At 34.7% G+C, this 230,686-nt stretch carries 198 protein-coding genes and 4 tRNA genes (1 of these 202 cut by a window edge); 109 read left to right on the top strand and 93 right to left on the bottom strand.

All coding sequences use genetic code 11. From position 1 onward, the window contains the following. The 9 genes from E0F98_RS00995 to E0F98_RS00955 all read right to left on the bottom strand — a co-directional run. Positions 1 to 742, bottom strand: partial view of a formylglycine-generating enzyme family protein gene (locus E0F98_RS00995; RefSeq protein WP_132108339.1) — the 5' portion only. Its footprint begins 374 nt before the window's first position; 742 of the gene's 1,116 nt are visible here — the first part of the coding sequence; the start codon lies at positions 740 to 742; its stop codon lies beyond the left edge, outside the window. 88 nt (positions 743 to 830) lie between these two features. After that, positions 831 to 2,357 carry a sulfatase family protein gene (locus E0F98_RS00990; RefSeq protein WP_132108337.1) on the bottom strand — a complete coding sequence of 509 codons (1,527 nt, stop codon included), beginning with the start codon at positions 2,355 to 2,357 and terminating at the stop codon, positions 831 to 833. A gap of 27 nt (positions 2,358 to 2,384) precedes the next feature. Continuing rightward, a complete protein-coding gene (locus tag E0F98_RS00985; protein WP_132108335.1) occupies positions 2,385 to 3,860 on the bottom strand; it encodes an arylsulfatase in 1,476 nt (491 codons plus the stop codon). A gap of 614 nt (positions 3,861 to 4,474) precedes the next feature. After that, on the bottom strand, positions 4,475 to 4,702 hold the full coding sequence (locus tag E0F98_RS00980; protein WP_132108333.1) for a hypothetical protein: 228 nt from the start codon (positions 4,700 to 4,702) through the stop codon (positions 4,475 to 4,477). A gap of 221 nt (positions 4,703 to 4,923) precedes the next feature. Then, the gene (locus tag E0F98_RS00975; RefSeq protein ID WP_132108331.1) at positions 4,924 to 5,733 is read right to left on the bottom strand and encodes a TPM domain-containing protein; all 810 of its coding nucleotides are present in this window, start codon (positions 5,731 to 5,733) and stop codon (positions 4,924 to 4,926) included. A 1-nt stretch (position 5,734) separates the two neighbouring features. Next, positions 5,735 to 6,172 (bottom strand): TPM domain-containing protein, encoded by a 438-nt coding sequence (locus E0F98_RS00970; RefSeq protein WP_132108329.1) that lies wholly within the window; start codon positions 6,170 to 6,172, stop codon positions 5,735 to 5,737. Positions 6,173 to 6,243: 71 nt separating this feature from the next. Next, entirely contained in the window at positions 6,244 to 6,831 is a 588-nt protein-coding gene (locus E0F98_RS00965) for a LemA family protein (RefSeq protein ID WP_132108327.1), read from the bottom strand. An 11-nt stretch (positions 6,832 to 6,842) separates the two neighbouring features. Further along, positions 6,843 to 7,175, bottom strand: a complete 333-nt coding sequence (locus tag E0F98_RS00960) for a MerR family transcriptional regulator (protein WP_132108325.1) — start codon at positions 7,173 to 7,175, stop codon at positions 6,843 to 6,845. Positions 7,176 to 7,267: 92 nt separating this feature from the next. Then, positions 7,268 to 8,245: a M23 family metallopeptidase gene (locus E0F98_RS00955; protein WP_132108323.1), complete on the bottom strand. Its 978-nt coding sequence runs from the start codon at positions 8,243 to 8,245 to the stop codon at positions 7,268 to 7,270. 313 nt (positions 8,246 to 8,558) lie between these two features. Between E0F98_RS00955 and alaS the strand changes: the two genes are divergently transcribed. From alaS to E0F98_RS00935, 4 genes are all read left to right on the top strand, one after another. Then, on the top strand, positions 8,559 to 11,207 hold the full coding sequence (gene alaS / locus E0F98_RS00950; protein WP_132108321.1) for an alanine--tRNA ligase: 2,649 nt from the start codon (positions 8,559 to 8,561) through the stop codon (positions 11,205 to 11,207). A 113-nt stretch (positions 11,208 to 11,320) separates the two neighbouring features. Further along, on the top strand, positions 11,321 to 12,091 hold the full coding sequence (locus tag E0F98_RS00945; RefSeq protein WP_132108319.1) for a hypothetical protein: 771 nt from the start codon (positions 11,321 to 11,323) through the stop codon (positions 12,089 to 12,091). Between the two features lie 31 nt (positions 12,092 to 12,122). Further along, entirely contained in the window at positions 12,123 to 13,073 is a 951-nt protein-coding gene (locus tag E0F98_RS00940; RefSeq protein WP_132108317.1) for a GSCFA domain-containing protein, read from the top strand. A gap of 2 nt (positions 13,074 to 13,075) precedes the next feature. Continuing rightward, positions 13,076 to 13,696, top strand: coding sequence for a DUF4230 domain-containing protein (locus E0F98_RS00935; RefSeq protein WP_132108315.1), 621 nt, complete (start codon positions 13,076 to 13,078; stop codon positions 13,694 to 13,696). A 97-nt stretch (positions 13,697 to 13,793) separates the two neighbouring features. Here the strand turns inward: E0F98_RS00935 and E0F98_RS00930 are convergent, their stop codons facing one another. From E0F98_RS00930 to E0F98_RS00900, 7 genes are all read right to left on the bottom strand, one after another. Continuing rightward, on the bottom strand, positions 13,794 to 15,551 hold the full coding sequence (locus tag E0F98_RS00930; RefSeq protein WP_132108313.1) for an aromatic amino acid hydroxylase: 1,758 nt from the start codon (positions 15,549 to 15,551) through the stop codon (positions 13,794 to 13,796). A gap of 281 nt (positions 15,552 to 15,832) precedes the next feature. Then, complete coding sequence (locus tag E0F98_RS00925) at positions 15,833 to 16,963, bottom strand: esterase-like activity of phytase family protein (protein ID WP_132108311.1); 1,131 nt, start codon at positions 16,961 to 16,963, stop codon at positions 15,833 to 15,835. 32 nt (positions 16,964 to 16,995) lie between these two features. Beyond that, on the bottom strand, positions 16,996 to 17,394 hold the full coding sequence (locus E0F98_RS00920; protein ID WP_132108309.1) for a group III truncated hemoglobin: 399 nt from the start codon (positions 17,392 to 17,394) through the stop codon (positions 16,996 to 16,998). Between the two features lie 59 nt (positions 17,395 to 17,453). Further along, positions 17,454 to 18,698 carry a threonine ammonia-lyase IlvA gene (ilvA, locus tag E0F98_RS00915; protein WP_132108307.1) on the bottom strand — a complete coding sequence of 415 codons (1,245 nt, stop codon included), beginning with the start codon at positions 18,696 to 18,698 and terminating at the stop codon, positions 17,454 to 17,456. A 214-nt stretch (positions 18,699 to 18,912) separates the two neighbouring features. Then, the gene (locus E0F98_RS00910) at positions 18,913 to 19,452 is read right to left on the bottom strand and encodes a DUF4136 domain-containing protein (protein ID WP_132108305.1); all 540 of its coding nucleotides are present in this window, start codon (positions 19,450 to 19,452) and stop codon (positions 18,913 to 18,915) included. Positions 19,453 to 19,501: 49 nt separating this feature from the next. Continuing rightward, complete coding sequence (locus E0F98_RS00905; protein ID WP_132108303.1) at positions 19,502 to 21,484, bottom strand: urocanate hydratase; 1,983 nt, start codon at positions 21,482 to 21,484, stop codon at positions 19,502 to 19,504. Between the two features lie 158 nt (positions 21,485 to 21,642). Further along, the gene (locus tag E0F98_RS00900; RefSeq protein WP_243699178.1) at positions 21,643 to 22,380 is read right to left on the bottom strand and encodes an arylesterase; all 738 of its coding nucleotides are present in this window, start codon (positions 22,378 to 22,380) and stop codon (positions 21,643 to 21,645) included. 33 nt (positions 22,381 to 22,413) lie between these two features. Between E0F98_RS00900 and E0F98_RS00895 the strand changes: the two genes are divergently transcribed. Further along, entirely contained in the window at positions 22,414 to 23,103 is a 690-nt protein-coding gene (locus E0F98_RS00895; protein ID WP_132108299.1) for an ABC transporter ATP-binding protein, read from the top strand. 44 nt (positions 23,104 to 23,147) lie between these two features. Then, entirely contained in the window at positions 23,148 to 25,640 is a 2,493-nt protein-coding gene (locus E0F98_RS00890) for an ABC transporter permease (protein ID WP_132108296.1), read from the top strand. 276 nt (positions 25,641 to 25,916) lie between these two features. On the opposite strand, the gene E0F98_RS15985 is transcribed toward E0F98_RS00890, so the two are convergent. Continuing rightward, positions 25,917 to 26,093: a DUF5522 domain-containing protein gene (locus E0F98_RS15985; protein WP_165425707.1), complete on the bottom strand. Its 177-nt coding sequence runs from the start codon at positions 26,091 to 26,093 to the stop codon at positions 25,917 to 25,919. 122 nt (positions 26,094 to 26,215) lie between these two features. Between E0F98_RS15985 and E0F98_RS16145 the strand changes: the two genes are divergently transcribed. From E0F98_RS16145 to hemL, 4 genes are all read left to right on the top strand, one after another. After that, positions 26,216 to 26,557: a hypothetical protein gene (locus tag E0F98_RS16145; RefSeq protein ID WP_132108294.1), complete on the top strand. Its 342-nt coding sequence runs from the start codon at positions 26,216 to 26,218 to the stop codon at positions 26,555 to 26,557. Between the two features lie 144 nt (positions 26,558 to 26,701). After that, positions 26,702 to 27,601, top strand: a complete 900-nt coding sequence (locus E0F98_RS00880) for a 1-aminocyclopropane-1-carboxylate deaminase/D-cysteine desulfhydrase (RefSeq protein ID WP_132108292.1) — start codon at positions 26,702 to 26,704, stop codon at positions 27,599 to 27,601. Continuing rightward, entirely contained in the window at positions 27,594 to 28,478 is an 885-nt protein-coding gene (locus tag E0F98_RS00875; protein WP_132108290.1) for a glucosaminidase domain-containing protein, read from the top strand. Before E0F98_RS00880 ends, E0F98_RS00875 begins: the two co-directional genes overlap by 8 nt. 50 nt (positions 28,479 to 28,528) lie before the next feature. Further along, complete coding sequence (gene hemL / locus E0F98_RS00870; protein ID WP_132108288.1) at positions 28,529 to 29,815, top strand: glutamate-1-semialdehyde 2,1-aminomutase; 1,287 nt, start codon at positions 28,529 to 28,531, stop codon at positions 29,813 to 29,815. Between the two features lie 48 nt (positions 29,816 to 29,863). Here hemL and E0F98_RS00865 read toward each other — a convergent pair whose 3' ends face one another. Both E0F98_RS00865 and E0F98_RS00860 read right to left on the bottom strand, forming a co-directional pair. After that, positions 29,864 to 30,310, bottom strand: a complete 447-nt coding sequence (locus E0F98_RS00865) for a hypothetical protein (protein WP_132108286.1) — start codon at positions 30,308 to 30,310, stop codon at positions 29,864 to 29,866. 404 nt (positions 30,311 to 30,714) lie between these two features. Further along, entirely contained in the window at positions 30,715 to 31,179 is a 465-nt protein-coding gene (locus tag E0F98_RS00860) for a hypothetical protein (RefSeq protein WP_132108284.1), read from the bottom strand. Positions 31,180 to 31,370: 191 nt separating this feature from the next. Between E0F98_RS00860 and E0F98_RS00855 the strand changes: the two genes are divergently transcribed. Further along, positions 31,371 to 31,856 carry a c-type cytochrome gene (locus E0F98_RS00855; protein ID WP_132108282.1) on the top strand — a complete coding sequence of 162 codons (486 nt, stop codon included), beginning with the start codon at positions 31,371 to 31,373 and terminating at the stop codon, positions 31,854 to 31,856. Between the two features lie 279 nt (positions 31,857 to 32,135). On the opposite strand, the gene E0F98_RS00850 is transcribed toward E0F98_RS00855, so the two are convergent. Next, on the bottom strand, positions 32,136 to 33,368 hold the full coding sequence (locus E0F98_RS00850; RefSeq protein WP_132108280.1) for a hypothetical protein: 1,233 nt from the start codon (positions 33,366 to 33,368) through the stop codon (positions 32,136 to 32,138). Next, positions 33,369 to 33,965: a Crp/Fnr family transcriptional regulator gene (locus E0F98_RS00845; RefSeq protein ID WP_132108278.1), complete on the bottom strand. Its 597-nt coding sequence runs from the start codon at positions 33,963 to 33,965 to the stop codon at positions 33,369 to 33,371. Between the two features lie 124 nt (positions 33,966 to 34,089). On the opposite strand from E0F98_RS00845, the gene E0F98_RS00840 reads away from it, so the two are divergent. The 4 genes from E0F98_RS00840 (at position 34,090) to E0F98_RS00825 (ending at position 39,486) form a co-directional block, all read left to right on the top strand. Next, entirely contained in the window at positions 34,090 to 34,464 is a 375-nt protein-coding gene (locus E0F98_RS00840; RefSeq protein WP_243699177.1) for a hypothetical protein, read from the top strand. Between the two features lie 81 nt (positions 34,465 to 34,545). Beyond that, positions 34,546 to 35,385, top strand: coding sequence for a hypothetical protein (locus E0F98_RS00835; protein ID WP_132108276.1), 840 nt, complete (start codon positions 34,546 to 34,548; stop codon positions 35,383 to 35,385). Positions 35,386 to 35,457: 72 nt separating this feature from the next. Then, the gene (locus tag E0F98_RS00830) at positions 35,458 to 37,455 is read left to right on the top strand and encodes a TonB-copper family protein (protein WP_132108274.1); all 1,998 of its coding nucleotides are present in this window, start codon (positions 35,458 to 35,460) and stop codon (positions 37,453 to 37,455) included. Positions 37,456 to 37,683: 228 nt separating this feature from the next. Next, positions 37,684 to 39,486, top strand: coding sequence for a hypothetical protein (locus E0F98_RS00825; RefSeq protein WP_132108272.1), 1,803 nt, complete (start codon positions 37,684 to 37,686; stop codon positions 39,484 to 39,486). Between the two features lie 54 nt (positions 39,487 to 39,540). On the opposite strand, the gene E0F98_RS00820 is transcribed toward E0F98_RS00825, so the two are convergent. The 7 genes from E0F98_RS00820 to ric form a co-directional block, all read right to left on the bottom strand. Continuing rightward, positions 39,541 to 39,975, bottom strand: coding sequence for an RrF2 family transcriptional regulator (locus E0F98_RS00820; RefSeq protein WP_132108270.1), 435 nt, complete (start codon positions 39,973 to 39,975; stop codon positions 39,541 to 39,543). 78 nt (positions 39,976 to 40,053) lie between these two features. Beyond that, the gene (locus E0F98_RS00815; protein ID WP_132108268.1) at positions 40,054 to 40,518 is read right to left on the bottom strand and encodes a hemerythrin domain-containing protein; all 465 of its coding nucleotides are present in this window, start codon (positions 40,516 to 40,518) and stop codon (positions 40,054 to 40,056) included. A 9-nt stretch (positions 40,519 to 40,527) separates the two neighbouring features. Further along, positions 40,528 to 40,977, bottom strand: coding sequence for a CopD family protein (locus E0F98_RS00810; RefSeq protein ID WP_132108266.1), 450 nt, complete (start codon positions 40,975 to 40,977; stop codon positions 40,528 to 40,530). 54 nt (positions 40,978 to 41,031) lie between these two features. Continuing rightward, positions 41,032 to 41,721 carry an anaerobic ribonucleoside-triphosphate reductase activating protein gene (locus E0F98_RS00805; RefSeq protein WP_132108264.1) on the bottom strand — a complete coding sequence of 230 codons (690 nt, stop codon included), beginning with the start codon at positions 41,719 to 41,721 and terminating at the stop codon, positions 41,032 to 41,034. After that, on the bottom strand, positions 41,702 to 41,869 hold the full coding sequence (gene nrdD / locus E0F98_RS00800; RefSeq protein ID WP_132108262.1) for an anaerobic ribonucleoside-triphosphate reductase: 168 nt from the start codon (positions 41,867 to 41,869) through the stop codon (positions 41,702 to 41,704). The genes E0F98_RS00805 and nrdD overlap by 20 nt, the downstream gene beginning before the upstream one ends. A gap of 234 nt (positions 41,870 to 42,103) precedes the next feature. Next, positions 42,104 to 44,206, bottom strand: coding sequence for a ribonucleoside triphosphate reductase (locus E0F98_RS00795; RefSeq protein ID WP_132108260.1), 2,103 nt, complete (start codon positions 44,204 to 44,206; stop codon positions 42,104 to 42,106). 302 nt (positions 44,207 to 44,508) lie between these two features. Next, positions 44,509 to 45,240 carry an iron-sulfur cluster repair di-iron protein gene (gene ric, locus E0F98_RS00790; RefSeq protein ID WP_132108258.1) on the bottom strand — a complete coding sequence of 244 codons (732 nt, stop codon included), beginning with the start codon at positions 45,238 to 45,240 and terminating at the stop codon, positions 44,509 to 44,511. A gap of 308 nt (positions 45,241 to 45,548) precedes the next feature. Between ric and E0F98_RS16140 the strand changes: the two genes are divergently transcribed. The 6 genes from E0F98_RS16140 to E0F98_RS00760 all read left to right on the top strand — a co-directional run bounded on the left by E0F98_RS16140 (position 45,549) and on the right by E0F98_RS00760 (position 50,504). Further along, on the top strand, positions 45,549 to 45,740 hold the full coding sequence (locus E0F98_RS16140) for a hypothetical protein (protein WP_243699176.1): 192 nt from the start codon (positions 45,549 to 45,551) through the stop codon (positions 45,738 to 45,740). Between the two features lie 103 nt (positions 45,741 to 45,843). Beyond that, positions 45,844 to 47,334: a copper-containing nitrite reductase gene (gene nirK / locus E0F98_RS00780; protein WP_132108256.1), complete on the top strand. Its 1,491-nt coding sequence runs from the start codon at positions 45,844 to 45,846 to the stop codon at positions 47,332 to 47,334. A 34-nt stretch (positions 47,335 to 47,368) separates the two neighbouring features. After that, positions 47,369 to 47,746: a c-type cytochrome gene (locus E0F98_RS00775; protein ID WP_132108254.1), complete on the top strand. Its 378-nt coding sequence runs from the start codon at positions 47,369 to 47,371 to the stop codon at positions 47,744 to 47,746. A 28-nt stretch (positions 47,747 to 47,774) separates the two neighbouring features. Then, the gene (locus E0F98_RS00770; protein WP_165929262.1) at positions 47,775 to 48,548 is read left to right on the top strand and encodes a formylglycine-generating enzyme family protein; all 774 of its coding nucleotides are present in this window, start codon (positions 47,775 to 47,777) and stop codon (positions 48,546 to 48,548) included. A gap of 29 nt (positions 48,549 to 48,577) precedes the next feature. Beyond that, positions 48,578 to 49,237: an SCO family protein gene (locus E0F98_RS00765; RefSeq protein WP_132108252.1), complete on the top strand. Its 660-nt coding sequence runs from the start codon at positions 48,578 to 48,580 to the stop codon at positions 49,235 to 49,237. Between the two features lie 7 nt (positions 49,238 to 49,244). Further along, complete coding sequence (locus E0F98_RS00760; RefSeq protein WP_132108250.1) at positions 49,245 to 50,504, top strand: alginate export family protein; 1,260 nt, start codon at positions 49,245 to 49,247, stop codon at positions 50,502 to 50,504. Positions 50,505 to 50,586: 82 nt separating this feature from the next. On the opposite strand, the gene E0F98_RS00755 is transcribed toward E0F98_RS00760, so the two are convergent. After that, entirely contained in the window at positions 50,587 to 51,021 is a 435-nt protein-coding gene (locus tag E0F98_RS00755) for a WxcM-like domain-containing protein (RefSeq protein WP_132108249.1), read from the bottom strand. Between the two features lie 277 nt (positions 51,022 to 51,298). After that, the gene (gene lysS, locus E0F98_RS00750) at positions 51,299 to 52,996 is read right to left on the bottom strand and encodes a lysine--tRNA ligase (protein ID WP_132108247.1); all 1,698 of its coding nucleotides are present in this window, start codon (positions 52,994 to 52,996) and stop codon (positions 51,299 to 51,301) included. A gap of 326 nt (positions 52,997 to 53,322) precedes the next feature. Between lysS and E0F98_RS00745 the strand changes: the two genes are divergently transcribed. The 4 genes from E0F98_RS00745 (at position 53,323) to E0F98_RS00730 (ending at position 60,050) form a co-directional block, all read left to right on the top strand. Further along, a complete protein-coding gene (locus E0F98_RS00745; protein ID WP_132108245.1) occupies positions 53,323 to 54,051 on the top strand; it encodes a hypothetical protein in 729 nt (242 codons plus the stop codon). A gap of 135 nt (positions 54,052 to 54,186) precedes the next feature. After that, a complete protein-coding gene (lipB, locus tag E0F98_RS00740; RefSeq protein ID WP_132108243.1) occupies positions 54,187 to 54,888 on the top strand; it encodes a lipoyl(octanoyl) transferase LipB in 702 nt (233 codons plus the stop codon). Between the two features lie 443 nt (positions 54,889 to 55,331). Next, a complete protein-coding gene (locus tag E0F98_RS00735; protein ID WP_132108241.1) occupies positions 55,332 to 58,460 on the top strand; it encodes a SusC/RagA family TonB-linked outer membrane protein in 3,129 nt (1,042 codons plus the stop codon). Between the two features lie 12 nt (positions 58,461 to 58,472). After that, a complete protein-coding gene (locus E0F98_RS00730) occupies positions 58,473 to 60,050 on the top strand; it encodes a SusD/RagB family nutrient-binding outer membrane lipoprotein (protein ID WP_132108239.1) in 1,578 nt (525 codons plus the stop codon). 146 nt (positions 60,051 to 60,196) lie between these two features. On the opposite strand, the gene E0F98_RS00725 is transcribed toward E0F98_RS00730, so the two are convergent. Beyond that, entirely contained in the window at positions 60,197 to 60,868 is a 672-nt protein-coding gene (locus E0F98_RS00725) for a ribonuclease HII (protein ID WP_132108237.1), read from the bottom strand. A gap of 193 nt (positions 60,869 to 61,061) precedes the next feature. Here E0F98_RS00725 and E0F98_RS00720 point away from each other — a divergent pair, with 193 nt between their 5' ends. The 31 genes from E0F98_RS00720 (at position 61,062) to E0F98_RS00575 (ending at position 97,087) form a co-directional block, all read left to right on the top strand. Next, positions 61,062 to 64,148 (top strand): SusC/RagA family TonB-linked outer membrane protein, encoded by a 3,087-nt coding sequence (locus tag E0F98_RS00720; protein ID WP_132108235.1) that lies wholly within the window; start codon positions 61,062 to 61,064, stop codon positions 64,146 to 64,148. 17 nt (positions 64,149 to 64,165) lie between these two features. Continuing rightward, on the top strand, positions 64,166 to 65,794 hold the full coding sequence (locus E0F98_RS00715; protein WP_132108233.1) for a RagB/SusD family nutrient uptake outer membrane protein: 1,629 nt from the start codon (positions 64,166 to 64,168) through the stop codon (positions 65,792 to 65,794). Positions 65,795 to 66,271: 477 nt separating this feature from the next. Then, positions 66,272 to 69,388 carry a SusC/RagA family TonB-linked outer membrane protein gene (locus tag E0F98_RS00710; RefSeq protein WP_132108231.1) on the top strand — a complete coding sequence of 1,039 codons (3,117 nt, stop codon included), beginning with the start codon at positions 66,272 to 66,274 and terminating at the stop codon, positions 69,386 to 69,388. A gap of 12 nt (positions 69,389 to 69,400) precedes the next feature. Next, positions 69,401 to 70,831: a RagB/SusD family nutrient uptake outer membrane protein gene (locus E0F98_RS00705; RefSeq protein ID WP_132108229.1), complete on the top strand. Its 1,431-nt coding sequence runs from the start codon at positions 69,401 to 69,403 to the stop codon at positions 70,829 to 70,831. A gap of 223 nt (positions 70,832 to 71,054) precedes the next feature. Beyond that, positions 71,055 to 72,992 (top strand): putative porin, encoded by a 1,938-nt coding sequence (locus E0F98_RS00700; protein ID WP_132108227.1) that lies wholly within the window; start codon positions 71,055 to 71,057, stop codon positions 72,990 to 72,992. 187 nt (positions 72,993 to 73,179) lie between these two features. Then, entirely contained in the window at positions 73,180 to 74,541 is a 1,362-nt protein-coding gene (locus E0F98_RS00695; RefSeq protein ID WP_132108225.1) for a pyridoxal-phosphate dependent enzyme, read from the top strand. 109 nt (positions 74,542 to 74,650) lie between these two features. Then, positions 74,651 to 75,133 (top strand): 3'-5' exonuclease, encoded by a 483-nt coding sequence (locus E0F98_RS00690; RefSeq protein ID WP_132108223.1) that lies wholly within the window; start codon positions 74,651 to 74,653, stop codon positions 75,131 to 75,133. Between the two features lie 74 nt (positions 75,134 to 75,207). Further along, positions 75,208 to 76,479 (top strand): DUF2851 family protein, encoded by a 1,272-nt coding sequence (locus E0F98_RS00685; RefSeq protein ID WP_132108221.1) that lies wholly within the window; start codon positions 75,208 to 75,210, stop codon positions 76,477 to 76,479. Positions 76,480 to 76,551: 72 nt separating this feature from the next. After that, positions 76,552 to 76,791, top strand: coding sequence for a PspC domain-containing protein (locus tag E0F98_RS00680; RefSeq protein ID WP_132108219.1), 240 nt, complete (start codon positions 76,552 to 76,554; stop codon positions 76,789 to 76,791). 81 nt (positions 76,792 to 76,872) lie between these two features. Next, a complete protein-coding gene (locus tag E0F98_RS00675) occupies positions 76,873 to 78,543 on the top strand; it encodes an SLC5/6 family protein (RefSeq protein ID WP_132108217.1) in 1,671 nt (556 codons plus the stop codon). Between the two features lie 21 nt (positions 78,544 to 78,564). Further along, entirely contained in the window at positions 78,565 to 78,729 is a 165-nt protein-coding gene (locus E0F98_RS15980; RefSeq protein ID WP_165929261.1) for a hypothetical protein, read from the top strand. 12 nt (positions 78,730 to 78,741) lie between these two features. Further along, on the top strand, positions 78,742 to 79,626 hold the full coding sequence (locus E0F98_RS00670; RefSeq protein WP_132108215.1) for a ComEA family DNA-binding protein: 885 nt from the start codon (positions 78,742 to 78,744) through the stop codon (positions 79,624 to 79,626). Positions 79,627 to 79,809: 183 nt separating this feature from the next. Beyond that, a complete protein-coding gene (locus tag E0F98_RS00665; RefSeq protein ID WP_132108213.1) occupies positions 79,810 to 80,979 on the top strand; it encodes an acyl-CoA dehydrogenase family protein in 1,170 nt (389 codons plus the stop codon). A 257-nt stretch (positions 80,980 to 81,236) separates the two neighbouring features. Further along, entirely contained in the window at positions 81,237 to 81,431 is a 195-nt protein-coding gene (gene rpsU, locus E0F98_RS00660) for a 30S ribosomal protein S21 (protein ID WP_007137807.1), read from the top strand. 77 nt (positions 81,432 to 81,508) lie between these two features. Beyond that, positions 81,509 to 82,405, top strand: a complete 897-nt coding sequence (locus E0F98_RS00655) for a tyrosine-type recombinase/integrase (RefSeq protein ID WP_132108211.1) — start codon at positions 81,509 to 81,511, stop codon at positions 82,403 to 82,405. Positions 82,406 to 82,439: 34 nt separating this feature from the next. Then, the gene (gene hpf / locus E0F98_RS00650) at positions 82,440 to 82,742 is read left to right on the top strand and encodes a ribosome hibernation-promoting factor, HPF/YfiA family (protein ID WP_132108209.1); all 303 of its coding nucleotides are present in this window, start codon (positions 82,440 to 82,442) and stop codon (positions 82,740 to 82,742) included. 91 nt (positions 82,743 to 82,833) lie between these two features. After that, positions 82,834 to 82,907: transfer RNA gene (locus E0F98_RS00645), tRNA-Thr, on the top strand. Positions 82,908 to 82,950: 43 nt separating this feature from the next. After that, positions 82,951 to 83,031: transfer RNA gene (locus tag E0F98_RS00640), tRNA-Tyr, on the top strand. A gap of 35 nt (positions 83,032 to 83,066) precedes the next feature. Then, positions 83,067 to 83,138, top strand: a tRNA-Thr gene (locus E0F98_RS00635). A gap of 54 nt (positions 83,139 to 83,192) precedes the next feature. Continuing rightward, positions 83,193 to 84,380 (top strand): elongation factor Tu, encoded by a 1,188-nt coding sequence (gene tuf / locus E0F98_RS00630; RefSeq protein WP_132108207.1) that lies wholly within the window; start codon positions 83,193 to 83,195, stop codon positions 84,378 to 84,380. Positions 84,381 to 84,441: 61 nt separating this feature from the next. Further along, a tRNA-Trp gene (locus E0F98_RS00625) sits at positions 84,442 to 84,512 on the top strand. Positions 84,513 to 84,530: 18 nt separating this feature from the next. Beyond that, a complete protein-coding gene (secE, locus tag E0F98_RS00620) occupies positions 84,531 to 84,728 on the top strand; it encodes a preprotein translocase subunit SecE (RefSeq protein WP_132108205.1) in 198 nt (65 codons plus the stop codon). Positions 84,729 to 84,736: 8 nt separating this feature from the next. After that, positions 84,737 to 85,288 (top strand): transcription termination/antitermination protein NusG, encoded by a 552-nt coding sequence (gene nusG / locus E0F98_RS00615; protein ID WP_132108203.1) that lies wholly within the window; start codon positions 84,737 to 84,739, stop codon positions 85,286 to 85,288. A 67-nt stretch (positions 85,289 to 85,355) separates the two neighbouring features. Next, positions 85,356 to 85,793: a 50S ribosomal protein L11 gene (rplK, locus tag E0F98_RS00610; RefSeq protein WP_074721359.1), complete on the top strand. Its 438-nt coding sequence runs from the start codon at positions 85,356 to 85,358 to the stop codon at positions 85,791 to 85,793. Between the two features lie 13 nt (positions 85,794 to 85,806). Continuing rightward, positions 85,807 to 86,496 (top strand): 50S ribosomal protein L1, encoded by a 690-nt coding sequence (gene rplA, locus E0F98_RS00605; RefSeq protein WP_132108201.1) that lies wholly within the window; start codon positions 85,807 to 85,809, stop codon positions 86,494 to 86,496. A gap of 22 nt (positions 86,497 to 86,518) precedes the next feature. Further along, positions 86,519 to 87,025 (top strand): 50S ribosomal protein L10, encoded by a 507-nt coding sequence (gene rplJ, locus E0F98_RS00600; RefSeq protein ID WP_132108199.1) that lies wholly within the window; start codon positions 86,519 to 86,521, stop codon positions 87,023 to 87,025. A 91-nt stretch (positions 87,026 to 87,116) separates the two neighbouring features. Beyond that, positions 87,117 to 87,485 carry a 50S ribosomal protein L7/L12 gene (gene rplL / locus E0F98_RS00595; protein ID WP_132108197.1) on the top strand — a complete coding sequence of 123 codons (369 nt, stop codon included), beginning with the start codon at positions 87,117 to 87,119 and terminating at the stop codon, positions 87,483 to 87,485. A 273-nt stretch (positions 87,486 to 87,758) separates the two neighbouring features. Then, positions 87,759 to 91,571, top strand: a complete 3,813-nt coding sequence (rpoB, locus tag E0F98_RS00590) for a DNA-directed RNA polymerase subunit beta (RefSeq protein WP_132108195.1) — start codon at positions 87,759 to 87,761, stop codon at positions 91,569 to 91,571. A 263-nt stretch (positions 91,572 to 91,834) separates the two neighbouring features. After that, the gene (rpoC, locus tag E0F98_RS00585; protein WP_132108193.1) at positions 91,835 to 96,151 is read left to right on the top strand and encodes a DNA-directed RNA polymerase subunit beta'; all 4,317 of its coding nucleotides are present in this window, start codon (positions 91,835 to 91,837) and stop codon (positions 96,149 to 96,151) included. A gap of 9 nt (positions 96,152 to 96,160) precedes the next feature. Then, positions 96,161 to 96,472 carry a DUF3467 domain-containing protein gene (locus tag E0F98_RS00580; RefSeq protein ID WP_074721347.1) on the top strand — a complete coding sequence of 104 codons (312 nt, stop codon included), beginning with the start codon at positions 96,161 to 96,163 and terminating at the stop codon, positions 96,470 to 96,472. Between the two features lie 264 nt (positions 96,473 to 96,736). Continuing rightward, positions 96,737 to 97,087 (top strand): hypothetical protein, encoded by a 351-nt coding sequence (locus E0F98_RS00575; RefSeq protein WP_132108191.1) that lies wholly within the window; start codon positions 96,737 to 96,739, stop codon positions 97,085 to 97,087. 93 nt (positions 97,088 to 97,180) lie between these two features. On the opposite strand, the gene E0F98_RS00570 is transcribed toward E0F98_RS00575, so the two are convergent. Beyond that, positions 97,181 to 98,770 carry a peptide chain release factor 3 gene (locus tag E0F98_RS00570; RefSeq protein WP_132108189.1) on the bottom strand — a complete coding sequence of 530 codons (1,590 nt, stop codon included), beginning with the start codon at positions 98,768 to 98,770 and terminating at the stop codon, positions 97,181 to 97,183. Positions 98,771 to 99,180: 410 nt separating this feature from the next. Between E0F98_RS00570 and E0F98_RS00565 the strand changes: the two genes are divergently transcribed. The 5 genes from E0F98_RS00565 (at position 99,181) to E0F98_RS00545 (ending at position 108,907) form a co-directional block, all read left to right on the top strand. Continuing rightward, positions 99,181 to 100,611, top strand: a complete 1,431-nt coding sequence (locus E0F98_RS00565) for a peptidylprolyl isomerase (protein ID WP_132108187.1) — start codon at positions 99,181 to 99,183, stop codon at positions 100,609 to 100,611. 87 nt (positions 100,612 to 100,698) lie between these two features. Then, entirely contained in the window at positions 100,699 to 101,652 is a 954-nt protein-coding gene (locus E0F98_RS00560) for an AAA family ATPase (RefSeq protein ID WP_132108184.1), read from the top strand. A 336-nt stretch (positions 101,653 to 101,988) separates the two neighbouring features. Next, positions 101,989 to 104,760 (top strand): bifunctional aconitate hydratase 2/2-methylisocitrate dehydratase, encoded by a 2,772-nt coding sequence (locus E0F98_RS00555; protein ID WP_132108182.1) that lies wholly within the window; start codon positions 101,989 to 101,991, stop codon positions 104,758 to 104,760. A 126-nt stretch (positions 104,761 to 104,886) separates the two neighbouring features. Further along, positions 104,887 to 107,151 carry an aconitate hydratase gene (locus E0F98_RS00550; protein WP_132108180.1) on the top strand — a complete coding sequence of 755 codons (2,265 nt, stop codon included), beginning with the start codon at positions 104,887 to 104,889 and terminating at the stop codon, positions 107,149 to 107,151. A 265-nt stretch (positions 107,152 to 107,416) separates the two neighbouring features. Then, complete coding sequence (locus E0F98_RS00545; protein WP_132108178.1) at positions 107,417 to 108,907, top strand: peptidoglycan endopeptidase; 1,491 nt, start codon at positions 107,417 to 107,419, stop codon at positions 108,905 to 108,907. A gap of 74 nt (positions 108,908 to 108,981) precedes the next feature. On the opposite strand, the gene E0F98_RS00540 is transcribed toward E0F98_RS00545, so the two are convergent. The 3 genes from E0F98_RS00540 to E0F98_RS00530 all read right to left on the bottom strand — a co-directional run bounded on the left by E0F98_RS00540 (position 108,982) and on the right by E0F98_RS00530 (position 110,927). Next, the gene (locus E0F98_RS00540; protein ID WP_132108176.1) at positions 108,982 to 109,362 is read right to left on the bottom strand and encodes a PH domain-containing protein; all 381 of its coding nucleotides are present in this window, start codon (positions 109,360 to 109,362) and stop codon (positions 108,982 to 108,984) included. A gap of 193 nt (positions 109,363 to 109,555) precedes the next feature. Continuing rightward, on the bottom strand, positions 109,556 to 110,005 hold the full coding sequence (locus E0F98_RS00535; RefSeq protein ID WP_243699175.1) for a hypothetical protein: 450 nt from the start codon (positions 110,003 to 110,005) through the stop codon (positions 109,556 to 109,558). Between the two features lie 535 nt (positions 110,006 to 110,540). Further along, positions 110,541 to 110,927: a GreA/GreB family elongation factor gene (locus tag E0F98_RS00530; RefSeq protein ID WP_132108172.1), complete on the bottom strand. Its 387-nt coding sequence runs from the start codon at positions 110,925 to 110,927 to the stop codon at positions 110,541 to 110,543. A gap of 594 nt (positions 110,928 to 111,521) precedes the next feature. Here E0F98_RS00530 and E0F98_RS00525 point away from each other — a divergent pair. The 3 genes from E0F98_RS00525 (at position 111,522) to E0F98_RS00515 (ending at position 114,905) form a co-directional block, all read left to right on the top strand. Next, entirely contained in the window at positions 111,522 to 111,749 is a 228-nt protein-coding gene (locus tag E0F98_RS00525) for a CDGSH iron-sulfur domain-containing protein (protein WP_132108170.1), read from the top strand. 376 nt (positions 111,750 to 112,125) lie between these two features. Continuing rightward, positions 112,126 to 113,130: a TlpA family protein disulfide reductase gene (locus E0F98_RS00520; RefSeq protein ID WP_132108168.1), complete on the top strand. Its 1,005-nt coding sequence runs from the start codon at positions 112,126 to 112,128 to the stop codon at positions 113,128 to 113,130. A 368-nt stretch (positions 113,131 to 113,498) separates the two neighbouring features. Continuing rightward, on the top strand, positions 113,499 to 114,905 hold the full coding sequence (locus E0F98_RS00515; protein WP_132108166.1) for an APC family permease: 1,407 nt from the start codon (positions 113,499 to 113,501) through the stop codon (positions 114,903 to 114,905). Positions 114,906 to 115,217: 312 nt separating this feature from the next. Here the strand turns inward: E0F98_RS00515 and E0F98_RS00510 are convergent, their stop codons facing one another. Further along, positions 115,218 to 116,666: a glyceraldehyde-3-phosphate dehydrogenase gene (locus E0F98_RS00510; RefSeq protein ID WP_132108164.1), complete on the bottom strand. Its 1,449-nt coding sequence runs from the start codon at positions 116,664 to 116,666 to the stop codon at positions 115,218 to 115,220. A 156-nt stretch (positions 116,667 to 116,822) separates the two neighbouring features. Next, positions 116,823 to 118,223 carry a trypsin-like peptidase domain-containing protein gene (locus tag E0F98_RS00505; protein ID WP_132108163.1) on the bottom strand — a complete coding sequence of 467 codons (1,401 nt, stop codon included), beginning with the start codon at positions 118,221 to 118,223 and terminating at the stop codon, positions 116,823 to 116,825. A gap of 136 nt (positions 118,224 to 118,359) precedes the next feature. Between E0F98_RS00505 and dapF the strand changes: the two genes are divergently transcribed. The 5 genes from dapF to E0F98_RS00480 all read left to right on the top strand — a co-directional run bounded on the left by dapF (position 118,360) and on the right by E0F98_RS00480 (position 122,415). Continuing rightward, positions 118,360 to 119,142: a diaminopimelate epimerase gene (gene dapF, locus E0F98_RS00500; protein WP_132108161.1), complete on the top strand. Its 783-nt coding sequence runs from the start codon at positions 118,360 to 118,362 to the stop codon at positions 119,140 to 119,142. A 26-nt stretch (positions 119,143 to 119,168) separates the two neighbouring features. Further along, the gene (locus tag E0F98_RS00495; RefSeq protein ID WP_132108159.1) at positions 119,169 to 119,702 is read left to right on the top strand and encodes a GNAT family N-acetyltransferase; all 534 of its coding nucleotides are present in this window, start codon (positions 119,169 to 119,171) and stop codon (positions 119,700 to 119,702) included. A gap of 10 nt (positions 119,703 to 119,712) precedes the next feature. Next, complete coding sequence (gene mltG / locus E0F98_RS00490; protein ID WP_132108157.1) at positions 119,713 to 120,753, top strand: endolytic transglycosylase MltG; 1,041 nt, start codon at positions 119,713 to 119,715, stop codon at positions 120,751 to 120,753. A 2-nt stretch (positions 120,754 to 120,755) separates the two neighbouring features. Continuing rightward, positions 120,756 to 121,676, top strand: a complete 921-nt coding sequence (locus E0F98_RS00485; protein ID WP_243699174.1) for a DUF2279 domain-containing protein — start codon at positions 120,756 to 120,758, stop codon at positions 121,674 to 121,676. 97 nt (positions 121,677 to 121,773) lie between these two features. Continuing rightward, positions 121,774 to 122,415 (top strand): peptidoglycan-binding protein LysM, encoded by a 642-nt coding sequence (locus tag E0F98_RS00480; RefSeq protein WP_132108155.1) that lies wholly within the window; start codon positions 121,774 to 121,776, stop codon positions 122,413 to 122,415. Positions 122,416 to 122,486: 71 nt separating this feature from the next. Here E0F98_RS00480 and E0F98_RS00475 read toward each other — a convergent pair whose 3' ends face one another. The 14 genes from E0F98_RS00475 to dnaA all read right to left on the bottom strand — a co-directional run bounded on the left by E0F98_RS00475 (position 122,487) and on the right by dnaA (position 135,865). Further along, positions 122,487 to 123,026, bottom strand: coding sequence for a hypothetical protein (locus E0F98_RS00475; protein WP_132108153.1), 540 nt, complete (start codon positions 123,024 to 123,026; stop codon positions 122,487 to 122,489). 79 nt (positions 123,027 to 123,105) lie between these two features. Further along, entirely contained in the window at positions 123,106 to 123,642 is a 537-nt protein-coding gene (locus E0F98_RS00470) for a hypothetical protein (protein WP_132108151.1), read from the bottom strand. Between the two features lie 411 nt (positions 123,643 to 124,053). Then, positions 124,054 to 124,584 (bottom strand): hypothetical protein, encoded by a 531-nt coding sequence (locus tag E0F98_RS00465; protein WP_132108149.1) that lies wholly within the window; start codon positions 124,582 to 124,584, stop codon positions 124,054 to 124,056. Between the two features lie 510 nt (positions 124,585 to 125,094). Then, entirely contained in the window at positions 125,095 to 127,239 is a 2,145-nt protein-coding gene (scpA, locus tag E0F98_RS00460) for a methylmalonyl-CoA mutase (RefSeq protein ID WP_165929260.1), read from the bottom strand. 45 nt (positions 127,240 to 127,284) lie between these two features. Continuing rightward, a complete protein-coding gene (locus E0F98_RS00455) occupies positions 127,285 to 128,652 on the bottom strand; it encodes a methylmalonyl-CoA mutase subunit beta (protein WP_132108147.1) in 1,368 nt (455 codons plus the stop codon). Positions 128,653 to 128,684: 32 nt separating this feature from the next. Continuing rightward, a complete protein-coding gene (locus E0F98_RS00450) occupies positions 128,685 to 129,008 on the bottom strand; it encodes an FtsB family cell division protein (protein WP_132108145.1) in 324 nt (107 codons plus the stop codon). Positions 129,009 to 129,137: 129 nt separating this feature from the next. Beyond that, on the bottom strand, positions 129,138 to 129,746 hold the full coding sequence (gene udk / locus E0F98_RS00445; protein ID WP_132108143.1) for a uridine kinase: 609 nt from the start codon (positions 129,744 to 129,746) through the stop codon (positions 129,138 to 129,140). Positions 129,747 to 130,055: 309 nt separating this feature from the next. Then, positions 130,056 to 130,937 (bottom strand): SDR family oxidoreductase, encoded by an 882-nt coding sequence (locus tag E0F98_RS00440; RefSeq protein ID WP_165929259.1) that lies wholly within the window; start codon positions 130,935 to 130,937, stop codon positions 130,056 to 130,058. An 80-nt stretch (positions 130,938 to 131,017) separates the two neighbouring features. Further along, positions 131,018 to 132,145, bottom strand: a complete 1,128-nt coding sequence (locus E0F98_RS00435) for a methionine aminotransferase (RefSeq protein WP_132108141.1) — start codon at positions 132,143 to 132,145, stop codon at positions 131,018 to 131,020. A gap of 127 nt (positions 132,146 to 132,272) precedes the next feature. Then, positions 132,273 to 132,767, bottom strand: a complete 495-nt coding sequence (locus tag E0F98_RS00430; RefSeq protein WP_132108139.1) for a YybH family protein — start codon at positions 132,765 to 132,767, stop codon at positions 132,273 to 132,275. 173 nt (positions 132,768 to 132,940) lie between these two features. Then, positions 132,941 to 133,069: a hypothetical protein gene (locus E0F98_RS16240; protein WP_262708984.1), complete on the bottom strand. Its 129-nt coding sequence runs from the start codon at positions 133,067 to 133,069 to the stop codon at positions 132,941 to 132,943. 67 nt (positions 133,070 to 133,136) lie between these two features. Next, positions 133,137 to 133,859: an SAM-dependent methyltransferase gene (locus tag E0F98_RS00425; RefSeq protein ID WP_132108137.1), complete on the bottom strand. Its 723-nt coding sequence runs from the start codon at positions 133,857 to 133,859 to the stop codon at positions 133,137 to 133,139. Positions 133,860 to 133,962: 103 nt separating this feature from the next. Next, the gene (locus E0F98_RS00420) at positions 133,963 to 134,430 is read right to left on the bottom strand and encodes a low molecular weight protein-tyrosine-phosphatase (protein ID WP_132108134.1); all 468 of its coding nucleotides are present in this window, start codon (positions 134,428 to 134,430) and stop codon (positions 133,963 to 133,965) included. A 7-nt stretch (positions 134,431 to 134,437) separates the two neighbouring features. Continuing rightward, complete coding sequence (dnaA, locus tag E0F98_RS00415) at positions 134,438 to 135,865, bottom strand: chromosomal replication initiator protein DnaA (protein ID WP_132108132.1); 1,428 nt, start codon at positions 135,863 to 135,865, stop codon at positions 134,438 to 134,440. 195 nt (positions 135,866 to 136,060) lie between these two features. On the opposite strand from dnaA, the gene E0F98_RS00410 reads away from it, so the two are divergent. After that, positions 136,061 to 136,468 (top strand): acyl-CoA thioesterase, encoded by a 408-nt coding sequence (locus E0F98_RS00410; protein WP_132108130.1) that lies wholly within the window; start codon positions 136,061 to 136,063, stop codon positions 136,466 to 136,468. Between the two features lie 16 nt (positions 136,469 to 136,484). On the opposite strand, the gene E0F98_RS00405 is transcribed toward E0F98_RS00410, so the two are convergent. The 3 genes from E0F98_RS00405 to ribD are packed head-to-tail and all read right to left on the bottom strand — an operon-like array spanning position 136,485 to position 138,765. After that, positions 136,485 to 137,117 carry an IMPACT family protein gene (locus E0F98_RS00405; RefSeq protein WP_132108128.1) on the bottom strand — a complete coding sequence of 211 codons (633 nt, stop codon included), beginning with the start codon at positions 137,115 to 137,117 and terminating at the stop codon, positions 136,485 to 136,487. Between the two features lie 9 nt (positions 137,118 to 137,126). Further along, a complete protein-coding gene (locus E0F98_RS00400) occupies positions 137,127 to 137,729 on the bottom strand; it encodes an HAD family hydrolase (protein WP_132108126.1) in 603 nt (200 codons plus the stop codon). Next, on the bottom strand, positions 137,722 to 138,765 hold the full coding sequence (gene ribD / locus E0F98_RS00395; protein WP_132109316.1) for a bifunctional diaminohydroxyphosphoribosylaminopyrimidine deaminase/5-amino-6-(5-phosphoribosylamino)uracil reductase RibD: 1,044 nt from the start codon (positions 138,763 to 138,765) through the stop codon (positions 137,722 to 137,724). The genes E0F98_RS00400 and ribD overlap by 8 nt, the downstream gene beginning before the upstream one ends. Positions 138,766 to 138,884: 119 nt before the next feature. Between ribD and E0F98_RS00390 the strand changes: the two genes are divergently transcribed. Then, complete coding sequence (locus E0F98_RS00390; protein WP_132108124.1) at positions 138,885 to 139,370, top strand: GNAT family N-acetyltransferase; 486 nt, start codon at positions 138,885 to 138,887, stop codon at positions 139,368 to 139,370. Between the two features lie 44 nt (positions 139,371 to 139,414). Continuing rightward, positions 139,415 to 140,269, top strand: a complete 855-nt coding sequence (gene prmC, locus E0F98_RS00385) for a peptide chain release factor N(5)-glutamine methyltransferase (RefSeq protein WP_132108122.1) — start codon at positions 139,415 to 139,417, stop codon at positions 140,267 to 140,269. A gap of 181 nt (positions 140,270 to 140,450) precedes the next feature. Here the strand turns inward: prmC and E0F98_RS00380 are convergent, their stop codons facing one another. Further along, positions 140,451 to 141,695: an ABC transporter permease gene (locus tag E0F98_RS00380; RefSeq protein WP_132108120.1), complete on the bottom strand. Its 1,245-nt coding sequence runs from the start codon at positions 141,693 to 141,695 to the stop codon at positions 140,451 to 140,453. 178 nt (positions 141,696 to 141,873) lie between these two features. Here E0F98_RS00380 and hisS point away from each other — a divergent pair, with 178 nt between their 5' ends. The 9 genes from hisS (at position 141,874) to E0F98_RS00335 (ending at position 150,866) form a co-directional block, all read left to right on the top strand. Beyond that, the gene (gene hisS / locus E0F98_RS00375; RefSeq protein WP_132108118.1) at positions 141,874 to 143,244 is read left to right on the top strand and encodes a histidine--tRNA ligase; all 1,371 of its coding nucleotides are present in this window, start codon (positions 141,874 to 141,876) and stop codon (positions 143,242 to 143,244) included. A 325-nt stretch (positions 143,245 to 143,569) separates the two neighbouring features. After that, on the top strand, positions 143,570 to 144,148 hold the full coding sequence (locus E0F98_RS00370) for a nucleotide exchange factor GrpE (protein ID WP_132108116.1): 579 nt from the start codon (positions 143,570 to 143,572) through the stop codon (positions 144,146 to 144,148). 57 nt (positions 144,149 to 144,205) lie between these two features. Beyond that, positions 144,206 to 145,330, top strand: coding sequence for a molecular chaperone DnaJ (gene dnaJ, locus E0F98_RS00365; RefSeq protein WP_132108114.1), 1,125 nt, complete (start codon positions 144,206 to 144,208; stop codon positions 145,328 to 145,330). 128 nt (positions 145,331 to 145,458) lie between these two features. Next, positions 145,459 to 146,382 carry an ABC transporter ATP-binding protein gene (locus tag E0F98_RS00360; protein WP_132108112.1) on the top strand — a complete coding sequence of 308 codons (924 nt, stop codon included), beginning with the start codon at positions 145,459 to 145,461 and terminating at the stop codon, positions 146,380 to 146,382. 61 nt (positions 146,383 to 146,443) lie between these two features. Next, the gene (locus E0F98_RS00355) at positions 146,444 to 147,760 is read left to right on the top strand and encodes an ABC transporter permease (protein ID WP_132108110.1); all 1,317 of its coding nucleotides are present in this window, start codon (positions 146,444 to 146,446) and stop codon (positions 147,758 to 147,760) included. A 71-nt stretch (positions 147,761 to 147,831) separates the two neighbouring features. After that, positions 147,832 to 148,995 (top strand): sigma-54-dependent transcriptional regulator, encoded by a 1,164-nt coding sequence (locus tag E0F98_RS00350; RefSeq protein WP_132108108.1) that lies wholly within the window; start codon positions 147,832 to 147,834, stop codon positions 148,993 to 148,995. Positions 148,996 to 149,088: 93 nt separating this feature from the next. After that, a complete protein-coding gene (locus tag E0F98_RS00345; RefSeq protein WP_132108106.1) occupies positions 149,089 to 149,739 on the top strand; it encodes a DEAD/DEAH box helicase in 651 nt (216 codons plus the stop codon). A gap of 16 nt (positions 149,740 to 149,755) precedes the next feature. Further along, positions 149,756 to 149,974: a putative signal transducing protein gene (locus tag E0F98_RS00340; RefSeq protein ID WP_132108104.1), complete on the top strand. Its 219-nt coding sequence runs from the start codon at positions 149,756 to 149,758 to the stop codon at positions 149,972 to 149,974. A gap of 94 nt (positions 149,975 to 150,068) precedes the next feature. Further along, complete coding sequence (locus E0F98_RS00335; RefSeq protein ID WP_132108102.1) at positions 150,069 to 150,866, top strand: Cof-type HAD-IIB family hydrolase; 798 nt, start codon at positions 150,069 to 150,071, stop codon at positions 150,864 to 150,866. Between the two features lie 227 nt (positions 150,867 to 151,093). Here the strand turns inward: E0F98_RS00335 and E0F98_RS00330 are convergent, their stop codons facing one another. From E0F98_RS00330 to E0F98_RS00320, 4 genes are all read right to left on the bottom strand, one after another. Next, entirely contained in the window at positions 151,094 to 153,124 is a 2,031-nt protein-coding gene (locus E0F98_RS00330; protein ID WP_132108100.1) for a S9 family peptidase, read from the bottom strand. 512 nt (positions 153,125 to 153,636) lie between these two features. Next, entirely contained in the window at positions 153,637 to 154,038 is a 402-nt protein-coding gene (locus E0F98_RS00325; RefSeq protein WP_132108098.1) for a hypothetical protein, read from the bottom strand. Positions 154,039 to 154,098: 60 nt separating this feature from the next. After that, positions 154,099 to 154,221, bottom strand: coding sequence for a hypothetical protein (locus E0F98_RS16235; protein ID WP_262708983.1), 123 nt, complete (start codon positions 154,219 to 154,221; stop codon positions 154,099 to 154,101). Between the two features lie 7 nt (positions 154,222 to 154,228). After that, entirely contained in the window at positions 154,229 to 155,845 is a 1,617-nt protein-coding gene (locus tag E0F98_RS00320; RefSeq protein ID WP_132108096.1) for an ABC transporter substrate-binding protein, read from the bottom strand. Between the two features lie 87 nt (positions 155,846 to 155,932). Here E0F98_RS00320 and mtaB point away from each other — a divergent pair, with 87 nt between their 5' ends. After that, on the top strand, positions 155,933 to 157,261 hold the full coding sequence (gene mtaB, locus E0F98_RS00315; RefSeq protein WP_132108094.1) for a tRNA (N(6)-L-threonylcarbamoyladenosine(37)-C(2))-methylthiotransferase MtaB: 1,329 nt from the start codon (positions 155,933 to 155,935) through the stop codon (positions 157,259 to 157,261). Positions 157,262 to 157,387: 126 nt separating this feature from the next. On the opposite strand, the gene E0F98_RS00310 is transcribed toward mtaB, so the two are convergent. Further along, positions 157,388 to 158,104, bottom strand: coding sequence for a 3-ketoacyl-ACP reductase (locus E0F98_RS00310; RefSeq protein ID WP_132108091.1), 717 nt, complete (start codon positions 158,102 to 158,104; stop codon positions 157,388 to 157,390). Positions 158,105 to 158,288: 184 nt separating this feature from the next. Between E0F98_RS00310 and E0F98_RS00305 the strand changes: the two genes are divergently transcribed. Next, positions 158,289 to 159,161, top strand: a complete 873-nt coding sequence (locus tag E0F98_RS00305) for a L,D-transpeptidase (RefSeq protein WP_132108089.1) — start codon at positions 158,289 to 158,291, stop codon at positions 159,159 to 159,161. An 18-nt stretch (positions 159,162 to 159,179) separates the two neighbouring features. Here the strand turns inward: E0F98_RS00305 and E0F98_RS00300 are convergent, their stop codons facing one another. Next, positions 159,180 to 160,016 carry a DUF6929 family protein gene (locus E0F98_RS00300; RefSeq protein WP_132108087.1) on the bottom strand — a complete coding sequence of 279 codons (837 nt, stop codon included), beginning with the start codon at positions 160,014 to 160,016 and terminating at the stop codon, positions 159,180 to 159,182. A gap of 134 nt (positions 160,017 to 160,150) precedes the next feature. Between E0F98_RS00300 and E0F98_RS00295 the strand changes: the two genes are divergently transcribed. Continuing rightward, a complete protein-coding gene (locus tag E0F98_RS00295; RefSeq protein WP_132108085.1) occupies positions 160,151 to 161,029 on the top strand; it encodes a PPK2 family polyphosphate kinase in 879 nt (292 codons plus the stop codon). Between the two features lie 51 nt (positions 161,030 to 161,080). Here the strand turns inward: E0F98_RS00295 and E0F98_RS00290 are convergent, their stop codons facing one another. Beyond that, positions 161,081 to 161,629 (bottom strand): hypothetical protein, encoded by a 549-nt coding sequence (locus tag E0F98_RS00290; protein ID WP_132108083.1) that lies wholly within the window; start codon positions 161,627 to 161,629, stop codon positions 161,081 to 161,083. 231 nt (positions 161,630 to 161,860) lie between these two features. Between E0F98_RS00290 and E0F98_RS00285 the strand changes: the two genes are divergently transcribed. The 3 genes from E0F98_RS00285 to E0F98_RS00275 all read left to right on the top strand — a co-directional run bounded on the left by E0F98_RS00285 (position 161,861) and on the right by E0F98_RS00275 (position 164,533). Beyond that, positions 161,861 to 163,243 (top strand): MATE family efflux transporter, encoded by a 1,383-nt coding sequence (locus tag E0F98_RS00285; RefSeq protein ID WP_132108081.1) that lies wholly within the window; start codon positions 161,861 to 161,863, stop codon positions 163,241 to 163,243. A 77-nt stretch (positions 163,244 to 163,320) separates the two neighbouring features. Continuing rightward, entirely contained in the window at positions 163,321 to 164,229 is a 909-nt protein-coding gene (locus E0F98_RS00280; protein WP_132108079.1) for a prohibitin family protein, read from the top strand. Between the two features lie 73 nt (positions 164,230 to 164,302). Beyond that, positions 164,303 to 164,533 (top strand): hypothetical protein, encoded by a 231-nt coding sequence (locus tag E0F98_RS00275; protein ID WP_074721236.1) that lies wholly within the window; start codon positions 164,303 to 164,305, stop codon positions 164,531 to 164,533. Between the two features lie 47 nt (positions 164,534 to 164,580). Here the strand turns inward: E0F98_RS00275 and meaB are convergent, their stop codons facing one another. Next, on the bottom strand, positions 164,581 to 165,669 hold the full coding sequence (gene meaB / locus E0F98_RS00270) for a methylmalonyl Co-A mutase-associated GTPase MeaB (RefSeq protein ID WP_132108077.1): 1,089 nt from the start codon (positions 165,667 to 165,669) through the stop codon (positions 164,581 to 164,583). A gap of 187 nt (positions 165,670 to 165,856) precedes the next feature. On the opposite strand from meaB, the gene E0F98_RS00265 reads away from it, so the two are divergent. The 3 genes from E0F98_RS00265 to E0F98_RS00255 all read left to right on the top strand — a co-directional run bounded on the left by E0F98_RS00265 (position 165,857) and on the right by E0F98_RS00255 (position 168,733). After that, on the top strand, positions 165,857 to 166,768 hold the full coding sequence (locus E0F98_RS00265; protein ID WP_132108075.1) for an AEC family transporter: 912 nt from the start codon (positions 165,857 to 165,859) through the stop codon (positions 166,766 to 166,768). A gap of 25 nt (positions 166,769 to 166,793) precedes the next feature. Then, entirely contained in the window at positions 166,794 to 168,023 is a 1,230-nt protein-coding gene (locus tag E0F98_RS00260; RefSeq protein WP_132108073.1) for an MFS transporter, read from the top strand. Positions 168,024 to 168,094: 71 nt separating this feature from the next. After that, positions 168,095 to 168,733 carry a peroxiredoxin gene (locus tag E0F98_RS00255; RefSeq protein ID WP_132108071.1) on the top strand — a complete coding sequence of 213 codons (639 nt, stop codon included), beginning with the start codon at positions 168,095 to 168,097 and terminating at the stop codon, positions 168,731 to 168,733. Between the two features lie 39 nt (positions 168,734 to 168,772). On the opposite strand, the gene E0F98_RS00250 is transcribed toward E0F98_RS00255, so the two are convergent. The 6 genes from E0F98_RS00250 to E0F98_RS00225 form a co-directional block, all read right to left on the bottom strand. Next, positions 168,773 to 169,708, bottom strand: a complete 936-nt coding sequence (locus tag E0F98_RS00250) for a DMT family transporter (protein ID WP_132108069.1) — start codon at positions 169,706 to 169,708, stop codon at positions 168,773 to 168,775. Positions 169,709 to 169,733: 25 nt separating this feature from the next. After that, positions 169,734 to 170,315 carry a GDP-mannose pyrophosphatase NudK gene (gene nudK, locus E0F98_RS00245; protein WP_132108067.1) on the bottom strand — a complete coding sequence of 194 codons (582 nt, stop codon included), beginning with the start codon at positions 170,313 to 170,315 and terminating at the stop codon, positions 169,734 to 169,736. A gap of 80 nt (positions 170,316 to 170,395) precedes the next feature. Continuing rightward, positions 170,396 to 171,667 (bottom strand): adenylosuccinate synthase, encoded by a 1,272-nt coding sequence (locus E0F98_RS00240; RefSeq protein WP_132108065.1) that lies wholly within the window; start codon positions 171,665 to 171,667, stop codon positions 170,396 to 170,398. A gap of 60 nt (positions 171,668 to 171,727) precedes the next feature. Then, positions 171,728 to 172,204, bottom strand: a complete 477-nt coding sequence (locus E0F98_RS00235) for a Fur family transcriptional regulator (protein ID WP_132109315.1) — start codon at positions 172,202 to 172,204, stop codon at positions 171,728 to 171,730. A gap of 151 nt (positions 172,205 to 172,355) precedes the next feature. After that, entirely contained in the window at positions 172,356 to 174,575 is a 2,220-nt protein-coding gene (locus E0F98_RS00230; protein ID WP_132109314.1) for a RelA/SpoT family protein, read from the bottom strand. A gap of 136 nt (positions 174,576 to 174,711) precedes the next feature. Next, complete coding sequence (locus E0F98_RS00225; RefSeq protein WP_132108063.1) at positions 174,712 to 175,497, bottom strand: TrmH family RNA methyltransferase; 786 nt, start codon at positions 175,495 to 175,497, stop codon at positions 174,712 to 174,714. Between the two features lie 211 nt (positions 175,498 to 175,708). Here E0F98_RS00225 and E0F98_RS00220 point away from each other — a divergent pair, with 211 nt between their 5' ends. Genes E0F98_RS00220 through E0F98_RS00205 form a run of 4 tightly spaced genes read left to right on the top strand, consistent with a single transcriptional unit; the run spans position 175,709 to position 179,670 of the window. Then, positions 175,709 to 176,311, top strand: a complete 603-nt coding sequence (locus E0F98_RS00220) for a trimeric intracellular cation channel family protein (RefSeq protein WP_132108061.1) — start codon at positions 175,709 to 175,711, stop codon at positions 176,309 to 176,311. Positions 176,312 to 176,346: 35 nt separating this feature from the next. Further along, the gene (locus tag E0F98_RS00215) at positions 176,347 to 177,297 is read left to right on the top strand and encodes a GNAT family N-acetyltransferase (RefSeq protein ID WP_243699173.1); all 951 of its coding nucleotides are present in this window, start codon (positions 176,347 to 176,349) and stop codon (positions 177,295 to 177,297) included. Next, positions 177,294 to 178,394 (top strand): DegT/DnrJ/EryC1/StrS family aminotransferase, encoded by a 1,101-nt coding sequence (locus E0F98_RS00210; protein ID WP_132108057.1) that lies wholly within the window; start codon positions 177,294 to 177,296, stop codon positions 178,392 to 178,394. The genes E0F98_RS00215 and E0F98_RS00210 overlap by 4 nt, the downstream gene beginning before the upstream one ends. A gap of 1 nt (position 178,395) precedes the next feature. Then, positions 178,396 to 179,670 (top strand): O-antigen translocase, encoded by a 1,275-nt coding sequence (locus E0F98_RS00205; RefSeq protein ID WP_243699172.1) that lies wholly within the window; start codon positions 178,396 to 178,398, stop codon positions 179,668 to 179,670. Here E0F98_RS00205 and E0F98_RS00200 read toward each other — a convergent pair. Further along, positions 179,667 to 180,803 (bottom strand): glycosyltransferase, encoded by a 1,137-nt coding sequence (locus tag E0F98_RS00200; protein WP_132108055.1) that lies wholly within the window; start codon positions 180,801 to 180,803, stop codon positions 179,667 to 179,669. The genes E0F98_RS00205 and E0F98_RS00200 overlap by 4 nt on opposite strands. A 41-nt stretch (positions 180,804 to 180,844) precedes the next feature. Between E0F98_RS00200 and E0F98_RS00195 the strand changes: the two genes are divergently transcribed. Together E0F98_RS00195 and E0F98_RS00190 are read left to right on the top strand one after the other, a co-directional pair. Next, complete coding sequence (locus E0F98_RS00195; protein WP_132108053.1) at positions 180,845 to 181,927, top strand: glycosyltransferase; 1,083 nt, start codon at positions 180,845 to 180,847, stop codon at positions 181,925 to 181,927. A 4-nt stretch (positions 181,928 to 181,931) separates the two neighbouring features. Further along, on the top strand, positions 181,932 to 182,339 hold the full coding sequence (locus tag E0F98_RS00190; RefSeq protein WP_132108051.1) for a sugar 3,4-ketoisomerase: 408 nt from the start codon (positions 181,932 to 181,934) through the stop codon (positions 182,337 to 182,339). Here E0F98_RS00190 and E0F98_RS00185 read toward each other — a convergent pair. From E0F98_RS00185 to E0F98_RS00175, 3 genes are read right to left on the bottom strand one after another with little or no spacing between them, the layout of a single operon-like run. Beyond that, positions 182,322 to 183,248: a glycosyltransferase family 2 protein gene (locus E0F98_RS00185; protein ID WP_132108049.1), complete on the bottom strand. Its 927-nt coding sequence runs from the start codon at positions 183,246 to 183,248 to the stop codon at positions 182,322 to 182,324. The two genes, E0F98_RS00190 and E0F98_RS00185, sit on opposite strands and share 18 nt — an antisense overlap. Further along, complete coding sequence (locus E0F98_RS00180) at positions 183,249 to 184,139, bottom strand: glycosyltransferase family 2 protein (RefSeq protein ID WP_132108047.1); 891 nt, start codon at positions 184,137 to 184,139, stop codon at positions 183,249 to 183,251. After that, the gene (locus E0F98_RS00175) at positions 184,139 to 184,822 is read right to left on the bottom strand and encodes a cell division ATP-binding protein FtsE (RefSeq protein WP_132109312.1); all 684 of its coding nucleotides are present in this window, start codon (positions 184,820 to 184,822) and stop codon (positions 184,139 to 184,141) included. The genes E0F98_RS00180 and E0F98_RS00175 overlap by 1 nt, the downstream gene beginning before the upstream one ends. 281 nt (positions 184,823 to 185,103) lie before the next feature. Between E0F98_RS00175 and E0F98_RS00170 the strand changes: the two genes are divergently transcribed. Together E0F98_RS00170 and E0F98_RS00165 are read left to right on the top strand one after the other, a co-directional pair. After that, positions 185,104 to 188,118, top strand: a complete 3,015-nt coding sequence (locus tag E0F98_RS00170; RefSeq protein ID WP_132108045.1) for a tetratricopeptide repeat protein — start codon at positions 185,104 to 185,106, stop codon at positions 188,116 to 188,118. A 99-nt stretch (positions 188,119 to 188,217) separates the two neighbouring features. Beyond that, positions 188,218 to 189,972 (top strand): TonB-dependent receptor, encoded by a 1,755-nt coding sequence (locus E0F98_RS00165; protein ID WP_132108043.1) that lies wholly within the window; start codon positions 188,218 to 188,220, stop codon positions 189,970 to 189,972. A gap of 118 nt (positions 189,973 to 190,090) precedes the next feature. Here the strand turns inward: E0F98_RS00165 and E0F98_RS00160 are convergent, their stop codons facing one another. Continuing rightward, a complete protein-coding gene (locus E0F98_RS00160) occupies positions 190,091 to 190,636 on the bottom strand; it encodes a DUF2911 domain-containing protein (protein ID WP_132108041.1) in 546 nt (181 codons plus the stop codon). 225 nt (positions 190,637 to 190,861) lie between these two features. On the opposite strand from E0F98_RS00160, the gene E0F98_RS00155 reads away from it, so the two are divergent. The 4 genes from E0F98_RS00155 (at position 190,862) to asnB (E0F98_RS00140) (ending at position 196,895) form a co-directional block, all read left to right on the top strand. Next, positions 190,862 to 191,311 carry a hypothetical protein gene (locus tag E0F98_RS00155; protein WP_132108040.1) on the top strand — a complete coding sequence of 150 codons (450 nt, stop codon included), beginning with the start codon at positions 190,862 to 190,864 and terminating at the stop codon, positions 191,309 to 191,311. A 239-nt stretch (positions 191,312 to 191,550) separates the two neighbouring features. Beyond that, on the top strand, positions 191,551 to 193,227 hold the full coding sequence (asnB, locus tag E0F98_RS00150; protein ID WP_132108039.1) for an asparagine synthase B: 1,677 nt from the start codon (positions 191,551 to 191,553) through the stop codon (positions 193,225 to 193,227). Between the two features lie 238 nt (positions 193,228 to 193,465). After that, complete coding sequence (locus E0F98_RS00145) at positions 193,466 to 195,091, top strand: amidohydrolase (RefSeq protein WP_132108038.1); 1,626 nt, start codon at positions 193,466 to 193,468, stop codon at positions 195,089 to 195,091. Between the two features lie 187 nt (positions 195,092 to 195,278). Further along, complete coding sequence (gene asnB / locus E0F98_RS00140; RefSeq protein WP_132108037.1) at positions 195,279 to 196,895, top strand: asparagine synthase B; 1,617 nt, start codon at positions 195,279 to 195,281, stop codon at positions 196,893 to 196,895. A 75-nt stretch (positions 196,896 to 196,970) separates the two neighbouring features. Here the strand turns inward: asnB (E0F98_RS00140) and E0F98_RS00135 are convergent, their stop codons facing one another. Beyond that, complete coding sequence (locus E0F98_RS00135; protein ID WP_132108036.1) at positions 196,971 to 197,429, bottom strand: RNA methyltransferase; 459 nt, start codon at positions 197,427 to 197,429, stop codon at positions 196,971 to 196,973. 261 nt (positions 197,430 to 197,690) lie between these two features. Here E0F98_RS00135 and gyrB point away from each other — a divergent pair, with 261 nt between their 5' ends. The 4 genes from gyrB to E0F98_RS00115 all read left to right on the top strand — a co-directional run bounded on the left by gyrB (position 197,691) and on the right by E0F98_RS00115 (position 205,673). Continuing rightward, positions 197,691 to 199,634 (top strand): DNA topoisomerase (ATP-hydrolyzing) subunit B, encoded by a 1,944-nt coding sequence (gene gyrB, locus E0F98_RS00130; RefSeq protein WP_132108035.1) that lies wholly within the window; start codon positions 197,691 to 197,693, stop codon positions 199,632 to 199,634. 47 nt (positions 199,635 to 199,681) lie between these two features. Continuing rightward, positions 199,682 to 200,617, top strand: a complete 936-nt coding sequence (locus E0F98_RS00125; RefSeq protein WP_132108034.1) for a malate dehydrogenase — start codon at positions 199,682 to 199,684, stop codon at positions 200,615 to 200,617. A 220-nt stretch (positions 200,618 to 200,837) separates the two neighbouring features. Further along, the gene (gene secDF / locus E0F98_RS00120; RefSeq protein ID WP_132108033.1) at positions 200,838 to 203,813 is read left to right on the top strand and encodes a protein translocase subunit SecDF; all 2,976 of its coding nucleotides are present in this window, start codon (positions 200,838 to 200,840) and stop codon (positions 203,811 to 203,813) included. 261 nt (positions 203,814 to 204,074) lie between these two features. Next, positions 204,075 to 205,673, top strand: coding sequence for a T9SS type B sorting domain-containing protein (locus E0F98_RS00115; protein ID WP_132108032.1), 1,599 nt, complete (start codon positions 204,075 to 204,077; stop codon positions 205,671 to 205,673). A 53-nt stretch (positions 205,674 to 205,726) separates the two neighbouring features. On the opposite strand, the gene lgt is transcribed toward E0F98_RS00115, so the two are convergent. The 5 genes from lgt to E0F98_RS00090 form a co-directional block, all read right to left on the bottom strand. Continuing rightward, complete coding sequence (lgt, locus tag E0F98_RS00110; RefSeq protein WP_132108031.1) at positions 205,727 to 206,653, bottom strand: prolipoprotein diacylglyceryl transferase; 927 nt, start codon at positions 206,651 to 206,653, stop codon at positions 205,727 to 205,729. A gap of 120 nt (positions 206,654 to 206,773) precedes the next feature. Further along, entirely contained in the window at positions 206,774 to 207,016 is a 243-nt protein-coding gene (gene yidD, locus E0F98_RS00105; RefSeq protein ID WP_132108030.1) for a membrane protein insertion efficiency factor YidD, read from the bottom strand. 38 nt (positions 207,017 to 207,054) lie between these two features. Beyond that, positions 207,055 to 208,533, bottom strand: a complete 1,479-nt coding sequence (gene cysS, locus E0F98_RS00100; protein WP_132109311.1) for a cysteine--tRNA ligase — start codon at positions 208,531 to 208,533, stop codon at positions 207,055 to 207,057. 150 nt (positions 208,534 to 208,683) lie between these two features. Beyond that, positions 208,684 to 209,355, bottom strand: coding sequence for a GTP cyclohydrolase I FolE (folE, locus tag E0F98_RS00095; RefSeq protein WP_132108029.1), 672 nt, complete (start codon positions 209,353 to 209,355; stop codon positions 208,684 to 208,686). A 259-nt stretch (positions 209,356 to 209,614) separates the two neighbouring features. Further along, positions 209,615 to 210,808 (bottom strand): pyridoxal phosphate-dependent aminotransferase, encoded by a 1,194-nt coding sequence (locus E0F98_RS00090; RefSeq protein ID WP_132108028.1) that lies wholly within the window; start codon positions 210,806 to 210,808, stop codon positions 209,615 to 209,617. 125 nt (positions 210,809 to 210,933) lie between these two features. Between E0F98_RS00090 and E0F98_RS00085 the strand changes: the two genes are divergently transcribed. Continuing rightward, complete coding sequence (locus tag E0F98_RS00085; RefSeq protein WP_132108027.1) at positions 210,934 to 212,262, top strand: retropepsin-like aspartic protease; 1,329 nt, start codon at positions 210,934 to 210,936, stop codon at positions 212,260 to 212,262. A gap of 78 nt (positions 212,263 to 212,340) precedes the next feature. Here E0F98_RS00085 and E0F98_RS00080 read toward each other — a convergent pair whose 3' ends face one another. Next, a complete protein-coding gene (locus E0F98_RS00080) occupies positions 212,341 to 212,730 on the bottom strand; it encodes a DUF1573 domain-containing protein (RefSeq protein ID WP_132108026.1) in 390 nt (129 codons plus the stop codon). A gap of 160 nt (positions 212,731 to 212,890) precedes the next feature. Here E0F98_RS00080 and E0F98_RS00075 point away from each other — a divergent pair, with 160 nt between their 5' ends. Continuing rightward, a complete protein-coding gene (locus E0F98_RS00075) occupies positions 212,891 to 215,524 on the top strand; it encodes a valine--tRNA ligase (RefSeq protein WP_132108025.1) in 2,634 nt (877 codons plus the stop codon). 62 nt (positions 215,525 to 215,586) lie between these two features. Here the strand turns inward: E0F98_RS00075 and E0F98_RS00070 are convergent, their stop codons facing one another. The 8 genes from E0F98_RS00070 to E0F98_RS00035 all read right to left on the bottom strand — a co-directional run bounded on the left by E0F98_RS00070 (position 215,587) and on the right by E0F98_RS00035 (position 225,604). Continuing rightward, positions 215,587 to 215,793, bottom strand: coding sequence for a Txe/YoeB family addiction module toxin (locus E0F98_RS00070; protein WP_207917076.1), 207 nt, complete (start codon positions 215,791 to 215,793; stop codon positions 215,587 to 215,589). Between the two features lie 49 nt (positions 215,794 to 215,842). Continuing rightward, a complete protein-coding gene (locus tag E0F98_RS00065) occupies positions 215,843 to 216,064 on the bottom strand; it encodes a DUF2683 family protein (RefSeq protein WP_132108024.1) in 222 nt (73 codons plus the stop codon). 136 nt (positions 216,065 to 216,200) lie between these two features. Beyond that, positions 216,201 to 216,767, bottom strand: a complete 567-nt coding sequence (locus E0F98_RS00060) for a hypothetical protein (RefSeq protein WP_132108023.1) — start codon at positions 216,765 to 216,767, stop codon at positions 216,201 to 216,203. A gap of 210 nt (positions 216,768 to 216,977) precedes the next feature. After that, on the bottom strand, positions 216,978 to 217,526 hold the full coding sequence (locus tag E0F98_RS00055; protein WP_132108022.1) for a PepSY-associated TM helix domain-containing protein: 549 nt from the start codon (positions 217,524 to 217,526) through the stop codon (positions 216,978 to 216,980). A 120-nt stretch (positions 217,527 to 217,646) separates the two neighbouring features. Next, positions 217,647 to 220,040: a TonB-dependent siderophore receptor gene (locus tag E0F98_RS00050; RefSeq protein ID WP_132108021.1), complete on the bottom strand. Its 2,394-nt coding sequence runs from the start codon at positions 220,038 to 220,040 to the stop codon at positions 217,647 to 217,649. A 247-nt stretch (positions 220,041 to 220,287) separates the two neighbouring features. Beyond that, on the bottom strand, positions 220,288 to 222,600 hold the full coding sequence (locus tag E0F98_RS00045; protein WP_132108020.1) for a type IA DNA topoisomerase: 2,313 nt from the start codon (positions 222,598 to 222,600) through the stop codon (positions 220,288 to 220,290). Between the two features lie 242 nt (positions 222,601 to 222,842). Next, on the bottom strand, positions 222,843 to 222,971 hold the full coding sequence (locus E0F98_RS16230) for a hypothetical protein (protein ID WP_262708982.1): 129 nt from the start codon (positions 222,969 to 222,971) through the stop codon (positions 222,843 to 222,845). 149 nt (positions 222,972 to 223,120) lie between these two features. Next, the gene (locus tag E0F98_RS00035; RefSeq protein WP_132108018.1) at positions 223,121 to 225,604 is read right to left on the bottom strand and encodes a TonB-dependent receptor; all 2,484 of its coding nucleotides are present in this window, start codon (positions 225,602 to 225,604) and stop codon (positions 223,121 to 223,123) included. 105 nt (positions 225,605 to 225,709) lie between these two features. Here E0F98_RS00035 and E0F98_RS00030 point away from each other — a divergent pair, with 105 nt between their 5' ends. After that, entirely contained in the window at positions 225,710 to 226,348 is a 639-nt protein-coding gene (locus E0F98_RS00030; protein ID WP_083380399.1) for a MarR family winged helix-turn-helix transcriptional regulator, read from the top strand. Positions 226,349 to 226,646: 298 nt separating this feature from the next. Here E0F98_RS00030 and cysK read toward each other — a convergent pair whose 3' ends face one another. From cysK to E0F98_RS00010, 4 genes are all read right to left on the bottom strand, one after another. After that, a complete protein-coding gene (gene cysK, locus E0F98_RS00025; RefSeq protein ID WP_132108017.1) occupies positions 226,647 to 227,561 on the bottom strand; it encodes a cysteine synthase A in 915 nt (304 codons plus the stop codon). A 466-nt stretch (positions 227,562 to 228,027) separates the two neighbouring features. Beyond that, positions 228,028 to 228,933 carry a hypothetical protein gene (locus E0F98_RS00020; protein WP_132108016.1) on the bottom strand — a complete coding sequence of 302 codons (906 nt, stop codon included), beginning with the start codon at positions 228,931 to 228,933 and terminating at the stop codon, positions 228,028 to 228,030. A 219-nt stretch (positions 228,934 to 229,152) separates the two neighbouring features. Beyond that, positions 229,153 to 229,620: a hypothetical protein gene (locus E0F98_RS00015; RefSeq protein WP_132108015.1), complete on the bottom strand. Its 468-nt coding sequence runs from the start codon at positions 229,618 to 229,620 to the stop codon at positions 229,153 to 229,155. 151 nt (positions 229,621 to 229,771) lie between these two features. Next, positions 229,772 to 230,227: a DUF2750 domain-containing protein gene (locus E0F98_RS00010; protein ID WP_132108014.1), complete on the bottom strand. Its 456-nt coding sequence runs from the start codon at positions 230,225 to 230,227 to the stop codon at positions 229,772 to 229,774. Positions 230,228 to 230,686: the final 459 nt, after the last annotated feature.

The raw sequence follows: 230,686 nt of genomic DNA, 5'->3' as shown, positions 1-230,686 counted from the left end.
TTGCTTTAGACTTTCCTTGTTCTGGGGCTTCGTTCCCCCAAAAGTATTTTTTATCAACTAATCCTCCTCTGGAAGCAAATTCCCATTCCGCTTCTGTTGGTAATCTCTTGCCTGCCCATTTTGCATAGGCATTTGCATCATCCCATGAAATGTGTACTACAGGATAGTTTTCTTTTCCCTTTATGTCACTTTGTGGTCCGCTTGGATGTTTCCAATTGGCTCCTTCGGTCCAGCTCCACCATTGAGCAACATTATTCAAGTCGACTGGAGTAGTACTAGGAACAAAAACAAGGGAGGCAGCCACTAATACACTTTCATCTGGTTTAGGTGTTCCTGGTGGCAATTGCTTTTTTATTTCTTGCCAATCTGGTTTTATTTCTGCTGTAGTCACATAGCCAGTAGCTTTCACAAATTTTTCAAACTGTGCGTTGGTTACTTCGGTAGCATCCATCCAAAAACCATTGACTTTAACTCTATGTTGTGGGTATTCATCTTCTCGGCCTTCATCATCAGAAGCTCCCATCAGGAATTCGCCATCAGGAATTTTAACCATTCCGTCATAAGAAACCGTTTTTGATGTACTGATTGTGTCAGTAGTATTTGTAGCTGAAAAACGCGCGGGGAGCGATGAAGCACAACTCATAAATTCTGTGCTGGCTGTAGCGCTTATCTTTTCCTCTTTTTTGCCACAGGAGCCTATTGCAAGTAGTAGCAATCCCAGAGTAATCGTTAGGTGTCTCATTTTAAGTTTGTTTAATCCGGTTTCTAAAGCTAAAATTAGATTTAAGGACTGGTTTATTCTTTATTTCTTTTACAAAAATACTGATTCTTTATTGTTCTTTTATTTGTTGCAATAATTTCGCCAACTCCTTTGTGATTTCGGGGTATCGACTGGCAAGGTTTTCTTTTTCTCCAATGTCCTTATTTAAATCATACAATTGTGGTTGCTGGTTATTACCCATTTCGATATTGGTTAATAAATTCATTGTTGGTCCGTTACTCGGATCAATATATTTCCAGTTCTCTTTTCTGATTGCTAGGGTATTGATTCCTTGCTTAATAAGTACCGTTCGCCCTTTGTTAGTTTTGCCTAACATAGCTTGCAGCATATCTTCTCCATCAATTACCTGATCTTTGTCTAATTTTACGTTCAACATTTTAGAAAAAGAAGGAAGTAAATCCACCTGAGATAATAAAGCTGGTGACACTCCTTTTTTTATTGTCGCTGGCCCCCTGACGATAAAAGGAACACGTGTGCCTGCCTCAAAAGTACTATACTTTCCGCCGCGTAAAGATCCCCAAGGAGTATGTCCATTTAATTCTGTCACGGCTCCGTCTTCATATCCGTCATCAAGTACAGGTCCATTGTCACTGGTGAAAATAACGATGGTGTTATTTGCTATGCCTTGATATTCTAGTTGCTTCATGATTTCCCCTACAGTCCAATCCATTTGTAAGATGGCATCACCACGATATCCTAAACCGCTTTTTCCTTTAAACATGGTCGAAGGCATGCGGGGAACATGAGGCTCTGTTAACGCATAATAAAGGAAGAAAGGAACTTTTTTATTCGTCTCGATAAACTCATTTGCTTTCGATAGAAAAGTCATCGGCATTTCCTCGTCAGTCCAACGGGCTTTGTTGCCGCCACTCATATAACCAATACGTCCTATTCCATTTACAATAGTATTGTTGTGTCCATGGTTAGGGGAAGATTTCATTTTTAGTAATTCAGGATTTTCCTTGCCCGTTGGGCCATTCCCCACTTTTTTGCTATAATCAACTTCAATAGGATCATTAGGATCTAGTGCAACTACATGGTGATTTTCGACAAATACAGTAGGAACTCTATCAGCCGTTGCAGGGAAAATATAGGAGTAATCAAAACCTACTTCATTCGGTCCTGGTTTTATTTCGCCGTTCCAATTCTTCTGTAATTCATTTCCTAAACCTAAATGCCATTTCCCTACAATTCCAGTTTTATAACCCGCTTTCTGAAATAAAGAAGGTAGCGTGGTTTTATCTGTCGGAACTATTAAAGCAGCGTCTCCAGGAAGTATTCCAGTACCTTTTGTTCTCCAAGGATATTGTCCTGTCATTAAACCATAACGAGAAGGAGTACAGGTTGCCGAGGTGGAATGTGCATCAGTGAAGCGCACTCCTTGTTTGGCCAGTTTGTCTATGTTAGGAGTGTTAATCTTGGTCGCTCCATAACAACTTAAATCACCGTAGCCTAAGTCGTCAGTCATGATGATTATGACATTTGGTCGCTTTTGAGCAAATATAGCTGTTGATAAAAGGCATAGCAAGAATATACTGCTCTTTTTTAGTATCGAAAAGCTGTTTTTTTTATGCATTGTTAATTATAATTTTAGTTGGTCAATTTATAGTTTACTGTTTCTTGTATTTATAAACTCCCAGTTTTTAACAGCTGAAGTTTGGTGTTCTTTTTTTAGTATTTCTTCAAACCTTTTCACTAGTTTCGAATTTTGATTTGAGACATCTACTGTTTCATTTCTATCGCTTCGAAGGTTATAAATTTCCCAAAGTGCGTTAGGATTTTTTTTTAAATTACTTTTTACACCTTTCCAGTCGCCCATTCGAATAGCGATTTGACCTCCTTTTTCAGGATATTCAAAATACAGATACTCGTGTTTTTTTTGTTTGGACTTGTTCCCTAGTAGTTCCGGAAGAAAAGAAATGCCGTCTGTGTTTTTAACTTTTTGATTGGTTAAATCTGCAATTGTAGCAAAAAAATCATATTGGGCAGAAATAAGATCTGAAGTCGATCCAGCACGGATTTTCCCGGGCCATCTCGCGATAAATGGTTCCCGAATACCGCCTTCGTATAAATCCATTTTTAATCCTTTTAAATTATCTACACTATTAAAAAAGGCAGCATCAACACCTCCATTAAAAGTGGTTCCGTTGTCACTGCTAAACATGATAATCGTGTTTTCATCGAGTCCTAATTCTTTTATTCGATCCATAATAATCCCCACTTGGGCATCTAGATAACTAATCATTGCTGCGTACGTAGATAGCGGATATTTAGTTGAAGCATAACCATTTTGTCCATAGTAAGGTTTTTCTTCAAAGAGACCAATATATTGCTTTATCCATTCCTCTGGTGCCTGTAAAGAAGCATGCGGAATTGTATATGGCAAATACAAGAAAAAAGGATTTTCCTTATTGTTATCTATGAACTTTAATGCTTTTTCTGTCATTTTTTCTGGTGCATAAACTTTCCCTTTAAAGTAGTCAAAGTCAGTATCAGTGGCTGTTTTAGGATCTAAAATTTTATGTACATTGATATACGGCTGATTTAAAGTATCCCATTTTTCATTCTCCCACAAGTGTGTAGGATAATAATTATGAGATTGCTTTTGATCGAGATAACCGTAATAATAATCAAAACCCTGGGCATTTGGCGAGCCTTCAGTCCCATTCATTCCAAGGCCCCATTTTCCTACCAATGCAGTCGTATATCCTTTTTGCTTTACTAATTCGGCAACGGTAAATTCCTCTGCTTTTAACGGGATCTGGCCTTTTTCTTCACTATCTAAAAATCCGCCCAGTTCATAATTCCCCCTAATGTAGGAACTTCCCCCATGTTTACCTGTCATCAACATACATCTAGCGGGGGCACAAACAGCCGAGCTTGAGTAATGTTGTGTAAAACGCATTCCTTCTTTTGCCATGCGATCAAGATTGGGCGTTTTTATTTTCATTTGACCATAACTTCCCAACTCACCATATCCTAAATCATCGGCATATATATAAATGATGTTGGGTTTTTGTTGAGATAAAACAGAACTAGATAATAGGCAGCAGAAGATTATCGCTTTAATTTTATTCATACTTTTTATGTTATAGATAGATTCACTTATTATTCTTTTTAATTCGTTTTAAGAATGAAAGACTTCTGCTTATTAATATGCAAAGGATTATTTTCTGTCTTATTGGTGTATTGATATTTATTTGCTAGTGCTACTTAAATATCAATACAACCGTATCAAGTTTTTGAAACTAATTAATTGAGAGTGAATATCAAAAATATAATATTTTAAGTAATGGATCGCACTAGTGCCTACCAGTTTATGGGTAACTAGTAGAGATAATTCTAGAATGGATGTGCGATTTAGTATTAGTTTAAGTAACAGCCGACTTATTGTTATAAAACGAATAGAATCTGCACATTATGTTAGTATTAAGAATAGCTGTAAAACAGAACTTTTTTAAGAGGTGTTGATTATTAATAGAAATCAAAAGCTAAAAATGCCTCTAGTCGAGAATCTATCGAAAGGTTTTTAAAGGTTTTTTGGGTTTAACTTTTTGAAAATCTAGTTTTTATTCCTACTCTCTATTCGCATTATTAATTACAATTGTCGATTGGAATTCGCAAGATATATTGTAATGCAATAGTGATTATCTGGTCAAAATCGGTAGTAATAAGTACTTTAAAAGTTAATCTCTAATCATCTAAAGTGTCCATAGAATGGTCTTCATACCAGTCTTTAAACGTTTTTGTAGTGGTATACTTATCAGTGAGCACGGCGTATACCATAAATAAAATTAATAAGACTCCAAAGATTAGTAAGCTTATGGAAATAGTGAATGCAATGTTTGTATGAGATAAACCTGCAAAAACAAAAACAAATACTGTGGTAATCCACACGAGTAATATTGCAAAATTTTTCATGACTTTTTCTATTAAATTTACGATTAATAGTTAGAAATGAAAGTTAACTAAATGATAATCAATTTATAAATAAGTAGTTAGCCGAAAAAGGTGCGATTAACTATATGTGAACAAGAATTGGATTATGGCGGGTTATATTTGATTTTGCTAAATGAAACAGACAATCATAAAAAAAGCTGCAATTTGCAGCTTTTTTTATGATTGTCTATTGTGAATATTTTTTACCAGCTTCCGCTTGAACCTCCTCCTGAAAATCCGCCGCCGCCAAATCCACCACCGAATCCGCCGCCGCCAAATCCTCCTCCAGAAGATCCACCGCCAAAACCGCCGCCTCCGCCACGGCCAAGACTACTTAAAATAATTACATCTAGTAAACTTGGTCCAAAACCACCACGATTTCCAGAATTACCTCCGCCACCTCCGCCTTTATTTTTAGAAATAAGAACTAGGATAATAACGATAATAATAATGAAGGGTAATATTGGGAAGCCTTTCTCTTTGGCTTTCTGTTTTCTTTCTCCTTTGTATTTGCCTTTAAAAACATCAATCAAGGCATCGGTTCCTTTGTCAAGGCCATTGTAGTAACTACCAGCTTTGAATTCAGGAGTAATTATATTTCTAATGATTTCTCCTCCAATTCCTGCCGTTAAGCGATCTTCAAGTCCGTAACCAGGGTTTATTGCTATTTTTCGATCTGTTTTAGAAACCAGAATTATAACTCCATTGTCCTCTTTTGATTGACCAATTCCCCAAGTTTGTGCCCAGTTAGTCGCTAGCTGACTTACATCTTCTCCTTTTAGACTTTCAATAGTAATGACTACAATTTGAGTTGTGGTAGAATCAGAATATTTGATTAGTTTTTCTTCTAGTTGAAGTTTTTCAGTCGAGCTTAAAAGATTAGCATAGTCGTAAACAGAAGTGGCTAAAGTAGGTTTTTCTGGTATAGTATATTGTGCGAAGCCCAATTGAGTAACAAAAAAGCAAACAAGTAATTTAAAATAAAGGGAACTATTTAATTTAGATATAATCATATTAGCCTTTTGAGATTTCGTTTGATAATTCATTCGTGTCATCTTCTGACCAAGGGAAATGTTTTTTTAATTGTTCTCCAGCGATTAGAATTCCGTCAACAAGACCTTGTTTGTAATTGCCATTTTTAAAATGAGCAACCATAACCTCCTTGGTACTGTCCCAAAAATCATTAGCAACGACATCATTAATCCCATAATCTCCGCAAATCACAAATGTTTTGTCTTCAACGGCAAGATAAATTAAAACCCCATTTTTTAGTTGGGTTTCATCCATTTTCAATTCATTAAAAACTTCCAAAGCACGATCATAAACATCTAAAGCGGTTGTTTTTTCTAAATGAACCCTAATTTCTCCAGAGGTGTTTTTTTCGGCCATGCGAATAGCTTCCACAATCTCTTGCTCTTCTTCTTTGGATAAAAAATCTTCTACTTTTGACATTGTATTTTTTTTTGAATGAAGATTAACGTCCCGAAACTTCGAGACGTTAATCAAATATCTGAAAGAGTTTTTTAGAATTGTACTTCAACCGGTTTTTCAGCACCTGCTACAGCTTCGAAATATGGTTTTTCCTTAAATCCAAACATTCCTGCAAAAACTGAATTTGGGAAAACTTTGATATGATTATTGTACGGTTTCACCGCTTCGTTGAAACGTGTTCTAGCAGTAAGAATTTGATTTTCGGTACTTGCCAATTCGTCCTGTAATTTCAAGAAGTTTTGGTTGGCTTTTAAATCAGGGTAACGTTCCACACTAACCAATAATCGAGATAGAGAGCTGCTTACACCGCTTTGAGCTTGGTTAAATTGCGTTAATTGTTCTGGGGTGATATTAGTTGGGTCAACTGTAACCGCAGTTGCTTTGGCACGCGCTTCAATAACCGCAGTCAAAGTGCTTTTTTCAAACTCAGCGGCTCCTTGTACTGTTTTTACTAAGTTTCCGATCAAGTCATTTCTTCTTTGGTAAGAGGTTTGAACATTACCCCAAGCTTCTTTAATTCCCTGCTCATATACAACAGCAGTATTGTTAATTCCCTTAACATAGCTGTAAATTCCGAATATAACTACGGCTCCGATAATCCAAGGCAAAAATCTTTTCATGTTTGTTTAATTTAAAGTTGATTTTTAATATTTGTTAATTGTGTTCTAATGGTTTCTAATTTTCGGATAATTTCAAATTTATCCAATGTTTTCTTTTGGCCTTCTTTCAAATGGATTTTAGCTCCTTCTAATGTGAATCCTCTTTCTTTTACCAGATGATAAATGAGTTGCAGGTTAGTTACATCTTCAGGAGTAAACATTCTATTTCCCTTAGCGTTTTTCTTAGGTTTAAGGATATCAAACTCACTATCCCAGAACCGAATCAGGGAAGCATTTACATTAAAAGCTTTGGCTATTTCGCCAATACTGTAATACCTTTTATCTTTAGAAAGCTCAATATGCATATTCTGTTTTTTAATAATTATTTATTTAAAAAGTCAAAAATCAACTTCAAAATTTAATTCTAATAATCCTAATTCCTAAATTTTTAAATCCTTTAATCAAGCGACTGATTCTCTTGGTTTGCTAATTTTGAAATCGCAACATATTCCACTGCCGAAATATTTCCGTAATAAAAATTGAGTGGATTAACGACTTTACCGTCTTTGTGTACTTCATAATGCAAATGGGGTCCTTCAGATCTTCCTGTACTCCCCACATAACCTATAATGTCGCCGCGCTTTACTCGTTGTCCCGCTTTACAATTGTATTTACTCAAATGACCATACAGAGTCTCGTATCCATAACCATGCCTAATGACAATATGATTCCCGTAACCGGATGCTCTATTATCTGCTTGTGAGACCACTCCGTCACCAGTTGCAAAAATTGGTGTGCCTACTTTGGCCGTAAAGTCCATACCCTCATGCATTTTACGCGCTTTAGTAAATGGATCTGTGCGATATCCAAAACCAGAAGCCATCCGTTTTAAATTTTCGTTCCTGACAGGCTGAATGGCAGGAATGGCAGACAAAAATTTATTTTTCTCTTTTGCCAGTTTTAAAATGTAATCCAGCGATTTCGATTGTATTGCCAATTCTTTTGTAAGAATATCTACTCTTTTGGTGGTATTTAGGACCAGTTTTGTGTTGTCAAAGCCTTGTAATGCAGCATAGCGATTATCGCCACTATAGCCTGCTTTTCGTTCCTCTTCAGGTATGGGTGAGGTATTAAAATAGGTTCTGTATAAGTTGTTATCGCGCTCTTCAATTGCTTCAATTACATTGTCAAGTTGGTCTATTTTTCGATTCAATACGGCATAATTCAGCTTTAAGTTTTCAATTTCCCGTTGCATCAATCTATCTTTTGGCGTGTCGAAGTAAGGCGTGTTTAATAATATTAGGAAACTTAATGAACCAAACAAGGCTGAGGCCACTAAAAACAAGACAATAAAACCGAATTTCTTTCTTTTTTTTGTTTTTATTTTTCGATAAGCCAGATTTTCCGAATCGTAATAATATTTTACTTTCGCCATATTTTAAAATACCCTATTTTTGCACCTTGTAAAATGCAGTTTGAACAAATTTAATAAATGTTTCATTTGTTCCCGCTTTTTTTCAATAATAAATATAATAATGTGCCTTTCCCAGCTATTCGTTTCAAGTTCTCGTCTTGAAATCTTTTTTTCTGCTGCGCTGGTAGGAGCTTCCTCCGGTCGCTCTGCCACCACAAGAAAAAAATAAATTTCAAAATTTCGAAGCTTTCCACTATTATCTGGGGCATAAAATGCTTTCGAGCAAGACATAAATTCAAAAACTTCGTGCTCTAATTGCACTAAAAATAAAATAATGAAATCACAAGACGTACGTAAACAATTTTTAGACTTTTTTCAAAGCAAAGGACATTTAATCGTTCCTTCGGCACCAATAGTTCTTAAAGACGACCCAACCTTGATGTTCAACAACTCTGGTATGGCGCAGTTTAAAGAATATTTTTTAGGTAATGCCACGCCAAAAAGCAATAGAATTGCCGACACTCAAAAATGTCTTCGTGTTTCAGGGAAACATAATGATTTAGAAGATGTAGGTTTTGATACCTATCACCATACTATGTTCGAAATGCTAGGAAACTGGTCTTTTGGAGATTATTTCAAAAAAGAAGCCTTGCCTTGGGCTTGGGAATTCTTAACCGAAGTGTTGAAGTTAGATAAAGACCGTTTGTACGTTTCCGTTTTTGAAGGAAACGAAGCAGAGAACGTACCTTTCGACCAGGAAGCTTTCGATATTTGGAAACAATTCGTTCCCGAAGATCGAATCATCCTTGGAAACAAAAAAGACAATTTCTGGGAAATGGGAGATCAAGGACCATGCGGACCCTGTTCTGAAATTCATGTCGATTTGCGTACTGATGAAGAAAGAGCTACAGTTTCAGGTCGTAGCTTAGTAAACGCTGATCATCCACAAGTAGTCGAGATATGGAATAACGTATTTATGGAATTCAACCGCAAAGCCGATGGTTCTCTTGAAAAATTACCGGCTAAACACGTAGATACCGGAATGGGGTTTGAGCGTTTGTGTATGGCGATGCAAGATGTAACTTCAAACTATGATACGGATGTGTTTACGCCGCTTATCGAAAAAGTGGAGGAAATTACAGGATTGAAATATACACCTAACTCGGTCGTTCTAAACGATAGTGAGGAATCTGAGAAACAAAATAAAACCAATATTGCGATTCGTGTAATTGTCGATCACGTGCGTGCGGTAGCTTTCGCTATTGCCGATGGACAGTTGCCGTCTAATACTGGAGCAGGATATGTAATTCGTCGTATTTTGCGTCGTGCGATACGTTATGGTTTTACATTTTTGGACACCAAGGAACCTTTTATCTATCAATTAGTTGCTGTTTTAGCAGACCAAATGGGAGAGTTTTTCCCAGAAATCAAAAAACAACAAGCATTGGTTACTAATGTGATTCGCGAAGAAGAAGCTTCTTTCCTTAGAACTTTGGATCAAGGATTACAATTGTTAGACAAAGTAATTTCTGAAACTAAAGGAAAAGAAGTTAATGGAGCTAAAGCATTCGAACTATACGATACTTTTGGTTTTCCAATCGATTTAACGGCTTTAATTCTTAGAGAAAAAGGATATGAGTTAGACGAAGCTGGTTTTGATAAAGCAATGCAAGAACAAAAATCACGTTCTCGTGCTGCTTCTGAAGTTTCTACTGACGACTGGAAAATTTTGGTTGATGGAAATGTTGAAAGTTTTGTAGGTTATGACCAAGTTGAAAACGAAGTAAAAATCACTCGTATTCGTAAAGTAGATTCTAAAAAAGATGGAGTGCTTTATCAAATCGTTCTAGATGCGACACCTTTCTACCCAGAAGGTGGAGGGCAAGTAGGAGATAAAGGAATTTTAGTTTCGGCAAATGAAACGATTGAAATTATAGATACTAAAAAAGAGAATAACTTGATTTTGCATTTTGCGAAGCAATTACCTGAAAATGTAGATGCTAGTTTTGTTGCCAAAGTAAATACTGATTTAAGAGGATTGTCTTCCAAAAATCACTCAGCAACCCATTTAATGCACGAAGCTTTGCGTACAATTTTAGGAACGCATGTAGAGCAAAAAGGATCATTGGTAAATCCAAATAATTTGCGTTTTGACTTTTCGCACTTTGCAAAAGTGAGTGATGAGGAATTACAAGAAGTAGAAGACTTTGTTAATGCAAGAATCCAAGAGCAATTACCATTAATCGAAAGAAGAAGTATTCCTATTCAACAAGCGCTAGACGAAGGTGCTATGGCTTTGTTTGGCGAAAAATATGGAGATAATGTGCGTGCTATCAAATTTGGAAACAGCATGGAATTGTGCGGTGGAATCCACGTGAACAATACCGCTGAAATATGGCATTTCAAAATCGTTTCTGAAGGAGCTGTTGCGGCAGGAATTCGTCGTATTGAAGCAATTACTAGTGAGGCAGTGAAAAAATTCTATGCATCGCAAGAAGAATTGTTGAGCGAAATCAAAGCGACGTTAAAAAATCCACAAGATACGATTAAAGCAGTGGTAGCGCTTCAGGATGAAAACGCAAAATTAAAAAAGCAAATTGAGCAATTAATTAAAGACAAAGCAAAAGGATTAAAAGCAGAGTTGATGACGCAAATCCAAGAAGTTAATGGCGTTCAGTTTCTAGCAGTCCAAGTGGATCTTAATCCAGAAGGTGCTAAAGATTTGGCTTATGATTTAGGGAACTTGGGAACTAATGTGTTTTTGGTTTTGGCTACAGCCGAAGAAGGAAAGCCCATGTTAAGTTGTTATATCTCTAAAGAACTAGTTGCTGACAAAAAATTAAATGCTGGACAAGTAGTCCGCGAATTAGGAAAATATATCCAAGGTGGAGGAGGTGGGCAGCCTTTCTTTGCTACCGCAGGAGGGAAAAATGCGGCAGGAATTTCAGAGGCTTTAGCTAAAGCGATAGATTTTGTAATGTAATACATTGATTTTTAGTTGGAAAGTGTATCTGGGAATGGTTTTTTGTTACCTTTACATTGTAAATAAAATCACACCAGTTCTGTTTTTCAGTGACACTTTTTTAATTATTCGAAATGAAAAAAGCAAATGTATTTTGGGTTTTAGCGGCTATGTTGTTTGTATTTTATTCTTGTGTAAATGATAAAAGCGGCAATACTAAATTGTTGACAAAACTAATTGAAACTACTGAGAATGGCGCTTCTGTTACGACTTTGTTCACATACAATGGAAATAAAATTGTAAAGGCAGAGAATGGGAAACAGCAGCTTAATTATAACTATACAAATGGATTAATCTCTAAAATTATTACAAAAAATAAAAGTGATCAATCTATAATTACAGTTGATTATAATTATCAGAACGAAAAATTAATTAGGGTCAAATCTTCGGATAACTATTGGATTAATTTCATTCATAATACTGACGGAACGATAGCTTATGAACGATTTACTTTAAATGCCAACAATCAAGAAGTTAAATTATATCATGGAATTATCTCATTTAAAGATGGTAATTTAATAAAAGACAAGCGCATTTTAGATGATACCGCTGTTGGAATTGTGACAACTAAAAATGTGAGTTTTGAGTACGATTCCAAAAAGAATCCGATGCACAGTATTTTGGGATTTGATAAATTAGTTGATCAGAACCAGTTGATGTCTATTAACAATAGCGTTATCAATGTTGTGGAGAATAGCACTACAAATGCATTGGACCAAATCACATCTTCGGCTAGATTATATAAAAGTACGTTTGAATACGACACAGACGATTATCCTACTGTGCAAATCAACGAAAATACAACTGGAAATACAGGTTATTTAAAGTCTGAATATTTTTATTAATAGACTACTACGTTTGAATAAATAATACAAGATGCAGTTCAGAACTCAAATACCTATTAAAAAGACCCGCAGTCCGATAGATTATTATTCGAAAATCATGTCTTTGGGATCATGTTTTGCGGTAAATATGTCTGAGAAATTGGACTATTTTAAATTCCAAAATTCCTGCAATCCATTTGGGATTTTGTTTCATCCACTAGCAATCGAAAAACTTATTTCATATGCAGTGGAAAAAAAGATCTTCACTGAAGCTGATATTTTTTTTCACGATGAACGCTGGCATTTTTATAATGCACATTCTGATTTAAGCAATGCTGATCCAATTGAGTTGTTAGCTGTTTTGAATGGGATTATTCAATCAACACAGAAACAATTAACCGAAGTAACACACGTCATTATAACCTACGGAACAGCCTGGGCTTATCGCAATATTGAAAGTAATGAAATTGTTGCTAATTGCCATAAAGTACCTCAAAAACAGTTTGAAAAGCAATTGTTAAGTACAGACGTAATTCACAATAGCATCCAAAAAACAATTGATTTAATTCAGTCTATAAATCCAGAAGCAAGAATTATTTTCACGGTTTCTCCAGTGCGACACATCAAAGACGGTTTTGTAGAAAATCAATGGAGTAAATCCAGTTTAATCGCCGCAATACAACAAATCCTAAATCCTAAATCTGAAATTCTAAATTATTTCCCTTCCTACGAAATCATGATGGATGAGCTTCGTGATTATCGGTTTTATGCCGAAGACATGTTGCACCCAAATCAAGTTGCAATTGATTACATTTGGAAACGTTTCAAGGAAACAAACATTTTAGAAACGGCGCTGGCAACAATGGAGGAAGTTGAAATAATCCAGAAAAGCTTATCTCATAAACCATTTAACCCAAATTCAGAGAGTCATCAAAAATTTGAAGCTAAATTAAGGGATAAAATCGCTAAATTGGGCTCTCAATATTCATTCATGAAATTTTAATTATGCTTAGAAGATTACTTATTTTTATAGGGTTGATATTAGCGGTGGTGCTGATGTTTAAATATTGCGAATTCAAAAAAGAGGACGATTCGACCACGATAGATAGCGCTGGCTTGATACAACAGCAAATTTTAAACGTTGGTAAGCTTATCGTTACCGAGGGGCATTTTGCCGAAGTTGTTACCTATAAAAATAAGGAAAAATACCTGATGGGTATTGTTTCATTTGATAAAAAAGCAGTGATTGTTGTTAATGCAGAAGTTACAGTTGCTTACGATTTACATAAAATGAAATATGATATCGACGAAGCTAACAAAACAATTTCAATCGTTTATATTCCGAAGGAAGAAATAAAGATCAATCCAGATATTAAAATCTATGATGTTGAACAAAGTAGATTAAATCCGTTTACGGGTGATGATTACAATAAAATAAACAAATCGGTTAAAGCAAATTTAGCTAAGAAAATAGAGAAATCTTCGCTTAAGAGCAATGCTCAAAACCGACTCATAAGTGAATTATCTAAGCTGTTGATAACGACGAGTAATTTAGGTTGGACTCTAAAATACGAGGGAAAAGTAATAAAAAGCGATGTTGAACTAGACCAACAAATAAAGCTGTAATAATTTTAGCTTTAAAATAAAGAACCGCCAATTCGCAAAGAAAATCATTGCGAATTGGCGGTTTTGTTTTTTAATAGTATGAATCTTGGCTGTGAGTTTATACGTTTTCTTTATGAAAAATCAAGTCCAGTCCTCCAGTAATCAAATGCGTTACTTCTGGTCTTTTTATTTTTAAATCTTCAAGGTAATTCAAAACTTCATCCAGTTGTTGAGTCTCGTTTCTGTCTTTAAGGAGTTCGGCGATTTCAACAGCAAGTAGCCAATCTTTAGGATGATCTGTTTTTAGTTTTTGAAAGATAGGCGCGAAAGAAGCGTACATATCTTTCGATTCTCTAATTATTCTTACCATTTGGTACAAAACCTCTAAGTCATCGCGTTCCGCAGTGTGTTTTGCCTTAATTGTGGTGCTGGAAGGCATATGTGTAATTAAGTCAAAACTATTTGCATCAGCTGGGCCAGAAAAAGCGGAAACTACTTTCTTACCCACTGCCATGTCATAAACTCCCCAATCTGGTTGGAATAAAATGGTTTCGCCATGCGTTACAGTACAGTTTTTAAAACGAATTAGGATAATTTCTCCTTGTAAGTTTCTAGAACCAGTAATGATTTCTCCTTCAACGGTAATTTCTCCTTCAAATTCTAGTTTCACAGTATTGCTTTCGGTGATATTGTAGGCGCTTAAGTCTTTCGGGCTCATGTCTTCAATCGCTAAATTGATGCCTTTTAGTTTTCCAATTGGACTACCAAAACCTTCAGCATGAGTTGCCGTTCCATGACCTACCAATTCTTTTTCGCGAGAAGCCAAAGCTGTTTTTCCTGTAGTTTGGATGTATATTGGTTTTCCCTCGTTATGAATTACATTTGTAAAAACTCCCGAAATTTGTAAGCCAGTACTTAATTCTATTGTACCTAAAGCAGTCGAATTAACTAATTTTTCTATTCCTGATAGTCCGCCGGTACGCAGTGCCATTTTACTTGCAAATTCCTCTAAAATTAAATTTAAATAAGCAAAAGTTGGAGTGACGTAAAGCTGAGGTTGTAGCTTTGTAATATCAAAACTTTTTTGGGCAGCAGTAATATCATAAGGAATTTTCTCCACTTGATCCGTCATGCAATGGGCACTTTCTCCAATTGAAGATAGCAAACCGGCTCCATATATTTTAGGATTTTCGATAGTTCCTATTAATCCGTATTCCACAGTCCACCAGTGCAGGTTTCTTATTTGTGCCATTTCAGAAAGTTCACCCATATTGTTTTGCAAATCTTCGACCGCTTTTTCTGCTGCATCAATAGTTGCTTGTGGCGTATCTTCGGCTTCTTTCACGATCGAAAGTAATCGGATTGCTTCATACATTTGGTAATCCTTATCGGATGAAATCGCTTTACAGCCTATTTCTCCAAAACGACGCAAGTATTCCGCATATTCTGGATTGGCGATTATTGGGGCATGACCCGCTCCTTCATGAATAATATCTGGTGCTGGCGTGTATTCTATATGTTCGAGTTGACGAATATCTGATGCAATAACAAGTACATTATAAGCTTGAAATTCCATAAAAGCATTTGGCGGAATAAATCCGTCAACTGCTACTGCAGCCCAACCTATTTCGGTCAGAATACGGTTCATGCCATACATACTCGGGATGTTGTCGATTTCTATTCCTGTTTTTTTCAATCCTTCCAGATACGAGCTATGAGCCACTTTTGAAAGGTAATCCACGTTTTTGCGCATCACGTAGCGCCAAACCGCTTGATTTATAGGTGTGTAATCGCTATAATCTTGAGGTTTAATAAATTGCTTCAAGTGCTTTGGCAATCTGTCTAATAAGGGATTACTTTCAATAGTTGGTTTCATGTCGAAAACGTTGTAGTTATACTGCAAAAGTACAACTTTAAGGAGCTATTTCCCGCTTTTCATTACAAGATTTTACAAAAAAAGCCGTTTTTGTAAGCCCTAAAAAGAGCTTCTTCCAGTCGCTTTTTTAGAACAACAAAACAAGGCTTTTGTTATAAAATGCTTTCCTTTTCACTCGGGGCTAGTGGAGTTGTTTGCTAATTAGACACAAGATATTGCATGATGATTGCAAACATAAGATGACAAGTTTGTGCGTTTTTTAGAGCATGAAAAAGAATTCACTATTCTACCTCAAACAGCAGTATTTGCGTTTTTTGCTTATCAGAGAAGTTGTCATCCGAGACAAAAAGCAACGATTGCTTGCCGTTAGATAACTTTGGACCAAAAGTTACTCCTTCGATATTATCGATAAAAATTCCTAAATCATCCATGTTTAGGATTAGCTTTTTAGAAGCAACTTCAATTGATTGATTTTGCAAAGAAGCAATATCTTTTACATCAGTCGCTTTCGATAAATCACATAAAAAAACTTTTACCGTGCAAGCCTGTGTTCCTACAGAGTAGGAGCGTTCCACGACCAATAGCTGGTCTTCGCTATAATATTGAATAGCAGACACACCGTTTACGGCAAATCCATCTTTAGGATTGGGTGCTTTAGCAATGGCTTCGAGTTGGTACGTGTATTGGGCTGTGTTTTTTTTGGTTTTTACATTGAATTTGTAAAAACGAATCAAGGCCCCTTTTTCCACGGTGGCTTTGTCACCATCGTCATAAAGCGGTTCTTCTACAACTGTGTAAATATTTTTGTAATTTTTGTCGAAAGTGATTCCTTCTAATATTCCATTATTTCGGGGACCTTTTTCTTCTTTTTGCATTTCTAAATTAGAAGGCAAAGTCACTTGGTTCTGATAATTACCTTTCAAATCCATAAATGAGATCGAAGGATTTTGTAAAACGTTCTTATCGGTAGAAAGTACGCGAGCGCCTTCACTACTCCAAATTAGAGACTTCTTTTTCGGATTGTATCGAATGTCCTCAGGATCGGCAGAGGTTTCTGGAGTGCTCAACCAATTGCCAAAAATCTTACCTTCTTGATTTTTCAGTGTATTCGTCTCTTGAAAATCTATAGCTTGGAGTTCGTCGTTTTTCAAGTGGATCTTTGCGGTATAGAATCTCGATGGGTTTACTTGTGACCGTTCATCGCTAATAAGGTAATAAATATCCTGTTTTTTATCGTAATCAATACCGGAAAGTCCGCCAATTTTAGTCTTCTTGAAATTCTGATTATACGGAATTTCGATTGAATTGATGAATTTTAAACTAGGTGATAAATTGGTTTGAGTGGCTTGTTTTATATTCGAACAAGAAAAAAGTAAGGAAATGGAGAAAAGTCCAATTAGAAGTTTATGCATGGTAAGTAGCCTAAATTAGGTTTGATATATGATTAGTGCTTTGAGTTATTTTTTTCGGCATTTCTGAAATAGTCAATTTTGTAATTGAACATCTCCGCCATGTTTCTGGCGCGTAATTTTGCCTCATCAGCAACAACGCCAATAAATAATAAATCAACCGTTTCGGTGAAAATTTCCATCCAGCGATCAAAGTGCTCCTTGGCAATGGGTAATTGTTTGTGCGGTGGAAACGGACTTCCAGAATAACTATGTACTTCGAGTAAGATAGTTTGCCAAAAGCGATACATTTTTTCTAAATGCTCAGGCCAGCGATTCGCTATTTTTTCATTGAAAATAGGACCAATGAATTCGTCTTTTTGAACTTTTGAGTAGAAGGTATCGACCATTAATTTGATGTCTTCTATATTTTTTATGTCGGTAAGGGTTGTCATAATTGTGAGTAAAAAAGCCTACGCAAAGGTAGGCCTTAAATTAGGAACTGGAAATTGTTTTATCCAATTAATTGGGTGAATAAACCTTGTTTTTCATTAAGGTATTTAAATTCAAATCCCTTATGTGCCATTTTGTTTTTGATCTCGATAAGGTCGTTTTTATTCTTTAATTCGAGACCTACAACTGCCGGACCTACCTCGCGGCTATTTTTCTTTGTAAACTGGAAATAGGTTATATCATCATCTGGGCCAAGGATATCATTTACAAATTCCTTCAAGGAACCGGGACGTTGCGGGAACTCAATCATGAAATAATGCATGAGTCCTTCATACAATAAGGAACGCTCTTTTATTTCGGCAGTTCGCTCGATGTCGTTGTTACTTCCGCTGACGATACAAACTACGTTTTTACCTTTTATTTTGTCCTTGTAAAAATCCAAAGCCGCAATAGTTAGTGCGCCTGCAGGCTCTACAACCATGGCTTCTTCATTGTATAATCGCAAAATAGTGGTGCACACTTTTCCTTCGGGAACCAATACAATATCGGTTAGGTTTTTTTGACATATTTCAAAATTCAAGTTACCCACCTGCTTTACTGCAGCTCCATCCACAAATTTATCTATGCTGTCTAATGCAGTATTTTTCCCGTTTGCAATCGAGGTTTTCATAGAAGGAGCGCCTTCGGGCTCGACTCCTATAATTTTTGTATTGGGACTCAATTCCTTGAATACTTGCGAAAGTCCCGACGCTAATCCGCCACCGCCAATTGGAACAAAAACATAGTCTATAGGCACTTTGAAAGACTCTAAAATCTCTAAACCTACAGTACCTTGTCCTGCAATTACTTGTATGTCGTCAAAGGGATGGACGAATGTGATGTTGTTTTGTTTAGAGTCTTCTGCTGCTTTTGCATTGGCATCGTCAAATGTATCTCCTATAAGTACAATTTCTACAAAGGATTTCCCAAATAATTGTACTTGCTTTATCTTTTGTTTGGGTGTCGTTTTTGGCATGTAAATCTTGCCTTTTATTTTTAGTAAATTACAAGAATAAGCAACTCCTTGGGCGTGATTTCCAGCACTAGCACATACTACTCCTTTGCTTTTTTCAGCCTCTGTCAAAGTGCTGATTTTGTTGTAAGCACCTCTTATTTTGTAGGAACGAACGATTTGTAGATCCTCTCTTTTTAATAAAATATTAGATTCGAATTCGTCTGATAAATTTAGGCTTTGTGTAAGCGGAGTATGAGGGACAACTCCTTCTAATTGTTTTTGTGCGTTTACTACTTGTTCGAATATAGTCATGATTGTTGTTTTAGTAGTTTATTTTAGGCATAAAAAAAACCTCCCGTTATAGGAGGTTTCATAAATATATTTGTTTTACTAATTTATATAACGCTCCGCTATTATTGTTGAATAATAATAATTTTAGCGATAATAATATTAGTTAAATTTGTCATTTTTTTTGTCTTTCAAGTGCAAATGTATAGATTATTTGACTAGTTCGAATAAAAAAATATTATTTTTTTACATTTGATGGAGGATATTGGGCTAAAATTTTGGCTACAAATTCATTGATTTGTTTTTCTTTTTGATCGCGACTCTCAGTCAAATTACCAATTCCTTCACCTTCCCATACTAGTTCTTTTTTCTTAGCATCGATTAAATCAATGTATAACGTTCCTTCTGTCGAACTAGAGACATAATTACGTCCTCCCCAAAGATAAGGGTTCCAGCCGTATCCCCAGCCATAACCCCATCCAGCCTGATACTGATTCACATCGATACGTTCTCTTTCTTTAGTTAGGATATTGATTAGTAAATCAGGATTTTCACTTTTAGTCATTCCTTTTTTACTGAGTTCGTTATCAATAGCATAAAGTAATCTTTTCTTGTCTAATTCTGAAACTTGTAGTTTATCAATACCTGCTTTATGGAAAGCGTATGTTTTGTATTGATTGAAATCGGCTTTTGAGTCATAATCTGAATATACTTGTACAGAACTGCATGACGCAATAAAGAAAAGTAAGAAGATCGGAAGAAGTTTAATTGCTTTCATGGTGATAGTATTTAATTGCTAATGGTTCACTAAAGTTACGCTCAAAATTTTAAAAATTCAATAGATTGTCTGCTACTATATTAGGGAGTGTGACTTTTAATAAAGGTTGCGTCTCCATTGCTCTTTTAATAGCAAAAACAGCTCCTTCGTTTCGAGCCCAACTTCTTCTTGAGATTCCGTTGTTTACATCCCAGAAGAGCATTGATTCTAAGCGTCTTGATGCTTCTTTAGATCCATCAAGAACCATACCAAAACCTCCGTTTATAACCTCGCCCCAGCCCACACCTCCACCATTGTGAATTGATACCCAAGTAGCACCTCTAAAGCTGTCTCCAATTACATTTTGAATAGCCATATCTGCTGTGAAACGGGAACCATCGTAGATGTTTGAAGTTTCTCTATAAGGAGAATCCGTTCCAGAAACGTCATGGTGGTCTCTACCTAGAACAACCGTTCCAATTTCTCCTTTGGCAATAGCCTGATTAAAAGCTTCGGCAATTTTTACGCGACCTTCGGCATCCGCATAAAGGATTCTCGCTTGTGATCCTACAACCAATTTATTTTCCTGCGCTCCTTTAATCCATTGAATGTTATCCTGCATTTGCTGCTGAATTTCGAAAGGTGCTGTTTTTGCCATTTCTTCAAGTACTTCGCATGCAATTGTATCTGTTTTCTGTAAATCTTCTGGTTGACCTGAGGCACAAACCCAACGGAAAGGACCAAAACCATAATCAAAACACATAGGTCCCATGATGTCTTGTACATAACTTGGATACTTAAAATCGATATTATTATCAGCCATTACTGCCGCTCCTGCGCGAGAAGCTTCTAGTAGGAAAGCGTTTCCATAATCAAAGAAATAAGTTCCTTTGGCAGTGTGTTTATTTATAGCAGCTGCGTGACGGCGTAATGTTTTTTGTACTTTTTCTTTGAAAAGATCAGGATTGTTTGCCATCATTTCATTCGATTCTTCGAAAGAAATACCAACGGGGTAATACCCTCCCGCCCACGGATTGTGAAGGGAGGTTTGGTCACTTCCTAAATCGATATGAATATTTTCTTGGTCAAATTTTTCCCAAACGTCAACAACGTTTCCGAGGTAGGCGATGGATATAATTTCTTTGTTGGCTTTTGCCAAAGTAACTCTTTTTACTAATTCGTCAATATCTTCTACAACTTCATTGATCCAGCCTTGACTATGGCGAATGTGAGTGATTTTAGCATTGACTTCGGCACAAACAGTGATGCAACCTGCGATGTTTCCTGCTTTTGGTTGAGCACCACTCATTCCGCCTAATCCAGAAGTAACGAATACTCCTCCAGAAGGACTGCGGTTTATTTTTCGAAAAGCATTCAGCACCGTAATAGTAGTTCCGTGTACAATTCCTTGTGGCCCAATGTACATGTAGCTACCAGCAGTCATTTGGCCGTATTGAGAAACGCCTAAGGCATTCATTTTCTCCCAATCATCCGGTTTAGAATAATTAGGGATCACCATTCCGTTAGTCACAACCACTCTTGGCGCTTCTTTATGAGAAGGGAATAATCCCATGGGATGACCAGAATACATGGTTAATGTTTGGTCCTCGGTCATTTCGGCCAGGTATTTCATGGTCAACAAGTACTGCGCCCAGTTTTGAAAAACCGCCCCGTTTCCGCCATAAGTAATTAATTCATGAGGATGCTGAGCAACGGCGTAGTCTAAGTTATTCTGAATCATTAACATGATTGCTTTAGCCTGTTCGCATTTTCCCGGATAATCGTTAATTGGCCGTGCTTTCATTTCATATTCAGGGCGGAAACGGTACATATAAATACGACCATAAGTTTCTAATTCGTCCCTAAATTCTTGAAGTAATTCGGCATGATGCTGCGGTTCGAAATAACGAAGTGCGTTGCGAAGAGCTAATTTTTTTTCCTCGGCCGAAAGGATTTCTTTTCTTTTAGGCGCATGGTTGATGTCAATTTCATACGGTTTAGGTTGAGGCAATATAGTAGGGATTCCTTGTTGGATTTGGTCTTGAAAAGTCATTTTGTTTTAATTCGTTATTGTAGAATAGATGTTTTTTTATTAAATAAAAATATTAATGTAGCAAAAAGCAGCTTAAATAAAGGGGTTTACGTTATTGAAAATCATTATTGGCAAAGATTTTTTATTAATTATCAGTGCTTTTATCGGAATGATTATATTTATTTCAGGATAGGTTTTAGAACATTCCAAACATTTGTTGCCAGTATTTCATGGCCTTCTTTGGTAGGATGAATACCATCTGATTGATTTAAAGCAGCAATGCCACCAACATTGTCCAATAAAAAAGGGATCAAATACAGATCGTTTTTTTTAGCCAATGAAGGAAATAAATTTTTGAATTCTGTGGTATAGGTTTGTCCCATATTAGGAGGCAGTTGCATCCCCGCCAAAATAATTTTAGTCGAAGGATATCTTTTCTTAACAGCATCAATAATTCCTTGTAAATTCTCTTTAGTTTGCTGTAACGGTACACCTCTTAAACCATCATTTGCACCCAACTCCAAAATAAAAATGCTTGGTTCTTCATTTAAAACCCAGTCAATTCTGTTTATTCCACCAGATGTTGTTTCGCCACTTACACCTGAATTAACAACAGTATAATCTAATTGCAAAGCGTCTATTTTATCTTGGATTATTCCAGGAAAAGCATCGTTAACATCATCTAAACCATAGCCTGCGGTTAAACTATCACCAAAAACAACAATTTTTTTAGAACTAGTAGTTTTAGCCTGTTCTGTTGCAGCTGCAGTTGAGGTTGTTTCTGCATTACCTCCTTTGTTAGCGTTATCAGATTTACAGGCGACTAATAAGATCAATACAAGAAAGCGAGAAAACTTTATGAAAATCTTTAGATTTGTCCTGATGCTATTTAGTATCAATTGTCTATTTTTCGGCATTAGCATATTATAAAAAAAAATTAAATAAAAATAATGTCAAATATATTAAAGATTAATGATTTAGAGAAAACTTATACCAGTGGTTCTAAAAAATTAACAGTAATTAGCAATATCTCATTTGAAGTCGAAAAGGGCTGTATTTTCTCAATTGTAGGGCCTTCTGGTAGTGGAAAAACAACTTTGTTAGGACTTTGTGCAGGTTTAGATTACCCAAGTTCTGGAACTATTGAATTGTGCGGTACACGTTTAGAAGATTTAAATGAAGATGAACGCGCAGCCTTGCGGAACAAAGAAGTGGGATTTATTTTTCAGAATTTTCAACTTTTGCCCACATTAACAGCCTTGGAGAACGTGATAGTTCCTTTGGAATTACAAGGTGATAAAAATGCAGCAAAATTTGGTATAGCCTTATTAGAAAAAGTTGGTTTAGGCGATCGTTTGCACCATTATCCTTCCCAATTATCTGGAGGTGAACAACAAAGAGTAGCATTAGCAAGAGCTTTTTCTAACAAACCCTCTATTTTATTTGCAGATGAACCTACGGGGAATTTAGATGAAGAAACTGGAGAAAAGGTTATTCAATTGCTTTTCGAATTAAATAAAGAAGCAGGAACTACTTTGGTTATTATCACGCACGATTTAGATTTAGCAAATCGGACACAGCAAATTCTACGATTAAAAGGCGGGAAGATTATTTCAAACGAAAAAACAAGAACGATTTAATGGGCAATATCAATTCGAAATTGAATTTTCAATGGCTTTTAAAAATGGCTTGGAGGGACGGTAAAGCGAGTCTTTCTCGACTGATGCTTTTTATGGCATCCATCATATTGGGTATTGCTGCGGTGGTTTCCATCCAATTGTTTAGTGATAACTTAAAGCAAAACATTCAAAAACAATCAAAATCCTTAATGGGCGCCGATTTTATTATTGATAGCAAGCAAGAACCATCTGAAAAAGTATTAGCTATTGTAGACTCTTTAGGTGTCGATGCTTCCGAAGTTAACTTTGTTTCGATGGCTGCCTTTCCTAAAAGTGGCGGAACTAAATTAGTAAAAGTAAGGGCTATGGAAGGACAATTTCCTTTTTATGGCGATATTACTACCGAGCCTGCTGCCGCTGGTGCAACTTATCAGCGTTTAGGCGGAGCCTTGGTAGACGCGACTTTATTATTGCAATACAATATGACTGCAGGCGATTCCATAAAAATAGGGGAATTAACGCTTCCTATTATTGGTGCTTTACAATCGATTCCTGGTAGCACAGCCATTTCATCGTCGGTAGCACCAACCGTCTTGATTCCATTTTCTTTAATAGAAAAAACCGACTTGTTGCAATTGGGGAGCCGAAAAGAATACCAATATTTTTTTAAAGCACCAGAAGTAAATTTAGACGCTTTAAGCGAAAAGCTAAATCCTATTCTCGATGCCGAAAATGCAGATTTAGATACGCATATTAGCACAAGCGAACGTTTAGGAAAACGATATGATAATGTGAGTCGTTTTTTAAATTTGGTGGCTTTTATTGCGCTTTTACTCGGATGCATTGGTATCGCAAGTTCTGTGCACATTTATATTAAAGAGAAACTAAAAAGTGTGGCGGTTTTAAAATGTTTAGGTGCCTCAAGAAAACAATCGTTTTTAATTTATTTAATACAAATTATCAGCATTGGTCTGATAGGTGGGATAATTGGTTCAGCCATTGGGACGGGTTTACAATATGCGTTTCCTTATATTTTACAAGACTTTTTGCCCTTTAATGTTGAAATAATTATATCCATTCAACCCATAATTATGGGTGTTGCATTAGGTGTTTTAATGTCGGTTTTATTTGCATTATTGCCGTTATTAGGTACTTGGTATGTATCACCATTAGAAGTTTTAAGAGGAGCTGAAGATAATTTACAAAAACCGAAATATGCACGAATAGTAGTCTTTGTAACGATTGCAGTTTTTATATTTCTATTTTCTTTTTGGATGCTGAAAGATGCCGTAGATGGATTGATTTTTACCGCTGGTATTTTCGTCACTATTGCTATAATGGCTGGAGTTGCCCATTTATTCATTCAATTGATTAAAAACTATTTTCCAAGTTCTTGGGGTTATACGAAACGACAAAGTTTACTCAACTTATTTCGACCTAATAACCAAACCATGGTACTCGTTTTAGCGATTGGATTGGGTACTTTTTTAATAAGTACGTTATATTTTACAAAAGATATTTTATTGGCAAAAACATCTTTAGAGAATAAAAAGAATGATGCCAATATCATTTTACTCGATGTACAAACCGAACAAGAAACAGCGCTGTTAAAAACCTTCAAAAGTAAAGATTTGGAGGTGATTGATAACGTCCCAATTATCACCATGCGTATGGAAAGTATTCATGGTAGATCAGTAAGTGACATGCGTCAAGACAGCACGCTTACCATGCGAAAATGGGTTTTGAATCATGAATTTAGAGTTACTTACAGAGATTCATTAAAAGAAACCGAAGAGTTAATAGCAGGAGAGTGGATAGGAACAGCAACTCCTGGAAAACCCATCCCAATATCGATTACAGATAATATGGCCGATGATGCCAATTTAAAAGTTGGAGATAAGGCTGTTTTTAATGTGCAAGGGGTTTTAATGGAAACTGTTGTAAGTAGTATTCGAAAAGTAGACTGGACGAGTATGCAAATAAATTTCACTATTTTATTTCCGACAGGCGTTTTAGAAAATGCCCCTCAGTTTAATGTAATGACTACTTATGTACCGACTAAAGAAAGTTCTGCTGCCTTACAACGAGATTTGGTTCAACAATATCCAAATGTGACCATTTTAGATTTACGACAAGTGTTTACTATTGTAGAAGACATTTTAGATAAAATTTCATGGATCATTAATTTTATGGCATTCTTTAGTATTTTGACAGGTTTAATTGTGCTTGTAGGTTCTGTTAGAAATAGCAAATACCAACGTATAAAAGAGAGTGTTTTATTGAGAACTTTGGGTGCAAAAAGCAAACAAATTTTAGAAATAACCGCATTAGAATACGTCTATTTAGGAATTTTGGGAAGTTTGACTGGAGTTTTATTGTCCTTAGTTGGTAGTCAATTATTAGCGCTATTTTTGTTTAAGGAACCCTTTGTGCCCTCCGTAATTCCGTTTTTAGTTTTTCTCCCAGGAATTACATTTTTGGTGGTTCTCATTGGCTTGAGCAATTTAAAATCAGTTTTAAATAGTCCACCATTGGAGGTGTTGCGAAAAGAAGTTTAAAAGTATCACAAGTGCCAATTGTTCTGTTTTTATTTGAAATATTTCATAAGAACAGAATGAATGGCACTTTTCATCTAATTGCATCTTTGAAAACAGAAAATAGTTTTGATTCTATAGCATCACAATCTATATTCTTTTTTTCGAAAATTAACCAAGCTTTTACAAGTAAAGCTGAACTTTTAACAGGATACGTTTCTTAGTAAAAGTTTCGATAGCAGTTATGATTTTTGAAACTGGCCGGAGTAATAGTTGTGAAAACTAATCTTTTAGTGAAAACTACTTTTTGATTGTCCCTGTTTTTTTATCATATCCATAGGGACAATGACGGCATCCGCTTTTGCAACAGTAGCCTCTTTTTAAGTGGTGTTTTTCAGTAAAGCATTTGTAACCTTCGGGCGTGTAATAAAAATCTTCGCCTTCGATTAATTTATTTGGGTCATTCTCATTAATCATATTCGAGCCTATTCTATTAGAAAAAGAGTTGTAAAGATTCTATTAATTAGAACACTCCAACAATTGAGTGTTTGATTAAAAAGAACTATTTTAGTACTGCAAATTTATAATTTTTATAACGAATGTTTCTTATCATCACTAAATATTTAATTCCGAAAGGCTTTCGTGGATTAACCACTTTTCCATTCATCTTTATAAGATATCCGGCTGATAAAGAAAATCGTACTTTTATAAATCACGAAAAAATTCATTTGCGTCAACAATTAGAATTATTAATACTTCCGTTTTTTGTTTGGTATTTCTTGGAGTTTCTATTTCGGTTGATTCAGTATAAGAATCGAAATTTGGCTTATAGGAATATTAGTTTTGAGCGAGAAGCTTATAGTAAAGAAACCGATCTTGGTTATCTTAAAAAGAGACCTTTGTTTAGATTCGCTAGTTATTTGAAATTGGATAAAAAGTAGTTTTTATATCGAATTTACTTTTGTAGTTGTTTGATTATTAATAATAAATAATCCAAATTCTAATTGTGTTAAAAACCAGAACCATCCTCCAATTGCCTTTTTTCATTAGTGATTTATTATAACTTTGTCAAAAAAGTATAACACTTGAACCAACCATTAAAAATATCATTTCCAAATTCAATTTCTGTAACGGTAAAACGGGAAGATTTGATTCATCCCTTTGTGTCAGGAAATAAGTTTAGAAAACTAAAATACAATTTATTTCAGGCAGCTGCTGAAAATCAAAAAACACTACTCACTTTTGGTGGCGCTTATTCTAATCACATTGCGGCCGTCGCATTTGCCGGGAAAGAGAAAGGATTTAAGACTATCGGAATTATTCGCGGGGATGAATTACGAGCTAAAATTTCTGAAAATCCAACCTTGCATTTTGCTCAAAGTTGTGGTATGGAATTCGAATTTGTTAGTAGAGAAGACTACAGATTAAAAAATGACATTTCCTTTTTAGATAGTTTAAAACAAAAGTTCGGAAGTTTTTTCTTGATCCCGGAAGGTGGTACTAATGAATTGGCAGTCAAAGGTTGTCAGGAAATTTTAACAGAGAAAGACAATCATTTTGATTATGTTTGTTGCGCAGTAGGCACTGGCGGAACCATTGCGGGAATAATAAATTCGGCTTTGCCGCATCAAAAAGTTTTGGGATTTCCAGCACTAAAAGGGGACTTTTTAAAAGATGAAATTAGTACTTTTGTACAAAACAATACGAATTGGGATTTAATAACGGATTACCATTTTGGAGGTTATGCGAAAGTGAGTCAAGAGTTAATCGCTTTTATCAATTTGTTTAATGTCGAAAATAAAATTCTTTTAGACCCAATTTATACTGGAAAGATGGCTTTTGGCGTTATAGATATGATAAGAGCTAGTAAATTCCCTCCAAAATCTAATATATTACTTATTCATACTGGAGGTATTCAAGGTATCCAGGGAATGAATATGAAATTAAAAAACAAACAATTACCAACAATTGATATAGATGTATAAAAAAATCATAGTAATTCTCACGGTATTAACACTGATAAGTTGTAATGTAACAAAATCTCCAATTGTTACTGCAAAACCAGCTTCGGCAAAGAATAGTAAGGCGGTAGTTAAAAAGAAGAATTATACTAAGACCGAAAAAACCACTGTAGTAAATAATAGAGTAAAATCACAAAGAACTGATGAAAATGAGGTGATCGAGTCGACCTCAAAAACTGTTGTTCCTACTGATGTAATAGGTCGTTATGTTTTTGATTACAAAGACATTGCCATGAATAATATGAAAGTATATGGGATTCCAGCAAGTATAATCTTGGCACAAGGAATATTAGAATCGGGAGCAGGACGCGGAGACTTAGCTTCAAGATCCAATAATCATTTTGGTATTAAATGCCATACAGGTTGGGAAGGAGAAAGTGTAAGACACGATGATGATGCTAAACAAGAATGTTTTAGAAAATACGATGATCCTTCTGAATCTTATAAAGATCATGCCTTGTTTTTAACAAGTAGAAGTAGGTATTCTAGGTTGTTTAATTTACCAAAAGATGATTATCAAGCTTGGGCAAAAGGATTAAGATCGGCCGGCTATGCAACAGATCCTAAATACCCAGATAAGTTGATTTCTTATATCGAACGCTATAATCTTGGTCAATTTGATGCCCAAGTATTAGGAACAAAGTATACTCCAACTGAAAATAAGTCAATAAGAATCGCAAATGTTAATTCTACTTACAACGGACCTTTTTACGAAGTTCAAAAAGGAGATACCTTATATTCTATTTCGAAAAAATACAATGTAATGATAGACGACTTAAAAGTAAAAAACAATCTTTCAGACAATACGATTTCTATTGGGCAAAGGCTAATAGTAAATTAGAGTAAAAGATCTACAAATTTAATCCAATATATTCCAATTAAAATTAAGTAATGATATATAAAAGAAGCAGTCAGCTTTTTGCGGAAGCGGAAAAAGTAATACCTGGTGGTGTAAACTCGCCAGTAAGAGCATTTAAAGCAGTAGGAGGAACACCAATTTTTGTGCAACGTGCCAAAGGTGCTTACATGTATGATGAAGATGGAAATCGTTTAATAGATTATATTAATTCCTGGGGACCTATGATTTTAGGTCATGCTTTTGAACCAGTGGTGCAAGCCGTAATTGAGAAAGCGAAGTTGGGTACTTCTTTTGGTATGCCTACAGAATTAGAAACACAAATTGCCGCTTTGGCTGTTTCTATGGTGCCAAATATTGATAAAATCAGGTTTGTAAATTCAGGAACCGAAGCTTGTATGAGCGCGGTTCGTTTAGCTCGTGGATTTACTAAGAGAGATAAAATTATAAAATTTGCTGGTTGTTATCATGGTCATTCAGACTCCTTTTTGATCCAAGCAGGAAGCGGAGCGGTTACTTTTGGTTCGCCAAATAGCCCTGGAGTGACTGAAGGAACGGCTAAGGATACTTTGTTAGCTATTTATAATGATTTAGAGAATGTAAAGACTTTAATCGAAGCTAATAAAGAGCAAATTGCTGCCATTATTGTTGAACCAGTAGCTGGAAATATGGGGTGTGTCCCTCCAAATGAAGGGTTCTTAGAAGGTTTAAGAGAAATGTGTACCGCTAACGGAATCTTATTGATATTTGATGAGGTGATGACTGGTTTTAGATTAGCTAAAGGTGGCGTTCAAGAATTATTTAATATCAAAGCAGATATTGTTTGTTTCGGAAAAGTAATTGGTGGCGGATTACCAGTGGGTGCTTTCGCAGCCCGTAACGAAATAATGAATTACCTAGCGCCTCTTGGTCCGGTTTATCAAGCAGGAACTTTATCTGGGAATCCATTAGCTATGGCCGCAGGATTAGCGATGTTACAAGCTTTAAATAATGATGCTGCAATATTTGATAGACTTGCAGCGAAAACAGCTTATTTGCATGAAGGTATCGAAAGAGTTTTAAAAGCTAACAATGTTATTTTTACGATCAATAGAATTGGGTCTATGATTTCAGTGCATTTTGATGCAGCTCCTGTGGTTGATTTTAAATCGGCTGCAAATGGAGACAATGAATCCTTTAAAAAGTTCTTTCATGGATTATTGCAAGAGGGAATTTACATTGCACCATCAGCTTATGAAACCTGGTTTATTACTGATGCGCTTAGCTATGAAGATTTAGATTTTACCATACAGGCTGTCGATAAAGTGTCGAAAACATTGTAGGTTTTTAGATAAACTAAAAAAAGCTTCGGAGTTCCCGAAGCTTTTTTTTTAATTTTCCATGTCATTGTTCATTCTCTCTTGCATTCTTTCTTTCCTTTGGGCTTCGGCTCTTTCTCTCATCTTATCCTGATTGCTTTTATAAGTGCCAAACTGTTCAGCAGTCAAAATAGCTTTCATTTTATCTTCCATTATTTTTCTATCGTTCTGCATTTTTTTCATTGATGCTTCGCGCTTTGCTTTTATTTCCTCTTTGGTACCCTGATTTCTATCCATCATCTTTTCTCGACCTGCAGCTTGTTCGGTTAAGAGGACTTTTATTTGTTCTTGCTGTGCGGTATTTAAGCTTAATTCAGAAGTCAATTTTTTTAATTGTCTTTCTTGGCGTTCCTCTGGAGTCATTCTCTCCGTGTTTGCTCTGTTTGTTTTTTCTTTTTTTTCTTGCGCAAAAGTGGTCATTCCAACAACCAATAAAGCTGTAATAATTAGTTTTTTCATGTCTATAGTTTTAAAGTTATTAGAGGTAAGATGCTATTATTTAAAAAAGGTTTAATCCTTAACGGTATATATGTGTATCGAAGGCAATTTTGTAATCGAATATAATAATTCGACATTCGACAATAATAAATAAAATGCATTTTTAATCCCTAAAGCTTTGGAAAATTGTCTGTTAAAAGGGAACGCTGCGGTTTATGAAGTTTAGATTTGATAGACTTTATTTTCTATCAGTAGAATCATAAAACACCAAAAGTATAGAATTCGTTAGTAGGCGAATGCTATACTTTTTTTGATTGACACTAGTTCAATGCTTGTATTGTAAAAACTACAATCTGCAGAATTTCCCAATAGCTTTTTGCATTTTAATATACTAGTAGCTCTTTTTTTAGTGAAGATGCTTGTGTTTATTTCTTTACATCTTCTTTATGATTCATTCCATCACCCATTTTTTTATGCATTCTGTGAGATCTTTGTTTGTGGTGTTTAACCTTCATAGCATCCCATTTTTCAAATTGGCTATCAGATAAAATACTTTTCATTTTGGATTTCATCGCAATTTTCTCATCCATCATCATATTCTGTCTGTTGAAACGTTCGTCTGCTGAAAGTTTTGAGTCCTTATCTTTGTTAGCTTTCCTATCTTTGATTCGGGATTCTTGTTTGGCAGATTTTTCAGCAATCACACTTTTCATTTGTTCTTGTTGTTTTGCATTCAAGTCTAATTCCAATGTCATTTTTTTTAACATTAGCTGATTTCTTTGCTCAGGAGTAAATCGCTCCATTTTTTCTCTGTTTGGTCTTTCTTTTCTGTCTTGGGCAACTGTTGTCATTCCAACAACCAATAATGCCATAATAAATAATTTTTTCATTTTTAATGTTTTTATGTTACAGTGGTAAGACGCGAGTATTTTAAAAAAGTTTAATCATTAACGAAATTTTACCACTTTCTATTTTTGATTCAAACGTTTCACTACTAAACATTTTAGTTTATGATTTTAATCATAAGTTTTCTGTAACTAGAATGGGATATTTGTAAATGAAATTTTAAAAATAAATTATTATGTACAAATTATCCTTATTTATAGTTGCCTTAGCAATGTTAACATCATGTGGTAAAAAAGCTGATTCAACTGAAGATTTTTCGCCAAATACTGCTGTGGAACAAGGAGTTGCTGCTGAGGCTACAAACGGTGCTGCTTATGATCCTAAACGAGGAGAGGGAAAATTTTCGAACATGCAATTAGACGATAAGCTAGATGTTGCTATGGCCGAGACAGGAGAAAAAATTTCAGGAGTGAAATGTACTTCTTGTCACAAACTTACCGATGAGAGATTAGTAGGACCAGGATGGAAAGGGGTAACTTCAAAACATAAACCAGAATGGCTGATGAATTTCATCACTAATCCTGATCCGATGATTGATAAAGATCCACAACTTCAGTCACAATTAGAGCTTTGCTTAGTAAGAATGCCTGACCAGAAATTAAACGAGCAAGAAGCACGTGAAATTCTAGAGTTCATGCGTAAAAATGATGGTCTAAATTAGATCAGAATCAGTAAATAGTAGGCTCAGTTAAAGCAGTAATCGTAATTGCAAATTCGAATACTTTTTAGGATAAAAACCAACGTAAAAAAGCGCAACCTCACACAGGTTGCGCTTTTTTTTCTATAGTATAAACTTACTAGGACGAGTGATCGTTTATGAAATTATGTAAGCCATTTGAATTGTAATTTTATTGTTTTATTTATGTCTAACAAGGACCAGGAAGTCTATATCAACTAACAATACAATTTAGTTTTGTAAGTCAAAGTGCTTTATTATCAATTACAATGGCGGGCTAATTTTAACCTTTTTGATCGAAAAATAGGTAGTTAATCCTATCCCGAAAAGTAAGAGCAGAGCGATTACAAATAGAAGTTCGTTTACATAGGGAATAAGAGTGTAACTAAACGCCGCAATTCCTTGAGTAGCCAAAACTAATTCATTTAAGAAAACACCAATAGTAAATAGAAGTAGACCTATTTTTATATTCTTATTGAGGAATAGTAAATGATTTTCATAAATGTAAAATAATAGAAATAAACTGATTACGGCCAATAAAATCAAGTGTAAATAAGCAATTACAATTGGTCTGAAACCAAATGCCAGTTGGCTTAAAAACGGCGCGGTAGAACCTAATTGAAGGATAAACTTGATGCTTAATGCAACGCAAACAAATACTAAAATATAGCGTAATAAAGGAACGGAATTTTTAATAAAGTCTTTTTGGCTTCGAATTAAAATTAGTAGGAGTTTAAACCAGGCAAAAACTTGTACTATTGCTGCTATTGCTGTAATGGCGTAAACCCAAAGTGGAATTTTTAACCAAAGAATAGATAAAATATAAGCGGGAACACAAGCGATAGCAAATAGTTTGAATGAAGTATTGTAAAAAGAATGATCTGATTTTTTAAGCTTCAAAAAGGCAAAAAACAAGCCCATACATGCAAAGAAAAACCAGCCATTATATTGAAAATGCAGGAAATAATAAATGGATGACAAATATAAATCCTGAATGACATTTTTACTCGCCATCATATAAGCCAAATAGAAGGTCCCAAAAGAAGAAATGATATTAAAAATCGCTGCGGCTTTAAACCAGTTTATTGCTACTAAATCTGAATCTAGTTTTTTCAAATCCTTGATATAAAAATAACCAAAAGCATAGGAAACCAGAATCGAAGCCGTAGAGAAAAATATGGAAATCATTGCATAACCCTGAAGAACAAAGAAAACAAGCATGCCATAAGAACAAATCAAATTAACGATAAGTATTGTTTTGTATTTATGTATTTTAAAATTTGCTATTTTATCTTGGAGGTAATACACCATCAAAGTCATTAAAGTATGCGTGATCCAGCCGGAAAAAGCAAAATGAGAATGCGAATGTAAAATGTTTTTTTGATTGAAATAAGGAAATTCAAAGCCTATTTTATAGCGCATCACAACACCAAGTAAGGCAACGATGCATAGGTTTATTAATGAAAACTTTAGCCAAAATTTTATATCTAACTTCATTTAATAGAATATTTTGTGATTGATGATTTCGACTTTATTACAAGCATTCATTTTAATAAAGGTCCTAATGACTGTTTCTACTCTCAAGCCAGTATAATTTGCTATTTGCTGCCGTGTATATGGAATCAAAACCTTTTCGATAGGGCAACAATCTGATTTTATTTTATGATTGTTCATAAAGGCGAGAATCCTGAATTCAGGTTTCTGATTGATAATAGCCTTCGATGTAGTGGCTTTTGAATAAATTTTATTAGCAAGCAAAATCAGAAATGATTTTAAGATTAAAGGATATTCGTCAAGAATTTTTAAAAACTTATCCTTTGACAATTTTAGGATAATACAATCTTTAATACAAACTGCTTTTGCAGGATATTGCTGGTCAATAAATAGCGGAGGTGATCCAAAACTTTCTCCTTTGCTAAATAGTCCTTGTGTGAACTCTTTACCTTCCTCATTTGAATTGTACATCCTCACGGATCCATCCATAATTTGATAATAAAAATGAGCGTCCTGAGCTTCGTCGAAAACGACCTCATTTTTTTTATATTTCTTGGCAACTGCACCCCAGGAGATCAGTAAATCTAAATCTATCTGCATAAAATAAGTAACTTTTTTTGCTAATAATGTGGCAAATAATTAGATTCAAAGTAAAGGTTTTAGTCCGAATGAAAATATGATATAAATCATGAAAATATGTGCTTAATATGTTTAATTTTGCAAGGTGAAAACTACAGTAATTCTATTGGCATTATTCCTACTTCTAAAACCGATATTTCCGGTTGTGGACTACGTTGTGAATTACGATTACATTTCAAAAGTGCTTTGTATCAACAAAGAAAAACCAAAACTAAGTTGTAATGGAAAATGCCATTTGATGAAAGAATTGGCAAAAGCTTCTGATCATGAAACGCCCATTTCTTCTCATAAAAAAAATACAACATCAGAATTTGAAATTCTGTTTTTTCAAACGACAACCTCCTTTCAAGTAGGCTTTGCTAATAAGCTTAATAAGTTAGATTTAAGCAACTGTTATACAAATCTATATGCTTATAATAGTAGTTTTTCTTTATTTCATCCGCCCAACTTTTTATCTTAATTTTTCAATTTTTAACGTTGCTTTTCCCCGATAAGTTCTTTATCGAGACGGTACGTATTGTCCTAATTTAAAATAAATAGAATGAAATATTTAAGAATAATTACACTAGTTGTCCTATCCGTTTTTGCATCCTGTTCGTCTGAGGTCGATGTTCCCTCCGCTAATGAGTTAGACGGTTTAACTAAAATACAAGAAATTACAAATGACACGCATACTATAGAATTGTTTTCTGCGACGGGAACTTTAGAGCAAGGTCATAATGCGATTTCGTTACGCATTAAAAGCAAATCCACAAATGACTATGTAAAAAATGCTGCCATTACTTGGTCTCCCTTGATGAATATGACTTCGATGCAACATGCTAGTCCGTATTCTGGCGTTGTGAAAACAGCAGCGAAAGAAAGTCTATACAACGGCTACATTGTTTTTCAAATGGCTGAAAATGATATGGAGCATTGGACATTAACTATAAATTACACAATTGATGGAGTTGCTTATTCTGCCAATAGCCAAATTAGAGTTCCGGCTTCCGCCAAAAGGAGAGTGATTTCTTTTACAGGAACTGACGGCAAAAAGTATGTAATGGCTCTAATTGATCCTGTGACTCCAAAAGTAGCTCTAAATGATATCTCGGTGGCTGTTTTTAGAATGGAAAGTATGATGCTGTTTCCAGTTGTCGATAATTTTAAAGTGAAAATTGATCCAAGAATGCCAAGTATGGGAAATCATAGTTCACCAAATAATGTTGACTTGTTACAATCAGCTTCTGATGAATTGTACCATGGGAAGTTGTCGTTAACGATGACAGGATATTGGAAAATTAATCTACAGCTTTTAAATGCTTCAAACGAAGTTTTAAAAGGAGAAACAATTACAGATGATGTTAAGGCAAGTAGTATTTATTTCGAAATAGAATTCTAACGCTATCTCTTTTTCTTAATTACAAAAGATCAGAAAAACAGATTGCTTTTCTGATCTTTTAAACTTATTCCTATGAAAAATATTATTTTTCTGCTGCTGCTATTATTTCAAACTAGCACACTACTTTTTGCACAAGAACAAGCTAATGATTCTCTTGTTCCAAAAAACTTAAATGAAGTGATTGTTATTGGCAAAAAATCGCAGCTATATCAAAAGCAGCTAAAACCGCTGGCCACCATTGACGAGTACTTACAGCAATCTGGCAAAGTAGAAATGATTAAAAGAGGAGGCTATGCCTGGGAACCTATGATCAACAGCATGGCTACCGAAAGAACTTTGATTACTATAGACGGCATGCGTATTTTTGGAGCATGTACTGATAAAATGGATCCCATTACTTCTTATGTAGAGGTTTCTAATCTGTCCGAAGCAACTATTATTTCGGGACAACAAGGCGGAAATCATGGATCCACTATTGGCGGTGCCATCGATTTAAAAAGAAACCGCAGCGGGTTTGAGAGTCCGGGTTGGGATACTTCTTTAAATATCGGTTATGAAACGAATGCCAATCAAAAAATACTAGGAACAGCGATAAACTACGTAGGTCAGTCTTTTTATATTGATACTGATTTTATGCATCGCGATGCCGGAAATTATACTGCTGGAAACAATCAAGAGGTTATGTTTTCTCAATTTACGAAGTTTAATTTCTCCGCCACTTCTGGTTTTAAATTCACTGAAAATAAATTAGTAGAAGCCTCAATTATCTATGACAAAGCCATCGACGTGGGTTATCCAGCGCTTCCAATGGATGTTTCTTTGGCGAAAGCCCTAATTACTTCCTTGAAATATGAATATGTACCACAGGATTCTAGCATAAAAAACTGGGAGACTAAAGTATATTACAATACGATTACGCATAGAATGGATGATACAAAACGTCCTTCGGTTCCCATTCACATGGATATGCCAGGCTGGAGTGATACCTATGGATTTTATTCGAAAGCAAAAGGAATATTCGAAAACCATCATTTTGTTGCTGATTTGAACTCTTTTTACAACCGTTCTGTTGCCGAAATGACGATGTATCCTACAGACCCGAACGAGAGTTTAATGTTCATGTACACTTGGCCAGATGTTCGTACTTTATACAACGGCATATTTCTTGAGGACAATATTGTTTTAAAAAAACACTCTAGCTTGAAATTTACCGCGAGTATAGCTAATCAATTCAATGAAGTGGCTAGTGAATTAGGGTTAGAAAGTTTACAGATTTTTTATCCAGATATGGAAAAAAGCAAAAACAGACTTTTGAAAAGTGTATCCTCTAATTTCCTCCGCAACCACAATGGTTTTGAGTATGGCTTCGGATTAGCTTATGGCGAGCGTGCACCATCGGTTTCTGAAGCTTATGGGTTCTATTTGTTCAATAGTTTTGATCGCTACGACTACATTGGAAATCCAGGATTGAAAAATGAAAAATCAGCCGAAGCCAATGTTTCTTTAAGTTATGCCACTAATAAAAAAAGTGCTAGAATTTCGGCTTCTTATTTCCATATTTCCGATTATATTGTTGGGAAACCGGATGCCACTTTGAGTCCGATGACCATCGGTGGAAGTGGAGTTAAAATTTATACTGCACTCGATTATGCCATTATTTTCAACGCCGATTTAAATTTACAATACGCCATTTCAAGCCAACTAAAGTGGAAAGGCCAACTAGTGTACAGCTACGGAAAAGACAATAAAAAGGAAAATCTACCTTTCATAAGTCCGCTCAGGTATTCAACAGCCTTGAACTATAATACGCAGCATTTCTCATCGGAAATTTCTGTGCAAGGAAATGCAGTTCAGTCACAATACAATCCGTTTTATGGCGAAGACCGCACCGCTGAATACGCTATTTTAAATCTGGCCTCGAGTTATTCCTTTCATGTGGACAGTAGTAAGTGGAATCTAAGAGCAGGTGTCGAGAACATTTTAGATACTTATTATTCGACTTTCTCAGACTGGAATAATATTCCTAGAATGGGAAGGAATTTCTTTTTGAATGTTACTATCAGTTATTAAACTTTTCTAAAACCATCACGATTATCCATTCTTTCTAGAGAATGCTGCACTTTTTAAATGACATAATCAGATGGAAGATATTCTGTTTTATCTAAATACGTTTCAGATACTATATTCTTCCTAGCATAAGTATTTAAATAAAGGATAAAAAGGTATGATATTTATCAGTTTTTAAATAGTTTGGTTTTTCGAACTTTGTAAACTATTTAGAATTAATAAATTGAACGAATGACAACAACTAAACCGGTGCACACATTCCACATCCCTGTAATGGGATTGGCATACACGATTGACAGTCCCATCAGAGTAGCAAAATATGGTATTTCCTCCGTAATTTCTATTATAGATGATGATTTAATCGAAAAAATGAATGCCTTTTACAGCAGCAAGTTTAATTTACCTTATCAGGAGATAACTCAAAAAATTCACGATTATCGTGCAGAGCGTATTACCTCTTATTTGAATTTGGTGGACAAAATTGTAAAAGAGAAGTTCGATAATTTCAAAAATGAATTAGCAGAGAGTAAATTGGCTCTAGAAAATTATATTGATATGTTGCCCAATAAGTCTGAGATAAAAATAGGCTTACAACATTTAATAGATGAAGGTGTTGCTTTTAAAGACAACATTAAAAATTTTCTGGAAAACAATCTTACTGCTGGTGAGATTGACGTCAACATCATGACTAAAATTGACAAGGATAATTTTGATAAAAACGAGCAATTGTCTAGTGAATTTAATGACGCTCATGCTTCACTTCGCGGTTTTGCTAACAGTACATTGACTTCTTCCGTAGTTCTTTCTGCAGGAATGAACCCAAGGTTGTATAGCTATTTTGAAAATTTTGATGTTTTTTTTCCAAATTCAGAGAATAAATTAAAGAAGAAAATAATCTTGAAAGTGAGTGATTTCCGATCGGCGATGATTCAAGGAAATTTTTTGGCAAAAAAAGGACTTTGGGTTTCTGAATACCGAATTGAATCTGGACTGAACTGTGGAGGACATGCTTTTGCTACTGAAGGCTTCCTTTTAGGGCCTATTTTAGAAGAGTTTAAACAAAAGAAGGAGGAGTTGGTCCAATCAGCACATGAATTAATGGTGAAAGCCTTAAGTATAAAAGGGAAGCACGTACCAGAAATACCTTTAGAATTAAAAATTACCGTGCAGGGTGGAGTAGGTACTGCAGCAGAACATGACTTTTTGATGGAGCATTATCAGGTAGATTCGGTGGGTTGGGGAACTCCATTTTTATTAGTTCCTGAAGCAACTTCGGTAGATGATGATACGCGTAAATTATTAGCAAAAGCCAAAGAAGAAGACTTGTATTTGAGTCATATTTCTCCTTTGGGAATTCCTTTTAATACATTGAGAGGCACAACAAATGAAAAGTTGAAGCAAAAAAGAATCCAAGAAAATAACGCTGGAAGTTCATGTCCAAAGAAATTTTTGGCGCTAAGCAAAGAATATGGCGCTAAGGGAATTTGTTCTGCTTCTAAGAAATTCCAAGATTTTAAATTGGAAGAACTCGAAGAGAAAAAAGATACTTTGACAGCAGCGATGTTTGAAAATGCAAAAAACAAAATCACAGAGAAATCTTGTCTTTGTGTAGGCTTGGCTAATGCTTCTTATTTAGAAAATGATATTAAAATAAAAGGACAGGCGCAGGGCGTAGTTATTTGCCCTGGTCCAAATATGGCTTATTTTGACCAAGAAGTATCTCTTTCTAAGATGGTTCAACACATTTATGGAAACGCCTCTGTGATGAATACCGCAAATCGTCCAAACATGTTTGTCAAAGAATTGAAAATGTATATTGATTATTTACAGAGTGAAATTTGTGGCGTTTCAGAAGAAATTACTAAGGGACAAATTAAAAAATGGAACTCATTTAAAAATAATCTGATAGAGGGAATTGGATATTATCAATCCTTGTTTATACCGGCAGCTGCTGTTGAAAATGACAGGATTCAATCTCTGTTGCATTTTTACAAAGAGGAGTTATTTGGGATTAAAATTCCGGAACTAGTGTAGAATGAAAAATCGGCTTGAAAAATTTCAAGCCGATTTTTTTATTTCTATATGATTTTAATACCTCAAAAAAGTATCACCAGATTTGATGCCCAATGCCAATTCTTCCAGATTAGTGTTTTCTAGCATGGATGCCAATTCATTTCGGATGGCCTTGAATTTATCGTGAACGGGACAAGGATGTATTTCCGAACAATGACTTAATCCCAGGCCGCAACCCGTAAAAACGGAGTCGCCGTCTATTGCAGTGACAATGTGGGTCAAAGTGATCTGATTCATGCTTTCTTTGGGAATGTCAAATCCTCCACCAACTCCTTTGATGGATTTGATGATATTATTTTTAGAAAGAATTTGCAAAATCTTCGCTGTAAAAGCCTCTGGTGAATCGATTCTCTTTGCAATGTCTTTTAATCCAACTCTTTTGTTTTGATGCGATTCTGATGCTATAAAAATAGTAGCCCGAATCGCGTATTCACATGTTTTAGAAAACATAATTAGTTTTTTTCAAATTTAAACAAATTAATTTATTATCCCTGAATTCTTATTTTCTTTGGAATAATTCATTCAGTATTAAACCCAAAAAGGGTCATCATCCTTTTCAACAAATGCCTCTGCAGTATGGATTTCCTTAATTTTAGCTAATTGATCCGCCGTGGCTATTTTTTGAATCTCCACAAATAGAATTCTTTCTTCAAAGCGAATGTGAGCCTCTAACTCTTTTTCGATCAGTAGCAATGCCGTTTCTAGTTCATCTGTTTGGGAGAATAAATGTTCCAGCTGGCGGTGTTCCCCGAGGGCACGAATTACAAGTTCATGGTTTTTTTCCAAAACTGTAAAAACATAATTTTCCTCCAAGGCAAAATGGGTTTTTAAATGGGTGTTATAAAACCAGTCTGTATATGTTTTTATGCGAATGGGATCCACTTTCTTTGCAAAGGCGGTTCTTATTTTCCAGCACAATTGTAGTCCATGATGATGATCATGGCTTAAAGGTCGTAATTCTGGAGCTCTTTTTAAAGGTGTTTTTGATATCATAATATAAATTTAGATTCCGCCAAAACGGATGTAAGAACCGTAAACCAACATCAATACACCAATTATGGTAACTGATATTATGTGAAAAGCCATTTCAGCTAACTTTTCCGGATTACTTTTAAGTTTGGGTATTACCCTAAATTGTGCGCTCAAAGCAAAGGCTACAGTCAGGAACAATAAAAGTAATTTAGTAGAAATTACTTTCTCAATCGGACTGGCAAATTGAAACCAATAATCTAGGCTAACGCCGTATTTATATGCCATTAAAATACCCGTAATTACCAGTAAAACCAATGCTGACATACCTACGGGCTCATACTTTTTTTCATAATTTAAAATGATATTTTGATCTTTCGTTTTAAGCGCTTGTGGTAAATGTCCAAATGTTAGTATCAAATGTCCGCCTACCCAAATTGTCGCGCTTAAAAGATGAATAATTAATAATAAATGATGATTCATGTTGAATTTTATTTTTTTTTAAAGATACGCGTTCTCCATGATTTTTCTCCGGAATCAGCCTCTAATATGTACATTAATACTTGAAGTAGAAAGGTTTTTGTGATCTAATTCCCGATAGGAATAATCTAGTTTCTCTAATGTTGTCACATCGTTTACAAAATACTGAATATAATAATTCCCGGTGTAGTTCTTCTGTCCTAAATAAGTGATCATGGCTTGAAGTTGGGCTTTATTTATCAAGTCAGAATGTACTGTTGTGCGAACTTCAAACTGGATTTTGCCGTTTACTAATAAATGTAAAGTTTTTTCAAACGGGGAAAATAACTTGGACTGGGTTATTTTTTCAAAATGGGCAGGCATGGCTTTAAAGTCCAAAGCGACATAATCGATTAGTTGGTTGGTAAGTAATTTTTGCACAATATCTGGTCGAGAACCATTAGTGTCAATTTTTACTAAAAAGCCCATCTCTTTTACTTCTCTAATCAATTCAACAATGTCTTTATGTAACAGACATTCGCCTCCGCTAAATACGACGGCATCCAGTAAATTTTTGCGTGATTTTAGAAAAGAAAGGGCTTTTTCGAATGAAATAGTTCCTTTTCCTAGTACAATTTCAGGGTTGTAGCAATAAAGACAGCGCATATTACAGCCTGCAAACCAGAGAATACAGGCTGACTTATGCGGGTAATCCAGCAGAGTAAAGGGGCTTATGCTATAAATGGGTTTAACTACACTTTCCTTCATTGAAATGAGTTCGCTGTTTATGTTCGCCTTTTTTCCCAATATTGAAACTCTCTACAGGTCTGTGATAACCCATTACGCGCGTGTACACTAGACATTTAGTTCTAGAATGTTGGTTTTCTTCTAAAATTGGATTGGTGATTGTTTTCATGGTTATTTTGGTTTTATGATTTATAAGGTTAAGGTTTTTTAAAAGTTTAAATTGTTTAAGGACGCTACTTGTTGTTTCTTTTATATGCTGCAAGGTCTTTATTGACCTTGTAGGTATGATTTTTTAAAGAATTTAGACAACGGTTTGAACAAGAAAGCTATCTTACTTATGCTTGACTAATACCTACAAGGTTTGGAAAAACCTTGTAGGAAACCACCATAAATTATAAAATCTTTAAACCGTTAAGCTTTTCTGTTTCTCAATAATAATTTCATCACATTTTGGACAATATTCATGTTCTCCGTTCAAATATCCATGAACTGGACAAACGCTAAATACTGGAGTTACGGTAATATAAGGCAATTTGAAATTGGATAAAACTTTCTTAACAAACTGCTTGCATGCCTCAGGTGAGCTGATTTTCTCGCTCATATATAAATGTAAGACAGTGCCGCCTGTATATTTACATTGTAATTCATCTTGCAAAAACAAGGCTTCAAAAGGATCTTCGGTGTGATTTACTGGAATCTGTGAGCTGTTTGTATAATAGATGTTTTCTTCTTGTCCCGCTTGAAAAATATTTGGGAAACGTTTTTTGTCTTCTTTGGCAAAACGATAGGTCGTGCCTTCTGCTGGAGTGGCTTCCAGATTGTATAGATTTCCTGTTTCTTCCTGGAATTCTTTCATTCGACCCCGAATGTGTTCTAATATTTCAGAAGCAAATTCAATTCCGGTAGGAGAGGTTATATTATCATTATTATCAGTGAAATTTAATATCATTTCGTTCATTCCGTTGACGCCAATGGTTGAAAAGTGATTTCTAAAATGCTGCAAATAACGTTTGGTATAGGGATATAAACCTCGGTCGTACATCTCTTGGATAAAGACTCTCTTTTTCTCTAAAGTAGATTTCGAAATATATAATAATCGATCTAATTGTTGGAATAACTCGGCTTTGTTTCCTTTGAATAAATAACCTAAACGTGCCATGTTAATAGTTACAACGCCTATACTTCCTGTCATTTCGGCACTACCAAAAAGTCCGTTTCCGCGTTTTAATAATTCGCGTAGGTCTAATTGCAATCGGCAGCACATACTGCGAACAGCATTGGGTTTGTAGGCATTTGGGTTTTCGACTTTATTACCATTTTCATCTAAGTTGTATTGGCTACCAATGAAATTTTGGAAATAAGAAGAACCAATTTTGGCTGTATTTTCGAATAGCAAATCGGTGTTTTCACCGTTCCAATCAAATTCTTCTGTAATGTTTACTGTGGGAATGGGGAAAGTAAAGGGTTGGCCATTAGCATCACCTTCGGTCATCACTGTATAATAAGCTTTATTGATGAGGTTCATTTCCTTCTGAAAATGCTCATAGCGCAAATGGGTCAATTTTGTAACGCCTCGTTCTTTGGCTCTAGCCAAAATGGATTCATCAGTGTTATTTTTGAAAAAATGCAAATCATTTTTCGTTGGGATTTGAATTTTCAAATCATCGGGAACTACCCAATCTAAAGTTATATTGGTGAAAGGAGATTGTCCCCAACGGGCAGGAACATTCAAATTATAAACAAAGCCACGAACGGCTTTAAGTACATCATCAAACTGCAAATTATCTTTGAATACATAAGGAGCTAAATAAGTGTCAAAGGAACTGAAGGCTTGCGCTCCGGCCCATTCGCTTTGCAAAATCCCAAGAAAATTTGACATTTGGCCTAAAGCCTCTCTGAAATGTGAGGGCGCTTTACTTTCTACACGTCCGCGAACGCCATTAAAACCTTCGTTTAGTAAAACACGCAAACTCCAGCCGGCACAATAGCCAGTCAAGCAATCTAAATCATGAATGTGAATATCTCCATTGCGGTGTGCATACCCTTCTTCCTTAGTATATACTTGATCCAGCCAGTAATTAGCAATGATTTTTCCAGCAACATTATTGACCAAACCCGCATTAGAATAGGAGGTATTGGCATTAGCATTAATGCGCCAATCTGTTTGTTCAATATACTCTTTGATCGTTTGAGTGCTGTCTATATAGGTTGTATCTGCATTTAATCCATGCAAGTGCTCGCGTTGTAATTTGCGAGTATGTCTGAATAACATAAAGGAACGCATCACTTGAAAATAGTTTTTTTCGAAAAGTATTTTCTCTATTAAGTCTTGAATTTCCTCAACAGCCCAGGTTTCTTTAGACGCTAATTCAAAAAGAACATTTTCAAAAATGTTTTCATCAATTGCTATGGAAACACTTTGAAAACTTTTTTCAATAGCGTCCTTAATTTTAAAGGGTTCGAAGGGTTTGCATTCGCCGTTTCTTTTGATAACGTATTTCTCCATAGCGGTGGTTGTTTTTGGTTAGTTCGTTTTTTTGTCTCGATCTTGACTGCCGCAGTAAGTGGAGCGAAGCTGAAAAAGGTTTTATTCTGTGATTTTTGAAAAAAAAACCACATAGAATCATAAAACTGAAGGAATAAATGAAAGGCATTGTATTTAAGTCAGGAAGCCCAATTGTTATGAATAAATGATTCCTCGAGATGCCTTAAATTATATTGTTTCACTATTTTTCTATGTGGTAAAAAAGGTATTATCCACTTATTATTTTGGTTAGTCTTCGGGTATGTATTATTGGGACTTTATATTTATTCTTGAGCAGCGAATTTCTTTTCTAAAAGTGCAGCAGCTGGGAACAAAATGTTGTTTTCAAGGTGAATATGCTTATGTAAATCTTGTTCGAAATCAGACAACATTGCAAAAGTCACTTTATACGTACTACAAGCATCAGCTGGCGGTGTGTAATTATTTGTTAGTGAAACAATTTTGTCAAAACGATCCCCTTCCGCTTCATGTTCGGCCATCATCATCGCAATAGGATTTTTTACAGTTCCAAAATGAGGCGCTGCAATAAGTTCATCTGTAAGACTTGCTTTTGCCATTTTCTTGATGAAAGGGAATAACATCAACTCTTCTTTTTTCATGTGTTGTGCCATTTCTCCAGCGCAACCCAGGAACAATTTGTTAATTTCAAATAGTTCAGGATGACTCGCTCCATGTACTTTGCATAGTTTATCTAAAAATGGCAGTAGAATTTGTGTTTTTTCTTCTACATATCGGTGATGCGTTTTCTCAATATAATCTGCTAGTAAATCTAATGGCCATGATTTAAAATCAATAGCGTTATCATTCTTAGTTGCTAAAACAGTGTCTAACTGTTGCATTATTTCATTTGTATCAATATTTTTTTTATCGCATGCTTCTTCAATCGTCCTGTTTCCTTTGCAACAAAAATCAATACCGTATTTTGAAAATATTGCTGCGGTTCTAAAATCTTTTGCTACATATTCTCCAATTGTTATTTTCTCTAAAGTTTCCATAATTATTGTTTTTATTTTATAAATATTTATACAAATGTAATCTAATTTTTGAATAAAAGACAAATTTATCCTTAATAAAATTACAAACAACTTTTTATTGATAAATTGTTGTTTTATAATAGTTTATAAAACAATTTTCTTCTCTATTTTTTATAATAGAAGGTTTTAGATAAAGAATAGATCGAATATGATTTTAATCATATTTTGAATTTATTTTATGCCATTAATTTGCATTATCCTAATAAAAGACATACTTGTCTGTTATTAAAAACAAACAGCTTATTATTAACTAACAAAAACTGACAATTATGCTTTCAAAATCACAAGCAAGAGCATTCTTTTTGGGAGGAACCCTGGTCACCTTTTTAATTTTTATAGGAATTAAATTCTTATTAGTTGCGTTTGATGTTATGGAATTAAAGAAGGCGAATTCTTTTTGGAAAGTGAGTTTAATTTCCACCTTACTTTTGATTATTGCGCTTTTAATTCTGTTGAAATAAAATTCTTAAAATAAAGTTAAGAACATGATAAATGTCATAATAAAGGACAAAAACATCCTTTAAATTTACACTATAAATCAAGATAAATTCAAACCCAATTATTATGAGGACTCAATTCAATTTTACCCAAAAAAGTAAGCTAGTTGCTGTTGTATTTCTTCTCGCATTCGGAGTGTTTTCCTGTGCTAAGAAAGATGATAAAGATGCAAAATATTATGAAAATATTAAAGTAGAAGGGCAACAGACGGCAGAACTTACAGCTCCGCCCTTTGTACCGAAACCAGTTGGAGATCGTGCTGCGATGAAACTGGTGGTAAATATGGAAATTAAAGAACAAGAAGGCGAAATGGTAGATGGTGTGAAATATACCTATTGGACATTTGGCGGATCAGTTCCTGGAAGTTTCATTAGAACACGCGTTGGTGATGAAGTAGAATTTCATTTGAAAAACCATCCGGATAATAAAATGCCGCACAACATCGATTTACATGCGGTGACTGGACCAGGAGGAGGAGCGACTTCCTCACTTGTAGCACCGGGACACGAAAAAGTATTTAATTTTAAAACATTAAATCCAGGTTTGTATGTTTACCATTGTGCTACAGCGCCGGTAGGAATGCACATCGCAAATGGAATGTATGGTTTGATTCTAGTGGAGCCAGAAGGTGGTTTACCTCCAGTTGATAAGGAATACTACGTAATGCAAGGAGATTTCTATACTAAAGGTGCTTATGGAGAACCAGGAAATCAGCCATTCGACATGAATAAAGCCATTAAAGAACAACCAGATTATGTAGTTTTTAACGGTAGTGTAGGAGCTTTAACAGGTGATAAGTCATTGACTGCCAAAAGAGGAGAAACAGTACGTATTTATATGGGTAACGGTGGTCCTAACTTAGTGTCTTCTTTTCACGCAATTGGTGAGATATTCGACAAAGTGCACATTGAAGGTGGAGATTTGATTAATACAAATGTTCAAACAACATTGATTCCTGCTGGTGGTGCTGCAATAGTTGAGTTTAAAGTAGATGTTCCAGGTACATTTATTCTGGTAGATCACTCTATCTTTAGAGCTTTCAATAAAGGAGCTTTGGGGATGTTAAAAGTCGAAGGAGACGATAACAAAAAAGTATATTCTGGAACTATTCAAGAAGGAATTTATTTGCCTGAAGGAGGAACAATTCAAAATATGCCAAAAGTGAATGGCACATCAAAACCTACTGTAGCAAAAACAGTTGCACAGCAAATTAGTTCTGGTAAAGAATTGTATGGAAGAACTTGTTTTGCTTGTCACCAAGGAGAAGGGCAAGGAGTTCCAAATGCTTTCCCACCGCTAGCGAAGTCTGATTACTTAAATGCTGATGCTGATCGTGCAGTGAATGCTATATTACACGGATTAAGCGGAGAAATTACGGTGAATGGTAAAAAGTATAATAATGTGATGACAAGTCAAAACCTGACTGATGAAGAAGTAGCTGATGTTATCACTTATGTATATAACAGTTGGGGAAATAATAAAACAGTTGTAAGCCCTGCAAAAGTAAAAGCGCTTAGAGCTAAACCTACTCCAAAAGTGAAAGATATTCACGAATAATAAATCAAGATTACTAATACTAAATAATTAAAACATGAAAAAGTATATTTTTTCAATCGCAATGTTGGCACTAGCCGTACAAGGATACAGTCAAAGTGCTGAAAAAGGAAAAAAAATCTATAGTCAAGTTTGTATCGCTTGTCATCAAACTACAGGGCAAGGAATTCCTAGTGCTTTTCCTCCCTTGGCTAAGTCAGATTACCTAAACAAAGATGTAAATAGAGCAATTAAAGGAGTTGTAAAAGGACTTAAGGGACCAATTACAGTAAATGGCAAAAAATTTAATGGTGAAATGCCAATTCAAACTTTAAGTGATCAACAAGCAGCTGATGTAATGACCTATGTTTATGCAAGCTGGGGAAATAACAAAACGGTTGTAACACCAGCAATGGTTAAAGCCCAAAGAAAATAATACATTTAAAACCAATAAAAAAATAGCCATGTTAAAAAGGAAAATAGTTTTGTCATTATTTATATCACTAATAGCAGCATCGCTATGGGCTCAAGAGTCTAAAATGGTTACTATAGAAAGGGGAGCTTTTGTTCCCCTCTATGGTGCCACAACTAAAGAACCAGTAGAAGTTAAAGCTTTTTATCTTGACGCTTACCCAGTAACTAATGCTCAATTTTTAGCGTTTTTAAAAAAATACCCAGAAAACAGTCGTTCTAAAATAAAAGGAATCTTTGCTGACAAAAGCTACCTATCGCAATGGGAAAGCGATTTTAATTACGGTAAAAAGAACTTAAGCAATGCAGCAGTAACAAATGTTTCCTGGTTTGCCGCTAAAAAATATTGCGAATGTCAAGGTGGTCGATTGCCTACTATGGACGAATGGGAATATGTGGCTATGGCCGATGAAAAACGAATCGATGCACGTACCAAAGAAAGCTTCAATAAATATATAATGTCTTGGTATGAAAAGCCAAATACTTATGCCAATCCTGTAGGGAAAACATTCAAAAACTATTGGGGTGTTTATGATATGCATGGATTAGTTTGGGAATGGACTTCAGACTTCAACAGTATTTTTCTTTCTGGAGAATCCAGGAAAGACAAAGATTCAGATAAGAATCTATTTTGCGGAAGCGCATCTGTAAATGCAACCGATTTGATGAACTATGCCGCTTTTATGCGTTATGCTTTTAGAGGAAGTCTAAAAGCAAGTTATACTACTAAAAACCTTGGTTTTAGATGTGCAAAAGATAAAAAATAGCACTGAAAAATCAATAAAAATTCAAAGTAATGAAATCACATAAAAATATAAAATTTTACAGTGATAGGAGCATCAGACTGTTTTTAGGTTTAGTCCTACTTCTGGTATCACTTCAATCATGTAATAAAGTAAAAGCAGAAGATAAGTTAGACGAAAAGAAAGTAGAAAAAGCTGCCGTGAAACCTATTTCAGACTTATCGATTTACAATTTACCTTCTCAATGGACAGACCAAAATAATACAGACATTGAAATGGTCGATTTACGAGGGAAAGTTCTTGTGATGGTTATGATTTATACTTCTTGTAAAGCGGCTTGTCCAAGATTAGTTGCTGATATGAGAAATATTGAGCAGCGCATCCCTGCAAAAATAAAAGACAATGTAAAATTCGTTTTAGTAAGTATTGATCCTAGCGTCGATACTCCAAAAAGGCTAAAATCATTTGCTATCGAAAATAAAATGGAGGGCGATCAATGGGTTTTTCTACGTTCTACGGAAGAGAATACTCGTGAGTTTGCCGCGGTTTTAGCAGTAAACTACAAGAAAATCTCTCCTTTAGATTTTTCTCATTCTAATATTATTAGCGTTTTTAACGCAGAAGGGGAGCTGGCCTATCAACAAGAAGGTTTAGGAGTAAATTCAGATGAAACTATCAACAAAATTACCGTAGAAGCTGAAAAGCTAAATTAAATCAATCATGAAATTATTAAAAACAATAGGTTTATCATTTTTAGGAATGGTAAGTATAGGTAGTTATGCCCAAGAATTTGACGCAAGTCTACAGCTTAGACCAAGATATGAGTATAGAAATGGATTTAAAACCCTGATGCCAGACGAAGTAGATGCAGCCTCATTTGTATCCCAGCGTTCCCGTTTGAACTTGAACTACGCACAGGAAAAACTGAAAGCCAAATTGACTTTTCAAAACATACGCACTTGGGGAGACGTTGCTACAACTACCACTTCTGATAAAAATGGAATTGCTGTATTTGAAGCTTGGGCACAATATAATTTTGATTCTAACTGGAGTGCACGCATAGGGCGTCAAGTAATTTCATATGATAACCAGCGCATCTTAGGAGAAATTGACTGGGCGCAACAAGGACAAAGCCACGATGCTGCAGTCATCTCTTTTCAAAAAAATAGCGACAAGCTGGACTTGGGGTTCGCATTAAATACAAATGCCGAGAATCTGGTGGCACCCACTACGCCTTATATTACTAATTATAAATCCATGCAATATGCTTGGTATCATACACAATTTAGTGAATTGAACATAAGTTTGTTGCTGTTGAATACCGGTTATGAATATGCAAAAACCATCACCGATTTGAAGGTAGATTATAAGCAAACTTTTGGAACCTATCTTTCCTACAAGGAAAAGAACTGGGATACTAATGTGGGTTTATATATGCAAAGAGGAAAAAGCAGCGGTACTGATGTGAATGCTTTTTATGCTGCTGCAAATGTAGGATATGCCGTTACATCCAAGTTTAAAGCGGCATTAGGCTATGAATTCCTATCTGGAAAAGACCAAAACGACATGAGTACTGATTTTAAATCCTTCACACCTCTTTTTGGAACCAATCACGGATTTAATGGATTTATGGATTATTTCTACGTAGGAAATCATCAGAATAGTGTTGGATTAAGTGATGCATATTTGAAATTAAGTTACGCTCAAAACAAATGGCAGTTTGCTTTAATTCCGCATGTTTTCTCGGCTCCCAATACTGTTTTGGATGCCTCCAGTACTAAAATGGACAGCTATTTAGGTACGGAAGTCGATTTTACGACAAGTTATGCGCTGCAAAAAGACATCGTAGCTTCGGCGGGATATTCTCAAATGTTTGGTTCATCAACCTTAGAAAGGCTAAAAGGAGGAAATGCTGACAATACAAACAACTGGGTTTGGGTCATGGTCAACATCAATCCAAGATTATTTGGGATTAAATAAATACATTCAAGGGTAATTAATTCAGGAAAAAAGACTGTGCTAAATGATTAGTTCAGTCTTTTTTTACTTTCGAATAAATAACTTAATATTTTGACCAGTCTACCCAAGTGTTTGCTTCATAACGCCAAGAATCGTCATAAGCTTCTGGAATTCGTTTTCCAGAAAAAACCAATAAAACGCTGTCTTTTTTATGTGCTTTTATGCAATTAGCATATCCTTCAGGCAAGCATATTATTTCGCTTTTTGCTTCTGATAGTTCAAAAATTTCAGGCTGCAAATCTTTTGATGGCTTGTCCCAATCGTCAATTTTTACAAAAGCTAAAGTAAAGGATCCTTTTACACATTGAAACCATTTTTTTTCAAATTGGTGCGCGTGCCAGCCTCTAATTATCGAAGGATCGGGATGATGAATAAAGTAATAACGTTCTATTTTACCAAATTTAAAATTGTTCATAGACGAAATCTGACCGCGATAATCATTGAAGATTTCCCCTTCAATTAATTCTATTTGACTCATAATCAATTTAAATGTTTTTATTAATCTAAATGGATTCAAGAACGAATTCGTAGACAATAAAAATTAGCCACAATAATACGATTTTGGAGAGAGATTTCAATACGGCACCTACCAGTTTGTAACTGTTTTTTATACGTTGCTCTTGACTCGTTGAATAATGATTTAGATAATAATTTGGTAGAATTTGGCAACAAGGAACCGTGAGAATAAGTCGAATCGTATAAAAAAAGGAACTCCATCACGAAGTTCCTTTTTTTATAAATAGATGTAGTTAAAATTACCCTTTCAAGCGACACGCTTTACCTTCTCCATCAACTACGACTTCAGTCATTCCAAGTGCAGATAGGTTTTTCATGGCTTTATCCCATTTTTTACCGCTCAATTCTGATTTTATTTTTAGTAAACCAAATTCCATTTGGTTCTCATTCGACTGTAATAAAGAAACAATTAATTTCTCGTCTTCTTCTAGTTGAACTTGTTTTTTCTCTGGTCTCATTTGAGGAAACAGCAACACTTCTTGAATAGAAGCATTATTAGTCAAATACATAATTAAACGATCCATTCCTATTCCCATACCAGATGTTGGGGGCATTCCGTATTCTAATGCTCTAAGGAAGTCTTCATCGATTATTCCTGTCGCTTCGTCATCTCCTTTTTCAGATAATCGCATTTGCTCTTCAAAACGTTCGCGTTGATCAATTGGGTCGTTAAGCTCAGAGTAAGCATTTGCTACTTCCTTACCACAAACCATTAATTCAAAACGCTCCGTTAAATCTGGATTGTCTCTGTGTTCTTTACACAAGGGTGACATCTCCTTCGGATAATCAGTAATGAATGTTGGCTGAATATAATTTCCTTCGCATTTAGCGCCAAAAATCTCATCAATCAATTTTCCTTTACCCATTGTTGCATCCACATCAATTCCCATGCCTCTTGCGGCATCAAAAAGCTCTGCTTCCGATTTTCCTGAAATATCAAAACCAGTAAAATGCTTGATAGAATCAGTCATCGTTACACGTGCATATGGAGCTTTAAAGTTGATTTTATGCTCTCCAAAAGTTGCTTCGCTCGTTCCATTAACGGCAATTGCGCAGTGCTCAAGAAGGTCTTCGGCAAATTCCATCATCCAGTTGTAGTCTTTGTAGGCTACATATATTTCCATAGCGGTAAATTCTGGGTTGTGCGTTCTGTCCATTCCTTCATTTCTGAAGTTTTTCGAAAACTCATAAACTCCTTCAAAACCACCAACAATCAATCTTTTTAAATACAACTCATTAGCAATACGCATATACAATGGCATGTCTAGTGAATTGTGGTGCGTGATAAACGGACGCGCTGCAGCACCACCAGGAATCGGTTGTAGAACAGGAGTTTCTACTTCAAGATATCCTCTATCATTAAAGAAAGAACGCATCGCGTTGAACATTTTTGTTCTCTTGATAAACGTTTCTTTCACATGCTCATTCACCGTTAAATCTACATAACGCATTCTATAACGCAATTCAGCGTCGTTAAAGGCATCGTGTACTTTTCCGTCCTCATCTACTTTTGGCAATGGCAACGGACGCAATGTTTTACTCAAAAAAGTAAATCCATCCACGCGAATGCATTGTGCTCCCACTTTCGTAGTAAATAATTCTCCTTCGATACCAATAAAATCACCTAAATCGGTTAATTTTTTAAATACCTGATTGTACAAAGTTTTATCATCACCTTCACATAAAACATCACGGTTGACGTACAATTGAATACGGCCGTCACTATCTTGCAATTCGGCAAAACAAGCTTTTCCTTGATCTCTCACACTCATCAAACGCCCGGCAACAATTACCTTCTTACCTTCTTCAAACTCCTGTTTTATCTGCTTCGAAGTATGATTTACTGGGAAAAGATTGGCAGGATAAGGATTGATTCCTAAGTTGCGTAAGGTTTGAAGTTTTTCTCTTCGGATGATTTCTTGTTCTGATAAGGCCATTTTGTGCTGTTTTTTAAGAGCGCAAAGATAGTCTTTATGTCTTAAAATTGCAAAATCATAAAGTCTTAAAATTGCATTCTTAATAGTTCTATTTTCAGGAGCACAAATTTGTGTTTTTTCAATTGTATTTTGTCCTGCTCTCCCCTTAATCTCCCAGTCCCAAAGCGTCGGGACTGGGAGGATATCGGCTCGATCAGGGCTATGCTAGACGGTTTTGATTTTAAAAACGTTTTCAAAAATGAAAAACGATAGATCATCGGAAATTAATTACATTTATAAAAAATTAAACCAAGCCGTAAGCTGTAAATATTGACTTAGAAAACAAAATGAAAAAATACTTTTACCTTTTAGTAGTGCTAATTATTGCAAGTAGTTGCCAAGTTAATGAGACCATTTATCTCAACGAGGACGGAAGCGGAACCATAGAAGTAGTCCAACTTCGTGACGAACACAGTTATATGCAATTAGTAGGTGGAAATTATTCCCGAGAAGAAAAATTTGTCGATACAACTTATGCTTTTAAGGATTATATCACAAAATATTCTGATAATTATTCTCGTCTTCCGGCATTTGAAAAAGCTATTTTTAATAAATTCAAGGACATAAAAGTTTATATCAAAAAAAGTTCTTACGAAAAAGAATTTCGCACCGTTATTTCGCAGAAATTCGGGACAATCGAAGCGGTTCCGGACTTATATAAAACAGAGAACTATGCTTCTGATTTGGCACACAACTACGCTTTATCTGCCGAGGAGCATTATTATGCAGTGAGTTATTCGTTTGACGGAACTATTTTCAGGAGAATAGTTTCGATTACTGATTCAGTACAACTGCAAAAAGAGCAGAGTAAAATTTCAGAAATAAAGAAGCAATTTTCTACAGCGAAAATCAGTCAATCCTATGTTTTGAACTACCATTTTCTGCGAAAAATAAAATCGGTTTCAAATCCCAATGCTAAAATAAGTGAAGATAGAAAAGCTTTAAAAATAGAATTTCTTTTAGGCGATTGCTTGCAAAACCCTGAAATTACAGCGCTAGAAGTAGTTTTGGAGTAAATATAGTTTTAGAATTATTCTTTAGTTATCCATTGTGATTTTATGTCTTCTTGGCCTAAAACAAGAATTAATACTACCTTTGCAGCTAACAAATAAGTGAACGAAAAGAGATTGCCTCGTTCCTAGCAATGACAAATGAATAAAACCATCCAACTTCAAGATTTAGGAAAGAAAGACTACAAAGAAACTTGGGAATACCAAGAAGAGTTATTCAAAGGAATTGTAGATCTTAAAATCAGGAATAGGCGAGAGGAGCTTACTTTAGAGACTCCAAATTATTTCTTGTTTGTGGAACATCCACATGTTTACACGTTGGGAAAAAGTGGTGATTTGACTAACTTACTGTTGTCAGAAAAACAATTGGAAGATAAAGGAGCTACTTTCTACAAGATCAATCGCGGTGGTGATATTACCTATCACGGTCCGGGGCAAATTGTAGGTTATCCTATTATTGACTTAGAAAACTTCTTTACTGATATTCATAAATACCTGCGTTTTCTTGAGGAATCTATTATTCTTACTTTACAAGAGTATGGAATCGAATGTTCTCGCAGCGAAGGTGAGACAGGAGTTTGGCTAGGAGTAGGGACTCCATTTGCTAGAAAAATTTGTGCGATGGGCGTTCGCGCTTCGCGTTGGGTTACCATGCATGGGTTTGCATTAAATGTAAATGCTGACTTGGGTTACTTTGATAATATCATTCCCTGTGGGATTCGCGGGAAAGCCGTAACTTCTTTACATGTAGAACTTGGTGTGGACAAAGTGGATGAAGAGGAAATTAAATCAAAAATAGTAAAACATTTTTCGACACTTTTTGAAAGTGAGTTGGTCAATTAATTTATGAAAAAAAGTAAAAGTATATCTAAGAGTTAGCTTAACTTTTTGAAAAAATAGATTGCGACGGCATGTCCGTTTCAATCTATTTTTTTTATGCCATATATTTTTTTCGAATTTAATAAAATTCGCACTTTTATCTATAATTTAGGGAGTGCATAATATTGGTTTGTTCGCAAGTAGCTAACATAAATATGTTGTTAAATTAACATAATAATAACCCTTATCGATGCGTAATCCCCGCCAAATAGAGGTTTGCTGCGAAAACTTTAATTTCATTAAATATCTTTTTTATTATAATAAAATTAGATAAGTTCTTTTTTTTAACAATTTGTGTGATTTTTTTGAATGCTAAAGTTAAACTTTGTTTTTTATGTTAGCGAGGTAGGATTTATTTGAGGTTTTATTGGGATTTTTGTGAACTAATTAATTCAAAAAGACAGATAATGAGATTAAAATTTAAATGGATTTATACGCTGATACTGGCGTTGTCAATTCAGTTTGCTTTTGCACAAGAGCAAACGATTAAAGGTGTTGTTTCGGATGCGATAGGATCAATTCCTGGAGTAAATGTAGTCGTAAAAGGGAGTGGTAAAAGTGCTCAAACTGACCTTGATGGTGGATACGCTATTCAGGCTAAAGCTGGTGACGTTTTAGTTTTCTCCTTTGTAGGTATGCAAGATTTCGTAGCTACTGTTGGTGCTTCGACTACAATTAATGTAGTGATGAAAGACTCAGCTAATGAGTTAAATGAAGTCGTTGTTACGGCATTGGGTATTAAAAGAGAGAAAAAATCTCTTAGTTATGCTGCTCAAGATTTAAAAGGTAGTGTTCTAAGTGAAGGAGGAACAAATAATGCTGTTTCTGCTTTGTCTGGGAATGTTGCAGGTTTGCAAGTAACATCTCCTTCTACAATGGGAGGTTCAACTAGAGTAGTTATTAGAGGAATTGGATCTGTAACAGGAGAAAATAGACCATTAATTGTAATTGATGGAATTCCTTTAGATAATGGAAATTACAACTCAAGCGCTACTCAAAGAGGTGCAGGAGGTAGAGATTATGGTGATGCATCAGCAGATATTAATCCTGACGATGTAGAATCTGTGACAGTATTAAAAGGTGGTCCAGCTGCGGCGCTTTATGGAAGTAGAGCTGGTAATGGAGCTATTTTATATACTACAAAATCTGGTAAAAATGGGGAAGGTAGATCGGAGATATCATTTAATAGTGGTATTACATTCGAATCTGTTTATATCATGCCAAAATTGCAAAGACAGTACGGTGGTGGAAGCGCATCGACTTTTGAGCAACAAGTTATAAACGGTCAAACATATAATATTGCTGATTATGCAACAGATGAAAGCTGGGGGCCTAAATATGATGCTAACTTAAAATATTTGCCATGGAATGCTTTTGACCCAGAGTTTTCTAATGACTATTTAAAAGAAAAGTCATGGCTTGCTTCTGAAAATGATGTTGATTCCTTTTTTAGAACAGGAGTTACAAGAAATAACTCTTTGTCTTTTACAAGATCTAATAAAGATTCAGGCGTGAGATTTTCTTATGCTAATCAAAAAACGGAAGGAATTGTTCCTAATTCAACTTTGACAAAAAACACGTTCTCGCTTAATGCTAATGCTCAGTTGAGCGATAAGCTTAAAGTGGAAGGTTCTGCAACTTACGTTCAAACAAGAGGTTTTAATAGACCAGAGGTAGGATACGGTGATAATGGTTTGGCTCAGAAATTCTTTCAATGGGGGCAAAGACAGTTGGATTTCAATGATCTAAAAGATTATAAATTGGCTAATGGTCAACAAAGATCTTGGAATAGAGTTGCTTGGGATGATGGAACTCCTAACTACTCTGATAACCCTTATTGGATTATTAATGAAAATACATCTTCTGATACAAGAAACAGAGTATATGGTAATGGAAAAATAACCTATAATATTACTCCGGATTTATATGCTGTTGGTAATGTTTATGGAGATACTTATTCATTTAATATCAATGAAAGAGTTGCTATAGGTTCTCAAGCAACTTCAAGTTTTTCTACAAATGCAAGAACATTGACTGATTTTAATTATGAAGGTCGTTTGCATTATGATAAAAAATTTAGTGATTTTAGCTTAAACGCTTTTGCTGGAGCAAATAGAAGAAGTTATAGCTTTTCAAGGGTAACTGGTCAGACTGTAGGTGGATTAGTACTTCCAAATATTTATAATTTATCTAATAGTTCTAGCCCTGCATTGGCTACAAATTTGGACGAAAGAACTAGAACGAATAGTATCTATGGTTTTGTTTCGTTAGGATATAAAGATATGTTGTTTTTAGAAGTTACAGATAGAAGTGACTGGTTTAGTACTGTTTACAAATCTGTAAATTATGCTTCTGCTACAGGAAGTTTTATCTTCTCAGAATTAACAGATCTTTCATGGTTGAATTATGGTAAAATTAGAGGAGGTTGGGCTCAAGCTGGAAACAGTACTTCAGCATACAGCTTAGCTAATTTTGCTGACACAAGTACTCCTTTTCAAGGTGCACCAAGATATAGTCAACCAGGTACTTCAAATAATCCTTTTATCGTTCCTGAATTAAAAACGACAAAAGAGGTAGGTTTAGAGTTAAGCTTGTTTAACAGAAGAGTTGGGATCGATGTAACTTACTATGATGCAACTACAACTGATTTGATAACTCCTGTTCAAGTTGATCCTGCTACAGGTTTTAACTTCACGTTAGTTAATGCAGGAAAAATGCAAAATAAAGGTATTGAGTCTACAGTAACGCTTAATCCTGTAAGAACAGAAGATTTTAGATGGGATATCACTTGGAATTTTGCTAAAAACAACAATAAATTAATTGAATTAATTGATGGTGTTAACGAATTAACAATTGGTACTGCTCCTTTTCAAGCTAGATTATTAGCTATCACAGGACAGCCTTATGGTCAAATTTTTGGTACTGACTTTACGTATGATGCCAATGGAAATAAAGTTGTTGATGCTGATGGATACTACGTTCCAAGTGCACAAAAATCATTAGGTACTATTACTCCTGAGTACAATATGGGGATAAGAAATACTTTCAAATACAAAGACTTTAATTTTGGTTTCTTAATTGATATGCAAAAAGGGGGTAGTTATTTTTCTACTTCACACATGTGGGGAACGTATTCAGGTATGTTAGAAGCTACAGCTGCTAACGGAATCAGAGAAAATGGTATTATTGTAGATGCAGTCTATGAAGACGGTACAAAAAACACTTCTACTCTAAGTGCTCAAGAATGGGCTCAAAGTCACTATGCTGGTGTTGATGCATTGAATGTTTTTGATGCAGGTTATGTTAAATTAAGAGAAGTTACTTTTGGATATAGCATGCCTAAAAAAGTGATTGGACCTTTGTTTTCTACTATTAGATTTTCACTTTTCGCAAGAAATTTATTTACTTGGGGAATAGATTGGAATGGAATGGATCCGGAGATGGCTTCTTATGGTAGTGGAAATACTCAAGGTCTTGAAGGTGGTTCATTGCCATCAACTAGAACATATGGGATGAATCTAGAATTTAAATTCTAAAAATAAAATAAGATGAAAAAAATATTCATATCGATAGTATCAATAGTAGCATTACTGGCAACAACCGTAAGCTGTACTGATCAATTAGACGAAATTAATGCTAATCCTAATCAGCCAGAAATTGTAGGAGTTCCGGCTTACGGAGTATTTAATGGTGCGGTTACTTTTTTAATGACGCAATCAAGAGGAAGTTTTTCTTCTGGAAGAATGGCCTTGCCTTGGGTTCAATATTCAGCACAACGAAACTATACTGAAGAAGATAGATTCCAGTTTAGAGAAGGTACAAACCAAAGTTTATACACGGACTATTATTTAGCAGCGGTGGATTTTAAAACCATTATTGATTTAAATACAAATCCAGCAACTAAAGCTTTGAATGCAGCTTATGGAAATAATGATAACCAGATCGCTGCTGCTAGAGTAATGTTAGCTTATACTTTTTTACAATTAGTAGATGTTTACGGAGATGTTCCTTACTATTCTTATGGTAATCAGGATGCTGACTTTCAAGGATTGCAGTTAGCTAAACATATCAAGCCTAAATTTGCTTCACAGCAAAAAATTTATGCAGATCTGTTGAAGGAGCTAAAAGAAGCTTCGGCTATGATAGTTACTGCTGAGCCAGTTTTCACAAATGGAGATAATCTTTTTAAAAGCGCTACAAAACTTAAAAAATTCGCAAGCTCTTTAAGACTGCGTATTGCTACCAGAGTTAAAGGTGTTGTGCCAGGTGCCGAAACTCATATCGCCGAAGCTATAGCTGCAGGTGTAATGACTTCGAATGACGATAATGTTGGACTTACTTACCAAAAAGACGATATTAATCCAAGTCCTTTTTACAGAGATTTTTATTTAGGTAACAGAACTGATTTTGCTATAACAAATACGTTTGTTGATTTGTTAAAAGGGAAGTTAGGAGTATTTGGAGTTGATCCAAGATTGCAAAAGTATGCCGCGCCTACAACTGCTTCAAAGACTGATGTAAAAACGTTTTCTTATACTGAAACTGACGATTTAACGAAGTATGTTGGTATGCCTTATGGAATTCCAAGTTCTTTAGCGGCGTCACAAAGACCAAACACTTCATTCTGGAGTTCAAATGTATTAAAACAAGATTACACTGAAATCTTAATGGAATACGCTGAAGTGGAGTTCCTATTGTCTGAGAATAATGGCTGGGATAATGCTAACTACCAAAAAGGGGTAAAAGCCTCTATGGAACGTTGGGCGGTTTCTGCTGCAAAAATTAATACTTATTTAGCTAATTTGGCGCCAGCAAGTCAAGCGAATGTTTTAAATCAAAAATATATTGCTCTTTTCATGCAGCCGTATGAGGCTTTTGCTGAATACAGAAGAACTGGTTTTCCTAACACGCTACTTCAGCCAGGAGGATCGTATGAGTTAAATGCTCCGCATCCAGAAACAGATGCCACTACTTATACTTTTGAAGCATTAAGAGGTTTAACTTCTATGCCTGCAAGATTTACATATCCAGTAAACTTACAACAGTTAAATGGTGAAAGTGTTAAGGCTGCTTCATTAAATATCGGAGGTGATAAATTAACTACTAAGTTGATTTGGGCTAAATAAAAATTTAACTTAGTTCAATCTATTCTAAGTAATAGAAGTTACTTTTTTAGAAAGAAAGAAAGAATTTAGTTTAAAAAGAGAGGATACTGAAAAGTATCCTCTCTTTTTTTATATCTAGAAAAGGCTTATTGATTTATTAGAAAGAATTAATCTGTTCCTTCAAAAGCTAAGGCCGTTTGTACGGGTAGTAATCTAAAACTCATTCGGTGGTACTTAGTCACACCGTATTTTCTTATTGCTTCTCGATGCTCTTTTGTTGGGTAACCTTTATTTTTTTTCCAGTTGTACATTGGGAATTCCTCATGTATCCTATTCATATATTCGTCGCGGTATGTTTTTGCTAATACTGATGCCGCAGCAATACTCATGAATTTAGAGTCTCCTTTTACAATACTACTACTTGGGATGGATGTCAAAATCTCAATTTCTGCTGGAGTAAAGATCTTTCCACTACTCTTTATAATTCCTTTTTTTCGAATAAACGGGCTGTTGCCATCTACAATAATATATTCGGGTTGTGGATCGAGTTTTAATACGCATTCCTGCATTGCTTTTATTGAGGCATTCAATATATTGATGTCGTCGATTTCTAAGGGCTCAAGGTGAGTCACTGCAAATGTGATGGCTTGCTGTTCTATTAAGGGTCGTAATTTTTCTCTGGCTTTCTCAGACAATTGCTTACTGTCATTTAATATTGTATTCTCAAAGTCGGCTGGAAGTATTACCGCAGCGGCCGTAACAGGACCTGCAAGACAACCCCGACCGGCCTCATCAGTGCCAGCTTCTAAAATGAATGAGGAAAAGAATAATTTTAACATTTTGAAAAATTTATTGCGAAATTAATGTTTGTACTTGATTAATGGTGATAATTTGGCATTTTTTTTATAAAATCCTAATTTTCTATAATAAAATATTTTTAATTACCAACATGCTTTTGTTAAATAAAAATGATGCTTTGTTAATATTATACTAATATGTTTGCGCCATTAACTAACTAATACAAAATTGTATATGAGATTAAAATTTAAATGGATTTATGCGCTGATATTGGTGCTATCTATGCAGGCTTCTTTTGCACAAGAGAAAACTGTTTCGGGTGTAGTTTCGGATGCTAGTGGTCCAATTCCAGGAGCAAACGTTATTGTTAAGGGAACTAATAGTGGAGTTCAAACAGATTTTGATGGAAAATATGTTATTAGAGCAAAGCAAGGTGATGTTTTAGTATTCTCTTTTATAGGGATGGATAATTCATCTATAACTGTTGGAGCTTCTAGTACTGTAAATGTCAAATTGGCTTCAGGGTCACAATCTCTTGAAGAAGTGGTGGTTGTAGGATATGGTACTCAAAGAAAAAGAGATGTTACGGGTTCGATTTCTCAGATTAAAGGGGATGCAATTGCGAATCTTGCAACTCCAAGTTTTGAGTCTCAATTAGCGGGTAGAGCTGCTGGTGTTCAAGTAACCACTAGTTCAGGAGTTTTAGGACAAGCTCCTAGAATCAGAATTAGAGGTATTGGCTCGATTACTTCAGGTAGTTATCCATTAGTTGTTGTTGATGGTGTTCCTATTTTTACAGGTGATGTTGGAGGATACGCTAACACAAATGCATTAGGGGATATCAACCCAGCGGATATTGAATCTACTGAGGTTTTGAAAGATGGTTCTGCAACTGCAATTTATGGTTCAAGAGCTGCTAATGGTGTAATTTTAATTACTACTAAAAAAGGAAAAGGCGGTAAATTTAGAGTGAACTACAATACGTACACGGGAATCGCACAGCCAATCGCTTATTTGGATTTATTGAAAACTAAAGATTTCATTACCATTCAAAATGAAAAAAGAACCAATAGAGGGGCTTCAATTTTAGCTGTGGGAACTGATTTTGATACGAACTGGCAAAAAGCAGTTCTTCGTCAGGCTGCCATTCAAACAGATCACAATTTATCGCTTTCTGGTTCGACAGATAAAACAAATTACTATTTTTCAACAGGTTATAATGCACAAGATGGACTTGCAAAATCTAACAGTCAAACTCGTTATAATGTAAGAGGTAATGTAGATCAAAAGGTAAAAAGCTGGTTGAACATTGGTGTTAACATGGCTTTGTCTAGAACTGAAAATGAGGGTTTAAACGATAATGCTGGAGGATTATCAGGTCTTATCTTTAATTCAATGCGTCAATTACCTAACACACCAATTTATGATAGTAATAACCCAACAGGTTATAATATAACTGGCTCAACGGTAGGGCAAGGACAAAATTTATCTGTTATTGCTAATAACTTACCTAACATTGTTTACGTATTAGATAATAATATCTACAAATCTAAAATTGATAGATCATTGGTAAGTTTATTTGCTGATTTTAAAATTACGCCAAGTTTAAGTTTTAAAACTCAAGGAAGTGTTGATGCGATTGGAACTGAAGGATTCAATTATTTAAATCCTATAAATGGTGACGGTGCTAGTATTGCTGGTGCGGTTAGAAATAATTTCACGAATTTAACCCGTTGGAATACTCAGAATGTATTGTCTTATAACAAAACATTTGGTGAATCGCATAACGTTAGTGCTGTAGCAATTTATGAAGTTCAAAAACAGAAAGTTAGTTCTTTCTTCGGAGGAGGTAATGGCTTGTCTGATATTTTTTTTAATAAAGGATTGATTACTGGATCTTATGCTACTCAACTTTCTGGAGGTAGTATCAGTGAAAATGGAATTATTTCTTATGCAGGAAGATTGAATTATAATTTTGCAGGAAAATATTTCCTTCAAGGGTCTATTCGTAAAGATGGACTTTCATCTTTGCCTACAGCTAATAAATGGGGAACTTTTCCGGGGGTTTCTGCTGGTTGGACAATAAGTAAAGAGTCTTTTATGAGCTCATTAGAAGATGTAGTATCTGATTTAAAATTAAGAGCTTCTTATGCCGAAGTTGGTAATACTAGTATTGGTAACTATCCATATTTAGGGTTGTATAACAATGCAAAATATGCAGAATACAATGGTATAGGCTACTCTCAAGCTGGTAATGACCAGTTAAAATGGGAAACATCTGTAAAATATGATTATGGAGTTGACTTATCTTTATGGGGAAATCGTGTTAAATTAACGTACGATTATTTTATCAATAATCAGAATGGTTTAATTTTACAAGTTCCTCAACCATTGTCGTTAGGTATTCCTGAGAATTATATCTCTCAAAACATTGGGTCCTTAAAAAATTCTGGTCATGAGTTTTCTATTGAAGCTTCGGTTGTTAAAAACCAAAATTTCGAATGGACAGTTAGTACTAACTTGTCTTTAGTGAAAAGTAAAGTTGATAAGTTAGTTAATGGACAGGATATTAATTTCGTAGATGCAAATAGTTATAACACAGGAAACAATTTATTGCGTGAGGGAGAATCTCCTTATGTAATATATGGTTTCAATTATTGGGGAGTAAATCCAGCTAATGGAAACCCGGTATTTACTAAAGGAGACGGTACATTAGTTCAAGGAAATATTAATACACAAGCATACCGTGTTTTTGATGAAGCAAATCCAACTGATGTTTCTAAAACTTCTTCTTTAGGTGCTGCTGACAAAAAAGTTTTAGGCAATATATTGCCAACTTATTTTGGCGCATTTAATTCTAATATGGTTTACAAAGACTTTGATTTAGGTTTTATGTTTCGTTTTAGTGGAGGAAACAAAATTAATAACTTGACAAGACGTGAACTATTATCTCAAGGTTTTAATAATAATGGTACCGAAATTTTAGGGAGATGGCAAAGTGTGGACAATCCAGGTGATGGATGGACTCCAAGATTAAGAGATGATAGAGAAACTACTATCAATATAAATCAAGCTTCTAGCCGTTTTGTTGAAAAAGGAGATTACATCAAATTAGATAATATAACATTGGGATATAATTTGCCTAAGTCAGTTTTAGATAAGGTTGGATTAGATAAGTTTAGACTTTTCGTACAAGGACAAAACTTGTTAATTATTACGGACTATAAAGGATTGGATCCTGAAATGGAAGTTTTAGGTAACGATTATAATGGGACTCCAAGATCTAGAATATTTAGTGTTGGTCTTAATGTAGGTTTCTAATTTTAAATAATTAAAAAATGAAAAATAAAAATAAATTTAAATCATTCTCGATTACTAAATTAGTAATTCCGTTTGCAATGGTGTCACTTTTATTTACTTCTTGTAGTGAAGAAAGTGTAATAGAGTTAGTTCCTTTTAACAGTATATCTGAAAATGTTGCGTTTCAAACTCCAGCATTAATCGATTTATCTGTTACAGGTATGTATAATGCTGCTGAATTGGGTAATTATAATGGAGCTGGAGCTAGGGGATATATATTTGGCTCAGCGTTTATTCAACAGGGTGATAACAGGGGTGAAGATGTGGTTAACTTAGCTGCATTTTATCAACTTACTTATACGGGTACTTATGATGCTACATCAGCCAATAATGTTTATTATTGGGCGGATGGTTATCGATTGATTAATAGAACTAACATTGTGATTGATGGCGTTACTAAGGCTGCAGCTGATGGTGTTATCTCTCAAGAATTGGCAAATGATTACATTGGTCAAGCTAAATTTTTTAGAGCTATAACACATAATGAATTGTTAATTCACTTTGCACGACCACTACAAGATAATAATGGTGCTAATTTAGGAGTTCCTTACAGAGAAATTCCTTATACAACTCCAGCAAATATCGAACTAGGTTTAGCTCAAGGTAGAAATTCAGTTGCTGATTGCTATACTAAAATCTTGCAAGATTTAGATGATGCAGAAGAATTGCTTTATTCTAAAACTAAAAGAGCTGGTGCAGCACAAATTGAAAGAATTTCTAAAGAAGCTGCTATTGCTTATAAAACTAGAGTTTATTTGAGCATGCGCAGATGGGACAAGGTAATTTCTGAAGGTGTTAAATTAGATGGTAAATATACTATGACCGCTAATCCTGATACTCCTTTTGCTAGTAATAATTCCAATTCTGAATCAATTTTTTCAATTGCAAATGGTGCTACAAATAATCCAGGTGTAAATGGTTCGTTACCAAGTATGTATCACCCTCCAATTCCAGCAGCGGCTAACGGTCGTGGTTTAATTGCTATTAGTCCAATTATCTGGAGAGATCCAACTTGGTTAAGTGATGACAAAAGAAGAGCAGAAGGCGTAATGGTGATTACAGGTAATAGTGCTTATTATCCAAATACAAAATTCACAAAAAAGTATAAAGACGCTGTCAATAAAACTGATGCTGCTCCAATAATTAGATATGCTGAAGTAGCACTGAATATGGCTGAAGCCTATGCTAGAACAAATGATGTTGTAAATGGTTTGGCTCGATTAAATTCGGTTAGAAACCGTTCATTAGCAAATCCTGGTACTCAGGCTTATACGGCAGCTACTTTTGCTACAAATATTGATATGTTGAGTGCTGTTTTGAAAGAAAGAAGAATAGAGTTTATTTGTGAAGGTCGCCGTTGGGCAGATATAAGTAGGTTACAAAGTGATCCTATTTTCCCAATTGCTGGTATTCCTGCGAAAATTGCTAATGCTGGTTTTGCTACGGCAGCTCCTGCTTTAGCAGCATATGCTTTGGGGAGTCCTTATGCGGGAGCGCTAGGGGTGGATGCTTTTACATATGATAACTTTAAGTTTATATGGCCTTTACCACAGTTGGAAGTAGACGCTAATCCGACTTTAAGGCCACAACAAAATCCTGGTTATTAATCAACAAAATCTAAACAATAATTACTGATTAAACAATCAGAATATTTTTTAAAAGCAGCTACAAGATTTATTTCTTGTAGCTGTTTTTTTTTTACTGTATATATTTTTTTTGTATTAAATTTTAAAGGTTTTTTCAAATTAGGTACCCGTATAAAAGTTCTTTTTTCGACAAACCTGTTAATTAAAGTAAAAATTTAACATTTTTGATACGGTCTAATATTTAGGGTTGATTATCGTTGAATTTGGGACTATTTGTCGGATGTTTCGTGTGTTTAAAGTATTGATAATTAAGTTATTGATTATTTTTTATTGGTTTTATACAGTTTCTTTATATGTTATTATTTGCTACATTGATGGACTCTATTAACACTATAAATACGTTTTGGCCATAATTTTTTGGCAAAACTTTATGACTTTGCTTTCTTTTTAAGGATTTATTCTACATATTTGTAAAATAACTAATTCAAATTAATTAATATGAGATTAAAATTCAAATGGATTTTTACGCTATTGATAGCGTTATCTATGCAGTTTTCTTTTGCTCAAGAGAAAACCGTTAGTGGAATTGTTTCAGATCAATCAGGACCAGTTCCTGGTGTGAACGTTGTAGTGAAGGGGACAAATAGGTCAGCCCAAACTGATTTTGATGGAAAATATGCGGTGAGAGCAAGTTCCGGAGAGGTTTTAATGTTTTCCTTTATTGGTATGAATGATGTGTCAGTTACAGTTGGCGCTTCAAGTTCTGTAAATGTAAAGTTGCAATCAACGGCTAAATCTTTAGAAGAAGTTGTTGTTGTTGCTTATGGTAAGCAAAAAGCTAAATCAATCGTGGGGTCGGTTGTTACTGTAGGTAAAGAAGTTTTAGAAAAGCAACAAGCAACGAGTGTATTAACTGCCTTACAAGGTAGTGTTGCTGGTGTTAATATCATTTCGGCAGGTGGACAACCAGGGGAGAACCCAGTGATCCGTATTCGTGGAACAGGTTCTATTAATGCTTCTTCTGAGCCATTAATTATTCTGGATGGTGCCCCTTTTAGCGGTAACCTTAATTCAATCAGCTCTGATCAAATTGAGTCAATGAGTGTATTGAAAGATGCGTCTTCAACTGCATTATATGGTTCTAGAGGTTCAAATGGTGTTATTGTTATCACAACAAAAAGAGGTAAATTAGGGACAGCTCCAAAAGTGACTTTTTCAACTTTAGTTGGTTTTGCTGGAAATGCTGTTAAACTTCATGACTTGGTTGGTTCTGATAAATATATGGAATACACTTGGGAAGGAATAAGAAATGCGAATCAGTATGTGGCTAATCAACCAGCAGCTACTGCAGGATTAAACGCGTCAAATTCGTTAGTATCTTCACTAGGCTACAATCCATACACGACAGCTGTGCCAGTTAATGCTGACGGTAAATTAGTTTCTTCAGAAAAAAAATGGGAAACAAATTGGGCTGACTTAATGTTGAATGATTCGGCTATTAGATCAGAGCACTCATTTGCTGTAAGTGGTGGTAGTGATAATACTTCTTATGCGTTTTCAACAAACTATTTGTCTCAAGAGGGAAATGTAGTTACATCGAATTTTGATCGTGTAACAACTCGTTTAAGTATTGATTCTAAAGTTAATGATTGGTTGACTGCCGGAATTACTTCGTTCTACTCTACATCTAGTCAAAATTTCCCAACTCAAAGTGGGAACAGTTTTCAAAGTGCTGTTCAATGGATTTATACTATACCGTCAATCTATCCTTTGTACCAAAGAAATGGAAATGGAGATTTAATTGTTGATGGTAACGGTAACAATATTTTTGATTATGGTGCAAATTCAGCACAACTTATAAACGGAAATCGTCCTCAATTGAATAATGAGAATGCATATGGTTCTTTATTCAATTACAAAATTAAAAACAAGAGAGATAATTTTACTGCAAATGCATATTTGCAAGTTACTCTAGCTAAGGATTTACTTTTCAAAACTAACTTAGCGTATGACAAGTATTTGTTTGATTCTTATAACTATGCAAGTAACGAAGTTGGGTATGCATCAAGCGTAGACGGTAGAGTTACGCAAAATAGAGATATTACAACTTCTACAAATTTAATTAACAGTTTGAGCTATACTAAATCATTTGGTGATCATAATTTTGGTGCTAATTTGATTCAAGAAGCTTATAAATTTGAGATTGACGCTCTAGGTGCACAAGGGGAAGGTTTTTTACCGGGTGTATATGTTCTAGATGGTAGTACAACTCCGTCTTCAGTTTCTGGATCGACTACTGAGGAAAGAATTTCAAGTTATTTAGGTCGTTTAAGTTATAACTACAAAGAGAAATATTTCCTTGAAGGTTCGTATCGTAAAGATGGTTCGTCTCGTTTTAACAGTGATGTTAGATGGGGAGATTTCTTCGCTGTGGCTGGTTCATGGTTGCTTTCTGAAGAGAATTTCTTAAAAGATAATAATGTTATTAACTTCTTGAAATTAAAAGGATCTTATGGGGAGTTAGGAAATAATAGATTGACATCTTACTTTCCTTATTTACAGTTGTTTTCTACTGGATGGAATGAGTTAGACAATACTGGAGTTGTATTAGGAGCAGCTGTTGACCCAAATATTACTTGGGAGAAAACAGCTTCTTCAAATGTTGGTTTAGAATTCGGATTATTTAACAATAGAATTTTTGGTACTGTAGATTATTACAGCAAAGAATCAGTTGATTTGATTTACAATAAGCCACTTCCTGGTTCTACCGGTAATACTGGTATTACAACGAATGTAGGATCTATTAAGAATTATGGTTGGGAATTCTCATTGAGTACGAGAAACGTTTCTACTGCTAACTTTTTATGGACTACTGGCTTGAATTTTTCTTTTGATAATAATGAAATTACTGAACTTACTCAAAAATCGTTTACTAACGGAAATAAAAGATGGGAAGTTGGTCGCTCATTATATGAATTCTATATGCAAGAATGGGCTGGAGTAGACCCTGCTACAGGTTATGGAATGTGGTACAAGGATGTTTTAGCTACAGACGGTACACCTACAGGTGAGCGTGTTACTACAAAAGCGTATGCTGAAGCTACTAGATATTATGTTGACAAATCATCTTTACCTGATGTAGTTGGTGGTTTTACTAACTTCTTCAAATATAAGAATCTTGATTTGAATGTTTTATTCAATTTTAGTTTTGGTGCTTATGTTTATGACAGTACTTATGCAAGTTTGATGGAAGGTTTCGAAAGTTCTGGAAGAGCAGCTCATCAAGATCTAGCAACTCGTTGGCAACAACCTGGGGACATTACAGATGTGCCATTATTCTTAGCTTCAAACAATGATTTTAACTCACAGTCTACAAGATTTTTGTTTAAAAATGATTATATTAGATTAAAAGCTTTAAATTTAGGGTACTCTTTACCACAGTCGCTTATCGAGAGAGCAAAGCTTTCAAAAATGAGATTGTTTTTACAAGCTGATAATTTATTGACATTCCAATCTCACAAAGGGATTGACCCTGAGCAAGACTTTGGTGGTGCAACAAACAGCAGATCGTATAACCAAAGAGTTGTTTCTTTCGGTGTTAATTTAGAATTTTAATAACAAATATTTATGAAAGCAATTTTTTCAAAAATTTTAGTTGCCTTTATGGCAGTAATTATACTGGCTAGCTGTAGTGAGGATTTCCTTAACGAACCTAAGCCTACTGACGGTGTTTCTGAACCAGTTGTGTTTTCTTCTCGTGCGGGTGTTGAAGCTTTTATTTCAGGGATAATGCGTAATTTTAGAGGACAGTATACCAATGTAGATTCAGCAGGTCTTAATTCAATTTTCTTTGCACGTACGGTAAAAGGGAATGATATCATCCAAGCTAATAATTGGTTTGGGTTTGATTATGCAAACGACAATCGTGAACCTACATACAGGAGAACTTCATTTACATGGAATTACTGTTTTTACATGATTAATCAGGCTAACGCATTGATCAATGGTGTTGAAGCTAGTACTGTATTGGCAGATGCTGATAAAAAAGAATTGATGGCATATGGTTACGCTTTAAGAGGATTTTTCTATCATCAATTAGTGATGGAATTTGCTCCTACTTATTCGTTTGATCAAAACTTTCCAGCACCGCCTATTTACAAAAGTTTGTCAACAACTGGGAATGGAATGTCAACAGTAAAGGAAGTTTATGACTTAATTGTCGATGATTTAACTAAAGCTGTAGATGGACTAAATTCATCACGATTAGGAAAATCGTACATTAATAAAAATGTAGCAAATGGAATCTTGGCTCAAGTGTATCAGGTAATGGGCAACTGGCCTGGTGCCGAAGCTGCTGCTAAAGCTGCTTATGGAGGGAATACTGCAGCTGTTTTGAATGCAGCTGGATATAGAGCTGGTTTCAATGATTACTCAAATGTGGAGTGGATTTGGGGTAGTGCTCAATCATCTGATCAGTCTAATTATTACTGGGGTTTTCCACATGTTGGAACAGATTTTACAACAACTTCTTATACTTCAACCCATATCAATGTAGATTTTGCAAGTTTATTTTCAGCAACTGATGTACGTAGATTATTTCAATTAAGAAGTGCTACTTTACCTGTTACTGATTTTAGATATTGGATTACAAGTAAATTTAAATTTACTTTCGACGCCGATCATCCTATTATTCGTAGTTCAGAAATGATTCTGATTGAAGCAGAAGCACTACAAAGACAAACTAAGGATCTACAAGCTCATGACTTACTATATACATTGCAAAAAAACAGAGATGTTAATGCAATTAGGTCAACAAATACTGGTCCTGCATTGCTGGAAGAAATTCTTGTAGAAAGAAGAAAAGAGCTTTATGCTGAAGTTGGTGTAGAGTGGTTTGACGCAAAACGTTTGAGAAGAGGAATTACCAGAACAGGTAATCATAGAATTAAAGCAGCTGCTAATTTAACTGCAGATGACAAGAAATTCTTTTTGAAAATCCCTCAAGCTGAAATTGATGCAAATGATTTAATTGAGGAGTCAATTAATGCAAATAGATAATTAATTATTTTTATTATTATTAAAACCGAGTAGGCATTTGCCTAACTCGGTTTTTTTTTTTTTTTTTTGAATATGGATTTAGGTACATACGTTGTTTTTGTAAAATGGTCGATGTTGGTTAGTATATTTAAATAACAAATCAATTTTTTATTATATGACGATTATAATTTACCTTTGCTCGATTGGCAGTTAAAAAATTATATCCTAACAATATATCCTTCAAATGAGAATACTCTTTTCTTTATATTTTATAGTATTACCCACAATCCTATTTTCTCAAATTAACTCAAGAGAAGATGTTCCAAAAACAGAGTTGTCGAATAGACCTAGTAGTGCTGATTCTGTAAAAGTAGCCACAGTAGATCAGTATCGGTTTATTTCTTTAGAACGCGATACCACCTACATTGATACAGCGCTTACCATTCAAAAAGAATACAGTCACAACTATTTACGTATAGATATTTTCGGACTCTTGCAGTTCTCTAATGAGGGGCAAACATATAACACGCTTCAATATAGTTTGACGGAGTTTTCTCCCTATCCAGAATTTGGTTTTAAAGCCAAGCATTTCAACTTTCTCGAAGCAAACGATATAAAATACAGTTCGGTGGCGACTCCGGTGACCGAGTTATATTTTAAATCAGTGATGCAAAAAGGACAATCACTAGATGCTTTTTTTACACTGAATACTTCACCAAGGCTTAACTTTTCTATTGCTTATAAAGGCTTGCGCTCTGAGGGGAAGTATATAAACCAGTTGTCAAGCACGGGAAATTTTAGATTTACTACAAGTTATAATACCTTAAATAAACGTTATTTTGCCAATGCACATTATACTTATCAGGACATTTTAAATGAGGAAAATGGCGGAATTACAACAATCAGCGATTTCGAAGAAGAGGATGCAAGGTATGATAACAGGCAAAGGCTCGAAGTTTATTTTACAGATGCGAAATCTTTTCTAAAAGGGAAAAGGATATTCGTGGATCACTTTTTTAGAGTAAATAGTACTAAGGGCGATAATAATTTGTACGTAAGTCATCAGTTTAATTATGAGAACAAATTCTTTGAGTACAATCAGGCAACGGTGCCATCAACTGTAGGATCGCGATTAGTCTATAGATTTGGGGATTCCTATGTGACACGTGGGATTAATGATCAAACGCATTATAATAAGATGTACAACAAAGCAGGTTTGATCTATGAAAACACGACGCTAGGGAAGTTCCAGTTTTTTGCAGATGATTTCCGAAGTAATTATTATTATAACCAAATATTAATAAGAGACGACAAAACCATTCCAGCCACATTGAGTAGAAACATCAACAGTGCTGGAGGTCAGTATGAATACCAAAAAAAGAATTGGAATGGGAAATTCTTGTATTCAAGATCTGTTACAAATCAGTCGTTATCTAATTTAGAAGCTAAATTAAATTATAATTTGAATGAGGATTACCAATTCACTTTTGGATATCAAAACTTGAATAAATTACCAAATGACAATTATAATCTCTATCAAAGTAGTTATGTAAACTACAACTGGTCTAATGATTTTAAAAACGAAAAAATAAACTCCATTACAGCAGATGCTATGACTCCTTGGGTAGAAGCTTCTGTACAGTTTACGACACTAAACGACCATCTGTATTTTGAGAATATTGCCACAGATGACAGTCAACAAATCGTAAGTCCAAATCAATATGGGAATACCATCAATTATGTTTCGGTTAAATTGAGCAAGGAAATAAAATTTGGAAGATTTGCGCTTGATAACACCCTTTTATATCAAAAAACAGATCAACAGGATGCCATTCTAAATGTACCTGAAATTGTAACGAGAAACACGATTTATTACACTAATTATTTGTTTAAAAAGGCCTTGTTTTTGCAAACAGGGATTACATTAAATTATTTTTCAAACTATTTTGCAAATGATTACAATCCGGTAATCGGGGAGTTCTTTGTGCAGAACAAGAAGGAAATTGGAAATTATCCAAACCTTGATTTTTTTGTTAATGCACGTATTCAAAGAACTCGAATTTATGTAAAAGCAGAACATTTTAATTCGTCTTTAACGGGGAATAATTTTTATGCTGCACCTAATAATCCTTACCGTGATTTTATGATCCGTTTTGGACTAATCTGGAACTTCTTTAATTAAGCATTTTCGTTTTTACCTTTTTCGCTGCTATAAAAGGGGCAAAATGGAAGTCACTGATTTTTTTTTTCGAAAAAGCAAAGAAAAGAGGTAATCACGAATGCAATTTTGCAACAGCGAAATGTTTTCTAACAAAATACTATCTTTGCAAAAGTTTTATAACAAATCACATTTTTTAAAATACAATTCAATGCAATACGCAGAAAACATATTAGGTACGATAGGAGATACGCCTTTAGTAAAATTAAATAAGGTCACTGAAGGTATTGATGCATTAGTACTTGCCAAAGTAGAGACTTTTAATCCCGGTAATTCTGTAAAAGACAGAATGGCTGTAAAAATGATTCAAGATGCTGAGGCTGATGGAAGACTAAAACCGGGAGGAACTATTATTGAAGGAACTTCAGGAAATACGGGAATGGGATTAGCCTTAGTAGCTATTATCAAAGGATACAAATTAATCTGTGTAATTTCAGATAAGCAATCCAAAGAAAAGATGGATATCCTTCGTGCGGTAGGTGCAAAAGTTGTGGTTTGTCCTACTGATGTGGAACCTACTGATCCGCGTTCGTATTATTCGGTATCGAAAAGGTTAGCCGAGGAAACTCCAAATTCTTGGTATGTAAATCAATACGATAATCCGTCAAATGCTTTGGCACATTACGAGCAAACGGGACCAGAAATTTGGGAGCAAACGGAAGGTAGAATTACTCATTTTGTATCTGGTGTTGGTACAGGAGGAACGATCTCTGGTGTTGGAAAATACCTGAAAGAAAAGAATCCTAATATTAAGATCTGGGGAATTGATACCTATGGTTCCGTATTTAAAAAATACCATGAAACAGGAATTTTCGATGAAAACGAAATTTATTCCTATATAACAGAAGGAATTGGAGAAGATATATTGCCATTGAATGTAGATTTTTCTTTGATTGATGGTTTTACTAAAGTTACTGATAAAGACGCTGCAGTATATACTCGAAAAATTGCACTTGAAGAAGGGATTTTCGTTGGGAATTCTGCTGGCGCAGCTATCAAAGGATTGTTGCAATTAAAAGAACATTTCAAACCAGAAGATGTCGTTGTTGTTTTATTTCATGATTCAGGAAGCCGTTATGTAGGGAAGATGTTTAATGATGACTGGATGCGCGAACGTGGTTTTCTAGAAGTAGAAATTAAAAAAGCCGAAGATGTAATTAAAGATCATATTGACAAGCCTTTAATTGTAGCTCGAACAGAAGAATTAGTTTCGCATGCCATCGAAAGAATGCGTAAATATAAAATCTCGCAAATACCAGTAATTGATATTACAGGTTTTGTAGGTTCTTTGGATGAATCTGACTTGTTTCAAAGTTATGTGCAAGATAAAAACTCCGCCGAAAGACCCATTCGCGAAATCATGGGAGCGGCTTACCCAATCGTACAACTGGGAACAACAATTGAAGAAGTTTCTAAGTTATTCACCAGAGAAAACGCTGCTGTGTTAATTGATTTAGGAAATGGAAAACACCATATTATTACAAAATATGATATCATTGGTTCGATAAAATAAGATTTTTTTTTTGCCATAAATTAAATTAGTAAACGCAAATTTTATTGTGGTTCTATTTTGATTTATGGCTTTTTACCTCACTTCAAACCTCTAACCTCTAACTTCAATAATGACTTTTACAGCAATAGATTTTGAAACAGCAACTGCATTTCACCCTTGTTCAGTGGGAATTGTGACGGTAGAAAATGGGATAATCGTAGATGAATTTGTCAGTTTGATAAAACCGCCTAATAATCTGTATAATCCTTTTACAATTAAAGTACATGGGATTTATCCAAGGGATACGATGAACTCAAAATCATTTGTACAAGTATTTCCTGAAATTCAAAGAAGACTTCAGAATAGAGTTGTCGTCGCGCACAATGAAAGTTTTGACAGGAATGTATTAGCGAAGTCAATGGCGTTGTATGGATTAAACTACGAGGACTTGAATTTATCGCCCCGTTGGGAATGTACCGTGAAAATCTACAAAGCCAAAGGCTTAAAACCAACAAAGCTTAGTGATTGCTGTAGCGCAATGAAAATTCAATTGAATCATCATGAAGCTTTATCAGATGCTAGGGCTTGCGCCAAATTATATATGCTGAGATAACTTTCTATATTTATTTAAAAGTACAAGCTGTTTGTTTTTTCATTACATTAGTGTCTTAACTACAAGGCGTTACGATGAAAGAAGACTTTCTACATTATCTTTGGAAATTCAAGAAATTCGATACCTTAAATTTGAAAACTTCAAATGAGGAAGAAATTATCATCGTCAATGTTGGAGAATATTTGGAATTGGCTGGGCCTGATTTTTTCAATGCTAAAATCACGATTGACGACCAAATGTGGGCTGGAAATGTTGAAATTCATCTTAAATCTTCAGACTGGTATGTGCATCATCATGAAAGAGATGTGGCCTATGAAAATGTAATCCTTCATGTAGTCTGGGAACACGACACCGAAATTTACAGAAAAAATAATACTGAGATTCCTGTCTTGGAACTCAGGAAGTATGTCGATAAGGATACAGTAGCTAATTATCAGTCATTGATGTCTCCAAAAGCTTGGATTTTCTGTGAAAAGCAGTTAGCTTATATCTCTCCTTTTGTTTTGAAAAATTGGCAAGAGCGCTTGTTTTTTGAGCGATTAGAAAGGAAGTCTACAGCTATTTATGAGTTGTTAGAACAGACCGATAATGATTGGGAGGCGGTATTGTTTTGCTTGCTTGCAAAAAACTTCGGATTGAATACAAACGGAGAAATTTTTCTAAAAATAGCGAGTTCTATTCCGTTTTCAATTATTAGAAAAGAAAGTTTTGAAGTCGAAAATATGGAAAGCTTACTTCTTGGCGGCGCCGGATTATTAGATGATGAAAAAGAAGATAATTATTTTAAAGATTTAAAATTTAGGTATTACTATTTGTTACATAAATACCAAATAGAGAAAGGTAATTGTAATCCAGTTCAGTTTTTTAAACACCGCCCTGATAATTTTCCTACAATTCGTCTGTCACAATTAGCAAATTTGTATCATCACAACCAAAACCTATTTTCTCAAATTTCTGAGATAACTTCACTTGAGACGATATATGCTCTTTTTCAGGTTTCGGCCTCTACTTATTGGCTTGACCATTATCAATTTGATAAGCAAAGTCCAAAGAAGAAAAAAATGTTGTCGAAGTCTTTTATAGATTTGATTGTAATAAATACTTTGATTCCAATTCAATTTGCTTACGCCAAAAGTAGGGGAATTGAGCGTGCAGAAGATTTTATTCAGTTGTTAAATGAGGTCGCGCCCGAGAAAAATGCGATTATAGATAAATTTGGGAGTTTTGGTGTGAAGTCGTTAAATGCTTTTGAATCGCAAGCGATGCTCCAACTTAAGAATGAGTACTGCGCTAAAAGTAAATGTTTGGATTGTGCAATAGGAATGGAATTAATGAAGTGTCATTGATTCCTTACTTATTTATTTTCGAGAAATAATAAAAGTGTATTTTTGTAAAATAGAATAGTAAACAATAATAAAATGGCTCAAAGTGTTCCAGCGGTAATAAAGCTTAAATACTTTTTTGAAAAGTACGGATTTCATGTTTCATCGCGTCTGGCAGACAAATTAGGAATGCGAGTAACGAGCGTGCGATTGTTCTTTATTTATATTTCTTTTGTTACGGTGGGCTTGTGGTTTGGTGTGTATTTAACATTGGCTTTCTGGCTTAGATTGAAGGATTTGATACGTGCTAAGCGAACTTCTGTTTTTGATCTTTAACTTTCATTTTACATTTTTTTTACATTTTATTGATTTTTAGATTGTTTTATTATCTTTGAAGAATCACATTAATACATTTATATGTCAGTAAAAGTTGATTCATGGGGTTCACGAGTTGGACTCATACTAGCCATGGCGGGGAATGCTGTTGGTTTAGGTAACTTTCTTAGATTCCCAGTACAGGCCGTAGAAAACGGTGGTGGAGCTTTCATTATCCCTTATTTAGTTTGTTTCCTCGTTATGGGAATTCCGTTGTTGTTTATCGAATGGTCTTCAGGAAGATATGGAGGTAAATTTGGGAATCACAGTACTCCATATATTTTAGATTCAATGGTAAAAGGTCGATTACTGAAATACATTGGTGTATTTGGTATTTTTACCAATATTGCGATAGCTGCATATTATTGTTATATTGAATCGTGGACGATGTCCTATGTTTATCATACCTTAATGGGTACATTCGACGGAATGAGTCAAGCTAATGTCGCGGGATTCTTTGATTCTTATACTGATATTTCAAAATCTACTACAGGTTTGCCTTATGAAGCCGTTATTTTTTATATTATCTGTTTGTTGTTGAATACGTTCATCTTATCAAAAGGAATTAAAGGAATTGAAAAAGTGGCAAAAGTGGGTATGCCTTTATTAATTCTTTTTGGAGTTGTATTGGCAGTAAGAGGATTAACTCTTGGTACTTCTGGAGCTTCTGATATTTTCCCTGATGCAAATGCCTGGGATGGTTTAAATTTCCTTTGGACACCACAATACGATTCGATACTGGATCTAAAGGTTTGGATGGCAGCTGCCGGTCAAATTTTCTTTACGTTATCTGTGGGCATGGGAACAATTCATTGTTATGCCGCTTATATCGATTCTAAAGATGATATCGCATTAAATGCAGTTTCGGCCGGATTCATGAATGAATTTGTAGAAGTAGTTTTAGGAAGTTTAATTGTAATTCCTATTGCTGCAGGATATTTAGGTTTGGATTGGGTTATTGAAAATGCAGGTTTTGGTATGGCATTTCAAACAATGCCTTATTTATTCCAGCAATGGGGACCTACTTTAGCTGTTGTAGCGGGTGTTTGCTGGTTTGGATTATTGTTTTTCGCCGGTATTACTTCGTCATTAGCTATGGGGACACCGTGGATGGGATTCATGAGAGATGAGTTTGGTTGGTCTAAAAATAAAGGAGCTTGGTCTTTTGGAGCAATGATTTTAATTTTAGGTTTACCAACGGTAATTTTCTTCAAAGAAGGCGTATTTGATGAATATGATTATTGGGCCGGAACGGTAAGTTTAGTTGTTTTTGCGATGCTGGAAACAATATTGTTTTCTTGGGTTTTTGGAATGGACAAGGGATGGAGAGAAATTACAAGCGGTTCTGATATAAAAGTGCCTAATATTTATAAATTTATTATTAAGTTTATAACTCCGGTATTGCTGATTATCATTTTCTTAGGCTCTGTTTTTAAACCTTTAGGGAATGATTGGTCTGGAAATATTTCTAGCTTAGTCGCTGGAAATGGATGGGTATTAGATAATGGTTCGATAATTAAAATGGTAATGCATGCTGGAATTAGAGATCAAATTGCATTAGCGACTGATCCGGTTGTAATTGAACAATTACAAGATAAAATCCTATATTTAAACTTAGCGAGATTATTGTTATTGGCTCTGTTTATGTTTATCAGTTCGTTAGTCTACTTTGCTTTTCTAAAAAGACGTAGAGAAGGTAGAGCTACATTATAATAACTTTAAATCACAATTGAAATGAATACAGAAGCGATAATAACAATGGTTTTGACACAAGGAATTGTAACTGGTTTTGCAATTTATTTTTTCTATAAAGTGTTAACGATTCCGCCAAAACAGGAACCTGATTCATTTACTGAAAATGATGATGAAAACGTTAGGCAAGACTCTGAAATTAAATAAATTTCTTTAGATATGAATAAGCTAAAATCCCTTTTTGTGTTCACTAGTGATCAGCGAAAAGGGATTTTTGCTTTATTATTTGTTATAGTTATTCTGCAATTAGGATATTACTTTATTGACTTTAATAATCCAACAAACGAAGATTCGTTAGCCAAAAAGGAATGGTTAGCGATGCAGTCTAAAATTGATTCTCTAAAGGCATCAAATCCAAAATACATTGCAAAAATATATCCTTTCAATCCTAATTTTATCACAGATTACAAAGGGTATAAACTAGGTTTGTCTGTTCAGGAAATTGATCGGCTACTGGATTATAGAAAAGAAGATAAATATGTAAATTCTCCAAAGGAATTTCAAGCTGTTACCCAAATTTCTGATTCTTTGCTAAATGCGATATCACCTTATTTTAAATTTCCAGATTGGGTGAAAAATAAGGCAGAGAAAAAAGGCTATGTTAAATATGAAAATAAGGCTTTCGCCAAAAAAGAAAAGATTGTTTTAAAGGATATTAATCTTGCGACCCAAGAAGATCTGATTAAGATTTATGGAATAGGAGATGTAATTTCGCTACGGATTTTGAAACTAAAAGAAACCCTTGGTGGATTTGTTTCTATGGAACAGATGAATGATGTTTGGGGCTTGTCTCCAGAGGTGATTGCGGGTCTTAATTCGCATTTCAAAGTTTATACTTTGCCTAATATTAAAAAAATTGACATCAATAATGCGTCATTAAAGGAGATTTCTCAATTCTCTTATTTTAAATATGCGCTAGCCAAAGAAATTGTGATCTATAGAAGCATGAATGGTGATATTAAAAATGTTGAGGATTTAACAAATATTAAGGGCTTTCCTGTTGAAAAGGCAAGAATAATTGCATTATATTTGGACTTTAATTAGAAGTTTATAATTAAGTAGTTTCGAATTTTTTAATTTGCTGCAAAATAATCGTTTTGCGGTCCGTTTCTTTTTCTTTTAACTGTCGCTCAATTATGTAACTCAAAGAAATCTTAATGTAAAATAGAAAGGAAGGCTATGCTTTCTGTTTTAATCAATCCAATTTGTTAAAAAAATATTAGTTATATGGAATCAATTTATTTCACAGAAGAACATCAATTATTTAGAAAAAGTTTAAAAGATTTTTTACAAAAAGAAGTAGTGCCTCACATTGAAAAATGGGAGAAAACCGGCACAATAGAACGCTTTATATGGAAAAAGTTCGGGGAAATGGGCTTTTTCGGAATCAATTATCCGGAGGCTTATGGTGGGCTAAATTTAGATTTATTTTACACCGTTATCTTTTTAGAAGAACTTCAAAAAATTAAATCATCTGGATTTGCAGCTGCTATGTGGGCACATTCTTATTTAGCAATGACACATTTAAATGCAGAAGGTGACGAAAGAATTAAGCAAGATTATTTAGTTCCAAGTATCGCCGGTGAAAAAATCGGGGCTTTGTGCATCACAGAACCTTTCGGTGGAAGTGATGTAGCAGGAATGCGCACTACTGCAGTAAAGCAGGGTGATAAATACATTATCAATGGTTCTAAAACATTCATTACAAACGGTGTTTACGGTGATTATTATATTGTCGCTGCCAAAACTAGTCCGGAACTAGGGAATAAAGGAATAAGCATATTTTTGATGGATAGCAACTTGAAAGGAGTTTCTGCAGTGAAACTAGATAAACTAGGTTGGAGAGCTTCAGATACGGCGGAAATTGCATTTGATAATGTCGAAATTCCTGTAGAGAATTTGATGGGAGAAGAAGGGAAAGGTTTTCCTTATATCATGCAGCATTTTGCTTTAGAACGTATGATCATGGCTATAAATGGACATGCAAGAGCAGAGTATGCACTTGAATATACGATAGATTACATGTCGCAACGCGAGGCTTTTGGGAAAACCATAGATAAATTTCAGGCATTAAGACATACAATAGTAGAGCATGCAACGGATGTGGAGCATTGCAAAATATTTAATTATGCTGCCGTAGCACGATTAGACAAAGGAGAATATGTAGTTAAGGAAGCGACTATGGCTAAATTGAAATCTACAAAAGTTGCTGATGAAACCATTTACAGTTGTTTGCAAATGCTAGGAGGTTATGGTTATATGGAAGAATATCCTTTAGCTCGTTTATTAAGAGACAGTCGTTTGGGGCCTATAGGTGGAGGAACTTCAGAAATTCTTAAAGAGATTTTGTCAAAAATGATAATTGACAAACAAAATTATAAGCCTGCAGTGAATTAAATATTGCATTTTGAATAGTGAAAGAGTCAATTTAGTTATTGGCTCTTTTTTTTACCTGTGAAGGATAGTAGCGAAAATCCTTTTGTAAAGCCTTGCGGAATAAAAGATTGAAGCGGATAGCCTGACGGCAAATGAGGAGTTGTTTGGGAGTTAAATTGTGTTTTTGCCAGCACACCAAAAATAAATTGGTGATTGATGACCGATAAGTCAAAATAATAACTACTTTTGCACACTTAACGAAAGGGGGTGTCAAAATTATGTTAATTATACCAATTAAAGACGGAGAAAATATCGATAGAGCACTAAAGCGCTATAAAAGAAAATTTGATAAAACAGGAACTGTTCGTCAGTTACGTGCACGTACTGCTTTTATTAAGCCTTCTGTAAAAAATAGAATTAAAGTTCAGAAAGCAGCTTACATTCAAAACATGAAAGACAACTTAGAAAACTAAGTAGTTTCTTTTTTACAATAAATGCCGTTAGTCATTAAAGTTTTTTAACTTTGATGCTAACGGTTTTTTTATTTTATATGGTGACCAATATAGATGCGTTTCGGGATTATTTACAAAAGGAGAAAAAATATTCTCCACATACTGTAAACGCTTATTTGAATGATATAATAAACTTCCAGTCCTTCATTAAAACTTATTTCGATCAAGAAAATATAGAGGAGGTCAACTACAGCCAGATTAGAAGTTGGATTGTCTCGCTTGTAGATGGTGGAATGTCGAATGTTTCGGTTAATAGAAAGATTGCTTCCTTAAAAGCTCTTTTTAAGTTTTTATTGAAAATAAAACAGATACAGGTCAATCCGCTATTGAAGCATAAGGCGTTAAAAACGGCTAAGGTGCTTCAAATTCCGTTTTCGGAGAAAGAGGTGGCTGAAGTATTACGTGATTTAGAAAATCCTGTTGGTTTTGAAGAGATAAGAAATAAATTAATAATTGATTTATTTTATACAACTGGAATTCGGAGAACGGAGCTGATTCATTTGAAAGTTAGTGATGTTAGTCTTTCTAATAGTACAATTAAGGTTGTTGGGAAAAGAAATAAGGAGAGAATTGTTCCTGTATTGCCTGTTTTGATTAAGCAGTTTTCTCTATATAGTAAGGAGCGGTCTCATATTGATAGTGTTGCGGATTTAGAATATTTTTTTATATCAAAAAAAGGGTTAAAATTAAATGAATCTTTTGTGTATCGGTTAATAAATACTTACTTTAGTACTGTCTCTGAAAAAGTAAAAAAAAGTCCGCATATTTTACGTCATACGTTTGCGACTCATTTATTAAATAACGGAGCCGATTTAAATTCAGTAAAAGAATTATTAGGACATTCTAGCTTGGCTTCGACACAAATTTATACACACAGTAGCTTGTTAGAGTTGAAAAAAATTTATGACGAAGCACATCCAAGGAATAAGGAATAATTCGATAAATGTTTAACTATAAAAAAAATTGATTATGAAGGTAAATGTTCATGCGGTTAACTTTACTGTTGACGGAAAATTAGTAGGTTATGTTCAAGAGAGAATGGATAAGTTAGAGAAGTATTACGATAAAGTGGTTTCTGCCGATGTCTATTTAAAAGTTGAAAATACGAGTGACAAGGAAAACAAGATCGCAGAGGTAAAGATGAATGTCCCAGGGGATGATTTTATGGTTAAAAAACAGTGCAAGACTTTTGAAGAAGCGATCGAATTATCGGCCGATTCATTAGAGAGATTGTTGTTAAAAAGGAAAGAAAAGATAAGAACGCATATTTAATCTAAATTTTTTTAAAAAAATGTTTTGATTGAGAGATAAAATCTATACATTTGCAGTCCGTTAGAAATAGCGGACTTTTTTTATTGATTTTGCCAGCGTAGCTCAGTTGGCTAGAGCAGCTGATTTGTAATCAGCAGGTCGTGGGTTCGAGTCCCTCCGCCGGCTCAAAATAAAACTGAGGTTTTGAAATGTTGTAAATAAAGAAAGAGGGGAGATACTCAAGCGGCCAACGAGGGCAGACTGTAAATCTGCTGTGTAAACTTCGCAGGTTCGAATCCTGCTCTCCCCACAATTTAGATTTGAAAATCTAAAGATTAAAGCTCTGCCGGTGTAGCTCAGGGGTAGAGTGCTTCCTTGGTAAGGAAGAGGTCTCGGGTTCAATTCCCGACATTGGCTCAATTAGAATATTTTGAACACTAATATATTAATAAAGATTAAAAACGAAGTAAAATGGCAAAAGAAACCTTTAACCGTTCGAAACCACACTTAAATATAGGTACGATCGGACACGTAGATCACGGAAAAACTACATTAACTGCTGCAATAACTAAAGTGTTATCTGATGCTGGTTACTGTCAAGCAAAATCATTTGATCAAATTGATAATGCTCCTGAAGAAAAAGAAAGAGGTATTACAATTAATACATCACACGTAGAGTATGAAACTGCTAATCGTCATTACGCTCACGTTGACTGTCCAGGTCACGCGGATTACGTAAAGAACATGGTTACAGGTGCTGCTCAAATGGATGGTGCTATCCTTGTAGTTGCTGCAACAGATGGACCTATGCCACAAACACGTGAGCATATCCTTTTAGGACGTCAGGTAGGAATTCCTAGAATGGTTGTATTCATGAATAAAGTGGATATGGTTGATGATGCTGAGCTTTTAGAGCTAGTTGAAATGGAAATTAGAGATTTATTATCTTTCTACGAATATGATGGAGACAACTGTCCAGTTATTCAAGGATCTGCTTTAGGTGGATTGAATAATGATGCTGCTTGGGTACCTAAAATTCTTGAATTGATGGCTGCTGTTGATGAGTGGATCGAAGAGCCAGTTAGAGATACTGAAAAGCCTTTCTTAATGCCAGTTGAGGATGTGTTTACAATTACTGGTCGTGGAACTGTTGCTACAGGTCGTATCGAAACAGGTATTGCTAATACAGGAGATGCTGTTGAAATCATTGGTATGGGAGCTGAAAAATTAACTTCTACTATTACAGGAGTTGAGATGTTCCGTAAAATCCTTGATAGAGGTGAAGCAGGAGATAACGTAGGTTTATTGTTAAGAGGTGTTGATAAAGAATCTATTAAAAGAGGAATGGTTATCATTAAGCCAGGATCAGTAAAACCACATGCTACTTTTAAAGCTGAAGTTTATATCTTGAAAAAAGAAGAAGGTGGTCGTCACACACCATTCCATAATAACTACCGTCCACAGTTCTACGTACGTACAACTGACGTAACAGGAGTTATTACTTTACCAGAAGGTGTAGAGATGGTGATGCCAGGAGACAACTTAACTATCAATGTAGCTTTATTAAGCCCAATCGCAATGAGCGTTGGTTTACGTTTCGCTATCCGTGAAGGTGGTAGAACAGTAGGTGCTGGTCAAGTAACTGAGATTGTAGGATAATTTCCTAAAAATTATATAAAGCCAGTTGATTTTCTTAACTGAAATAATACTGGCTTTTAATACGGGCGTAGTTCAAGGGTAGAATAGCGGTCTCCAAAACCGTTGATGGGGGTTCGAATCCCTCCGCCCGTGCAAAAAAAATAAATCAAAATGGCAAAAATAGTTAATTACATATCGGAATCATTTGAGGAATTAAAGTCAAATATGACTTGGCCAGAGTGGGCTGAGGTGCAACGTCTAACGATTGTTGTTGCTATTTTTTCAGTATTATTCGCTTTGGCAACTTGGGGAGTAGATGAATTTTTTGCAAAAGCATTAGCTGGATTTTTTAACTGGATAAAAGCATAATTTTTGTGATGACAGATAATAATCTAAAAAAGTGGTATGTTGTTCGAGCGGTAAGCGGGCAAGAGAATAAGGTGAAAGCCTACATAGAAAATGAAATCTCTAGGTTAGAGATGACTGACTATGTTTCTCAAGTTTTGGTTCCGACGGAAAAAGTAGTGTCTGTAAAAGATGGTAAAAAATTAGTTAAGGATAAAGTTTATTTTCCTGGTTATGTCATGATTGAGGCGAATCTTATCGGTGAAATACCTCATATTATTAAAGGTATTACAAGTGTAATAGGATTTTTAGGTGAAACTAAAGGTGGGGAGCCTGTTCCATTAAGACTTTCAGAGGTTAATAGAATGTTAGGTAAAGTTGATGAGTTAGCAGTAAATGCGGATACTCGATCTATACCTTTCAGCTTAGGGGAAACTATTAAGGTTATAGATGGGCCTTTCAATGGTTTCAACGGTACAGTTGAAAAAATTAATGAAGAGAAGCGTAAGCTTGAGGTAATGGTGAAAATTTTCGGAAGAAAGACGCCGTTAGAATTAGGGTTTATGCAGGTAGAAAAAGTATAATATTTTGTTACATATAATATCCATTACAATCGCTTCCTAATGATTGTAGTGTTAAATTTTTTAAAAAATGGCTAAAGAAATTAGTAAAGTAGTTAAACTACAAGTTAAGGGAGGTGCTGCGAATCCATCGCCACCGGTTGGACCTGCTTTAGGAGCTGCTGGTGTAAACATCATGGAGTTCTGCAAGCAATTTAATGCTAGAACGCAAGATAAAGCCGGCAAAATATGCCCAGTACAAATTACTGTGTATAAAGACAAATCATTTGAATTTGTTGTTAAAACTCCGCCAGCAGCTGTTCAATTATTGGAAGCTGCGAAGCTAAAATCTGGTTCAGGAGAGCCTAATCGTAAAAAGGTAGCTAGTGTTACTTGGGAACAAATTAGAGCTATTGCAGAAGACAAGATGCCTGACTTAAATGCATTCACTACGGAGTCTGCAATGAGTATGGTTGCTGGAACTGCTAGATCTATGGGTATAACTGTATCAGGAGACGCTCCTTTTTAATTAAAAGAAAGACATGGCAAAATTGACAAAAAAGCAAAAAGAGGCTGCTTCAAAAATTGATAAAAACAGAATGTATTCTTTGAAAGATGCTGCGGCATTATTAAAAGTTGTTGCATCTGCAAAATTTGATGAGTCTGTTGATATCGCGGTACGTTTGGGTGTAGATCCAAGAAAAGCGAATCAAATGGTTAGAGGTGTAGTTACATTACCTCATGGAACTGGTAAAGATGTTAAAGTATTAGCATTAGTTACTCCAGATAAAGAAGCGGAAGCTAAAGAAGCTGGAGCAGACTATGTAGGTCTTGACGATTATTTACAAAAAATTAAAGATGGTTGGACAGATGTTGATGTGATCATCACTATGCCAAGCGTTATGGGTAAATTAGGTCCATTAGGTCGTATTTTAGGACCTAGAGGTTTAATGCCAAACCCTAAAACAGGTACTGTAACTATGGATGTTGCAAAAGCTGTTCAAGAGGTTAAAGCTGGTAAAATCGATTTTAAAGTTGATAAAACTGGTATCGTACATGCAGGAATTGGTAAAGTTTCTTTTGGAGCTGAGCAAATTGTTGACAATGCACACGAAATTATTCAAACATTAATCAAACTTAAACCAACTGCTGCTAAAGGGGTGTATATCAAAAGTATCTACCTTACAAGCACTATGAGTCCTGCTATCGCATTAGACCCAAAAGCAGTATAATTGGTAGTTAATAATTTTTAGTATGACTAGAGAAGAAAAATCAATCGCGATTGAAGATTTAACTGCACAGTTAGCTGGTACAAATATTGTTTACGTAGCAGATATTTCTGGATTAAATGCAGATACTACTTCAAAATTGAGAAGAGCTTGTTATAAAGCAGGTATTAAATTAGAGGTTATAAAAAACACATTGCTTGCAAAAGCTATGGAGGCTTCAGATAATGATTACGGTGATTTACCATCAGTATTGACTGGTAATAGTGCTATATTCATTTCAGATGTTGCAAATGGACCAGGTAAGATAATTAAAGATTTCCGTAAAAAATCGGCTAAGCCAGTTTTAAAAGGAGCTTATATCAATTCAGAGGTTTATATTGGAGATGATCAATTAGAAGCGTTAGCGACTATCAAATCTAAGGAAGAACTTATTGGAGAGCTTATTGGATTGCTTCAAGCGCCAGCTCAAAGAGTTATTTCTGCACTTCAAAACCAATTCTCAAAAGAAGAGGTTGCTGAAACAGAAGCATAATAGAAATAGAGTAACCCTCGATTTTTATTATTTACATTGCGCACAATAAACAAAATATAATTTTACAAATCATTTTAAAACGATAGAAAAAATGGCAGATTTGAAACAATTCGCAGAACAATTAGTTAATTTAACTGTAAAAGAAGTTAACGAATTAGCAACAATATTAAAAGATGAGTACGGAATCGAACCAGCTGCTGCAGCTGTAGTAGTTTCAGGTGGTGGTGAAGGTGCTGCTGAAGAAGCTCAAACTGAATTTACAGTTGTATTAAAAGAAGCTGGTGCTTCTAAATTAGCAGTTGTGAAAATGGTAAAAGAACTTACAGGTTTAGGTTTGAAAGAAGCTAAAGATGTAGTTGATTCTGCTCCATCAAACGTTAAAGAAGGTGTAACTAAAGACGAAGCTGAAGCTTTGAAAAAATCTTTAGAAGAAGCTGGAGCTGTTGTTGAGCTTAAATAGTTAAACACAGTTTGGGAATTAGGTTTAGGTCTTGGATACAAATCCAATGGCCTAAACCATTTTTCGTATAACAAAAATCTGTCTTATTTTATTGCATAATAAGCTCTGATAGCAAATTGATTTTACCCATTACGAGGAAAAAAAATTAACAGATAATAAGAAAGTAGTTATCTTAAATTGGTTTTTAAAGATGTAATGGTTGTAAAATAAATGTATAAAGAAAAATATTTATACAAATAAAAATTACTTTTATAATCAAAATTTTGTCCATTGATGATAACAAATCAGACTGAAAGATTGAATTTTGCCTCTACTAAAAATATTCCTGCATATCCAGATTTTCTTGATGTACAGGTTAAATCTTTTCAAGATTTTTTTCAATTAGAAACTAAATCTGACGAAAGAGGCAATGAAGGACTTTATAATACCTTCATGGAAAACTTTCCAATTACAGATACAAGAAATAACTTTGTATTGGAATTCCTTGACTACTTTGTGGATCCACCACGTTACACAATCCAAGAGTGTATTGAAAGAGGTCTAACACATAGTGTACCTTTAAAAGCTAGGTTAAAACTATATTGTACAGATCCAGAGCACGAAGACTTTGAAACTATTGTTCAAGATGTATATCTTGGTACAATTCCTTATATGACGCCAAGCGGTACGTTTGTAATTAATGGAGCTGAACGTGTTGTTGTTTCTCAACTACATAGATCTCCAGGGGTTTTCTTTGGACAGTCTTTCCATGCAAATGGAACAAAATTATATTCTGCCAGAGTAATTCCTTTTAAAGGTTCTTGGATAGAATTTTCTACAGATATCAATAGCGTAATGTACGCGTACATCGACAGAAAGAAAAAATTACCTGTTACAACTTTATTCCGTGCGATAGGTTTCGAGAGAGACAAGGATATCCTTGAAATTTTTGACCTTGCCGAAGAAATTAAAGTTTCTAAAACAGGACTTAAAAAATACATCGGTAGAAAATTAGCTGCTCGTGTATTAAATACATGGCATGAAGATTTTGTAGATGAAGATACTGGTGAAGTAGTTTCTATCGAACGTAACGAAATAATCCTTGACAGAGATACAATTATCGATAAAGATAATGTAGAAGAAATCATTGATTCTAACGTTAAATCTATTTTGTTGCACAAAGAAGATGCTAATCAAGCTGATTATGCCATTATTCATAACACGCTACAAAAAGATCCAACTAATTCTGAAAAAGAAGCCGTTGAGCATATCTACAGACAATTGCGTAATGCAGAACCGCCTGACGAAGAAACTGCTCGTGGTATTATAGATAAATTATTCTTCTCAGACCAACGTTACAACTTAGGTGAAGTAGGTCGTTACAGAATGAATAAAAAACTTGGTTTAGATATTCCAATGGAAAAGCAAGTGCTTACCAAAGAAGATATCATAACTATCGTTAAGTATTTAATTGAATTAATTAATGCGAAAGCAGATATTGATGATATTGACCACTTATCAAACCGTCGTGTTAGAACAGTTGGAGAACAATTGTCTCAACAATTCGGTGTTGGTTTAGCACGTATGGCTAGAACCATTAGAGAGCGCATGAACGTTAGAGATAACGAGGTGTTTACACCAATAGATTTGATTAATGCTAAAACATTATCATCTGTTATCAACTCTTTCTTTGGAACAAACCAATTGTCTCAGTTTATGGATCAAACGAATCCACTTGCCGAGATAACGCACAAAAGAAGATTATCTGCACTAGGCCCAGGTGGACTTTCGAGAGAGAGAGCTGGATTTGAAGTACGGGATGTTCACTATACGCATTACGGACGTTTGTGTCCAATTGAAACACCAGAGGGACCAAACATTGGTTTGATTTCATCTCTTGGAGTTTATGCTAAAGTGAACGGAATGGGTTTCATTGAAACACCTTACCGTAAAGTAACTAATGGAGTTGTAGATTTAGAGTCTACTCCAATTTACTTAAGTGCTGAAGAAGAAGAAGGAATGATGATATCTCAAGCGAATATTGAGATGGATAATTCTGGTAAAATCCTTGCTGAAAACGTAATTGCGCGTCAAGAAGGTGATTTCCCAGTAATTGACCCTACAAAAGTTGATTATGCGGATGTTGCTCCTAACCAAATTGCTTCAATTTCTGCTTCTCTTATTCCTTTCTTGGAACATGATGATGCGAATAGAGCGTTGATGGGATCTAACATGATGCGTCAGGCTGTACCATTAATACGTCCTGAAGCGCCGATTGTTGGAACTGGTTTAGAGCGTCAAGTAGCTTCAGATTCTAGAGTTTTAATTAACGCAGAAGGTAATGGAGTTATAGAATATGTAGATGCAAACATCATCACAATCAAATACGACCGTACTGACGAAGAAAGAATGGTTAGTTTTGAATCTGATGAGAAAACATACAATCTAATTAAATTTAGAAAAACCAATCAAGGGACAAGTATCAACCTGAAGCCTATCGTAAGAAAAGGGGATAGAGTGGTTCTTGGTCAAGTATTGTCAGAAGGATATGCAACTCAAAATGGTGAATTAGCTTTAGGTAGAAACCTTAAAGTTGCGTTTATGCCATGGAAAGGGTATAACTTTGAGGATGCGATTGTTATTTCTGAAAAAGTTGTTCGCGACGATATTTTTACCTCTATTCACGTTGATGATTATTCATTAGAAGTTAGAGATACTAAATTAGGTAACGAAGAATTGACAAATGACATACCAAACGTTTCTGAAGATGCTACTAAAGACTTAGATGAAAATGGTATGATTAGAATTGGAGCCGAGGTTAAACCTGGTGACATTCTTATTGGAAAAATTACTCCAAAAGGGGAATCAGATCCTACTCCAGAAGAGAAATTGCTACGTGCAATCTTCGGGGATAAAGCAGGTGATGTAAAAGATGCTTCATTAAAAGCGTCTCCATCTTTACATGGTGTAGTTCTTGACAAAAAATTGTTCGCAAGAGCAGTAAAAGACAAACGCAAACGTACACAAGACAAGGATGCTTTAGGAGCTCTTGAAATGGAATACGAAGTGAAGTTTGTTGAATTAAAAGACAAGTTAGTAGAAAAACTTTTCGTGATTGTTAATGGGAAAACATCTCAGGGTGTAATGAATGATTTGGGTGAAGAAGTTTTACCAAAAGGTAAAAAATACACTCAAAAAATGCTTTATGCTGTTGAAGATTTTGCTCACTTAAGTAAAGGTCAATGGGTTGCTGATGACTCAACTAATAAAATGGTAAATGAATTAATTCATAACTATAAAATTAAGTTGAATGATTTACAAGGAGCCTTAAGAAGAGAGAAGTTCACGATTTCTGTTGGAGATGAATTGCCAGCTGGAATTTTGAAATTAGCTAAAGTATATATTGCCAAAAAACGTAAGTTGAAAGTTGGGGATAAAATGGCTGGACGTCACGGTAACAAAGGTATTGTTGCTCGTATCGTTCGTCATGAAGATATGCCTTTCCTGGAAGACGGAACGCCAGTTGATATCGTGTTGAACCCATTAGGTGTACCTTCACGTATGAACATTGGTCAAATTTATGAAACTGTTTTAGGATGGGCTGGACAAAACTTGGGTAGAAAATATGCTACTCCTATTTTTGATGGTGCTTCTCTAGACCAAATCAATGAATTGACTGACGAAGCTGGAATACCACGTTTTGGACATACTTACCTTTATGATGGTGGTACTGGAGAGCGTTTTCATCAAGCTGCAACTGTTGGTGTAATTTATATGTTGAAATTAGGACATATGGTTGACGATAAGATGCACGCACGTTCAATCGGGCCATACTCATTGATTACGCAACAACCTCTTGGTGGTAAAGCACAATTTGGTGGGCAACGTTTTGGAGAGATGGAAGTTTGGGCACTTGAGGCTTATGGAGCGTCAAGTACACTTAGAGAAATCTTGACTGTGAAGTCTGATGATGTAATAGGTAGAGCTAAAACTTACGAAGCAATCGTAAAAGGAGAATCTATGCCAGAGCCAGGATTACCTGAATCATTCAATGTATTGATGCATGAATTGAAAGGTCTTGGACTTGACATTAGATTAGAAGAATAAATATTTAGTATTCAGTGTTTAGTTTTTAGTGTTCAGTTATAAACTGCATACTATTTACTGAACACTGAACACTTTTTTTAATTAGTTTTCAAGATTTAGCCCCGTAAATCGTTCCGATTTTTTATATAAATTTTTTTATATAATTAGCACTTTAATAAAAGTTTAAAGTTTAGAGAAGTAATCCGAGGTAGGCTAGGACGTTGCACCGCAACGTATATGCCAAAACCAATTTTTAAATTGCAATTAAATCAATAGTAAAAACTATGATGAATAATAGAAATAATAATAACAATAAAGATAAGAATCCTGTAAAAAGATTCAATAAAATATCTATTGGATTAGCTTCTCCGGAATCTATCTTGAAAGAATCAAGAGGTGAAGTTTTAAAGCCAGAAACTATCAACTACCGTACGCACAAGCCTGAGCGTGACGGTCTTTTCTGTGAACGTATTTTCGGACCAGTAAAAGATTTTGAATGTGCTTGTGGTAAGTACAAAAGAATTCGCTACAAAGGGATCATTTGTGACCGTTGTGGTGTAGAAGTTACTGAGAAAAAAGTACGTAGAGACAGAGTAGGTCACATCAACCTTGTTGTGCCTATCGCTCATATCTGGTATTTCCGTTCTCTTCCTAATAAAATTGGATACATCCTTGGTCTTCCTTCTAAGAAATTAGATATGATCATTTACTACGAAAGATACGTAGTAATCCAAGCGGGTATTGCAAAAAATGGTGAAGGTGAATCAGTACAAAGATTAGATTTCTTAACTGAAGAAGAATATTTGAATATTTTAGATACTCTTCCTGCAGATAACCAATATCTTGATGATTTCGATCCTAATAAATTTGTTGCCAAAATGGGAGCAGAGTGTATTATGGATTTATTAGCAAGAATTGATCTTGATGAATTGTCTTACCAATTAAGACATAATGCTAACAACGAAACGTCTAAACAACGTAAAACGGAAGCATTAAAAAGATTACAAGTTGTTGAATCTTTCCGTGAGTCTAACTTGAACCGTGAAAATCGTCCTGAGTGGATGATCATGAAAGTAGTACCAGTTATTCCACCAGAATTACGTCCACTTGTGCCACTTGACGGAGGTCGTTTTGCGACTTCAGATTTAAATGACTTATACCGTCGTGTAATTATACGTAACAACCGTTTGAAAAGATTAATGGAGATTAAAGCTCCAGAAGTTATCTTGAGAAATGAGAAACGTATGTTGCAAGAATCGGTAGATTCATTGTTTGACAATACAAGAAAAGCATCTGCTGTTAAAACAGAATCAAACAGACCATTAAAATCATTATCTGATTCCCTTAAAGGTAAGCAAGGACGTTTCCGTCAAAACTTACTTGGAAAACGTGTGGATTATTCTGCTCGTTCGGTAATTGTTGTTGGACCTGAGTTGAAATTGTTCGAATGTGGTATCCCTAAAGATATGGCAGCTGAACTATACAAGCCTTTTGTAATCCGTAAATTGATTGAAAGAGGAATTGTAAAAACTGTAAAATCAGCTAAGAAAATAATAGACAAGAAAGAGCCTGTAGTTTGGGATATCCTTGAAAATGTAATTAAAGGTCACCCGATTTTACTGAATCGTGCTCCTACTTTGCACAGACTTGGTATTCAAGCATTCCAACCAAAATTAATTGAAGGAAAAGCAATCCAATTGCACCCTTTAGTTTGTACTGCATTTAATGCGGATTTTGATGGGGATCAAATGGCAGTTCACTTACCATTAGGACCAGAAGCTATTCTTGAAGCACAATTATTAATGTTGGCTTCTCATAATATTCTGAATCCTGCAAATGGTGCGCCAATTACAGTACCTTCTCAGGATATGGTTTTGGGTCTATACTATATGACCAAAGAAAGATTGTCTACTCCAGAAAAGAAAATTTTAGGTCAAGATTTGACTTTCTATTCTGCAGAAGAAGTAAATATCGCCTTAAACGAAGGAAGATTAGAATTGAATGCTAGAGTGAGAATTAGAGCAAAAGATTTTAATGACGCCGGAGAATTGGTGTTTAAAATTATTCAAACAACTGCTGGTCGTGTTATCTTTAATGAGGTAGTACCGGAAGCAGCTGGATATATCAATGATGTATTGACTAAGAAAAATCTTAGAGATATTATCGGTCACGTATTAAACTCAACAAGTGTACCAGAAACGGCTGCCTTCTTGGATAATATGAAAGATATGGGATACAAATTTGCCTTCAAAGGTGGATTGTCATTCTCATTAGGTGATATTAGAATTCCAGATCAAAAACCACAATTAATTGCAGATGCTAGAGAGCAAGTTGAAGGTATTTCTGTGAATTATAACATGGGTCTTATTACTAATAACGAACGTTACAACCAAGTTATTGATGTATGGACTTCTGCCAATGCTCAATTGACAGAACTAGCAATGAAGAACATTAGAGAAGATCAACAAGGTTTTAACTCAGTGTATATGATGCTTGATTCTGGAGCAAGGGGTTCCAAAGAACAAATTCGTCAGTTAACTGGTATGCGTGGATTGATGGCTAAGCCTAAAAAATCGACTGCTGGTGGTGGTGAAATTATTGAAAATCCAATTCTTTCTAACTTTAAGGAAGGTCTTTCGATCCTTGAGTACTTTATCTCTACTCACGGTGCGCGTAAAGGTCTTGCGGATACTGCCTTGAAAACGGCGGATGCAGGATATTTAACAAGAAGACTACATGATGTTTCTCAAGATGTTATTGTTAACATCGAAGACTGTGGAACATTAAGAGGTGTTGAAGTATCAGCATTGAAAAAGAATGAAGAAATTGTTGAATCATTAGGAGAAAGAATCTTAGGACGTGTTGCATTACAAGACGTAATAAATCCTTTAACTAATGAAGTGCTAATTCAATCTGGTGAGCAAATCACAGAGGCTATTATGAAATTGATTGACGCTGCTCCAATCGAGAAAGTGGAAGTTCGTTCTCCTCTAGTTTGTGAAGCGTTGAAAGGAATTTGTGCTAAATGTTACGGTCGTAACTTAGCGACTGGAAAAATGACACAAAGAGGTGAAGCAGTAGGAGTTATTGCAGCACAATCTATTGGTGAACCAGGAACACAGTTAACATTGCGTACTTTCCACGTTGGAGGGGTTGCGGGTGGTATTTCTGAGGAATCAAGTATCATAACAAAATTCAAGGGTAAACTTGAAATTGAAGATTTAAAAACGGTTAAAGGAGAAGATAGCGAAGGAAATGCAGTTGATATCGTTGTTTCTCGTTCTACTGAATTAAAATTAGTAGATGAGAAAACTGGAATTCTTCTAAACACACATAATATTCCTTACGGATCAAGTATTTTTGTGAAAGATGGTCAATCAGTTGATAAAGGTGAAGTAATCTGTAAATGGGATCCATATAATGGAGTTATTGTTTCGGAATTCACTGGTAAAATTGCTTACGAAGATTTAGAGCAAGGTCAATCGTTCATGGTTGAAATTGATGAGCAAACTGGTTTCCAAGAAAAAGTTATTTCTGAGTCAAGAGCTAAAAAATTAATTCCTACTTTATTGGTTTATGGTAAAGATGGTGAATTGATTCGTTCTTACAACTTACCTGTTGGAGCCCACTTGATGGTTGAAAACGGTGAGAAAATTAAAGCAGGTAAAGTATTGGTTAAAATTCCGCGTCGTTCTTCTAAATCAGGAGATATTACAGGAGGTTTACCAAGAATTACTGAATTGCTTGAAGCTCGTAATCCTTCTAACCCAGCTGTAGTTTCAGAAATCGATGGTGTTGTTTCTTTTGGAAAAATTAAAAGAGGTAACCGTGAGGTTGTTATTGAATCTAAATTTGGTGATGTTAGAAAATACCTAGTTAAACTTTCAAGTCAAATTCTTGTTCAAGAGAATGACTTCGTTAGAGCAGGTGTACCTTTATCTGAAGGAGCAATTACTCCAGAGGATATCTTGAGAATTAAAGGACCAGCTGCTGTTCAACAGTACTTGGTAAATGAAATTCAAGAAGTATACCGTTTACAAGGGGTGAAAATTAACGACAAGCACTTTGAGGTAGTAATACGTCAAATGATGCGTAAAGTTAGAGTTCAAGATCCAGGAGATACGTTATTCTTAGAAGATCAATTAATCCATACTAAAGATTTTATCTATCAAAATGATAAATTATACGGTATGAAAGTGATTGAGGATGCTGGAGATTCAGCTAACTTGAAAGAAGGACAAATCGTTTCTCCACGTGAATTGCGTGATGAAAACTCATTATTGAAACGTAACGATAAAAATGTTGTTGTAGCTCGTGATGTAATCACTGCAACTGGTACTCCTGTTTTACAAGGTATCACAAGAGCATCGCTACAAACTAAATCGTTTATCTCTGCGGCTTCTTTCCAAGAGACTACTAAAGTATTAAACGAAGCTGCTGTTGCAGGTAAGATTGATTACTTAGAAGGATTGAAAGAAAATGTAATTGTAGGACATAGAATTCCTGCAGGAACTGGTATGAGAGAATACGATCATACAATTGTAGGTTCGAAAGAAGATTACAATGATATGATGGCTAATAAAGAGGAATATATTTATTAAAACTAGGCTATGAGTAATTCTAATCAACAGCAGGAGCAGATTAATATTGAATTGGATGAAAAAACAGCGGAAGGAATTTATTCTAACCTTGCTATTATTAATCATTCATCATCAGAGTTTGTTCTTGACTTTGTAAGTATCATGCCTGGTATTCCTAAGGCCAAAGTAAAATCAAGAATTGTCTTGACACCGCAACATGCCAAAAGATTATTGAAGGCAATTGGAGAAAATATTCACCGTTTTGAACAAGCCCATGGCGAAATCAAAGACACTGAACAACCTCCGATTCCTCTAAATTTTGGTCCGGCGGGACAAGCATAGTTTTATAGAGAAAGGCTCCAGAAATGGAGCCTTTTTTTTGTGCTATATCGTTATGGTTTTTGATCTTTTACTAAGTTGAATAGCTAATGCTCTTTAGAAATTGGTTCTTGTAGCAGCATCGTTGTTGTCATACACCAAAATATTTCTGTAGGTAAACGAGTATTATTGTAGTTTGTCGGAAATATTTTATAGAAGGAAATTGATACAGTAGGTTTGTAGGAGAAATAGAGATAAATAGAATCTTTTTCCAAAACAAAGCCCACTATGACAAACTTTACTATACTTTTCGATTCTAAAAAAGCAAAAACATTTTTCTTCCTGTTTATTTTGGTTTTAGTATCGAATTCTACTGTATTTAGCCAAACATCAACAGTTGATTCAGTTGAAGTAAATATAGTTGAGATAGGGAATAGTTCGAAACACGAAAGTGTAAAAAGTTCTAATATGGAATTTGTACTTTGGTTTATGGGTTCTAAACAAGATCCTAATACCACAATTTCTAACGAAGGAATCAATACAAAAAAACAAATCATGACTTCTGGATTAGCACCTAATCGCTTGTTGATAAAAGCTTTTTTAAAGAAAGCGGTTAACTTTGAAAGTGCAGTAGCTTAAGATGAAGTTGAAAATCAAATAGTATAACCACATAAAAAAAAACGCTAATTTTTTAAGTTAGCGTTTTTTTTATGTGTTAAATTTTATAGTTTTTTATTCAAATTCTGATGTGAAGAACAATTTTACACTTGGATATTTGTTTTCCGTCATTTTAATAGTAAAATCAGAATCAGCTAGGAAAACTAGTTGTCCGTACTTATCTTTTGCTAAGAACTTCTGTTTGATACGTTTGAATTCTTTAAACTCATCATTTTTAGCATCGTCTGGCTTTACCCAGCACGCTTTATGTACAGGGAAATTCTCATAGGTACATTTTGCTCCGTATTCATGTTCTAAACGGTATTGAATTACTTCGTACTGAAGTGCACCAACCGTTCCGATAATTTTTCTGTTATTCATTTCAAGAGTAAACAATTGGGCAACACCCTCATCCATTAATTGGTCAATTCCTTTGTCAAGCTGTTTAGCTTTCATCGGATCAGCGTTATTGATGTATCTAAAGTGTTCAGGTGAGAAACTCGGAATTCCTTTGAAACTCATAACTTCTCCTTCTGTTAAAGTATCTCCAATTTTAAAATTCCCTGTGTCATGTAGTCCTACAATGTCACCCGGATATGAGATATCGACAATTTCTTTCTTTTCAGCAAAAAAAGCATTTGGACTTGAGAATTTTAAATTCTTCTTCTGACGAACGTGATAGTAAGGTTTATTTCTTTCGAAAGTACCAGATACAATTTTAATAAAAGCGAGTCTGTCTCTGTGTTTAGGATCCATGTTTGCATGGATTTTAAAAACAAAACCAGTCATTTTTTCTTCCTTGGGATCCACTAATCTCGTTTCAGAATCTTTAGGTCTTGGTGATGGTGCTATTTGTACAAAACAATCTAATAATTCGCGAACTCCAAAATTATTTAATGCAGACCCAAAAAATACTGGTTGAAGTTTCCCGTCTAAATAATCTTGACGATCAAATTTTGGATACACTTCATCAATCAATTCTAATTCTTCTCTTAAAGTATCTGCTGGTTTTTGCCCTATGATTTTTTCTAATTCAGGGCTTTGTACATCTGAAAATGCGATTGTTTCTTCGATGTTTTTACGGTTGTCTCCACTAAACAAGTTTATGTTTTGCTCCCACAAATTGTATATTCCTTTGAAATCGTAACCCATTCCTATAGGAAAACTAAGAGGTGTAACTGTTAATCCTAGTTTTTGCTCTACTTCGTCCATCAGGTCAAAGGCATCTTTTCCTTCACGGTCCATCTTATTGATGAATACAATAATTGGAATATTTCGCAATCTACAAACCGCCACTAATTTTTCTGTTTGTTCCTCGACACCTTTGGCAACGTCAATTACTACTATGACACTGTCAACAGCAGTAAGAGTTCTAAAAGTATCTTCGGCAAAATCCTTGTGTCCGGGAGTGTCAAGAATATTTATTTTTTTCTCTTTGTAATTAAAAGCTAAAACGGAGGTTGAAACAGAAATTCCTCTCTGACGCTCAATTTCCATGAAATCACTCGTGGCTCCCTTTTTAATTTTATTGTTTTTTACAGCACCCGCTTCTTGAATGGCACCACCAAAAAGGAGGAGTTTCTCTGTCAGCGTTGTTTTACCTGCATCGGGATGCGATATAATCCCAAAAGTTCTTCTTCTTTGTATTTCTTTTAAAAAGCTCATGTATAATGTAAATAGGCTGCAAAAGTACTATTTATATATTCGAATAAAAAATAAATACGAATAGGGTTAGGTAGCATTTACACCATTTTAAGTGAGAAAATATATCGTTTAGTGTTGTCGAAGTTTTCTTTTACGTATTGACGACTGAAATTTATGGGGAATTGGGGATTTTGATTTAGTTTAAGTATCGCAATTTTGGCTATAATTTTTTGTTAATAGTAGTTTGGAAACTTGTATAATGTAATTGAATTGTTATTTTTGTTCGCTATAACTGTGCGAAAATTTTTGTAAGAACATTTATATTTCCTGATTGTTAAAGTGTATATTTGGCGAGTAGTCAAGTAGTCTTTAAAAATGAAATCTGAAGTGCTTAAAACTAGCATATTTTAATAAAATATAAAATTGATATAATGCCATTAAAAACAATACAAATGAAGTCCATAAATAGTAGAATTGCACTTATCTTTTTTCTATTACTTTTTTCAAGTACCATTACTAGAGCGCAAGAAATTATTAAAGACTCCGTAGTTGCGCCTGTTAAAAAAATCAACTCCAATCAAAAACAAAAAATCGATGGTATTATCGCCACTGTTGGAGATTATATCATTCTAGATTCAGATATAGATAAGTCTTATTTAGAGCTATCAAGTCAAGGAAATTCTATAAAGGATATTACTAGATGTCAAATGTTAGGAAAGTTACTGGAGGATAAATTATATGCACACCAGGCGATTCAAGACAGTGTTAAAGTAACAGATGCCGAAGTTAAGGTGATGATGGATGAGCGTGTGAGCTACATGGTAGGCCAAATTGGTTCTATGGAAAAAGTGGTGAGTTATTACAAGAAAAATTCTGAAGAAGAATTTAGAAGCTATTTCTTCGATATTTTAAAAGAGAATAAGCTTTCCTCAGAAATGCAAAAGAAAATCATTGATGAAGTTGAAATTACACCTGAAGAAGTTCGTAATTTTTTCAAATCAATTCCTAAAGATGAATTACCACTTTTTGGTGCAGAAATGGAAGTAGCACAAATTGTAATTACTCCTAAAGTTTCAGATGTTGAAAAACAAAAAGTGATCGATAGATTAAATGGATTCAAAAAGGAAGTAGAAGAAGGATCTAGTTTTGCTACTAAAGCAGTTTTGTATTCTAAAGATCCAGGTTCAAGTTCAAATGGTGGATACTATAAAATGAATAGAAAGACGCCATTCGTGAAGGAATTTAAAGATGTTGCCTTTAGTCTTCAGGAAGGTGAAATATCGGCTCCTTTTGAAACTGATTTTGGATTTCATATTATTTATGTTGAAAAAGTAAAAGGACAAGAGGTAGAATTGCGTCATATATTATTGACACCCTCAGTGTCTGAAGATGCACTTACTGCAGCTAAGGAAAAAATTATTTTAATTAGAGATAAAATTATTGACAAAAAGATCACTTTCGCTGAAGCTGCCAGAACGGAATCGGATGAAAAAGAAACCAGAGCAAATGGCGGGTCTTTAATTAATCCTAAAACACAGGATACTCGTTTTGAATTAACAAAGATGGATCCTAGTCTTTACAGTCAAGTTTCAAGCTTGAAAGACGATGCTATTTCTCAGCCGGTATTAGATACAGATGAAAACGGAAAGAAAAGTTATAAGTTAATTACGGTTACCAATAGAATCAATGAGCATGTTGCTGATTATGGTACAGATTATATTAAAATAAAAGAATTAGCCTTAAAAGAAAAGCAAATTAAAGCTATTGGAAAATGGTTTGATGAGACGATCAAAGAAACTTATGTTAAAATCATTGGAGAGTATAGAGATTGTGAGTTTACAAATAACTGGTTGAAAAAATAAAATTTATATTTTTCTAAAATAAATAAAAAGAGTTAGCTTTATGAAATCATAAAGTTGACTCTTTTTTAATTTAAATCCCTTTTTAAAATGTCTGACGTAGCAGCAATACATAATTTAGTTAAGAAACGAAATGAATTAAAAAGCGAAATAGCTAAAATAATTGTAGGTCAGGACGCGGTGGTCGATCAAGTGCTGCTTTGCATTTTTTCAGGAGGGCATGCGCTACTTGTAGGAGTACCGGGATTAGCCAAAACTTTAATGGTAAATACACTTGCTCAAGCTTTAGGGCTTAACTTTAAGAGAATTCAGTTTACTCCTGATTTAATGCCTTCAGATATTTTAGGGAGTGAGATATTGGATGAAAACCGTCACTTTAAATTTTTAAAAGGGCCTGTTTTTTCGAATATTATTCTGGCAGACGAAATTAATAGAACGCCGCCAAAAACTCAGGCAGCTTTGTTAGAAGCGATGCAGGAACGGTCAGTTACTATTGCGGGTGAGAATTATAAATTAGACTTGCCTTATTTTGTATTAGCAACGCAAAATCCAATCGAACAGGAAGGAACTTATCCTTTGCCCGAAGCTCAATTAGATCGTTTTATGTTCGCTATTAAGCTGGAATATCCTTCGTTTGCTGAGGAAGTTCAAGTGGTAAAACGAACTACCTCAGATAATAACACTACTATTAGCCCCTTATTTACCGCTCAGGAAATAATCGATTTTCAGCAATTGATTCGACGAATTCCCGTAGCAGATAACGTTATTGAATATGCGGTGACTTTGGTTAGTAAAACGCGTCCGGACAATCCATTGTCAACGGAGTTTGTCAAGAGTTATTTAGACTGGGGAGCAGGGCCGAGAGCTTCTCAGAATTTAATATTAGCAGCCAAAGCGCATGCAGCTTTTAATGGTAAATTTTCGCCAGATATTGAAGATGTAAAAGCCGTTGCAACTGGAATTCTACGTCACAGAATCATTAAAAACTACAAAGCGGACGCCGAGGGAATTACTGAAGAAATGATTATTTCAAAACTTATTTAAACGGTTTTCTGCTTAGTCAATAATGCCAAATAATAGGTTTTACTACAACGATTGCTTAAAGAGTCTCCAATACTCGTTTTTTGAAAATCAATAATTAAATGATTAATTATCAATAAATCATTTATATGTTAATTTTTTGTCTTTTTGTTAATTATACGCAGTGTGAATTATTATTTTATAATAATAATTTTTCGAAATGCGTCATCCATTAAATTTTTTTTAATTCTCATCTTAAATACTTAATTTTGCGAAACAAAAATAAAAAAGGCTAGATTTTGGCGGTTGATTGTGAAATAATCAAGGAAAGCTACCTTTAACATTGAAAAAACTTCTATTATGAATATTTATAACGATTATCTACAAGAAATCGAGGAACGAAAAGGGCAGGGACTTAACCCAAAGCCGATTGATGGAGCTGATTTACTAAGCGAAATCATTGTACAAATTAAAGATTCAGATAACGCAAATCGCGAAGAATCTCTTAAATTTTTCATTTATAACACTGTTCCAGGAACTACTCCAGCTGCTGCTGTGAAAGCTGCCTTTTTAAAGGAGATTATTCTTGGAGAATCAGAAGTAAAAGAAATTACTCCTGCTTTTGCATTTGAGTTATTATCACACATGAAAGGTGGGCCTTCAATTGAAGTTTTACTGGATTTAGCTTTGGGTAATGATGTTGCAATTGCAAAAGAGGCTGCGAAAGTTCTTAAAACTCAATTTTTCCTATACGAAGCAGATACTGCTCGTTTAGAGGTTGCATTCAAAGGCGGTAACGAAATTGCCGAAGAAATTTTAGAGAGCTATGCCAAGGCTGAATTCTTTACAAAACTTCCTGAAGTAGTAGAAGAAATTAAGGTGGTTACCTATATTGCTGGTGAAGGAGATATTTCAACAGATTTACTTTCTCCAGGTAACCAAGCGCACTCAAGATCAGATCGAGAACTACATGGAAAATGTTTGATTTCTCCTGAAGCACAAGCTGAAATTGAAGTGTTAAAAGCACAACATCCTGATAAAAGCGTGATGTTGATTGCTGAAAAAGGGACAATGGGTGTTGGTTCTTCAAGAATGTCAGGGGTTAACAACGTGGCGCTATGGACAGGAAAAAAAGCAAGTCCTTATGTTCCATTTATTAATATTGCTCCAATCGTAGCTGGAACAAACGGAATTTCACCAATTTTCCTGACTACTGTTGATGTTACAGGTGGTATTGGCCTTGACCTTAAAAACTGGGTAAAAGTACTTGATGAAAAAGGAAATCCTGTTCGCAATGAAAGTGGAGATGTTGTTTTAGAAGAAGCGTATTCTGTAGCTACAGGTACTGTTCTTACAATCAATACAAAAACAAAAAAATTATATAATGGGGACAAAGAGCTGATAGATATTTCTAAAGCGTTCACTCCTCAAAAAATGGAATTTATAAAAGCGGGTGGTTCATACGCTATTGTATTTGGTAAAAAACTACAAACTTTTGCATCGAAAACACTAGGTATTAATATCGTTCCAGTATTTGCTCCATCAAAAGAAGTGTCTATCGATGGTCAAGGTCTTACAGCAGTTGAAAAAATATTTAATAAAAATGCAGTTGGAACTACCCCAGGTAAAGTTTTACACGCAGGTTCAGATGTACGTGTAGAAGTAAATATCGTAGGATCACAAGATACAACTGGTTTGATGACCTCTCAGGAATTGGAGTCTATGGCTGCAACAGTGATTTCTCCAATCGTTGATGGTGCGTACCAATCAGGTTGTCATACTGCTTCAGTTTGGGATAATAAGTCTAAGGCTAATATTCCAAGGTTAATGAAGTTCATGAACGACTTCGGTTTGATTACTGCTCGTGACCCTAAAGGGAACTACCATGCAATGACCGATGTAATTCACAAAGTACTTAATGATATTACTGTAGATGAGTGGGCTATCATTATCGGTGGTGACTCTCATACAAGAATGTCTAAAGGTGTTGCTTTTGGTGCTGACTCAGGTACAGTTGCACTTGCACTGGCTACTGGTGAAGCTTCAATGCCAATTCCAGAATCAGTAAAAGTTACTTTCAAAGGAGACATGAAAACGTACATGGATTTCCGTGATGTGGTTCATGCTACTCAATCTCAGATGTTAAAGCAATTTGGAGGAGAGAATGTTTTCCAAGGTAGAATTATCGAGGTTCACTTAGGAACTCTTACCGCTGATCAAGCATTTACGTTTACTGACTGGACTGCAGAGATGAAAGCGAAAGCTTCTATCTGTATTTCTGAGGATGACACTTTGATCGAATCTTTAGAGATTGCCAAAGGTAGAATCCAGATCATGATCGACAAAGGGATGGATAATGCTAAGCAAGTTCTTAAAGGATTAATTGCTATCGCAGATAAGAGAATTGCCGAGATTAAATCAGGTGAGAAACCAGCTTTAACTCCAGATGCAAACGCTAAGTATTATGCAGAAGTTGTTATTGATTTAGATATTGTTGCAGAGCCAATGATTGCAGATCCAGATGTGAATAACGCTGATGTTTCTAAAAGATATACACACGATACTATTAGACCTCTTTCTTTTTACGGCGGAGTGAAAAAAGTAGATCTTGGTTTTGTTGGATCTTGTATGGTTCACAAGGGAGATTTAAAAATCCTTTCTCAAATGCTAAAGAATATAGATGAGCAATTTGGTAAAGTAGAATTTAAAGCCCCTCTTGTAGTGGCGCCACCAACTTATAACATTGTAGACGAACTGAAAGCTGAAGGTGACTGGGAAGTTTTGCAAAAATATTCAGGTTTCGAATTTGACGATAATGCTCCAAAAGGTATTGCACGTACTGGATATGAGAACATTTTATATTTAGAGCGTCCAGGTTGTAACCTGTGTATGGGTAACCAAGAAAAAGCAGCAAAAGGAGATACCGTAATGGCAACTTCGACTCGTCTTTTCCAAGGAAGAGTTGTTGAAGATGCTGAAGGTAAAAAAGGAGAATCATTACTTTCATCGACACCAGTTGTTGTATTGTCTACAATCTTAGGTAGAACGCCTACTATTGAAGAGTACAAAGCTGCAGTGAAAGGAATTAATTTGACTCAATTTGCACCATCTCATAAGTTGTTAGTTAAATAATACTAAGCATAGTTTATAATATCAAAAAGCCTGAGTCGATAAGATTCAGGCTTTTTTTATTTTTATAGCTACTCTATTTTTTGTACCTTGTGAAGTATAAAATTCAATAATAAAAAATAATTATATATGGCATTTGATATTGAAATGATTAAAAAAGTGTATGACAACATGACGAGTCGTGTTGATGCTGCACGTGAGATTGTTGGTCGTCCACTTACTTTGACTGAGAAGATTCTCTACAATCATCTTTGGGATGGTACGCCAACCAAAGCTTTTAAAAGAGGAGCTGATTATGTAGATTTTGCTCCAGACAGAGTAGCTTGCCAAGATGCAACCGCTCAAATGGCTTTGTTGCAATTTATGCATGCAGGTAAATCTAAAGTAGCTGTTCCTACAACAGTACACTGTGATCACTTGATTCAAGCTAAGGTAGATGCCAAAACCGATTTAGCAAGAGCAAAAACTCAAAGTAATGAAGTTTTTGATTTTCTTTCATCGGTATCCAATAAATACGGGATTGGTTTTTGGAAACCGGGAGCAGGAATTATTCACCAAGTAGTTCTCGAAAACTATGCTTTCCCCGGAGGAATGATGATCGGTACTGATTCGCATACGGTAAATGCAGGTGGATTAGGAATGGTAGCAATCGGTGTTGGTGGTGCAGATGCAGTGGATGTGATGTCTGGTATGGCATGGGAATTAAAATTTCCAAAACTTATCGGTATTAAATTAATAGGAAAATTGTCAGGGTGGACAGCTCCCAAGGATGTTATTCTGAAAGTAGCAGGTATTCTTACTGTAAAAGGTGGAACAGGTGCTATAGTTGAATATTTTGGTGAAGGTGCTACATCAATGTCTTGTACAGGAAAAGGTACTATTTGTAATATGGGTGCTGAGATTGGCGCTACTACTTCAACTTTTGGCTATGATGCTTCAATGGGACGCTATCTGCGTTCTACTAACAGAGCTGATGTAGCTGATGCTGCCGATAAAGTTGCGGATTATTTAACAGGAGATCCTGAAGTATATGCTAATCCAGAAAAGTATTTTGACCAAGTTATCGAAATTAATCTGTCAGAATTAGAGCCACATTTAAACGGGCCTTTCACGCCAGATTTGGCCACGCCAATTTCTAAAATGAAAGAAGAAGCTATAAAAAACAACTGGCCTCTAAGAATTGAAGTAGGTTTGATTGGTTCTTGTACCAATTCATCTTATGAAGATATTGCTCGTGCAGCTTCTTTAGCCAAACAAGTTACCGATAAAAACTTAAAAATTAAATCTAAATTTACAATTACTCCAGGATCTGAGGTAGTTCGTTATACAATAGAACGCGACGGATTTATTGATATTTTCGATAAAATAGGAGCGACAGTTTTTGCAAATGCATGTGGACCTTGCATTGGAATGTGGGATAGAGAAGGTGCTGAAAAAGAAGAGCGCAATACAATCGTTCACTCTTTTAACCGTAATTTCTCAAAGCGTGCTGATGGAAACCCAAATACATTGGCTTTTGTTGGTTCGCCAGAATTGGTAACGGCTATGGCAATTGCCGGTGATTTAGGTTTCAATCCATTGACAGATACGTTGATTAATGAAGATGGTGAAGAAGTAATGCTAGAAGCTCCAACAGGTGATGAATTACCTAAAAACGGATTTGATGCCGAAGATCCAGGGTTTCAGGCTCCAGCCGCTGACGGTTCTGGTATTAAAGTATCAGTAAGTGAAACATCTGAACGTTTACAATTATTGGCTCCGTTTGCTCCTTGGGACGGAAAAAATATTACAGGAGCTAAACTACTCATAAAAGCATTTGGAAAATGTACTACTGATCATATTTCTATGGCAGGACCGTGGTTGCGTTTCCGTGGGCATTTAGATAATATTTCGAATAATATGTTGATAGGAGCTATTAATGCATTCAATCAAAAAACAAATTCTGTTAAGAATCAATTGACGGGAGCTTATGATGCAGTTCCTGCGGTCGCACGTGCTTATAAAGCTGCGTCAGTACCTTCAATTGTTGTAGGAGATCACAACTATGGCGAAGGATCTTCTCGCGAGCATGCTGCGATGGAACCGCGTTTCTTAGGTGTGAAAGCCGTATTAGTAAAATCATTCGCTCGTATCCACGAAACCAACCTTAAAAAACAAGGATTGTTAGGATTGACATTTGCGAATGAAGCTGATTATGATAGAATCCAAGAGAACGATACTATTAACTTTACGGATCTAGTAGATTTTGCTCCAGGAAAACCTTTAACAATAGAATTTGTTCATGAGGATGGAAGTAAAGATATTATTTTAGCTAACCATACATACAACGAAGGGCAAATTGGTTGGTTTGTAGCTGGTTCAGCTTTAAATTTAATTGCTGCTGGAAAAGCATAGTTTTATGTTTGTAAATAAGTAGAAAATGCTCTGTGACAACAGAGCATTTTTTGTTTTTTTTAAACTTTGTTAAATTGAGTATAAAGAGGTGTTAAAATAGTACATTATCTGTATTTATAGGTTAAATTCGCATTTTAGACATGCAATAATTTCGGGTAATGACGTTATTATAATACAATTCTTTATTTTTTAAAAAAAATAAATTGTATTATTGTTTTGTTATTCAGGAAGATAGGATGTGTGGTGTGTAATTTAAATTAAGTTTATGAGGATTTATTATTGGATTTTTATAGTTGTTTTGTTAAGTAGTATAAATGCTTTTTCGCAAAAAAAGTATACCGAGCATAGTGTTTCCAAGGGAGAGACAATTAGTCAGATTGCTGCACATTATAATATTAAGTCCAGTGCTATTTACGAACTTAATCCTGATGCTAGAAAGGGAATTAAATTCAAAGAAGTTTTATTAATCCCTACAGCTGTAACGAAAAGCAAGAATGTAACTTCAGAAATATCCAATACCTATCCTGAAAAAAAACATACTGTTCTACCTAAAGAGACACTTTACGGCATAGCTAAAAAATATGGAGTTACTGTTGAAGATTTATACAGAATAAATCCTACACTACAACAATCAGGATTAAAAAGAGGAGGGGAAATTAAAATACCAGGAACAGAGGCAAATCAAAGCTCAGCCCTAGTTATTGCGGAACCAATAAAAGAAATCCAAAAAAACACCAAAAAAGTAGAGTCGAATTTTGTTGCAAAGTCTAATGAGATCAAGGAAACGCAAGTTGAAGGAATAATACGTGAAATTTTACCCCAAGAAACAAAGTATTCGATCGCTAAACAATATGGAGTTACACTAGCTGATCTAGATAAAGTAAATCCTATTCTTGAAACAGAAGGTCTAAAAATAGGTCAGAAGATTACAATTCCTGTAAAGCAAGAAAGTAATGTGGGATTTGCGGTGGCTCAAAAGGAAATAAAAAAGGAATCTGAAGTTGTAGTGCAGTCTCCCGCCGAAATTAAAACAACAAAAACAGAGCCGGTCATTGTTATTGATAAAGCAGTGTCGAAAGCCGAAACTCCAGCTCTAGTAGCCTCTACTACAAATACTGACGCTTTGGAAACGGAAGTAGTTAGGGAAGTATTGGCAAGAGAAACAAAATACGGAATTGCAAAAGAATACGGAATTTCAGTAAAGGAGTTGGAAAGACAAAACCCAAGAATTGTAAAAGGTCTTCCTGTTGGTTATAAATTAAACATTCGAAGTAATAAAGCGATTGATCCTATAGTTTCAAATGAGAATTCAGGTTCAACTATTGAATTGGGTGCTTCAGAATCAAAATACAATGTGAAATCTTTTCAAGGAACGGAGTTCTTGGATCAATTGGTTTCTACAGCTTCAGAAAATATTGGAACTAGATACCGTTTGGGAGGAACCACAAAGGATGGTTTTGACTGCTCCGGATTAATGCTTACCACTTTTAATAATTTTGATATTCAATTGCCTCGAACTTCTATTGAGCAATCAAGATATGGAGTTAAGATTGATACTGAAGACGCTCAAAAAGGAGATTTAATTTTCTTTAAAACAAACGGAAGACGACAAATCAACCATGTTGGGATGGTAGTCGAAGTAGTTGATGACGATATCAAATTTATTCATGCCTCTGTAAGCGGAGGAGTGATTATTTCTTCGGTAAAGGAAAAATATTATAAGAAAAAAGTAACTCAAGTTAACAGAGTGTTATAATAGTATAATACAAGGTTTGTTTAAAATATATATAGCAAAAACTCCCAAAATTACTTGGGAATTTTTTATGGATTTTATTTTAAAACGTGATGTGCCAGCACCTTTTGAACCTCATAAACATTAACAGATTTATTAAATTGTTTTTTTATGCTTGGTTGTAATTCACTCGATACCCAAATTTTCAATTCGGCATCAAGATCAAAAGTTCCTGCTGTCTCGATACTAAATCTGGAAATACTTTTATAAGAAATGGATTTGTATTCTGTTTTACTGCCTGTTAAGCCTTGTTTCTCGATCAAGATTAGTCGCTTTGTCGTAAATATAAAAGTGTCTCGAATTAGTTTAAAACCCAGTTCAATTTGTTCTCCATCGATTAATAATTGCCCGTAATCTTTAGTTAATTGTTCTTGGTTTACCGATCCTGCGTTACCAAGAAGTGCTGAAAATATTCCCATATAGTTTTTTTAATACAAAGATGGGCTATTTTTTGGTTGTAAAGCACGCTTTTTTGTAAAAGACAATCGGAATTTTACAGTTTTTAAAATTTATAAAAGCGCTCATTGTTGCGATTCTCGGAGTACCTCTGAAGTTTCCGTAAAGTTGGTTTTGAGGTTCGAATAGTGACTTTAATTTTATTGCAATTAGGTTCTATTGCGTCAGTCTTTTTTGGATTTCTTTTTTCATCACTTTTTCTGTAATGGAGAATATTGCTTTTTTATTTTTTCTAAATTTTTTCACAAACGAGGCGATTTCAATCTCTAGTTTTTCATGTTCGTTTCTGCATTGGTGGGAATCATATTTATAGGGAGCGTCAATAAGCCCAGCGAGATGTTTTAAATGTAAGGCGGTTTTGTCTAGTAATTCTTCGCAAGCTTTATTCTCTTGCGACAACTCTTTTGCGATTTCACGCATTTCGTCCAAGTTTCCATTATGGTTTAATTTCATGAAGTATTTTTCAATAAGAGCGTATAGAAATCTCAAGTCATCTTTGTAAAAGTGCAAGTCAGAATACCAGTTTTCAGATAGTATATACAATTGTTGCCACTGTGCTTCCCAGCTAAAATCGGTTGTTGGTTTGCGTTTTAAATTTTCCATCATATCAATTTATTAGTTAACGATTCCTTTTAATGATTCAGCGAAGTTTACCTACGAATCGCTAAAAATGAGAAAGTTGATTTTCATAGCTAATTCCTTTTTTTGCATTTATATGCTACAGATTTTTAATCCTAAACGATTTTTTTACATCTTGCCTAAATAGGGATTTATCAAGCTAGAATTCTCATTTAAGTATCGTATTAAAAGTACGAAAAAATAAATAAATAGGACTTGTGACAACTTGTATTTTTTTGTTAATGAGTGCAAAAGAATTTCATGCAGGATATCAGTACAAAGGTTTAAAATATTATAAACGTAAATTCGGGATTTTAGTAATAATAAACGAAATATAGAAGGTTCTTTCGCTTTTTGACGTAAAAAAAAGCTGCATTTTGATGCAGCTTTTTAGGATGTAAACTTGTCATTAAGACACAAGTGGAATCGTCGTTTACATTTATTTAGGAGTCCGGATTGTAAAACCGCACTTTCTTTTTAACAAGGAGAAGAAAACAGTATTCCTGTCTAGAAATACTGTTTTTTATTGTTTTGAAGCTAATCTTTCAACTTTTAGAATCTCAAGTTGTTTTTCTTGCTCTTCAAAAACCCAGTTAATCACATCGCCTACTTTACAACCTACAAGTGCTAAGCCTGCTTGCGTTAATATTGATTCGGTATTGTTTCTTTTTTTTGCCTTGTCAGGAGCAACAAAAGTGAATATTTCTTCTTCACCTGAACCAAGGTTTTTAACAGTCACACGCGCATCTACAGTTACAATACCTTCTGGTAGATTTTTACGTGTTACTTGTTGTGCATTTTTGAGCTGTAATTTTAAAACTTCCTCTTCAGTAGCAGTCGTTTTTTTTCTTCTAATGTGATCTTTGATTAGATCATAGATACCTGTTGTTAAAATGATATTTTGTGACATTTTCTTCTTTTCTTAGTACCAACGCTATTAATGAATTTTTACGACTGACCCAACATTAAGTGTCAATTGTCCTTGTGGGCTTGACATTTAATGATAAAAATCGCATCAATAAGCTATTGACGGTTTAAATATGTGTATAAAGGATATCTAAAGATTTCCCTGTCTTGGGTATGACAGGGATTAATATATAAAGTCTTTCGAACTTTGTAGAAAAGAGTCGTCATGCTTATAGGACAACGAAAAAAGTAGTCCTAGAGCACAAGTGTTTATATGAAAAAATAATTGTTTAATCATGGTTTTCCAACTAACTGACCAAAGTACGACATTATTTGTACTTAAAAAAAGATTTTGATAATTATAGTGATAAGTCCACTCATTAGCTGAAAAATAGTCATTATTGTTATCAATTTAAGCTATAACTTGAGTTTTATAGATTGGCTTTTTACATGCTTGAGTTCGCAATTGTAGAATTCGTTTTTGTAAATAAAATAGAATTAAGATAAATTAGGGTTTTGAATGTTAAAAAATCCAAGTGATACTATTCCTTAAAAATATATTTTGCAATCTTTGAAGTCAAAAAAAATAAAGAGTATTATGAGCAAAACAAAACTAATAATCAATAACAACGGATCTATTAAGATCGAAGGTGATTTCGAAATATTGGATTGTGAAGGTAAAGTGTACGGACTAGAAGGAAGAACAGCTTTAGGACTTTGTCGTTGTGGACAGTCAGTTAACAAACCTTTTTGCGATGGTTCACACCGCAACTCTTTCGATCATGAGTCGAAGGCATTTGATTTACCACCGATGAAAGCCAAGTAAAGGACATCGCTTACAGATTAAACTATAAAAAGCTGCATTTTTTCATTAATGCAGCTTTTTTTTATTCAATCTTTTTTTTTTCGAAAGAGCATGAATCTTCTTTTTTTATTCTTTATGATTACGGATTTTAAGTACTAGTATTAGAAGTTTGTTTTTAGAACTATCAAAAGGAGTACTAGTCAATCTGTTTTTTGGCGCTAGAAATATTAATTAAATTGATTTTTGTCGTGATCTTGATTTTATTTGTAAAAGAGATTTATAATCCACCTATATTCAGTCAAGTATAAAAGCAGTAATAAAATAATTTTATGTTAATTATTAGACTGACTTTAAAATATTAAGTTAGATTTGGTTAACTAAATAAAACTTTAACTCTATGAGAAAATTACTTTTTATCACATTAGCATTTATTGGTGCGGCAAACGTGATAGGACAAACCAAAACGACTTTGTCTTTTAAGGCAGAAATTGCAAACAGAAATACAGACGCTATTACTTTTCTGGATCGAAATAACGGAAAGGAAATTAAGAAAATTGAAATTGGTAAAGACGGTGTTTTTAAAGATTCTTTCGGTGTTGAAGAAGGATTTTATATGTTATTTGACGGAAAAGAATATACTCAATTGTTTCTTAAAAACGGATACGATTTAAAACTTAAAATGGATGCTAAAAAGTTTGACGAGTCGATAGTATATACTGGAAATGGAGCGGTCGAAAACAATATATTGGCACAAAACGCACTAGAAGATGCGAAATATGATTATGATGCGCTTTTAGCTTCTTCTGAAGAAGGTTTTTCAAAGCTGATAGCTGAGAAAACCGCCGCTGAATTGGTGAGATTAGAGAATAAAAAATTGGATGCTACTTTTATCGCTTTACAAAAAAAGAATATTGAGAAGTCTGTGACAGGACTGACGAAGTATTATGAAGAAGGGTTGAAAACAAGAAAATTGAACGGTTCTCTTTCTCCATCATTTGAATACGATAATTACAATGGAGGAAAAACTAAATTAGAAGAATTTAGAGGGAAATATGTTTATATTGATGTCTGGGCTACATGGTGTGCTCCTTGTCGTGTAGAAATTCCATTTTTGAAAAAATTAGAAGAAAAATACCATGACAAAAATATTGTATTCGTTAGTCTTTCTATCGATCAGAAAAAAGATGTCGAAAAATGGAAAAAATTAATTAAAGATAAAGAATTAGGTGGAGTTCAAGTCTTTGCTGATAACGACTGGAATTCGCAGTTTGTAAAAGATTATAATATCACAGGAATTCCTAGATTTATCATTATTGACCCAAATGGAAATATTGTAAAAGCAGATGCTCCACGTCCTTCAAGTCCAACTATTGAAGCGGAATTTGATGCTCTTTTAAAATAAGAATTCGCTTTAGGTACTGTGTTTTATAAAAAGAGAGTACTTGATATTTAAATAAACAAGAACACCCCAAAAAATATTTTTTTGGGGTGTTCTTGTTTAAAATAGTTTGTAAATCAACTTGATTTAGTACTGATATACTTATCGTTCATTCAAGTTGGTTTCATAATCACGTTTGACAAGTGATCTTCCTGTTGTCATTAATATTCGAAAATTCCAAACGGAATACATATGTTCTTTGCTTTAAGATTAATGATTAGCGCATTTTAATATGTGATTTGTATTTTTGACTTTGTTACCAAGAACAAAATATTTTCGATTTATTAAAAAAGTATATCTTTAGCCAACCAAAAAAATAAAAACCAAAAATAATGCAAGAAGAAAACGAAGACGATTTTAAGAGAGAACTCGGATTACTAGACGGAACCATGCTAGTAGTAGGTTCCATGATAGGATCTGGGATTTTTATAGTGAGTTCAGACATGGTGCGCCAACTAGGATCTGCAGGATGGCTTATCGCCATGTGGGTGCTCACCGGAACTATTACAGTGATTGCTGCCGTGAGTTATGGAGAGTTGAGTGCTATGTTTCCAAAAGCGGGAGGACAGTATGTGTATATTAAGGAAGCCTACGGAAAACTAGTTGGTTTTCTCTACGGTTGGAGCTTCTTTGCGGTGATACAAACCGGGACGATCGCTGCCGTTGGGGTTGCTTTCGCTAAGTTTGCGGCTTATCTCTTTCCGGCCTTTAGTGATACGAATATCTTATATGAAATAGGTAGTTTTAAGTTGAATGCAGCTCAGATTGTTTCCATTTTTACGATTGTTTTACTGAGTTATGTTAACAGTCGCGGGGTGAAAAACTCTAAAATTCTTCAAACGGTTTTAACAGTGATTAAAATAATGTCATTGGCGGGCTTGATCGTTTTTGGTTTTTTTGCCACCAAGGCTGAGGTTTGGGATGCTAACTGGACAAACGCTTGGGCTTCATCCTCACTGGATATGACTAGCGGTTCTTGGATGCCTATAAGCGGAATAACTTTGATCTCTGCAATATCGGCCGCCTTGGTAGGTTCCTTGTTCTCAAGTGTTGCCTGGGAAGGAGTGACTTTTATCGCTGGGGAGATTAAAAATCCAAAACGCAATATTGGGCTAAGTTTGTTTTTAGGAACTTCAATCGTATGTGTGATTTATGTATTGGCAAATCTAATGTTTCTGGCCGTGGTGCCGTTGCAAGAAATTGCGACTGCTCCTTCAGATCGAATTGGGGTAGTGGCCTCGCAATATATATTCGGTTCCATTGGAACTTTGATTATTGCCGTGATGATTATGATTTCGACTTTTGCTTGTAACAACGGACTGATTATGGCTGGTGCTAGAGTATATTACACAATGGCTCAAGATGGGGTTTTCTTCAAGAAAGCGGCTCAACTGAATACAGCCAGCGTTCCAGCATGGTCAATATGGGCACAGTGTTTTTGGGCTTCGGCTTTGTGTTTGACTGGAAAGTATGGTGATTTGTTAGATTTTGTTGTCATCATCGTTTTGATTTTTTATATACTTACGATTTTAGGAATATTTATTCTTCGCAGGAAAATGCCAAATGCCGAAAGGCTATATAGAGCTTTTGGCTATCCTTTTTTACCAGCACTTTACATAATTGTCGCTACTGCAATTTGTATTGCCTTGCTATACACTAAAACGAGTACGAGCGGTTGGGGTGTAGTCATTATGTTGATTGGTATTCCAGTGTATTATTTGACAAAAGCTAAAGAGTAGTTATTTCAGTATTCAGTTATCGTTATTCAGTTGGCACTGTTTAGTGATCAGTGTGGATATGATTATGAGTTGAAAAAAGATAGCATTATTAGGATATTTTTTTCTAGAAGAGAAATTCTGTAGACACGTATGATTAATTTTTGAGATGTTTTATCGAAAATAAAAATCCGTCTCCTCTCGTTTTCAACAACGAGATGGGACGGATTTTCTATTAAATCCAGGTTTGGGCTGCTGTAAAAATTAATCTAAAACTTGAACTAAAAACTAAAAACTAAAAATTGAACCTGCATTTCCAAACCTGTAAACTGTAGCCTAGTAGTACGTAAAACGTCTTACTTTAGCAATGTATTTTGCCAATCGTATTACCTGGTGACTGTATCCATATTCATTATCGTACCAGATGTATAGCACGATATTTTTACCGTCATTAGAAACGATTGTAGCGTTACTGTCATAAATAGATGGTGCCGATGTACCCACGATATCGGATGAGACCAGTTCGTTATTTGTTGAATATTTTATTTGCTCAACTAACTCGCCCTCTAATGCATATTTTTTCATTATGGCATTGATTTTTTTAATTGAAGTTTCTTTCGATACTTCAAGGTTTAAAACTACCAATGATCCATTAGGAACGGGAACTCGAATCGCATTAGAGGTTAATTTCCCTTCTAACGACGGTAGCGCTTTTGCGACAGCAGTGCCTGCTCCCGTTTCAGTAATTACCATATTTAAGGCTGCAGCTCTACCGCGACGGTATTTCTTGTGCATGTTATCGACCAGATTTTGGTCGTTTGTATACGAATGTATTGTTTCTAAATGTCCTTTTACTACTCCAAAAGTGTCTTCCACTACTTTTAGTATTGGAGTGATAGCATTTGTCGTACAAGAAGCTGCTGAGAAAATATCATTTTCGTCAGGATTGTATTCGTTTTGGTTTACACCATGAACAATATTAGGAATTCCTTTTCCTGGAGCAGTCAATAATACTTTATGTGCTCCTTTTGAAACTAAATGTCTGCTTAAAGCTTCTTTAGTCGTGAATGCTCCTGTATTATCAATGATCAAAGCACTATCGATTCCATAAGAAGTATAATCAATTTCTTCCGGCGCATTTGCGGTAATAATATGTACGGTAGTTCCGTTGATGATTAAGGCATTGTTTTTAACATCGGCTGTTACAGAACCTTGAAAATCACCATGAATCGAATCATAACGCAACAAAGAAGCTCTTTTTTCAAGAGTGGTAGCATCATTTTTATCTCTGGTTACAATGGCTCTCAATCGAAGTTGATTTCCTTTTCCAGTTTTAGACATTAACTCTCTGGCTAATAAGCGTCCAATTCTTCCAAAACCATATAAAACCACATCTTTCGGTTGAATTTCTTCTGATGATTTGGCTTCTTTTAATTTATCCAATACAAAATGTCTTGCATCTGGATATTTTTCATCTTCTAATAAGTATTCGTAAGTCAACTTACCAATATCTAATTTTGATGGAGGTAAATCCAATGATAATACTACTTTGGCAATTTCTACCGAATCAAATATGGTAATTGGCTTACCTACAAATTCTCCAGCATACTGATGCAAGTTGATAATTTCGCTTACATTTTTGTCTAGTAATTGATTTTTGAACAAAACCATCTCAATGGATTTGTCATACCATAAATCGCTAACAATTTTAATTAATTCTACTCCTGCACGTCTTCTGTCGACTTGAAATGAAACTTCTTTTTGATACAAAGGTGTCTTGCTCATAATGAAAATTTGAAAAAATTTAGTAGTTGGTTTATTAAATTTGGCGCAAAAGTACCCATTTCAATCGATTTCGTAAACTATTTCGAAGTTTTTTTTCAATAAAAAAGCCAGCCCATTTTTCAAGGCTGGCGTTCTCTTTATTATAAGTCGGAGGAATTAGATAATAATTCTGAAAACTTCGCCGCTTTTATTGATCATTTCAAGTCGCACGCTTTGACTTTCTTCTTTATTATTTAAAAGTTTTGAAACCGTTTCGATATCTGTTGCTCTTACATTATCAATACTTAGAATAATATTCCCTTTTAGTTCAGTACTATATGGAATTAATTTTTCGTTGGTTATCGATTTGATTTTCACACCATAGTTGATATTAAGTCTTTTTTTGTCCGCATCATTGATGTTTTCAAATTCGATTCCCTTAAATTCCGTACTGAAGAACTCATTTTTACTCAGTATAACGGGAACTACTCTATTTTTTCCATCTCTAGTATAGGTAACTAGAATTTTATCATCTGGTCTTTTGGTATTAATATATCCAGAAAGATCAGCAAAAGTGGAAACTTTATGATCGTCCAGTTTTACAATGATGTCTCCTTTTTGTAGTCCAGATCTTTCAGCCCCTGAATTCTTTGTCACGCCATTGATGTAAAATCCTTCGGTCTGGTTGATGCCTAGTTCTCTGGAAGCAGTAGCATTCAATTCGCCTCCTTCAACGCCTAATATTCCTCTTTGTACATTTCCATATTCCATAAGGTCTTCGATAATTTTTCGAGCAATATTTGAAGGAACGGCAAAAGAATAGCCAACATAAGAACCAGTTATAGAGGAAATCATTGTGTTAATCCCTATTAAATCACCGCGGGTATTCACTAAGGCACCTCCGCTATTTCCTGGATTTACGGCCGCATCGGTTTGAATAAAAGATTGAATTCCGCTAGTTCCTAGGTCTCTGGCTTTGGCCGAAACGATTCCGGCGGTTACCGTTGAGGTTAAATTATAAGGATTCCCAACAGCCAAAACCCATTCTCCAACTTTCACGGAATCAGAATTCGCAAATATGGTGTAAGGAAATTTTTCATCAGAATCGATTTTTAACAAGGCGATATCCATTTTGGAGTCGGTGCCAATGAGTTTTGCTTTGTATGATTTTTTATTGTTCAGCGTAATTTCAATTGCAGAGGCATCTTTAACCACGTGATTGTTAGTTACAATATAGCCATCTTCAGAGATGATCACACCAGAACCAGTTCCCACCTGCTCTTGGGTTTGTCCGCCTTTATAGCCGTAAAAATATTCTAGCATAGGATTCGAAACTGTTTTATAAGATACATTTTTCACATGGACTACCGTATGAATTGTTTTATCAGCAGCTTCAGTGAAATCGAGTACATCTCCAGATAGGCCTACTTTTTTAGCATAAGATTCGTTTGCAAGGGTAGTTAATGGGTGTTTGTTTGAAGAAAAATAGCCATTAGTGTCAAATAATAATTTGTAAGCCCCTAATGTCATGGCTCCGCTTAATAATGCTACTAAAAAAAGCTGTGAATATTGTTTCATAATAGATTTGGTTTTTACGTTATTTGTTAAGTAAAAATAATGCTAAAATTATTATTGTAAAACAGTTTAACGCTCTTTAACAATGATTAACGTTTCATTAATAGTTCGTACTTTTGTACAACACAATTTAAATATAATGCAAATAGAATTTTATAAATACCAAGGGACTGGAAACGATTTTGTGATGATTGACAATCGTTTAGGAGCTTTTCCAAAAGAAGATACCAAGCTGGTTGCTCATTTATGTAACAGGCGTTTTGGGATAGGCGGGGATGGTCTTATTTTATTAGAAAATGATCTCGAATCAGATTTTAGAATGGTCTATTACAATTCAGATGGAAGCCAAAGTACCATGTGTGGAAACGGAGGAAGATGTTTAGTGGCTTTCGCCAAAAAATTGAACGTGATTGAGAATAGTACCTCATTTAATGCTGTTGACGGTTTGCATCATGCTACAGTTAATGACGACGGTATCGTATCACTGCAAATGATCGATGTTTCGAATATTAAAATAGAATCGGGTTATACTTTTCTGGATACGGGCTCTCCACATCATGTGCAATTAGTTGCTGATTTAGAAAATTATAATGTTAAGGAAGACGGCGCTGCTATCCGATACGGTGAGCTATACGGGAAGCCAGGAAGTAATATCAATTTTGTAAGGAAAATTGATGAGACTACTTTTTCACTGCGCACTTATGAAAGAGGAGTGGAAGACGAAACCTTAGCTTGCGGGACAGGTGCGACTGCTGTTGCAATAGCGATGAATGCTACAGCAGAAACAGCAGCGACTTCGATAGTTATAAATGTTGAGGGAGGCAAGTTGGTCGTTTCTTTCGAAAAAAAGGACAATCAATATACTAATGTATTCTTGAAAGGTCCTGCTGAGTTTGTATTTCAAGGAACAATCGAGATTTAATCTAAATTTGACTTCAAACTTCAACTATGATAACCCTAAAAGGAGATAATATTTACATCAGGGCGCTTGAACCAAATGATTTAGATTTCATTTATGCCTTAGAAAACGAACAAAGTATGTGGGAAGTAAGCAATACTAACACTCCATACAGTCGGTTTTTAGTCAAGCAATATCTCGAGAATGCGCATCAGGATATTTATGAAGCCAAGCAATTGCGATTAGCAATTTGTCAAGATCAGGACTTTCCTGCTTTGGGATTAATTGATTTATTTGACTTTGATCCCAAAAATAACAGAGCTGGAGTAGGTATTGTGATTCAAAATAATGATATGCGAAAACAAAATATTGGTTCTGAAGCTTTGGAGCTATTAATTCAATACGCGTTTCAAAATCTTAATTTACATCAACTCTATGCAAATATTGGCACCGAAAATGAAGCTAGTAAAGCGCTTTTTACTAAATTTGGCTTCAAATGTATCGGTGTAAAAAAAGATTGGAACCTAGTGAAGGGACGGTATAAAGACGAGGCGTTTTACCAATTAATTAATCAACAATTTTAAAATTATAGCTTTGAATGTAAAAAAAATAATATCAATTTTATCCATAGTTGTCATAACTGGATTGATTATTTATGGGTTTATCTTAATACGACAAATTTTTTCGGAAAACACGAAATTTGCTGAAAAGGAAATGTTTGTCCATATTCCTACAGACTCTAATTATGAAGATGTCAAGAAGATAATAGCACCTTTTGTTACTAATTTAGATCGTTTCGAAATGGTTGCAAATAAAATGAGTTATCCCGAAAATGTGAAAGCAGGACGTTTTTTATTGACAAAAGGAATGAATAGTTATGAATTGGTAAAAGCCATGCGATCTAATGTTCCCGTAAAATTAGCTTTCAACAATCAGGAACGACTTGAAAATTTTGCAGGGCGAGTTGGATCTCAAATTGAAGCTGATAGCGTGTCTTTACTTACTTCATTTAAAGATTCGATTTTCATGAAAGAAAATGGATTTACTGAAGAAAATGTTTTGGTGATGTTTATTCCTAATACCTACGAATTTTATTGGAATACCTCAGCCGACAAATTTCGCGATAAAATGATCAAGGAATACCGTAATTTCTGGAATAAAGAGCGTGTTGCAAAAGCAGAGCAGCAAGGATTAACTCCGGTTGATGCGACGATTCTAGCCTCTATTGTTCATAAAGAATCTGTGAAGAAGGATGAAAGACCAAGAATAGCAGGAGTTTATTTGAATAGACTTAGAGTGGGAATGCCTCTTCAGGCAGATCCAACCGTGATTTTTGCTCTAAAATTGAAAGCAAATGATTTTGATCAAGTGATTAAAAGAGTTTTTTACAACGATTTAACGATGGCGTCTCCTTATAATACTTACATGAATATTGGGCTGCCTCCAGGTCCGATAGCGATGCCTGATATAACGGCTTTAGAAGCGGTGATTAATCCAGAAAAGAATGATTTTATTTATTTTTGTGCCAGTGTAGATCGTTTTGGATATCATGAATTTGCAGCTACGTTGAAAGAACACAATGTTAATGCTAAAAAATATTCAGATTGGATTAACGCCCAAGGTGTAAAAAGATAGTTTTGAATTGTAAACGCAATTATTTTTTTTTTCTTTTTGTACTGCCTTGGTTGCATCTTAGCTATGGGCAAAATGGACTAGATCGTTTTTTAACTCCTTCCGACTCCTTAAATACCAAAAAAAAAAATACGGTAATCCTGACAGAGTCAATAGTTGCCTCCGCTGCATTAGTTGGCTTAAACCAACTTTGGTATGTTGATTATCCAAAATCTGATTTTCATTTTATCAATGATAACGATGAATGGCTGCAAGTAGACAAGGTAGGGCATTTTTATTCGTCTTATCATCTAGGCAGACTTGGAGCCGAAATGCTGCAATGGAGCGGGGCTACCCAAAAAGACCCGTTGCTCTATGGTGCAGGCATGGGCTTTGCATTTTTGACTGCTGTTGAGGTCTTAGATGGATTTTCTTCAGAATGGGGTGCGTCATCAGGAGATATAATTGCGAACACCTCTGGGACAGCTTTATACGTGTCACAGGAGCTATTGTGGAAGGAGCAACGCATTACACCTAAATTTTCTTTTCATACTACACAGTATGCCCAGTATAGACCCAATGTTTTGGGCAGCTCGTTTGCGGAACAAATTCTAAAGGATTATAACGGACAAACATATTGGCTTTCGGTCAATTTATATTCCTTTGCTAAAGGCTCAAAAATACCCAAATGGTTAAATTTGGCCTTTGGTTATGGAGCTGACGGAATGATCACCGGAAATGAGAAAAATAAGGAGTTATTTTTGACGCCAAAATCGGAAATATCGAGACAATTTTATTTAAGTTTGGACGTTGACCTGACGAAAATTGACACAAAATCTCATTTTTTGAAGACAATTTTCTCTGTTTTAAACACTTTAAAAGTCCCAGCGCCAACGCTTGAATACTCACATCGCGAGGGGTTTAGAGGTCGTGTATCGTATTTTTAGGTAACTTTAACAGCTTGATTTTCAGCTTTATGAATTTTATTGTATCTTTGCACGCAGAAATTTCTTAACGGGACAGCGTTTTGAAGAAAAACAATTTATGGTAAAGAAGTGGTATTTTTATACAGGTTTGACTATTATTATAGCGTTTTTAAGTTCGGGTTTTAAACCTCTTAAAATTGAAGCTAATCAGTGGTTTCTAATAAAAAACACAGATGGAATTAGATACTTATTTCCGTCAATTGAGCAGGAAGATTACACCAGTATGAATATTCCTTTTACTGGTAATTTATTTATTGGTTTCAAAGAAGCAATCGGATATAGAGAGTCTGAAAACAAATACAAAAAAATCAATTCTCTTGGGTATATGGGTAAATACCAATTTGGTAATGAAACCTTAAAATCTGTAGGAATACACGATGCGGCTTTATTTCTTAGAAGTCCTAAGATGCAAGAGAGAGCTTTTGTGGCCCTTTTATCAAAGAACAAATGGATATTACGTGATATCATCGAGAAATATGATGGTAAGATGGTCAGTGGGATTCTGGTAACAGAGTCTGGAATTTTAGCAGCAGCGCATCTTGGCGGTGCGGGCTCTGTAAAAAGATATTTCAAACACAATGGGAAAAAGTATATTAAAGATGCATACGGTACTTCTATAAGAAGTTATATGGAAGCTTTTGGAGGGTATGATACTTCATTGATTGTTGCAAATGTAAATGCAGTTGCCAGCGTTAACTAAATTAAATTCAATAAAAAATAAAAAGCGACAGTCAAGTAATTTTTGGCTGTCGCTTTTTTGTGTGAGTGATCTTATCTGGCTTTTAGAATCTCTCCGTTAGGACGAACAGTTAACCTCATTGTTTTCTTACCGTTATTAATTTTAACATTGTATTGCTTTTTCATGATATCTCCGTCTTCTTGGGTATATAAAAATTTGTCATTAACAATCGTGTAGCCAGGATATTTTTTGTAGATGGAATAGATAACCTCATTGGGTAGTAGTATATTTTCATAATTCTCTACAACTCTTATTAATTTTCCTTTTTCATTATAGGTTGCAGACAAGGATCCGTTTGTAGTTTTCATAAGTACTAGGTAATTTTCATAACCTTCGTAGTCTTTCCCTATATCATATGCAATAAACTGTTGTTCTACATTTCTGATGTCTTTGTCAGGATTATTGTCGGGGATATAGATTGAAAAATCGGTACCAACTCTTTTGATAACTACAGCAGGTAGCTCTTCCACTTTCATTAGTCCTTGCTCGTTATCTTGTTTAGTCTTTTTTTCTTGGGAATAGGATGAAAATGTCAAACCTAAGAATAACAAAGTTATAACAAATGTTTTCATAATGTTTTGTTTTAAATTAATTGGTTAATAAGAAAAATAGCTGCCCAAATTGTAGTGCAGCTATGATTTTTTTAAGGCTCTATTTTTCCGCGAGAATGTTTCCATCGGCATGAACCGTTAATTTACGGGATTCCTTACCATTCTTAATTTTTAAATTATATTCTTTTTTAAGAACGTCTCCTTCTTTTTGAGAATACAAATATTTGTCCTTGACAATTTCCCATCCAGGGTATGTTTTATAGACAGTGTAAATTACAGGAGCTGGTAATTTTACATCTTTATATTCTTCGACAACACGAATTAATTTTCCAGTTTCATCATATGTCGCGGATAATGAACCGTCGTTGATTTCCATATATACCAAATAGGTTTCATAACCTTCAAAGTTTTTTCCTAAATCATAAGCAATAAAACGGTCTTGTAAGGTTCTAACTTTGGGATCAGAATTCATATCTGGTAGATAAACGGAAAAGTCATCTCCTGCGCTCTTTATTACTACTGCAGGCAGATCTATTATTTTCATCGCTCCTTCTTTCGTAACTTTTTGTACTTTTTCTTGAGCATAAGATGAAAAAGTTAAACTCAAAAATAATAAAGTAACAACAAATGTTTTCATGTTAATTAGTTTAAATTAATATTTACTTTCGGTTAAATAAAGGAGATTTTAGGGTCTATTATGCTTTAGCTTCATTATGTTAATTACTGTAATTTTATTAAAATAATATTAAAAATGTAATCAATCCTTTAATGTAAATATTATTCATATTAAAGGTAGTGCTTTAAGCAATAAATCATTGTTAATGCTTTCCTCGATAGTAGTTAATATATTTTCATTGTAGGCTGTTTTTTTTATTAAGATAAATCATCTTCATAAAATAAAAGAGGGGCTTGTTTATAAATATCTTAGGTTGGAAAGTATGAGTTTTTCTATGTAGTCTTTGTATCAATTTAAAGCAAATTGATTCTATGTTAAAAAAAAACTGCCCAATGTTGTTTGGACAGTTAACAATTATTGGGCTTTAAAACTTTAGTTTTCTGCAATAAGTTGACCATCAGGATGAACCTTCAATTTCTGGCTTTCCTTTCCTTTTTTTATTTTTATATTATACTGTTTTTTTACGATGTCTCCTTTTTCTTGAGAATATAAGTACTTATCATTTACAATTTCCCATCCGGGGTATTTTTTATAAATTTCATAAATTAATTTACTTGGTAATACTACATCCTTATAGTTTTCGACCACACTAATTAGTTGTCCTTTTTCATTGTAAGTAGCTGATAATGTTCCTCCTTTTACTTCCATATAAACTAGGTACGTTTCATATCCTTCAAAGTTTTTACCAAGATCGTAGGCTATGAAGCTATCCTCTAGAGTTCTGACTTTTGGGTCTGGATTTCTGTCTGGTAAATAAACCGAAAAGTCATCTCCGGCACTTTTAATGACAACAGCTGGTAAATTTACCATATCTATTCTACCAAGTTTTTTTTCTTGTGAGTAAGATAAATTCGCAGGTCCTATTAATAATCCTAATAATAATACATACTTAAACGCTTTCATAACAATTGAATTTAATTTAGTTTAGTAACGACTTAATTTAGCGCAAATTTAAAGGGTTACTATTTTTTCCCTTTGTCAATTTATTCTAAATTCTTCTTTTTAAATTAATGTTGCGTTTTGGAGCTTGTTTAATGAAATTGTAATTAGTGTAAATTTATAAAATAATGACTTAAGTATCAGTAAGTGTGGTATTTAAGTTGTGTTAATTAACAGGTTTTCAAGTCTAATTTATCTTTGTGTCATTCGAAATAGTCGTTTTAATTAGAATAAAGAAGCTATAGTTATAGAATCGTGTGAATTTGTTTATTAGTGAATTATTATACAATTAAAATTTAACATTCGCTCCAAGTTGTATTCCTGCGAAGCTTAATTATTGTAGGAAATGGAGTGTTTTTTAAATGTGTTTCTGTATTTATATTTAAAAAAATATTGTTGACTACGGAATATAAATAGAAAAACACCAACTTTTGATTGGTGTTTTTCTGTTTAGTCTAAGGAAAAAAAGTGTTATTATTCTCCTATAAGTATTTCTAATATTTTTATTGCGGCATCGCTAATTTTTGTTCCAGGCCCAAAAACGGCAGCTGCTCCAGCGTCAAATAAGAATTGATAATCTTGCGAGGGAATTACTCCACCTACAACCACCATAATATCTTCACGATTATATTTTTTTAATTCTTCAATAACTTGAGGGACTAGTGTTTTATGTCCAGCAGCCAAAGATGAAACGCCCAGAATGTGAACATCATTTTCTACGGCCTGTTTTGCAGCTTCGGCTGGAGTTTGAAATAATGGGCCAATATCTACATCAAAACCAACATCGGCATAACCGGTAGCAACTACTTTTGCTCCTCTATCGTGACCGTCTTGCCCCATTTTTGCTATCATGATTCTAGGACGACGACCTTCTTGCTTGGCAAAGGTATCGGCTAGTTGTTTGGCTTTCTCGAAGCTTTTGTCGTCTTTAATTTCTTTACTATACACGCCGCTAAAAGATTTAATTTGTGCTTTATATCTTCCGAATACTGTTTCTAAGGCATCGCTGATTTCGCCTAAAGTAATTCGATTTCTTGCAGCATCCACGGCTAATTCCAGTAAGTTTCCTTCTCCGGTTTTCGCGCAGTGAATTAATTTCTGCAATGATTGCTGTACTTTATTGCTGTCTCTGCTTTCTTTAATTCGATCCAGTTGTTCTAATTGTTGCTTTCGAACCATCTGGTTGTCTACATCCAAAATAACCAAAGGATCTTCTTTGTCGAGTCTATATTTGTTTACACCAACAATAATATCCTGTCCGCTATCAATTCGGGCTTGTTTTCTTGCAGCTGCTTCTTCAATTCTAAGTTTCGGAATTCCGGCCTCGATGGCTTTGGTCATCCCACCAAGTTCTTCTACTTCTTCGATAAGTTTCCAAGCGCTTTCAGCAATCTCGTTAGTCAAACTTTCGACATAATAACTTCCTGCCCAAGGATCGACTGTTTTAGTAATTTTAGTTTCTTCCTGTAGAAATATCTGGGTGTTTCTAGCAATTCGAGCCGAGAAATCGGTAGGTAAAGCAATAGCTTCATCTAATGCATTAGTGTGCAAAGATTGTGTTCCTCCAAAAGCTGCCGCCGATGCTTCAATGCAAGTACGAGCTACGTTATTAAACGGATCTTGTTCTGTTAAACTCCATCCGCTTGTTTGGCAATGAGTTCTTAAAGCCAATGATTTATCATCAATTGGATTGAATTGTTTTACTAGTTTAGCCCAAATCATTCTTCCAGCACGCATCTTGGCAATTTCCATAAAATGGTTCATTCCTATAGCCCAGAAAAAAGAAAGACGCGGAGCAAACTCGTCGATTTTCATTCCAGTAGACAATCCTGTTCTAATGTATTCCAGTCCGTCTGCAAGCGTGTAAGCTAATTCAATATCAGCAGTTGCACCAGCTTCCTGCATGTGGTAGCCAGAAATAGATATGGAATTGAATTTCGGCATTTTATTGCTGGTGTATTCGAAAATATCTGCAATAATTTTCATCGAAGGAGTAGGAGGATAGATGTACGTATTGCGCACCATAAACTCCTTTAAAATATCATTTTGTATGGTTCCCGAAAGTTGTTCTGGTTTTACTCCTTGTTCTTCGGCAGCTACAATATAGAAAGCCATGATGGGTAAAACGGCACCGTTCATGGTCATTGAAACTGACATTTCGTTTAATGGAATCTGATCGAATAATACTTTCATATCTTCTACAGAGTCGATGGCAACTCCTGCTTTTCCTACATCACCCACAACGCGTGCATGATCTGAATCATAACCACGGTGTGTAGGCAAATCAAAAGCGATTGATAATCCTTTTTGTCCTGCAGCAAGATTTCGTCGGTAAAAAGCATTGCTTTCTTCTGCAGTTGAAAATCCTGCATATTGACGAATAGTCCAAGGGCGACGAACATACATTGTAGTGTATGGTCCTCTTAAGTTTGGCGCGAAGCCTGCGCCAAAATCAAGATATTTAAGGTTTTCAAGATCTTTTTTCGAATAGGTGGACTTGAGTTCAATGCCTTCAGCCGTAAAAAAGTCGGTAGTTGCTGCATCTTGTTCGTGCAGTGCCGGTTCTTCTTTTGACTTTTGACTGTCTATTTGAATATGTTGGAGGTCATTTCTTATCATTTTGACACTAATTTATAAGTATTATTGACTGATTTCAGTACTACACTATTTTTCTAAATCCAGGCGTTCTTGTTCTACTTTCTCTGCCAATCGTTTCTCAATAATTGGAGTAATCAGGGTTTTCCTTGGCTTCACTTTTACAAAAGGAAACAATTCTAAATCATGTTTCATTTTGTCATCTTTATTCGGATACTTATTCGTTCCTAGTAATACTTCTTTTCCTGAGTCAAAAAGTTCCTGTTCTTTATCAGCACTTTCTTGAATTTTTCTCTTGATGATACCTTCATTCAATTGTTTTAGAAAACCACCGTTAGCTTCGATATCTTTGAATAGTACCAACGCTTTTTCGGCTAATTGAGTAGTCAATGTTTCGATATAATAACTCCCATCAGCAGGGTTGTTCACTTTGTCAAAGTAGCTTTCGTTTTTCAGAACTAATAATTGGTTTCTAGCGATTCGATCCCCAAATTCATTGTCTTTATGATATAGTGCATCGTAAGGTAGATTGGCAATTGCATCTGCTCCTCCTATAATTGCCGACATACATTCAGTCGTAGTTCGCAGCATGTTTACGTTGTAATCATACAAGGTTTTATTCCGTTTTGTAGGAGAAACTAAAAGATGACATTCTAAGTTATGGTTGTATTCCTTAGCAACTAAATTAAAAAGTAATCGCAACGCTCTGAGTTTTGCAATTTCAAAGAAATAATTCGTACCTACACTAATTTCAAAAACAATGCGCTGCGTTATAACTGGAATTCTGTTGAAATATTCATTAACATGCGCTAAGCTATAGGCAAGTTGTTGCACCATATTAGCTCCTGCATTTTGGTATAAAGCGGCATTAATACTAATAATAGAGCTATTTGGAATCGCAGTTGAAAGTAAGTTTAGCGAATCGAAATTGTTTTTATCTTTAGTAGTAAACCAATTCCCGTCACGTGCTAATTGCCCTATTGGATCTATATTATAATAAGCGGTAGCCTTTTTTTGCTGAATGATAGCATCCAGTGTTTTAACGAAATCGATTGAGAAAAATTTAAAATTGAAGTAAACAGTAAGGTTCTCTAAAGGTAGTTTTTCTAAAAGTTTTGCTACGTCTATCGTGTCATTTTCTATCGTAAAACGAAGACTCTCTGCGCCTCTTTTTAAGGTGTCTAATGCTCTTTCAACTGATTTTTCAATGTCGAAAACAAAAATGTTTTGACAAATTTTAAATTCAGATGCTTTAGTTTTTACCGTAGCAGCTTTCGCAAATTCGTCTTTATGATAAAAGGGTTTCACCTTAATGTCTTCCGGCGAATTCCAGATCAAGGTTTCATTGTAATCTGCTCCTTTCAGTTCAAACTGGATTTTTTGTTTCCATTGTTTGGAAGAAACAGCATCGAAATCTTCGAATAAATTAGTAGCCATTTTAAGTTTAATTTTTAATAATTCAAGATTTATTATTTTTTTACTATGCTATCACTTTCAAATTCTATGAGGTATATATCCTCATTTTCCTTTTTCATGTAGTACTTTTCTCGAGCATATTTTTCTATTTGTTCTGGATTCTTCAATTGCTTGATTTGCTCTTCGTCTTTTTTGATTTCTAGCTGGTAATATTCTTTGTTGTCCTCTAGTTCACTGACTTGGTTGTCTAAGAAACGATGGTCAAAGTAGGAATAATTGTCCAAGAAAATCATCCAAGTTGAAAAAAATAACAATACCCAAACATATTTATTGCTTAAGAATTTAAACCAAGGTTTGTTTTTATGTGGATTTGTCATGTTTTATTTATTTAGCCTTGAGCACAGTGAATCTTTACTGGTATTGACACCGATTGAAATAGAAAACGGTCTCAAACAAAAGGTTGGAGTATTTCTTATTTATCGTAATGTGATAAAATTACAATAAAATTATAGAATTCTTTGATTTATTACGGCACGAACTACGTCTATAGCAACCGTATTGTATTTATCATTGGGTATAATAATGTCTGCAAATGCTTTAGTAGGCTCAATGAACTGCTGATGCATTGGTTTGAGCGTATTTTGATATCGGCTTAGAACTTCGTCCATATCGCGTCCGCGCTCTGCAATGTCACGTTTCATACGGCGTATTAGCCTTTCGTCAGAATCGGCATGGACATAAACTTTGATGTCAAACATATCACGTAACTCCGGATTTGCCAGTATTAAAATTCCTTCTACAATCATCACTTTTCGGGGATGTGTCGTAATAGTATCTTCTGTTCTGTTATGTGTTACAAAAGAATAGACGGGTTGTTGCACTGTTTTCTCGTCTTTAAGCTCTTTTAAATGGGCAACTAGTAATTCGAAATCAATAGCGCGCGGATGATCAAAATTAATTAAAGCCCGCTCGTCAAAAGATAAGTTTTTATTTTCTTTATAATAAGAATCCTGCGAAATAATACCTACTTCAGCTTCCGGTAACTCATTCATAATCTGATGAACTACGGTAGTTTTTCCACTTCCCGTTCCGCCTGCAATTCCTATAATTAGCATAAAATGGTTTTGTTAAAAATTGATAGGGCAAAAATAGGGATTTAATTGGCAGTGTTTTTTGTTTTTATAGAAAATATTAGGCTTAAAATTATCGAGTTGTAGCGGGTATTTGTTTCTTCTTTATGTGTAGAAGTTGTTTTTTTGATCAGGAAAAATACAGCTTTCATACTGGCAAAATTTTCACTAGTAACCGCGCTAAGAACACTAATAAGAAGAAACAGGTAGTATTAAACTTGTAGTAGGTCTAAAACAGAAATAGAGAACCCGTACAAAGAGTTCTCTATTCTAAGAATGAATTCAGATCTTAACTTATTTATTCTTTTTCGCTTTTATCATCATTTCTAGTTGGTCCCATAGTTCCTCGGGAATTTCTTCTAATAAATTAAATTGTCCGGCACCTTTTAACCATTCTCCACCATCGATAACTACCACTTCACCATTGATATATGCAGAAAAATCTGAAACCATATAGGCAGCCAAATTGGCTAATTCTTGATGATCTCCCACACGTTGCAATGGCACTTTTTTAGCCATATCAAATTTTTCGGCAAGATTTCCAGGCAACAATCTATCCCAAGCTCCCTTGGTAGGGAAGGGACCTGGTGCAATGGCGTTAGTACGGATACCGTATTTTGCCCATTCTACCGCGAGACTGCGAGTCATTGCTAGAACTCCCGCTTTGGCAGTTGCACTTGGTACCACATAAGCTGAACCAGTCCAAGCATAAGTAGTCACTATGTTTAGTACGGTTGAAGATTTTTGTTTGCTGTCAATCCAATGTTTACCAAAAGCGAGGGTACAGTTTTTTGTTCCTTTTAAAACAATATCAATAACGGTATCAAATGCATTAGCTGACAATCTTTCGGTTGGTGAAATGAAATTTCCTGCAGCGTTATTCAGTAAAATATCAACTTTTCCAAAAGCTTTCAAAACACCTTCCAACATGTTTTCTACTTCCTCATAATGGCGAACGTCACATTGTAGTGGCAAACAAGTACCGCCGGTTGCTGCTTCCAGTTCTGAAGCAGTGTTTTTTAGTTTTTCTAAGTCTCTTGAGGTAATGGCAACTTTTGCACCCAGTTCCAGAAAATACTTGGTCATCGCTTTTCCTAAACCGCTACCACCACCCGTAACAACAATTACTTTTCCTTTTAACGCGTCATCGCGTAACATTTTATCGGTATAACTCATATCAGTTTATATTTTTTTGGTATTGTAAATATAGAGAATTAAATAGTATGCACGCATAATAAAATTTGAAATTAGTAGAATTAGATTTTGCATAATCTCTGTGCTGCTTTCTCCAGTGTCGCATTGTCTTTTGCAAAACAGAAACGAATTAGATGGAGGTCTTTTCCGTTTTCGTAGAAAGTCGAAATAGGGATTGCTGCCACACCATACTCAGTGATTAATTTTTTGCAAAAATCGATATCGTTTTCAGAAGAAATTGCTTCGTAAGAAGCCACTTGAAAATAAGTTCCTTCACAAGGCAGGAGTTTAAACCGACTTGTGGCGAGTAATTCTCTGAAATAGTCTCGTTTTTCCTGATATAGTTTTGCTATTCCGTCAACTGAAACTACGTCTAAATATTCGCTGATGGCGACCTGGCATAAGCTGTTGACGCTAAAAACCATGAATTGATGCACTTTTTTGATTTCTTTCATCAAATGTTCAGGCGCTACGAGATAGCCAATTTTCCAACCAGTAACATGAAATGATTTTCCGAATGAGGAAACCATCACGCAACGGTTGAATAGCTTACTACGCGTATGTGCCGAAATGTGCTTTTCTTCAAAAGTGATGTATTCATAAACTTCATCTGAGAGAACAATAATGTCTGGGTATTTATCAAGTATCGATTCCAAAGCTTCAAAATCAGATTGGGTTAGTATCTTTCCTGTTGGATTATGTGGGTTGTTGATAATTATCATTCTAGTTTTGGCAGAACAGGCGTTTTCAATGGTATTCCAATTCGGAGTGTAATCATCGTTTAATGAAACGCGAACTGGTTTTGCATTGCATAACAGGATAGGAACTTCATAACAATCATAACTTGGATCTAGAATTACAACCTCGTCATTAGCTTGTACTAAGGCTTGAATCGTCGTAAAAATTCCTTGTGTTGCTCCCGCAGTTACTAGTATTTCGTTTTCTGGTAGAATAATTCGGTAGTAGGATTTTTTGACTAGAAGCGCAATGTTTGATAGTAGAGGAGGGTAGCCAGCCATAGGAAGGTATTGGTGGACATTTTCTTTGGCAAGTCGCGCAACAATATCTGTTAATACGGTGTCAACTGGAAAATTTGGAAATCCCTGCGAAAGATTAATGGCATCATGCTCTGCAGCCATTTTTGACATTATTGTGAAAATACTCGTACCAATGTTTGGAAGTTTAGACATACTTTGTTTTTTAGCAATCTAAAAGTAAGCAAATGGTTTGAGTTAATAGATAGTTTCGTTGCTATTTGGAAGTGATAGCTAAAATAAAGAAAGACACTTCGTGCGTAGTGTCTTTCTTTATTCATTTTTATTTTTTGGTGAGCGGCATATCTGAGTTTCCCATGTCTCTGATACAAACATATTTCCCGTCCTTTTTTTCAAAGAGGCTAATAAAATTTCCGCTATTAATTTTTTTATTAGAGGCGTCTGTGACTTTGTATCCACCAATTTCAACTACCATATTCCCATCATTTGAAGGGTGGATTTCTTTAGTTTCGAAAGAGATTTTTGCGTCTTGTGGGAAAGTAAGTAGTTCGCTATTCATGTGTTCATGAATCAATTTTTTTCCTTCTAAAGGCATTTTACCGTTGGAATAACTAATGGCATCCTCGGCATAGTAATTTATTCCGTCGGTGCTTCTATTATTGTAGGCGTCGGCGAAGGCATTTTCCATTGCTTGAATCTCAGTTTTGATTGCTTCTTTGTCAACCATTACTGCGGGAACTTCCTTTTTTTGATTACAGGCAAGCATCACAAACATGATAACCACCATTAATCCTCCCTTAAAAATACTGTTTTTCATAATTTTATTGAATTAAAATTTAACAAAACGGATTAAGTTAAAGATTAAGGGTAAATAAAATTAAGTATAAAATACTGATAATCAGTGATTAGATGGGTATTTTTTATTGTAAAGTGATCTTTTAAGCTGTTTGTGCTAAAAATAGAAAAGCGTCTGCACTAATTCGGGAACTCTTAATTAACTCCATAATAGCCCGACAGAAAGGCTATTTTTGATTCTTCCCAATTGGAGATGGATTCAAAAATCAGATAAGCTAGGATTCCTAAAGCAAATACGCGAACATCTCTACCGGTTACTTTCATTTTTAAATAGTTTGAAGATTTAGAAATGCTAATATATAAAAAAAAGAGATTTTTTGTAATCTAAAATTTACATTTTATGTATAATGAAAATCGTTGGGCGTTTATGCAAGTCGATTGTCTCTTTCTTCCAAGCCGCTATTCTCTTTGTTTTGATGTATTCTGTTGGCAACGTAATATCTGTGGCGATGCATAAATGGGTTTCGGGATGCAACGTCTGTAATAAATCTTCTAGTAAGTTATTATTTCGGTAGGGAGTTTCAATAAAAATTTGAGATTGGTTTTTTTCGAAAGACGTTCTTTCTAGAGTTTTAAAACTAGCTCTTTTTTCGTCTTTGTCTATAGGTAAATAACCGTGAAATGTAAAACTTTGCCCATTCATTCCTGAAGCCATCATAGCCAAAAGAATCGAAGAAGGTCCTACTAATGGTACTACTTGTATGCCTTTTTCGTGCGCCAGTTTAACAATCACAGCACCGGGATCTGCTACACCGGGACATCCGGCTTCACTCATTAGACCAACATTTTTACCTTCTAATAAAGGTTGAATGAAATCTTGATGTTCTTTTACCTCGGTACGTTTATTCAAAACAAAAAGAATTAACTCCGATTGTTTTTTATCAGGATGAACTTCCTTAATTGATTTACGTGCTGTTTTTTCGTTCTCAACGATATAATAGTCAATGAAATCTATTGTTCTTTTTACGGTTTGTGGTAAAACATCCATCGGGTCACATTCTCCCATGGTTGTAGGAATTAAATATAGTTTTCCTAAAAGAGTAGCTGATTTCATTATAGAGTTGTTTATGTTTTTCAATCTGCATTATTCGACAAAAATACAGGATTAAATAGAGAGTGAGTTTTTTTTCGACAAAAAAAATATAAGGATTGCTAATTTACGAGTGCTTAGCTATTAATTTATTAGCTATGATATCGCATACTTCATCAAGCATGCCGTACACGATTTCAAATCCGTTTGCCATTCCAAAATAAGGATCTGGAACATCTACGTTTTCGTTGGGATACAACTCGTTTAAGATAATTTGTACTTTGGCGTGATGTTCTGGATTGTCGGTAAGTTCGAGTACATCACTATAGTTAGATGTGTCCATAACATAGATATAATCATATTTATCAAAATCAGCTTCTTCGATTTGTCGGCCTTTTTGGTTGGAAATATCTAGGTTGTTATTTTTTGCCGTAGCTATTGAACGGGCGTCAGGAGCGTGGCCAATATGCCAAGAACCTGTGCCTGCTGAGTCAACAGTAAATTTATTTGCGGGTAGTTTTGAAGCTAAAATACCCTCGGCCAAAGGTGACCGACAAATATTGCCCAAACAAACCATTAAAATTTTTACGGACATGTTGCGTTTATAGCGTTAATTTTTTATGAATATCTTCAACAAATTTCTTGAATTGTTTGTCAGTAGCTACCAGGTTGTCAACGGTTTTACAAGCATGTAATACAGTCGCGTGATCACGATCTCCAATTTGAGACCCGATATTTGCCAAAGAAGCTTTTGTAAATTTCTTAGCAAAGAACATAGCTAGCTGTCTTGCTTGAACCACATGTCTTTTTCTAGTTTTCGATTGTAAAGTTTCTAAATCCAATTGGAAGTAATCGGAAACAGTTTTTTGAATATAATCGATAGAAATTTCGCGTTTTACATTTTTAACAAATTTCTCAACAACGCTTTTTGCTAATTCGATCGTTACTTCTTTTTTATTGAAAGAAGATTGAGCGATTAAAGAGATTATAGCTCCTTCTAGTTCCCTAACATTCGATTTAATATTACTAGCTACATATTCAATAATTTCTTCTGGAATTTCAACACCATCTCGGTACAAGATGTTTTTCAAGATAGAAATTCTTGTTTCATAATCCGGTTGATGCAATTCTGCTGATAGTCCCCATTTAAATCGGGACAATAAACGTTGCTCGATATCTTGCATGTCAACAGGTGCCTTATCAGAAGTAAGGATAACCTGTTTACCATTTTGATGCAAATAATTGAAGATGTGGAAAAAGACATCCTGAGTTCCTGATTTACCAGACAGGAATTGTACATCGTCGATAATTAAAACATCAATAAGTTGATAGAAATGAATAAAATCATTTCGGTTATTTTTCTTTACCGAGTCAATATATTGTTGGGTGAAAATTTCAGCTGAAATATATAAAACTGTTTTTTCAGGATATTTATCTTTAATTTCTACACCTATAGCATGTGCAAGGTGTGTTTTACCTAATCCTACACCACCAAATATTAATAAAGGGTTAAATGAAGTTCCACCTGGCTTGTTGGCAACTGCCATACCTGCTGAACGAGCTAGTCTGTTTGAGTCTCCTTCAAGGAAATTATCAAAACTATAGTTCGCATTCAGTTGAGATTCAATTTTTAAATTTCTAATTCCAGGAATTACAAAAGGATTCTTTAATTCAGGATCTAGATTTTTATAAGGAGCATCAATATTTTGGGGTTTCATAGGTGCCCTATTTGCACTTGGCAACTGTTCCGTAAACGGTTGTTTATTGCCATGAGTGTTTTCCATCTTGATTTTATAAAGTAACTTTGCGTTTTTGCCAAGTTCTTTAGTTAAGGCTACCTTTAATAATTTTACATAGTGTTCTTCTAACCATTCGTAGAAAAATTTACTTGGTACTTGAATGTATAATGCGTTATCGGTAAGTTCAACTGACTTAATAGGTTCAAACCAAGTTTTAAACGCTTGGTCTTGGATGTTGTCTTTTATAAAAGACAAACAGTTTTCCCATACTGATTGAGCAGTTTTGTTCATAAATTCTATGTAAATTATTTTATTTAGTAATCGTTGTCTTATTAAATAATGCTTAAAAAAACACTATTTTTCGGGGTAACAAATATGTGAACAATTTTCTGTAAAAAAAAATATTAAGGGGTTGATTATGTAGAATTATTGTTGTAAGTAGTAAAGAGAAAGTAAAATAGTATAAAAAAGTAAATAGATTATTGTATGAAAGAACATGAATTTAGCGTAAGAGTAAGGTATTCAGAAACGGATCAAATGGGGGTAGTTTATCACGGAAATTATGCTCAGTATTTTGAGATGGGACGCGTGGAATGGCTTAGAAACCTTGGGGTTTCTTACAAATGGATGGAAGAAAATGGAATTATGCTTCCGGTAGTTTCCTTGAATATAAATTATAAAAAACCAGCTCGTTACGATGACCTTTTAAGAGTAAAAACTATATTTAAAAGTCAGACTTCTGTTAAGATTGAGTTTGATTACGAAATTTACAATGAGAAGGAAGAGTTGTTAACAATTGCCAACTCAATTTTAGTATTTGTGAACATGAAAACGGCTCGACCAACGGTTCCTCCTGAGTATGTAACAGAAAAGATTTTGAAAATAGAAAACTAGTAGAATTTTTAATTTATTATTCTTTAATTTTTATATCTATTTCAAATATTGAATTGAAAATGTCGAAAATCATTTTGGCATTTTTTTTTCGTGTTTTAAATTCGATTTTTCCAATTGGTAATCCAGTTTCTTGGTTCATCTCCATTTCTTGATTTACAATCTCGAGCTTTTTTTCTTTAATTACTCGCATCACTTTATTCATGTTTTTGTAATCAAAGGAAACAAGATAATTGATATCAATAGTTTTTTCGATAATTACACTGCTTTCGAGCGTGAGTTGTGCGGTGGTTTTATAAGCAGAAATCAATCCGCCAACACCTAGTTTAACGCCTCCAAAAATTCTAGCGACTACCACAAGTGTATTTGTAAGAGAAAATGACTGTATTTGACCATAAATAGGCATTCCTGCGCTATTGCTTGGTTCTCCATCATCGTTTGCTCTGTAGGAAAGTGTTTCAGGGCCAATTTGATAGGCATAACAAAAATGACCTGCATTGGGATGCTTTTTTCTTAAACCTTCAATAATGGTTCTTACTTCCTCTTCTGATTGAATGGGAAAGGCATATCCAAAAAACTTACTATTCTTTTCTTTGTGCAGTATTTCTTCCGATTCAAATTCGATGGTATTGTAGGTGTCGTTAATTTCCAAAAGTATTTTCTAAATTAAATTTTTAGTAAATAAGTCTACTACATCTTCTTTGCCCACTTGTAAATTCCAAACGTGCAATCCTAATGATAGCGCAGCGTCAGTATTTTCTTTTTTATCATCTATGAAAAGCGTGCGTTTTGCTTGCAAATCATGATTGTTTAAAACATAGGTGTAAATTTCAGGATTTGGTTTTCTCATCTCTATTTCGAAAGAAAAATATACTTTTTCAAAACATTTGTAAAAATCACCGTAAAAGGAAGGGCCGTTATTTTGTTCGAATGTTTCGATATGAATGGCATCTGTGTTACTGAGCAAAAACAAGCGGTATTTTTTCGATAACATCTGTAGAAACTCCAATCGATACAAAGGGAAATCAAGCAAAACCGTATTCCAAGCTTTTAAGATTTCTTCAGAACTAGCGTTAGGAATGTGTTTTTGTATACCTCCAACAAAGTTCTCTCTTGATATTTGCCCCGTTTCATATTGTATGTTTAACTGGTTCAAATCGGCATTCCATTCGGTAAGACCTAATTTTTTAAGTCCGTCGATAGTAGCTTGTTTGTCTAAATTAATAAAGACATCTCCAAAATCAAAAATAATTGCATTAATCATGGTTTCTGGTTATTATGAGCTCATCATGGCCGATTAACTGTTTTTTAAAATAAATCCCGTTTAGTATTGGAGCAGCTGTTCCTTCTTTAAAAAGGATATTGCCTTTAAAAATTCGTGCTTCATCCCAGAGATTAGCATCAATGAAAGTTTGTATTGTTTGTCGGCCGCCTTCAATAATCACCGATTGAATTTGATGTTTATACAAGGCATCTGCCACTTGGCTTGCGATATTTTTTTCAAAATCTAGGATTTCAAATATAAGGTTTTCTTTGTCGTTATTCGTTTTTTCTTTCGAAAAAAACAGTGTTTTAGACTGATTATCAAGTATATTACAGCTTTTTTCTATTCGATTGTTTCGATCTAAAACGATTCGAGTAGGATTTTTTCCAGTCCAATCTCTCACATCTAATTTTGGATTATCGTCAATAACGGTTTGTGTTCCCACAAGAATTGCTTGTTCTTCACTTCTCCATTTATGAACTAATTGCCTGGAGTAAGTATTTGTGATCCAAACTGGTTTTTGTTCTGACTTTTCTTTCGGGGAAATGAAGCCGTCTTGACTTTCGGCCCACTTCAAAATGATATAAGGTCTTTTCTTTTGATGAAAAGTAAAAAATCGTTTGTTCAGCTCATTGCATTCATTTTCAAGAATACCTACAGTTACATTTATTCCCGCTTCAACTAACTTTTTTATTCCATTTCCTGCCACTTTTACATTGGGATCAACAGTACCAATAACTACTTTTGGGATTTTATTTTTTACAATTAAATCAGAGCAGGGCGGTGTTTTTCCAAAATGACTACAGGGTTCTAAGCTCACGTAAATCGTAGCTTTTTGTAAAAGGGATTTATCTTTTACTGAATTTATCGCATTGACTTCGGCGTGCGGTTCTCCTGCTTTTTTATGCCAGCCTTCCCCAATAATTGTATCTTCATAAACAATTACACTGCCGACCATCGGATTGGGATAGGTTGTTCCTAAGCCGTTTTGGGCTAATTGGATGCATCTTCGTATGTATTTTTCATCTGTTTTCACCATGCAAAAGTAGTTATTTTTGAGCGGAGCCTAAAAAGTTTGGGATTAGTTTTGAAACATCTAAATATAACAATAACAATTTCTATTTTTGTGTTTTTACAAACAAGCAGTTACATAGCATGGAAAATTGGATTATTAGAAAGATCGAAAAAAGAGACAATGCAGCTGTTGCGCAGTTAATAAGAGCTGTTTTTGATGAGTTGAATATCCCAAAAGTAGGAACGGCATACGCAGATCCTTATTTAGATTTAATGTATGAGGAATACAACAAGCCACAATCCGTTTATTATGTTGTCGAGAAAGATGGGAAAGTTGTAGGTTCGGCGGGAATCGCTCCTTTGGAAAATGAAGCTGATACGATTTGTGAATTACAGAAGATGTATTTTTTACCAGAAACACGAGGTCAAGGAATAGGTGGTCAGCTAATGACTGAATGTCTTAAAAGTGCCAAAGGTTTTGGTTTCGAAAATTGTTATTTGGAAACGATGCCATTTATGCATGATGCTCAAAAGCTGTATAGAAAATCGGGTTTTGAATATATAGATGCGCCTATGGGAAGTACGGGACATGTTTCTTGTCCGGTATGGATGTTGAAGAAATTATAAGTTAGGAATTATGAGTTTTAAATTCATAAAGCAATAAATACACCATGAAAATCAAAGAATATAGAAGTCAATTTATTCAAGTTCTGTCTCCAATTCACGGAGAAGGCGAAGCCGAAAGTTTTTTTTACCTGATACTGGAAGAAAAGCGTCAGCTAAAAAGAATTGATCTGGCGCTGGATCCTGAGTTGGTTTTTTCGAATGAAGAAATCGTAGTTTGGAATTGGATCTTGGAACAATTGAAGTTAGAAATCCCAATTCAGTATTTGCTGGGGAAAACTAGTTTTTATGGATTGGACTTTGAAGTAAATGAAAAGGTATTGATTCCGAGACCGGAAACTGAAGAGTTGGTAGAATGGATTGTTAAAGAAAATTCAAAGACCGAAGGATTTAAAGGTTTAAAAATTTTGGACATTGGAACAGGAAGTGGATGTATTGCGATTTCATTGGCAAAAAATATTCCGAATGCAACGGTGTACGCAATTGATGTTTCCGAAAATGCTTTGGCTACAGCCAAAAGAAACGCAACGCTCAACGAAGTTGATGTTACTTTCCTCTCGCAGAATATTCTGGAAACCGAAGATTTAAATCAGCAGTTTGACATTATAGTTTCTAATCCTCCTTATGTTCGAAATTTAGAAAAACAGGAAATCAAGAAAAATGTTTTGGACAATGAACCGCATTTGGCACTTTTTGTGGAAGATGACGATGCTTTAATTTTTTATAGAAAAATTACTGAATTGGCACAAAAAAACCTTTCGGAAAATGGTCGGCTTTTCTTCGAAATCAATCAATATTTAGGAAAAGAAATGGTCGAATTGCTTACTGAAATGAATTTCAAAAACATTGAATTGCGAAAAGATATTTACGGCAATGATCGAATGATTCGAGGGACAATTTAAGATTTTCAGAAGCTGTTTTCAGATTCAAAAAAAAACTCCTCTTGTCATCCGACGAAGCAGGAATCTCCGTTTCGTGAGCAGTTTGATAAGATTCCTCTTTTGTCGGAATGACAATTACCGTCTTCTAAAAGCAATCGATTAGTTTCCTTTTAGTGATACTTCATATCAGAAAACTTAAACTTTACTCGTATCGTAAAGCTTCAATCGGATCTAGATACGCCGCTCTAATCGCTGGATATAATCCAGACACAATAGCCACCATAAAACTGGTAAAAAAAGCAGCAAGAATTGCTCCCCAAGGAATGACAAATGCAAAGCTTAAAGCTGTTGCAATCCCAAAACCTATTAAGATTCCTAGAATTATTCCCACTATTCCGCCCATTTGACCAATGAGTAAGGTTTCTATAAAAAACTGAATGGCGACGGTAGATCTTTTGGCACCTAACGCTTTTCGGACGCCTATTTCCCTTGTTCTTTCGGTAACTGATACAATCATAATGTTCATCAAAGCAATAGAAGATCCTAAAACGGTAATAATTCCTATAAGCCAGGAAGCGAGGCCAAGGTATTTTGTGATACCAAGGATTCTGTTAATAAGATCGTCGCTGCGTACTACCCCAAAATTATTATCTCTTACCGGACTTAACTTTCGAACATTACGCATTGTAATTACGGCGTGATCGATGGCTTGGTCTAATAATTCACTATTGGAAACCATGATGCTCATCGTGTAATTAATATTGGGTGCGGTAAATAGAGATCTTGCGACTTGTATGGGAATTAAAACTCTTAAATCTTGCTTATTACCAAAAGTGGAACCTTTCTCTTTCAGGATACCAATGACTTTGAATCTTGCGCCACGTATCGAGATTGTTTTGTCAATAGGGTTAACGTCTTTAAGAAGTCCTTTGCCAAAATCAGAGCCTACGATACATACATAGTTGTTATTCTCTATGTCAAAACCGGTGAAATTTCGCCCTAAGCTTGTTTCTAAACCAGAATTAGTCATGAAGTATTCGTCAACACCCACAACAGCAATTTCGGGATCTGTTTTGGTGGCTTCATATTTTACTTCTGCAGTAGAAGTTGCTGTAAATGAAAGGGAAGTTTCTGTAAATGGGAAGTCATATTTATCTTTAAAATCGACTGCTTCGGGATAGGAGATAATAGGATTTATAATTTCACGTTCTTCTCCTCCTTGTCTTTGCGCTGTGTTTTCATATTGTTTGACATTAAAAGTATTTGCACCCATAGAAGCAAAATCAGAAGAAATCGTGTTTTCCAGAGCAGAAACTACGGTCAAAATACCCACTAAAGCTGTAATTCCTATAGCGATAATTAATACGGTGAGTGAGGTACGCAATATTTGGGTTCTAATAGAGCCAAAAGCAATTCGTACATTTTCTTTGAATAAATTTAACATCATAGTTGTTTGACACGAAAATACAATTTTTGTTACAAGTTTGTTTTGGAAGGAGGATTATTTATTTAAAAAAATAAGATATTTGCAAGCTGAATTTACGAGTTGGTAGTTTAAAGATTGGGATTTTATGACCAATCGATTGAATCCCGAATCCTAAATAATAAATCTTAAATAAAAAATAATGGCATCAAAACCGAGCATCCCTAAAGGAACAAGAGATTTTTCACCTGCTGAGGTGGCAAAGCGTCAATATATCATCCAAATTATTAAAAGTAATTTTGAGAAATTTGGTTTTCAACCGATAGAAACACCATCGTTTGAAAATTCAGATACCTTGATGGGAAAATACGGAGAAGAAGGCGATCGTCTGATTTTTAAAATTTTAAACTCTGGAGATTATTTGGCGAAAGCCAATGCAGCACATTTAGAAAATAAAGACAGTACAAAGCTTACATCTAGTATTTCTGAAAAAGCCTTGCGTTATGACTTGACGGTTCCATTTGCTCGTTATGTGGTACAACATCAAAATGATATCGAATTCCCGTTTAAAAGATACCAAATCCAACCAGTTTGGCGTGCAGACCGACCTCAGAAAGGACGTTTTAGAGAATTTTTTCAATGTGATGCTGATGTGGTTGGTTCGAAATCATTATGGCAAGAAGTAGAGTTAGTTCAACTTTATGATACTGTTTTTACGGAATTAGGTTTGAAAAGAGCTACTATCAAAATTAACAACAGAAAAATATTATCTGGAATAGCGGAAGTTATTGGAGCTTCGGACAAATTGATTGACTTTACCGTTGCGCTTGACAAACTAGATAAGATAGGTGAGGATGGTGTAAAAAAGGAAATGATCGAAAAAGGAATTGGAGCTGCAGCGATCGAGAAAGTGCAGCCTCTTTTTAATTTTACGGGTTCTATTACAGAAAAAATCGAAAAATTAGCGCTGCTTTTAGCTTCTTCAGAAGAAGGGATGAGAGGAGTCGAAGAATTGCGTTTCATTTGTGAAAACGTAATTAAACTAGGATTGTCATCAGCGATATTAGATCTTGATGTAACCCTTGCGCGTGGATTAAATTATTATACAGGAGCAATATTTGAAGTGGCTCCACCAAAAGAAGTGGCTATGGGTTCCATCGGTGGTGGTGGTCGATATGATGACTTGACCGGAATTTTCGGATTAAAGAATATGAGTGGTGTTGGAATATCTTTCGGATTAGATCGTATTTATTTAGTTGTCGAAGAATTGAATCTTTTCCCAGAGACCGTAACGGCAACTTCTAAAGCGCTGTTTATTAATTATGGTGATGCCGAAGCATTTTATGCTTTACAAGCGATTCAAAAATTAAGAGCTGAAGGTATAAAAGTAGAATTATATCCCGATAATGCAAAAATGGCAAAGCAGTTTCAACATGCTGACAAGAGAAATATTCCTTATGCAGTAATTGTAGGAGAACAGGAAATAGCCTCAAATTCTTTTTCGCTGAAGAACTTAATTAGCGGCGAGCAAGTTGTACTTGACTTTGAAGGTTTGAAAAAGGCACTGTTATAGATTTATTTTTAGGCATAAAAAAAGCTTTGTTGAAAAACAAAGCTTTTTTTGATATGAGGTAATCACGAATTAATAATTGTTTAGGAACCAGTCTTCTATTTGTTTTTAACAAATTAAAAATGCAATTCAGATTAGAACCAGTAACAAACATAAAGAAATTAAACCACTAAAGTCTTAAAAAAGTCTTAAAATTTATTTTAAAGTAAAAAAGATAGGCTATAATGTTCTCCATTGGAAATAGTTGGTATTTTAAAAAAAAAGAATGACAATTTGACATTTAGGTAGAATTGGCAGTACTTTTGCAATCCAAAGAAAAGTATAAAAAATGAAGTTTAAGAATATTTTTAAAAATAAGGGTAATATGACTACTGAAAATACAGAAATCGATAAAGAGATGGACGAGGTAACATTAGATAACAATACGACTGAAGAGCAAATTGTTGCTGATGAGTTAAGTGTTGAAGAGCAATTGGCACAAGACTTAGCGAAAGAGAAAGATAAATATTTACGATTATTTGCAGAATTTGAAAATTATAAAAGAAGAACTTCAAAAGAGCGTATTGAATTGTATAAAACTGCAAATCAAGAAGTGCTTTTAGCTATGCTGCCTGTTTTAGACGATTACGACAGAGCAATGGTTGAAATAAGTAAATCTGAGGACAAGTTGCTTTTAAAAGGAGTGGAACTTATTCATGAAAAATTAAAAAGCACCCTAGTTTCAAAAGGATTAGAGGTAGTCGAAGTTAAAGCGGGTGATGCATTTGATGCTGATTTTGCTGAAGCGATTACATTAATACCTGCACCTTCTGATAAGATGAAAGGGAAAATTGTTGATGTTCTTGAAAAAGGATATAAACTAGGAGATAAGATTATTAGATTTCCAAAAGTGGTGGTAGGACAGTAATGTGAACATGTATAGACATTTTTAAATGCTTCTATACTTTCATAAGAAAAAATAAAGATGAAAAAAGATTTTTACGAAGTATTAGGGATTTCAAAAGGTGCTGATGCAGCAGCGATAAAGAAAGCTTACAGAAAAAAAGCTATTGAGTATCATCCTGACAAAAACCCTGGAGACAAATCGGCAGAAGAAAAGTTTAAAATAGCTGCTGAAGCTTATGAAATTTTAAGCGATCCGAATAAAAAAGCAAAATACGACCAAATGGGTCATAGTGCATTTGATGGTTCTGGAGGTTTTGGCGGAGGCGGCGGACATGCAGGAATGAACATGGACGATATCTTCAGTCAATTTGGTGATATTTTCGGTAGCGCCTTTGGTGGCGGTGGCGGATTTAGCAGCGGTGGCGGAGGTCAACGCAGAACTAAAGGAAGTAACTTACGAATCAAGGTGAAACTGACATTAGAAGAAATTGCTAATGGCGTTGAGAAAAAAGTAAAAGTAAAACGTAAAGTTCAAGCGCCAGGTGTGTCTTATAAAACATGTTCTACCTGTAATGGGCAAGGGCAAGTAATGCGCGTTACTAATACCATACTTGGAAGAATGCAATCAGCATCTACCTGTCCTACTTGTAATGGATCAGGTCAGATTTTAGATAAAAAACCGTCAGAAGCAGATTCTCAAGGGATGATTGTTGAAGACGAAACGGTTTCAATTAAAATTCCTGCGGGTGTAGTTGATGGGATGCAGTTAAAAGTTTCTAACAAAGGAAACGATGCGCCTGGAAACAGTATTCCTGGAGATTTAATTGTCGCTATCGAAGAATTAGAGCATGAATTTTTGAAACGTGAAGGAGAGAACTTGCACTACGATTTATACATTAGTTTTCCTGAAGCTATTCTTGGAGTTTCTAAAGATATCGAAGCCATTAACGGAAAAGTTAGAATTAAATTAGAAGAAGGAATTCAATCTGGTAAGATTCTTAGGCTTAAAGGAAAAGGTATTCCAAATATAAATGGCTACGCAAGTGGTGATTTATTAGTGCATGTAAATGTATGGACTCCGAAAACGATGAATAAAGAGCAAAAGTCATTTTTCGAAAATAATATCAATGACGAGCATTTTATTCCAAATCCTGAAAAATCAGATAAATCATTTTTCGAGAAAGTAAAAGATATGTTTTCTTAATTTTTATAAAGGTTAAAAATTAAAATAAGTTTCCCATCCTTGTGAAAATAAGGATGGGTTTTTTTTATGTAACAATTATATCAATTTCGTTACTAATTATTTACTTTTACACAAATTCAAATTTTAGCATGAGTACTCTACTTGAAGTCAATAAAGTCGTAAAGCAATATGGTGATTACGTGGCGCTTAACGAAGTTTCATTAACAGTTCCCAAAGGCAGTATTTATGGACTTTTAGGTCCAAATGGCGCCGGAAAAACATCCTTAATCCGAATAATAAACCAAATTACCTTACCTGATAGTGGTGAAATTATCCTTGATGGTGAAAAACTGCAGCCAAAACACGTACAATACATCGGTTATCTTCCTGAAGAAAGAGGTTTATACACCAGTATGAAAGTGGGCGAGCAATGCTTGTATCTCGCTCAAATGAAGGGCCTGTCAAAAGCAGAAGCTAAAAAGCAATTGGAATATTGGTTTGATAGATTAGGAATTCAAGGTTGGTGGAATAAAAAAATTCAAGAACTTTCTAAAGGAATGGCTCAGAAAATCCAGTTTGTCGTTTGTGTCTTGCATAAACCTAAATTGCTGATTTTTGACGAACCTTTTTCTGGTTTTGACCCTGTAAATGCTAATGTAATCAAAGACGAAATTCTGGCGCTCCGAGAGGATGGCGCTACAATTATATTTTCTACACATCGTATGGAAAGTGTAGAAGAATTGTGTGATCATATTGCTTTGATCCACAAATCAAATAAACTTATTGAAGGAAAGTTAGACGATGTCAAAAGACAATTTAAAAGCAATAGCTTCGAAGTAGGAATTGTATCCGATAACGTTGAAAAGTTGATGTATGATATCACTCAAAAATTTACGGTATCTCCAGCAAATTTTAAATCGCTTGGAAAAGAGTTAAAACTCGAAATCCAACTTGGGAATGCCCTGCCAAATGAATTGTTACAGGTATTGACGCAAAGAGGACAAGTGACTCATTTTGTGGAAAAAATCCCAAGTGTAAATGATATTTTTATTCAAACGGTAAGCGAAAAGTAAATAATTTTTAATGCAATGTTTTTAGATTACTGAAACCTAAAAGCATAAATCACAAATTGAAATGAGTATTATTTCATTAATCATAAAAAGAGAATTTGTTGCCAAAGTGCGTAATAAATCTTTTATAGTTATGACCTTTTTAAGTCCGCTGCTATTTGTAGCTATCGCCGCATTTGTAGGGTATTTAAGTTCGATGAAAGCGGAGACTAAACGAATTGCGATTCACGACGAATCAGGATTATTTGTGCAAGAATTTATAGCGCAAAACAATTCGAAAAGTGAATTTAAATACCTGGATTTATCATTAATTGATTCGAAATTCCTCAAGGATAGTATCACAAATGAAAGTTATGAGGGTTTATTGTTAATTCCAAAATCGAATAATGTTGCTGATTTTGAAAGTAAAATACAATTCATATCGAATAGTAGTCCTAGTATTTCTTTTATCGAAAAGGTGCAGGATATTGTCGCTAACAAAATTACCAAAACGAATCTAGTCGAAGCAAACTTAGATACTTTGGCGATTAGAAATGCTCAGTCAAAGGTTAATATAAGCTTGGCGAAAGCCTCAGGAGAGGAAAGTGTAAAAGGACTTAATGAAATAAAAATTGCCATCGGTGGTGGTTTTGGTTACTTAATTATGATGTTTATTATCATTTATGGTAATATGGTGATGCGTAGTGTGATCGAAGAAAAGACAAATCGTATTATCGAAATTATTATTTCATCGGTAAAGCCGTTTCAATTAATGATTGGTAAAATTATCGGAACCTCATTGGCTGGAATTCTTCAGTTTTTTATATGGGCTATAATAGGACTTTCGCTAATGTTTGCCGCTTCAATATTTTTTGGAGTAAATGTGGGGCCAACAGCAAGAGTTTCTCCTGAATTGATGGAACATGCACAACATGAATTGTCTGGGACTGTACAAATGTATATCAAAGAATTGTGGAACTTGCCAATCGCAAGCATGCTCATCGGTTTTGTAGTATATTTCATTGGAGGGTACTTTCTATACAGTTCTTTTTATGCCGCGATCGGTGCTGCTGTAGACAATCAAACGGATTCGCAACAATTTCTTCTGCCTATCATAATGCCTTTAATGCTGAGTGTTTATGTAGGGTTTTTTAGTGTAATGAATGATCCGCACGGTACTTTGGCCGTTGTATTTTCGATGATTCCGCTCACATCGCCTATAGTTATGTTGATGCGAATTCCGTTTGGCGTACCTTTGTGGCAAATTGCCATTTCCGTAACCTTGTTATTTGCGACATTCTTCTCAGTAGTTTGGTTTGCAGCAAAAATATATCGTGTAGGAATCTTGATGTACGGAAAGAAACCTACCTGGAAAGAATTATACAAATGGCTTAAATATTAAAGTTTATTTGGTTGCTCGTAGCTTCGGTTATTCGAAACTTCAAAAACCAAATGCTAATAATTAAAAGATAAATGAGTAAAATATTAATTATAGAAGACGAAGCAGCTATTAGAAGAGTACTTTCAAAAATACTTTCTGAGGAGAGCGATACCTATCAGGTGGAAGATGCAGAAGATGGTATCGTAGGTTTTGAAAAAATAAAAAATAACGATTACGATCTTGTTTTGTGCGATATAAAAATGCCGAAAATGGATGGTGTTGAATTGCTAGAAGCTGTCAAAAAAATAAAACCAGAAATTCCAATCGTTATGATCTCGGGTCACGGCGATATGGAAACGGCAATTAATACAATGCGATTAGGTGCGTTTGATTATATATCAAAACCACCTGATTTAAACCGATTGTTGAATACAGTTAGAAACGCATTGGACAGAAAACAGCTGGTGGTTGAGAATAAGATTTTAAAGAAAAAAGTCAGTAAAAACTACGAGATGATTGGCGAAAGTGAAGCAATTAATCATATCAAGATCATGATAGATAAAGTAGCCGAAACTGAAGCTCGAGTTTTGATAACGGGACCAAATGGTACAGGTAAAGAATTAGTAGCGCATCAATTACATGAAAAAAGTGAGCGTGCTAACTTTCCTTTAATCGAAGTGAATTGTGCAGCGATTCCATCTGAATTAATAGAGAGTGAGTTGTTTGGACACGTAAAAGGAGCGTTTACATCTGCAGTGAAAGATCGCGCAGGTAAATTTGAAGCTGCCGACAAAGGAACTATTTTCTTGGATGAAATTGGTGATATGAGTCTTTCGGCTCAAGCCAAAGTATTACGTGCATTACAAGAAAGTGTAATTACAAGAGTAGGAGCAGATAAAGATATTAAGGTTGACGTTCGCGTAATGGCAGCTACCAATAAAGACTTGAAAGTCGAAATTGCCGAAGGTCGTTTCCGTGAGGATTTATACCATAGACTGGCAGTGATTTTGATCAAAGTTCCTTCATTGAACGACAGACGCGAAGATATTCCGATGTTAATTTGTCATTTTGCTTCCAAAATTGCTTCAGAACAAGGAAACGCTGTGAAGAAATTTTCTGGAGATGCTGTGAAGTTACTGCAGGCATACGATTGGACAGGAAATATTCGAGAATTGCGCAATGTAGTGGAGCGCTTGATTATCCTTGGCGGAAGCGAGATTTCTGAAAATGATGTCAAGCTGTTTGCTAGTAAATAAATAATAATTCTATTGAATAATATTCGATAAATAAATAAAATTCTTTGTGGTTTTTAGAGTCACTTTTGAGAATCTTTGTGAAATAAATAAGAAATGAAATTAAAGAAAATAAACGAAAAGTTACGTGAAGGATTAGTTGATAACGGTTTAACCGAAGCCAACACTTTACAAAAAGAAACTTTTTCTACTTTAAAAAGTGGTGCAGACTGTATTATTATTGCGCCAAAAGGAAGCGGTAAATCGACTACAATTGTTATCAATGTGATCCAGCAACTGGTTTGTGAGGGAGAACAATCACCTCGTGCTTTGATTATTGTAGAAGATAAAGCCAAGGTATTAGAAATGGAGGCTATCTTCGAGAAATTCGAAAGATATACTGATTTGGTCGTTTATGGAGTTCACGATAGAGGTGATATGGAATATGATAAAAACTATATCTCTGGTGGAGTTGATGTATTGATAGGAACACCAATTAAGTTGAACGAAATGTTTACGACGGCTGGTTTTAATGTAAATAGATTGAAAATGTTTATTATTGATGACACTGATCCTATTTTGAAATTGCGCCATGAAACTAAACTGATGCGCATGTCAAATAGCATCAATAAAACGCAACGCATTATATTCGCCGAACGACTTACAGAGCGAATAGAAAGTCTTGCTGACAAAATGATGGTAGAGCCTTATTTATTCGAAATAGAAGAAGGCGAAGAAGAGGACGAGGAAGAAGAGACTACAAAATAATTTAAAATAAAGTAAGATGGGATTAATGAAAGTGTTTTCAGGAAGCGAAATATTAGCAATGGCTTTAAAAGAAAAGATTGAAGCTGCAGGTGTTGATACAGTGATGAAAGATAATATTCAATCGGCTAGATTAGCGGGTTTTGGAAGTTCGGGTTCTGCTGTTGAGATTTTTATACAGGAAACTGATTTTGCAAAAGCAAATCCAATTATCGAAGAATTTAGGTTAAGTATTTAATAAAGAATAACTATTTTATAGATTTAAACCCTGGATGTCTTTTTTGATATCAGGGTTTTCTTTTTTAATGGTTGTATAAAAATAAAAAAAGAGAATGAAATATAAGATGCTGGTTTTAGACATGGACGATACCTTGTTGACTGACGACCATAAAATTTCGGATGAAAATAAGGAAATGATTGCTATAGCTCAGGAAAAAGGAGTTTATGTTATTTTAGCGTCTGGAAGACCAACTCCTGCAATGGCGGCTTATGCCAAGGAATTGAAAATGGATAATTCCTATATGATTTCTTATAATGGAGCTGTAATTACGGATTTAAAAGAAGACAAAGTAATTTTCGAACAATCCTTGACTCAGGAAGAAATACATAAATTATATGACTACAGTATAAAAAGCAAAACCCATATCATTACTTATCTAGATGGTAAAGTGTTGAGTGAAACGAATTCAGAATACATCGATATTGAGTTGCACATTACAGGTTTGTCACACAATAAAGTTTTGGATTTCAAAGCTGCTGTTACTTCATCGGCTGTCAAGTGCATTTTGCTTGAAGAGCCAAGTTACCTGAAAGAAGTAGAGAAAGCCTTAAAACTAGCCATGCCTCATTTGAGCGTGAGTATGTCGAAGCCTTTTTTCTTGGAAGTGGCGCCAAATGGCATAGATAAAGCAGCAAGTATTAAAATATTGGCGGAGAAACTGGGTATTCGCCAAAGCGAAATCATCGCAGTAGGGAACGCTGGAAATGATTTGACGATGATAGAATATGCTGGATTGGGTGTTTGGGTCGATAACGTTACTCCTGAATTAAGAGACAGAGCTAATGTAATTGTCGCTTCAAATAATGATCATGGAGTTGCTGAGGTTGTGCGAAGATTTATTTTGAATTAAGGTTTTTCCTCTACTCCAAATATCAGAGGTTTTTAAATTATAGAAAAGCTTTCTGGAAATGATATGAAATGGAATCTGGATTGGCTTTTGCACTATATAATGACCTTTACGCATATGAAGGATGGATTGAATTTTATATTGATTCAACGGCTTCCATTAATGAAATCTCCTTAATAGAAAATCTCCGATAATTCATGTGAATTATCGGAGATTTTAGTTTGTTCCTTTTATTTCTTTTTAGGATCGTAAGTTACGGTATTAATATCAACAGTCATTTCAGCTAGACGCTTGGCTACATTTTCTGGCATCTCTTTTTGAAAGCGACCACCTAAAATGCTAGCTAAGAATCTTTCGATTTCTGCATACATAGCCATGTTATTTACTGGTTTTGCAAATCCATGACCTTCATCATCGGCTAAAATGTAAGATACTTGCTTGCCTTTGTCTCGCAACGCAACCACAATTTGTTCTGCTTCGGCTTTTTTAACTCTAGGGTCGTTTGCTCCCTGAATAATCAGCAATGGTTTTACAATTTTGTCTGCGCTGAAAAGTGGGCTAGCATCATGAATTAATTTTTTACCAGCTTCAGTGTTTGGGTCGCCAACCATTCCATATAAAAACGCTCTTCCGGCTTCCCAATAAGCGGGTATTGACTCTAATAATGTAAATATATTACTTGGCCCCACAATATCGACGCCACATGTATATAATTCTGGAGTAAAAGCTAAGCCAGCCAAAGTAGCATAACCGCCATAACTTCCACCCATAATGGCCACCTTGTCTTTGTTTGTAATACCGTTTGAAATTAAATATTTAGTTCCCCAAGTGACATCGTCTTGCATAAGTTTCCCCCATTCTAGGTCTCCTGCGTTTAAGAATTTTTTTCCATAACCGCCGCTTGCTCTAAAATTGGGTTGTAAAACGGCATATCCTCTATTTGCCAAAAACTGAGCGATAGAATTATATCCCCAATTATCTCTTGGGCCTTTTGGTCCACCGTGAACTAGAATTACTGTTGGTAAATTTTCACTATCTTTTCCTACTGGCAGTGTTAAATATCCTGTAATTTCTAGGCCGTCGCTACTTTTATAAGAAATAGGTTTCATAGGAGCTAAATACGCTTCCACTTTCTTTAAATCGGGTCTTGGAACATATTGCAGTAACAATTCTCTGGTTTCTGAATTAAAAAAATAGACTTCAGCAGCATATTTATCACCAGAGACGGATACTAAAAATTTCTTTTCATCAGTAGTTTGACTTTGAAAACCAATCTCTCTTCCAGGAAATTTTGATTGTAAAAACTTATAACTTGCTTCCCGTTTTTTATTTTTCCAGACGTATTCTGTCTTGTCATCAGTATAAGATGTAGAAATTAATTCTCTAGTTACGTCGCTAACAGTGAGATTTCCAAAATCTACTCTGTTCTTTGGATCGCTCTCTATTTTTTTTAGTTTTTGAGTGCTCAAATCCATTAAAAAGAGGGTCGAAAGGTCTAAGTCTCCTTTGTTAGTTACAAAGTAGGCTTGTTTATTATCTGGAGTCCAGCTGGCAATGTAAGCTTGCTCTGTTACTGAAGTTTCATAAATGGGAGTCAGTTTAGCTCCTTCTTTTTTAAAGAATGTGGTAGTTCCCTTTTGGTCAGTTTTAGAGAGCACTCTCAGGTTCTCATCCCAGTCAAAGTCATAACCGGTAACTCTGTCTTTATTCTCATATATTTTGGTAAGTTCAGCTGTCGAAATTTTAAGTTGATACAAATCATGCCAAGCTTTGTCTCTATCATTTAGTGACACTATTATTATATCTGGATTTTTCTTGCTGACTAAATTTATTTGAGCTGTAATTTCTTTTAAAGGAGTAATATTTCTAGAGGTAGGAACGGAATTATTTTCTACTGTCTCCATTGGGTCAACTGCAAAAATATTTATATTTTCGTCGCCGTTTTCATCTTTTACATATAAAATGTATTTTCCGTCGTATGACCAAAAATAGCCACGCATCGGGCGTTTACTATCGGTAAGAGGGCGTGCTTTACTAAAAGGTTCGTCAAATTTTTTGACCCAAATATTCATTATTCCTTCGTATGCTTTCATAAATGAAATCCATTTTCCATCTGGGCTTAATTGTCCGCCAGCAATTTCGGGATTACCAAAAAATAATTCTCTATCTAAAATTGGAGTTGTAGGATTTGTTGCAGTTTGCCCAATTGTAGTACTAACTGAAATTAGGAATACAAATAGCCATAAGGATTGTTTTTTCATAGTTCAAATTTTAAAATGGTTAGTTATTACTATTTAAGAAACAGATAGAATATTATTGTCTTGTTTCTATTGAGTACTTTGTAATCTTGCAAACTACAATTGCACATATGTAAATGTAGTAAATTATGTAAATACTTGATTATTAATATTTAATATAACCTAAAATAGTTTTTACTGCTCAGTTTTCAATCAAATTTGTTAGAAATAGTAATGATTTCCTAATTTCTATGTGGGAAGGTTTTGGCCATTTATATTAGAATAATGACTTAGTATTTTTTCGAAATAGTTGCTTTGAAGTTATAATGAGGATTTACACTTTAAATAACTTGGTTTTCGTCATAGCGATATTAAGTATTTGAGCTCGATCGAAATGGAATGGCTATCAAACTATAATCGGAATTTGGCGCGATCACATTACAGCAGATTTAAGAGATAAATGGATTGTTATTGTCGCTTTAAATAATGATTATGGAGTTGTAGATAGTGAGGGAATTTATTTTGAATTAGAGGTTTTATTTCTTTTTCTTAGGTGGTTTGCAAGTTTTACAAAAGTCAGGATAGTTCTGAATTTGTTTGGAGACTTCGGTGCGGAGGGCGGTAAGTTTTGCTGTTTCAAGACCCAAATTAGTGCTTTTTGCAGCCGTGGCATGCTCTTCGGTATATTGTTTTTGTATTTGGTCGTATATAGCTTTTAAAAAGCTAACATCAGAAAAAGTTCCTTTTTGCTCGTAGATTTCTTTGCGCAGTTTACGAGCATAGAGTTCAGATAAATCAAATTCATAGCGAGCAAAATCCAATAGTTTGTTCGCCGTAATGGCATCTGGAGCAATTAAAGAGGCTGCGTCTCTTTGAAACGAGCAATTTACCTTGGAGTTAAAGTTTTTGGTAAACATAAACTCTACATTGTTCATCATAAATGCGAAATCTAGACTTGAAGCGGTGTGGATACTAGTGATACTAACTTCACTTCCAATTTACGTAGCATTTGACTGAAAATCAGATATCTGCAATTCGTAGGTACCGTCCCATTCAATAGCATTCTGTGCATTTGAGGTTACTGCTTGGAAAAATATAAAAAATACAATAGCTTTTTTCATTTGTATGTTACGATTTAGGGCTGCTCTTTTTTACTTTTTTCAAACTCAATAAATTCAAAGGATTAATCCCTAATCCACTGACTTCTTTTCTGGTGAATCGGGCAACTTTGTCATAAAACAAAGGGATTATAGGTGCTTGATCAATGATAATTTTGTCCATTTTTTGATACAAAATATAACGCTTTTCGTCATCAGTTTCCTTGAATGCTTGTTCGTATAAACGATCAAATTCTGTATTTTTAAAATGGGTATAATTGGGCCCGTTTGGAGAGAAATTTTTACTGTAAAAAAGCGATAAATAATTCTCGGCATCAGGATAATCAGCAATCCAGCTTGCTCTGAAAAAAGAAACTTTTCCGGTTGAAATAGCTTGACGCAACGTAGAAGGCGGACTGATATCTACCTGAACATCTAATCCTATTTTTTGCCATTCTCTTTGCAAAAATTCTCCAATATCTACATAAGATGCATTTGTGCTTAATTGAATTACTGGTTTCTTATCGCCTGTAGCTTTCTTGTACTCATTAACTAACTTTTTAGCTTTTTCGATATCGTAGGTATATCCTTTAGCATTATTAAAACTCGGTAATCCTGCCGGGATAATTCCGTTAATGGCTGGAGTTCCCATATTATTTCGCAAATAAGTAATCATTTTTTGACGGTCGAAACCGTAATTCATTGCTTGACGAATGCGTAAGTCTAATACTGCTTTGTCGTCGCCATCCATTCTAAATCCAAGGTATTCCGTATTAAGATATGGCCCAGTAATCAGGTTGATTTCATTTTTATATTTGGGTTGCAATTCTCCTTTTTGAGTCAAAATATCATCTTTATAAGAAGGATCCAGCCCTGAAGTAAAATCTAATTTCCCTTGTATGAATTGTAGAAAGCCACTTTGTTTGTCTGGTAAAAAAGTAATAGCAACAGCTTCGAGATAAGGCAACGCATTACCATCTTCGTCTTTTTCATAGAATAAAGGATTTTTGCGCAACACTAGTTTTACGTTTTCTTCCCATAATTTCATTTGGAAAGGGCCAGTTCCTATTGGGTGTGAACGAAAATCACTTCCATAATGGGAAACCACTTCCTTTGGTACAACCGATGCATATTTCATGGTCATTAAACCGAGAAAAGCAGGAAAAGGTTTGATCAATTTGATTTCAAAAATGCTGTCATTTTGTGCTTTGAAACTTTCTACGTTTTGTAAAACCCAACCACCAGGAGAAGCGACTTTTTCGTCTAATAATCTGTTTAAGCTGTATTCAAAATCAGAGGCGGTTACGGTTCTGGTGCTGTCTTTACCAAATAAGATGTGTTTTTGGAAATAAATGTCTTTTCGCAACGTAAAAGTATAGGTTTTTGCATCGGGCGAAATAGTCCAGGTTTTGGCAATATCGGGCTGAATATTTAAGCTGTCATCTAGTTGTAGTAAACCGTTAAAAATGTGGTTGCAAGCCCAGATATTCGATTGTACTTTTGAGAAAGCAGGGTCAAGAGAAGTGATATTAGAACTTTCATTGTATCGAAAAACAAGATGATCTTTATTTTCTGCACTGTCTTTTCCACAGCAAACAAATGTTAATACAATACAAAGCGTTGATATATAGTGAATTATTGATTTCATTTTAAAGAATATTGTACGTAAATTTGCAAACTCTTTTTACAAAGATGTAAATATAATAAGTTACTACTAAAAACGTAGTTTATCCCTATGGAAAACAGAAAAAAAGTTGCCTTTTATACGCTTGGTTGCAAACTGAATTTTTCAGAAACTTCGACTATTGCGAGAAGCTTTGAAGACGAAGGTTTCGATCGTGTAGATTTTGAAGAAGTCGCTGATATGTATGTAATCAATACATGCTCCGTTACTGAAAACGCCGACAAGCAGTTCAAGCAAGTGGTTAAGAAAGCAATGAAACTTAATGATAAAGCTTTTGTGGCCGCTGTGGGTTGTTATGCACAGTTGAAACCAGAAGAATTAGCTGCCGTTGATGGAGTTGATTTAGTTCTGGGCGCTACAGAAAAATTTAAAATTACCGACTATATCAATGATTTGTCCAAAAACGATTTTGGAGAAGTACATTCTTGTGAGATCGCTGATGCTGATTTCTATGTAGGAAGTTATTCGATAGGTGACAGAACACGCGCTTTCTTGAAAGTGCAGGATGGTTGTGATTACAAATGTACTTATTGTACGATTCCGCTTGCTAGAGGAATTTCTAGAAGTGATGAATTAAACAATGTTTTGAAAAATGCATACGAGATTTCGCAGCAAAACATCAAGGAAATTGTCCTTACAGGTGTGAATATTGGAGATTACGGAAAAGGGGAATTTGGAAACAAAAAGCACGAACATACCTTCTTAGAATTAGTTCAGGAATTAGACAAAGTGAAAGGGATTGAGCGTTTGCGAATTTCGTCTATCGAACCTAATTTATTGAAAAATGAAACTATTGAATTTGTTTCGAAAAGTAGAACTTTTGTACCGCATTTTCATATACCGTTGCAGTCTGGAAGTAATGATATTTTGAAATTGATGAAACGTCGGTACCAGCGTGAAATATATACTGAGAGAGTAAATAAAATTAGAGAAGTAATGCCTCATGCCTGTATTGGTGTGGACGTTATCGTTGGATTCCCTGGTGAAACGGATGAACATTTCTTAGAAACATATCGTTACTTGAATGAAATGGATATTTCTTATTTGCATGTTTTCAAGTATTCTGAACGGGATAATACAGAAGCTGCAGATATGGATGGTGTGGTACCTGAGAATGTCCGTGTGAAAAGAAGTAAAATGATGCGCGGATTATCGGTAAAAAAACGTCGCGCTTTTTATGAAAGTCAGTTGGGAAGTACTAGAACAGTTCTTTTCGAAAGTGAAAATAAAGAAGGATATATTCATGGTTTTACGGAGAACTACGTGAAAGTAAAAACACCATGGAATCCAGAATTGGTAAATACTTTGCATGAAATTAACTTGACTACAATTGATACTGATGGAAGTGTGCGAATGGAATTTGTAGCGGTTAAAGTTTAAGAATAGCAAGATAATTTAAATTATTAAACTATTAAGAGATTGAGAAAATTAAGTTAAAACTTAATGAACTTAATCTCTTAATGGTTTTTTTTTAGTGATGATTTCTCATCAGTCTTTCGACAAGTATTATGGATTTGTTGACCAGATCCCTGATTCTTTAATAAATACGCGTCGGTTTAATTTTAACTGAGCTATTATTAATTCAGCTACATCTTCTGCTTGCATTACATTTTCAGGATTACCGTCAGTTAATTTTAAGTCTTTGGCCATATCAGTAGCTACGGTACTTGGCGTTAAAGCGGTTACACGAATGTTGTGTTTTCTAACTTCTTGCATCAGGGATTCTGTTAGTCCCAGTACGGCAAATTTAGAAGCACTGTATGCGCTAGTCGATGCATTTCCCTTTAATCCTGCAGTCGAAGAAATGTTAATGATATCTCCAGTTTGTCTTTCGATCATATTAGGCAATACTGCACGAGTAGTATAATAAGTTCCCATTAAGTTCACTTGAATGATACGCTCCCAAGCTGTAGGCTCCATTTCTAAAATTTTTCCAAAAGCTGCAATTCCGGCATTATTGATTAATATGTCAATCGTTTTAAATTTATCTAACGCTGCTGCTACTGCTGTATTTACTGAAGAAATATCAGAAACATCAGCGGTAAGCGTCAATGATTTTACTCCAAGATTATTAACTTCTTTAGCTACCTCGTCTAAATCAGATTGCGTACGAGCAACTAAAATTACATTTACACCTTCTTTAGCCAATGCAATTGCGATTGCTTTTCCTATTCCTTTTCCAGCACCTGTAATTAGCGCATTTTTATTTTTTAAGTCAGTCATTGTGTTCAATTTTTATTTAGTATCAGCAAAGTTAAGGCATTGTATTTTTTTATTGGCAGAACATAAAGTAAATAAAAGTTAATTTCCGCTGGCTTCTAATATTGGAATTAAATAAACATTTCAAATAATTATGTAACACTTTGGCCTAACAAATTGATGATGTTTGTAGTATAAAATAATAACTATGAAAAAAATAGCCCTTCTTTTGAATATTATTGTCATGATTCTTTTAGTATCATGCAAGCAACAAGGTGATGTGGAAAATAATGATAGCGTAGATAGTGAACCAGTTATTAAACGTCAAGAGCCTAAAAATGTATCTTATCGAATTGAAAAGACCAAACAATGGCTAGCCGAAAATGCTACCAATTCTAAAGCACTAAAAATAGCATACGCAGTAAATCGTACCGATGCGACTAATTTAAAGAAGATGGATTCGATTATCGTTCCTGAGGATGTAAGCGGAGATGTAGAATTTTATCTTCCGTTTCCATTGACGGTTCCGTACTTAAAGGAGATAAAAAAGATCGTCTTTTTCTCGTATCCTACGCAAACATTTGCCGCTTATGAAAAAGGACAATTAGTATATTCAGGACCTACAAATATGGGGCGAGAGAAAGATCAAACGCCAAGAGGCTTGTCTTTTACAAACTGGAAAGCAGAGGAAACTACAAGCACATTTAATGATGAATGGGATTTACGTTGGAATTTTAACATCGAAAATAAACTAGGCGTAGGATGGCATCAGTATGAGTTGCCAGGATATCCCGCCTCTCATTCTTGCTTGAGAATGCAGGAGAACGATGCGAAATTTATGTACAAATGGGCTGATGAATGGGAACTAGCAGATTCAGAAACAGTTAAGGTAAAAGGAACTCCCGTGATTGTTTTTGGTGATTATGATTTTAGTGCGCCTAAACCATGGTTGCAGCTAGCCTCTAATCCAAAAGTTTTGGATATTTCAGAAAATGAAATTAAGGAACAGACGATGCCGTTCCTAAACGATATCCTAAAAGAACAGCAGAACAGACAGCAAGTTCAGACCGCTAAATTATAGGGATTAGGCTTTGTGTTTTTAACGAAGTTCGAGACTTAGTTTGTAGATCGTACTTTCTAAAGTATCTGTGTCTTTGTCCTCGCATAGTAGAAACTGAATTTGATTTTCGTTTTGAGAATATAAAGTTAGCCCTTCAAATTTATTTGTGGGGCTAATTTTTTTGGTAAAATCTATTTTCATGGATTCCAAGTCTATTCGGCCAATAATACTTCCTAAGACTTCGCCATCATCATAAGTAGAGATGGTGTTTTCGGCTGTAGCCAAGAAATAAATTTTGTTGTCAACCAGAATGGCATCGGTAAAACTAGTGCGAACTCCTTTTATTTTTGGGAGTTTGTAATCATTAGAGAGAAGGCTAAATTCTTCGTTTAATTTTTTGGCATGTAGTGTGAAAATAACATTTTTACTGCTGCTGCCATTTCCGCGATTAAAGAAATACCAGTTTTCACCATCATAAATTGCGCCTTCTAAATTAAAATCTTCAGGATTGATATAGCCAAAACTCTGCATTACCGCATATAAATCAACCAGATTGTTAGTCGTTGATTTTTTTCTTGTATTTAAATCGAATTCGATCATCGCATTTCTTTTTGCGGTGGAGCCCGAGCCAAAAACATAGAGCGTATCTCCAAAATGAGTTAGCGATTCAAAGTCGGGTTTGTCCTTTTTAGGGATGTTTTGACTTGGATTTTCTAAAAGTGGATATTTTTTAAGATTGGAATCTACAATGTTGTATTCATATAGAAAGCCACTGTTATCTCCTATTAAATAGAGAAAATTACCTTGGAAGAAAAGCCCAGATGCAGAACCAAGACCGATAATCGTTGTAAATAATTCTAATGTAATTTTTTTCATAGTTTGATGTTGAAAACGTAAAGCCTGGATTGTAGTCTCGTCCTAAAGGCGAGACTGGAAAAAGCTCTAAAAAATCATTAAGAAAAATCCTGATTTTTTGTTATATTTGAGAAAGTAAAGATAAAAAAATCCCTATGAAATCAATTAATCCTGAAGATTTTAAAGTAGTTAATAAGATAGAATTGTCAAAACTTCCAACAAACTTAGATATTGGAGCAAGCGATGATAAAAAAGAGGATAAATTAGATAATGTCCGTGAGAAATTAAGTGATTTGCAGGATACCATGTATGCCCACAATCGATATGGGGTTTTAATTTGTCTGCAAGGAATGGATACTTCGGGTAAAGACAGTTTGATTCGGGAAGTTTTTAAAGAGTTTAATTCAAGAGGAGTTGTGGTTCATAGTTTTAAAACACCCAATTCCACCGAGCTGGAGCACAATTATTTGTGGCGTCATTATTTGGCTTTGCCAGAGAAAGGTAAATTTGCCGTTTTCAATAGAACACATTATGAGAATGTATTAGTTACAAGGGTACATCCTGAATATATTCTCAATGAAAACTTACCGGGGATTGAAGAGGTCTCATCGATTACTGAAACTTTTTGGGAAAATAGAATGGAGCAAATCAAGAATTTTGAAAAACACATAACTCAAAATGGAACGATCGTGATTAAATTCTTTTTACACATGAGTAAAGAGGAGCAAAGACAACGCTTATTGCGCCGTTTAGAGGAGAAAAAACACAACTGGAAATTCTCAGTTGGCGATTTAAAAGAAAGAGGACGTTGGGATGATTATATGCATTATTATGAAGAAGCAATAAATAATACTTCGACGGAGTATGCACCTTGGTATGTAATCCCTGCTGATGATAAAGAGATGTGTCGTTATATTGTGGCTAAAATTATTTGGGAAGAAATGCAGAAGTATACTGATATTCAGGAACCTAAAATGGAAGATAAACTGCAGGAAAATATAGAAATGTACAAAGAAATTTTGGCGAAAGAATAAAAAAAATGCTCTGGATTCCAGAGCATTTTTCGTAACTAATTCTAAATGTTACTATAGTTGGAAACCATAAGCTAAACGCACAGCCGCTTGTCCAACACCTTTTCCAGTTGTTCCGTCATTGTTCACTTTTGCAAAATCAGAATAGTGCTCGTAACGTAATGAAATATCAACATATTTTGTAGCATATCCAATACTTGGAGCTAATAACAAAGAAGTTTTGTTGTAACCGTTTGTTACTGCAAAAGCAGCACCTGCTTCTCCCATTAAATAAAATTGATCATTCCATACGAAAGCTTTAAAACCTGCTTTTGCTGGAATAAAACCTAAATCGCTTCCATCAGCTTCACTTACAAATAAGTTAGTAAAACCTGTTGTTAAAGTAAGCGAATATCTTTTAGTCAAATCATATTGTAATCTTGCATCTGCTCCTAAAGCTAATTTGTATGGATCGTTTACTGCGTATCCTGCGTTTAAACCTACACCTAAACGGAATCCTTGATCGTAATTTGTTGCTGGAGTGTCTTGTGCAGATGTTGTATTTGAGAAAAAAGTAGCAATTGCTAATACAAGTAGTGTTTTAATTTTTGTTGTCGTTTTCATAAATTGGGTTTTAATATTAATGTTTTTAACGCCATCAGTGTAATTGTTGTTGTTTTGATGACCGGTGCAAATGTATATTGATGCTCCCCTTGAAAAGTTATAGAATTATTTGATTTCCTTATATAATTCGGGCATTTTGGAAAATTTTATAAAATAAGAAAGCTTATTAGTTGAATAAAACAGGCACAATCGAAAGCTTCTAATTATCTTTGCCGTTAAAAAAAAAATAAAGTGAATTTTTCGAAATATACTCAGGAGTTTTCTTATAATCTAAGATTAGCTTATCCAATCATTTTAGGAATGCTTGGTCATACAATTGTTGGAATCGTAGATAATATTATGGTAGGGAAACTAGGACCAACAGAATTGGCAGCGGTTTCTTTAGGGAATAGTTTTGTTTTTATAGCCATGTCCTTAGGGATTGGTTTTTCTACGGCCATAACTCCACTGGCTGCAGAGGCTGATGGAAAGAACAATATTGAAGAGGGAAGAAGTGTATTGCATCACGGGCTATTTTTGTGCACGATTTTAGGGATGACCTTATTTTTGATAATATTCTTTTTTAAACCTTTAATCGCATTCATGGGGCAACCAGAAATTGTGGTGGAAATGGCAAAACCATATCTCGATATCGTTGCATTCTCACTTGTTCCACTTATTATTTTTCAGGGTTACAAGCAATTTGCTGATGGGAAGTCAGAAACTAAATATTCTATGTGGGCTACTATCATGGGGAATATTATTAATGTAGTTATAAATTATTTCTTAATTTATGGGATTTGGTTTTTTCCAAAAATGGGAATTGTGGGTGCTGCAATCGGTACTATTGTTTCTCGTATTGCGATGGTGTTTTTTATGCATTACATCATGATTAAAAATCCAAAATTCCACGCCTATTTTGAAAATTTCAGTTTGAAAGAAATCAAGAAAAAAATGCTTAACAAGATTATCAACTTAGGATTACCTTCGGCGATGCAAATGTTTTTTGAGGTAGCTTTGTTTACTGGGGCAATCTGGCTTTCTGGAGTTTTAGGAACTACCAGCCAGGCTGCAAATCAAATTGCGCTGAGTTTAGCTTCTTTAACTTTTATGTTTGCAATGGGTTTGAGTGTGGCCGTAACAATTAGGGTTGGAAACCAGAAAGGATTGATGGATTATGTGAAGATGCAACTTGTGGCGCGATCCATATTTTTATTAGCCATCCTTCTAGAAACGGTATTTGCTATTATTTTTATAGTTTTTCACAAATATCTACCGCAAATATTTGTTGATGTCAACGATATAAAACATGTAGTTGAGACAAAAGAAGTTGTTTTAATAGCTTCCCAACTGCTATTTGTGGCAGCATTTTTTCAAATTTCTGACGGAATTCAAGTGGTCGTTCTAGGTGCTTTAAGAGGATTACAGGATGTGAAAGTGCCAATGTATATTACATTTGTCGCTTATTGGGTTGTAGGTTTTCCAATATCAATTTATCTAGGATTGTATACTGATTTGAAGGCTATTGGAATTTGGATAGGATTACTGGTAGGATTATCTTTTGCCGCATTATTTTTGTATATTCGCTTTTCTCGATTAACAAAAAAGTTAATTTTAGAGAAATCTATGCAATAATGTTATCCTAACATTATTATCACTTCTAATCCGTTTGTTGTTCTTAATTTGGCAATAAGCATCCTAATTTAAAATACATGATAGTACTTATTATTCTGGGCATAATCTTAGTGGTTATGAGTTTTACTTTGAAAACAGATCATAACCCACTTTCAAAATTTTCAGGTTTATTTAAAATTATCGGGATTTTATTAATTGTAGGAGGGATATTCTCCGCTGCATTTAAGCAAATTGATGCTGGTACGGTGGGTGTAAAATCCTTATACGGAAATGTGGAGCCGGGTATTCTCGAAAGTGGTCTTAATGTTATTAATCCGCTTTTGGATGTAACCATTTTTGATATTCGAACTCAAAACTACACCATGTCTTCCTCGAAGTCTGAAGGAGATATAGAAGGAGATGATGCAATTAGAGTATTGTCAAATGACGGGCTTGAAGTAATCATTGATTTAACGGTTTTATATCGTGTATCGGCTGAAGATGCTCCAACTATTTTTAAAGAAATCGGGGTGAGTTATAAAGATAAAATTGTGCGACCAGTTACTAGTACGCGCATTCGCGATAACGCAGTTTATTATGATGCCGTAGCTTTATATTCTACTAAAAGAGTGGAGTTTCAAAATCGTATTTTTAAAACTATTGAAGCTGATTTTAAATTAAGAGGTTTGATTTTAGAGCAATTATTAATTCGAAACATCAATCTTCCAGCCTCAGTAAAAGCATCCATAGAAAGTAAAATTAATGCAGAACAAGATGCGCAAAAAATGACTTTCGTGCTTCAAAAGGAGAAACAAGAAGCAGAACGTAAAAGAGTGGAGGCACAAGGTATTGCTGATTATCAAAGAATTATTGGTATTGGTTTATCAGCAAAACAATTGCAATATGAATCCATAAAAGCACAAAAAGAACTAGCGGCATCACCTAACACAAAAATTATTTTTATGGATGCTAAAGGAAGTTCTTCAATCATTCTTTCTGATAAATAGATTATATTTGCGACCACGGTTATTGATTTAATCGTGGCAATAGATTTAGCAATTAATGAATTAACATTTATAAATGGAATTACCAAAATTTTTACTAGGCGATAATACTGATTTTCAAGAAGATATTTTTATCATTCACTTAGATTATCCAAGATTCATCATCAACCTTAAAGACGATGAGGTTGAATTTATTGAAGAAGCTGAAGATCTTGATGAAGGGGAATTGAATGCCGAAATGGAAGGCCTAATAGTTTTGGCTAACGAATTCTATGATAGAGAAATGGAACGTTACGAGAAAGAGTAAGCTTTTGTAATACATTTAAGTAAATCTAGGTGAGTTTTCAATTAGATTTATCCTTTAAAATACTTTTCTAACAATATTTGAGCGGCTGCAAATGGTGAAATTTCATCATTTTGCACCGCTTTTTTATTGGATTCCAATAAAGTTTGAATTTCGGAATTATTATAAAAATTTAGTTTCAGTTGTTCGTTGATGGTTTCTAGCATCCAATATTCGTTTTGCTCGGAACGTTTTACATTAAAATAATCGTTGCCATTTGTGAGTTCGATAAATTTAGAAATCGTTTCCCAAACCTCAGGAATTCCATCTTGGGTTATGGCACTGCAAGTGGCAGTTGTGGGAATCCAACCTGATCTTTTTGCCGGAAATAAATGAAGCGCTCGGTTGAATTCTGTTTTCGCGAGTTTTGCTTTTCGAATATTATCACCGTCTGCTTTATTGATGACAATCGCATCAGCCATTTCCATAATTCCCCGCTTGATACCTTGCAATTCATCACCGGCTCCGGCAATTTTTAATAACAAAAAGAAATCGACCATGCTGTGAACCGCAGTTTCACTCTGACCAACGCCTACTGTTTCTATTATGATGGTGTCAAATCCGCAAGCTTCACAAAGTGTAATTGTCTCCCGTGTTTTTCGGGCTACACCACCTAATGTGTCTCCTGAAGCAGAAGGACGTATGTAAGCGTTTTCGTCTTTGACTAATTCCTCCATCCGGGTTTTATCGCCTAGAATACTTCCGTGTGAAATCGTACTGCTTGGATCAACGGCCAGAACGGCGACTTTTTTTCCTAATCCAGTTAAATGTTTTCCAAAGGCTTCAATAAAGGTGCTTTTTCCAACACCGGGAACACCGGTTATTCCTATTCTAACTGATTTGTTTGCGTGAGGCAAACAGGCATTAATAACTTCATTGGCTTTGGCCAAATGATCAGGATTTGTGCTTTCGACCAGAGTAATGGCCCGACTTAAAGCAGTTATATTGCCCGATAAAATTCCCTGCACCAGCTCTTCTGAGGAAGGTTGAACTTTCCTGAATTTTTGAATATTTTTTACAACAGCCGCACTAAAAATTTCTGGTGGTGAAATTCCAGCTTTCTCGTTAAGGGCGGTATTTTTTATTTTTTCGTTTTCCAAAGCTTACAATCATTTTAGTAAAATTAGTACTTAAACATGAATTATTAGAATTTAATCCCCTTTTTAAAGAGAATAAATTGTCAAATCTCATCGAATTTGTAATGTGGTGAAATAGTTGATTGTAATTTTAAATTTTTAGAGCAGTACCAAGTGATACTAGTTAATTAGTCAATATATTTGTTGCATTATGATTAACTTTCTACTTATCTTTTTTTATCTAACTCTTGGAATTGCATTGCAACGAATTAAGAGATTCCCGACTAACACTTATAGGTTAATAAACAAGATTGTAATTTATTATTGTCTTCCGGCTTTGGCATTGTTTTACATCCCTAAAGTGCATTGGAATAATCAGTTGTTATATCCTATTGGAGTGGCATGGATTGGGTTTGCGTTGTCTTTTTTATTATTTCGATTTTTAGGAAATAAATACGGTTGGTCTAAGAAACTTACAGGCTGCTTGATCATAACAGCAGGTCTTGGGAATACTTCCTTTCTAGGCTTTCCCATTATTGAAGCGTTATATGGTCAAGAAGGGTTGAAAACAGCCATATTAGTAGATCAACCGGGAACTTTTGTGGTGCTTTCGACCTTTGGTGTTCTAGTAGCGACTTTGTATTCTAAGGGCGAAGCGAGTGGTTTTCAGATTGTGAAGAAAATAATGTTTTTTCCACCTTTTGTCACTTTTATTGTAGCCTGTGTGATGAACGTATTTGATTTTGATTTCCAGGAATGGATACAGTATGTTTTACAAAAAATAGGAAGCGGAGTTACCCCATTAGCATTAATTTCGGTAGGCTTGCAATTGCGTTTTGAAAGTAGAAGTCAGCATTGGCGGTTTTTAGGTCTCGGACTCTTCTATAAATTACTTTTGATGCCGCTTATAGTTTATTTATTATACGTTGTTATTTTAAATCAAAATTCTAAAATGATTGAAGTCGCCATCATGGAGTCAGCAATGGCACCAATGATAGCTGCGAGTATACTTGCTACTACAAATGGATTAAAACCTCGTTTAAGTAGCATGATGATTGGTTTTGGCATCCCTATTTCTTTCGTTACCTTAGCATTTTGGTATTTAGTGCTTCATTTTATCTAATTATTTATTATTTTTTTATTCCAATATGAATACGATTTCTAATTCTGATTTAAAATCAGACAATCCTGCTTTAGTTCAAAAAACAGTTTATTCTGTTCTGTTTTCTATTGCTATTGCTCATTTAATAAATGATTTATTGCAGTCTGTGATTCCGTCTGTCTACCCAATTCTTAAAGAAAATTTTGATTTAAGTTTTACCCAGATTGGATTAATTACTTTCGTTTACCAGCTGACAGCGTCAATACTTCAGCCGTTTATTGGGTTTTATACTGACAAAAAACCAAAGCCTTATTCTTTAACAATCGCTATGGTATTTACCATTTTTGGATTGGCTTTACTATCTTATTCAACACATTTTTGGATGATATTAGTCTCGGTTTCTCTCGTAGGTGTTGGTTCTTCCATTTTTCATCCCGAAGCATCTCGCGTTGCTTTCTTAGGCTCTGGAGGGCGAAGAGGTTTAGCACAATCCATCTTTCAGTTGGGCGGAAATAGCGGTAGCGCCATCGGACCATTATTGGTCGCTATACTTGTGGCTCCTTATGGTCAGTCGAATATCATTTGGTTTGTATTAGTGGGTGTTGTAGGGATGTTCCTTTTGTCTAAGATTGCCACTTGGTACAAGAATCATTTGAATTTAAGAGCTTCAAAGAAAATAGCTGATGAGGAAAACAGAGTTCCTTTTTCGAAGAAACAAATTAAAATTTCGATAGGAGTATTGTTGCTTTTAATCTTTTCGAAATTTTTCTACATGTCTAGTATGTCCAGCTACTTCACATTTTACTTGATGAAAAGATTTGGACTTAGCATTCAAGAGTCGCAATTTCATTTGTTTGTTTTCTTAGCTGCTGTTGCAGCGGGAACATTAATTGGCGGACCTTTAGGCGATCGTTTTGGAAGAAAGTACATCATTTGGGTTTCAATATTAGGAGCAGCGCCATTCACCTTGCTTTTGCCATATGCCAATTTGTTTTGGACCGGAATATTATCAGTTATCATCGGAGTTATTATTGCTTCGGCATTTTCAGCAATATTAGTCTATGCACAAGAATTGACGCCCGGTAAAGTGGGTATGATCTCTGGGTTATTTTTTGGTTTTGCTTTTGGAATGGGAGGTTTAGGTTCAGCTGTATTGGGCTATTTGGCTGATCAAACGAGTATAGAATATGTTTACAAAATCAGTTCTTTTCTGCCTTTGCTAGGTGTTTTTACCTATTTTTTACCCAATGTAAAAATGAAACGAAGCGGTAGCTAATTTTTATTTTGAATTTGCTCGTCGAGGGATTTTTTTTTAACTAACTTAGGTGAAATAAAAAGATAGTAAACATGGCAACATTACGATTAGGAGATATTGCTCCAGATTTTAAGGCGGAAACAACAATGGGGAATGTGAGTTTTCATGAATGGCTTGGAGATTCCTGGGGTGTGTTATTTTCGCATCCTGCTGATTTTACTCCCGTTTGCACCACCGAATTAGGTACTGTAGCTAATTATTTCCCTGAATTTGAAAAAAGAAATACAAAAGTAATTGCATTGAGTGTGGATGGACTTGAGTCGCACTTGAAATGGATTAAAGATATTGAGGAAACTCAAAATGTTACTATGCAGTACCCAATTATTGCAGACGAAGATAAGACCGTTGCAAATCTTTATGATATGATTCATCCCAATGCAAGCGAAACTTTCACTGTTCGTTCTGTTTTTATTATTGGACCTGACAAGAAAGTAAAATTAACGCTCACTTACCCCGCATCTACAGGTAGGAACTTTGATGAGTTGTTGCGTGTTATTGACAGTTTGCAATTAACAGCTAATTATAGTGTAGCAACTCCAGCAAACTGGAAAGATGGTGATGCAGTTGTGATTTCGACCTCAGTTGCAGACCATGATATTCCAGCGAAGTTTCCAAAAGGATATCAGCAAATAAAAACTTATTTGAGAATGACTCCGCAGCCTAATAAATAAAAGTGTAAGTATTTTAATATTCGAAAAGTATAATGAAAATTATTTTATTATACTTTTTTTTATGCTCATAAAGAGTGTGACGGGAAGAATACTTTTTTTTCTATTGGTAATCAACAAACCAAAAACGATGATGCCCATACTTATGATTTGGCTCAGAATAATATTCTGATTCAGAAAAAAATAGGCTAATATTCCACTAAATACTGGTATTAAATAATAGATTACTGCTGTTTTTTGAGTGCCAATTAATGTAATAGCCTCATTCCATAAATAATAAGAAACCAGTGATGCGAAGATACCAACGTATGTTGTGGCAAAGATAGTTGTGGAGTCAAAAACAACCTTTTGATAATAAATGTGTTCCCAAAGATAAAATGGAAAAAGGAAAAGTGTTCCTAAAGTAAAAACAGTGAAGAGAAAGACTTTGGGCGATAATTCCTTTGGTTTCATTCGAACTAAAATGGTATAACTCGCAAAGAAAATACAAGCAAACAACATTAGTAAATCACCAAATGCAAACTGTATTTGAAACAAAGATTGTAAAGAACCCTTTGTAATTAGTATTAAAACACCCAATATGATTGTTGCGATTCCAATGATTTTTGTAGTGCTTACCTTTTCTTTAAAAGCAATTCGAGATAGCGCCACAATAAACAAAGGAATCGAGATAGCAATTAAAGATAAGTTAACAGCAGAAGTTGTTCTTCCCGAAAAATAAATTAAAGTGTTGAAGATGGTGATTCCAAGAACTGCTGTGATAGCAAGAAAACGAATGTTCTTCCTTATTAGATCTCGACTTTTGATAGTGCTCTTCAGTGCGAAAGGAGCTAAAAATATAGAAGCAATTGCCCATCTCCAAAAAGCTAATCCTACGGGAGGAATATGGCCTTTTATTCCGCTGGCAATTACAAAATTCACTGACCAAAGTAGGGTAGCGCATAAGGCGAATAAAACGCCTTTTGTCTGGTTATTCATATTCTCTAATTCTAAATAAATGGTTTTAAACGAGCTTGTTTATTTTGGCATGCTGCAGCAATATTATTGATTTAGCATCTTTAATTTCGCCAGATGCAATCATTGCGTAGGCATCGTCATAAGACATTTCTATAACCTCAATATTTTCCTGTTCCTGTTCGACACCGCCGCCATCACTTACCTTCATAGATTCGTCATATTCACCAACGAATAAGTGCAGAATTTCGGTTACGGCACCAGGAGACATATAGGACTCCATTACTTTTTCGACTTTTGTAATGCGATATCCTGTTTCTTCCTCTGTTTCTCTAATTACACATTGCTCTGGATTATCTTGATCCAGAAGTCCAGCGCAAACCTCAATCATCATTCCTGATTTATTACCATTTAAATAGGTTGGTAAACGAAATTGTCTCGTAAGAATTACTGTTTTTTGTTTCGAATTATAAAGTAAAATAGCCGCTCCATTTCCGCGATCATAGACTTCTCTTTTTTGAGTAATCCAGCTGTTGTCGTTTTTTTGATAGTCGAAAGTGACTTTGTTTAATAGGTACCAATTATCAGAAAGTAAATCGGTTTGTTTTATTTTTATTTGCGGATCGTGCATTAGGATGATTTTTATAGGCTTTTGAAATAAATATTTTTACAATTAAAAAACGCTCTGAAATTTCAGAGCGTTTTTTAATCTTATTTAGTAATTGTTTGTTTTCTATCTGGCCCTACAGAGACAATTTTGATAGGAACTTCAACTTCTTTTTCAATAAAGTCAATGTATTCTTTTAGTTCAACAGGTAATTCATCATATGTTGTCATACCAGTTAAATCTGCTTTCCACCCTTTGAATTCTTTGTAAACTGGAGTTACATTTTCTGGTTCAATGTTGTAAGGGAAGTGAGCGATGTTTTTACCTTTATAAGTGTACTCAGTACAAACTTTTAAAGTTTCAAATCCTGAAAGTACATCCCCTTTCATCATCATTAACTGTGTAACACCGTTTACTTGAATAGCATATTTAAGAGCTACTAAGTCTAACCATCCACAACGTCTTTGTCTTCCTGTAACAGATCCAAATTCGTTTCCTACGCGAGCCATTGTAGTACCATCTTCATCAAAAAGTTCAGTAGGGAATGGTCCGCTACCTACACGTGTAACGTAAGCTTTGAAAATTCCATAAACCTCTTTGATTTTGTTAGGAGCAATTCCTAAACCTGTACAAGCTCCTGCAGCAGTAGTGTTAGAAGAAGTTACAAATGGATATGTACCAAAATCTACATCTAGTAATGAACCTTGAGCTCCTTCGCATAATATTGATTTCCCTGCTTTTTGAGCTTGGTGTAAATACTCTTCACTATCAATAAAATCAAGTTTTTTCAAATCTTCGATAGATTCAAAAAATTCTTTTTCAAGTTCTGCTAGGTTGTATTGAATGTTTACATCATAAAATGCAATCATCGCTTCATGCTTGTCAGCAAGTGCTCTGTATCTTTCTTTGAAATCTTCTAGTTCGATATCTCCAACACGGATTCCGTTTCTACCCGTTTTGTCCATGTAAGTTGGTCCAATTCCTTTAAGAGTAGAACCAATTTTAGCTTTCCCTTTTGAAGCTTCAGAAGCTGCATCTAGTAAACGGTGTGTTGGTAAAATTAAATGTGCTTTTCTTGAAATGATTAATTTCGATTTAATATCTAAATTAAATTTAGCTAAACCGTCAACTTCACTTTTAAAAACAACTGGGTCGATTACAACGCCATTTCCAATAATATTAATGTTATTGTCGTGAAAAATCCCGGAAGGAATTGTTCTAAGGACATGTTTTATTCCGTCAAATTCTAATGTATGTCCAGCATTTGGGCCACCTTGAAAACGAGCAATAATATCGTATTTTGAAGTAAGAACATCTACGATCTTCCCTTTTCCTTCATCTCCCCATTGTAATCCTAGTAATAAATCTACGGTCATTCTGTTTATTATTTGCAGTTAATTATTTATTATCTGAACCTCTTTCAAGCGGTTCGTATTTTATTCTATTTCTGTTTCTGATACTGGTTTTTTCTTAACTCCATATAAATACAAGGAGTGATTTGTAATTTCAATATCAAATATTTCTTCAATTGTTTTTTTGATTGTTTGTATTCTTGGATCGCAAAACTCAATCACCTCTCCAGTATCAGTCATGATAATATGATCATGTTGTTTGTCGAAGTATGATTTTTCATAGTGCGCTTGATTTTGACCAAACTGATGTTTGCGTACCAATGCACAGTCTAATAATAACTCGATTGTATTGTACAAGGTAGCTCTACTGACACGGTAGTTTTTGTTTTTCATTTTGATATACAGATTCTCGATATCAAAATGTTCTTCACTTTCATAAATTTCTTGAAGGATGGAATAACGTTCAGGAGTTTTTCGGTGCCCTTTTTTTTCAAGATACATTGTAAAAACATTTTTTACAATTTCTTGGTTTTTATTGTTATCTGTGGAAATGAGTGTCATATCTGGCAAAGGTAAATCATTTATTCTAATAGTTCTCAACTTTAAGAATTTATAAGGACACAATTTGTGATTTTTGAAACAAAAATGACGCAATTATAGCGATCTTTAATAGCTTGTGAAGGTTCAAAATTACAGTGTTATTATAATATTTTTATTTTTTATAAACTCGTGTTACTTTATCGATTCCGTCAATTTTTTTAATATTGTCAATCAGTTTATTTAGTAAAGTACTGTTCTTAACCACTACTATTAATTGACCTTTAAATAGTCCGGCATCACCACTTAAAGATATGCTCTGAATGTTTACCTGCATATTGCTCGAAATTACTTTCGTCAAATTATTCGTCAGTCCTAAAGTATCCATTCCGGTGATATTAATGATTGCTTTAAACTCTTGCTGAGATGAATCAATCCATTTGGCCTGCATAATGCGATACGCATAGTTGGATTGCATTGCAATGGCATTTGGACAATCTTTTTTATGGACTTTTATACCTTCGTTAATGGTAACAAATCCAAACACCGTGTCTCCCGGAATAGGATTACAGCAAGCAGAAAGTTTATAGTCTAATTTATCTTGTTCTTTACCAAAAACAAGCATGTCATAATTATTGCTCAACACTTGTTTGTGAAGATCTGTATCAGCAGTCTGCGCGGAACGTTTTATTTTATTTTTAAAGAAATTGATTAAAGTATTGCTTTTTTGAGCAGCAAAATCTTTAAGTTGCTGGTTGTCAATAGAGCCTACACCAACTCTATAAAACAGATCCAAACTTGTTTTTAATTTGAAAAAATTAACCAATTCATTAATGACTGACTCGTTTAAAGTCACTTTTAGATGCTTTAGTTTACGAGTAAGTAATTCTTTTCCGTCCTCTGCAATTTTTTTAGTATTCTCATTTAAGACATTTCTAATTTTATTTTTTGCTCTGGAAGTAGTAACATAATCTAGCCAGTTAATGGTAGGTTTTTGATTTTGAGAGGTGATAATCTCTACCTGATCACCATTTCTTAATTCATAATTTAGAGGAACTAACTTTCCGTTCACCCTAGTTCCTCGAGTTTTAATTCCTATTTCAGAATGGATACTAAAGGCGAAATCTAGAGATGTAGCGCCTTTTGGTAAGGACTTGATGTCTCCTTTTGGTGTAAAAACATAGATTTCTTTTGAGTAGAGATTCATTTTAAAATCCTCAACAAAATCTACGGCACTAGTTTCTGAATTTTCAAGTGCTTCTTTAAGTAAGTTCAACCAAACATCTAAGCCACCTTCTTCGGTAGCGCCATTTTTATATTTGTAATGAGCAGCATATCCTTTTTCTGCAATCTCGTCCATGCGCTCGCTACGTACTTGTACTTCTACCCAACGGCCTTTTGGTCCCATTACTGTAATATGCAATGCCTCATATCCAGTAGATTTAGGAGAGGAAATCCAATCACGTAAACGGCTTGGACTAGGACGATAATGATCCGTTACAATGGAATAAATTTTCCAAGCTAGGAACTTTTCGTCGTGGGGATTTGATTTGTATACAATTCGAAGAGCAAACTTGTCATAGACTTCGTCAAAACTTACATTTTGAGCTAGCATTTTTCTTCGAATAGAATAGATCGATTTTGGACGACCTTTTATAACGCAATCAATATCTTCGGCAGCCAATGAAGTCTTTAGCACCTCCGTGATATCTTTTATATAGGCATCTTGCTGATCTTTAGTTTCTTTTATTCTGCTAATAATTCCATTAAAAACCTCTGGCTCTGTATATTTTAAACCTAAATCTTCTAGTTTATTTTTAATTTTGTACAAACCCAAGCGGTGGGCAAGTGGAGCATAAATGTATAATGTTTCTGATGCGATTTTGACTTGTTTATGGTTTTCCATGGACTCCATAGTCTGCATATTATGGAGTCTGTCAGCTATTTTTATCAAGATTACGCGCACGTCATCATTAAGCGTCAATAGCATTTTACGAAAATTCTCGGCTTGCATTGACACGTTCATGTCCTTTTGAACCAAGGAAATCTTAGTTAGACCTTCTACAATCTGTGCCACTTTTGGATTAAATATCCGTTCAATGTCTTTAACTGTCGTTGGAGTGTCTTCGACAACATCATGCAGTAAAGCGGCAGCAATTGAAGTCGCTCCCAAACCTATTTCTGAGGCAACTATTTTTGCTACAGCAATAGGATGAAATATATAGGCTTCCCCTGATTTTCTGCGTTGTTCTTTATGGGCTTCTACAGAAACATCAAAAGCCTTACGTATTAGCTTCTTGTCTTCGGTAGACAAGGTTTGGTAACTAATGCGTAATAGTTCTTTGTATTCCTGAGCAATTGCCTTGTTTTCCTTCTCTATATCTATTTCTGTCATAACGGCATGGTTCATTTTTTAAAAATAACTATAAGTTCGCAAATACGCAAGCGATAAATTAGGGTCTAGCGTTTAAAATTTTGACTCTTTAATAAAACCTTGTTTTTGATTGTATTTTAATAGTAGAAATTGCTATTTAAAACCCTCTTTGTCTTTTGGCTTCAAAAATTAATATAGCTGCAGCAACTGATACATTCATACTGTCGATTTCTCCTTGCATCGGAATTATAATGTTCTGAGTGGCGGCTTCACGCCATTCTTGGGTTAGACCCGTTGCTTCCGTGCCAACTATTAAAGCTGTTGGCTTGGTGTAATCTTGGGTATGATAGGACGTTGAGTTTTGCAAAGTCGCACAATAGAAATTGATGTTTTTCTCTTTTAGAAAAGTAATAATTTCTGCAGTTGTTCCAGTTGCAATTTGGTTAGTAAACAAACAGCCTACGCTGGAACGAACAATATTGGGATTGTATAAATCACTCTTGGGATTTGCAATAATTACGGCATCTAGATTTGCGGCGTCTGCGGTTCTCAACAAAGCACCAATATTTCCTGGTTTCTCTGGTGCTTCGGCAACAAGAATTAAGGGGTTGTTGGATAATTTTAAATCCGAAAGCTGTTGTGATTTTGTTTTGGCTATAGCCAAAATTCCTTCAGTAGTATCTCTATAAGCTAACTTTTGAAAAACTTCTTTGTTGATTTCAATTAGTTCTGTATTTCTTGCTATTTTTTTTGCCTCAATTTCAGTACAAATTTCGGGATAAAACAAGATGGTTTCAATTTCATAACCTCCTTTTAATGCCAAGGAAATTTCGCGTTTTCCTTCGATTAAAAAAGTACCAGTTTGTTTGCGGTTTTTGGCTTTTTCTTGTAATAATACCAACGATTTTATGAATGGATTTTGAATTGAAGTGATTTGTTTCAAGAGATGCTAAAATTTAATTATTATATAGGAAACAAAGATACATAGAGAAAAGGCAGATTTTTAAATTTGAAACAGAATATTTGTCAATCTGAAAGGAGAATCTAGAGATATGTTGACGAGAACTACTTTACACGGGTAATTTTCTTTAATTTTGCGGCAATTGTTTGTCGGTAAAAACAGCGTAATTTCTTCAATTTAACTCATAAAAATCATGTTTCATTTATTAGATATCATTGGGACCATTGCTTTTGCCATGTCTGGAGCGTTGACTGCAATGAATAAAAAGCTTGATCTTTTTGGCGTATTTATCATCGCCTTCGTAACTGCTGTAGGCGGAGGAACCTTGCGTGATGTTATGATTGGAAGAACACCTGTGGGCTGGATGCTAGATTTAGAGTACGTTTATGTGATCTGTTTTGCCTTTGTTTTAACATTAGTATTTAGAAAAAAATTCGAGAAACTGCGAACGTCACTTTTTCTATTTGACACCATTGGGCTAGGAGTTTTTACGTTAATTGGTCTCGAAAAAGGAATTAGTGTTGGTCTGCATCCTACTATTTGTATTGCTTTAGGAACTATGACTGCCTGTTTTGGAGGTGTGATCCGGGATATTTTATGTGCTGAAATTCCGGTGATTTTTAGAAAGGAAATTTATGCTACGATTTGTATCCTTGGCGGAATAGTTTTTTTCTTGCTGAAAAGCTTTCATTTAGATAATGACATTTTATATTTAATAACTTCATTAGTCATTATTTCAGTAAGACTGATGGCGGTAAAATTCAAATGGTATTTGCCTACTTTAGAAAAGAATTAAAAAATGATTACTTTCACGAAGTTTAAAACATATCGGTGAAAAATTATTCTGTCAAACAATATCAAGTTAACGATTCTAATAATTGGAATGCTTTTATTAGCAAGGCCAAAAATGCTACATTTCTTTTTCATAGGGAGTTTATGGAATACCATAAGGAGCGTTTTCAAGATTTTTCATTATTGATTTTTGAACAAGAGAAACTATTGGCGGTAATCCCTGCAAACCGTGTTGGAGATACTATGTATTCTCATCAAGGTTTGACCTATGGCGGAATAGTATATTCGCCTAAAATTACGGGTGAAAAAGTAGCCGCTATTATAGATTCTCTGCTAGCGTACCTTAAGGAAAAAGGGATACAGTTTTTTTATTTCAAACCCATTCCTTCATTTTATGCTTATGGAGGAAATCATGAAATAGATTTTTTTTTAATTAAAAAAGGGGCGCTTCTAGATAAAAAAGAAATGAATATGGCTATAAATCTAGCAATGCCGTTAACAATTTCAAAAAGCAAACTGAAGCATTTTAGAAAAATAGAAGATCTCGATTTAGAAATAGTCGAAGAAGACCAATTAGATTCTTTTTGGAAGCTGGTTTTGGAACCAAGACTAAAAGAGAAATATGATGCTAAACCAGTTCATACGCTACAAGAAATCACAAAATTAAAAGAAAAATTCCCTAACAATATCAAACAGTTTTCTGTTTACTGTAACGATGAAATTATTGCAGGAATTACAATTTTCGAAACCGATAAAGTGGTGAAATCACAATATGGAGCCACCACTAAAAAAGGCGAAGAGTTGCGTGCACTAGATTTTTTATTTATTAATTTAATAAAAAAATACAAGCGAGAAGACAAACTTTTTTTTGATATGGGAATTGTAAATGATAGCAATGAAAAGGGATATCATGCCGGACTTTTAAAACAAAAGGAAGAATTGGGATGCTCTGTTTACAGTCAGGATTTTTATAAAATGAATCTTATATGATACCATTTTTAGATTTGAAAAAACTAAATGCGCCTTATGAAATTGCTTTTCAAGAGAAATTGAGTAACGTTTTAGAAAACGGCTGGTATATTTTAGGAGCAGAAGTCAAAGCTTTTGAAAATAATTTCGCCCGTTATTGTGGTAGTAAATACTGCATTGGAGTCGGGAATGGTTTTGATGCTCTAGTTTTGATTTTTAAAGGCTACATTCAGTTAGGTAGATTACAAAAAGGGGACGAAGTAATCGTTCCCGCTAATACTTATATCGCGAGTATTCTTGCAATTTTAGAGGCTAATTTAGTTCCGATTTTGATCGAGCCAAGAATTTCAACTTTTAATATTAACCCTGATTTAATCGAAGAAAAAATCACCTCCAAAACGAAAGCGATTTTGGTAGTTCACTTGTACGGACAATTAGCCGAAATGGAAGCTGTAAATACTATTGCGTTTGCAAACGATTTCTTGGTAATTGAAGATGCGGCTCAGTCGCATGGAGCGATCAGCAATCAGCAATCAATAATCGAAAATCAAAAATCAAGCGTAGCGTACAGTTTTTATCCAGGGAAAAATCTGGGAGCATTGGGAGATGGTGGAGCAGTTGTTACAAATGATTCAGAATTAAATAAAGTCATTCGGTCTCTTCGTAATTATGGTTCTGAAACCAAGTATTACAACGATTATACGGGCGTAAATTCAAGATTAGACGAGTTGCAAGCTGCTTTTTTGAATGTGAAATTACCGCAATTAGATTCAGAAAATGAAAAGAGAAGGATCATCTCAAGAAGGTATTTAGCAGAAATTAAAAATGAAAAAATACTATTGCCTGAATGGGATTTTTCAAACAATCATGTTTTTCATTTGTTTGTTATTCGAACTGAGAATAGAGTGGAACTACAAGAATATTTATATCAAAATGGAATACAGACTGTGATTCATTACCCAGTACCGCCACACAAACAAAAGGCATTGTCTGATTTTAATAAACTATGTTTTCCTATTACTGAAAAGATTCATGATACCGTGTTGAGCTTGCCTATTAGTCCCGTTTTGACCGCTGACGAAGTGACTTTTATTATCGCTATTTTAAATAAATATTGATTTGGAAGTATTGAAAAAAATATACCAGTCTCAGTTGTTTAAAATTAGTTCTTTAAATAGCTTAAGTATTATATTAAAAATAGGAATTGGTTTAGTTACGTCTAAATTGTTGGCAGTTTTTGTTGGGCCAAGTGGTATGGCTTTAGTTGGGAATCTCAGAAACTTCATGACTTCATTGGAAAGTGTTTCAACTTTAGGTTTTCAAAACGGAATCGTAAAATATGTTGCCGAAACTAAAGAAGATAAGTCGCAACTCCAAAAAATATTATCCACTGTTTTTATAAGTTTAGTTGTCATCGCTGTCTTTTTAAGCGGTGTTTTATTTTTGTTTGCCGCATTTTGGAACCAAGAAATATTTGGAAACCATTGTCAATATCATTCGGTTTTCAAGGTTTTGGGTTTGGCATTGCCATGGTATGTCATTTCCATATTTTTAATTTCGGTACTCAATGGTTTGGGTAGCTTTAAGAAAGTGATCTGGATTAACAGTATCGGAAACGCGATTGGATTAGTTATTTCAATAGTTCTAATTTTAGAATACAGAACATTCGGGGCATTATTAGCGATTGTTTTTTCTCCGGCTTTATTGTTTTTGGTTAGTTTCTATTTTGTAAACAAAGAAATAAATATTTTTAACACAATCAGCCGTACTGCTTTTGATTTTGAAATTATAAAGAATTTATCATCTTATTCCCTTATGGCATTGGTTTCGTCCGTCATAGGTCCTCTAGTTTTTCTTTCGATACGAAATAATATAATTCAAACACTCGATTACAGTCAAGCGGGTTATTGGGAAACTATGACAAGAATTTCAACCTATTATATGCTTTTTGTTTCGACTATTTTGACTGTTTATTTCTTACCAAAGTTGGCTGTAGCCAAAGACAATCAGGGTACAAAAAACGTTTTTTGGAGCTACTACAAAGGGATTTTACCCGTTTTTATTTTGGGAGTTACGGCTGTTTATTTCTTACGCTTTTATATTGTAAAATTACTTTTTACAGCCGAATTTTTACCGGTAAGTAGTTTGTTCTTTTGGCAATTAGTAGGGGATGTGTTAAAAGTATCTTCCTTAATTTTGGGCTATCAATTTTTTGCCAAAAAACTTACTGTAGCATTTATTATTACGGAGTTACTATCTCTATCAATTATCTATTTCTCCAGCGTATTCCTAGTTTCAATTTATGGACTAGAAGGAGTTGTGATGGCGCATGCATTGACTTATTTTGTGTATTTAATAATGCTTGCGGTTTATTTTAGGAAAAGCTTATTTTAAGTGGATTTCCAAGTTTTTTCATACTTTTTTGCAATCTCGATATAGTCATGCTCCTTTTCTATAAATGCTCTGGTACGCTTGCCAATTGCGATAATTTCGCCTGGGTTTTCAATTAAAAAAGAGAGCTCGTTTACCAGATAATCGACATCCGAGATGGCATTAATAGCTACTTTTTCGGTTAGTTTATAGTGAGATACGAATTGCTGTTCTGCTCCTGTGAAAACCACTTTCCCTTTAGCCATTGCTTCTAATGCATTATATCCTTGGTCATTTCCATAGGTTTGATCTAGCAGAATATGCGCTTTATTATAGCAATTGATGTATGTCGCATAAGGAACATCGTGGGTGGTAATTATTTCGACTTTCTTACCGTATTTCGCTTCTATTATTTCCAATGCTTTTTCGAAATAATCATTTCCTTTTTTATAATAATTAGCTTGGTTGATTCCGTGAAACAGGATGATTTTAGCTTCTATTTCTAATGGTTTAAATTCTATTTTGGAGGTGTTGATTGGATTAGGAATCAATCCTAAGTATTTGGTGTTTTGAAGCAATGGAAAATGATAATCCATGTCAGACGCGATAATACCTTTAATGTTCGAATAAATAAACTGATGGAGTTTATTAAATGATTTTGTTCTGAATTTTAAAACGTTTTGAAAATCCTTGGTCTTGATTCGGCCTTGTAAATAGGCTTGCACTACCGATTTGTATTCAGGATTTTCAAAACAATATTTCACATTTAAAAAGTCGTAACCAGAGGACAATAAGAAAACTTTTGAGTTGTTTTGAAAGAGGAATTTCAGGATTCTTTTTTCATAATAATAGCTACAATAAAAACTGTTTTCGTTGATAAGTTGTACTGCGTCAAATCTGGTGAACTGATTTCGATACTTTTTAAATTGGCGGTACGTTAAATAGGAACTGATGTCGAAACCAGAGAGCAAGTGAATTCCAACTTTTAATTTTTTTAAAAAACCACTGTCCCATTTTTTTGTGATTGGATAATCAATTGGATAATTCTTGAAACCGTCTTGATGTCCTACGATTGAAACCTCGTGACCCAATTCCTGTAAGCCTTCTTTGAGGGAGTTGTGTAACCTACTAAATTCGCCAACAAGTAAAACTTTCATTTCTATGTATATTTGACAAATATATTTACTTTTAGACAGGAATGATAAAAAACAAAAATAAAGTCGCGATAATTTCGACCTCCTTAGGAAATGGAGGAGCGGAAAAATTTGCATCGTTGTTGAGTTTTATGTTAGAGAATTTAAATATTGAAGTACATAATATCATTATCAATGACGGCATTGACTTTGAATCTGGTGGAGCGTTATTAAATTTAGGTATTGATGGCGAAAGTAGGTTTCCGTTTTTTAAGAAAATAAAAAAAGGATTTCTTTTAAATCAGTATTTAAAGGAGAAGCAGATCGATGTTGTCATAGACAATAGATCCAGAAATAATTTGGCTCGGGAATTAATTACCAATTGGATTTATGGAAATCGAAAAAAGATAGCTGTTGTTCACAGTTTTAAATTAGACAACTACTTTCCAAAGTCGGTATTTTGGTCTCAATTTTTGTATCGAAAGACAGATAAAATAATATGTGTTTCAAATGCTATTGAAAAGGAGATCCAACTAAAATTTAATTTAAAGAATACCACGACAATTTACAATTCGTATGATTTTTCGAGGTCAAAGATTAGAAAGCAAGTTGTAAATGCTGAAGATTACATCTTGTATTTTGGGCGATTGGATGATAAAGTAAAGAATTTCAATCTAATGCTAGAAGCTTTTTCTATTTCCAAATTGTTTGAGCAGGGAATAAAATTAGTGCTTATGGGAGATGGCCCAGATTTAAATACAATAGAAGATTCGATTAAAACATTTCAATTGGAAAGACATGTGGCAATTCTACCTTTTACCAGCAATCCGTTTGATATTGTTCAGCAAGCTAAATTTACGTTATTAACGAGTCGTTACGAAGGTTTTCCAATGTCGATTGTGGAGTCTTTGGCTCTGGGAACACCTGTTGTTGCAGTTGATTGTCAATCAGGTCCACGAGAAATAGTAATCGATGAATACAATGGATTATTGGTGGAGAATTATAATGTTAAAAACCTCGCTTCTGCCTTTAAACGCATGTTTGCAGATCAGGATTTATATACTTTTTGTAAAGATAATGCAGTCAAAAGCGTAGCACATTTATCTATAGAGACAATTTCAAAACAATGGGAAACCATTTTAAGTTAAAATAATGACAACTAATAATAACGTTCAATTTATAGAAATCCCAAAGATTAAAGACCGCAGAGGAAATTTATCTGTAGTGGAAGGTGACACTATTCCTTTTGAATCTAAAAGAGTGTATTATTTATATGATGTGCCTAGTGGAAGTAAACGAGGAGGTCATTGTCATATTAAGCAGCAGGAATTTCTAATTGCGTTAAGCGGGAGCTTTGATGTAGTTTTGAAAGATGGAAAGTCAAAGAAAGTGATGACGCTAAATAAACCGAATGTTGGCCTATTGATTGTGGATGGAATTTGGAGAGAATTGGAGAACTTTTCCTCGGGAGCAGTTTGTTTAGTTATGGCTTCGGCCGAGTTTGACGAAAATGATTATATCCGTGATTTTAAAGAATTCAAATTATTTAAAAACCGATGAGCCAACGCCATTATTGGTTAAAGCTGTTTTGGTAGCAATTAGCAGTTTCAAAATAAAAGCGGGAAGTAGTAGTAATACTCTTTTTTTTAAGGCTAATTTTTTTAGGTCAATATCATTATAACAATTCTCGAATAGACTTTTATTTCCTGCTATTTTGTGTTTTATAGCTAGTGAAAACCGATTCAAATCAAGGAATTTTTTTAGTTCGGGATTTGTTTTTTCGTTTTCTGCGAATTTTGAAAAATCGACTTTTGTATCTAAATAATTTTTGTTTTTCGAAAGACTATTTTCATCATAAACATATCGTGCCAATATCTTCCAAATAAACAGAACATCGTACTTTAACCCAATGCGAATCCACATATCAGTGTCTTGGCCACTTTTTATTTGTGTGTCAAAAACTCCAACATCTTCGAAAATAGATTTGTTAAAAACAGCGCAGGAAGTGCATATCACGGTTTCCTTTGTGCTGGCAGAAAAATAATTTACAATTTCGAAATCTCCAGTTTTTTTTATGGAATAGTGTGCTGGAAAAATAGTTTTGGAAGTTTCGATTTCGATCGCAGCCGAAAACACTTTTATGTCAGGAAAGCGATTGACTTTCTCGAATATTTCCTCTAAAAATGTTGGATACCAATAATCATCTGCATCTATAAAGCTAATGTAATTGGACTGCGCTTTCTCTATTCCGTAATTTCTTGCTGCTGATGCGCCTGCATTATCTTTGGTAAAAAAGCGTATTCTAGCATCGTCAAATTTCGTAATTATTTGCGCACTATTGTCAGTCGAGCCGTCATTTACAATGATAACTTCAAAGTCAGTGTAGCTTTGATTCAAGACACTTTTTAGCGTGGCTTCGATGAAAAGTTCTTTATTGAATAGTGGAATTATGACCGAAAAGAATGGCATTTATTTTCTTTTTAAGAAACAAAAATAACCTATTTTGTAGATGTCAAACGCAATTAGAGACGGTTTTTTTGAAGTGAGGTTTTCTTCCAACTTTATTTGAAATCGCTGGAATAATTTTGAAACCAAGGAAACCAACTTTAATAAAGAAAGAGTTTTATACAATTGAATTATTTTGCTTTCGGCGGTGATTTTAGAATTGTCATTAGAAAGCAACGAAAGTGTTTGTATCGCTATTTTAGTTTTCGATAAAAAAACCTTAGATGTTTCTAAATTGAGATGAAAAACGGGGTTTTCAATGTGCTGAATGGAGATTTTTCTATGTTTTAAAGTCGTAATAAAAGAATAATCTTCATAGCCGTAGCTGTTGATTTTTTCGTCAAACATGATCGATTCAAACGTAGATTTCTCAATCAGGAAATTAGAAACAAATGTGGTTGCGTATGGATTGTTTTTTCTGTCAACTAAAGGGATAGCTTCGCGATTCCTGCCATAGGTCCAACGTAATAATTTCTCGTCAGTTGGACTTTCTTTGGCGTAAAGCAAGCCTCCAAAAAAAGCTTTTTCTGCGTTCGATTGAATTTGGTAGCAGTAATTAGAAATAAAACTATCGCTTTCAGGAAAGGTGTCACAGTCCAAAAAAAGCAACCATTTTAGTTTAGATTTAGTCGCTAATAAATTCCGAATTGCGCTTCTTCCAATGTTTTTAGGCAATTCAATATAGGTACAATTTGATAAAAATGGAATTGGACTGTTGTTCGAATGATGCTCTTGTGAAGCATCATCAATACAAATAATTTCAAATTTAATCTTGGATACTACACATTGCTCATGCAATTCTTTCACTAAAGGAAAAGCATTGAAATTGTAGATTGGAATTAATATGGAAAGCATTACACTGTTCTCTGAACCACTTCAAATATTTTAGTGTCTTCGCATTTTAATGTTTTCGATGGGAATTTCATTAACAAGGCATAATCATGAGTCGCCATAATTACCGTTTTTCCGTTGGCATTGATTTTTCTCAAAACCTCCATTACTTCAGCACTTGTTTGTGGATCTAGATTTCCAGTTGGCTCATCGGCAAGGATAAGTTCGGGGTCATTTAGTAAAGCTCTGGCAATGGCAACACGTTGTTGTTCTCCACCAGAAATTTGATGTGGCATTTTACCAGCATAATCTTTCATGCCAACTTTGTCTAATACCTCGTCGATTTTTCTATCCATTTCATCTTTAACGGTCCAGCCTGTAGCTTTCAGTACAAATAACATATTGTCTTTAATAGTGCGGTCTGGTAGTAATTTGAAATCCTGAAATACAATCCCTATCTTTCTTCTCAAAAACGGAATGTCATTTTCTTTTAAGGTCGCTAAATCAAAATCTACAATATGTGCTTCGCCTTCTGTCAACGGTAAATCAGCATAAAGTGTTTTCATAAAACTACTTTTTCCTGATCCTGTTTTTCCAATGATGTATAAAAATTCACCACGGTTTACTTCCAAATTAATATTCGATAAAATCACTTTATCTTCTTGATTAATCGTTACGTTTTTTAAAGACAGTATAGCTTGAGACATATTTAGCGTTTGTTTATTGGGTAAAAGTAATAAGATAACGGTTGTATTCAAAATTAATTTCATGTATTAAGATGGATTCGCTCCATTAAGAATTTGAAAACGTCTATTGTTAGACGAAGGAATCCAAAAAGCGGCTGTTTTTTGATTTTTAAGAATGATGATTACGGATAGCTAAGTGCCTAAAATGGTATTGTTAAAACATTTGTTCATAATAAAACCGAAAAGGCAATCGTTATAGACCATAGAAAATGATACATTTGAATATTAAAAAATAAAATAAAATGCGTAAACATTCTTGGTTTCTCTTTTTACTGGTTTTTGTTGTGACTTTTACTGTTTCGGCACAAAAATCAACAATATATACCCACGATTTAAAAGATTTTAATAGAGCACTTTCGTTGTTTAACGACGGTCAGTTTGCCTCTGCTCAAATTATTTTTGAGAAAGTAAAAGCGGATACCAATGACGAGGAACTAAAATCAGATTGTTCTTATTATGACGCAACTTGCGCGATTCGTATGGATCAGCCTAATGCTGATATGCTTATGGAGCGTTTTGTTTCAGACTATCCAACAAGTGCTAAGAGCAATCAGGCATTTATAGAAGTGGCTCATTATTACTTTGGTCAAGGAAACTATTCTCAAGCATTAGTATGGTTTGAAAAGGTAAATGAAAGCCAATTGAGCTCTAGCGATAGGGATAAGTTTAATTTCCAAAAAGGATATAGTTTTTTCAGTGCCAAAAATAAAAAGGAGGCTACCGTATATTTGAATAAAGTAGTGGATTCTCCAGAGTATGGATCGCAAGCCAAATATTATTTAGGATTTATGGCTTATGAGGGGGATGATTATAAAGAAGCTAATAAATATTTTGATGCGGTTTCTGGCGAAGAAAAATACAAAGAAAAGCTTTCGTATTACCAATCCGACATGAATTTTAAACTGGGTAATTTTCAAAAAGCAATTGATTTAGGCGAAAAAGCCATGGCAAAATCGACCGCGATTGAAAAATCAGAGCTTAATAAGATTATTGGGGAAAGTTATTTTAATCTAAAAAAATACGATCAAGCAATTCCTTATTTATCAGCTTACAAAGGAAAAAAAGGCCGATGGAATAATACTGATTTTTACCAGTTGGGTTATGCTCATTACAAGCAAAATGATTTTGAAAATGCGATTTCGCAATTCAATAAAATCATAAACGGAAAAGATTTTGTAGCGCAAAATGCCTATTATCATTTAGGAGAGAGTTACTTGAAATTAGACAAAAAGCAAGAAGCTTTGAATGCTTTTAAAAACGCTTCCGAAATGTCATTTGACACTTCGATTCAAGAAGATGCTAGTTTAAATTACGCCAAATTAAGTTATGAAATAGGGAATTCGTACCAAAGCGTTCCTGCAGTATTACTTGGTTTTATAAAAAAATATCCTAATAATGCCAACCGTTCTGTAGTAGAAAAATTGCTAATTGACTCTTATATCTCTTCGAAAAATTACAAGGAAGCATTGGTTTTATTGGAAAAAAATAAAAGCCCTGAGAATAAAGTAGCGTACCAAAAAGTTACTTTTTATAGAGGATTAGAATTATATGCTGACAGAGAATATCAAGAAGCATTAAAAATGTTTAAGAAATCGCTCGACGGACAAATAGAAGCTGATATCACGGCAAGAACTACTTTCTGGAAAGCAGAAACTGAATATGTTTTGGCTGATTATAAAAATGCACTATTGAGTTTCAAACAATTTGCAAGTTCGTCTCGTGCTTCATCTACACCAGAATATAAAAATATTAATTACAACATTGCCTACACTCATTTTAAGCTGAAGGAATACGATCAAGCGGCTACTTACTTTCAAAACCATATAGAAGCATCAAAAAGCGATAAAGTGCGATTGACTGATTCTTATTTGAGATTAGGAGATTGTCAATTTGCAACTTCAAAATATTGGCCTGCAATGGAGGCATACAATAAAGTAATAGAGCTTAAAGGTGTTGATGCAGATTATGCCTTTTTTCAAAAAGCAATTTGTTATGGTTTTGTTGCCAAAAACGACAGAAAAATCGAGGAGTTAAATTCTTTTATACAGACGTATCCAAAGTCAAATTACAGAGATGATGCCCTGTACGAACTAGCAAATACTTATGTTGCTAGTAGCAAACAAGATTTAGCGTTGAAAACATTTGATCGTTTAATTACTGAATTTAAAAATGGATCTTTCACGGCGAAATCAATTTTGCGTCAAGGTTTAATTTACTACAATTCAGATCGAAATGCAGATGCTTTAACGAAATTTAAAAAAGTAGCGGCTGATTTCCCTAAAACTCCAGAGGCGCTTGAGGCGGTTTCAACTGCAAGGTTGATTTATGTAGATGGTGGACGAGTGGATGAATATGCTACTTGGGTACGAACTTTAGATTTTGTTACGGTTACTGATGCCGATTTAGATAATGATACTTTTGAATCAGCGCGCAAGCAATTTGAGCAAAACAATAATAAAGAGGCTATATCTGGATTTCTGGCTTACGTTGAAAGTTTTCCTAGGGGAATGCACTCTTTACAGGCTAACTTTTATTTGGCTCAAGCCTACTTCGCAGAAGGATTGCAAACTAAATCAATTCCTAATTATGAGTACGTAGTAGCGCAGCCGCGAAGTGAATTTACGGAACAATCCTTAGCGCGTTTGTCTCAAGTTTTATTAAAAAACAATGACAATGGAAAAGCGATTCCAGTGTTACTTCGATTAGAGAATGAAGCTGAATTTCCGCAAAATAAAGTGTTTGCACAATCAAATTTGATGAAATGTTATTATGATCAAAAAGACTACTCGAACTCGGTTATATACGCTGATAAAGTTTTGAGTAATGCAAAAACAGATGATAATGTAAAAAGTGATGCGCAGATTATTATTGCTCGTTCGGCTATGCAAACCGGAGATGAATCGAAAGCGAGATCAGGATATGCTAAATTGCTTACGATTGCAAAAGGAGAATTAGCGGCAGAAGCTTTGTATTATGATGCTTATTTTAAAAATAAAGACAGAAAGTTTGAAGCTTCAAATACAGCGGTTCAAAAATTAGCAAAAGATTATTCAGGTTACAGGTATTTTGGTGCCAAAGGTTTAGTTTTAATGGCTAAGAATTTCTACGGATTGAAAGATAGTTTTCAAGCGACTTATATTTTAGACAATGTAATTGAAAACTTCACTGATTATCCAGATGTGCTAACTGAAGCGAAAAAAGAATTAGCTGCCATCAAAACAGAAGAGTCTAAAACAAATTCATCGATTAGCAATTAATAAACTAAGTAGAGTAAGGACAACGTACAAACAAGGATTGTAGTTAACAACTGTGTTCGTTTTTTAGCGCTTGATTTTCCTTTAAAAAAATAAAAAAATATGAAATTCAATTTCCAAAATAAAATAATAATTGCTTTTTTACTTCTGGTGTTTCAAGTTTCGTTTGCCCAAAAGAAAGAAGAAAATATAGGTTCTGAGGTAGTAAATGTGGTGAAGCCTTATACGGCGGCAATATCAGATGCTTTCAAGGTTCAGGAAAGTCCGGTTCTTGACGATGATGGAAACGCTAAAAAAGAAACAATTAAATATTCCATTTTTTCTTTTCCTGTAGCTTCTACTTTTGCACCTTCCAAAGGGAAAGCAGAAGTTGTGGACAAGGCAAAACAAGAACATTTGTATAACAATTATGCTACGCTTGGTTTTGGGAATTACAGAACTTTAAATGCTGAATTGTTTGTCAACCAAGAACTAAATGATAATGACTACGTAGGTGGAATGTTTCGTCACCTTTCCTCTCAAGGCGGAATAAGCAGTGTAGAGCTAGACGATCGATTTTATGATTCGTCAATTGATTTGACGTATGGATCTAATTATGGTGACATGTCCTGGAATGTGGACTTAGGTTATAAAAACCAAATCTATAACTGGTATGGATTACCAATGAATTTTGGAAATACGCTAACTCCGTCTGACAGGTCTAATTTGGTATTTGGAATTAATCCTCAACATACTTTTAATACCCTTTCCTTTGGTGGAAAGATTGATTTTAACGAAAGTATCTTTAATGAAGCTACTATGAAATTCAATCGTTTTACAGATGCTTTAGGTTCTGCTGAAAATAGATTTTATATCAAGCCTTCTTTGAAATTTGATGTGATGGACGAGTCAATTAAAACGGATATAACGGTTGATTATGTAGGCGGAAGTTTCGAAAATAATTATTTAAAAACTAATGCACAACCTATAAAATATGGCTATACAAACTTTGGAATATCGCCTAGTTTTGTAATGCAAAAGGAAGATTGGACTTTAAACATTGGTGCTTCCATATTCTATAGTTTAGACAATGAAAACAGCAATAATCAAATTTATTTATATCCACAGTTTAATGCTTCTTATAAGGTTGTTGGAGACTTAATGATTTTTTATGCTGGTGCCGAAGGGAAATTAGAGCAAAACTCTTATATGGATTTTGCCAATGAAAATCTATATGTATCACCTACCTTAAATATTACACCTTCAGACACGCAATATGATGTTTTTGCGGGTTTAAAAGGAAAGATAGTGAACAATGTGAGCTATAATATTCGTGGTTCTTATATAAACGAAAGAAATAAAGCCTTGTTTAGAAGTAATGATTATAATGAAAGCACTGCAAACGAAGATTATGCATATGGGAACTCCTTTCAAGTCGTTTATGATGACATGACAACATTGAGTTTCTCAGGAGATTTAAAAGCTAATTTTTCTGATGATGTGACTTTTGGAATCAGTGGATCTTTTAGTAGTTTCTCTAATGATTTTGAAAGAGAAGCTTGGAATTTACCAACGGTTAAAGTAAATTCTACTATTGATTTTAATATTACTCCAAAATGGTTTGCTGGAGCAGCTGTTTTTTATGTAGGAGAACGTAAAGATATGCAAATGAATACTGCTTTTGCAGCAAGTTCAAATCCAATTACTTTAGATAGTTATTTTGATGTAAATGCGCATCTAGGCTATAAATACAACAGTCAACTGACAGGATTTGTGAGAGCAAACAATATAACAAATAATGGCTACCAACAATGGTTAAATTACCCAGTTCAGAGCTTTCAAATTGTGGTAGGAGCCAACTATAAATTTGATTTTTAAGAGTAGCTAGAGAGCGAATTATTATATTGAGATTGAATCTGTCTTATAAAGAATAAACCAAAAAAAAATGAGGCTATCCGTAAAAGATGGCCTCATTTTTTTATTACTAAACGACTTATTATTTAGTGAAAGGTATTGCAGCTCTCATTTTGTCCCATCCCATATTAAGGTTAGCGCCATTAGCTGTTTCGGTAAAAACCATAGAAAATGATTCAAGAGATTCGTCAGCTTCTGTTAGAGGAACAGTTAATCTTGCAACATCATTTTCTACTTTATAGAAATAAGCTCCCCAAACGTTTAGATCTTTGCTTAGGATTACCGTTAATTCATTATCACCTGGAATAGTAACTAAACTATAGGTCCCAGCTTTAATTTTAGTTTTCCCTAAATTCATATCGGTATAAAATGTGATTTCAGGTGCTTCGTTAGCGCCGGTTCTCCAAACTTTTCCTGAAGGAGCTAATTCACTTAACGCACGTCCGTTTAGTTGAGGTCTACTGTAAGTTATTTTTACAAGTTTGTTGGCATTTTTATAGTCGGTGGGATAGGAAGCCATATCCATTGGACTTTTATCAACGTTAGGGAATTTTTGCGCATTCGCATTTGCTGATAGCAACGTCATAAAGGCAAAAGTAACAGTAGTAATCAAGGTCGATTTTTTCATAATTCGAGTTATAAAGGTTTAATTGTTAAAAATAGTTATTGTTTAATTGTAAAGTTAAAAATTCCTGTTAAAAGTCAATGCGAATCGGGAAAAGGATTCAGAAAAAAGTTGTTGGACTCTAGAATAATAACATAACTTTGGTAGCTATTATCGAAATGGAAATAGTGGTCATCACTTGACAGCTGCCGAAATCATTTGGATTTTTCCTATTTTAAAATAAAAATTATGACTTTCAAACAAAAGATATACCAGTATTACGTTCAACTGGTTCAAGATAGAATTGATGTGTTTAGAGATATGATTGTGGCACTTACCGAAGATTCTAAGAACGATGCCAAAGGTTCCGCTGGTGATAAACACGAAACAGCGTTATCGATGATGCATATCGAACAGGAAAAGCTGAATAATAAACTACGTGAAGTAGTTACACAAAAAGCGGTCTTGGATAAAATTGATCCTTCAAAAGTTGCCGCAACTATAATAGTAGGTAGTTTAGTTAAGGCTAATGGAATCTACTTATATCTCAGTTTAGCATTGCCAAAAATTAATATAGAAGGAGTAAATGTTATTGCCTTATCTCCACAATCGCCATTGGGAAATAAACTAATGGGAAATACAGTGGGCTTTACATTTGAAATAAATGGAACTAAATATTTGATTGAAGAGATTGCTTAGAATATGGTTTTTGAATTGTGTTTAGTTGCTTAAGATCTCTTTATAGTTGTTTTAAGAGGCGATAAATTACTGTTTTCAACTTCGAAACTATTTCTAGTACTTTTTAGTTACATATTTTAAGTGAATTTTATTTTTTGGTTATTATTTATAACTAATTTAGTTATTTGTGTTTTGTATTTGTAACTGTAATTGCATCTTTGCCTTATCAAAATAAACAAAATAGTTAAAAATATATAGTTATGTGTGGAATCGTATGTGCCTTTGATCTAAAACAGAAAGCAGAAGTTTTAAGACCGCAAGTATTAGAAATGTCTAAAATTATTCGTCACCGTGGGCCAGACTGGAGCGGTATCTATAGCAATGAAAAAGCGATTATGTCTCATGAGCGTTTAGCAATTGTTGATCCAGCCTCAGGTAAACAACCTTTACTTAGTGAAGACGGTAAATTGATTTTGGCTGCAAATGGTGAGATTTACAACCACAGAGAATTGCGTAAACAATTTGAAGGGAAATATAACTTTAAAACAGAAAGTGACTGCGAAGTGATCCTTGCACTTTACAAAGAAAAAGGACCCCACTTTATTGATGAAATGAACGGAATCTTCGGATTTGCGATCTACGATGTTGATAAGGACGAGTATTTTGTAGCTCGTGACCATATGGGGATTATTCCTTTATATATAGGTTGGGATCAACACGGTACCTTTTATGTAGCTTCAGAATTAAAAGCGCTAGAAGGATACTGCACAAAAATCGAATTGTTTCCTCCAGGACACTATATGACGAGTAAAGATGGTGAGTTTGTACAATGGTACAAAAGAGAATGGACTGATTATGATGCTGTAAAAGACAATGAAACAAGTATTCCAGCTATTAAAGAAGCGTTAGAAGCAGCTGTTCATAGACAATTGATGAGTGACGTTCCTTACGGAGTATTGCTTTCAGGAGGATTAGATTCTTCGGTTACTTCGGCTATAGCCAAAAAATATGCGCAAAAACGTATTGAGTCTGGCGATGTTGCAGATGCTTGGTACCCACAATTACACTCTTTTTCAGTAGGATTAGAAGGTTCGCCAGATTTAGCTGCTGCTCAAATTGTAGCAGATCATATTGGAACTATTCACCACGAAATCAAGTTTACAATTCAAGAGGGTTTAGATGCGGTAAAAGACGTAATCTACAACTTAGAGACATATGATGTAACTACGATTAGAGCTTCGACTCCAATGTGGTTGATGGCGAGAGTGATCAAATCTATGGGAATAAAAATGGTATTGTCTGGTGAAGGTGCTGATGAACTTTTTGGAGGGTATTTATACTTCCATAAAGCGCCGAACGCTAGAGAATTTCACGAAGAGAATGTTCGAAAATTAGGAAAATTACATATGTACGACTGTTTAAGAGCCAACAAAAGTTTAGCGGCTTGGGGAATTGAAGGACGTGTGCCATTCCTAGATAAAGAATTTATGGATGTGGCAATGCGCATCAACCCGCAAGACAAGATGATCAACAAAGAACACCCAATGGAAAAATGGGTTGTGCGTAAAGCTTTTGAAGATATGTTGCCTGCAAGTGTAGCTTGGAGACAAAAAGAACAATTTAGTGATGGAGTAGGATACGGTTGGATTGATAAATTGAAAGAAGTTGTCGCTGTTGAGGTGACAGACGATCAATTAGCAAATGCTAAATTCCGTTTCCCATTACAGACACCTACATCTAAAGAAGAGTATTACTACCGTTCGATTTTTCATGAGCATTTTCCAAGTGATGCGGCGGCTTTATGTGTGCCTCAGGAAGCAAGTGTAGCATGTAGTACAAAAATTGCTTTAGAATGGGATGAAGCTTTCAAAAACATGAACGATCCATCTGGAAGAGCAGTTGCAAATGTTCATTCTGATGCTTATGCAAAAGCATAAATTCAAGATTATTTTATATATTATTTTTAATTAGTTAAGAAACGCTCTCATTTATGAGGGCGTTTTTTTTGTTTAATGTATGTTTTCAATTGCTTTTTTTCTTAGTTGGACGATATGAAATAGTTTAGTTTTATTCGAAAAATGTAATCTTGACTATTCAAGCGACCGCAAATAATGGGGCGTTGTTTTTTTTTATTTGCTCTTCATTTTTTATATTAGCCAAACTAAACCTCTTTATATGAAACCCTATCTTTTAATTTTAGTTCTTTTTTCTCTAGTTTCTTGTTTAAAAAAGGACAAAACGACTGTAGACCTAATAATAACGGAGGCTACAATTTACACAGTAAATAATTCTTTTGATACCGCGACTGCAATGGCAGTAAGTGAAGGGGAAGTGGTTGCAGTAGGTACTGACGAAGAGATTACAAGAAAGTTTAAATCTAGCAATATTGTAAATGCGAAAGGGAAATTTATCTATCCTGGTTTGATTGATGCTCACTGCCATTTTTATGGATACGGAATGAATTTACAGCAAGTAGATTTGAGAGGTACTAAAAGTATGCAGGAAGTGATAAGTCGTATTCAGGCTTTTCAGAAAGAGAAGAATCATAAGTTTATTGTTGGAAGAGGTTGGGATCAAAATGACTGGGCAGTTAAAGAATTTCCTTCTAAAGCAATTTTAGATAAGTATTTTCCTAATACTCCTGTGGTACTGGAAAGGATTGATGGTCATGCCTTAGTTGTTAATAGTAAAGTATTGTCAATGGCAAATATTACTAAGGATACAAAAGTAACTGGCGGACAAATAGAAATCGTTAATGGAGAATTAACAGGGGTTTTAATTGATAACCCGATGGAATTAGTATTTAATATAATTCCGAAACCGACGGTGAAAAGTCAAATAGCAGCGCTTTTAGAAGCTGAAAAAGTAATGTTCGAATACGGTTTAACTACAGTTAACGATGCGGGTTTAGATCCTCAGGTTATTGATTTAATTGATAGCTTACAAAAGGCAAAGGCAATGAAGCTAAATGTTTACGCAATGGTTTCTGTCAGCCAAAAAAATATCGATCTGTATTTAGAAAAGGGTATTTATAAAAGTGATAATCTGAATGTTCGTTCTTTTAAGATGTATGGAGATGGTGCTTTAGGATCTCGCGGTGCTTGTTTGCACAAGCCTTATTCTGACAGTCCGAAACAACTTGGTGCTTTAGTAACTCCTATTCCTGATATGAAAATGATTGCAGATAGACTTGCTGCATCTTCTTTTCAATTGAATACACATGCAATAGGAGATTCTGCAAATACAGTGATATTAAAAGTTTACAAGGCAGCTTTAGAGGGGAAAACGGACAGACGTTGGAAAATTGAGCATGCACAAGTAATACAAGAGGCCGATTTTGATTATTTTAAATTAGGTATTATTCCTTCGGTTCAACCTACGCACGCGACTTCAGATATGTATTGGGCGGAAGATAGATTAGGAAAGAATAGGATTAAGAATGCTTATGCCTATAAAAAGTTATTACAAAAAGCAGGCGTTATCGCTTTAGGTACTGACTTTCCCGTTGAAGAGGTTAATCCTATGTTGACTTTTCACGCAGCAGTTGCCAGAAAGGATGCTAAAGGATATCCTAGAGATGGATTCCAGATGGAAAATGCATTGACTAGAGAGGAAGCTTTAAAAGGGATGACAATTTGGGCTGCTTTTTCTAATTTCGAAGAAAAAGAAAAAGGAAGTCTAGAAGTAGGTAAATGGGCTGATTTCGTAATATATGATAAAGATATTATGAAAATCCAAGAGAGTGAAATATTGAAAATGAAGCCTTTGAACACCTACTTGAAAGGTGAAAAAGTCAAGTAATAGTACTGTTTAAGAGGACGATTTACATTTTATAATGTAAAACTTCTGATTTCATCTCTTTTAATTTCATTTTTAATGTATTTCACTGTTTTTGATTGGTAAATATAATTAAATTCCGCATTTGTGTTTTGTTTTTGTAACCATTTGCGCATCTTTGGGTTGCCAAAATAAAGAAAACAATAGGATTATGTGCGGAATATTAGCCATTATAGGAAAAGGAAAAGATGCGGAATCAGTAAAAGAACTTTCAAAAAGAATGTCACATCGTGGCCCAGATGAAAGTGATTTGCATGTGATGGAAAATGGCCATGTTTTAAGTCATGAACGTTTATCTATCATCGATTTGCATTCAGGAAGGCAACCCATTCAGGGAAGTTCGACTGCCTATATGGTTCATAATGGTGAAATCTACAATCATCAAGAGTTAAGAGAAAGCGTATTAAAAGAGCATACTTTTCGAACAAAATCAGATTCGGAGGTAATCGTGCATTTGTATGAAGAATTTGGATATGATTTTTGTGATAAGATTGACGGTGATTTTGCTTTCGTTGTAGTAAACGGAGATGATTTTATCGCTGCTCGGGATCCACTGGGAGTAAAGCCCTTGTATTACGGTTTAGATCAAAGAGGCCGAATCTATTTCGCTTCAGAAATGAAATCTCTTGCTGACCAGTGTAAAACATTTTCTACATTTCCTCCAGGACATTATTATACCCCAAAAACAGGTTTTGTAAAGTATTACAGACCAGCTTATGAGGATTATGAAAAGGCTGATCAAAAGTTAGATCTCGAATTAATTCGAACGACATTGACTGAGGCTACTCGCAAGCGTTTAATGAGTGATGTGCCTATTGGTGTATTATTGTCAGGCGGTTTAGATTCTTCGTTAACATCGGCGATTGCTTCACGATTATTGGCGGAGCAAGGAAAAAAACTACACTCTTTTTCTATTGGTTTAGATGAAAATGCTCCAGATGCTTTGGCAGCAAGAAAAGTGGCTGATTATTTAGGGACTGAACACCATGAGATTCACTTTACGGCTGAAGAAGGTATCGCAATATTGGATAAATTAATATGGCATTTAGAAACCTATGATGTGACATCGATAAGAGCCAGTACGCCAATGTATTTTTTATCGAAAGCAATAAGTGATGCAGGCGTTAAAGTGGTATTGTCTGGAGAAGGAGCTGATGAAATTTTTGGTGGCTATTTATACTTTAGAAACGCACCGTCTGCTGATGAATTTCAAAAAGAAGCAATAGAAAGAGTTCAAAAATTATTTACTGCCGATTTATTAAGGGCTGATAAATCGACTATGGCGCATGGACTAGAAGCTAGAGTGCCGTTTTTAGACAAAGAGTTTCTAGAAATAGCGATGCGTATTAATGCAGAAGAAAAGCAGCCTAAAACTTACGATGGTAAGGAAAAATACATATTAAGAAAAGCATTCGATACGCCAGAAGATCCTTATTTACCGCAAGAGGTTTTGTGGAGACAAAAAGAACAATTCTCTGATGGAGTAGGATACAGCTGGATCGATCAATTGATCACGTATTGTGCTTCGCAAGTTGCAGACGAACAGTTATCTGGAGCTGTGGCTGAATTTCCATACAATTCACCACTTACAAAAGAGGCTTATTTTTACCGATCCATTTTTCATAAACATTACCCGCAAATTAGTGCGGCACAAACGGTTAGAAAATGGATTCCGAAATGGCAGGAAAACCAAGATCCAAGTGGTAGGGCAAATGAAGCTCACGTACTAGCGGATATGGAGATAGTAAAAAGTAGTGTTGTGATTTAAAGTAATAATTTGAATTGCTACTCTTGTTATTGGTCAATTTGTAATTGAACATTTATATTGCCATTGCAATTAAATTTAAGACCTAGGCTTATTCAGGCCCCTGTCGTAAAGAACAATACTCCCAGCAACAGATACATTCAGACTTTTTTCAGATTTGAATTTTACTAAGTGATGGCATTTTTCGATTGCTTTTTTGGATAGCCCATTATCTTCAGCACCTAGTAAATAAACACAACGTCTAGGATGTTCGAAAGTCTCTAAATCTGCAGCGTTCTCGTCTAATTCAACACCAACCAAGCGGGCGCCTTTGGGTAGATTTTTGAAGAAATCATCAAAAGTATCGTAATGGAAATACGGAATTGATTTTACCGCATTATGGGTGTCTGACGATTGTTTAGCATATCGATTTCCAATCGTGAAAATATAGCTTGCTCCTAGGTTTTGTGCGGTTCGCCATAAAACACCTAAATTTTCTGGCGTTTTACCGTTTTGTATACCGATGCCAAAATACTCTGTTATAAAATTATCATTCATGCTGCAAAAATACAAACTGTTAGTAGTATTGCCAAGTTTTAAATTTGTTTAAAAAGAGTTTGATGTTGTTTGAGATATTTCAATAACAAATTTTGAAAAGTCAATTATTGCAGTTTTTTGCTAATTGAATGTGAAAATGCCACGGAAATTGATGTTTATTGTTAATAACTTAACATCTTAAAAGGCTATTTTAAGGGCAATATAGTTTGCGTTTTTATATATTTGCGTGTTAGACGAAATTACATTTTTAGAATAAATCATATGAGCGAAGAAATCAAGAAGGACAATTATTCAGCGGATAGTATTCAGGCATTAGAAGGAATGGAGCATGTAAGAATGCGTCCATCGATGTATATTGGAGATGTGGGGGTTCGAGGACTTCATCATTTAGTTTATGAGGTGGTAGATAACTCTATCGATGAGGCAATGGGAGGTCACTGTGACACCATTAGCGTTGATATAAATGAAGATGGTTCAATTACTGTAGAAGATAATGGTCGTGGTATTCCGGTAGGGATTCATAAAAAAGAAGGAGTTTCAGCTTTACAGGTTGTAATGACTAAAATTGGAGCTGGAGGAAAATTTGATAAAGATTCTTATAAAGTTTCGGGTGGACTTCACGGTGTGGGGGTTTCTGTGGTGAACGCATTGTCAAATCATCTTACAGCAACTGTTCATAGTAGTGATGGGAAAGTGTATCAACAAGAATATGAAAAAGGAAAAGCGTTATATCCAGTAAAACAAATTGGAGAAACAACTAAAAGAGGTACAATTGTAACTTTTTATCCAGATCCAAGCATATTTACACAATCTATAGAGTATTCTTACGATACTTTGTCTGCTCGTATGCGTGAATTGTCATTCTTAAATAAAGGAATTACAATTACCTTTACGGATAAAAGAGAGCTTGATAAGGATGGAAATTTCGTTTCTGAAATCTTTCATTCTGATGAGGGATTAAAGGAATATATTAGATATTTAGATGGAAATCGTGAGCCTATTATCGCACACGTAATTTCTATGGATCATGAAAAAGGAGAGATTCCAGTTGAGGTAGCCTTGATTTACAACACCAGTTATACTGAGAATATTTTTTCTTATGTAAACAATATCAACACGCACGAAGGAGGGACGCACTTGCAAGGTTTTAGAACGGGTCTTACTCGATCTCTAAAGAAATATGCAGATGCTTCTGGAATGTTAGACAAATTGAAATTTGATATTTCCGGAGATGACTTCCGTGAAGGTCTTACGGCGATTATATCTGTAAAAGTTCAAGAGCCACAATTTGAGGGACAAACTAAAACTAAACTTGGAAACAGAGAAGTAGTTTCTCCGGTCTCTCAAGCAGTTTCAGAGATGATCGAAAACTATTTGGAAGAAAATCCAAATGATGCTCGTATTATTGTGCAAAAAGTAATTCTTGCAGCTCAGGCACGTCACGCGGCTAAGAAAGCACGCGAGATGGTTCAGCGTAAAACCGTAATGGGTGGCGGTGGATTGCCAGGGAAACTTTCTGATTGTTCAGAGCAAGATCCTGCAAAATGCGAAGTATACCTTGTCGAGGGAGATTCGGCTGGTGGAACGGCTAAGCAAGGTAGAGACAGAGCTTTTCAAGCAATTTTGCCTTTACGTGGTAAGATCTTGAATGTTGAAAAAGCAATGCATCATAAAGTTTTTGAAAACGAAGAGATTAGAAATATATTTACTGCGCTTGGAGTTACCGTTGGTACCGAAGAGGATAGTAAAGCATTGAATATTTCAAAATTACGTTACCATAAAGTAATTATTATGTGTGATGCCGATGTCGATGGTAGTCACATTTCTACTTTAATTTTGACATTTTTCTTTAGATTTATGAAAGAATTAATCGAAGAAGGTCACGTGTATATTGCGGCACCACCTTTGTATTTAGTTAAAAAAGGGAACAAAAAAGAATATGCTTGGAATGATGTTCAGCGTGATCAAGCTAATGAAAGAATGGGTGGTAGTGCAGCTATTCAACGTTATAAAGGTCTTGGAGAGATGAATGCGGAGCAATTGTGGGAAACTACGATGGATCCAAGTTTTAGAACCTTGCGTCAGATAACTATCGAAAGTTTAGCTGAGGCAGATAGAGTTTTCTCTATGTTAATGGGGGATGAAGTGCCACCAAGAAGAGAGTTTATCGAAAAGAATGCTGTTTATGCAAATATTGATGCATAATTAAGTCTAATAAATCAACTAACTAACCAGAAATACACATATAAAATATGAAAGTTACAATTGTAGGAGCAGGAAATGTAGGAGCAACTTGCGCAGATGTCATTTCTTATAGAGGAATTGCAAGCGAAGTAGTATTGTTAGATATTAAAGAAGGATTTGCTGAGGGGAAAGCATTAGATATTATGCAATGTGCCACTAATACGGGATTTAATACGAGAGTTTCAGGTGTTACAAATGATTACTCAAAAACTGCTGATAGTAGTGTGGTTGTTATTACTTCTGGAATTCCAAGGAAACCTGGAATGACTCGTGAAGAATTGATAGGAATCAATGCAGGAATCGTGAAAATGGTTGTTGAAAATGTATTAGTTTATTCTCCGAATGCGATCATAGTAATAGTTTCAAACCCAATGGATACTATGACGTATTTAGCATTAAAATCCACTGGATTACCAAAAAACAGAATCATAGGAATGGGCGGAGCTCTTGATAGCTCTCGTTTTAGAACCTACTTGTCAATGGCTTTGGGTAAACCTGCTAATGACATTTCGGCGATGGTTATTGGAGGACACGGGGATACTACAATGATTCCTTTGACGCGTTTAGCTTCTTATAATGGAATTCCAGTATCTCAATTTCTTTCAGAAGAGGCTTTAGAAAAAGTAGCTGCAGATACCATGGTTGGAGGAGCAACGCTTACTGGACTTTTAGGAACGTCAGCTTGGTATGCGCCAGGAGCGTCAGTTGCTTATTTAGTTGATAGTATTTTGAATGATCAAAAGAAAATGATTGCTTGTTCAGTATTCGTTGAAGGAGAATATGAGCAAAATGATATTTGTATTGGAGTGCCATGTATAATAGGTAAGAATGGTATTGAAGAAATCATTGAAATTGAGCTGAACGATATAGAAAAAGAGAAGTTTTCTAAAAGTGCAGTTGCTGTTAGAGCAATGAACGACGCGTTGAAATCAATTTTAGCTTAATAAATGTGTTATATAATAAAGAAGACTGCACTTATGCAGTCTTTTTTTTGAGATTAATCGATAAATAAATTGGTTAATCTTAACCATAATTATATATTTGCTCGGTTAAAAAAAAATAATATAATTCTTGGTTTTCGTTTTTAGGAATGAAACCGTGGGCTAAGGGTGTTTTATAAGGGTTGAAAATAAATAAATATAAAATAATTAATTTTTAGTAATAATGCAGAATAAAGGACTTATTAAATTTTTCGCAATTCTATTTGCATTGGTAAGTATTTACCAACTTTCTTTCACTTTTGTCGCAAACAATATAAAAAGTGATGCCAAGGCATTTGCTGCAGGTGATTCAGCAAAAGAATCAAAATACTTGGATTCCATAGGTAGGGAAAAAGTGTTTAATCTTGGATTTACAGATTTCACCTTTAATGAAGTAAGTGATAAGCAAATCAATAAAGGTCTTGATTTAGAGGGAGGTATCAACGTGATACTTCAAATCTCTGTAAAAGATATTTTGAAAGGATTATCTAATAATTCGAAAAACCCTGTATTTAACAAATCTCTAGCCGATGCGACAGCTAATACGCAGGGAAATGTTTCTTATTTAGACAAGTTTTTTGATGCTTTTGAAGCAAATTCTAAAGGAACTGTAAAATTAGCTTCGCCAGATATTTTTGCAAACAGAAGTTTACAAGGAGAAGGTGGAGTAGACTATCAAATGACGGATGCTCAGGTTGAAAAAGTAATCAAACGCAAAGTTGACGAATCTGTAGAAAGTGCTTTTGGAGTACTTAGAAAAAGAATTGACAAATTTGGTGTTACTCAACCTAATATTCAAAAATTAGGAGAATCTGGGAGAATTCTTGTTGAACTTCCTGGTGCTAAAGATGTAGATAGAATTAAAAAATTATTACAAAGTACGGCTCAATTAGAGTTCTGGGAAACGTACAAAATTGAAGAAATGGGTAATTTTTTAATGGCTGCAAATGAGTCATTGAAAAAAACTGAAGTTGCGATTGTAGAGACAAAACCAGTCGTGAAAGATTCTTTGAGTGCTTTATTAACAGACGCGAAAGATACGGCTACTGCTGTAAAAGGGAACAACCCTTTATTTGATAAAATTATTGCTCAAGGTGGTGGACCAGTTTTAGGTCTTTTTTCACCAAAAGATACTGCAACAATTAATGGATACTTCAAAAGACAAGATATTAAAAATTTATTGTCAGCAGATCAGCGTTATGCTAAATTTGTTTGGGGGAAACTGACAACAATTAGAGATGCAAAAGATAAGGATATTGAAGCAGTAGAATTATATGCTTTAAAAGGAAATAGAGATAATGTAGCTGCGATGAGCGGTGGAGTTGTAACTGACGCTAGTGACTCATTCGATCAATTAGGAAAGCCTTCTGTTTCTATGCAAATGAATGGTCAAGGGGCAAAATTATGGGAAGAATTAACAGGTAGAGCATATACTCAAAAAAGCAGTATTGCTATCGTTCTTGATAATATTGTTTACTCGGCGCCAGGTGTATCTAGCGGACCTATTTCAGGCGGAAGATCTGAAATCTCTGGATCATTTGACGTTACAGAAACTAAAGATTTAGCTAATGTTTTAAGAGCTGGTAAACTTCCTGCCTCTGCTGATATTGTTCAGTCAGAAGTTGTAGGGCCATCCCTAGGACAAGAAGCTATTGATAATGGAACAGACTCAGCAATTTTAGGATTGTTTATTGTATCTCTTTGGATGATGATTTATTACGGTCGAGCTGGTTGGTATGCTAATGTTGCATTGGCAGTTAACTTACTGTTCTTATTCGGAATTCTAGCGAGTCTTGGAGCTGTATTGACTTTGCCTGGTATCGCTGGTATCGTTTTAACAATGGGTACTGCTGTAGATGCGAATATCATCATCTATGAAAGAGCAAAAGAAGAATTAAGAGCTGGTAAAACACTCGGGGAAGCGGTTAAAGCGTCCTACAGCTGGAGAGGTGCAATGTCATCTATTACTGATGCGAATGTTACGCACATTTTAACTGGAGCTGTTTTGTTTATTTTTGGTTCAGGACCAATTAAAGGTTTTGCTACAACATTATTGATTGGTATTATAACTTCATTATTTACTTCTATTTTTATTGCTCGAATCTTTATTGATTGGAATATTAACAAAAAGAATAATTTGACATTTGTTACTAATTTTTCTAAGAACTTCTTTACTAACTTCAATTTTGATTTCTTAGGAATGAAAAAATGGACTTATATATTCTCTACGATTATAATTATTGGAAGTGTTACTTCATTAGCAGTTAATGGTCTTGATGAAGGTGTAGATTTTGTAGGAGGAAGAACATTTCAAATACGTTTTGAAAAACCAGTTGATACTGAAACAGTAAAAGTAGGTTTGGCAGAAGTATTCGACGGTAGTGCCGAAGTAAAAGTTTTTGGTAGTGATAATCAGTTAAAAGTAACAACAAAATACAAAGTTAATGAGCCAGGAATCAAAGCTGATGAAGAAGTAAATAAATTGTTGTTTGATAATTTAAAGCAATATTATTCTGCAGATATGACCTATAATCAATTTGTGAATGCTTACGATGGTAAAAAATTCGGAATCGTACAAGCTTCTAAAGTTGGTCCTACCGTAGCGGAAGATATCAAGACAAATGCATACTGGGCTGTACTTGGTGCAATGGCTATTGTATTTTTATACTTAATGATTAGTTATAGAAAATGGCAATATAGTTTAGGTGCGATTGCTGCTGTAGCTCATGATGTTATTTTTGTTCTTGGAATCTATTCTTTATGCTATAAATTTATGCCTTTTGGTATGGAGATAGATCAGCATTTTATAGCTGCGATTCTAACGGTTATTGGTTACTCTATCAATGATACTGTTATTGTATTTGATAGAGTTCGTGAATACTTAACTGGAAAAACTAAAGGTTCATTTTATGAAATCGTAAATCAGTCTATTAATACAACGATGTCAAGAACAATTAATACCTCGTTGACTATGATCGCGGTATTAGCTATTATGTTTGTTTTTGGTGGAGAATCTATTAGAGGATTTATCTTTGCAATGCTTATAGGTATTGTCATTGGAACTTACTCTTCATTATTTATTGCGACTCCAATATTGGTAGATACAATTTCTGGAGAAGATAAAAAGTTAATTGAGAAACAACATCAAGAAATCGAATAGATTATTTCATACAGAATTTTAAAAAGATCCAACGAAAGTTGGGTCTTTTTTTTGTTTAAAAAGTAAAGTATAATTATTTTTTAATTTACTAACTTTAATAGCGTCAATGGAATCACGAGGTACCCATTGCTCTTTATTATTAGTCGTTTTTAAAGAAGACAATAATTGTGGATTTAGTTTTATTAAAGTGGCATTTTTTATATATTTACTTGATATTGATGTAATAGACTATATTATTTATAATTTAAACGTTAAAGTATTATGGAAAAACAACGAAGTTCCTTTTATTATCTTTTAGTACTGGTATGTTTATCGAATATTTCTTTGTTTGGTGCTATTAGAGCGGATACTTTTGATCAACTTGCTGTGACATTAGCACCTGCACCACCTGCTGTTTATTCGCCAGTTATTTATTGGCAAAATTGTTCAAAACCACTAGTGGCAATTCCTTCAGCAGGAGGAACTTTGAATTGGTATCTTACAAATTTACCAACAGAATTTCCAATAAGTACAGCTCCAATACCTATTACTACTATAATTGGCTCAACTACAACTTATTATGTGAGTCAAACTATTGCGGGTGTGGAAAGTACTCGCACTCCAATTATTGTTAAAGTAGAAGCTAATAGTGGAGCAACAATTTTAAATTATAGATGTGACCGTTCACAGATTCCAATCTATTCTCTAGATTATACTCCTCCAGCTACTATTAGTAATTCAGTTTTATTTGATTGGACAAACAACAATGCATTTATTTCACAAACTTATTTTTGTACGTATTCTGTTCAAGGTGGAGCATCGGTGACTAGTTTTAATCCAAAAAACGAATCGCATTTTATAGTTTCTAATTTGTTGCCTGGACAATCAGTGGAATTAACATTGACTTCCGCTTCGCATCCTTGCGTTCCTTCGCAAACAATTACTTGTAGTGTGCCTTGTGGGACTTCAACAGTAACACCCAATTTTGCATCAATTCCAACATCCTATTGTCTTAATGAATCCACAACAAACTTGCCGCTTAATTCAGATGATAGTCCCGCAATAACTGGAACTTGGTCACCAGAAATAGTAAAAACGGACACAGCGGGTACGTTTGATTATATTTTTACTCCAAACCGAATAATGTTTCCGTGCGCATTAACTAAAACGTTGACTATGACCGTAGGGCCCGTAGAACCTGATTTTAGTGATTTTTCAATCTGTTCAGGAGATTCCCCTCCTCTTTTAAGTAGTATGTCGCCAAATAGAATTACAGGAGATTGGCTTCCATTAACAATTGATAACATGGATAGCGCTTCTTATATTTTTACTCCAGCTGCTGGTCAAGCTTGTGCACCAACTGCTAAAACCATTGTTGTCACTGTAAATCCATCAAATGTAATTGTGAATTTGGATTGGACTGTAACAGATGCATTTACCAAAAATCAAATAGTTACTGTCACAGATCCAGTGGGAGTCAATTATTTATATCAATTGGATGATGGACCGTTTCAAGAAAGTACTGCGTTTGAAAACGTTTCTTTAGGAACGCACTCGATTACAGTAAAAGACGTAAATGGTTGTAGTGTATTAAGAAATGATAATGTATTAGTTATCGACTATCCTAAATTCTTCACTCCTAATGGTGATGACTATAATGATAGATGGAATATATTTGAACTGCAAGACGATTTGGCTTCTAAAATTCACATATTTGACCGTTACGGTAAATTATTAAAAGAAATTAGGCCAGGTGGTACTGGTTGGGATGGAACCTATAATGGGCGTGAAATGCCAGGGAACGATTATTGGTTTGTTGTTGAATACTTGGAAGATGGTATTTTTAAAAAGTATAAATCGCATTTCTCTCTAAAGAGATAATAAAAAAAGCTTCCGTTTTGGAAGCTTTTTTTGATATATGTGTAAATTGTGTTTTAAATCTTAACTGGCTTTTCAGCTGTGAAAATAAAATAAAGCCCAATAAGAATAAAAGGGATGCTAAGCCATTGTCCTGTTGAAAGTAAACCTAATGCACTTTCAAATCCGCCTTGACTTTCTTTCACAAATTCGACAATGATACGTACAGTAAATAAAAGTACTAGGAAAAGGCCAAATAGGAATCCTGATTTTTGTCTTATTTCTGTTTTCCAATACAAGAAAAACAAGACGGCAAAAACGAAAATATAACAAAATGCTTCATACAACTGAGTAGGGTGTTTTACGGGAACTTGTTCGAGTAAATTGGCAAACTTAGGATCAGACGCGATCGCGTGATACGCTGCTTTAGGATTTGGTATTTGAGTTGCATTAACTGCTTCTCTAGGGCTAAAATGATCATGTAGAAATTTTATTCCAAAAGGAGAGTTGGTCTCTTTACCTATAATCTCTGAATTAAAAAAATTACCTAGTCTTACAAAAATAGCTCCACTCGCTACAGCAATAACGATTCGGTCTAAAATCCATAACAAAGGTCTTTTTAATATTTTCTTGCTAAAGTAATACATAGCTGCTATTATAGATATCGCAGCTCCGTGACTTGCTAATCCTTGGAAACCCGTAAATTCAAATGTTGGAGAGAATCGAAATGGTAAAAATATCTCCAATAAATGATTGCGGAAGTATTCCCAATCATAAAAAATAACGTGACCTAATCGCGCTCCTAGTAAGGTTGCAAGAACGGTCCAAATGAATAAAGAATCTAGTTTCTCTATAGATTCACCTTCGCGCTCAAAGATGTTTTTCATGATGTACCATCCTAGTCCAAAAGCAATTACAAACATTAGACTGTAGTAACGAATTATGAAAAAACCTAAATCAATACCTTCTGATGGGTTCCAAACTATGTTTAAAGCGTGTGTCATTATTTTTTATTTGATGTAAAAATACATTTTTTGTTTTGAGATTCAATAGGATATTGAATTTATACCATATTTTATGAGATCGTATCAGCTCAGAAATTATAATAGTACTATTTTCTGCTTTCAGTGGTCGGATTTCTTTTTAGGGACAGGATCATAACCCGTTTTCCCCCATGGATGACAACTTAAAATCCGTTTAAGCCCCAAGAATCCCCCATAAAATAAACCGTGAGTTTTTAATGCTTCTATCATATAAGCAGAACAAGTGGGTTGAAATCGGCAGGTGGCAGGCATAAGCGGTGATATAGCCAATTGATACAAGCGAACCAATACGATAAAAGGAAATATGAGGATTTTTGAAAACATATTTTAATTAATTGTCAATCAAGTTTCTAAGTTGATTACTAAACACTAAAAGTCGTTCCTTCTTTACCATCTTTCAATTGAATGCCATAAGCGATCAACTGATCTCTTATCTGGTCAGATAGCTTGAAATTTTTATCGGCTCTGGCTTGATTTCTCATTCCTATTAGCATATTTACAACTGCTTCCAGTTTTTCGTTACCGCTATCTGCTGTTTTCTCATCTTCCAATCCCAATACATCGAATACAAATGCATTCATTGTAGTAGAAAAATTTTCTAAGTCAACCGCATTTAAACTTTCTTTACCTTCTTTTAATAGATTGATAAAGCGAACTCCTTCAAATAATTGTGCGATTAAAATGGGTGAATTAAAATCATCATTCATGGCGTCATAGCACAATTTTTTCCAAGTTGTAATATCTAGTGAGCTAGTTGCAGAAGCACTTATTTGTTTCAGGGTAACTAATGATTCCATTAATCTTTTGTATCCTTTTTCGGCGGCAACAATTGCATCATCAGAAAAATCAAGAATGCTTCTGTAGTGCGCTTGTAACATAAAAAATCGCGCTACCGATGCAGGAAAGGCTTTGCTTAAGATGGAATTTTCACCAGTTAAAATTTCTCTTGGTAAAATATTATTACCCGTAGATTTAGCCATTTTTTTACCGTTCAAAGTCAGCATGTTAGCGTGCATCCAGTAATTAACCGGAGTTTGACCAGTACAAGCTTCATTTTGTGCGATTTCACATTCGTGGTGTGGGAATTTTAAATCCATTCCGCCACCGTGAATATCAAAATGATTCCCTAGGTATTTTGTACTCATAGCGGTACATTCTAAGTGCCAGCCAGGAAAACCTTCGCTCCATGGAGAAGGCCAACGCATAATATGCTGTGGCTCTGCTTTCTTCCAAAGCGCAAAATCCTGTGGATTTCGTTTGTCTGTTTGTCCGTCAAGATCGCGGGTGTTGGCAAGCATGTCTTCAATATTTCTACCGCTTAATCTACCGTAATGATTCGTCTCATTAAATTTTACAACGTCAAAATAGACAGAGCCATTGGCTTCATAGCCAATTCCTTTGTCAATAATTGTTTTGATAATTTCGATTTGTTCAATCAGATGTCCAGTTGCTGTAGGTTCGATACTTGGAGGTAAGAAGTTAAAAGCTTTCAAAATTTCGTGAAAGTCAACGGTATAACGCTGTACAACTTCCATTGGTTCTAACTGCTCTAAACGTGCTTTTTTAGCAATTTTGTCCTCACCATCTTCTGCATCATCGACAATATGGCCTACATCAGTAATATTACGTACATAGCGCACTTTAAAACCTAAATGCAGCAAGTACCTAAAGATAATGTCAAAAGACATAAAAGTTCTCACATTTCCAAGGTGCACATTGCTATAAACCGTTGGGCCGCAAACATACATTCCTATGCTGCCTTCATTAATAGGAATAAATGTTTCTTTCTCTCCTGAAAGAGAATTGTATATTTTTAACTTCTGTGTAGTATATAAAGGCATGTTTGTTTTTTTTTTTAAAGCTGTCCAGCCTTCCAGCAGGCAGGTTCCTGCTTTCCGCTTCAATCTTTTTATCTCGTTCTTGAGACGAGATAAAAGGATTTTTACAGCAATCAGGGCTATGGATTTGTGGATAAATAACGAATAAATTACTTAGAACTTTGTGTCTAATTTAATGTAATCCAAAAACTCTCTTCGAGCTTGAGTTTCTTTAAATTTTCCACCAAATTCAGAAGTAACAGTGCTACTTTCGATATCACTGATTCCTCTTGAATTTACACATAAATGTTTTGCATCAATAACACAGGCAACGTCTTCAGTACCCAAAGCATTTTGTAATTCCTGAACGATTTGCATCGTTAAGCGTTCTTGTACTTGCGGTCTTTTCGAATAATATTCAACAATTCTATTCATTTTTGAAAGACCAATTACTCTTCCATTAGAGATATAAGCAACATGTGCTCGTCCTATAATGGGCAATAAATGGTGTTCGCAAGTAGAGTAGACGATAATGTTTTTTTCAACTAACATTTCGCCGTATTTATAATTATTGTCAAATGTAGATGCTTTTGGTTTTCTTGCAGGATTCAATCCTCCAAAAATTTCTTTTACAAACATTTTAGCGACACGGTTAGGCGTGCCTTTTAAACTATCATCTGTCAAATCCATCCCAAGTGTGATAAGGATACTTTCAACATCTTTTTTTATGCTTTCTATTTTCTCGTCATCAGTAATATCAAAAGCGTCTTTTCGTAGTGGATTTGTTGCACATGAACCAATATGATTTTCTCCTATTTCGTCATGAATTTCTTCATTATGTTTCATTAAAAGCTACTGTTATAGTGGGTTTATATATTTAGGGTGTAAAGATAATTAATAAATACTAAAGAATTTCTAAAGGTTTTAATAATTAATAGGCTCTTTGCGTACGTTATCAAGTTCATTTTCTTTCGAAAAGTACTATAAAAACAAACGGCAATAACTTTAATTGTTATCGCCGTTGCAAGGTATTGTCTTAGTTATGAGTATTAAATCGATATTCGAATAAGTTTACATCTTAATTCTCATAAAAGTTCTTATGCTATTACTTAGAATTATAAACTTTAATTGCTTCTTTAAGAATTTGTACCGCTTTTATTAAATCTTCTTTCTTTAAGACATAAGCAATGCGTACTTGGTTTAAACCTACTCCGGGAGTGGAATAAAACCCTGCCGCTGGTGCTACCATTACAGTTTCTCCATTAAGAGCATAACTTTCTAAAAGCCATCTTGCAAAATCATCTGCATTTGCTACGGGAAGTTCAACAATACAGTAGAAAGCTCCTTTTGGAGTCGCTACTTTTGCACCTTCAATTTTATGTAATTCTGTGATAAGCGTGTCTCTGCGTTCTCTGTATTCTGAAATTACTTCGTCAAAATAACTTTGAGGAGTGTCAAGAGCGGCTTCACTCGCTACTTGAGCAAATGTAGGCGGACTCAATCTTGCTTGTGCAAATTTCATTGCTGCACCCATTAATTCCTTGTTTTTAGAAACAATGCAGCCTATTCTTGCACCACACATACTGTATCTTTTAGAAACAGAATCAATCATGATTGCGTTTTCTTCTAGTCCAGGAATGTTCATTACAGAATAATGAATGTCACCATCATAAGTAAACTCTCTGTAAACCTCGTCAGCGATTAAGAACAAATCGTGTTTTTTAACTAGTTCTGCTAGTTGCATCATTTCCTCTTTTGAATACAAATAACCTGTTGGGTTTCCTGGATTGCAAATAAGGATTGCTTTTGTTTTTGGCGTAATTAGTTTTTCAAAATCAGCGATTGCAGGTAATGCAAAACCAGTATCAATTGATGAAATAACTGGAACAACATTCACTCCAGATGCAGTCGAGAAACCGTTGTAATTAGCATAAAATGGTTCTGGAATGATGATTTCATCTCCTGGATCCATAGTGCTTCCCATTGCAAAAAGTAAAGCCTCAGATCCACCAGTTGTAATGATTATATCTTCAAAATTGATTGGTAATCCTTGATTTTGATAGAATTTAGATAACTTAGTTCTATAGCTTTCGAAACCAGCTGAATGACTGTATTCTAAAACTTTAATATCAAAATTCTTTATGGCCTCCATAGCGACCTCAGGTGTCTTGATATCCGGTTGCCCGATATTTAAGTGATATACTTTATGTCCTTTTTTCTTAGCAATTTCAGAAAAAGGAACTAATTTACGAATAGGAGATTCGGGCATTTGCGTACCCTTGTTTGATATTTTTGGCATAGTTGTAATTGTTAAAATGCAAATTTGCGAATTTTTTTTTGAACTAAATAAGCTATCAAGCCTATTTATTGTTAAATGTGTAATATTCATCCGTTTTTTAAGTAATTTTATAAAAACGTTTAGTGATGACAAAACGACTCCTTTTCTCCATCTTTGTTCTCTATGCCGCGACTACTTTGGCGCAGGAAGGATTTCAATTTAAGAACGAGGATAAAAAGACAACTATTCCTTTTAAATTAATTAATAACCTAGTGTTTATCCCAATAAATGTCAATGGAGTAGAATTGACTTTCTTGTTGGATTCCGGGGTTCAAGAGACCATTCTTTTTAGTTTAGAAGAAAAAAACGATCTGAGCCTTAAGAATATTGAGAAAATTACTTTGCGAGGTTTAGGAAGCGAAGAAGCTATAGAAGGCTTGAAATCAGCAGGCAATGTGTTAGAAGTTAAGGGTATAAAATCCGTAAATCACTTGCTGTATATTATCGTCGACCCAAATTTTAATTTGTCATCTCATATTGGGATTCCAGTACACGGAATTATGGGTTATCCTTTCTTTAAGAATCATCTAATCGAAATAAATTACGATAAAAGAAAAATAGTTTTCTATAATAACAGCCAAGTAAATAGAAAAAGAATAGAAGATAAATTTAAAAAAGTTCCTATTACTATCGAAAAATCCAAACCGTATCTATACGCTACCGTTGCTATTGATTCTACTAAAGTGGATGCTAAATTACTAATAGATATTGGAAATAGTGATGCTATTTGGCTTTTTCAAGATATTTCTAATAATATAAAGGTGCCTAAAAATAATTTTGATGATTATCTAGGACGAGGATTTAGCGGTGACGTGGAAGGGAAAAGAGCGCGAATTGCATCATTCTTAGTTTCTGATTTTAAATTCTCTAAGCCGATTGTCGCTTTTCCAGATTCTAGCTCTATACGGCATGTAACGATGGTTCCAGATCGGGTAGGTTCTGTTGGTGGTGAAATTCTAAAGAGATTTTCAGTGATTTTTGACTATCCCAATAGATTTTTATATTTAAAGAAAAACAGACATTATTCAGCGCCATTTCTTTATAATAAAAGCGGAATTGAAATTATGCATTCTGGAGTGCAATGGGTTAAAGAAACAGTGCCGCTTCAAGCTTTCCCTATAACTGTGGATCATTTTGATACTAGCAGGGAGAAAAACAGTTCTAATTTTAAATATAAATTTGAATTAAAACCTGTTTTTGAAATCGCCAATATTAGAAAAAATTCACCAGCAGCCAGCAGTGGTTTAAAGGTAGGAGATGCGGTTATTTCGATAAATAATAGCCCAGCCTATAAATATTCCCTGGAGCAAATTAATTCACTTTTAAGACCTGAAGATGAAAAATGGCTAATACTGGAAGTCGAAAGAAATAGCCAACTGTTGAAGTTTAGATTTCAACTAATCGATGTATTGTAAATCCTACTTAGCGTAAAACAAAAAGGCTTTCTTGATATAATCATCAAGAAAGCCTAGTGCTTTTAAAGTTGCTATGAACTAATTAGAAACTACTTCTCCTTTAATTTTTAAGGGAACTCTGCCTTCATCATAGTTCGTAGCATTAGATTCTACTGTTATTGTTTTTCTGATAGGTCCTACGGCCATGTTGTACTTCACTTCAATTTTACTTGATTTCCCTGGTAAAATGGTCTCAGTTTGTTTAGATAATATCGTAGAACCAGCGGTAGATTGAACTGCATATATAATTAATGGAGTAGTACCCGTGTTTGTAAATTCAAATACTCGAACGCCATTGTCTTTTCCTTTTACTATTGTTCCGTAATCGATCGTATTGTTCTCCGCTTTAAAATCAATTTTCGCCTTGTTCTGGGCAAATCCAATACCGCTAAAGAATACGACTGCTATTATTGTTGCTATTTTTTTCATAAGAAATTTTTTATGGATAAAAAGTAAATTTAGTTTCTTTTATTTAAAGCACAAATTTTTATTTCTCTTTTTATAGTCTACTTAATTATTTACTTTTGTTCCCTATACGAATTACAAATATCAGACCAAAGTTTAATTTTGGTTTTAACAGTTGCTTTTTATGACAATTCCCGCACAATTTGACGCCAAGACTATTGAAGATAAATGGTATGACTACTGGATGAAAAATAATTATTTTCACTCTGAGCCAGACCACAGAACACCCTATACCATTGTAATTCCTCCTCCTAATGTTACGGGAGTTTTACATATGGGACACATGCTAAACAATACTATTCAGGATGTCTTGATAAGAAGAGCACGTCTAAAAGGATTTAATGCGTGCTGGGTTCCCGGTACAGATCACGCTTCTATTGCTACAGAAGCTAAAGTTGTTGCTAAACTAAAAGCCGAAGGAATCAATAAATCTGATTTGTCGCGTGAGGAATTTTTAAAGCACGCTTACGACTGGACTGACAAATATGGTGGCGTAATTCTAGAGCAGTTAAAAAAACTAGGAGCTTCTTGTGACTGGGAACGTACAAAGTTCACCATGGATCCGGATATGTCAGCATCTGTAATTCGTTCTTTTGTTGATTTATACAATAAAGGATTGATTTATCGTGGCTACCGAATGGTAAACTGGGATCCAGAAGCGAAGACAACTTTGTCTGACGAAGAAGTTATTTTTGAAGAAAGACAAGGGAAATTATATTTCTTAAAATATAAAATTGAAGGAAGTGAAGACTTCCTAACGATTGCTACGACACGTCCAGAAACAATTTTTGGAGATAGTGCGATTTGTATTAACCCAAATGATGAACGTTTTGCTCATTTAAAAGGTAAAAGCGCCATTGTGCCTATTTGTGGTCGTGTGATTCCAATTATTGAAGATGAATATGTAGATATCGAATTCGGGACTGGATGTCTAAAAGTGACTCCTGCTCACGATATGAATGATAAAACTCTTGGAGAAAAACACAACTTAGAAATTATTGATATCTTCAATGAAGATGCGACAATGAATAGTTTTGGTTTGCATTATCAAGGAAAAGACCGTTTTGTAGTTCGGGAAGAAGTTGCATTAGAATTAGAAAAAATTGGAGCACTTGCAAAAACAGAAATTCACTTGAACAAAGTAGGAACTTCTGAAAGAACAAAAGCGGTGATAGAACCTAGATTATCTGATCAATGGTTTTTAAAAATGGAAGATTTAGTAAAACCTGCAATACAGTCAGTATTGGTAGACGGAGATATTAAATTACATCCTAAGCGTTTTGAAAATACTTATGGACATTGGTTGAATAACATCCGTGACTGGAATATTTCCCGTCAATTGTGGTGGGGACAGCAAATTCCTGCATATTTCTACGGAGATGGTAAAGAGGATTTTGTAGTTGCTGAATCTATCGAAGAAGCACTAAAGTTAGCACAAGAAAAAACTTTAAACTTTAAACTTGAAACAAAAGACTTAAAACAAGATGTAGATGCATTAGATACATGGTTTTCTTCTTGGCTTTGGCCAATGTCGGTTTTTGGAGGAATAATGGATCCAGAAAGTGAAGATTTTAAATACTATTATCCAACCAATGATTTAGTAACTGGTCCAGATATTTTATTTTTCTGGGTAGCGAGAATGATTATTGCGGGTTATGAGTACACAGATAAAAAGCCATTTACAAATGTATATTTGACTGGTTTAGTTCGTGACAAACAAAGACGTAAGATGTCTAAATCATTAGGTAACTCACCAGATCCATTGGATTTAATTGAGAAATTTGGTGCTGATGGTGTTCGTGTAGGATTGCTTTTGAGCGCTTCTGCAGGAAATGACATCATGTTTGATGAAGAATTGTGTAACCAAGGTAAAGGGTTTACCAATAAAATATGGAATGCCTTCAAATTGATAAAAGGATGGGAAGTATCAGATACAATTCCGCAACCAGAATCTTCAAAAGTAGCTATCGAATGGTATGAGGCTAAATTGCAACAAACCTTATTGGAAATCGAAGACAATTTCGAAAAATATAGAATTTCAGAAGCTTTAATGGGAACATACAAATTAGTGTGGGATGATTTTTGCTCCTGGTTCTTAGAAATGATAAAACCGGCTTACCAACAGCCAATTGACAGGGTTACTTTTGCGAAAGCGATAGAAATGCTTGAAAATAATTTAAAAGTATTGCACCCGTTTATGCCGTTCTTGACAGAGGAAATCTGGCAAATCATTGCCGAAAGAAGTCCCGAAGAAGCTTTAATCGTATCGACTTGGCCAGAACTGAAACCGTTTGACGCTAAGTTAATTTCTGATTTTGAAAGTACTGCTGAAGTGATTTCTGGAATTAGAACCATTCGTAAAGACAAGAATATCCCATTTAAAGATGCGATTGAACTGAAAGCGATTAATAATGATAAAACGTCGACTTATTTTGATTCGGTTGTAACCAAATTAGGAAATATCACGGCATTAGAATATGTTACTGAAAAAGTGGATGGGGCTTTGTCTTTCCGTGTCAAATCGAATGAATATTTTATTCCGATTACGGGAAACATCAACGTAGAGGAAGAGATTGCTAAACTAACAGCAGAATTAAATTATACAAAAGGGTTCTTGAAATCAGTACAAGGAAAATTGTCTAATGAAAAATTTGTTGCTGGAGCTCCTGAGAAAGTATTGGCAAACGAGAAACAAAAAGAGGCAGATGCTTTAGCTAAAATAGAAACAATCGAGCAAAGTTTAGCGGGATTGAAATAGAGATTAGACTCTTTTTAAAATAAGAAAATCCCAATACTGAAAATTTTCAGGATTGGGATTTTTTATTTGTCAGAATAATGCCCCATTGGTGAAACAATAAAAATGGTTACAATTTCCTCATTAACTTTATAGATTAATCTATCTTTTTGATTTATTCTTCTTGACCATAAACCGCTAAATTGATGTTTTAGTTTTTCAGGTTTTCCAATTCCGTGGAAGGGTGTGTTTTCGAGTTCCACAGAATCTTCTGAATTGTAATTATGTTCCATTTATTGCCTGATTTGAAATGTTTTGCAAAATCTTTTTCGGCGACTTGGGTTATTTCAATCCTAAACTTCCCCATACGTCATTTGGATCAATTGGTTTAGTTTTTCCTTCTTTTATATTTGTTTCAGCCTCCAGTATTTTATCTACAAATTCTGGATTGTACGGACTTTCTTCGTTTATTTCGACTCCTTTATTAGTTACCGCTAATAACTTTGCCATTTCTAGCAATGCTTTACCAGCCTTAGTACGCTCATTTATGGTTATAGTTGTCATGATAATTAATTGTTTAATGTTACAAATCTACAAAATATCATGCCATAAAAGAGCTGGTTGGATTATCGTTATAAAAGAGAAAAAATAGGCACAAACCTTTAATTTTTAAATATTTAAAGTTGCCTTTTTTGTGGGTTTAATTTCGCCTCAAGAAATATTCCACTCTACTGTAATAATCTTCTCCATAATATTTCATAAAATCACCATTGGGTTTCAGAATAAAGAAAGCTTTGCAATTTTCATGAAGTGTAAAAATATTGTCGAAAAAAAAGCCGGAATCTTTTATAAAATCTTTTTGTTCTTCGTAGATTTCTTTGTTGACTTCGTCTTCTGAAAAAACAAAAAAATCAATAGTATTGTATTTTTTACAGATCCTTTTCGAAATTTCAATTGAACGATCAAAGCCAGCGAAGCTAATATTATTAATATTTAGGCTAAGACAATTTGGAGCTTTTTGACTATAATTGATCAAAATTGATTTGTCTGCAGGTATTTCAGCATTTAATTCCTTTATAATTAGGCTTCTTATTTCCTGAAACTGTTGGGGATTTAACTTTCCTTTAAAGGATTTTCTACTTTCAATATATTGCTTATTTAATACAGAATTAAGCACTGCAGTTGGGCTTGTAGTTGTTTGAGAAATACAAGAGACGCTAATGAGTATTAAAATCAGATAGAATATTTGCTTTGTAGATGGATTCATAAACTTTTATTAGGGTTGATTTCGAATAACAGGAATTAGTTATAATTTCTTTTAGACCTTAATAAATACGAAAGTGTATTTCCAAGAAAAAAATGTTTATCGAAAAAATAAAATCATAGTACTCTAATATCAAATATACTGTTTTATTTACAAAAAAAATCCGTCTCATTAAATAACGAGACGGATTGAGAACTGATAATAAGTAGATTTTTATGCTAGTAAGAACAAGAAAATTAAAGGGAATATAATTCCTGCCAAAGCTAATTTCCAACCACGTTCTTTGAAACTGAACTTTCCAGCTTTTACCATTATTGTTCCTGTTAAAGCGATAACAATTAAACTTAAGGCAAAAATATCAGAATAATAAATCCAGAAATTAGAGGTGTTTTTATGCAATTTCATCGTTTGACTGATAATGGGCGTTTTTAAGAAAGTCACAATCTCACCTTTTCCCGTTTTCATATCAATTTCCACATCATGATTTTCGTAGGATATTTTTAAACTATTTTTTTTGATACTGTGTTTACGAAACTTATCGTCTATGCCGAGTTTTTCTCCTAAGTCTACAGCAAACTTCTCGTTAATTAAATGTTCTTCAGGGAGTGTTGCTGTTATAGCTTTTGTTTCAGTGGTGTACTTTTCAGGATGCCAAGAATCTCTATGATTCATCATAAGTCCTGATGCGGCAAATGAAATTATAAGTCCAATATAGAAATAACCTAAATCTCGATGTAAATTACGGAAGATTTTCTTTTTCATTAAATTTTATAGTTTAGAAAGTGCGAAAATAATCTATTTTAGGATAAAAAAAGTAAAGACTTTTTTCTGAATTGCAATTATAATAGCTCAGAAAAAAGTCTTTAAAAATGATAGGTTCAATTAGAACTTATATTTTAAGGTAGTCATTACTTGGCGTGGGGCAATTGGGTTCACACTATAGTTTTCATGGACAGTGTAATTCAACTCGTTTGTAACATTTGAAAGTTTGCATAGTATAGAGAATTTCCCCCATTCGTAACCAGCAGATAAGTCAATTGTAGTGTATGCTTCTATCGGAATTTCTCTGTCAAATATTCCATTTGGTTCTGCTGCTTTGTACTGATTATTCCATCCACCCACACGTTTACCAATGTAATTTGCTGTTGAACCTACAGAGAAACCTTTTAATAGTCCTGATTGTAAAGTGTAAAAGAAACTAAAGTTAGCTGTGTTAGCAGGTGTTCTAGCCAAACGATCTCCTTCAATAAAACTTCCTTCTAACCCTGATGTTTTAGTGTAACGCATATCATTATAGCTATATCCTGCCATTATGCTTAAACCTGTTACAGGTCTTGCGGTGATATCAAGTTCTACTCCTTTACTTTTTGTTGAACCACTTAAGGTTTTTATGCTAGAATCTGTATTAGCTGAACCATCCGCTTTAAACTCTGCAGTTTGTGCTAGATTGCTATTTTCAATTTGGTACAAAGTTACATTAGTACTCAAAATTCCTCTCCAAAAATCTTTTTTGATTCCTAATTCATACTGATCTATTAAAGAAGGTTTGATTACTTTTAAATCAACCGTTGTTCCTGTATTTGGAGTAAAGGAGTTAGAGTAGCTTGCAAATAAAGACATGTCTTTAGTAGGTTGGTAAACTAAACCTACTTTAGGAGTAAACGCTTGATCGATACGTTTTACATCATCCTTAGAAACCACTGGAGTTTTAGTCAAGTCCTGAGTGTTAGCTTGTGATTCCTGCCATGACCAACGGATTCCTGCTAATACTTTGAATTTATCTGTAAGCGAAATCAAATCCTGTGCATAGATTCCAAAACGGTTCGTATCTGTTTTTACTATTTTAGTATTGGTAGCATCTGGTATTGGACCACCTTGATCAAAATTATCAAAGTCAAAAATGTTACCGCTACCATAACTATTTGGAGCGAAAGTAAAAGTGTATGCTTGTAAAAATGAGTTTTCAAAATCAACTCCTGTAAATAATTGGTGTTTTATTTTTCCAGTTTCAAAATTACCTTGTAGGCTAATTTGTTCTCCAATAACTTGTTCTAAGTTTCTGTTTTGACCCAATGGACGACTCCAATCACCATTAGCCGCTGGTTGTACACGTTCTGTTCCTTTTGAGTTTCTTTCAAAGTTTTGAAAAGAACTATTAAAGTTTAGTTTCCAATTGTCGTTAAATTCATGTTTTACTAATCCAGAAACACTAGCTTGTCTTGTTTGACCGTTTGACCAAATCGCTCCTAAATAAGTGTTTCTAGGGATGTCAACAATTGTTTTTCCTATGATACCAGTTCCAAAATCCGGTGTCCAATTGTCGTGTAAATAATCTGCTTGTAATACGATTTCAGTTTTTTCACTAGCTTTAAAAAGTACCGATGGGTTAATGTAATAACGTTCTTTCTTTACTACATCTCTAAAGCTTTCTGAGTTTTCATAAGAACCTGTAAAACGATATGCGATGTTTTTGTCTAATGGACCATAAATATCAATAGATGGTTTATAGAAAGCATTGCTTCCCATTTGCATACTAATTTCTCCACCACTTTTAAAAGAAGGTTTTTTAGTCACCATATTCAAGATTCCTCCTGGAGCTACATTACCAAATAATAAGGCTGCGCTTCCTTTAAGTACTTCAACTCTTTCAAGAGAAGAAACCTCAGGCATAGAACCGCTGTTGAAACGGAAACCATTTTTAAACATATTGTTTGATGACATATCATACCCTCTGGACCAAAATGATTCCTGAGCACCACCACGGGCTGAACCTACATACACGCCATTTACGTTTTTGATCACATCACTCATTCTTACCGCTTGTTGCTGCTCGATAACATGGTGTCCTACGATTTGAATACTTTGTGGTAAGTCCATTGGTTTTATATTTAAACCAGAAAGAACCGTTTCCTTTTTCTTATTGGGGCTTTGTTTAATCTTAATTACCAATTCTTTCAAAGTAGTTATGTCTTCTACTAACTTGAATTCTACAAAATTGGTCTCGTTTGCCAATACTTTAATTTGTTTTGACTGTGTCTTCATCCCACCTCCTGCGAGCGTGATTGTATGAATACCTGTTGGAAAACTATTAAAAGTAAACTCGCCCTCGGCATTCGTTTGGTTTGTTTTTGCTTCTTTTCCTAGTTTGATTGCTATTCCTGGAAGAGGAAATCCATCTGCCGAAAGTATTCTTCCTTCGATAGTTCCAGTTTCTTGCGCTTGTATGTAAAATGTAGAAAATAAGATGACAAATAGTATTGTAATGCGACTGCTCATAACTTTTTATTTGGAATAATTAAAAATAACAGTGCAAATATAAAACCTGATTTTGAATCCGCAAAGCTTATTTAGATTAAATATCAATAATAATTTTAACTTTTTGTTAGTTAACTGAAAGTCAAATACTTAAAAGTAAATTTTAACGTTCGTTTCAGCTTAATTCTTATTATCAGGAGATAAAGCAAGCTTATAAAAAGTGTTATAGCGAACAAAAAACACTGGTAAAATAACTAAGTTTTAACTGTTAATGACTGTTTTTTAGGATTTTATAAACGAGATCTTTCGTTGGTTTCTGATCTTGCAATTTTTCGCGAACCATATCAAAAGTTACTTTAAAATCGCAACCTTCTTTATAATTACTGCACCCATAAGCAGTTTTACCTTTTAAAACCGTTCCTTTTTGACACTTTGGACAAGCCAAAACATCCGTAGTAGTTTTAGTCTCAATTGATGGAGTAGGAGTAGTACTTTTTTTAGGTTCTAATTTGAGTTTGAAGTTTTCGTCAAAGCGAAGTAAGCCTTCTACAGTGCCAGCATCTATTTTAAAGTCTTTGAGATTTACTGTTGATCCTTTTTGAAGTAAGCGTAAGTATTGATTCTCTGATATTTTTTTTTCTCCAAAAGTAAAGGGCAGTACAAAATCGCAGCCTGCTTTGTAATTAGCACAGCCATAAGCTGATTTCCCTTTTAAAAGCATTGCTTTTTTACATTTCGGACAGACTTCTGCCGCTATACCTGCCGCTTTTTTTTTCTCAACTGTAGCCTCTTGTTTTTGGATACTTCCAGCATGTGAGATATTAGCACGTTTAGTTTCGCTTCGTACTTCATACACTAAAGCCTCTACCATGCGTTTCATATTATTGATAAATGCAGCAGCAGTAAACGTTCCTTTTTCAATATCTTTTAACTGTTTTTCCCAGGATCCTGTCAATTCCGCCGATTTCACCATCTCGTTTTGAATAGTGTCAATCAATTGAATTCCTGTTGGAGTTGGTAAGACTTGTTTTTTGTTTCGAACAATGTATTGGCGTTTAAAAAGCGTTTCAATAATATTCGCTCGTGTTGACGGGCGTCCAATACCGTTTTCCTTCATCAGTTCACGTAAATCCTCATCATCGACCTGTTTCCCTGCGGTTTCCATGGCACGTAATAAGGTCGCCTCCGTAAACTGATTGGGTGCTTTGGTTTCCTTTTCTAAAAAAGAAGGTTGATGTGGTCCTTTTTCACCTTTAACAAAGCTAGGTAATATGTCGGCCTCTTTTTCTTTAGCGTCTGGATTTTCAAAAACTACTCGCCATCCTTTTTTTAAGATTTCCTTTCCCGTGGTTTTGAAGGATACATCAGCTGCTTTCCCAATTACTGTTGTATTAGAAACGGAACAGTCATCATAAAATACAGCAATAAAGCGTTTGGTGATAATATCATACACCTGTTGCTGATTGTACTGCAAATTGCTCTGAATCCCCGTTGGTATAATCGCGTGGTGATCGGTCACTTTTTTATCGTTGAATACCTTAGTTGATTTTTTAATCTTCTTCCCTAAAAGCGGTTCTGTTAGCGCAGCATAATTGGTTAGATTTTGTAAAATACCAGGAACTTTTGGATAAATGTCACTTGGTAAAAAAGTAGTGTCGACTCTGGGATAGGTGACAACTTTTTGTTCGTATAAAGTTTGAACAATTTTCAAGGTTTCATCCGCCGAAAAGCCAAATTTCGTATTACAATAAACTTGTAAGCCCGTTAAATCAAAAAGTTTTGGTGCAAACTCATTGCCTTTCTTTTTTTCGATAGAGACAATTTCGAAATCACTTTCCTTAACTTTATTGGCCAGGAGTTCTCCATCTTCTTTTTTTAAAAAACGGCCTTCTTCATAGCTGAAAAGTGTTTCTCGATATAATGTTTGCAATTCCCAATAGGGTTGCGGTTTAAAATTTTCAATTTCTTTCCAGCGATCTACGACCATGGCTAATGTTGGCGTTTGCACACGTCCAATAGATAACACCTGTTTGTAGCCACCATGTTTTACGGTGTACAAACGAGTCGCATTCATCCCTAGTAACCAGTCACCAATGGCTCTGGAAAATCCGGCATAGTATAAATTATCGTAATTGGCAGATGGTTTTAAGTTTTCAAAACCCTCTCTAATAGCTTCAGTGGTTAAGGAAGAAATCCATAGGCGTTGCACTTCGCCCTTATAATTGGCTTCGTTCATCACCCAGCGCTGTATCAATTCTCCTTCTTGTCCCGCATCCCCGCAATTGATAACCAAACTGGCTTTGTCGAATAAGCTTTTTATAATTCGAAATTGCTTCTGAATCCCCGAATTCTCCACGACTTTGGTTTCAAATTTTTCGGGAAGCATGGGTAAGTTGTTCAAATCCCAGCTTTTCCAGTGTGGTTTATAATCGTTAGGTTCTTTTAAGGTACATAAATGTCCAAAGGTGTAGGTTACAGCATATCCGTTGCCTTCATAATAACCATCATGCTTGGTATTGGCTCCTAAAACGGATGCGATTTCACGTGCTACACTTGGTTTTTCGGCAATACAGACCTTCATTTTCTCCTATTGATTTGAAGGCGCAAATTAGGAATTTAGAAGTTGTTATCGAAATGAAATCTTCAGGAGTTATGAACGAGATGAGTTTGTAGCTAAGGCACAAGTTGTTAACCATATTCGAGTAAATTAATTGAACTATGGTAAAAAACGGAAGTTAGTTCGAAAATGAAAATACTATAACTAGAGCGTTCAGCAAGGGCAACTCTTAAGAGCTTTGAAATTTTGAATTGGTCCGATCTGTTTTATTCCAAAACTTCACATTTATAATTTTCGTTAATAAGCAGTTCAATAATAGCCACTATTGGAATAATTTCGCCTTCTACTCGTAGTATTTTATCACAGTCATCTAAATCAAAGTTTATTTGTAGCATAGAAAAGTGTTTGAGTAGTAGCTGCAGAAGTATTTGTGATTCTTCAATGCCCTCGACATTTGTTTTAAATATTTCTACCATAATTCAATATAATAAATAATGAATTACACATCAATTTTGCATGAATTCAAAATGATGCGTTATTTCTATTAAAATTCAACAATTACACCAAGATTAGGTATTACTTGTGGGTCATCATTTTTTACTCGTGTTGGTATTGCATTACTTCCATCTGCCTTTATCGCAAATCCGTCAGTAGTTTTAAAAGTACTATTATCGGCTGTTCTTTCCCAAGTATATTCTGGTATTACCGGATTTTTTGCTACATACCAATTGGTTACATCCAAAAATAAATCGATAGTTAATTTTTTGAAATTGAACTTTTTGTCAATTCTAACATCACTACTGTTGAAACCGCCTAAACGCTGGGAGTTTAATCTTGTATAATCTAATGTTCCTCGTCCTTGAGATAGAAAATTGAGTCGTGAAGCATTTTCATCAAATGGTGTAAATGGTGCGCCGCCTTGATAGCGGAATTTCAAACCTAATTCCCAGTTATGTTCAAATTTATAACCCCAGGTTACAGACAATAAATGTTTATTATCCCAGCTACTGGCAATCAATCGTCCATTGGCACCACTATACAAACTGCGGTAATAAGTATAAGAAAGTATTCCAAAAAACTTATCTGTTAATTTTTTCTGTGCGAAAAATTCTAAACCATATGACTGCCCTTTTCCATTTGTATTGACCGCCTCGTTACCTAAAGCTGTAAAATCTGTTCCAAGATTTGCTAAAGAAATTCCGTCTCTGAACGAAATCGCAACATTGCTATACTGTTTGAAAAACCCTTCTACTGTAAATCGCAATCCGTTATTTGGCAAAAATTCAAAACCAGTCGTGTAGTGCGTTGAACGGGTGTATTTTGCCTCTTTGTTGACTAATTCATCATTATTATTTGCATAGCCTAAAATCGTGTATACTGGCAATTTGTAATAAATTCCACTAGAAGCATTTACTGTCCATTTATCGGCCAAAACATAACTCAAAGAAATTCGCGGCGATAAAGTTTTAAGTCCGTTCATTCCTGTTGTGGTGAAAGTATTCATGTCAGTACGAACGCCACCACTAATTCCTAGTCTATTATCAAACGCTCTTTTTCCAACTTGCACAAAAGAACCTAATCTTGCAAAAGGTTTCAACGGACTTGTAAAATTTTGATTTACTTGATTTTGAACAATGGTGTTGTTGCTGTCTCGAACTTCTTTTTGTAGTACTGCAAATGTATTGTTGTCATATTCTGCCAATTGTGCTGATGCGCCATAAGCTATTTTCCAACTATTTTTGCTCTTGTTAATATCAAAACGCAGTTTGGTTTCGGTTTCATTACTAACAAAATCCAGCGTTTGCGTTTCTGGCGTTGGGTTTTGATTATCTTCAAATTTTTGAAGGTTGTTGTTGAAGCGTGTTCTGCTCAAAGCTAAATTCCAAAAGCCATCGGTTACGCTTCTTCTTAATGATGCACCAATTGTATAATTCCATTGCTGAATGCTTGCATTAGAATTCGCTTGATATATTTTTTCTGGAGTGGCCTCCTTAGGAGTAAGAAATTTGAAATTATCAATTGCACCAATTCCAATAAAATTGAAAGTCATTTTATCATTAATCTTATGGGTTATTTTAGTTTGAAAGTCAGAAAAATCAGGAAGAAACGGAGCGTCAATTGCTTTTACTAAAAGTTGAAAATAGGATTTTCTGGCAGATAGTAAAAAAGTTGTTTTTTTGTTTTTAGATAAAGGACCTTCTAATGTAATTGCCGACTCTAAAATACTGGCCCGAATATTACCTTGAAATTTATTCGCATTACCTACTTTTTGTTTAAATTGAAATACACTGCTTAATACATTGTCATATTTGGCATCAAAAGCCGAGGAACTCAATTTGACATCCTCAATAAAAAATACGTTTAAAATTCCTTGCGGTCCACCACTACCGCCTTGCGTTTGAAAGTGATTGATAACAGGGATTTCAATTCCATCTAAATAAAATACATTTTCGTTCGGAGCGCCACCACGAATAATAATGTCGTTACGAAATGTTCCTCCACCTTGTCCTCCGCCAACGCCTGGCAAAGTTTGAATGACTTTACTAATATCAAAACTTCCTCCTGGATTGCTTCTAATTTCTTCTGCGGTTAATTTTTGAACACTAAGCGGCGTTTCGAGTGTGGCGGCACGAACACTGCGTTTATTAGAGTTTATGATAACTTCGTCCAAAACTGAATATTCTTGCTCAAGTTCTATCGTGAAGACTTTTTCATTACCGCTATTCACCACAATATTATAAAGAGTCACTGTTTTAAAACCTACTGTACTTATGCTCAAGTTGTATGTTTTAACAGGGATATTTAAAATTCTAAATCTTCCAATAGAATCAGTTACTGTGGATAGATTGGTACCTGTAACGTTAATATTTACACCAACCAAAGACTGCTGATTATTTTTCTGAAGTATTGTTCCGCTGATACTTCCCATATTTTGAGAATAAGCAGATCCAGCAAGCAGAAATATAACGAGTAAAACAGTGATTTTTTTGAAAAAAGGAACGGTAAATTCTACTTTACTTTTATACATTAGCCTCTAATTTAGTTTGATGAAATACTATTTTTACGCAAAAATAGTGTAATTTATTATTATACCAAACTTTATTTATTTAATTTTGCTTTATAAAATACTAAAATGAATATGTATTCTAATATAAAAAAGCTAATTGATTGGACAGAAAAATACGAAAATCAACTCGCTGAGGGCGAACAATGGGATGATGAGCATTTTGCCAAATGGTTGTCGCTAGAAGTAAAAGTCAATAAAGAAAGCGAAGTCGTTTTATCTAAAAAAGCAAAACCAGCTCTCACGATGTACATTTATTTTATTTATAAATATGCGACATTTTATTCTCGAAAAATATTTAAAAATTCAGTAATTTATTCCATTGATGACCTTAGTTTTATGGCAAGTTTATTGCCAGACAAACAATTAATGAAAGGGGATGTAATTCGGAAAAATGCAACTGAAAAATCCTCTGGAAACGAAATTTTAAAAAGATTACTACGTCAGAAATTAATTAAGGAAACGGATAATCCAAATGACAAAAGAAGCAAGCTTCTATCAATTACTGCTGCTGGTTTGCAAGAAATACAGGCAGTTAGAGGTCAATTAGAAAAAATGGGTGAACTTGTTTCAGGCGATCTGACTGAGCAGGAAAAAATCATTTTAATAAATATGCTTTCTAAACTAAATGATTTTCATAGACCACTATTTGACGCCAATGATGAAAAATTAATAAATGAAAAGTTAGGGATTGTCAATGTAGACTGAAATCTTAGATGAAATTTTCGGTATTTTTCAAAGAGGGTTTGATCAAGTTTGTTATTTGTTGCAATTAGTTTATTTCAAAAGAATTAGTCTTTTTTTGTAATAATTAAAGTAGTTGTTTTGCATGAAGGATGGTAGTGGAAATCCTTTGTGAAACTTAGTGTAACAAAGATTGTAGCGTACAGCCTGACGCTGCTGCAACGCTAGTGGAAGCAGGGACATGCCCAGAAAAAGGACAAAAAAAAACCGACTTGCTTTTACAAATCGGTTTCTTGTTATAGTTGCTTTCTCAATAATGTTATTATTCAAAAAGACCTTCCACACTCAGATAGTGTTCCCCAGTATCATAGCAAAAAGTAAGTACTTTAGCATTTTCAGGAATTTCAGAAAGTTTTTTGGCTACTGCCGCTAAGGAAGCTCCAGAGGAAATACCTATTAAGATTCCTTCTTCTTTGGCAGCTCTTCGAGTGTAGTCATAGGCCTCGTCTTTACTCACTTGAATGGCTCCATCCAAGAGATTTGTATGTAAATTAGTGGGGATAAATCCTGCGCCAATACCTTGAAGAGGATGAGGACCGGGAGCGCCACCGCTAATAACTGGTGATGCTTCTGGCTCTACGGCAAAAACCTTAAGATTTGGATAATGTTGTTTCAGGATTTCAGCACAACCGGTGATGTGACCACCTGTCCCTACGCCTGTGATCATATAATCTAAACCATCAGGAAAATCTTTCAAGATCTCTTGTGCAGTTGTTGTTTTGTGAATTTCAATGTTAGCTGGATTGTCAAATTGAAGTGGCAACCACGCATTAGGAAGTTCTTCCGATAGTTCCTTTGCTTTTGCGATGGCTCCGTTCATTCCTAGTTCGCGGGGTGTTAATACGAATTCAGCACCGTAAATGCTCATTAAACGTCTTCTTTCTACCGACATGGATTCGGGCATTACCAATATTAAACGATAGCCTTTTACCGCGGCAACCATGGCTAAACCTATACCAGTATTTCCTGAGGTCGCTTCGATAATAACACTGTCTTTTTTCAGTAATCCTTTTTGCTCTGCATCTTCAATCATAGACAAAGCGATTCGGTCTTTTATGCTGGCTCCGGGGTTTGTTTTTTCTAATTTAATCCAAATATTATGGTTGGGTCCAAACAATCTATTTATTTTTACGTGGGGAGTATGTCCAATGGTTTCTAATATAGTATCGTATTTCATTTTTGAAAGTTTTTATTTATTAAAGTAAATATAGCGTACTATAGAGACTCTACAAAAATAACAATTGTAAATAATTCATAAAAAATGCAAATCTCGTAGATATAGACTCCTATTTAGTTAGAAAGCGGCTAGTAATTCCTTGCTGTAAAAGAATTTTACCAAGTGAAAATAAATGGAAAAGCGATGATGGCATTTAAGAAGGAGACTTTTTAGCGCGGTATTTGAAAGAGCTTCCAAGGTTGTTACCTTATTACAATTGCCAATTAAATTGCGTTTGTATTGGTATTTCAACGGACGAGAAATCAAATAGTTTGTGCAAATAATGAGGTTTTTCCTTTGTGAAAATGAAAATATTAAGAAAAACGTAGCGAAATAATATTAATTTTTTTTTTGGGGATCGAGGTATGAACTGAAAAGTAATCTTTCAATTCAAGTATGAATTCTTCGTATTGCGTATTAAAATTAGCTATATTTTGCTTGAGCTTTCAAGTAAGTTACTAATCCAATTAAGGCAATCTTGAGAATCCATTATTGACCAGGAATGTGGGTGTTTACTTCCATCTAATTTAAACCCTTTGCCATAGCTGATAATTACATTTGCGTCCTTATTCCCCATAACTTTTAACAGATTAACCATTGCTATAATATCAGTTCCATTCCAATCATACAAATCACGATGACGTTCATTCATTAACCATTCAACATCAAAATCTGTATACATTCGCAATGGAATCTGTTTCAAGTATTTTGCATTTCCGCCTTCTTTTGCGCCATAGGAATAAATCGACGCTTCTATGTATTTTTCAGGATGTTTATAAGGTGTGCCATATAATTTTTTATATCGCTCCATTATCCATTTTCCTTCATCAGCTCCTGCTTCATTATAATTTCTTTCAATTTCTCTTTCACAGTATTGATACAGATGCACTTTGTCTAACGGACTGTCTAAAGCAAAAACCCCTTTAGGCACTAGAAAAGTGGTACCCGGATATTTAACTGCTTTTTCGGCATAACTCAAGGAAATCATTCCGCCATTTGATAAGCCTCCTAAAATAAAATTATCTTTAGAAACACTATATTCCTTTACTATTTCACTAAAAATTTTGTCCAAGATGTGAAATTCTGCATCTCTATTTTCTGTTCCAAAGTTAATAGAAGGAATAAGTACTAATAAACCTTTTTCAACCGCGAGGTGGTGTAATGTTATTTGTTTTAATAGATTTTCAGTAGTCTCACCTCCTGATGGTAGAATCACAAGGACGCCTTTAATTTCAGTTGTTGGGACTGATTTTAAATAATATAAAGTTGTTGAATCTCCGTCATTAATATACAGGTCATTTGTATCACGATCTTTTAGGATGATCTTTTCCATCTCTTGACTATATGACAGTGTAATAGTCAAAAGCATTAGTAATGATAAACGGTATTTCATTTTTGAGTTGTTATTTAAGGGATAAAGTCGAGTTCTATAAGGTCTTCTCGAAGGCAAAAATAGTATTATTAGGATGCACGGCAATCGCAATTTTTAAGAAGGAACACTTCGGAAGTGAGGGGCACTTAATATTGACATTAGTTCAGGCAAGAAAAATAGTTAAAATTTATTTTTTTCAACGGAAAATTCAAGTTGTGAAATAGACTTTACTGATTTGATTTCTCCCTTTTTGTCAAGATAAATTTTTCCGTATTTTGGTAATGATTGTAAAGATTTAGCAATTGATGGATCTAGTAAAGGCGTAGCTTCAATAACAATTCTCTGTTGGCCGTAAATATAGGGAATATACCAAAATTTTGTATAAACTTTTCCGTCTAAAAGAGCTACACAGCCTGGAATCTTATCAATTGTATTACTAATAGCTTTATCAATTTTAATTCTCTTGGTAGGTATAATAATTATAATACTCGTTTTGTCTTCTCCTTTTGTTTTTTCTGTAGATTTTTCTAATGAGCTTAATTTTTCAAGATTAATGTTTTTTGTAGAGACAATTGTAAAATTAAAAAGGTCTCGGGAACAACTTGTTAAGACTAAAAGGGTTAGTAATAGTAAAGTTAAATTTTTCATATTTATTTTTTTTAAGGTAATTTGGGAAATCTAGTTTGCGATTAAAGATGCGAGATTTTTCCATTCTTCACAAATTTTTACAAGTACAAAACCAACTTTAAATTAAGCCAATTGCCCAAATCTCTTGTAGCAAGTTTTAGCGGTAGTGGCTTTATTCCATTGCTTCTTTAATCTGGATTTCTAAATCTTCCAAGTTTTCAAATTTCAGAAACTCCAATTCTTTTTTGTTTTTTTTCAGTTCTGCTATTAATTCCAAAATAAGCTCATAACCCTCAATTTCAAATCCAAACATATTTTGGTCAAAATTTGTTCCAACTAATAGTTCATCGTTATCAATTCCAATACACCAATTTTCTATAAATTCTGCTAAATTTATTTCTGTCGGTTCATATTCTTCCCAGCTATTTTTGACACACGATTTTGCCAACACTTTTTCAGACCAAAAACATATAATTCCGATTGGCTCGCCATCTTCGTCTTCTAAGTCATTTGAGCTTGACATTGCAAAACCATCTTCATTTTTCAATCCATAAACGATATTCGTTTCACAAACTTTTTTTATAAATTTTTCGTGTTTCAATCTTATATCAATATGGTTTTTAAACATATTTTGTGTTTTATTAGTGTTTTTAATTACGTTCTGTTGCCATTACCGCTAACGTTTCGCCACTTTGAGATGGCTGGAATTTCGTAATCGATAAGTTTTCGGTTTAACGTAAACGTGATGCGAAACGTTAATTCCACTAAACTCCAGCTAGCTCAAAATAGCTGTGTGTGCCCTGCATGAGCAGGAAGCAGATTGTAAATCGTTTGTTCTTAATTCGAAATTAGACTTTTTGGATTAGAAAACAAATGATACAGTCTGATATTTTTCCAGAGGGTGTAAGTCCCTTATGAGCGGATTGAAAACCCGAATCATTAGTACGTCGCAAGGTGGTTTATCGTGAGATATGCACTGAAGGAAGCGAAACGGCAAAAGTCTGTACCGACGAACAGAAATTGCATAAGAGGCATTTAGTAAGGGATAAGCGTCCACAGCAACGTAAAGTCCGAAGTTTACAAAAAC

The sequence above is a fragment of the Flavobacterium hiemivividum genome (assembly GCF_004349145.1).
Lineage (GTDB): Bacteria > Bacteroidota > Bacteroidia > Flavobacteriales > Flavobacteriaceae > Flavobacterium > Flavobacterium hiemivividum.
Note: the sequence above shows the minus strand (reverse complement) of the source record. Positions and strands in the feature narration are given on the sequence as shown.

What these genes read in the sequence shown, in the direction of transcription:
- E0F98_RS16140 (WP_243699176.1), top strand. Translation starts at nt 45,549, where the DNA reads ATGCTTTCAAAATCACAAGCAAGAGCATTCTTTTTGGGAGGAACCCTG.
- E0F98_RS00045 (WP_132108020.1), bottom strand. Translation starts at nt 222,600, where the DNA reads ATGAAGGTCTGTATTGCCGAAAAACCAAGTGTAGCACGTGAAATCGCA.
- E0F98_RS00550 (WP_132108180.1), top strand. Translation starts at nt 104,887, where the DNA reads ATGGCATTTGATATTGAAATGATTAAAAAAGTGTATGACAACATGACG.
- E0F98_RS00930 (WP_132108313.1), bottom strand. Translation starts at nt 15,551, where the DNA reads ATGAAACCAACTATTGAAAGTAATCCCTTATTAGACAGATTGCCAAAG.
- E0F98_RS00510 (WP_132108164.1), bottom strand. Translation starts at nt 116,666, where the DNA reads ATGAGCAAGACACCTTTGTATCAAAAAGAAGTTTCATTTCAAGTCGAC.
- E0F98_RS00310 (WP_132108091.1), bottom strand. Translation starts at nt 158,104, where the DNA reads ATGACTGACTTAAAAAATAAAAATGCGCTAATTACAGGTGCTGGAAAA.
- nusG (WP_132108203.1), top strand. Translation starts at nt 84,737, where the DNA reads ATGACAGATAATAATCTAAAAAAGTGGTATGTTGTTCGAGCGGTAAGC.
- E0F98_RS00430 (WP_132108139.1), bottom strand. Translation starts at nt 132,767, where the DNA reads ATGAAAAACAGTATTTTTAAGGGAGGATTAATGGTGGTTATCATGTTT.
- E0F98_RS00770 (WP_165929262.1), top strand. Translation starts at nt 47,775, where the DNA reads ATGTTAAAAAGGAAAATAGTTTTGTCATTATTTATATCACTAATAGCA.
- E0F98_RS00705 (WP_132108229.1), top strand. Translation starts at nt 69,401, where the DNA reads ATGAAAGCAATTTTTTCAAAAATTTTAGTTGCCTTTATGGCAGTAATT.
- E0F98_RS00845 (WP_132108278.1), bottom strand. Translation starts at nt 33,965, where the DNA reads ATGCAGATAGATTTAGATTTACTGATCTCCTGGGGTGCAGTTGCCAAG.
- E0F98_RS00655 (WP_132108211.1), top strand. Translation starts at nt 81,509, where the DNA reads ATGGTGACCAATATAGATGCGTTTCGGGATTATTTACAAAAGGAGAAA.
- E0F98_RS00455 (WP_132108147.1), bottom strand. Translation starts at nt 128,652, where the DNA reads ATGGCTACTAATTTATTCGAAGATTTCGATGCTGTTTCTTCCAAACAA.
- secDF (WP_132108033.1), top strand. Translation starts at nt 200,838, where the DNA reads ATGCAGAATAAAGGACTTATTAAATTTTTCGCAATTCTATTTGCATTG.
- E0F98_RS00560 (WP_132108184.1), top strand. Translation starts at nt 100,699, where the DNA reads ATGTCTGACGTAGCAGCAATACATAATTTAGTTAAGAAACGAAATGAA.
- E0F98_RS00220 (WP_132108061.1), top strand. Translation starts at nt 175,709, where the DNA reads ATGTTTCATTTATTAGATATCATTGGGACCATTGCTTTTGCCATGTCT.
- E0F98_RS00275 (WP_074721236.1), top strand. Translation starts at nt 164,303, where the DNA reads ATGGAATTACCAAAATTTTTACTAGGCGATAATACTGATTTTCAAGAA.
- E0F98_RS00935 (WP_132108315.1), top strand. Translation starts at nt 13,076, where the DNA reads ATGCTTAGAAGATTACTTATTTTTATAGGGTTGATATTAGCGGTGGTG.
- E0F98_RS00875 (WP_132108290.1), top strand. Translation starts at nt 27,594, where the DNA reads ATGTATAAAAAAATCATAGTAATTCTCACGGTATTAACACTGATAAGT.
- E0F98_RS00265 (WP_132108075.1), top strand. Translation starts at nt 165,857, where the DNA reads ATGATTAACTTTCTACTTATCTTTTTTTATCTAACTCTTGGAATTGCA.
- E0F98_RS00795 (WP_132108260.1), bottom strand. Translation starts at nt 44,206, where the DNA reads ATGGAGAAATACGTTATCAAAAGAAACGGCGAATGCAAACCCTTCGAA.
- ric (WP_132108258.1), bottom strand. Translation starts at nt 45,240, where the DNA reads ATGGAAACTTTAGAGAAAATAACAATTGGAGAATATGTAGCAAAAGAT.
- E0F98_RS00675 (WP_132108217.1), top strand. Translation starts at nt 76,873, where the DNA reads ATGTCAGTAAAAGTTGATTCATGGGGTTCACGAGTTGGACTCATACTA.
- E0F98_RS00815 (WP_132108268.1), bottom strand. Translation starts at nt 40,518, where the DNA reads ATGATATCAAAAACACCTTTAAAAAGAGCTCCAGAATTACGACCTTTA.
- E0F98_RS00905 (WP_132108303.1), bottom strand. Translation starts at nt 21,484, where the DNA reads ATGACTTTTCAAGACCAAATCCAACAAGGAATCCCTACTATATTGCCT.
- dnaA (WP_132108132.1), bottom strand. Translation starts at nt 135,865, where the DNA reads ATGAACAAAACTGCTCAATCAGTATGGGAAAACTGTTTGTCTTTTATA.
- E0F98_RS00125 (WP_132108034.1), top strand. Translation starts at nt 199,682, where the DNA reads ATGAAAGTTACAATTGTAGGAGCAGGAAATGTAGGAGCAACTTGCGCA.
- asnB (WP_132108039.1), top strand. Translation starts at nt 191,551, where the DNA reads ATGTGTGGAATCGTATGTGCCTTTGATCTAAAACAGAAAGCAGAAGTT.
- E0F98_RS00670 (WP_132108215.1), top strand. Translation starts at nt 78,742, where the DNA reads ATGAATAAGCTAAAATCCCTTTTTGTGTTCACTAGTGATCAGCGAAAA.
- E0F98_RS00235 (WP_132109315.1), bottom strand. Translation starts at nt 172,204, where the DNA reads ATGACACTCATTTCCACAGATAACAATAAAAACCAAGAAATTGTAAAA.
- E0F98_RS00250 (WP_132108069.1), bottom strand. Translation starts at nt 169,708, where the DNA reads ATGAATAACCAGACAAAAGGCGTTTTATTCGCCTTATGCGCTACCCTA.
- E0F98_RS00745 (WP_132108245.1), top strand. Translation starts at nt 53,323, where the DNA reads ATGAAAAAATACTTTTACCTTTTAGTAGTGCTAATTATTGCAAGTAGT.
- E0F98_RS00530 (WP_132108172.1), bottom strand. Translation starts at nt 110,927, where the DNA reads ATGTCACAAAATATCATTTTAACAACAGGTATCTATGATCTAATCAAA.
- E0F98_RS00410 (WP_132108130.1), top strand. Translation starts at nt 136,061, where the DNA reads ATGAAAGAACATGAATTTAGCGTAAGAGTAAGGTATTCAGAAACGGAT.
- ilvA (WP_132108307.1), bottom strand. Translation starts at nt 18,698, where the DNA reads ATGACTATATTCGAACAAGTAGTAAACGCACAAAAACAATTAGAAGGA.
- E0F98_RS00515 (WP_132108166.1), top strand. Translation starts at nt 113,499, where the DNA reads ATGCAAGAAGAAAACGAAGACGATTTTAAGAGAGAACTCGGATTACTA.
- E0F98_RS15985 (WP_165425707.1), bottom strand. Translation starts at nt 26,093, where the DNA reads ATGATTAATGAGAATGACCCAAATAAATTAATCGAAGGCGAAGATTTT.
- prmC (WP_132108122.1), top strand. Translation starts at nt 139,415, where the DNA reads ATGAAAATCAAAGAATATAGAAGTCAATTTATTCAAGTTCTGTCTCCA.
- E0F98_RS00135 (WP_132108036.1), bottom strand. Translation starts at nt 197,429, where the DNA reads ATGAATGATAATTTTATAACAGAGTATTTTGGCATCGGTATACAAAAC.
- E0F98_RS00975 (WP_132108331.1), bottom strand. Translation starts at nt 5,733, where the DNA reads ATGATTATATCTAAATTAAATAGTTCCCTTTATTTTAAATTACTTGTT.
- E0F98_RS00160 (WP_132108041.1), bottom strand. Translation starts at nt 190,636, where the DNA reads ATGAAAAAATCGACCTTGATTACTACTGTTACTTTTGCCTTTATGACG.
- folE (WP_132108029.1), bottom strand. Translation starts at nt 209,355, where the DNA reads ATGAAACATAATGAAGAAATTCATGACGAAATAGGAGAAAATCATATT.
- E0F98_RS00685 (WP_132108221.1), top strand. Translation starts at nt 75,208, where the DNA reads ATGAAAGAAGACTTTCTACATTATCTTTGGAAATTCAAGAAATTCGAT.
- E0F98_RS00535 (WP_243699175.1), bottom strand. Translation starts at nt 110,005, where the DNA reads ATGATGGAAAATTTAAAACGCAAACCAACAACCGATTTTAGCTGGGAA.
- E0F98_RS00325 (WP_132108098.1), bottom strand. Translation starts at nt 154,038, where the DNA reads ATGATGAACAATGTAGAGTTTATGTTTACCAAAAACTTTAACTCCAAG.
- E0F98_RS00945 (WP_132108319.1), top strand. Translation starts at nt 11,321, where the DNA reads ATGAAAAAAGCAAATGTATTTTGGGTTTTAGCGGCTATGTTGTTTGTA.
- E0F98_RS00765 (WP_132108252.1), top strand. Translation starts at nt 48,578, where the DNA reads ATGAAATCACATAAAAATATAAAATTTTACAGTGATAGGAGCATCAGA.
- E0F98_RS00720 (WP_132108235.1), top strand. Translation starts at nt 61,062, where the DNA reads ATGAGATTAAAATTTAAATGGATTTATGCGCTGATATTGGTGCTATCT.
- E0F98_RS00900 (WP_243699178.1), bottom strand. Translation starts at nt 22,380, where the DNA reads ATGCCGAAAAATAGACAATTGATACTAAATAGCATCAGGACAAATCTA.
- E0F98_RS00290 (WP_132108083.1), bottom strand. Translation starts at nt 161,629, where the DNA reads ATGAAAACGACAACAAAAATTAAAACACTACTTGTATTAGCAATTGCT.
- rplK (WP_074721359.1), top strand. Translation starts at nt 85,356, where the DNA reads ATGGCTAAAGAAATTAGTAAAGTAGTTAAACTACAAGTTAAGGGAGGT.
- nrdD (WP_132108262.1), bottom strand. Translation starts at nt 41,869, where the DNA reads ATGAAAACAATCACCAATCCAATTTTAGAAGAAAACCAACATTCTAGA.
- rplJ (WP_132108199.1), top strand. Translation starts at nt 86,519, where the DNA reads ATGACTAGAGAAGAAAAATCAATCGCGATTGAAGATTTAACTGCACAG.
- rpsU (WP_007137807.1), top strand. Translation starts at nt 81,237, where the DNA reads ATGTTAATTATACCAATTAAAGACGGAGAAAATATCGATAGAGCACTA.
- E0F98_RS00990 (WP_132108337.1), bottom strand. Translation starts at nt 2,357, where the DNA reads ATGCATAAAAAAAACAGCTTTTCGATACTAAAAAAGAGCAGTATATTC.
- E0F98_RS00170 (WP_132108045.1), top strand. Translation starts at nt 185,104, where the DNA reads ATGCGTAAACATTCTTGGTTTCTCTTTTTACTGGTTTTTGTTGTGACT.
- asnB (WP_132108037.1), top strand. Translation starts at nt 195,279, where the DNA reads ATGTGCGGAATATTAGCCATTATAGGAAAAGGAAAAGATGCGGAATCA.
- E0F98_RS00440 (WP_165929259.1), bottom strand. Translation starts at nt 130,937, where the DNA reads ATGAGTTATACCGATAAAATGTTACGCGATGACGCGTTAAAAGGAAAA.
- E0F98_RS00010 (WP_132108014.1), bottom strand. Translation starts at nt 230,227, where the DNA reads ATGTTTAAAAACCATATTGATATAAGATTGAAACACGAAAAATTTATA.
- E0F98_RS00035 (WP_132108018.1), bottom strand. Translation starts at nt 225,604, where the DNA reads ATGTATAAAAGTAAAGTAGAATTTACCGTTCCTTTTTTCAAAAAAATC.
- hpf (WP_132108209.1), top strand. Translation starts at nt 82,440, where the DNA reads ATGAAGGTAAATGTTCATGCGGTTAACTTTACTGTTGACGGAAAATTA.
- E0F98_RS00060 (WP_132108023.1), bottom strand. Translation starts at nt 216,767, where the DNA reads ATGAATCCATCTACAAAGCAAATATTCTATCTGATTTTAATACTCATT.
- rpoB (WP_132108195.1), top strand. Translation starts at nt 87,759, where the DNA reads ATGATAACAAATCAGACTGAAAGATTGAATTTTGCCTCTACTAAAAAT.
- E0F98_RS00855 (WP_132108282.1), top strand. Translation starts at nt 31,371, where the DNA reads ATGTACAAATTATCCTTATTTATAGTTGCCTTAGCAATGTTAACATCA.
- E0F98_RS00570 (WP_132108189.1), bottom strand. Translation starts at nt 98,770, where the DNA reads ATGAGCTTTTTAAAAGAAATACAAAGAAGAAGAACTTTTGGGATTATA.
- E0F98_RS00165 (WP_132108043.1), top strand. Translation starts at nt 188,218, where the DNA reads ATGAAATTCAATTTCCAAAATAAAATAATAATTGCTTTTTTACTTCTG.
- E0F98_RS16240 (WP_262708984.1), bottom strand. Translation starts at nt 133,069, where the DNA reads ATGAAAGTAACCGGTAGAGATGTTCGCGTATTTGCTTTAGGAATCCTA.
- udk (WP_132108143.1), bottom strand. Translation starts at nt 129,746, where the DNA reads ATGCTAATTATAGGAATTGCAGGCGGAACGGGAAGTGGAAAAACTACC.
- E0F98_RS00895 (WP_132108299.1), top strand. Translation starts at nt 22,414, where the DNA reads ATGTCAAATATATTAAAGATTAATGATTTAGAGAAAACTTATACCAGT.
- E0F98_RS00960 (WP_132108325.1), bottom strand. Translation starts at nt 7,175, where the DNA reads ATGCATATTGAGCTTTCTAAAGATAAAAGGTATTACAGTATTGGCGAA.
- E0F98_RS00030 (WP_083380399.1), top strand. Translation starts at nt 225,710, where the DNA reads ATGAATATGTATTCTAATATAAAAAAGCTAATTGATTGGACAGAAAAA.
- E0F98_RS00725 (WP_132108237.1), bottom strand. Translation starts at nt 60,868, where the DNA reads ATGTTAAAATTATTCTTTTCCTCATTCATTTTAGAAGCTGGCACTGAT.
- secE (WP_132108205.1), top strand. Translation starts at nt 84,531, where the DNA reads ATGGCAAAAATAGTTAATTACATATCGGAATCATTTGAGGAATTAAAG.
- E0F98_RS00695 (WP_132108225.1), top strand. Translation starts at nt 73,180, where the DNA reads ATGCAATACGCAGAAAACATATTAGGTACGATAGGAGATACGCCTTTA.
- E0F98_RS00175 (WP_132109312.1), bottom strand. Translation starts at nt 184,822, where the DNA reads ATGTCTCAAGCTATACTGTCTTTAAAAAACGTAACGATTAATCAAGAA.
- E0F98_RS00495 (WP_132108159.1), top strand. Translation starts at nt 119,169, where the DNA reads ATGATAACCCTAAAAGGAGATAATATTTACATCAGGGCGCTTGAACCA.
- E0F98_RS00805 (WP_132108264.1), bottom strand. Translation starts at nt 41,721, where the DNA reads ATGAAGGAAAGTGTAGTTAAACCCATTTATAGCATAAGCCCCTTTACT.
- E0F98_RS00820 (WP_132108270.1), bottom strand. Translation starts at nt 39,975, where the DNA reads ATGTTTTCTAAAACATGTGAATACGCGATTCGGGCTACTATTTTTATA.
- E0F98_RS00480 (WP_132108155.1), top strand. Translation starts at nt 121,774, where the DNA reads ATGGTAAAGAAGTGGTATTTTTATACAGGTTTGACTATTATTATAGCG.
- E0F98_RS00865 (WP_132108286.1), bottom strand. Translation starts at nt 30,310, where the DNA reads ATGAAAAAACTAATTATTACAGCTTTATTGGTTGTTGGAATGACCACT.
- E0F98_RS16145 (WP_132108294.1), top strand. Translation starts at nt 26,216, where the DNA reads ATGTTTCTTATCATCACTAAATATTTAATTCCGAAAGGCTTTCGTGGA.
- E0F98_RS00345 (WP_132108106.1), top strand. Translation starts at nt 149,089, where the DNA reads ATGAAATTAAAGAAAATAAACGAAAAGTTACGTGAAGGATTAGTTGAT.
- E0F98_RS00155 (WP_132108040.1), top strand. Translation starts at nt 190,862, where the DNA reads ATGACTTTCAAACAAAAGATATACCAGTATTACGTTCAACTGGTTCAA.
- hemL (WP_132108288.1), top strand. Translation starts at nt 28,529, where the DNA reads ATGATATATAAAAGAAGCAGTCAGCTTTTTGCGGAAGCGGAAAAAGTA.
- E0F98_RS00280 (WP_132108079.1), top strand. Translation starts at nt 163,321, where the DNA reads ATGATAGTACTTATTATTCTGGGCATAATCTTAGTGGTTATGAGTTTT.
- E0F98_RS00470 (WP_132108151.1), bottom strand. Translation starts at nt 123,642, where the DNA reads ATGAAAACATTTGTTGTTACTTTATTATTTTTGAGTTTAACTTTTTCA.
- lgt (WP_132108031.1), bottom strand. Translation starts at nt 206,653, where the DNA reads ATGACACACGCTTTAAACATAGTTTGGAACCCATCAGAAGGTATTGAT.
- E0F98_RS00320 (WP_132108096.1), bottom strand. Translation starts at nt 155,845, where the DNA reads ATGAAATCAATAATTCACTATATATCAACGCTTTGTATTGTATTAACA.
- E0F98_RS00505 (WP_132108163.1), bottom strand. Translation starts at nt 118,223, where the DNA reads ATGAAACAATATTCACAGCTTTTTTTAGTAGCATTATTAAGCGGAGCC.
- E0F98_RS00185 (WP_132108049.1), bottom strand. Translation starts at nt 183,248, where the DNA reads ATGCCATTCTTTTCGGTCATAATTCCACTATTCAATAAAGAACTTTTC.
- E0F98_RS00340 (WP_132108104.1), top strand. Translation starts at nt 149,756, where the DNA reads ATGGGATTAATGAAAGTGTTTTCAGGAAGCGAAATATTAGCAATGGCT.
- E0F98_RS00190 (WP_132108051.1), top strand. Translation starts at nt 181,932, where the DNA reads ATGACAACTAATAATAACGTTCAATTTATAGAAATCCCAAAGATTAAA.
- E0F98_RS00850 (WP_132108280.1), bottom strand. Translation starts at nt 33,368, where the DNA reads ATGAAGTTAGATATAAAATTTTGGCTAAAGTTTTCATTAATAAACCTA.
- tuf (WP_132108207.1), top strand. Translation starts at nt 83,193, where the DNA reads ATGGCAAAAGAAACCTTTAACCGTTCGAAACCACACTTAAATATAGGT.
- dnaJ (WP_132108114.1), top strand. Translation starts at nt 144,206, where the DNA reads ATGAAAAAAGATTTTTACGAAGTATTAGGGATTTCAAAAGGTGCTGAT.
- E0F98_RS00055 (WP_132108022.1), bottom strand. Translation starts at nt 217,526, where the DNA reads ATGAAAAAGAAAATCTTCCGTAATTTACATCGAGATTTAGGTTATTTC.
- nudK (WP_132108067.1), bottom strand. Translation starts at nt 170,315, where the DNA reads ATGCACGATCCGCAAATAAAAATAAAACAAACCGATTTACTTTCTGAT.
- E0F98_RS00575 (WP_132108191.1), top strand. Translation starts at nt 96,737, where the DNA reads ATGACAAACTTTACTATACTTTTCGATTCTAAAAAAGCAAAAACATTT.
- E0F98_RS16230 (WP_262708982.1), bottom strand. Translation starts at nt 222,971, where the DNA reads ATGCTACAAATAAACTTTGATTTAGATGACTGTGATAAAATACTACGA.
- alaS (WP_132108321.1), top strand. Translation starts at nt 8,559, where the DNA reads ATGAAATCACAAGACGTACGTAAACAATTTTTAGACTTTTTTCAAAGC.
- E0F98_RS00330 (WP_132108100.1), bottom strand. Translation starts at nt 153,124, where the DNA reads ATGAAAAAACAATCCTTATGGCTATTTGTATTCCTAATTTCAGTTAGT.
- nirK (WP_132108256.1), top strand. Translation starts at nt 45,844, where the DNA reads ATGAGGACTCAATTCAATTTTACCCAAAAAAGTAAGCTAGTTGCTGTT.
- E0F98_RS00380 (WP_132108120.1), bottom strand. Translation starts at nt 141,695, where the DNA reads ATGATGTTAAATTTATTCAAAGAAAATGTACGAATTGCTTTTGGCTCT.
- E0F98_RS00910 (WP_132108305.1), bottom strand. Translation starts at nt 19,452, where the DNA reads ATGAAAGCAATTAAACTTCTTCCGATCTTCTTACTTTTCTTTATTGCG.
- E0F98_RS00715 (WP_132108233.1), top strand. Translation starts at nt 64,166, where the DNA reads ATGAAAAATAAAAATAAATTTAAATCATTCTCGATTACTAAATTAGTA.
- mtaB (WP_132108094.1), top strand. Translation starts at nt 155,933, where the DNA reads ATGGAAAACAGAAAAAAAGTTGCCTTTTATACGCTTGGTTGCAAACTG.
- E0F98_RS00050 (WP_132108021.1), bottom strand. Translation starts at nt 220,040, where the DNA reads ATGAGCAGTCGCATTACAATACTATTTGTCATCTTATTTTCTACATTT.
- E0F98_RS00730 (WP_132108239.1), top strand. Translation starts at nt 58,473, where the DNA reads ATGAAAAAAATATTCATATCGATAGTATCAATAGTAGCATTACTGGCA.
- E0F98_RS00080 (WP_132108026.1), bottom strand. Translation starts at nt 212,730, where the DNA reads ATGAAAAAAATAGCAACAATAATAGCAGTCGTATTCTTTAGCGGTATT.
- E0F98_RS00255 (WP_132108071.1), top strand. Translation starts at nt 168,095, where the DNA reads ATGGCAACATTACGATTAGGAGATATTGCTCCAGATTTTAAGGCGGAA.
- E0F98_RS00965 (WP_132108327.1), bottom strand. Translation starts at nt 6,831, where the DNA reads ATGAAAAGATTTTTGCCTTGGATTATCGGAGCCGTAGTTATATTCGGA.
- E0F98_RS00075 (WP_132108025.1), top strand. Translation starts at nt 212,891, where the DNA reads ATGACAATTCCCGCACAATTTGACGCCAAGACTATTGAAGATAAATGG.
- E0F98_RS00700 (WP_132108227.1), top strand. Translation starts at nt 71,055, where the DNA reads ATGAGAATACTCTTTTCTTTATATTTTATAGTATTACCCACAATCCTA.
- E0F98_RS00540 (WP_132108176.1), bottom strand. Translation starts at nt 109,362, where the DNA reads ATGGGAATATTTTCAGCACTTCTTGGTAACGCAGGATCGGTAAACCAA.
- E0F98_RS00755 (WP_132108249.1), bottom strand. Translation starts at nt 51,021, where the DNA reads ATGAGTCAAATAGAATTAATTGAAGGGGAAATCTTCAATGATTATCGC.
- E0F98_RS00300 (WP_132108087.1), bottom strand. Translation starts at nt 160,016, where the DNA reads ATGAAAAAAATTACATTAGAATTATTTACAACGATTATCGGTCTTGGT.
- E0F98_RS00305 (WP_132108089.1), top strand. Translation starts at nt 158,289, where the DNA reads ATGAAAAAAATAGCCCTTCTTTTGAATATTATTGTCATGATTCTTTTA.
- E0F98_RS00735 (WP_132108241.1), top strand. Translation starts at nt 55,332, where the DNA reads ATGAGATTAAAATTTAAATGGATTTATACGCTGATACTGGCGTTGTCA.
- E0F98_RS00295 (WP_132108085.1), top strand. Translation starts at nt 160,151, where the DNA reads ATGAAATCAATTAATCCTGAAGATTTTAAAGTAGTTAATAAGATAGAA.
- E0F98_RS00450 (WP_132108145.1), bottom strand. Translation starts at nt 129,008, where the DNA reads ATGACAAATCCACATAAAAACAAACCTTGGTTTAAATTCTTAAGCAAT.
- E0F98_RS00070 (WP_207917076.1), bottom strand. Translation starts at nt 215,793, where the DNA reads ATGGAACATAATTACAATTCAGAAGATTCTGTGGAACTCGAAAACACA.
- gyrB (WP_132108035.1), top strand. Translation starts at nt 197,691, where the DNA reads ATGAGCGAAGAAATCAAGAAGGACAATTATTCAGCGGATAGTATTCAG.
- E0F98_RS00085 (WP_132108027.1), top strand. Translation starts at nt 210,934, where the DNA reads ATGACAAAACGACTCCTTTTCTCCATCTTTGTTCTCTATGCCGCGACT.
- E0F98_RS00920 (WP_132108309.1), bottom strand. Translation starts at nt 17,394, where the DNA reads ATGACAACCCTTACCGACATAAAAAATATAGAAGACATCAAATTAATG.
- E0F98_RS00065 (WP_132108024.1), bottom strand. Translation starts at nt 216,064, where the DNA reads ATGACAACTATAACCATAAATGAGCGTACTAAGGCTGGTAAAGCATTG.
- E0F98_RS00940 (WP_132108317.1), top strand. Translation starts at nt 12,123, where the DNA reads ATGCAGTTCAGAACTCAAATACCTATTAAAAAGACCCGCAGTCCGATA.
- E0F98_RS00890 (WP_132108296.1), top strand. Translation starts at nt 23,148, where the DNA reads ATGGCTTGGAGGGACGGTAAAGCGAGTCTTTCTCGACTGATGCTTTTT.
- lysS (WP_132108247.1), bottom strand. Translation starts at nt 52,996, where the DNA reads ATGGCCTTATCAGAACAAGAAATCATCCGAAGAGAAAAACTTCAAACC.
- E0F98_RS00015 (WP_132108015.1), bottom strand. Translation starts at nt 229,620, where the DNA reads ATGAAAAATTTAACTTTACTATTACTAACCCTTTTAGTCTTAACAAGT.
- E0F98_RS00390 (WP_132108124.1), top strand. Translation starts at nt 138,885, where the DNA reads ATGGAAAATTGGATTATTAGAAAGATCGAAAAAAGAGACAATGCAGCT.
- E0F98_RS00830 (WP_132108274.1), top strand. Translation starts at nt 35,458, where the DNA reads ATGAAAAATATTATTTTTCTGCTGCTGCTATTATTTCAAACTAGCACA.
- E0F98_RS00465 (WP_132108149.1), bottom strand. Translation starts at nt 124,584, where the DNA reads ATGAAAGCGTTTAAGTATGTATTATTATTAGGATTATTAATAGGACCT.
- E0F98_RS16235 (WP_262708983.1), bottom strand. Translation starts at nt 154,221, where the DNA reads ATGAAAAAAGCTATTGTATTTTTTATATTTTTCCAAGCAGTAACCTCA.
- E0F98_RS00240 (WP_132108065.1), bottom strand. Translation starts at nt 171,667, where the DNA reads ATGACCGTAGATTTATTACTAGGATTACAATGGGGAGATGAAGGAAAA.
- E0F98_RS00335 (WP_132108102.1), top strand. Translation starts at nt 150,069, where the DNA reads ATGAAATATAAGATGCTGGTTTTAGACATGGACGATACCTTGTTGACT.
- E0F98_RS00925 (WP_132108311.1), bottom strand. Translation starts at nt 16,963, where the DNA reads ATGCATAAACTTCTAATTGGACTTTTCTCCATTTCCTTACTTTTTTCT.
- E0F98_RS00980 (WP_132108333.1), bottom strand. Translation starts at nt 4,702, where the DNA reads ATGAAAAATTTTGCAATATTACTCGTGTGGATTACCACAGTATTTGTT.
- E0F98_RS00970 (WP_132108329.1), bottom strand. Translation starts at nt 6,172, where the DNA reads ATGTCAAAAGTAGAAGATTTTTTATCCAAAGAAGAAGAGCAAGAGATT.
- E0F98_RS00555 (WP_132108182.1), top strand. Translation starts at nt 101,989, where the DNA reads ATGAATATTTATAACGATTATCTACAAGAAATCGAGGAACGAAAAGGG.
- rplL (WP_132108197.1), top strand. Translation starts at nt 87,117, where the DNA reads ATGGCAGATTTGAAACAATTCGCAGAACAATTAGTTAATTTAACTGTA.
- E0F98_RS00580 (WP_074721347.1), top strand. Translation starts at nt 96,161, where the DNA reads ATGAGTAATTCTAATCAACAGCAGGAGCAGATTAATATTGAATTGGAT.
- E0F98_RS00690 (WP_132108223.1), top strand. Translation starts at nt 74,651, where the DNA reads ATGACTTTTACAGCAATAGATTTTGAAACAGCAACTGCATTTCACCCT.
- E0F98_RS00115 (WP_132108032.1), top strand. Translation starts at nt 204,075, where the DNA reads ATGGAAAAACAACGAAGTTCCTTTTATTATCTTTTAGTACTGGTATGT.
- E0F98_RS00710 (WP_132108231.1), top strand. Translation starts at nt 66,272, where the DNA reads ATGAGATTAAAATTCAAATGGATTTTTACGCTATTGATAGCGTTATCT.
- E0F98_RS00195 (WP_132108053.1), top strand. Translation starts at nt 180,845, where the DNA reads ATGATAAAAAACAAAAATAAAGTCGCGATAATTTCGACCTCCTTAGGA.
- E0F98_RS00665 (WP_132108213.1), top strand. Translation starts at nt 79,810, where the DNA reads ATGGAATCAATTTATTTCACAGAAGAACATCAATTATTTAGAAAAAGT.
- yidD (WP_132108030.1), bottom strand. Translation starts at nt 207,016, where the DNA reads ATGTTTTCAAAAATCCTCATATTTCCTTTTATCGTATTGGTTCGCTTG.
- E0F98_RS00400 (WP_132108126.1), bottom strand. Translation starts at nt 137,729, where the DNA reads ATGATTAATGCAATTATTTTTGATTTTGGAGATGTCTTTATTAATTTA.
- scpA (WP_165929260.1), bottom strand. Translation starts at nt 127,239, where the DNA reads ATGATAAGAAATGACCTCCAACATATTCAAATAGACAGTCAAAAGTCA.
- E0F98_RS00810 (WP_132108266.1), bottom strand. Translation starts at nt 40,977, where the DNA reads ATGAATCATCATTTATTATTAATTATTCATCTTTTAAGCGCGACAATT.
- E0F98_RS00760 (WP_132108250.1), top strand. Translation starts at nt 49,245, where the DNA reads ATGAAATTATTAAAAACAATAGGTTTATCATTTTTAGGAATGGTAAGT.
- lipB (WP_132108243.1), top strand. Translation starts at nt 54,187, where the DNA reads ATGAATAAAACCATCCAACTTCAAGATTTAGGAAAGAAAGACTACAAA.
- E0F98_RS00420 (WP_132108134.1), bottom strand. Translation starts at nt 134,430, where the DNA reads ATGTCCGTAAAAATTTTAATGGTTTGTTTGGGCAATATTTGTCGGTCA.
- E0F98_RS15980 (WP_165929261.1), top strand. Translation starts at nt 78,565, where the DNA reads ATGAATACAGAAGCGATAATAACAATGGTTTTGACACAAGGAATTGTA.
- E0F98_RS00425 (WP_132108137.1), bottom strand. Translation starts at nt 133,859, where the DNA reads ATGAAATCAGCTACTCTTTTAGGAAAACTATATTTAATTCCTACAACC.
- E0F98_RS00210 (WP_132108057.1), top strand. Translation starts at nt 177,294, where the DNA reads ATGATACCATTTTTAGATTTGAAAAAACTAAATGCGCCTTATGAAATT.
- E0F98_RS00825 (WP_132108272.1), top strand. Translation starts at nt 37,684, where the DNA reads ATGACAACAACTAAACCGGTGCACACATTCCACATCCCTGTAATGGGA.
- E0F98_RS00680 (WP_132108219.1), top strand. Translation starts at nt 76,552, where the DNA reads ATGGCTCAAAGTGTTCCAGCGGTAATAAAGCTTAAATACTTTTTTGAA.
- rplA (WP_132108201.1), top strand. Translation starts at nt 85,807, where the DNA reads ATGGCAAAATTGACAAAAAAGCAAAAAGAGGCTGCTTCAAAAATTGAT.
- E0F98_RS00435 (WP_132108141.1), bottom strand. Translation starts at nt 132,145, where the DNA reads ATGTCTAAACTTCCAAACATTGGTACGAGTATTTTCACAATAATGTCA.
- E0F98_RS00350 (WP_132108108.1), top strand. Translation starts at nt 147,832, where the DNA reads ATGAGTAAAATATTAATTATAGAAGACGAAGCAGCTATTAGAAGAGTA.
- E0F98_RS00360 (WP_132108112.1), top strand. Translation starts at nt 145,459, where the DNA reads ATGAGTACTCTACTTGAAGTCAATAAAGTCGTAAAGCAATATGGTGAT.
- E0F98_RS00260 (WP_132108073.1), top strand. Translation starts at nt 166,794, where the DNA reads ATGAATACGATTTCTAATTCTGATTTAAAATCAGACAATCCTGCTTTA.
- E0F98_RS00230 (WP_132109314.1), bottom strand. Translation starts at nt 174,575, where the DNA reads ATGACAGAAATAGATATAGAGAAGGAAAACAAGGCAATTGCTCAGGAA.
- E0F98_RS00370 (WP_132108116.1), top strand. Translation starts at nt 143,570, where the DNA reads ATGAAGTTTAAGAATATTTTTAAAAATAAGGGTAATATGACTACTGAA.
- dapF (WP_132108161.1), top strand. Translation starts at nt 118,360, where the DNA reads ATGCAAATAGAATTTTATAAATACCAAGGGACTGGAAACGATTTTGTG.
- E0F98_RS00355 (WP_132108110.1), top strand. Translation starts at nt 146,444, where the DNA reads ATGAGTATTATTTCATTAATCATAAAAAGAGAATTTGTTGCCAAAGTG.
- E0F98_RS00525 (WP_132108170.1), top strand. Translation starts at nt 111,522, where the DNA reads ATGAGCAAAACAAAACTAATAATCAATAACAACGGATCTATTAAGATC.
- E0F98_RS00835 (WP_132108276.1), top strand. Translation starts at nt 34,546, where the DNA reads ATGAAATATTTAAGAATAATTACACTAGTTGTCCTATCCGTTTTTGCA.
- cysS (WP_132109311.1), bottom strand. Translation starts at nt 208,533, where the DNA reads ATGCCTTTATATACTACACAGAAGTTAAAAATATACAATTCTCTTTCA.
- E0F98_RS00860 (WP_132108284.1), bottom strand. Translation starts at nt 31,179, where the DNA reads ATGAAAAAATTATTTATTATGGCATTATTGGTTGTTGGAATGACAACA.
- cysK (WP_132108017.1), bottom strand. Translation starts at nt 227,561, where the DNA reads ATGAAATACGATACTATATTAGAAACCATTGGACATACTCCCCACGTA.
- E0F98_RS00475 (WP_132108153.1), bottom strand. Translation starts at nt 123,026, where the DNA reads ATGAAAACATTTGTTATAACTTTGTTATTCTTAGGTTTGACATTTTCA.
- E0F98_RS00200 (WP_132108055.1), bottom strand. Translation starts at nt 180,803, where the DNA reads ATGAAAGTTTTACTTGTTGGCGAATTTAGTAGGTTACACAACTCCCTC.
- E0F98_RS00180 (WP_132108047.1), bottom strand. Translation starts at nt 184,139, where the DNA reads ATGCTTTCCATATTAATTCCAATCTACAATTTCAATGCTTTTCCTTTA.
- rpoC (WP_132108193.1), top strand. Translation starts at nt 91,835, where the DNA reads ATGATGAATAATAGAAATAATAATAACAATAAAGATAAGAATCCTGTA.
- E0F98_RS00565 (WP_132108187.1), top strand. Translation starts at nt 99,181, where the DNA reads ATGCCATTAAAAACAATACAAATGAAGTCCATAAATAGTAGAATTGCA.
- E0F98_RS00520 (WP_132108168.1), top strand. Translation starts at nt 112,126, where the DNA reads ATGAGAAAATTACTTTTTATCACATTAGCATTTATTGGTGCGGCAAAC.
- E0F98_RS00775 (WP_132108254.1), top strand. Translation starts at nt 47,369, where the DNA reads ATGAAAAAGTATATTTTTTCAATCGCAATGTTGGCACTAGCCGTACAA.
- E0F98_RS00985 (WP_132108335.1), bottom strand. Translation starts at nt 3,860, where the DNA reads ATGAATAAAATTAAAGCGATAATCTTCTGCTGCCTATTATCTAGTTCT.
- E0F98_RS00145 (WP_132108038.1), top strand. Translation starts at nt 193,466, where the DNA reads ATGAAACCCTATCTTTTAATTTTAGTTCTTTTTTCTCTAGTTTCTTGT.
- E0F98_RS00545 (WP_132108178.1), top strand. Translation starts at nt 107,417, where the DNA reads ATGAGGATTTATTATTGGATTTTTATAGTTGTTTTGTTAAGTAGTATA.
- E0F98_RS00090 (WP_132108028.1), bottom strand. Translation starts at nt 210,808, where the DNA reads ATGCCAAAAATATCAAACAAGGGTACGCAAATGCCCGAATCTCCTATT.
- hisS (WP_132108118.1), top strand. Translation starts at nt 141,874, where the DNA reads ATGGCATCAAAACCGAGCATCCCTAAAGGAACAAGAGATTTTTCACCT.
- E0F98_RS00955 (WP_132108323.1), bottom strand. Translation starts at nt 8,245, where the DNA reads ATGGCGAAAGTAAAATATTATTACGATTCGGAAAATCTGGCTTATCGA.
- E0F98_RS00020 (WP_132108016.1), bottom strand. Translation starts at nt 228,933, where the DNA reads ATGGAAAAGATCATCCTAAAAGATCGTGATACAAATGACCTGTATATT.